At 71.2% G+C, this 230686-nt stretch carries 66 protein-coding genes, 10 pseudogenes and 1 CRISPR repeat array (1 of these 77 only partly in view); of the genes and pseudogenes, 24 read left to right on the top strand and 52 right to left on the bottom strand.

Going from position 1 to position 230686, the window contains the following annotated elements:
- The 6 genes and pseudogenes from C1701_RS25465 to C1701_RS27895 form a co-directional block, all read right to left on the bottom strand.
- Positions 1 to 2045, bottom strand: the beginning of a protein-coding gene (locus C1701_RS25465) for a non-ribosomal peptide synthetase (protein WP_103056778.1). Its footprint begins 19912 nt before the window's first position; the window shows 2045 of its 21957 coding nt (coding positions 1-2045); the start codon lies at positions 2043 to 2045; its stop codon lies off the left edge, out of view.
- A gap of 173 nt (positions 2046 to 2218) precedes the next feature.
- On the bottom strand, positions 2219 to 8011 hold the full coding sequence (locus tag C1701_RS25470; protein ID WP_103056779.1) for a non-ribosomal peptide synthetase: 5793 nt from the start codon (positions 8009 to 8011) through the stop codon (positions 2219 to 2221).
- Between the two features lie 92 nt (positions 8012 to 8103).
- Positions 8104 to 26499: pseudogene (locus C1701_RS25475) on the bottom strand (non-ribosomal peptide synthase/polyketide synthase); the annotation flags it as partial.
- A 180-nt stretch (positions 26500 to 26679) separates the two neighbouring features.
- Positions 26680 to 50235 carry a non-ribosomal peptide synthase/polyketide synthase gene (locus C1701_RS25480; RefSeq protein ID WP_337661960.1) on the bottom strand — a complete coding sequence of 7852 codons (23556 nt, stop codon included), beginning with the start codon at positions 50233 to 50235 and terminating at the stop codon, positions 26680 to 26682.
- Between the two features lie 150 nt (positions 50236 to 50385).
- Positions 50386 to 70974 carry a non-ribosomal peptide synthetase gene (locus tag C1701_RS25485; protein WP_103056782.1) on the bottom strand — a complete coding sequence of 6863 codons (20589 nt, stop codon included), beginning with the start codon at positions 70972 to 70974 and terminating at the stop codon, positions 50386 to 50388.
- Between the two features lie 94 nt (positions 70975 to 71068).
- Positions 71069 to 71296 carry a phosphopantetheine-binding protein gene (locus tag C1701_RS27895; protein WP_337661961.1) on the bottom strand — a complete coding sequence of 76 codons (228 nt, stop codon included), beginning with the start codon at positions 71294 to 71296 and terminating at the stop codon, positions 71069 to 71071.
- A gap of 27 nt (positions 71297 to 71323) precedes the next feature.
- On the opposite strand from C1701_RS27895, the gene C1701_RS27900 reads away from it, so the two are divergent.
- The 5 genes and pseudogenes from C1701_RS27900 (at position 71324) to C1701_RS25505 (ending at position 74943) form a co-directional block, all read left to right on the top strand.
- Entirely contained in the window at positions 71324 to 71515 is a 192-nt protein-coding gene (locus C1701_RS27900) for a hypothetical protein (protein WP_016701420.1), read from the top strand.
- Positions 71516 to 71517: 2 nt separating this feature from the next.
- The gene (locus C1701_RS27905) at positions 71518 to 72750 is read left to right on the top strand and encodes a hypothetical protein (protein WP_337661962.1); all 1233 of its coding nucleotides are present in this window, start codon (positions 71518 to 71520) and stop codon (positions 72748 to 72750) included.
- Between the two features lie 169 nt (positions 72751 to 72919).
- Positions 72920 to 73324, top strand: a pseudogene (prcB, locus tag C1701_RS27910) (proteasome subunit beta); the annotation flags it as partial.
- A gap of 42 nt (positions 73325 to 73366) precedes the next feature.
- Entirely contained in the window at positions 73367 to 74482 is a 1116-nt protein-coding gene (locus C1701_RS25500) for an enolase C-terminal domain-like protein (protein ID WP_337662315.1), read from the top strand.
- A 137-nt stretch (positions 74483 to 74619) separates the two neighbouring features.
- Positions 74620 to 74943, top strand: coding sequence for a hypothetical protein (locus C1701_RS25505; protein WP_103056784.1), 324 nt, complete (start codon positions 74620 to 74622; stop codon positions 74941 to 74943).
- Between the two features lie 179 nt (positions 74944 to 75122).
- Here the strand turns inward: C1701_RS25505 and C1701_RS25510 are convergent, their stop codons facing one another.
- Both C1701_RS25510 and C1701_RS25515 read right to left on the bottom strand, forming a co-directional pair.
- Positions 75123 to 76265 carry a restriction endonuclease subunit S gene (locus C1701_RS25510; RefSeq protein ID WP_337661963.1) on the bottom strand — a complete coding sequence of 381 codons (1143 nt, stop codon included), beginning with the start codon at positions 76263 to 76265 and terminating at the stop codon, positions 75123 to 75125.
- Between the two features lie 227 nt (positions 76266 to 76492).
- Entirely contained in the window at positions 76493 to 76714 is a 222-nt protein-coding gene (locus C1701_RS25515; RefSeq protein ID WP_337661964.1) for a hypothetical protein, read from the bottom strand.
- Positions 76715 to 76809: 95 nt separating this feature from the next.
- Here C1701_RS25515 and C1701_RS27915 point away from each other — a divergent pair, with 95 nt between their 5' ends.
- Together C1701_RS27915 and C1701_RS25520 are read left to right on the top strand one after the other, a co-directional pair.
- Positions 76810 to 77046, top strand: a complete 237-nt coding sequence (locus C1701_RS27915; RefSeq protein ID WP_337661965.1) for a hypothetical protein — start codon at positions 76810 to 76812, stop codon at positions 77044 to 77046.
- 421 nt (positions 77047 to 77467) lie between these two features.
- Positions 77468 to 77665, top strand: a complete 198-nt coding sequence (locus C1701_RS25520; protein WP_103056786.1) for a DUF397 domain-containing protein — start codon at positions 77468 to 77470, stop codon at positions 77663 to 77665.
- Between the two features lie 154 nt (positions 77666 to 77819).
- On the opposite strand, the pseudogene C1701_RS25525 reads toward C1701_RS25520, so the two are convergent.
- From C1701_RS25525 to C1701_RS25535, 3 genes and pseudogenes are all read right to left on the bottom strand, one after another.
- Positions 77820 to 78083: pseudogene (locus C1701_RS25525) on the bottom strand (citrate/2-methylcitrate synthase); the annotation flags it as partial.
- Between the two features lie 10 nt (positions 78084 to 78093).
- Entirely contained in the window at positions 78094 to 78417 is a 324-nt protein-coding gene (locus tag C1701_RS27920; RefSeq protein WP_337661966.1) for a hypothetical protein, read from the bottom strand.
- Between the two features lie 865 nt (positions 78418 to 79282).
- Positions 79283 to 80269: a LysR family transcriptional regulator gene (locus C1701_RS25535; RefSeq protein ID WP_103056787.1), complete on the bottom strand. Its 987-nt coding sequence runs from the start codon at positions 80267 to 80269 to the stop codon at positions 79283 to 79285.
- 83 nt (positions 80270 to 80352) lie between these two features.
- Between C1701_RS25535 and C1701_RS25540 the strand changes: the two genes are divergently transcribed.
- The 4 genes from C1701_RS25540 to C1701_RS25560 all read left to right on the top strand — a co-directional run bounded on the left by C1701_RS25540 (position 80353) and on the right by C1701_RS25560 (position 88063).
- Positions 80353 to 81081, top strand: a complete 729-nt coding sequence (locus tag C1701_RS25540) for an SDR family oxidoreductase (RefSeq protein ID WP_026418033.1) — start codon at positions 80353 to 80355, stop codon at positions 81079 to 81081.
- 991 nt (positions 81082 to 82072) lie between these two features.
- Entirely contained in the window at positions 82073 to 83314 is a 1242-nt protein-coding gene (locus C1701_RS25550; RefSeq protein WP_103056788.1) for a cytochrome P450 family protein, read from the top strand.
- A 37-nt stretch (positions 83315 to 83351) separates the two neighbouring features.
- Positions 83352 to 84605 carry an activator-dependent family glycosyltransferase gene (locus C1701_RS25555; RefSeq protein ID WP_103056789.1) on the top strand — a complete coding sequence of 418 codons (1254 nt, stop codon included), beginning with the start codon at positions 83352 to 83354 and terminating at the stop codon, positions 84603 to 84605.
- A gap of 749 nt (positions 84606 to 85354) precedes the next feature.
- Positions 85355 to 88063 (top strand): LuxR C-terminal-related transcriptional regulator, encoded by a 2709-nt coding sequence (locus C1701_RS25560; RefSeq protein WP_337661967.1) that lies wholly within the window; start codon positions 85355 to 85357, stop codon positions 88061 to 88063.
- A 666-nt stretch (positions 88064 to 88729) separates the two neighbouring features.
- Here the strand turns inward: C1701_RS25560 and C1701_RS25565 are convergent.
- Positions 88730 to 89497 (bottom strand): thioesterase II family protein, encoded by a 768-nt coding sequence (locus tag C1701_RS25565; protein WP_103056791.1) that lies wholly within the window; start codon positions 89495 to 89497, stop codon positions 88730 to 88732.
- 538 nt (positions 89498 to 90035) lie between these two features.
- Here C1701_RS25565 and C1701_RS27925 point away from each other — a divergent pair.
- The gene (locus tag C1701_RS27925) at positions 90036 to 90200 is read left to right on the top strand and encodes a hypothetical protein (protein ID WP_337661968.1); all 165 of its coding nucleotides are present in this window, start codon (positions 90036 to 90038) and stop codon (positions 90198 to 90200) included.
- Between the two features lie 907 nt (positions 90201 to 91107).
- On the opposite strand, the gene C1701_RS25570 is transcribed toward C1701_RS27925, so the two are convergent.
- The 7 genes and pseudogenes from C1701_RS25570 to C1701_RS25595 form a co-directional block, all read right to left on the bottom strand.
- On the bottom strand, positions 91108 to 91701 hold the full coding sequence (locus C1701_RS25570) for a DUF3558 domain-containing protein (protein ID WP_103056792.1): 594 nt from the start codon (positions 91699 to 91701) through the stop codon (positions 91108 to 91110).
- Positions 91698 to 91820, bottom strand: a complete 123-nt coding sequence (locus C1701_RS27930) for a hypothetical protein (RefSeq protein WP_337661969.1) — start codon at positions 91818 to 91820, stop codon at positions 91698 to 91700. Before C1701_RS27930 ends, C1701_RS25570 begins: the two co-directional genes overlap by 4 nt.
- 255 nt (positions 91821 to 92075) lie before the next feature.
- Positions 92076 to 92528: a DUF3558 domain-containing protein gene (locus C1701_RS25575; protein WP_103056793.1), complete on the bottom strand. Its 453-nt coding sequence runs from the start codon at positions 92526 to 92528 to the stop codon at positions 92076 to 92078.
- Between the two features lie 10 nt (positions 92529 to 92538).
- Positions 92539 to 93237: a CRISPR direct-repeat array (repeat unit 28 nt; unit sequence GTCGTCCCCGCGCACGCGGGGCTGTTCC).
- 113 nt (positions 93238 to 93350) lie between these two features.
- Positions 93351 to 94154: pseudogene (locus tag C1701_RS25580) on the bottom strand (aminoglycoside phosphotransferase family protein); the annotation flags it as partial.
- Complete coding sequence (locus C1701_RS27935) at positions 94136 to 94261, bottom strand: hypothetical protein (protein WP_337661971.1); 126 nt, start codon at positions 94259 to 94261, stop codon at positions 94136 to 94138. The gene C1701_RS27935 and the pseudogene C1701_RS25580, both read right to left, overlap by 19 nt.
- 1297 nt (positions 94262 to 95558) lie before the next feature.
- Positions 95559 to 97079, bottom strand: a complete 1521-nt coding sequence (locus C1701_RS25590; RefSeq protein WP_337661972.1) for a recombinase family protein — start codon at positions 97077 to 97079, stop codon at positions 95559 to 95561.
- Positions 97080 to 97777: 698 nt separating this feature from the next.
- Complete coding sequence (locus C1701_RS25595; protein WP_337662316.1) at positions 97778 to 98509, bottom strand: tetratricopeptide repeat protein; 732 nt, start codon at positions 98507 to 98509, stop codon at positions 97778 to 97780.
- Between the two features lie 122 nt (positions 98510 to 98631).
- Here C1701_RS25595 and C1701_RS25600 point away from each other — a divergent pair.
- Positions 98632 to 99796: pseudogene (locus C1701_RS25600) on the top strand (IS3 family transposase).
- A 401-nt stretch (positions 99797 to 100197) separates the two neighbouring features.
- On the opposite strand, the pseudogene C1701_RS25605 reads toward C1701_RS25600, so the two are convergent.
- The 9 genes and pseudogenes from C1701_RS25605 to C1701_RS25640 form a co-directional block, all read right to left on the bottom strand.
- Positions 100198 to 100668 (bottom strand): annotated as a pseudogene (locus C1701_RS25605) (IS701 family transposase); the annotation flags it as partial.
- A 514-nt stretch (positions 100669 to 101182) separates the two neighbouring features.
- Entirely contained in the window at positions 101183 to 101773 is a 591-nt protein-coding gene (locus C1701_RS25610; protein ID WP_103056796.1) for a DinB family protein, read from the bottom strand.
- Between the two features lie 233 nt (positions 101774 to 102006).
- Positions 102007 to 102135 (bottom strand): hypothetical protein, encoded by a 129-nt coding sequence (locus C1701_RS27940; protein WP_337661973.1) that lies wholly within the window; start codon positions 102133 to 102135, stop codon positions 102007 to 102009.
- Positions 102132 to 102317, bottom strand: a complete 186-nt coding sequence (locus C1701_RS25615) for a hypothetical protein (RefSeq protein WP_103056797.1) — start codon at positions 102315 to 102317, stop codon at positions 102132 to 102134. The genes C1701_RS27940 and C1701_RS25615 overlap by 4 nt, the downstream gene beginning before the upstream one ends.
- 449 nt (positions 102318 to 102766) lie before the next feature.
- On the bottom strand, positions 102767 to 107311 hold the full coding sequence (locus tag C1701_RS25620) for a non-ribosomal peptide synthetase (protein ID WP_103056798.1): 4545 nt from the start codon (positions 107309 to 107311) through the stop codon (positions 102767 to 102769).
- Positions 107312 to 107349: 38 nt separating this feature from the next.
- Positions 107350 to 108639: an MFS transporter gene (locus C1701_RS25625; protein WP_337661974.1), complete on the bottom strand. Its 1290-nt coding sequence runs from the start codon at positions 108637 to 108639 to the stop codon at positions 107350 to 107352.
- Between the two features lie 142 nt (positions 108640 to 108781).
- Positions 108782 to 109570 (bottom strand): FkbM family methyltransferase, encoded by a 789-nt coding sequence (locus C1701_RS25630; protein WP_103056800.1) that lies wholly within the window; start codon positions 109568 to 109570, stop codon positions 108782 to 108784.
- Entirely contained in the window at positions 109567 to 110511 is a 945-nt protein-coding gene (locus C1701_RS25635; protein ID WP_337661975.1) for a condensation domain-containing protein, read from the bottom strand. Before C1701_RS25635 ends, C1701_RS25630 begins: the two co-directional genes overlap by 4 nt.
- A gap of 631 nt (positions 110512 to 111142) precedes the next feature.
- Positions 111143 to 112276: a serine/threonine-protein kinase gene (locus C1701_RS25640; protein ID WP_026417967.1), complete on the bottom strand. Its 1134-nt coding sequence runs from the start codon at positions 112274 to 112276 to the stop codon at positions 111143 to 111145.
- A 458-nt stretch (positions 112277 to 112734) separates the two neighbouring features.
- Here C1701_RS25640 and C1701_RS25645 point away from each other — a divergent pair, with 458 nt between their 5' ends.
- From C1701_RS25645 to C1701_RS25655, 3 genes are all read left to right on the top strand, one after another.
- Entirely contained in the window at positions 112735 to 114066 is a 1332-nt protein-coding gene (locus tag C1701_RS25645; protein ID WP_337661976.1) for a hypothetical protein, read from the top strand.
- 140 nt (positions 114067 to 114206) lie between these two features.
- Positions 114207 to 115625: a transcriptional regulator gene (locus tag C1701_RS25650; RefSeq protein WP_103056803.1), complete on the top strand. Its 1419-nt coding sequence runs from the start codon at positions 114207 to 114209 to the stop codon at positions 115623 to 115625.
- Complete coding sequence (locus C1701_RS25655; RefSeq protein WP_169744186.1) at positions 115607 to 115972, top strand: signal peptidase I; 366 nt, start codon at positions 115607 to 115609, stop codon at positions 115970 to 115972. The genes C1701_RS25650 and C1701_RS25655 overlap by 19 nt, the downstream gene beginning before the upstream one ends.
- A 7-nt stretch (positions 115973 to 115979) precedes the next feature.
- On the opposite strand, the gene C1701_RS25660 is transcribed toward C1701_RS25655, so the two are convergent.
- Together C1701_RS25660 and C1701_RS25665 are read right to left on the bottom strand one after the other, a co-directional pair.
- Complete coding sequence (locus C1701_RS25660; RefSeq protein ID WP_103056804.1) at positions 115980 to 117626, bottom strand: helix-turn-helix transcriptional regulator; 1647 nt, start codon at positions 117624 to 117626, stop codon at positions 115980 to 115982.
- A 274-nt stretch (positions 117627 to 117900) separates the two neighbouring features.
- Positions 117901 to 118245, bottom strand: a complete 345-nt coding sequence (locus tag C1701_RS25665; protein ID WP_030106819.1) for a hypothetical protein — start codon at positions 118243 to 118245, stop codon at positions 117901 to 117903.
- Between the two features lie 17 nt (positions 118246 to 118262).
- Between C1701_RS25665 and C1701_RS27945 the strand changes: the two genes are divergently transcribed.
- Positions 118263 to 119789, top strand: coding sequence for a phosphotransferase (locus C1701_RS27945; protein ID WP_337661977.1), 1527 nt, complete (start codon positions 118263 to 118265; stop codon positions 119787 to 119789).
- Positions 119790 to 120161: 372 nt separating this feature from the next.
- Here the strand turns inward: C1701_RS27945 and C1701_RS25680 are convergent, their stop codons facing one another.
- From C1701_RS25680 to C1701_RS25695, 4 genes and pseudogenes are all read right to left on the bottom strand, one after another.
- On the bottom strand, positions 120162 to 120596 hold the full coding sequence (locus C1701_RS25680) for a beta family protein (RefSeq protein WP_103056805.1): 435 nt from the start codon (positions 120594 to 120596) through the stop codon (positions 120162 to 120164).
- A 61-nt stretch (positions 120597 to 120657) separates the two neighbouring features.
- Positions 120658 to 120954: pseudogene (locus C1701_RS25685) on the bottom strand (acyl carrier protein); the annotation flags it as partial.
- Between the two features lie 342 nt (positions 120955 to 121296).
- Positions 121297 to 122133, bottom strand: coding sequence for an ABC transporter permease (locus tag C1701_RS25690; RefSeq protein WP_081715295.1), 837 nt, complete (start codon positions 122131 to 122133; stop codon positions 121297 to 121299).
- A complete protein-coding gene (locus C1701_RS25695) occupies positions 122130 to 123167 on the bottom strand; it encodes an ABC transporter ATP-binding protein (protein ID WP_030106893.1) in 1038 nt (345 codons plus the stop codon). The genes C1701_RS25690 and C1701_RS25695 overlap by 4 nt, the downstream gene beginning before the upstream one ends.
- Positions 123168 to 123341: 174 nt before the next feature.
- Here C1701_RS25695 and C1701_RS25700 point away from each other — a divergent pair, with 174 nt between their 5' ends.
- The 4 genes from C1701_RS25700 to C1701_RS25715 are packed head-to-tail and all read left to right on the top strand — an operon-like array spanning position 123342 to position 126691.
- A complete protein-coding gene (locus C1701_RS25700) occupies positions 123342 to 124211 on the top strand; it encodes a 3-hydroxyacyl-CoA dehydrogenase family protein (RefSeq protein ID WP_103056806.1) in 870 nt (289 codons plus the stop codon).
- A complete protein-coding gene (locus C1701_RS25705) occupies positions 124208 to 124492 on the top strand; it encodes an acyl carrier protein (RefSeq protein ID WP_026417937.1) in 285 nt (94 codons plus the stop codon). Before C1701_RS25700 ends, C1701_RS25705 begins: the two co-directional genes overlap by 4 nt.
- Entirely contained in the window at positions 124485 to 125588 is a 1104-nt protein-coding gene (locus tag C1701_RS25710; RefSeq protein ID WP_026417936.1) for an acyl-CoA dehydrogenase family protein, read from the top strand. The genes C1701_RS25705 and C1701_RS25710 overlap by 8 nt, the downstream gene beginning before the upstream one ends.
- 29 nt (positions 125589 to 125617) lie before the next feature.
- Complete coding sequence (locus C1701_RS25715; protein ID WP_030106896.1) at positions 125618 to 126691, top strand: HAD-IIIC family phosphatase; 1074 nt, start codon at positions 125618 to 125620, stop codon at positions 126689 to 126691.
- On the opposite strand, the gene C1701_RS25720 is transcribed toward C1701_RS25715, so the two are convergent.
- Complete coding sequence (locus C1701_RS25720; protein WP_026417934.1) at positions 126678 to 127361, bottom strand: O-methyltransferase; 684 nt, start codon at positions 127359 to 127361, stop codon at positions 126678 to 126680. The two genes, C1701_RS25715 and C1701_RS25720, sit on opposite strands and share 14 nt — an antisense overlap.
- A gap of 199 nt (positions 127362 to 127560) precedes the next feature.
- Here C1701_RS25720 and C1701_RS25725 point away from each other — a divergent pair, with 199 nt between their 5' ends.
- Positions 127561 to 128571, top strand: coding sequence for a TauD/TfdA family dioxygenase (locus C1701_RS25725; RefSeq protein WP_211256659.1), 1011 nt, complete (start codon positions 127561 to 127563; stop codon positions 128569 to 128571).
- A gap of 30 nt (positions 128572 to 128601) precedes the next feature.
- Positions 128602 to 131595, top strand: a complete 2994-nt coding sequence (locus C1701_RS25730; RefSeq protein WP_103056807.1) for a non-ribosomal peptide synthetase — start codon at positions 128602 to 128604, stop codon at positions 131593 to 131595.
- A 417-nt stretch (positions 131596 to 132012) separates the two neighbouring features.
- Here C1701_RS25730 and C1701_RS25735 read toward each other — a convergent pair whose 3' ends face one another.
- Together C1701_RS25735 and C1701_RS25740 are read right to left on the bottom strand one after the other, a co-directional pair.
- Positions 132013 to 133977 carry a hypothetical protein gene (locus tag C1701_RS25735; protein ID WP_103056808.1) on the bottom strand — a complete coding sequence of 655 codons (1965 nt, stop codon included), beginning with the start codon at positions 133975 to 133977 and terminating at the stop codon, positions 132013 to 132015.
- A complete protein-coding gene (locus tag C1701_RS25740) occupies positions 133962 to 134741 on the bottom strand; it encodes an ABC transporter ATP-binding protein (RefSeq protein WP_035291605.1) in 780 nt (259 codons plus the stop codon). Before C1701_RS25740 ends, C1701_RS25735 begins: the two co-directional genes overlap by 16 nt.
- Positions 134742 to 135107: 366 nt before the next feature.
- Here C1701_RS25740 and C1701_RS25745 point away from each other — a divergent pair, with 366 nt between their 5' ends.
- Entirely contained in the window at positions 135108 to 135566 is a 459-nt protein-coding gene (locus C1701_RS25745) for an enediyne antibiotic chromoprotein (RefSeq protein ID WP_035275784.1), read from the top strand.
- Positions 135567 to 135649: 83 nt separating this feature from the next.
- Here the strand turns inward: C1701_RS25745 and C1701_RS25750 are convergent.
- From C1701_RS25750 to C1701_RS25830, 15 genes and pseudogenes are all read right to left on the bottom strand, one after another.
- Positions 135650 to 141043: pseudogene (locus C1701_RS25750) on the bottom strand (type I polyketide synthase); the annotation flags it as partial.
- Between the two features lie 32 nt (positions 141044 to 141075).
- Positions 141076 to 150429: a type I polyketide synthase gene (locus C1701_RS25755; protein WP_443098134.1), complete on the bottom strand. Its 9354-nt coding sequence runs from the start codon at positions 150427 to 150429 to the stop codon at positions 141076 to 141078.
- 43 nt (positions 150430 to 150472) lie between these two features.
- Positions 150473 to 155374, bottom strand: a complete 4902-nt coding sequence (locus tag C1701_RS25760) for a type I polyketide synthase (protein WP_103057186.1) — start codon at positions 155372 to 155374, stop codon at positions 150473 to 150475.
- A gap of 35 nt (positions 155375 to 155409) precedes the next feature.
- Positions 155410 to 166188, bottom strand: coding sequence for a type I polyketide synthase (locus C1701_RS25765; RefSeq protein WP_103056810.1), 10779 nt, complete (start codon positions 166186 to 166188; stop codon positions 155410 to 155412).
- Between the two features lie 2 nt (positions 166189 to 166190).
- Positions 166191 to 186794, bottom strand: a complete 20604-nt coding sequence (locus C1701_RS25770; protein WP_103056811.1) for a type I polyketide synthase — start codon at positions 186792 to 186794, stop codon at positions 166191 to 166193.
- A 27-nt stretch (positions 186795 to 186821) separates the two neighbouring features.
- Entirely contained in the window at positions 186822 to 202694 is a 15873-nt protein-coding gene (locus C1701_RS25775; protein ID WP_443098168.1) for a type I polyketide synthase, read from the bottom strand.
- A pseudogene (locus tag C1701_RS28250) lies at positions 202668 to 203615 on the bottom strand (acyltransferase domain-containing protein); the annotation flags it as partial. The gene C1701_RS25775 and the pseudogene C1701_RS28250, both read right to left, overlap by 27 nt.
- A gap of 258 nt (positions 203616 to 203873) precedes the next feature.
- Positions 203874 to 207548 (bottom strand): SDR family NAD(P)-dependent oxidoreductase, encoded by a 3675-nt coding sequence (locus C1701_RS25780; protein ID WP_337661979.1) that lies wholly within the window; start codon positions 207546 to 207548, stop codon positions 203874 to 203876.
- Positions 207484 to 209379 carry a polyketide synthase dehydratase domain-containing protein gene (locus C1701_RS25785; RefSeq protein WP_337661980.1) on the bottom strand — a complete coding sequence of 632 codons (1896 nt, stop codon included), beginning with the start codon at positions 209377 to 209379 and terminating at the stop codon, positions 207484 to 207486. Before C1701_RS25785 ends, C1701_RS25780 begins: the two co-directional genes overlap by 65 nt.
- A gap of 1 nt (position 209380) precedes the next feature.
- The gene (locus C1701_RS27950; RefSeq protein WP_443098169.1) at positions 209381 to 215308 is read right to left on the bottom strand and encodes a type I polyketide synthase; all 5928 of its coding nucleotides are present in this window, start codon (positions 215306 to 215308) and stop codon (positions 209381 to 209383) included.
- Positions 215309 to 215730: 422 nt separating this feature from the next.
- A complete protein-coding gene (locus C1701_RS28255; protein ID WP_443098170.1) occupies positions 215731 to 217629 on the bottom strand; it encodes a beta-ketoacyl reductase in 1899 nt (632 codons plus the stop codon).
- 15 nt (positions 217630 to 217644) lie between these two features.
- Positions 217645 to 220541: pseudogene (locus tag C1701_RS28260) on the bottom strand (type I polyketide synthase); the annotation flags it as partial.
- Between the two features lie 39 nt (positions 220542 to 220580).
- A complete protein-coding gene (locus C1701_RS25815; RefSeq protein ID WP_103056814.1) occupies positions 220581 to 220970 on the bottom strand; it encodes a hypothetical protein in 390 nt (129 codons plus the stop codon).
- Positions 220934 to 226495, bottom strand: coding sequence for a type I polyketide synthase (locus tag C1701_RS25820; RefSeq protein ID WP_103056815.1), 5562 nt, complete (start codon positions 226493 to 226495; stop codon positions 220934 to 220936). The genes C1701_RS25815 and C1701_RS25820 overlap by 37 nt, the downstream gene beginning before the upstream one ends.
- A gap of 941 nt (positions 226496 to 227436) precedes the next feature.
- Positions 227437 to 230385, bottom strand: a complete 2949-nt coding sequence (locus C1701_RS25830; RefSeq protein WP_103056816.1) for a helix-turn-helix transcriptional regulator — start codon at positions 230383 to 230385, stop codon at positions 227437 to 227439.
- Between the last annotated feature and the right edge of the window lie 301 nt (positions 230386 to 230686).

Here is a 230686-nt window from a genome sequence, read left to right on the forward strand (position 1 = left end):
AACCAGGCCCACCGGGTCATCAACCCCCGGTGGGTACCGATCACGCCCTTGGGACGGCCGGTGGACCCGGACGTGTAGATCACGTAGGCAGCCCGGTCGGGTGTCACCGGAGCCGTGACCTCGACCAGCGACCGGACCGCCTGGCCCGGCTCCACGACCTCCCCAGCACGGCCCTGATCCACGGTCCACACCGCGGCCCCGGCCGGGACCAGGTGCTCATGCTCGGTATCGGTGACCACCAGCACGGCCCTGCTGTCGGTGACCATGAACCCGACCCGCTCGACCGGGTACGCCGGATCCACCGGCACGCACACCCCACCCGCGGCCGGTACCGCCACCAACGCCGCCACCAGGTCCAGGGTGCGGGGCAGCATCACCACCACCCGGGACTCGGCAGTCACCCCCCGGGCCCGCAACCCCGCCACCAGGCCCGCCACCCGCACCGCCAACGCGGCGTAGGAGACATCCACCCCGCCGGCGGTGACCGCCAACGCGTCCGGGGTGCGCTCGGCCTGCCGGGCGAACCCCGCCCCGATCGAGGCCTCGGGCACCGTGACCGGGTCGGTCCGGTTGAACCCGACCAGCACCCGTTCCCGTTCGGCCCCGACCACCAGGTCCAGCTCGCCAAGACGACGGTCAGGAGTGGTCACGACCTGCCGGGCCAGCACGATCCAGTGCTCGACCATCCGCTGGATGGTCTCGGGGTCGAACAGGTCGGTGTTGAACTCCACCGCGCCGGAGAGGCCGCCTTCCGTCTCCGCGAACTCGAAGGTGAGTTCCATCGGCGAGACGTCCCGAGGGAGGTCCCGTTCCCGGAACTCCACGCCGCCGGAGCTGACCAGGGCGTCCCGCTGGTTCGCGTTCTGCAGGACGAGCATGGCCTGTACGAGGGGAGTGCGGCTCTGGTCCCGGTCGGGTGCGAGTTCCTCGACCAGGCGCTCGAAAGGAACACGGCGGTGGTCGAATGCGTCGAGAACGGTTTTCCGGACCTCGTCCAGGAATTGCGTGAAGGACCGGGTGTCCCTGATTCGCGACCGCAGGACGAGCGTGTTGACGAAAAACCCGACGAGTTCGGTGACGTCCTTGTCACGACCCGAGTCGACGGTCCCGAGAGCGACGTCGTTCTGGCCCGCGTACCTCGCGAGGAGAAGCTGGGTCACTGCGGTGAGGGTCATGAAGAGGTTCGCGCCAACCGGCTCACCGACCCGGGCGAGTTCCGCCGTGAGCTCGGGCGGGACTTCGAACACGTGGGCGGAGCCATTGGTGGTCCGGTCGGCGGGACGCGGCCGGTCCGTGGGCAGTTCGAGCGGGACGCAGCCGTCCAACTGCCCTCGCCAGTAGTCGAGGTGCTTCTGGATGGCCGGTGACGTCAACTGCTGGCGTTGCCAGGCGGCGTAGTCGGCGTACTGCACCGGCAACTCCGGCAGCTCCACCTCCTCACCCCGCACCGCCGCCCCGTAGCACGCCCCCAACTCCCGCACCAACACCCCACTGGACCACCCGTCGGTCACGATGTGGTGCATCACCACCGCCACCACATGCGACTCCGGCGACTCCCGCACCACCACCACCCGCACCAACGGCCCCTGCCGCAGATCGAAGGGCCGCCGCATCTCCGCCCGCAACACCCGGTCCACCGCCGGGTCCACGTCCTCAGCCCGGTCGCTGAGGTCCACCACCGCCACCGGAACCTCCACCGGCGGCCCCACCCGCTGCACACCCTCACCCTCGACGGTGTCGAACGTGGTCCGCAGCACCTCGTGCCGGGCCACCACCGCCGTCACCGCCACCCGCAACGCCGCCAGGTCCAACACACCACGGACCCGCAACGCCAACCCGGAGTTGTACTCCACCCCACCAGGCGAGTACTGGTCGAGGAACCACAACCGCTGCTGCGCGAAGGACAACGGCAACCGGCCGTCCCTGGGCACCCGGGGAACCCGGTTGCGGGAGGCACCCCGCCCGGCCAACCGGCCGCGCAGTCGTTCCCGGACGTGCTCCGGCAGGGAACGAATGCGGTCCTCGCGTGACGACGGCGTGTCCATGCGGTCCCCCCAGTAATCACAGCCTGCTACCGCGGGGCGCGTATGTTTCCGCGCCCCGCGGTTGTCCTGGCAACTGCCGATTCGAGCCTACGCACAGCCAAACATTGGTTCGACTACGGCGAAGCCGTGTTCGACGTGGGCCAAAACAGACCTGAGGGGCTGGGTCGCCGCTTCTATTCCGGGGGATTCACCAGCTCCACCAGGGTCGTCAGCTCACCGACCAGCCGCGCGGCGAGTCGCTGGATGGTGTCGTGGTCATGCACCCCCGACGAGTACCACCAGGTCACCGTCAACCGCCCGTCCTGCACCGCCCCCACCACATCCACCAGATGCGACCGCTCCTCCCCCGGATGATGATCCTGCCCCCGCACCGGCACCACACCCGAGAACACCCCCACACCCGACCCACCAGACCCAGCACCAGTTCCACCCACCTCGAACTGCCCCAGGTAGTTGAAACTCAACACCGGATCCGGACCCGACCCCAAAACCGCCCCCACCGACCCCGACCCCGACAGGTACCGCAACGCCCCGTACCCCACACCCCGATCCGGCACCGCCCGCAACCCCCGCCGCACCGACCGGATCACCGCCGGCCAACCAGCACCCACCGGCACCTCCAGAGCCACCGGGAAGATCGAGGTGAACCACCCCACCGTCCGCGAGAGGTCCACCCCCTCGAACAACTCCTCCCGACCATGCCCCTCCAGGTTGACCACCACCCGATCCCGACCGGTCCACTCCGACAGCACCAGCCCCAACCCGGCCAACAACACGTCGTTGATCTGACTGCGGAACCGCCCCGGCACCGCCGTGAGCAACGCCGCGGTCCGCTCGGCGTCCAAGGACACCGTCACACTGGCCTGCGAAGCCACGGTGTTCACCCCACCCGGGTGATCCACCGGGATCTCCAGGTCTCCCGGCTCGGAGAGCACCGACCGCCAGTGCTCCACCTGGTCGTCGAAACCCCCGGCGCGGGTGTGCTCGGCCAGTCTCCCCGCCCACACCGCGACCGAGGTGGTCTTCGTGCCCAACTCCACGGATCGCCCCGCGCTGGCCTGCTGGCAGGCCGTGCCCAGGTCGGAGAGCAGGATCCGCCAGGACACCCCGTCGATCACCGCGTGGTGGGCCACGATCCCGACCTCGACCACCACCCCGTCACGGACACCGGCCAGGACACGCAGCAACGGGCCCTCCCGCAGGTCCAGGCCGGACTGGGCCCGGGTCAGGGCCTCCTCCCACACCGCCCGCGCCTGCTCACCACCACCGGAGCCGCCGGTCTCGGTCAGCTCCACCCGACCGAGCACCAGGTCCGGATCCAGATCCGGGAGCAGCCGTGGGCGCCACCCGGTGTCAGCCCGGTCGAACACCATCCGCAGCGCGTCGTGCTGGACCAGCAGACCCGCCACCGCCGCACGCAGCACCGGCATCCCGACCGGTGCGGACAACTCCAGGGTCATCGACATCGTGAAGTGCTGCGGGGCCACCGGGTGGGTGGCGAAGAACCACTCCAACACCGGGGTGGTCCCCACCGGACCCGACACCACACCCTGCTCGGCCGAGATCTCGATCCTGGCGGCGCGAGCCTCCTGCAGGGAAAGCGCCACCCCGGCGACGGTCTGCCGCAGGAAGAGATCCCGGGAGGAGATGTCGAGGCCTGCCCGGCGTGCGTGCGAGACGACCTGGATGCTGAGGATCGAGTCCCCGCCCAGCTCGAAGAAGTTGTCCTCGATCCCGACCCGCTCCACACCGAGCACCTCGGTCCAGATGAGGCACAGGGTCCGCTCGATCTCGCTCCGAGGTTCGACGTGCGCGCCGGACGCGGTCGCGTCCGGCGCCGGCAGCGCGCGCCTCTCCAGCTTCCCGTTGGCGTTCAACGGGAGCTCGTCGAGCACCACGAACGCCGAGGGCACCATGTACTCGGGCAGCGCGCCGCGCACTCGATCCCTGAGCAGCTCGGGGTTCGGCACGTCCCCCTCGCCGGGAACGATGTAGGCGACGAGCCGAGGGGTGTCCGGGTGGTCCCGTCGCAGGATGACGGCGGCCCGGGACACCGACGGCTGGGCGGTGAGGACGGCCTCGATCTCGCCGGGTTCGATGCGGAAGCCCCGCAGCTTCACCTGGTCGTCCACCCGGCCGACGAACTCCAGCACTCCGTCCGGGAGCCAGCGCACGACGTCCCCGGTGCGGTAGACACGTCCGCCGTCCTCCCCGTGGGGGTCGGCGACGAACCTCGCCGCGGTCAGTCCGGCGCGGCCCGCGTACCCGCGTGCCAGCCGCTCCCCGCCCAGGTAGAGCTCTCCGGGCACACCGGCGGGGACTGGTCGGAGCCAGCGGTCCAACACCTGCGCGCTGATGCCCGAGATGGGACGTCCCACCGGCACGCTGGCGCCCGTCGGCCGGGTGTCGCCGTCGGAGTACCACGCCAAGGCGTACACCGTGGCCTCGGTGGGACCGTAGATGTTGGCGACGACAGCGTCGGGCAGGACCTGCCCGAGACGGTCCAGCAGGGAGACGGGAAGTGCCTCGCCCGCCAGGACCACCTGGTCAGCACCGAGGTTCTCGCCGGCTGCCTCGACCACACCGGCCATCGCCGAGGGGACCCCGCTGAGCAGGCTTCCCGACCAAGGCCGCTCGGTCACGGCCACCAGGTCCCGGACGATGTCCACCCGGCCGCCAACGACTAGCGGCGCGAAGATCTCGAAGACCGAGACGTCGAAGTTCGCCGAGGTCGACCCGAGGACGGTGCCCAGGCCGTCGGTGCCGAAGGTCGTCGCGGCCCAGTCCACGAGGCCGGCCATCGCGGCCCGGTCCACGACCACGCCCTTGGGGAGACCGGTGGACCCGGAGGTGTAGATGACGTAGGCGGCACTGCCGTCCGGCACGTCGGCTACGACCGACCCGGTCCTGGCCGCCAGTGCCACCGAGGTCCTCGCGTCGTCCAGCACCACGACATCGGTGGCCGGGGGAATCCGGCCGGCGACCGCGTTCTCGGTGATCACCATCCTGGTTCCGCTGTCGGCGACGACGTAGGTGATCCGGTCGGTGGGATAGGCCGGGTCGAGCGGCACGTACGCACCCCCGGCTCGGAGGACGGCGAGCAACGCGACGACCAGGTCGACCGAGCGGGTCAGGCAGACTCCGACCCTCGTCTCGGAGGACACCCCTCGGTCTCGAAGGTCGGCCGCGAGCTGCTCCACCCGAACGGTCAACTCCGCGTAGGAGAGGCTTCGCTCCGAGTCGGTGACAGCGACCGAGTCGGGCGTACGCAGGGCCTGCGCGAAGATCCGGTCGATCAAGGATGGGGAGGTCCCGTACCGCCCGGACACCGTGGGCGAACCGTCCCGGCCCCACTCGGCCAGCAGTCTGTCCCGCTCGGGTGCGTCGAGGGTGTCGATCTCGTGCAGCGGGCGGTCCGGTGCGGCCAGGGACCTGGTGGCCAGCGCCAGCCAATGGCCGGTGAGCCTGGTGATGGTGCCCGCGTCGAAGAGGTCGCTGTTGTACTCGACAGCGGCGGTCAGGGTGCCGTCGGCGGCTTCCTGGAACTCCAGGGTCAGGTCGAACTGGGCGGCCTCCCGAGGAACCGGGACGCTCTCGACCCGCAGCCCAGGCAGTTCCACATCGGCGGGAGGGATGTTCTGCAGGATGACCACCACCTGCACCAGTGGCGTCCGACTGGTGTCGCGTTCCGGCGCCAACTCGTCGATGAGCCGGCTGAAGGGAACGCTCTGGTGGGCGAACGCCCCCAGCACCGTCTCCCGCACGTCCCCGAGCAGCTGGGTGAGGGTGCGGGTCTCCCGCACCGCGGTGCGCAGCGGGAGGGTGTTGACGAAGAACCCGACCACTCCCTCCAGTTCGGAGCGTTCCCGGCCTGAGGTGACGGTACCGACGGTCACGTCCTCCTGCCCGCTGTACCTGGCGAGCAGCAGTTGGGTGACCGTGGTGAGCGCCATGAAGAGGCTCGCGCCCTGGCGGTGGGCCGCGGCTCGGAGCTCGGCGACCAGTGCGGCGGGCACCGTGAAGCGATGGAGGGCACCGGACGTCGTCCGGACGGCTGGCCGAGGTCGGTCGCTGGGCAGGGTGAGGGGCTGGGCATCGGCGAGGACGTTCCGCCAGTAGGCCAGTTGTTCGTCCGTGCCCGCCGCGTCGCCCTCCCGTTGCCAGACAGCGTAGTCCGCGTACTGCGCGGGCAGTTCCGGCAGGGACGCCGGGACTGCCCGGACCTCGGCCGAGTACAGCTCGTTCAGTTCACGGGTGATGACGCCCATCGACCAGCCGTCGGTGACGATGTGGTGCATCGCCAGGACGAGCACGTGTTCCTCGTCCGACTCGCGTACCAGGCACACCCGCAGCAGCGGGCCAGTGCGCAGGTCGAAGGGCCGGTGTGCCTCGGCCCGCAGCAGCTCGTCCAAGGACCGAACGGGGGGTCCGGCGAGGTCCACCACCGGCAGCGGCACCTCGAACGGATCCCGCACGACCTGCACCCCCGCGCCGTCGACTGAGTCGAAGGTGGTGCGCAACGACTCGTGGCGGGCCACCAACGCCGTGAGCGCGGAGCGCAGAGCGTCCACGTCCAGAACGCCGGTGAGGCGGAGCGCGCCGGTCACGTTGTACTCCACGCTTCCCGGCATGAAGTCATCCAGGAACCAGAGCCGCTGCTGCGCGAAGGACAGTGGTAGCGGTTCGTCCCGGTTGGCGGGGCGGATGTCCGCGCCGACCTTGGCTCCGGTCGCACCATCCGCGACCAGGGCCGCCAGCTCGGCGACCGTCGGGTGGTCGAACAGGGCGCGGGGGGAGAGTTCGGCGTCGAGTTCGGAGCGCACCCGCGAGACGACCTTCAAGCTGAGGATGGAGTCGCCGCCGAGTTCGAAGAAGTCGTCCTCCACACCGACCCGTTCCACGCCGAGCACGTCCTGCCACACGGAGCACAGCCGCTGTTCGGTCTCAGTGCGCGGTGGTACGTGCTGGGACAGCGCATCCACCTCCGGAGCCGGCAGGGCACGCTGGTTCAGTTTGCCGTTGACGGTGAGGGGGAGCTGGTCGAGCACCACGAACGCCGCCGGCACCATGTGCTCCGGCAGCACCTCCCGCGCGGTCTCCCGCACCGACCCCACCAACTGCCCCGGGTTCCACCACCGCACCGCCCGACCACCAGGCCCCACCCCAGGATCAGCACCACCAGCAGTGGCGGGTTCGACGGGCGTGGCGGGTTCGGTGGACCACCCCGGCCGAGTCGCGTACACCATGTACAAGCCCGTGTCGGCCACATCCGGCGCGTGGTCCACCACCACGGTGAACCCCACCGACTCCAACAGACCCCGCACCCCCGCCAACCGGCCCTGCGCGTCATGCACCTCCGCGACCACCTGACCGATCCGCGGCCAGTGCTCGTCCCGAACCCCCCGCAACACGTCCAACTCGCTCTTCTCCACATCCACCTTGACCAGGTCCACCCGCGCCAACCCCCGCGCGTCGATCACCTCCGAGATCGTGGTCAACTCCGCCCGCACCCGCTGGCTGGCCAACCGGTGGGACAACAGCTGCCCCAGACCCTGGTCACCGCCGACCTCCTCGTGCTCGTTGCGCACGAACTGTTCCAGCACCTGCCGTTCCTCGTCCTGGTCGGCGAACCGACCGGACATGATCGACATCTCCGGGTAGTAGGTGAACTCCGCCACCCCCGGTTCCGAAGCCACCCCGCATTCCGAGAGCACCGTGTCCGCCCCGTGCAGGGCGGTGTTGAGCCGGTACAACCGGGCCAGCTCCGGGATCGGTTCGAAGGCGTACACGCGGGCGTCGGGCACCTGGTGGGTGACGAACAGGGAGAACAACCCGACATGTCCGCCCACGTCGATGACCACCGCCCCCGGGTCGAGGTGGATCCCGCCGCGGACGTACTCGGTGTTGGCGAAGATCTCCTGGTAGAGGAAGGCGATGTTGGAGCGGTTGCGGCCCAGGACCAGCATGCCGTTGGGCAGTTCGGGAGTTCGGCTCCGGTGGCGGCCAGTTCCCCGGTGGCGGCCAGTCGGGTGTAGCGGGCGACGGGGGCGGCGGTGGTGGTGTCGGGGGTGAGGTAGGCGACCAGGCGTTTGTCGCCGGGGGTGTCCTCCCGGACCACCACCACCGCCTGCGCCACTCCCGGGTGCTCTCCCAACCGGGCGGCGACCTCCCCCGGCTCGATCCGGAACCCCCGCACCTTCACCTGCTCATCCGCCCGACCCACGTACGACAGGCGCCCCTGACCATCCACCCGGGCCAAGTCCCCAGTCCGGTACATCCGCCGGCCATCCCCAGCGAACGGATCGGCCACGAACCGCGACGCCGTCAACCCCGCACGACCCGCATACCCCTGCGCCACGCCCGCACCCGCCACGTACATCTCCCCCACCACCCCCGGAGGAACCGGGCGCAACCCACCGGCACGGTCCAGCACGTACACCCGCCACCCCGGTACCGCGTGCCCGATCACCCCAGCCGACCCCTCGACCAGATCGACCTCCGCACCGTTCTCCCCCTTCCCGGTCGGGTTGAGGGGGTGCGCGGTGACATGCACCGTGGTCTCGGTGATCCCGTACATGTTCACCAACACCGGTGTGTCCGGGTGCCGGGCCAACCACGGCCGCACCCGGGACACCTCCAACGCCTCCCCACCAAAGACCACCCACCGCAGGCACAACTCCCGCCCCAACCCGGGGTTCTCCGCCTCGGCCCGCACGAACTGCTCGAACGCCGAGGGTGTCTGGTTGAGCACCGTCACCCGCTGGGCCACCACCAGCTCCAGGAACTCCCCCGGACTGCGGGACACCTCCCAGGGCACCACCACCAACCGGCCCCCGAACGCCAACGCGCCCCACATCTCCCACACCGAGAAGTCGAAGGCCACCGAGTGGAACAACGTCCACACGTCCCCGGCGTCGAAGCCGTACCGGTCCTGGGTCCCGGTCAGCAGTGACACCACGCCGCGGTGCGGTACCGCCACGCCCTTCGGCCGTCCGGTCGACCCGGACGTGTAGATCACGTAGGCCACCGCCTCGGCGGGCACCACCACCTCCGGTCGCCCGGGTTCGTACCCCGAGAAGTCCGTGCGGTCCAGTTCCACCACCGGCACCCCGGACACCGCCCCCGGGAGAGCACCAGCGGTCTCCGAGACGGTCACCACCGTGGAGGCCCCGCTGTCGGTCAGGGTGTAGGCGATCCGCTCCGCCGGGTAGTTCGGGTCCACCGGCACGTACGCCGCCCCGGCCGCGAGCACACCCAGCACCCCTACCACCAGGTCGGTGGTGCGGGGCAGCAGCAACGCCACCCGCGCTCCCGGGGTCACGCCCCTGGCCCGCAGGTGCGCCGCCAGGCGGTAGGCCCGCCCGGCCAGTTCCCCGTAGGTCACCGTCGTGTCCTGGAAGGACACCGCCACCGCCTCGGGACGCTCCCGGACCTGACGATCGAACAACTCCACCAACGACACCGGCTCCACACCCTCGACGAGCGCCGAGGGGCTGGCCCACGCCGACACCAGCTCGGCACGCTCGGCCGCGTCGAGCAGGTCGAGGTCACCGACTCGCCGGTCGGGTTCCTCAGTGAACGAGGTGATCAGTCGTCCCAGCTGGGCGGCCAGCCGTTCCACGGTCGAACGCTCGAAGAGCACCGGGTCGAAGGCGACCGCGAGCCCCAGCTGGTCCTGGGTGACGGCCGAGATCACCGTCACCGGGTAGTTGGTGGCCTCGACCGCGTTCATGTCCTGGATGTCCAGGGCGTGCCGGGCGGCCGTCTCCTCGTCGATCGGGTAGTTCTCGAACACGATGAGGCTCTCGAAGAGCGGCTGGCCGCCCGGAACGTCGGTCTGGATGGCGTTGAGCGCGACGTAGTCGTACTGCCGCGCTTCAGCCTGACCGGCCTGGAGCTTGCGCAGCCACTCCACCACGGTCGTGGCCCGCTCGACGACAACCCGGACGGGCAGGGTGTTGATGAACAGGCCGAGGATCTCGTCCGAGCCAGGCAGGTCCGTGGGACGCCCCGAGACGGTGGCGCCGAAAACCACGTCACGGGAACCGCCGTACTGGGAGAGCAGCAGCGCCCACGCCCCCTGCACGATGGCGTTGACCGTGATCCGCTGTGCCCTCGCGAAGCCGGCGACCCGCCCGGACACCTCGGCGGACAGCGGAACGAAGACACGCTCGGTGCAGTGCGCCTGGTGGGCCGTGTCGGGTTGGCGGTCGTAGGGCAGTGGTACCGGCTGGTCGAAGCCAGCCAGGGTGTTCCGCCAGTAGTCGAGCGCGACCCGCTGGTCACGGGAGGTCAGCCAGCGCAGGTAGTCGCGGTACGGACGGCGGACGGTGGCTGGCGGGCCTCCGTCGGAGGAGGTCCTGCGGGCGTACTCCCCGAAGACGTCGGCGAGCACCTGGTAGGTGCTCCACCCGTCGAGCAGCACGTGGTGGAAGGTCCACAGCACACGAACGGTGGTTGGTGACAGGGTCGCCACGAACAGCCGCATCAGCGGGGCTGAGGCCAGGTCGATGCCCTTCTCCTGGTCCTCGGCCATGACCCTGGCCAACTCGGTTTCCCTGTCCTCAGGGGAGAGCTCGGTCCAGTCAGCCCTCGTGACCGGGATCTCCGCCTTCCGGTGGACCGCCTGCAACGGTTCCGGCACGCCCTGCCAGACGGCGGAGACCCGCAGCGCGTCGGAGGTGTCGACGACCTGCTGCCAGGCCGCGACCAGCTCCTCCGGTGAGGTGATGCCCGCGAGTTCGACGGTCACCTGTTCGAGGTAGGCGGCGCCGGTGGGGTCGGCGAGCGCGTGGAAGAGCATGCCCGCCTGCAACGGGGTCAACGGGTAGACGTCCTCAACGTCCCGGCCGTCACCCACCACCGCGTCCACCGCCTCCTGGTCCAGCCGAACCAGAGGGAAGTCCGAGGGCGAGGCCCCGCCCGATCCGGGCCGGGCGCAGTGCTCGACGAACTCGGCGATCCGGCCCAGGTGGTCCTCGGCCAGCCGCCGAACGGTTTCCTCACGATGGCGGTCGGTCGAGTAGAACCAGCTGAAGGTCAGCCGGCCGTCCTCGATCGCACCGACCACGTCCAGCAGGTGCGGGCGCTGCTCATCGGGGTGGTGGTCCTGGCCCGGCACCGACATCCCGGCCCGGTAGAACCCGTCCTCGCCGGCGGCCTTCGTGTTGTCCAGCGTGAACTGGCCGTGGTAGTTGAAGCTGACCGCCGGGGCCGGCTGCCCCACCAACTCCGGGACCGCACCCAGGTACCGCAACGCCCCGTACCCCACACCCCGGTCGGGAACAGCACGCAACTGCTCCTTCACCGACTTCACCACCACCGACCAGTCCACCCCACCAGCCGGCTCACCCGGCACCGACAACGCCACCGGGTACACCGAGGTGAACCACCCCACCGTCCGGGACAGGTCCACCCCCTCGAACAACTCCTCCCGGCCATGACCCTCCATGGCCACCGCCACCCGGTCCCGACCGGTCCACTCCCGCAACGTCAACGCCAACGCCGCCAACAACACGTCATTGGCCTGCGTCCGGTACACCGCCGGAACCCGCTGCACCAACGCCCGGGTCCGCTCGACGTCCAGCGACACCGACACCGACCCCATCGACCCGACCGTGTTCCGGCCCCCGGTGCCATCCACCGGCACCTCGACGCTGACATCCGGGCCCACCGCGTCGGCCCAGTACCCGACCTGCTCGGAGAAACCACCCGCCCGCACGTGCTCCCGGAGCCGGGAGGCCCACTGCCGGACCGAGGTCGTCTTCGCTCCGAGGTCGATCTCCGCCCCGGCGGCGGCCTGGGCGTATCCCGCGGCGAGGTCGCTGAGCAGGATCCGCCAGGACACGCCGTCGACTACCGCGTGGTGGGCGGTCATGACGACCCGGAGCCGGGTGTCCTTCGGGGCGACGAGCACCCTGATCAGTGGTCCGCGTGCCAGGTCCACCGAGGACTGGGCTTCACGAACGCACCGTTCCCACTTCGCCTCCGGATCCTGGCCGTCGAACAGGTCGATGACGGTCAGCACCTCCGCCTCCCCGAGCGCGGGTTCGATGCGCACGGTCCGTCGGGTGTCGTCGACGTCGATCACGGTGCGCAGGGCGTCGTGGTGGGCGACGAGCGCCTCGACGGTGGCGCGGAGCGCGGCGAGGTCGGTGTCGGGGGCAAGGGTGAAGCCCATCGACATCATGAAGTGGTGCGGCGCCACCGGATGGGTGTCGAAGAACCACTCCAGCACCGGGGTGGTCTCCACCGGCCCGCTCACGGGGGCCTGGCGAACACTCGGTCGTGGCCCGGTGGTGCCTGTCTCCCCGAGGACGAGGGTCTCGGGGAGGTCAGCGGCGAGGGCTTCGATGGTCTGTTTGACGAACACGTCCCGTGAGGACAGCTCCAACCCCGCACGACGAGCCCGCGACACCACCTGGATGCTCAGGATCGAGTCACCACCCAACTCGAAGAAGTTGTCGGTCACCCCCACCCGCTCCACACCCAACAACTCCGACCAAATACGGCACAACACCCGCTCGACCTCGGTCCGAGCCGGCACGTACCGCTCCCCGCCCTCCGCCTCCGGGCTGGGCAGCCTGTCGACGTCCAACTTCCCGTTGACCGTCACCGGCAGCTCCGCCAACACCACGAACACCGCCGGCACCATGTACTCCGGCAGCATCCGCCGCGTCCGTTCCCGCACCACCTCCACATCCAGCCCCGCCTGCCCGGTCAGGTACGCCACCAACCGGCGCACCCCCGGGGTGTCCTCCCGCACGACCACCGCCGACTCCGCCACCCCCGGCGAGGACGCCACCACGGACTCGATCTCACCCAGCTCGATGCGGAACCCCCGCAACTTGACCTGGTCATCCGCCCGCCCCGCGAACTCCAACACCCCCGACCGGCTCCACCGACCCCGATCCCCGGTCCGGTACATCCGCCCCCCACCACCGGTGAAGGGATCCGCCACGAACCGCGACGCGCTCAACCCCGCCCGACCCGCATACCCCCGGGCCACCCCAGCACCCGCCAGGTACACATCCCCCACCACCCCCGGCGGCACCGGACGCAACCACCGGTCCAGCACGAACACCCGGGTCCCCGCGATCGGACGACCCACCCGCACCGGCACCCCCGGCTCCAACACCTCCCACGTCGACCACACCGTGGCCTCGGTGGCCCCGTACAGGTTGACCATCCGCCGGCCCGGCGCCCACCGACGCACCAACTCCGCCCCGCACGCCTCCCCACCGGTGGCCAGGGTCACCAACTCCGGCAACGCCGTGGTCGGCACACTGGCCAACGCCGTAGGCGGGACCAACGCGTGGGTGATCCGGCCCTGGGACAGGAACCGGCCCAACTCCTCCCCCGCCAGCGGACCCGGCGCGGCGGGCACGACCAGCCTGGCCCCGCAGGCGAAGGGCATCAGCAGTTCCATCACCGCCGCGTCGAAACTCGGCGAGGCCACCTGCGAGACCCGCGAGTCCGGGCGCAGCCCGAACAGGCGGACCTGCTCGAGGGCCAGAGTGGCGATCCCGGTATGCGGGACGACCACGCCCTTGGGACGACCGGTCGACCCCGACGTGAAGATCACATACGCCGCCGCGTCACCGGGAACGGCTACCCGCACCGGGGAGTCATCGGTGGCCTCCAGCTCAGCCAGTGTGGCCGCCTGGTCGAGCACCGCGACGGGTACGTCGAGATCCAGGTCCTCGGGCTGCCAGCCGGTGGCGGTGAGGACGTGGGTGATCCCGGCGTCGGAGAGCATGAACCCGATCCGCTCGGCCGGGTACCACGGGTCCAAGGGCACCATCACCCCACCAGCCCGCATCACCGCGAGCATGCTCACGACCATCTCCACCGACCGGGGCAGCAACAACCCGACCCGGGTCTCCAGGCCCACACCCCGACCCCGCAGGAACCGGGCCAACCGGTTGACCCGGGAGTCCAACTCGGCGTAGGTCAGCGTGGTCGTCCCGGATTCCACCGCGACCGCCCCGGGACGGGCCTGCGCCTGCCGGGACACCAGCTCGGCGAAGGGCACCGGGTCCACCGCCGCACCCCGGTCGTTCCACTCCACGGTGATCCGGTCGTGGTCGGTACCAGGAAGCAGGGGGACCGTGGCCAGGGCACGGGTGGGGTCAGTGACCACCCGTTCGGCGAGGGCGATCCAGTCCGCGGCCATCCGGTCGATGGTGGTCGGGTCGAACAGGTCGGTGGCGTACTGCACCGACAGCGCCAACCCCTGCCCCGTCTCCTGGAACTCCCACGTCAGATCGAACTGCGCCGTGGACATTGGAACCGCGCACCCCGACACCACCACACCGGGCAACTCCACCGCCGCCACCGGAACGTTCTGCAGCACCACCATCGCCTGCACCAACGGCGTCCGCGAGGTGTCCCGCTCCGGAGCCAGCTCCTCGACCAACCGTGAGAACGGCACCTCCTGGTGCGCGAACGCACCCAGCACCGACTCCCGCACTCCCGACAACACCCCGGCGAACCCCACGCCCTCATCCACCCGCGACCGCACCACCACGGTGTTCACGAAGAACCCCACCAGGTCCTCCACCTCGGCCCGGTCCCGGCCCGACACCGCTGTTCCCACCGCCACATCACCCTGCCCGGTGTACCGGGACAACAACACCTGGGTCACCGCCGTGACCGTCATGAACAGGCTGGCCCCGCCAGCCCGGCCCACCGACCGCAGTCCCTCGGTCAGCCCGCTGGGGATGGTCACCGTGGTCACCGCGCCGGCGGCCGAACGCACTGCCGGTCGGGGTCGATCGGTGGGCAGCTCCAGCACCGGAAGTCCTGCCAACCGTTCCCGCCAGTAGTCCAGTTGGGACTCGATCACGGTGTTCTGGTGTTCCCGCTGCCACACCGCGTAGTCCGGGTACTGCAGGGTCATCTCGGGCAGAGCCACCGGTCGGTTCTCGACCAGGGCGGCGTAGGCGGTGTTCAGCTCGCGGGTGATCACGCCCATGGACCAGCCGTCGGTGACGATGTGGTGCATCGCCAACACCAGGACGTGGCTGTCGGGGGTCTCCCGGACGAGCAGGACCCGCACCAACGGTCCCGTCCGCAGATCGAACGGGGTCCGGGTCTCGGCGAGCAGCAGCCGGTCCCGCTCCTGGTCACGCTCCTCCTCCGTGGCCGACGTGAGGTCAACGAACCGGACTGGCAGCTCCATCTCGGAATGGACGACCTGCACGCCCTGCCCGTCGACGGTGTCGAAGGTGGTCCGCAACGATTCGTGCCGGTCCGCGAGGACCGACAGGGCTTCCCGCAGGGCTTCCCGGTTCAGGTTCCCGGTGAGCCTCAGCCCCAGCAGGGAGATGTACTCGTTGGTTCCCCTGGCGAAGTCGTCCAGGAACCACAGACGTTCCTGCGCGAAGGACAGCGGGATCCGAGCCGGCCTCGACGGGGCTGGGACCAATGCGGCGACCGCCGTCTCACCGGAGGCGGAGGGATCGGTCCCGCCCACGGCGGTAGCGAGTTCGGCGACCGTCGGGTGGTCGAACAGCGCGCGCGGAGACAACGCCACCCCGAACTCCGCCCGCAACCGCGAGGTCACCCGCAGGCTCAGGATCGAGTCACCACCCAACTCGAAGAAGTCGTCGGTCACCCCGACGCGCTCCACACCCAGCACCTCGGACCACACCGCGCAGACCCGCCGCTCAGTGTCAGTGCCAGGTGCCACGAACTCCGCGTCGGATCCCAGTTCCGGTGCGGGCAGCGCCCGCCGGTCCACCTTGCCGTTCGAGGTCAGCGGGAACGCGTCGAGCACGACGAAGGCGGCGGGAACCATGTACGCGGGCAGCTCGGCCGAGACGTGAGCGCGCAGTTCCGCCGGAGCCGGCCGCTCCTCGGCCGCTCCCACGACGTACGCGACGAGGCGACGGAGGCCGGGCCCGTCGGACCGGAGCACCACCGTGGCCTGCCCCACGGAGGCGTGCCGCAGGAGCGCGGCCTCGATCTCACCGGGTTCGATGCGGAACCCCCGCAGCTTCACCTGGTCATCGACCCGGCCCACGAACTCCAGCGCACCGCCGGCCCGCCACCGCACCACATCCCCCGTCCGGTACAACCGGGAACCGGACGGCCCGAACGGGTCAGCGACGAACCGTTCCGCCGTCAGACCAGGACGACCGAGGTAGCCCCGAGCCACCCCGGCACCCGCCACGTACAACTCACCCGAGACACCCACCGGCACCGGGCGCAACCGCCCGTCCAACACGAACACCCGGGCATTGGCCACCGGCGCCCCGATCGGCGGCACCTCCTCCGCCCCTGCCGACAACGGAGCGCTCATCGTCGCCGCCACCGTCGTCTCACTCGGCCCATAACCGTTCAGGAAACGCCGGCCCGGCGCCCACCTGCGCACGAGATCGGCGGGGAGTGCCTCGCCTCCCGTGACGATGGACCGCAGGTCGGACAGCCCTTCCGGGGAGATGGTCCCCAGCGGCGCCACCGGGAACATGGCGTGGGTGACACGCTGTTCCGCGAGCAGCGCGGCCAGCTCGGTTCCGACCGGTCGTCCCGCACCGTGAAGCAGCAGGGTCGCTCCGGCCGCGAGGGTCATGAGGACCTCGACGATCGCGACATCGAAGCTGGGCGAGACGTACTGGAAGACCCGGGCGGCGGGGTCGAGGTCCATGGCCTCGACGTGGCTCACGGCCAGGCTGGTCAGTCCGGCGTGGGGAACGACGACGCCCTTCGGACGTCCGGTGGAGCCCGAGGTGTAGATCACATAGGCCGCCCGGCCCGGGGAGATCGACTCCGGCCACGGCAACCCCACCCGGTGCTCGAGGTCCATCCGCACCTCGGGGTCGTCCACGACCAACACCGGCACCCCGGCCGGCACCCGGTCGGCCAGGGCCAACGTGGTCACCACCACCGCAGCCCCGCTGTCCCGGACCACGTACTCGATCCGCTCCGCCGGGTAGTCCGCGTCCACCGGCAGGTACACCCCACCCGCGACCCAGGTCGCCAGCATCGCCACCACACCGTCGGCCGAACGAGGCAACAGCACCGCCACCGCCGACTCCGCACCGACTCCCGAGTCCGCGAACCAGGCAGCCCAACGGCCCACTCTTTCCGCCAGTTCCTGGTAGTGAACACGGGCAACGCCGTCCTCGATCGCGACGGCGTCTCCACCCCCGTCCCGAGCCCGGGTACGGGCACGCTGCGCGATCAGGTCCAGCACGGACACGTCGAGCAGGTCAGGACGCTGGGTGGCGTTGCGCTCGACCAGCAGGTCGCGACGTTCCGCCTCCGCCAGCGCCGTCACCCCGGACACCGGACCCTCCGGTGCCCCAACAAGCCCGCCCAACAGCAACTCGAAACGCTCCGCGAGGACGGCCACCGTCTCCCTGTCGAACAACGCCGGGTCATAAGCCAACACGAACCCGGTCCGCTCCCCGGTGTAAGCCACCAGCGTCAACGGGTAGTTCGTCGTCTCCACCGCCGCGACATCCGACACCACCAACCCGTGCCGCGCCGCCGACTCCTCATCCACCGGGTAGTTCTCGAAAATGATCAGACTGTCGAACAGCGACACCCCCGCCGGCACCTCGGTGGGGATCTCGGTCAACGCCACGTGGTCGTGCGCCCGCGCCTCGGCCTGCCCGGCCTGCACCGACCGCACCCACGACCCCACCGACCGGTCCTCGTCCACGCGGATGCGCACCGGCAGCGTGTTGATGAACAACCCGAGGATGTCCTCCGCCCCGGGCAGGTCCGCCGGCCGACCCGACACCGTCGCCCCGAACACGACCTCCGAGGTGCCCGCGTGCCGGGACAGCAGCAGGGCCCACGCGGCCTGCACCACCGCGTTCACCGTGACCCGCTGCTCCCGCACGAACCCGGCCACCGCCGTGCTGAGCTCGGCGGGCAGTTCGACATCCCACCGGGCACTGGACTGCGAGCGGTGCGCCCGCTCGGGGGCCCGGTCGTAGGGCAGGGGGGTGGGCTCGTCGAACCCGGACAACGTCCGACGCCAGAACTCGAGGCTTTCGGAGATGTTCCGCTTCCTGAGCCACGCCAGGTAGTCCCGGTACGGCAACCTCGATGCCGGTGGTGCCACTCGGTCGGGCTCGCACAGGGCGGCGTATTCGGTGAAGACGTCGTCGAGGAAGCGGAACGTGCTCCAGCCGTCGAGGAGCAGGTGGTGGAAAGTCCACACCACCCGCACCCGACCCGCACCCTCCCGAGCCAGGAACAACCGCATCAACGGAGCAACCCCCACATCCAGGCCCCGCTCCCGGTCCACCACCAGGAACTCCGCCAACACCTCCGCCCGCCGCTCCTCAGCCAACCCCGACCAATCCACCACCGTCACCGGCACCCGCACCACCCGATGCACCACCTGCACCGGCTCAGCCACCCCCTCCCACACCACCGACACCCGCAACGCATCCGACCCCGCCACCACCCGCTGCCATGCCCGACCCAACACCTCCGGATCAGCCACCCCCTCCACCACACAACTGAACTGCTCCACATACGCCCCCGACCCCGGATCCGCCACCGCGTGGAACACCATCCCCGCCTGCAACGGCGTCAACGGATACACATCCGCCACCCCACCACCACGCCCAACACCCGCGACCACCTCAGAGGTCTCCACGGTATCGAGCAGGTGATCCACCCCCGCCTGGTCCAACGCCACCAACGGGAAGTCCGACGGACTGGCACCCCCCACCCCCGGCCGCCGGCAGTGCCCCACGAACTCCCGCAACCCCTCCACCACCGCCCGGGCCAACCCCACCACCGTGGCCCGCTCGAACACCCCCGTGGAATACCACCAACTGAACCGCAACCGGCCCTGCACCACCCCACCCACCACATCCAGCAGATACGCCCGTTCCTCACCCGGGGCGTGCTCCCGACCCCCCACCTCCACCGGAACCCCGAACAAGGAACCACCGTCCTGATCGGTATCGAGGTGGAACACCCCGTGGTAGTTCACGCTCACCCCCGGCACCGGCTGCCCCACCAGCTCCGCCGCCCCACCGGTGTACCGCAACGCCTGATAACCCACGCCCCGGTCCGGGACCGCCCGCAACGCCTCCTTCACACCCAACACCGTGGCTGCCCAGCCCTGCCCGGTCTCCTGGAGCACCACCGGGTAGACCGAGGTGAACCAGCCCACCGTCCGGGACAGGTCCACCCCCTCGAACAACTCCTCCCGACCATGCCCCTCCAGGGCCACCGCTACCCGGTCCCGACCCGCCCACCGGGTCAGTACCCGACCCACCACGGCCAGCAGCACGTCGTTGACCTGGGTCCGGTACACCGCGGGGACCTCCGAGAGCACCGCCCGGGTGGTCTCGGTGTCCAGTTCCACCTCGACCCGGTCCTGGTGTTCCACGGTGTTGGGACCCCCGGGGTGGTCCACCGGGATCTCCACCACACCCGGGTCCGACAGCAGGGTGGTCCAGTAGTCGAGTTGGTCGGTGAACCCCCCGGACCGAGTGTGTTCGGCCAGCCGGGCCGTCCACTGGCCCATCGAGGAGGTCCGTTCCCCCAGGTCCACCGGGTTCCCGGTGCGGGCCTGGTGGTAGGCGGTGTCGAGGTCGGAGAGCAGGACCCGCCAGGACACCCCGTCCACCACCGCGTGATGCGCTACCAGCGCTACCCGCCAGCCCCGCGGGGTCCGGGCCAGTACGACCCGCAGCAGTGGGCCGGTGGCCAGGTCCATTCCCGACTGGGCGGTGGTCACCGTGTCCTGCCATGCCTGTTCGGGATCGGTCACCCCGACGGTGTTCACGACCTCGAGGACGGAGGCGGCCTCGAGGTCGGGGAGGATCCGCGGGGCCCAGGCCCCCTGGGGGTCCCGGTCGATCACCAGGCGCAGCGCGTCGTGCTGGGTCAACACCGCGGTCACCGCTGTCTGGAACGCGGCCAGGTCCAGGCTCTCGGGCAGGTCGAACGCGGTCGACATCGCGAAGTGGTGCGGGGCCACCGGGTGGGTTTGCAGGAACCAGGACAGCACCGGGGTTGGTTCCACCGGGCCCGACACCGGACCCCGCGGCACCGGTGTGGTGTCCTCCTCGGGTGCCAGGTCCAGGCCGGCCGCGAGGTCGGTGATGGTCTGGCGTTGGAACATGTCCCGGGTGGAGAGGGTGGACAGGCCGGCGCGACGGGCCCTGGAGACGACCTGGATGCTCAGGATCGAGTCGCCACCCAGCTCGAAGAAGTTGTCGGTCACCCCGACCCGGTCCAACCGCAGTACCTCAGCCCACACCTCGCACAGCACCTGCTCCACCTCGGTGCGGGGTGCCACGTAGCCCTGGGAGGGCTGGAACTCCGGGGCTGGTAACGCCGCCCGGTCGACCTTCCCGTTACCCGTCAGGGGCAAGGCCTCGAGCACCACCACCGCCGCCGGCACCAGGTACTCCGGCAGGAACCGGCGCAGAGCGTCCCGCAACACCTCCGGAGCGGGCACGGCCCCGTCCTCCGGCACCACGTAACCCACCAGGCGCCGCGCTCCCGGGGTGTCCTCCCGGACCACCACCACCGCCCGCGCCACACCCCGCTGCCCCACCAACGCGGCCTCGACCTCACCCGGCTCGATGCGGAACCCCCGCACCTTCACCTGATCATCCACCCGCCCCACGAACTCGAGGACCCCGTCCGGCAACCACCGCACCCGATCCCCCGTCCGGTACACCCGACCACCAGCGGCATCGAAGGGATCAGCCACGAACCGCGACGCCGTCAACCCCGGACGATCCACATACCCATGCCCCAGACCCGCACCCGAGGTGTAGAGCTCCCCCGGCACCCCCACCGGCACCGGACGCAACCACCGGTCCAACACCACCACCCCGGACCCCGCCACCGGCGACCCGATCGGCACCGAACCCCGCCCCCGCACAACGGAGGCACCCACCACCTGAACAGTGGTGAACACCGTGTTCTCCGTGGGCCCGTACCCGTTGACCAACCGCACCCCCGGTACCGCCTCCACCACCCGCCGGCAGTGCGACGGAGACAGCACGTCACCCCCGGCCAACAGGTACCGCACCCCCGACAACACCGCCACATCAGTGTCGACGACCTCGTGGAACAACCCCGCCGTCAACCACAACCCCGTCACCGCGTACTCACCCAGGAACTCACCCAGTTCGGGTACCGACAACACCCCGGGCCGGGGCACCGCCACCGCCGCCCCGTTGAGCAACGCTCCCCAGATCTCCAAAGTGGCCGCGTCGAAGGACAACGACGCCAGTTGGGCGACAACATCCCCCGGCCCCACCGGCAGGTGATCCGGCTCCCACGCCACCCGCACCACAGCCCGGTGCGGTACCACCACTCCCTTCGGAGTACCGGTGGAGCCGGACGTGTAGATCACATACGCCGGCATGTCACCCGAGACCACTCCCGGTGGCACGGTGGTCTCCCGCTCGAGGGCGGCCACGGTCGCCGGGTCGTCCACCACCACCGTCGCCAGGCCCGCCGGGACCCGGTCGGCCAACTCGGCGGTGGTCACCACCACCCCGGCCCCACTGTCGGTGAGCAGGAACTCCACCCGCGCCGCCGGGTACCCCGGATCCACCGGAACGTAGGCACCACCCGCCCGGAGCACGGCCAACAGCACGCACACCGCATCCGGACCCCGCTCCAACAACACCCCCACCCGGGAACCGGCCACCACACCCCGCGACACCAGGTATCCGGCCAACCGGGCCGACCGGGCATCGACCTCCCGGTAGGACCACGACACCCCTTCCCCCACCACCGCCGCCGCGTCCGGGCACTCGACCACCCGCGCGGCGAACACCCCGGTGACCGTCTGCACCGGCAGCACCCGGTCGGGGGTGTTCCACTCCGCCACCAGATCCCGCTCAGCGGGGTCGGTCACCGCCACCTCGACCAACCGGCGCTCCGGCTCCGCGGTCACCGCCTCCGCCAACCCGATCAGACCTCGGATCCAGCGATCAACGGTGCCGGCGTCGAAGAGGTCGATGCTGTACTCGACCACGCCCGCCAGCCCGGACGCGGTCTCCTGGAACTGCAGGGTCAGATCGAACTGCGCTACCTCACGGGGGAGGTCGCACTCGGTCACCTCGAGCCCCGGAAGCTCGGGCAGTTCACTCGGGGCGTTCTGCAACACGACGAGCGCTTGGACCAGCGGTGTCCGGCTGGTATCCCGTTCGGGAACGAGCTCCTCGATCAACCGGCTGAAGGGAACGTCCTGGTTCGCGAACGCGCTCAGCACGGTCTCGCGGACGTCGGAGAGCAACTGGGAGAAGGTTGACCGCTCGTCGACCCTGGTCCGGAGAACCAGCGTGTTCACGAAGAAGCCCACCAGGTCCTCCACCTCGGGACGTTCACGTCCCGAGGTGACCGTCCCGACCGCCACGTCCGTCTGGCCGCTGGTCCTGGCTAGCATCAGCTGTGTGAGGGCGGTCAGGGTCATGAACAGACTCCCACCCCGAGTCCTTCCGAGGTCGGCGAGTCGCATGGCCAGGTCGGAGTGGATCTCGAAGGTGCGGACCGCGCCACGGGAGGTCCGGACCGCAGGGCGCGGACGATCGGTGGGCAGCTCGAGCGGCACGACATCGGTCAGTTGGTCCCGCCAGTAGGCGAGCTGCTCGTCCAGGCTGTCGCCTTCCAGTTGAGCACGCTGCCACACCGCGTAGTCGGCGTACTGCACCGGCGGCGCCGGCAGCGGTGCGGACAGCCCTCGCGCGGCCGCCGCGTACAGGGAACCGAGCTCCCTGGTGATCACACCCATCGACCAGCCATCGGTAACGATGTGGTGCATCGGAAGCACCAGCACGTGGGTGTTCGGCCGCTCCCTGATCAGGACGAGTCGGAGCAGTGGTCCCTCCCCGAGATCGAAGGGCGTGGCGATCTCGGACGCGAGGATCTTGTCCAGTTCGGCACTCCGGCTGCTCTCGTCCAGCTCGGACAGGTCGTGGGTGGTGAAGGGAACGGCCACAGCACCGCGGATGACCTGGACTCCCTGGTCGTCGAGGGTGCCGAAAGTGGTGCGAAGAGCCTCGTGCCGCTCGACGAGACCGTCGACGGCGGTGCGAAGCGCCGTGACGTCGAGTTCACCGGTGAGCCGGAACGCGAGCCCCGAGTTGTACTCCGCACTCGCGGGGGCGAACTCGTTCAGGAACCACAGTCGCTCCTGCGCGAAGGACAGCGGAAGGGGACGGCTCCGGTCGGCAGGCGTGATCGGCGCGGCCTGGGTCTGGCCGAAGTCGTCCTGACCACGGACCTGGGCAGCAAGACCAGCGACAGTCGGGTGATCGAAGAGGGCACGTGCCGAAATGTTCGTGCCCAGTGCGTCCCTGGCCCGGCTGACAGCCTTCAGGCTGAGAATGGAGTCGCCACCGAGGGCGAAGAAGTCGGCATCGATGCCCACCGGGTCCACACCAAGAACCTCGGACCACACCTCGCACAGCACCTTCTCGGTGTCCGTGCGGGGTGCCAGGTAGCCCTGGGAGGGCTGGAACTCCGGGGCTGGTAACGCCGCCCGGTCGACCTTGCCGTTACCCGTCAGGGGCAAGGCCTCGAGCACCACCACCGCCGCCGGCACCAGGTACTCCGGCAGGAACCGGCGCAGAGCGTCCCGCAACACCTCCGGAGCGGGCACGGCCCCGTCCTCCGGCACCACGTAACCCACCAGGCGCCGCGCCCCCGGGGTGTCCTCCCGGACCACCACCACCGCCCGCGCCACACCCGGCTGCCCCACCAACGCGGCCTCGACCTCACCCGGCTCGATGCGGAACCCCCGCACCTTCACCTGATCGTCGGACCGCCCCACGAACTCGAGGACCCCGTCCGGCAACCACCGCACCCGATCCCCCGTCCGGTACACCCGACCACCAGCGGCATCGAAGGGATCAGCCACGAACCGCGACGCCGTCAACCCCGGACGATCCACATACCCATGCCCCAGACCCGCACCCGAGGTGTAGAGCTCCCCCGGCACCCCCACCGGCACCGGACGCAACCACCGGTCCAACACCACCACCCCGGACCCCGCCACCGGCGACCCGATCGGCACCGAACCCCGCCCCTGCACAACGGAGGCACCCACCACCTGAACAGTGGTGAACACCGTGTTCTCCGTGGGCCCGTACCCGTTGACCAACCGCACCCCCGGTACCGCCTCCACCACCCGCCGGCAGTGCGACGGAGACAGCACGTCACCCCCGGCCAGCAGGTACCGCACCCCCGACAACACCGCCACGTCAGTGTCGACGACCTCGTGGAACAACCCCGCCGTCAACCACAACCCCGTCACCGCGTACTCACCCAGGAACTCACCCAGTTCGGGTACCGACAACACCCCGGGCCGGGGCACCGCCACCGCCGCCCCGTTGAGCAACGCTCCCCAGATCTCCAAAGTGGCCGCGTCGAAGGACAACGACGCCAGTTGGGCGACAACATCCCCCGGCCCCACCGGCAGGTGATCCGGCTCCCACGCCACCCGCACCACAGCCCGGTGCGGTACCACCACTCCCTTCGGAGTACCGGTGGAGCCGGACGTGTAGATCACATACGCCGGCATGTCACCCGAGACCACTCCCGGTGGCACGGTGGTCTCCCGCTCGAGGGCGGCCACGGTCGCCGGGTCGTCCACCACCACCGTCGCCAGGCCCGCCGGGACCCGGTCGGCCAACTCGGCGGTGGTCACCACCACCCCGGCCCCACTGTCGGTGAGCAGGAACTCCACCCGCGCCGCCGGGTACCCCGGATCCACCGGAACGTAGGCACCACCCGCCCGGAGCACGGCCAACAGCACGCACACCGCATCCGGACCCCGCTCCAACAACACCCCCACCCGGGAACCGGCCACCACACCCCGCGACACCAGGTATCCGGCCAACCGGGCCGACCGGGCATCGATCTCCCGGTAGGACCACGACACCCCTTCCCCCACCACCGCCGCCGCGTCCGGGCACTCGACCACCCGCGCGGCGAACACCCCGGTGACCGTCTGCACCGGCAGCACCCGGTCGGGGGTGTTCCATTCCGCCACCAGATCCCGCTCAGCGGGGTCGGTCACCGCCACCTCGACCAACCGGCGCTCCGGCTCCGCGGTCACCGCCTCGGCCAGCCGCACCCAGTCCCGGGCCCACCGCTCCACCGTGCCGGCATCGAACAGGTCGGTGTTGTACTCGACCCCGAAGGTGAGCTCGTCCCCGTTCTCCCGGAACTCCACGGTGAGGTCGAACGAGGAGGCCTCCCTGGGCAGCACGACCTCGGAGACGTCCAGTCCCCCGAAGGAAGGCCGCGCGTCCGGCGTGTTCTGGAGGACGAGCATCGCCTGGACCAACGGCATCCGGTTCGAGTCGCGGTCAGGGGCGATGGCGTCGACCAGCCGGTCGAAGGGGAGCTGCCGGTGGTCGAAAGCGTCCACCACCGTCCCCCTCACCTGGGAGAGGAATTCGGAGAATGACCGTTCCTCATCGACATGGCTTCGCAGAACGAGAGTGTTGACGAAGAAACCGAGCATTTCCTCGAGCTCGGAGCTTTCACGACCGGATGCGACGGTTCCGAGCGCGACGTCCTGGCTCCCGGAGAGACGGGCGAACAGAAGTTTCGTGACGGCGGCGAGCACTACGAACAGACTGGCGTTCTGTTCACGCGCCGATTTCCGCAGTGCGGGCAGGAGCGCTGCCGGGAGTTCGACCGAGAAGTTCGCACCGGCGGTCGTGCGGGTCGTCGAGCGCGGCCTGTCGGAGGGGAGTTCGAGCGGTGCGACGTCCGCCAGCTGCCGTCGCCAGAAGGACAGCTCGTCCGTCCACCGGGAATCCGCGAACTGCTGGCGTTGCCAGGCGGCGTAGTCGGCGTACTGCACCGGCAACTCCGGCAGCTCCACCTCCTCACCCCGCACCGCCGCCCCGTAGCACGCCCCCAACTCCCGCACCAACACCCCACTGGACCACCCGTCGGTCACGATGTGGTGCATCACCACCGCCACCACATGCGACTCCGGCGACTCCCGCACCACCACCACCCGCACCAACGGCCCCTGCCGCAGATCGAAGGGCCGCCGCATCTCCGCCCGCAACACCCGGTCCACCGCCGGGTCCACGTCCTCAGCCCGGTCGCTGAGGTCCACCACCGCCACCGGAACCTCCACCGGCGGCCCCACCCGCTGCACACCCTCACCCTCGACGGTGTCGAACGTGGTCCGCAGCACCTCGTGCCGGGCCACCACCGCCGTCACCGCCACCCGCAACGCCGCCAGGTCCAACGCACCACGGACCCGCAACGCCAACCCGGAGTTGTACTCCACCCCACCAGGCGAGTACTGGTCGAGGAACCACAACCGCTGCTGCGCGAAGGACAACGGCAACCGGCCGTCCCTGGGCACCCGGGGAATCCGGTTGCGGGAGGCACCCCGCCCGGCCAACCGGCCGCGCAGTCGTTCCCGGACGTGCTCCGGCAGGGAACGAATGCGGTCCTCGCGTGACGACGGCGTGTCCATGCGGTCCCCCCAGTAATCACAGCCTGCTACCGCGGGGCGCGTGTGTTTCCGCGCCCCGCGGTTGTCCTGGCAACTGCCGATTCGAGCCTACGCACAGCCAAACACTCTTCAGTTGTCCACGAAGCGGGCTTCAGTCAGAGCTAAAGGCACTTCGTGCGGCGCATATCGGGTGGTGTGGCGCTATTGGGAAAGCACCATTCCCACGAGGCTTCGCAACTCGGCCTCGTAGCGGTCGGCGAGTCGCTGGATGGTGTCGTGGTCATGCACCCCCGACGAGTACCACCAGGTCACCGTCAACCGCCCGTCCTGCACCGCCCCCACCACATCCACCAGATGCGACCGCTCCTCCCCCGGATGATGATCCTGCCCCCGCACCGGCACCACACCCGAGAACACCCCCACACCCGACCCACCAGACCCAGCACCAGTTCCACCCACCTCGAACTGCCCCAGGTAGTTGAAACTCAACACCGGATCCGGACCCGACCCCAAAACCGCCCCCACCGACCCCGACCCCGACAGGTACCGCAACGCCCCGTACCCCACACCCCGATCCGGCACCGCCCGCAACCCCCGCCGCACCGACCGGATCACCGCCGGCCAACCAGCACCCACCGGCACCTCCAGAGCCACCGGGAAGATCGAGGTGAACCACCCCACCGTCCGCGAGAGGTCCACCCCCTCGAACAACTCCTCCCGACCATGCCCCTCCAGGTTGACCACCACCCGATCCCGACCGGTCCACTCCGACAGCACCAGCCCCAACCCGGCCAACAACACGTCGTTGATCTGACTGCGGAACCGCCCCGGCACCGCCGTGAGCAACGCCGCGGTCCGCTCGGCGTCCAAGGACACCGTCACACTGGCCTGCGAAGCCACGGTGTTCACCCCACCCGGGTGATCCACCGGGATCTCCAGGTCTCCCGGCTCGGAGAGCACCGACCGCCAGTGCTCCACCTGGTCGTCGAAACCCCCGGCGCGGGTGTGCTCGGCCAGTCTCCCCGCCCACACCGCGACCGAGGTGGTCTTCGTGCCCAACTCCACGGATCGCCCCGCGCTGGCCTGCTGGCAGGCCGTGCCCAGGTCGGAGAGCAGGATCCGCCAGGACACCCCGTCGATCACCGCGTGGTGGGCCACGATCCCGACCTCGACCACCACCCCGTCACGGACACCGGCCAGGACACGCAGCAACGGGCCCTCCCGCAGGTCCAGGCCGGACTGGGCCCGGGTCAGGGCCTCCTCCCACACCGCCCGCGCCTGCTCACCACCACCGGAGCCGCCGGTCTCGGTCAGCTCCACCCGACCGAGCACCAGGTCCGGATCCAGATCCGGGAGCAGCCGTGGGCGCCACCCGGTGTCAGCCCGGTCGAACACCATCCGCAGCGCGTCGTGCTGGACCAGCAGACCCGCCACCGCCGCACGCAGCACCGGTATCCCGACCGGTGCGGACAACTCCAGGGTCATCGACATCGTGAAGTGCTGCGGGGCCACCGGGTGGGTGGCGAAGAACCACTCCAACACCGGGGTGGTCCCCACCGGACCCGACACCACACCCTGCTCGAGCTCCCCGACACCCGGTCCTGCGGGGTCGGCGAGCGCTGCGGCGAGCGCACGAACCGTCTGACGTTGGAAGATGTCCCTGGTGGACAGGGTGTATCCCGCGCGGCGGGCGCGGGAGACGACCTGGATGCTGAGGATCGAGTCCCCGCCCAGCTCGAAGAAGTTGTCGGTGGCCCCGACCTCCTCGCGGTGCAGGACCTCCGCCCATATCGCGCACAGCGCCCGCTCGGTCTCGTCGGCCGGTGCGACGTGTTCGCCGGAAGTCAGGTCCGCGCCGGGTGCGGGCAGGGCGGCTCGGTCCACCTTGCCGTTGGCGGTCAACGGCAGTGCGTCGAGCACGACGACCGCCGACGGGACCGCGTACTCGGGAAGTGTCGAACGCAGGGCCTCCCGCATTTCTGGCCCGGAAAGGGCGTGGCCGGCGCCCGGCACGGCATATGCGACCAGTCGACGTGCCCCCGGCTGGTCCTCCCGAACCACGACGACCGCGCCCGCGACGCCCGGCAGGACCGCGAGCGCCGCCTCGACCTCGCCGGGTTCGATACGGAAACCCCGCAGTTTCACCTGGTCATCGGACCTGCCCACGAAGTCCAGGTTCCCGTCTGGCCTGCGGCGCACCAGGTCACCCGTCCGGTAGACCCGTTCGCCCCGGGTGCCGAACGGATCCGCCGTGAAACGGGACGCCGTCAGAGCCCGTCTCCCCGTGTAGCCCCTGGCGACGCCGGAACCTCCGAGGTACAGCTCGCCGACCACGCCGATCGGCACCGGTCGCAGGGACGTGTCCAGGACCAGTGCCCGGGTGTCGTCCATGGCGGCACCGAGGGGCACCCGTCCCTCGGAGACCTCCTCGCCGGGCTCTCCGCACACAGCGAACGTGGTGGTCTCCGTCGGGCCGTACACGTGGACGAACCGGGTGCCCGGGCATGCCGATCCCGCACGCGACCAGACCGAGGGGGAGGCCGCCTCACCCCCGGTCCACACCTGGTCCAACCCCGACCAGGCGGTCGGGTCCTCCTCGGTGATGAGCCCGAACAGCGCGGTCGTGACGAAGGCCGCCGACAGCCGGTGCTCACGGCACAGCCTCGTGAGCACGAAGGCGTCCAGGTCTCCCGGTGGTGCCACGACCACGGTGCCACCGCCCAGCAGCGGTACCCAGATCTCGTAGACGGCAGCGTCGAAGGCGTGCGGGGAGTGGAGGAGCACCCGACGGTGAGCCGGGTCCAGCCACCGCCGGTCCTCGGTGAACGCCAGCACGTCGTCGTGTGTGACGACCACGCCCTTCGGGGTTCCCGTGGACCCCGAGGTGTACATCACGTAGGCGGCGGCCGCCGCTGGCACGGGGACCGGAGAGAAGCCGGTGACGTCGCCGGACCCGGGCTGACCGGGATCGAGGGTGGTCACCTCGTCCGGGACCCGCTGCCGGTGTCCGGGTTCCGCCACCGCGACCGCGACCCCGAGGTCCTCGCAGATCCAGCGCACCCGCTCGGCTGGACTTCCCGGGTGCACGGGCACGAAGGCCGCTCCGACCTTGAGCACCGCCAGCCAGACCGCGACGACGGCCGGCCCCCGGTCGAGGGCCACCAGCACCGGGGTCTCCACGCCGACGCCGGCGCGGGCCAGATCAGTCGCGAGGCTGTCGGACCACGCGTCGAGCGCCGCATAGCTCAGTTCGAGCCGTTCGGCGCCGGGGACGGCCACCGCCGTGGCGCCCGGACTGGTGGCCACCCTCTCGGCGAAGGCGTCCACGAGCGACCGACCCGGCCGCGCTCGATGACTGGCCTCCGCGGGGAGGAGAAGCGTCCGCTCGGCGTCGTCGAGCAGGGCGGCCCCGCGTAGCGGCTGGTCGGGGAAGGAGGTGAGCTGGCTCGCCAGCCGCACCCAGTGGGCGGCGAGACGTTCCACGGTGGCCGCGTCGAAGAGGTCCGTGTTGTACTCGACGGCCGCGAGCAGCCCTTCGCCTGGGCCGTTCTCGTGGAACTCCAGGGTGAGGTCGAACTGGGCGGTGCCCCGTGGAACCGGGACGCTCTCCACTCGCAGTCCGGGAAGGCGCAGGTCGGCGTCTGGTGCGTTCTGCAGGATGACCATCGCCTGGACGAGGGGGGTGCGGGCAGGGTCCCGCTCGGGTACGAGTTCGTCGACGAGTCGGCTGAAGGGCACCTCCTGGTGGGCGAACGCCCCCAGCACCGTCTCCCGCACCTCGGCCAGGAACTCGACGAACGACCGCCGCTCATCGATCCGCGACCGCAGCACCAGGGTGTTGACGAAGAACCCCACCAGGTCCTCCACCTCGGCCCGGTCCCGACCCGAGGTCACCGTCCCCACCGCCACGTCATCCTGACCGGCGTACCGCCCGAACAACACCTGCGACACCGCCGTCAACGCCATGAACAGGCTCGCACCTCGGCCACGTGCGCAACCGCGGAGGCCGTCGGCGACTGCTGCTGGCACGGTGAAGGAGTGGCTGGCGCCGCTGGTGGTCCGCACTCCAGGTCGAGGGCGGTCGGTGGGCAGCTCGAGGGGCACAGCGCCGGCCAGCGCGTTCCGCCAGTAGGCGAGATGCCGGTCGAGAGCACCGTCGGCGAGGTCCTTCCGCTGCCACTCCGCGTAGTCGGCGTACTGGACGGGCAGGGGCCGCAGGCGGGGCTCGCGCTGCTCGACGATCGCGCTGTAGACCTCGTGGAGCTCCCGTGTCAGCACGCCCATCGACCAGCCGTCGGTCACGATGTGGTGCATGGCGAGCAGCAGGACGTGGCTGTCCGTTCCTTCCCGCACCAGCAGGACCCGGAGGAGTGGACCGGTGCGGAGGTCGAAGGGAGTGCTGATCTCGTCGTGCAGCACCTCGGCCAGCCGCTCGGCACGGTCCGGTTCCGCCCTGTCGCTGAGGTCCGTCACCCTGATCGCGACCTCGCCGGCCGGGTGGACGACCTGCACGCCCTGACCGTCCAGCTCGTCGAAGGTGGTCCGGAGCGATTCGTGGCGGGTGACCAGTGCGGTCACGGCGTCCCGCAGGGCGACCAGGTCGAGGGGGCCGACCAGGCGGAGTGCTCCACCCACGGTGTACTCGGTGCCTGTCCCCTCCGTGAACTCGTCGAGGAACCAGAGTCGCTGCTGGGCGAAGGACATCGGCACCGGGCCGGCGTGCCGGTCCCCGCTCGCGGTGACCGGGCTGGTGTTCCCCTTCGAGATGTCGCGTTCGATCACCTCCGCGAGTCCGCGCACGGTGGGCCGGTCGAACAACACCCGAGGTGACAGGTCCGCGTGGAGGAGCGACCTGATCCGGGAGACCACCCGCAGGCTGCGGATGGAATCCCCGCCCAGTTCGAAGAAGTCGTCGGTCACGCCGACCTGCTCGGCGTCGAGCACCTCCGACCAGATGTCGCAGAGCAGTCGCTCCTCCACCGTCTCGGGGGCGGCGGAGGCGGACTCGCCGCCGTGTTCCGGGGCGGGCAGCGCCGCGCGGTCGAGCTTGCCGTTCCCGGTCAGCGGGAAGGCGTCCAGGACGACGACGTTCGACGGCACCATGTGCTCGGGAAGAGCCGCGCGGAGATGTTTCCGCAACTCGGCAGGCACCAGGGACCCACCAGCGGCAGCGACCACATAGGCCACCAGGCGTTTGTCGCCGGGGGTGTCCTCCCGGACGACCACCACCGCCTGCGCCACTCCCGGGTGCTCTCCCAACCGGGCGGCGATCTCCCCCGGCTCGATCCGGAACCCCCGCACCTTCACCTGCTCATCCGCCCGACCCACGTACGACAGGCGCCCCTGACCATCCACCCGGGCCAAGTCCCCAGTCCGGTACATCCGCCGGCCATCCCCAGCGAACGGATCGGCCACGAACCGCGACGCCGTCAACCCCGCACGACCCGCATACCCCTGCGCCACGCCCGCACCCGCCACGTACATCTCCCCCACCACCCCCGGAGGAACCGGACGCAACCCACCGGCACGGTCCAGCACGTACACCCGCCACCCCGGTACCGCGTGCCCGATCACCCCAGCCGACCCCTCGACCAGATCGACCTCCGCACCGTTCTCCCCCTTCCCGGTCGGGTTGAGGGGGTGCGCGGTGACATGCACCGTGGTCTCGGTGATCCCGTACATGTTCACCAACACCGGTGTGTCCGGGTGCCGGGCCAACCACGGCCGCACCCGGGACACCTCCAACGCCTCCCCACCAAAGACCACCCACCGCAGGCACAACTCCCGCCCCAACCCGGGGTTCTCCGCCTCGGCCCGCACGAACTGCTCGAACGCCGAGGGTGTCTGGTTGAGCACCGTCACCCGCTGGGCCACCACCAGCTCCAGGAACTCCCCCGGACTGCGGGACACCTCCCAGGGCACCACCACCAACCGGCCCCCGAACGCCAACGCGCCCCACATCTCCCACACCGAGAAGTCGAAGGCCACCGAGTGGAACAACGTCCACACGTCCCCGGCGTCGAAGCCGTACCGGTCCTGGGTCCCGGTCAGCAGTGACACCACGCCGCGGTGCGGTACCGCCACGCCCTTCGGCCGTCCGGTCGACCCGGACGTGTAGATCACGTAGGCCACCGCCTCGGCGGGCACCACCACCTCCGGTCGCCCGGGTTCGTACCCCGAGAAGTCCGTGCGGTCCAGTTCCACCACCGGCACCCCGGACACCGCCCCCGGGAGAGCACCAGCGGTCTCCGAGACGGTCACCACCGTGGAGGCCCCGCTGTCGGTCAGGGTGTAGGCGATCCGCTCCGCCGGGTAGTTCGGGTCCACCGGCACGTACGCCGCCCCGGCCGCGAGCACACCCAGCACCCCTACCACCAGGTCGGTGGTGCGGGGCAGCAGCAACGCCACCCGCGCTCCCGGGGTCACGCCCCTGGCCCGCAGGTGCGCCGCCAGGCGGTAGGCCCGCCCGGCCAGTTCCCCGTAGGTCACCGTCGTGTCCTGGAAGGACACCGCCACCGCCTCGGGACGCTCCCGGACCTGACGATCGAACAACTCCACCAACGACACCGGCTCCACACCCTCGACGAGCGACGAGGGGCTGGCCCACGCCGACACCAGCTCGGCACGCTCGGCGCTGTCCGTGAGGGGAACGTTGCCCAGCAGTTCGTCGGGATTCCGGACGAGCCCGCGGATCAGCCCGCCGAGCTGCTCCGCCAAGCGTCGTGCTGTGGCTGGCCGGAACAGCGCCGGGTCGTAGGCGAGGTCCAGCGCGAGGGTCTCCTCGGTCGCGGCGGCGACTACTGTCAGCGGGTAGTTGGTCGCTTCGATCGCCGCCACGTCCCGGATCGCCAGACCGTGTCGGACGGCGGTGCCACCGTCCACCGGGTAGTTCTCGAACACGACGAGGCTCTCGAAGAGCGCGCTACCAGCTGGGGTGTCGGTCTCGATGTCGTTCAACGCCACGTAGTCGTACTGCCGAGCCTCAGCCTGTCGGGACTGGAGGTCCCGCAGCCACTCGCTCACCGGGCGGCTCGGATCGACCGTGATCCGGACCGGCAGGGTGTTGATGAAGAGACCGAGGATCTCGTCCGCCCGCGGCAGGTCCGCCGGACGTCCGGACACCGTGGCCCCGAAGACCACATCCCTGGTTCCGGCGTGCAGCGACAGCAGCCAGGCCCAGGCCGCCTGGACCAGTGCGTTCACCGTGATGCGGTGGGAGCGTGCGAAACCGGTCGCCTCGGCGGCCACTCCGGGGTCCAGGGGGACCCGGACCCTGTCGGTGGAGTGCCCTCGGTGCGCCTGGGAGGGAGCACTGTCCCACGGGAGGGCGACTGGTTCCTCGAAGCCGGCTAGGTCACGCCGCCAGAAGTCCAGTCCGGCCGGGCGGTCCCTCGCGGCCAGCCAGCGCACGTAGTCCCGGTAGGGGCGCCGAGGGCGCGAGATGCCTCGCCGCGTGACCTGGTCCCTGGCAGGGTCCTCGGATTCCCTTCCGGTACTGGAGTCGCGCGCGGTCCGCTCAGGGCTGGGCGGCACGCCGGGGGCGGCGGGCCGCCGCTCGTCGAGTTCCGCGTACTCGGCGAAGACGTCCGCGAAGAACAGCTGGGTGCTCCAGCCGTCGAGGAGGGCGTGGTGGAAGGTCCACACAAGACGGACGCTGGTGGTGTCGGTCCTGGCCAGGAAGAGCCGCATCAACGGGGCGACGCGTACGTCGAGGCCCCGGGTTCGGTCGGTCGCGAGGACTTCCCCCAAGCGCTCGGCCTGCTCCTGCGCGGACAGGCTGGACCAGTCGGCGTGCGTGACGGGAACCCTGGCGGCACGCCGGACGACCTGCACCGGTTCCGGGACACCGCGCCACTCCAGCGCGACCCGCATGGCGTCCGACCGGTCCACGACCCGCTGCCAGGCCTGGGCGAGGAGTTCCGGATCGGTGACGTTGTCGACCGTTGCCGTCATCTGCTCGAGGTAGGCGGCGCCGGTGGGGTCGGCGAGCGCGTGGAAGAGCATGCCCGCCTGCAACGGGGTCAACGGGTAGACGTCCTCAACGTCCCGGCCGTCACCCACCACCGCGTCCACCGCCTCCTGGTCCAGCCGAACCAGTGGGAAGTCCGAGGGCGAGGCCCCGCCCGATCCGGGCCGGGCGCAGTGCTCGACGAACTCGGCGATCCGGCCCAGGTGGTCCTCGGCCAGCCGCCGAACGGTCTCCTCACGATGGCGGTCGGTCGAGTAGAACCAGCTGAAGGTCAGCCGGCCCTCGCGAACCATGCCGACCACGTCCAGCAGGTGCTGGCGCTGCTCGTCGGGGTGGTGGTCCTGGCCGGGAACCCCGGTCTCGGCGCGCAGCGGTCCGCTGCCGGTGGACTCGGTGTTCGCGCTGACACCGGTGTCGAACTGGCCGTGGTAGTTGAAGCTGACCGCCGGGGCCGGCTGCCCCACCAACTCCGGGACCGCACCCAGGTACCGCAACGCCCCGTACCCCACACCCCGGTCGGGAACAGCACGCAACTGCTCCTTCACCGACTTCACCACCACCGACCAGTCCACCCCACCAGCCGGCTCACCCGGCACCGACAACGCCACCGGGTACACCGAGGTGAACCACCCCACCGTCCGGGACAGGTCCACCCCCTCGAACAACTCCTCCCGGCCATGACCCTCCATGGCCACCGCCACCCGGTCCCGACCGGTCCACTCCCGCAACGTCAACGCCAACGCCGCCAACAACACGTCGTTGGCCTGCGTCCGGTACACCGCCGGAACCCGCTGCACCAACGCCCGGGTCCGCTCGACGTCCAGCGACACCGACACCGACCCCATCGACCCGACCGTGTTCCGGCCCCCGGTGCCATCCACCGGCACCTCGACGCTGACATCCGGGCCCACCGCGTCGGCCCAGTACCCGACCTGCTCGGAGAAACCACCCGCCCGCACGTGCTCCCGGAGCCGGGAGGCCCACTGCCGGACCGAGGTCGTCTTCGCTCCGAGGTCGATCTCCGCCCCGGCGGCGGCCTGGGCGTATCCCGCGGCGAGGTCGCTGAGCAGGATCCGCCAGGACACGCCGTCGACTACCGCGTGGTGGGCGACGAGCACCAGTCGCGGTTCGCCGGTCGTCCGGCCGACGAGGACGCGCAGGAGCGGGCCCCGGCTCAGGTCCATGCCGGACTGGACGCCGGCGACCTCGCGTTCCCAGTGCGCGTCGGCGTCCCCGGCCTGGAGGTTGGTCACCGTGAGGACGGTGTCGATGTCGAGCTCCGCGAGCAGTCGGGGCCGCCAGCCGCCGTCGACGGTCCGGTCGAACACGGTGCGCAGGGCGTCGTGGTGGGCGACGAGCGCCTCGACGGTGGCGCGGAGCGCGGCGAGGTCGGTGTCGGGGGCAAGGGTGAAGCCCATCGACATCATGAAGTGGTGCGGCGCCACCGGATGGGTGTCCAGGAACCACTCCAGCACCGGGGTGGTCTCCACCGGCCCGCTCACGGGGGCCTGGCGAACACTCGGTCGTGGCCCGGTGGTGCCTGTCTCCCCGAGGACGAGGGTCTCGGCGAGGTCCGCGGCGAGGGCTTCGACGGTCTGTTTGACGAACACGTCCCGCGAGGACAGCTCCAACCCCGCACGACGAGCCCGCGACACCACCTGGATGCTCAGGATCGAGTCACCACCCAACTCGAAGAAGTTGTCGGTCACCCCCACCCGCTCCACACCCAACAACTCCGACCAAATACGGCACAACACCCGCTCGACCTCGGTCCGAGCCGGCACGTACCGCTCCCCGCCCTCCGCCTCCGGGCTGGGCAGCCTGTCGACGTCCAACTTCCCGTTGACCGTCACCGGCAGCTCCGCCAACACCACGAACACCGCCGGCACCATGTACTCCGGCAGCATCCGCCGCGTCCGTTCCCGCACCACCTCCACATCCAGCCCCGCCTGCCCGGTCAGGTACGCCACCAACCGGCGCACCCCCGGGGTGTCCTCCCGCACGACCACCGCCGACTCCGCCACCCCCGGCGAGGACGCCACCACGGACTCGATCTCACCCAGCTCGATGCGGAACCCCCGCAACTTGACCTGGTCATCCGCCCGCCCCGCGAACTCCAACACCCCCGACCGGCTCCACCGACCCCGATCCCCGGTCCGGTACATCCGCCCCCCACCACCGGTGAAGGGATCCGCCACGAACCGCGACGCGCTCAACCCCGCCCGACCCGCATACCCCCGGGCCACCCCAGCACCCGCCAGGTACACATCCCCCACCACCCCCGGCGGCACCGGACGCAACCACCGGTCCAGCACGAACACCCGGGTCCCCGCGATCGGACGACCCACCCGCACCGGCACCCCCGGCTCCAACACCTCCCACGTCGACCACACCGTGGCCTCGGTGGCCCCGTACAGGTTGACCATCCGCCGGCCCGGCGCCCACCGACGCACCAACTCCGCCCCGCACGCCTCCCCACCGGTGGCCAGGGTCACCAACTCCGGCAACGCCGTGGTCGGCACACTGGCCAACGCCGTAGGCGGGACCAACGCGTGGGTGATCCGGCCCTGGGACAGGAACCGGCCCAACTCCTCCCCCGCCAGCGGACCCGGCGCGGCGGGCACGACCAGCCTGGCCCCGCAGGCGAAGGGCATCAGCAGTTCCATCACCGCCGCGTCGAAACTCGGCGAGGCCACCTGCGAGACCCGCGAGTCCGGGCGCAGCCCGAACAGGCGGACCTGCTCGAGGGCCAGAGTGGCGATCCCGGTATGCGGGACGACCACGCCCTTGGGACGACCGGTCGACCCCGACGTGAAGATCACATACGCCGCCGCGTCACCGGGAACGGCTACCCGCACCGGGGAGTCATCGGTGGCCTCCAGCTCAGCCAGTGTGGCCGCCTGGTCGAGCACCGCGACGGGTACGTCGAGATCCAGGTCCTCGGGCTGCCAGCCGGTGGCGGTGAGGACGTGGGTGATCCCGGCGTCGGAGAGCATGAACCCGATCCGCTCGGCCGGGTACCACGGGTCCAAGGGCACCATCACCCCACCAGCCCGCATCACCGCGAGCATGCTCACGACCATCTCCACCGACCGGGGCAGCAACAACCCGACCCGGGTCTCCAGGCCCACACCCCGACCCCGCAGGAACCGGGCCAACCGGTTGACCCGGGAGTCCAACTCGGCGTAGGTCAGCGTGGTCGTCCCGGATTCCACCGCGACCGCCCCGGGACGGGCCTGCGCCTGCCGGGACACCAGCTCGGCGAAGGGCACCGGGTCCACCGCCGCACCCCGGTCGTTCCACTCCACGGTGATCCGGTCGTGGTCGGTACCAGGAAGCAGGGGGACCGTGGCCAGGGCACGGGTGGGGTCAGTGACCACCCGTTCGGCGAGGGCGATCCAGTCCGCGGCCATCCGGTCGATGGTGGTCGGGTCGAACAGGTCGGTGGCGTACTGCACCGACAGCGCCAACCCCTGCCCCGTCTCCTGGAACTCCCACGTCAGATCGAACTGCGCCGTGGACATTGGAACCGCGCACCCCGACACCACCACACCGGGCAACTCCACCGCCGCCACCGGAACGTTCTGCAGCACCACCATCGCCTGCACCAACGGCGTCCGCGAGGTGTCCCGCTCCGGAGCCAGCTCCTCGACCAACCGTGAGAACGGCACCTCCTGGTGCGCGAACGCACCCAGCACCGACTCCCGCACTCCCGACAACACCCCGGCGAACCCCACGCCCTCATCCACCCGCGACCGCACCACCACGGTGTTCACGAAGAACCCCACCAGGTCCTCCACCTCGGCCCGGTCCCGGCCCGACACCGCTGTTCCCACCGCCACATCACCCTGCCCGGTGTACCGGGACAACAACACCTGGGTCACCGCCGTGACCGTCATGAACAGGCTGGCCCCGCCAGCCCGGCCCACCGACCGCAGTCCCTCGGTCAGCCCGCTGGGGATGGTCACCGTGGTCACCGCGCCGGCGGCCGAACGCACTGCCGGTCGGGGTCGATCGGTGGGCAGCTCCAGCACCGGAAGTCCTGCCAACCGTTCCCGCCAGTAGTCCAGTTGGGACTCGATCACGGTGTTCTGGTGTTCCCGCTGCCACACCGCGTAGTCCGGGTACTGCAGGGTCATCTCGGGCAGAGCCACCGGTCGGTTCTCGACCAGGGCGGCGTAGGCGGTGTTCAGCTCGCGGGTGATCACGCCCATGGACCAGCCGTCGGTGACGATGTGGTGCATCGCCAACACCAGGACGTGGCTGTCGGGGGCCTCCCGCACGAGCAGGACCCGCACCAACGGTCCCGTCCGCAGATCGAACGGGATCGCCGCCTCCGCCCGGAGGATCTCGTCGAGCTCGTCGTCGGACGCGTTGGTCGTGGCCGGTCCCGCGGTCGCCGTGACCCCGGTCCGGGTGTTCGCCCCCCGACGGACACCAGCGCCCTCGGATCCCCGTACGGCCTCGTCCGCCAGCTCGTCACGGACCAGGTCCACGAATCGGATGCGCACGTCCGACTCGGCACGGACGATCTGCACACCCCTGCCGTCGACGGTGTCGAAGGTGGTCCGCAGCGATTCGTGACGGTCGACGAGGGTCGACACCGCCCGCTGCAACGCATCGTGGTCCACTGCCCCTGTCAGTCGCAGAGCGTTGACGATGGCGTGTGACGGACCGCCCTGCCCGTAGTCGTCCAGGAACCACAGGCGTTCCTGCGCGTAGGACAGCGGAAGCCGGTCTCCTCCGGCTTCGCGGTCGACAGCTCTGATGGGAACCTGCTCGTCAGCGAAGCCGCCACCCAGGGCCGTGGCGAGTTCGGCGACCGTGCGGTGGTCGAACAGCGCGCGCGGAGACAACGCCACCCCGAACTCCGCCCGCAACCGCGAGGTCACCCGCAGGCTCAGGATCGAGTCACCACCCAACTCGAAGAAGTCGTCGGTCACCCCGACGCGCTCCACACCCAGCACCTCGGACCACACCGCGCAGACCCGCCGCTCGGTGTCAGTGCCAGGTGCCACGAACTCCGCGTCGGATCCCGGTTCCGGTGCGGGCAGCGCCCGCCGGTCCACCTTGCCGTTCGAGGTCAGCGGGAACGCGTCGAGCGCGACGAAGGCGGCGGGAACCATGTGCGCGGGAAGCGCGTCGTTCAGCCGGTCTCGCAGTTCGTCCAGATCGATCCGGTCGTCCCCGCTGGGCACCACGTATCCGACGAGTCGCCGGACGTGCGGGCTGTCCTCCCGAAGGATGACGGCGGCGTCGGCCACGGCGTGGTGCCGTGTCATGGCCCGCTCGATCTCACCGGGTTCGATGCGGAACCCCCGCAGCTTCACCTGGTCATCGACCCGGCCCACGAACTCCAGCGCACCGCCGGCCCGCCACCGCACCACATCCCCCGTCCGGTACAACCGGGAACCGGACGGCCCGAACGGGTCAGCGACGAACCGTTCCGCCGTCAGACCAGGACGACCGAGGTAGCCCCGAGCCACCCCGGCACCCGCCACGTACAACTCACCCGAGACACCCACCGGCACCGGGCGCAACCGCCCGTCCAACACGAACACCCGGGCATTGGCCACCGGCGCCCCGATCGGCGGCACCTCCTCCGCCCCTGCCGACAACGGAGCGCTCATCGTCGCCGCCACCGTCGTCTCACTCGGCCCATAACCGTTCAGGAAACGCCGGCCGCGCGCCCAGCGGGCGGCGGTGTCCGCGCCCAGGGCCTCTCCGCCGGAGACGACGGTCCTGAGCGTTTCCACCTCGGTGTCAGGAGCGGCGGCCAGCAGGACGGCGGGCAGCATCGCGTGGGAGATCCGCTCGGCGCGCAGCATCTCCACCAGTTCGGTGCCGTCGGACCGCGCGGCGGTCGGTAGTACCACGGTGGCTCCGGCCGCCAGGGACATCAGCACGTCGGCGACGGCGACGTCGAAGCTGGGCGACACGAACTGGAGGAGACGGCTCCCGGTTCCCAGGCACATGGTCTCCAGGTGGTGGACGGCCAGGCTCGCGAGTCCGGCGTGGGGAACGACGACGCCCTTCGGACGTCCGGTGGAGCCCGAGGTGTAGATCACGTAGGCCGCCCGGCCCGGGGAGATCGACTCCGGCCACGGCAACCCCGCCCGGTGCTCGAGGTCCATCCGCACCTCGGGGTCGTCCACGACCAACACCGGCACCCCGGCCGGCACCCGGTCGGCCAGGGCCAACGTGGTCACCACCACCGCAGCCCCGCTGTCCCGGACCACGTACTCGATCCGCTCCGCCGGGTAGTCCGCGTCCACCGGCAGGTACACCCCACCCGCGACCCAGGTCGCCAGCATCGCCACCACACCGTCGGCCGAACGAGGCAACAACACCGCCACCGCCGACTCCACACCGACTCCCGAGTCCGCGAACCAGGCAGCCCAACGGCCCACTCTTTCCGCCAGTTCCTGGTAGTGAACACGGGCAACGCCGTCCTCGATCGCGACGGCGTCTCCACCCCCGTCCCGAGCCCGGGTACGGGCACGCTGCGCGATCAGGTCCAGCACGGACACGTCGAGCAGGTCAGGACGCTGGGTGGCGTTGCGCTCGACCAGCAGGTCGCGACGTTCCGCCTCCGCCAGCGCCGTCACCCCGGACACCGGACCCTCCGGTGCCCCAACAAGCCCGCCCAACAGCAACTCGAAACGCTCCGCGAGGACGGCCACCGTCTCCCTGTCGAACAACGCCGGGTCATAAGCCAACACGAACCCGGTCCGCTCCCCGGTGTAAGCCACCAGCGTCAACGGGTAGTTCGTCGTCTCCACCGCCGCGACATCCGACACCACCAACCCGTGCCGCGCCGCCGACTCCTCATCCACCGGGTAGTTCTCGAAAATGATCAGACTGTCGAACAGCGACACCCCCGCCGGCACCTCGGTGGGGATCTCGGTCAACGCCACGTGGTCGTGCGCCCGCGCCTCGGCCTGCCCGGCCTGCACCGACCGCACCCACGACCCCACCGACCGGTCCTCGTCCACGCGGATGCGCACCGGCAGCGTGTTGATGAACAACCCGAGGATGTCCTCCGCCCCGGGCAGGTCCGCCGGCCGACCCGACACCGTCGCCCCGAACACGACCTCCGAGGTGCCCGCGTGCCGGGACAGCAGCAGGGCCCACGCGGCCTGCACCACCGCGTTCACCGTGACCCGCTGCTCCCGCACGAACCCGGCCACCGCCGTGCTGAGCTCGGCGGGCAGTTCGACATCCCACCGGGCACTGGACTGCGAGCGGTGCGCCCGCTCGGGGGCCCGGTCGTAGGGCAGGGGGGTGGGCTCGTCGAACCCGGACAACGTCCGACGCCAGAACTCGAGGCTTTCGGAGATGTTCCGCTTCCTGAGCCACGCCAGGTAGTCCCGGTACGGCAACCTCGATGCCGGTGGTGCCACTCGGTCGGGCTCGCACAGGGCGGCGTATTCGGTGAAGACGTCGTCGAGGAAGCGGAACGTGCTCCAGCCGTCGAGGAGCAGGTGGTGGAAAGTCCACACCACCCGCACCCGACCCGCACCCTCCCGAGCCAGGAACAACCGCATCAACGGAGCAACCCCCACATCCAGGCCCCGCTCCCGGTCCACCACCAGGAACTCCGCCAACACCTCCGCCCGCCGCTCCTCAGCCAACCCCGACCAATCCACCACCGTCACCGGCACCCGCACCACCCGATGCACCACCTGCACCGGCTCAGCCACCCCCTCCCACACCACCGACACCCGCAACGCATCCGACCCCGCCACCACCCGCTGCCATGCCCGACCCAACACCTCCGGATCAGCCACCCCCTCCACCACACAACTGAACTGCTCCACATACGCCCCCGACCCCGGATCCGCCACCGCGTGGAACACCATCCCCGCCTGCAACGGCGTCAACGGATACACATCCGCCACCCCACCACCACGCCCAACACCCGCGACCACCTCAGAGGTCTCCACGGTATCGAGCAGGTGATCCACCCCCGCCTGGTCCAACGCCACCAACGGGAAGTCCGACGGACTGGCACCCCCCACCCCCGGCCGCCGGCAGTGCCCCACGAACTCCCGCAACCCCTCCACCACCGCCCGGGCCAACCCCACCACCGTGGCCCGCTCGAACACCCCCGTGGAATACCACCAACTGAACCGCAACCGGCCCTGCACCACCCCACCCACCACATCCAGCAGATACGCCCGTTCCTCACCCGGGGCGTGCTCCCGACCCCCCACCTCCACCGGAACCCCGAACAAGGAACCACCGTCCTGATCGGTATCGAGGTGGAACACCCCGTGGTAGTTCACGCTCACCCCCGGCACCGGCTGCCCCACCAGCTCCGCCGCCCCACCGGTGTACCGCAACGCCTGATAACCCACGCCCCGGTCCGGGACCGCCCGCAACGCCTCCTTCACACCCAACACCGTGGCTGCCCAGCCCTGCCCGGTCTCCTGGAGCACCACCGGGTAGACCGAGGTGAACCAGCCCACCGTCCGGGACAGGTCCACCCCCTCGAACAACTCCTCCCGACCATGCCCCTCCAGGGCCACCGCTACCCGGTCCCGACCCGCCCACCGGGTCAGTACCCGACCCACCACGGCCAGCAGCACGTCGTTGACCTGGGTCCGGTACACCGCGGGGACCTCCGAGAGCACCGCCCGGGTGGTCTCGGTGTCCAGTTCCACCTCGACCCGGTCCTGGTGTTCCACGGTGTTGGGACCCCCGGGGTGGTCCACCGGGATCTCCACCACACCCGGGTCCGACAGCAGGGTGGTCCAGTAGTCGAGTTGGTCGGTGAACCCCCCGGACCGAGTGTGTTCGGCCAGCCGGGCCGTCCACTGGCCCATCGAGGAGGTCCGTTCCCCCAGGTCCACCGGGTTCCCGGTGCGGGCCTGGTGGTAGGCGGTGTCGAGGTCGGAGAGCAGGACCCGCAAGGACACCCCGTCCACCACCGCGTGATGCGCTACCAGCGCTACCCGCCAGCCCCGCGGGGTCCGGGCCAGTACGACCCGCAGCAGTGGGCCGGTGGCCAGGTCCATTCCCGACTGGGCGGTGGTCACCGTGTCCTGCCATGCCTGTTCGGGATCGGTCACCCCGACGGTGTTCACGACCTCGAGGACGGAGGCGGCCTCGAGGTCGGGGAGGATCCGCGGGGCCCAGGCCCCCTGGGGGTCCCGGTCGATCACCAGGCGCAGCGCGTCGTGCTGGGTCAACACCGCGGTCACCGCTGTCTGGAACGCGGCCAGGTCCAGGCTCTCGGGCAGGTCGAACGCGGTCGACATCGCGAAGTGGTGCGGGGCCACCGGGTGGGTTTGCAGGAACCAGGACAGCACCGGGGTTGGTTCCACCGGGCCCGACACCGGACCCCGCGGCACGGGAGTGCCGACCCCAGCAGTCGGCGTGCGGCTCATCCCCGCCGCCAACGCGCCAACTGTCTGGCGGAGGAAGATGTCACGGGACGACAGCACCAGACCCGCCCGACGGGCTTGGGCCACGACCTGGATGCTCAGGATCGAGTCGCCACCGAGGTCGAAGAAGTTGTCGGTGACGCCGACGCGGTCCACCTTCAGCACCTCTGCCCAGACGGCGCACAACGTCCGCTCGGTCTCGTCCCGCGGAGCGGCGTAGGCCGTCACGGCATCGAACTCGGGGCGGGGAAGCGCCTGGCGGTCCAGCTTGCCGTGCACGGTCAACGGCAGCTCGTCCAGAACGACGAACGCGGCGGGAACCATGAAGTCCGGTAGGACGGCGCGGGTGTGGTCCCGCAGGACGTCACTGCCCGGAACGGTACCGTCGGCGGGCGGCGTGAGGTACGCGGCGAGGCGGGCCGCCCCCGGGTCGTCGGTTCGGAGGACTACGACGGCATCGCCGACCAGAGGGTGTCGTCGCAGCACGTTCTCGATCTCACCGAGCTCGATGCGGAAGCCCCGCAGCTTCACCTGGTCATCCGAGCGTCCGCTGAACCGCAGTTGTCCGGTGGGCAGCCAGCGGACCACGTCGCCGGTCCGGTAGAGCCGGCTCCCGTCCTGGGCATAGGGGTTGGCGACGAACCGTTCTCCGGTCAGTCCGGGGCGGTTGAGGTATCCGCGTGCCAGGCTGAGGCCGCTGACGTAGAGATCGCCGTCGACGCCCGGCGGTACCGGACGCAACCGCTCGTCCAGGACGAACACCCGGGTGCCCGGGATCGGGGTACCGATCGGAGGTGTACCCGTGGTCGCCGCGAGCGGCCGACTCGTCGAGGTGACGACGGTCGTCTCCGTCGGACCGTAGGCGTTGATCATGGTTCGTCCCGGCGACCAGCGCCGGACGAGGTCCGGGCCGCACGCCTCGCCGCCGGTCAGCAGGGTGCGCAGCCTGGGGAGTTCGACCGGCGGCAGGCTGGCGAGCGCCGAAGGCGACACCAGCGCGTGGGTGATCTGGTTCTCCGCGAGGACTGCGGCGAGCTCCTCACCGGCCAGCGGCCCAGCGGCTGCCGGTACCACGAGGGTGCCACCGCTGGCGAACGCCATCAGCAGCTCCATCACGGCGGCGTCGAAGCTGGGCGAGGCGAGTTGCAGAACCCTGCTGGCGGGGTCGAGCCCGAACCGGCGCGGTTGTTCCCCGGCGAGGGCGGCGACTCCCGCATGGGAGACGAGGACCCCCTTCGGCCAGCCCGTGGACCCCGAGGTGTAGATCACGTAGGCGCCGCTTCCGGGCAGGACCCTGGTGTGCGGCGGGTGTTCTCCGGGATGCGTGTCCAGCTCAGCGGCGGTCTCCGCCGTGTCGAGCTCGACGACGAGGGGGCCCGTCGGTGCGGGAGTCCCGGCGGTCACATCGGTGCGGGTGAGCAGCAGCGCGCTCCCGCTGTCCCGCACCATGTACTCGATGCGGTCCGAGGGGTGGCTGGGGTCGATGGGCAGGTAGACCGCTCCGGCCTTGAGCACGGCCAACGTGGCGACCACCTGGTCGACCGAACGTGGCAGCAGCAGGGCAACCCGGGTCTCCGGACCGGCCCCGAGGCGGGCCACCAGGTGGGCCAGCCGGTTGGCCCTGACGTCGAGTTCCCGGTAGCTCAGGGCGGTCGGACCGCACACCAGCGCGGTGGCGTCCGGGCGCGTGGCCGCCACTCGTTCGACGATCTCGGCGTAGGGCACCCAGGGGACGTCGGTGTCCGTGGCGTTCCAACCGGTGGTGAGCCGGGCCCGTTCCTCGGCGGACAGCAGGTCCACCTCGCTCAACGGCAGGCTCGGGTAGTCGGCGACGGCGGTGAGCAGGCGCACCAGCCGATCGGCGAGGGAACGTGCCGTCGACTCGTCGAACAGGTCGGCGGCGTACGCCACCACTCCCCGGACGCCGTCTCCGGCCGAGTCCGGGGACCGCCGATCGGCGAGCACGATCTCCAGGTCCACCTTGGAGCCGGTGGACTCGACGGACTCCGGCTGGCATTCGACACCAGGAAGGGACCAGCTCCGGGTCGCGTCCTCGGTGACGCTGACCATCACCTGGAACAGCGGATGCCTGCCGAGCGACCGGGCCGGGCTGATGGCCTCGACGAGTTCCTCGAACGGAACATCCTGGTGGGCGAACGCCCTCAGGTCCGCCGTCCGCACTCGGTCCAACAGTTCCCGGAAGGTCGGGTCACCAGCGGTGTCGGTTCGCAGCACGAGGGTGTTGACGAAGAAGCCGACGAGGTCGTTCAGCTTGTCGTCGGACCGGCCGGCGACCGGGGCACCGAGCGGGATGTCGGTGCCCGCTCCCATCCTGGTGAGCAGCGCCGCGACAGCTGCCTGCAGCACCATGAAGACGCTGGCGGAGCTGTCGCGCGCCAGGCGGGTCACGCTCTCGTGCAGTGCTGCCGGGAGAACGAACTCGACGGACCCGCCCTGGTGGGAGGACTCCCTCGGACGGGGCCGGTCGGCGGGGAGGGCCAGCGTGTCCGGCGCGCCGGCGAGAGTGTCCCGCCACCAGGCGATGCCGTCGGCGAGCCTGCTGCCGGTCTCCTCGGACTGGCCGAGCACGCGACGCTGCCACAGGGTGTAGTCCGCGTACTGGACCGGGAGTGGCTCCCACCGTGGTTCGAGACCCGCCGCGCGCGCGGCGTAGGCGGTGGCCAGGTCTCGGGTGAACGGGGAGAGGGACCAGGCGTCGGCGGCGATGTGGTGCAGGACCAGGAGCAGCACATTCGTCCGCGCGTTCACGGCGAACAACCGGGCCCGGAGCGGGACCTCACGGGCGAGGTCGAAGCCCTCGATCGCGGCGGCCGCCAGCGATTTGGCGAGCGTCCTCTCCTCGACCACGGTCGTCGGCAGCTCGACGTGGAGATCCTCGACGGGCACCACCCGCTGAACGGGTCGCCCGTCGGGGGCGGGGAACACGGTGCGAAGCGCCTCGTGCCGGACGAGGACGTCACGGAGCGCGGCGAGCAGGGCATCGACGTCGAGCGGTCCGGTGAGGCGCAACGCGAGGGGGACGTTGTAGGAGCCGGCGGTGTCCCCGACCTGGTCGACGAACCACAACCTGCGCTGGGCGAAGGACAGCGGGATCTCGGCCGGGCGCTCCGTCGGGGTGAGCGCGGACGCCGCTCGGTCGGCTCCCTCCACCCAGGACGCCAGTCCTCTCGGGGTCGGGGACTCGAAAAGCGCTCGGAGGGGGATCTCGACGTCCAGCACGGCGCGAACACGGCTGACGACGCGGATCGCGGCGAGCGAGTGCCCGCCGAGGTCGAAGAAGCTGTCAGTCGCACCGACCCGCTCGACGCCGAGGACGTCCGCCCAGACCGAGCAGAGCGTTCTCTCCAGGTCGGTCCGGGGTTCGACGTGCTCGCCCTCCCTGGTCGTGCCTGGTTCGGGTAAAGCGGCCCGGTCGACCTTGCCGTTACCCGTCAGGGGCAAGGCCTCGAGCACCACCACCGCCGCCGGCACCAGGTACTCCGGCAACCGAGACCGCAACTCCTCCCGCACCTGCCCACCATCAACCACATGCCCCTCGGCCGGCACCACGTAACCCACCAGACGCCGCGCTCCCGGGGTGTCCTCCCGGACCACCACCACCGCCCGCGCCACACCCGGCTGCCCCACCAACGCGGCCTCGACCTCACCCGGCTCGATGCGGAACCCCCGCACCTTCACCTGATCGTCGGACCGCCCCACGAACTCGAGGACCCCGTCCGGCAACCACCGCACCCGATCCCCCGTCCGGTACACCCGACCACCAGCGGCATCGAAGGGATCAGCCACGAACCGCGACGCCGTCAACCCCGGACGATCCACATACCCATGCCCCAGACCCGCACCCGAGGTGTAGAGCTCCCCCGGCACCCCCACCGGCACCGGACGCAACCACCGGTCCAACACCACCACCCCGGACCCCGCCACCGGCGACCCGATCGGCACCGAACCCCGCCCCCGCACAACGGAGGCACCCACCACCTGAACAGTGGTGAACACCGTGTTCTCCGTGGGCCCGTACCCGTTGACCAACCGCACCCCCGGTACCGCCTCCACCACCCGCCGGCAGTGCGACGGAGACAGCACGTCACCCCCGGCCAACAGGTACCGCACCCCCGACAACACCGCCACATCAGTGTCGACGACCTCGTGGAACAACCCCGCCGTCAACCACAACCCCGTCACCGCGTACTCACCCAGGAACTCACCCAGTTCGGGTACCGACAACACCCCGGGCCGGGGCACCGCCACCGCCGCCCCGTTGAGCAACGCTCCCCAGATCTCCAAAGTGGCCGCGTCGAAGGACAACGACGCCAGTTGGGCGACAACATCCCCCGGCCCCACCGGCAGGTGATCCGGCTCCCACGCCACCCGCACCACAGCCCGGTGCGGTACCACCACTCCCTTCGGAGTACCGGTGGAGCCGGACGTGTAGATCACATACGCCGGCATGTCACCCGAGACCACTCCCGGTGGCACGGTGGTCTCCCGCTCGAGGGCGGCCACGGTCGCCGGGTCGTCCACCACCACCGTCGCCAGGCCCGCCGGGACCCGGTCGGCCAACTCGGCGGTGGTCACCACCACCCCGGCCCCACTGTCGGTGAGCAGGAACTCCACCCGCGCCGCCGGGTACCCCGGATCCACCGGAACGTAGGCACCACCCGCCCGGAGCACGGCCAACAGCACGCACACCGCATCCGGACCCCGCTCCAACAACACCCCCACCCGGGAACCGGCCACCACACCCCGCGACACCAGGTATCCGGCCAACCGGGCCGACCGGGCATCGACCTCCCGGTAGGACCACGACACCCCTTCCCCCACCACCGCCGCCGCGTCCGGGCACTCGACCACCCGCGCGGCGAACACCCCGGTGACCGTCTGCACCGGCAGCACCCGGTCGGGGGTGTTCCACTCCGCCACCAGATCCCGCTCAGCGGGGTCGGTCACCGCCACCTCGACCAACCGGCGCTCCGGCTCCGCGGTCACCGCCTCGGCCAGCCGCACCCAGTCCCGGGCCCACCGCTCCACCGTGCCGGCATCGAACAGATCGGTGGCGTACTCGAGTGCGACGACCAGCCCCTCGGCGTCCTCGCGCAGTTCGAGAGTGAGGTCGAACCGCGCGCTCTCGGTGGGCAGCGGAAAGTCCTCGATCCTCAGCCCCGCCGGCCCGCTGTGCTCGCTCGGAGTGTTCTGCAGCACCAGCAGCGCTCGTACCAGGGAGTTCCCGCCCCGATCGCGGTTCGGCGCGAGTGCCTCCACCACCCGGTCGAAGGGGACCTCCCGGTGCCCGAAGGCGTCCAGCACCGTGGCCTTGACCGAGTCGAGCAGGTCAGCGAACGCTCTGGACTCGGACACTCGGGTGCGCAGGACGAGGGTGTTCACGAAGAAGCCGACGAGTCGTTCGAGCTCCGGGTGGTCCCGCCCCGAGGTGACGGTTCCCAGCGCGATGTCGTCCTGTCCGCTGCGCCTGGACAGCCACAGCTGGGTGAGGGCCGTCAGCGTCATGAAGAGGGTGACCCCGCGCTGCTCGCTGAGTTCCCGAAGGCCGGTGCTGGTGCTGTTCGGGAGCCGGAACTCGTGCACGGCACCGGCGGAGGTGGAGGTGGTGGGGCGAGGTCGGTCGGTGGGCAGTTCCACAGGGGCGAGATCGGCGAGCTGCCGTCGCCAGTAGTCGAGCTGCCGCCTGAGGTCGGGGCTGTCCTGTTGGTCGCGTTGCCACACCGCGTAGTCGGCGTACTGGACGGGGAGGTCCGGCAACCTCGCGTTCGTGCCTTCCAGCGCGGCCGTGTACAGGGCTGGGAGCTCCCGCGTGATCACCCCGGCGGACCAGCCGTCGGTGATGATGTGGTGCATGGACAGCACCAGCAGGTGCTCCTCGGGGGCGAGCCGCACGAGCAGCGCCCGCACCGGAGGTCGGGACCTCAGGTCGAAGCCGGTGTTGAGCTCCGCACGGACGACAGCGGGTAGTGCGTCCCCTGACGGCTCGACGCCCCGATCGGAATGTCCGTCCACCACGCGGAGTGGGAGGTCCGGCTCCGGCAGGACGTGCTGGGTCGCGCGTCCGTCGGTGTCGGCGAAGACCGTGCGCAACGACTCGTGCCGGGCGGCGAGTTCCCGCAGGGCGGTTCGCAGCGCCTCGACGTCGAGGACACCGAGGAGCCGGAGCCCGAGCGACGAGTTGTGGCCGGGATCGCCGGGCGACAACTCGTCGAGGAACCACAGGCGCTGCTGGCTGGGGGCAAGGGGGAGCACGCCGTCCCGGGAGGCCCGCCCGATGGTGCCTTGGCTGGTCTGCCCGCTGAGCCTCCTGCGCAGGGCCTCCCGCAGGTGCGCCGGCAGCGCCCGGGCCCGATTCTCTCGCGACGACGGCGTTTCCATCTGCTTCTCCTCACCCTGGCCGCTCAGCGACGCCAGGTCGACCACGCGCGGAGACGCGGGCGGGCCGGGACACCGGTCCGCCGGCGTGGCACCGGCACCTCATCCGCCCGGCCGGTCCGTTTGCCGGCCGGGCCTCCCCTCACTCGGAGATCACGACCCGCTCTTTCCTCGGGTCGCGCTCGCGACCAGAACCCGCAGGCCTTCCACGCAGTCCTCGGCGAGCCGTCGCACGGTGGCCTCGTCGTGCACTGCCGCCGAGTAGTGCCAGTCGAAGGTCAACTGGCCGTTCCGCATGAACGCGATGACGTCCAGCAGGTGGCTGCGACGTTCGTCCGGTGCATGGTCTTGGCCGGTCCACCACCGCTGTGCCCGGTAGAGGGTCGCTTCGGCGTCGGAGGCGTCCGACCCGGCCTGACCGAGGTAGTTGAAACTCACCAGGGGCTCGGGGGCCGCCGCGAGCGCGTTACGGGTCGAGTCGGCCGCGGCGAGGTACCGCAGCGGTCCGTAGCCAACTCCGCGCCGAGGGACGGCCCGCAGCTGTTTCCTGGCGGCGCGCAGCGTGGTGGCCCAGTCGCCGTCCGCCGGGAGCCGCAGCGCCACCGGGTACATCGAGGTGAACCAGCCGACTGTCCTGGTGACGTCGACGTCGTCGAAGAGTTCCTCGCGGCCGTGCCCTTCCAGGCTGATCGCGACCCGGTCCCGCCCTGCCCAACGGCACAGGACGGCGGAGAGTCCGGTGAGGAGGACGTCGCCGACCTGGGTTCGGAACGCACCAGGCACGCGGTGGACCAACGCGCGGGTGTCGTCCTCCCCGAGTGAGGCCGACAGCGTGGCGCGGTCGGCGACGGTGTTCCCACCCGTCGGCCTGTCGAGGGGCAGCTCGACCTCCACGTCCTCGACGAGCGAGTTCCAGTAGTCGAGTTCGTCGTCGAAACCGCCGCCCTCGACGTGGTCGACCATGCGGCGGGCCCAGACCGGGAAGGGGCTGGTCTTGACGCCCAGGTCCACGGCCTGGCGGTTCCTCGCCTGGTCGTAGGCGGTGGCCAGGTCGGCCAGCAGGATGCGCCACGACACGCCGTCGACGACGAGGTGGTGGGCGGTCAGCAACAGCCGCGGGTCGCCGTCATCGGTGTGGGCGAGGACGGCTCGCAGCAGTGGACCTCCTCGAAGGTCCAGCCCGGACTGGGCGCGAGTGACAACCTCTGCCCAGGCCGTCTCGACGTCGGAGGTCCCTCGCAGGTCGTGGTGGCTGAACACGGCGTCCAGCTGGGTCCGGTCGGTGACCGTTCCCCTCCACTGGCCGTCGCCGTCGGGTTCGAAGACCATGCGGAGGGCGTCGTGCTGGGTCAACAGGCCGGCCACGGCCGCGCGCAGCGCCGGGACGTCCACGTCGGGGACGACGTCGAAGGACACCGACATGGTGAAGTGGTGCGGGGCGACGGGATGGGTGTCGAAGAACCAGCGCTGGATGGCGGTGGTGGCGACCGCACCGGTCACGACGCCCTGGTCCGCGTCGAGCGTCGAGGCCGAGCCGGACCCGGCCAGCCCCTCCGCCAGCGCGGCGACGGTCGGATGCAGGAAGAGGTCGCGGGAGGTGAACGCCAGTCCCTCCCGGCGTGCCCGTGACACCAGCTGAATGCTCAGGATCGAATCCCCACCCAGGTCGAAGAAGTTGTCGGCCACCCCTACCCGGTCCACACCCAACACGTCGGCCCAGACCGCGCACAACGACTTTTGGATATCGTTGGCAGGCGGTACGTACGTCGAACGACGGTCCTGGTCAGGGAGCGGCAACGCCTCGCGGTCCAGCTTCGCGTTCACCGTCAGCGGCAGGGCGTCGAGCACCACGAACGCCGCCGGAACCATGTGCGCCGGGAGCGTCGTCCTGGCCCGTTCCCGCACGGCGTCGACCTCGACCTCCGCCTTCGGCTCCGGGACGAGGTAGGCGACGAGCCGCCGGGAACCGGGCTGGTCCTCACGCGCGATGACGGCGGCCTGGGCGACGGCCGGGTCCTGGGCGAGCACGTTCTCGATTTCGCCCGGTTCGATGCGGACACCGCGGATCTTGATCTGGTTGTCGACCCGGCCGAGGAAGTCGAGTTGGCCGTCCGGCAGCCAGCGCACCAGGTCACCGGTCCGGTACATCCGCCCGCCCCCGGCGTCGAAGGGGTTGGCGACGAACCGTTCGGCGGTCAGCCCGGGGCGGTGCGCGTAGCCCCTGGCCAGTCCGGCCCCGGCGACGTAGAGCTCACCGGGGACGCCGACGGCGACCGGACGGAGCCGATCGTCGAGCACGTGGACGCGCGTGTTGGCGATCGGCCCCCCGATCGGTGGTACTCCGTTGAGATCGGACGCGACCGGGCCGCTCATGGTGGCGCAGACGGTGGTCTCGGTCGGGCCGTAGCCGTTGAGCAGCAGACGTCCCGGTGCCCACCTGCGGACCACCTCCGGCGGTGGCGTGTCCCCGCCCGCCACGACGCCGCGTAGTTCGGGCAGGTCGACGTCGGTCACCGTTCCCATCACGACGGGCGGCAACATGGCGTGGGTGACCCGCAGGTCACGCAGCAGTTGGAGGAACTCGGCGCCGACCAGGTGTCCCGGCGGTGGGAGTACGGTCGTTCCCCCGCTGACGAGCGCCATGGTGATGTCGGCGACGGAGACGTCGAAGCTCGGGGAGACGAACTGGAGGACACGGCTGGTGGGCCCCAGGCCGAGGGCCTCCACGTGCGCCGTCGCCATGCCGAGGATCCCGCGGTGGGGGACCACGACGCCCTTCGGGCGGCCGGTGGACCCCGACGTGTAGACGACGTAGGCGGCGGTGTCGGGGTGGGTGGCCGGCCGGGTGGGGGCGGAGTCGGGTCGCGTTGCGATGACCTCAGCCGTCCCGGGGTCGTCCACGGCGAGGATCGTCACGTGTCCGGGCAGGCCGACGGCCAGGGGACGTTCGGTAACCGCGACCTCGACTCCGCTGTCGTCGATCATGAAGGCGGTGCGTTCGACCGGGTACTCGGGGTCGACTGGCACGTAGACCCCGCCGGCCTTCAGCACCGCGAGCAGCGCGACCACCAGGTTCGTCGATCGGGTGACCTTGACGGCGACCGGCGATTCGTGGCCGACGCCGAGGTCGACCAGGTGGTGGGCGAGCCGGTTCGCCGCGACGTCCAGTTCCCGGTAGGTGAGGGTGGACCCTCCGGCGTCGACGGCGACGGCGTCAGGGGTGGCGGCGACCTGGCGTTCCACCGCCTCCACGACGGTGGGCCCCAGCAGGTCGGGCCGGTCGGTGTGGTTCCAGTCCACCACCGTCCGACGGTGCTCCCCCGCCGTCAACAGGGGTACCTCGGTCAGGCGACGATCGGGGCCGGAGCTGACCCGGTCCGCCAACGCCAGCCAGTGGGAGACCAACCGGTCGATGGTCCCCGCGTCGAACAGGTCACTGTTGTACTCGACACCCGCGGAAAGAGCCCCGTCCTGCTCGGCGAAGCTGAGTGTCAGTTCGAACTGGGCGGCCTCCCGGCCGACCGGGACTCCCTCCACCCGGATACCGGGCAGGTCGAAGGTCTCGTCCGGGGTGTTCTGCAGCACCACCATCGCCTGCACCAGCGGTGTCCGGCTGGTGTCCCGTTCGGGCGCCAACTCGTCGATCAGCTGGCTGAAGGGGACGTCCTGGTGCGCGAAGGCGTCCAGCACCGTCTCCCGCACCCCCGCCAACAGTTCGGCGAAGGACGCGGTCTCGTCGATCCTGGTGCGCAGTACGACCGTGTTGACGAAGAACCCGACCAGGTCGGCGAGTTCGGCACGTTCCCGGCCCGACACCGCCGTTCCCACGGCGATGTCGGACTGGCCGCTGTACCGGGCCAGCAACAACTGGGTGATGGCGGTCAGCGTCATGAACAGGCTCGCGTCCGCCTCGGATCCGACGGCCCGAAGGCGGTCGAGGAGTTCGGCTGGCACGGTGAACGCCCGCACACCTCCCGAGGAGGTCCGCACGGCCGGCCGGGGCCGGTCGGTGGGCAGTTCGAGGGGTTCCACTCCCGCCAGCTGGCGACGCCAGTAGTCGATCCGCGCCTCGGTCCCCGGCCGCTCCGCGTGGCTCCGTTGCCAGACGGCGAAATCGGCGTACTGGATCGGGAGCGGTCGCAGCGCCGGCCGGGTGCCCTCGACGGCGGCCCGGTACAGCTCCGTGAGGTCCCTGGTGATCACGCCCAGGGACCAACCGTCGGTGACGATGTGGTGCATCGCCAACACCAGGACGTGGCTGTCACTGGCCTCCCTGACGAGCAGGACCCGCAGCAGGGGCCCGGTGCCCAGTGAGAACGGAGTCGTCGACTCGACACCCAGCAGCCCGTCCAGCTCCGCGGACCGCCGGGCGGCGTCCACCGACGACAGGTCGACCACGCGGATCGGCAGGTCGGCCGGCGGGTGGACTCGTTGCACACCGTGCCCGTCCGCCGAGTCGAAGGTGGTGCGCAGCGACTCGTGCCGGGTCACCAGTCCGGTGAGCGCGCCGCGCAACGCGTCGACGTCGAGTCGCCCCACGAGCCGCAGCCCACCGACCACGTTGTGCTCGGTGCCGCCGGGGGCGAAGTCGTCGAGGAACCAGAGCCGCTGTTGCGCGTAGGAAAGGGGAAGGGGTGCGTCGGCGTCGCGCTCCGCCGGTGTGATCGGCGGCGGGAGCGCGGCGCGGCCCGGGATCGTCTCGTCGGGGGCGTCGACGGGGCGGTCGACGTGCTCGGCCAGTTCCGCCACCGTCGGGTGGTCGAACAGCACCCTCGGGGACAGTTCGGCACCGAGGTCGGACCGCAGTCGCCACAGGACGCGCAGGCTGCTGATGGAGTCGCCGCCGAGGTCGAAGAAGTTGTCGTGGATCCCGACCTGGTCCACCCCCAACAGCTCTCCCCAACACTCGCACAGGGTTCTCTCCACGGCCGTCGACGGCGCCACGTACTCCACGCCCGACACCGCCTCCGGCGCCGGCAACGCGGCCCGGTCCAACTTCCCGTTGGCGTTCAACGGCAGCTCCGGCAGCACCACCACCGCCGACGGCACCATGTACTCGGGCACCCGTGACCGCACCCACCCCCGCAGCCACTCCCCGTCCACGGTCTGCCCCGCCGTCGGCACCACGTACGCCACCAACCGCTCGCCCACGCCCTCGGACCGCAGCACCACCGCAGCCCGAGCCACCACCCCCGTCTCGGTGAGCACCGACTCGACCTCACCCGGCTCGATCCGGAAACCCCGCACCTTCACCTGGTCATCAGCCCGCCCCACGAACTCCACCAACCCACCAGGCAGCCACCGCACCACGTCCCCGGTCCGGTACATCCGCCCGCCCGTGGTCGCGAACGGGTCGGCGACGAACCGCTGCCCGGTCAGCCCCGGCCGGCCCGCGTACCCTCGAGCCACCCGGGTGCCGCCCAGGTACAACTCCCCCGCCACCCCGACCGGAACCGGGCGCAGCCAGCGGTCCAGCACCCGCGCCCGGATGCCGGGCAGTGGCCGACCGATCGGCACCGACCCCGACACCGTCCCCCACCCGGGGCCCCGGTCGGTGCCGTCGAACCAGCCCAGGGCGTACACGGTGGCCTCGGTCGGCCCGTAGATGTTGGCGATCCCCGCTGACGGCCACACTCGACGCACCCGTTCCAGCAGGGAAACCGGCAGGGCCTCACCGGCGAAGACCACTCGTTCAGGGGCCAGCTCGGTGACGGCGCCGCTGTCCAGCAATCCGGCCACCGCCGAGGGCACCCCGGAGAGCAACGAGGCCGAACCCGACTGGCCGGCCACCGCCAGCACGTCTGGGACCAGCTCGATGACACCGCCCACGCACAGGGCTGGCCACAGCTCGAACACCGACACGTCGAAGTTGACCGAGGTCGATCCGATCACCCTGTGCAGGCCGTCGTGGCCGTAGTGGTCGATGGCCCAGGACACCAGCTCCGACATCGACGCGCGGTCGATCACGACGCCCTTGGGGCGTCCGGTGGATCCGGAGGTGTAGATCAGGTAGGCCGCCGCCCGGCTCGGCACCGGCCAGGGACCCGTCTCCCGGACCTGGTCCAGGACGTGGCCGAACTCAGCTCCGTCGAGGGTGACGGTGTCGATGCCGGCCGGGTTGGTGTCGGCGAGTTCGGTGGTGCTCAGCACGAGTTCCAGGTCGCTGTCGGTGGTTATGAAGCTGACCCGTTCGGCCGGGTAAGCCGGGTCCAGCGGAACGTAGGCGGCTCCGGCGCGCAGTACCGCCAGCAGAGCGACCAGCAGATCCGTGGTGCGGGGCAGCCGGATCCCGACCCGGGACTCCACGCCGACGCCCTGGGACCGGAGCCAGCCGGCCAGTCGCGCGGAGCGGTCGGTGAGTTCCTGGTAGGTCAGGGTGTTCCGGCCGTCGGTGACGGCGACCGCGTCCGGAGTCCGCCGGGCCTGCTCGTCCACCCAGGACACCAGATCGGCTGAGGAATTCGGCATTCCTGGTTGCCCCAGGCGACCGATCTCGCGGCGTCGGCCAGCGGGCACGGAAGCGGGTTCACTCCAGGAGCGCAGGACCAGGTCGTGGTCGTCCTCGGTCAGGTGGGGGATGTCGCGGAGGGGGCGGTCAGCGGCCCCGACCACCCGCTCGGCCAACTCCCCCCACCACCGCCCGAACCGCTCCACCGTGCCCGCATCGAACAACGCCGTCCCGTACTCCACCGTCCCCACCAGACCACCACCCGCCTCCACCGAACGCTCCCGGAAATGCACCGCCAGATCGAACTGCGCCGCCTGCCGGGGCACCACCCGATCCGACACCACCACCCCCGGCACCCCCGCATCCCACTCCCCCACCGCGTTCTGCAACACCACCACCACCTGCACCACCGGCGTCCGCGAGGCATCCCGCACCGGAGCCACCGCCTCGATCACCCGATCGAACGGCACCCAGTCCCACGCGAACGCCTCCACCACCCCATCCCGCACCCCCGCCAGGAACTCCACGAACGATTCCCGCTCATCCACCCGCGACCGCAACGCCACGGTGTTCACGAAGAACCCGACCAGATCCGCCACCTCGGCCCGGTCCCGACCCGAGGTCACCGTGCCCACCACCACATCGTCCTGCCCCGACCACCGGGACAACACCACCTGCGTCACCGCCGTCAACACCATGAACACCGTCGCCGAACACTCCCGGCCCACCGCCCGCAACCCCGCCACCACCGGCTCGGGCACCACGAACTCGGTCACCGCCCCAGCGGTGTCCCGCACCGGCGGCCGGGGACGGTCGGTGGGCAACTCCACCGGCGCCACCCCCGCCAACCGCTCCCGCCAGTAGTCCACCCCGGCCTCCACCCGAACCGGGCTCAACCACTCCCGCTGCCACAACACCCAGTCCGGGTACTGCACCGGCAACACCGGCAACACCGGCTCCTCACCAGCGAGCAGGGCCGTGTAGGCGGTCAGGACCTCCCGGACCAGCACCCCCATCGACCAGGCATCCCCGATGATGTGGTGCATCGAGACCATCAACACGTGCTCGTCGGGACCGGTATGGACCAACAGGACCCGCCACAACGGCCCGGTGGTCAACTCCCACGGGGCGCTGGTCTCGGCCCGCAGCACCTGGTCGACCTCCCCACCGGTGGCGGTGACCTCCCGCACGCCCACCGGCAGGTGGGGGTGGATCCGGGTCTGCCCGGCGCCGTCGCCGGGTTCGAGGGTGCCCCGCAGCACCTCATGCCGCTGGCTGACCACACCGAACGCGGCACGCAGGACGCTGGTGTCGAGGGGGCCTCGCAGGTGCAGACCGGTGGCCAGGACGTACTCGACGCTGTCGGGGGTGAACCCGGCCACGAACCACAGGCGCTGCTGGGCCGGGGACAAGGGCACCACCGCCTCGGAGTCGGCACGGGGCAGCAGTGGGGGTTGGGCTACCTCCCCGAGACCGGCCACGACCTCGGCCAACCCGGCCACGGTGGGGTGCTCGAACACCGCCCGCACCGGCAACTCCACCGACAACACCGACCGCACCCGACTGGTCAGACGGGTCGCCAACAACGAATGCCCACCCAGGGCGAAGAAGTCTTGCCCCCGTCCCACCTCCAGCACGCCGAGCACCTCGGTGAAGACCTCGGCCAGGGCCCGTTCCACAGCACCGCGAGGAGGTTCGCCCTCCCCTTCCCCGGTGAACTCCGGTGCCGGTAACGCCCGCCGGTCCACCTTGCCGTTCCCGGTCACCGGCAACGACTCCACCACCACCACAACCGAGGGCACCATGTACTCCGGCAACACCCGCCCCACCGACGCACGCACCCCCACCACGTCCACCTCCGCCCCACCAGCGGGCACCACATAAGCCACCAACCGGTCCACACCACCCCCGTCAGCCCGCACCACCACCACCGCCGAGGCCACCCCCGCGACCCCGGCCAGCACCGCCTCGATCTCCGCCGGCTCGATCCGATGCCCCCGCACCTTCACCTGGTCATCAGCCCGGCCCACGAACTCCAACACACCCGACCGGGACCACCGCACCACGTCCCCGGTCCGGTACACCCGCCCACCCACCAGCGAGAACGGATCGGCCACGAACCGGGACGCGGTCAACCCCGCACGCCCCGCATATCCCCGAGCCACCCCGGCACCAGCGATGTAGAGCTCCCCGGGCACCCCCGGCGGTACCGGGCGCAACCCGGCGTCCAGGACATACACCCGGGTGCCGCCCACCGGTGTGCCGATCACCACCGGCCCGGCACCGTCCACCACCGCGGTGGTGGACCACACCGTGGTCTCGGTCGGCCCGTACAGGTTGAGCACCCCAGCCGGGCCGGCGACCCCGGTCATCGTGGCCGCCACCTCGACGGGCAGGGCCTCGCCCCCCACGAGCATCCGCACCCCGGACAGGGCGGTACCGGTCTCGGCCAGCACCGACCGCCACCAGGTCGGGGTGGCCTGCAGCAGGGTGATCCCGTGGTCGGTGACCAGGCGGGTGACCGCGGCGGGGTCGGTGACCTCCTCCCGGGTGGCCAGGACCACCCGGGCGCCGTGCAGCAGGGGGAGGAACAGTTCCAGGCCGGCGATGTCGAAGGAGATCGTGGTCACCGCCAACCACCGGTCGGACGGGGTGATCCCGACCCGGGTGGTCATGGTGGTCAGGAAGGTGACCAGGTTGCCGTGGGAGACGACCACGCCTTTGGGGCGGCCGGTGGACCCGGAGGTGTAGAGCACGTACAACGCCTGCTCGGGGCAGGTGAACACCACCAGGGCCGGGTCGCAGCGTTCGATGACCTCCTGGATCGCCGGGTCGTCCACGCACACCGCGGGAACCGAATCGGGAACGTGGCGTGCCAGGCCCTGCTCGGTGATGGTCAGGGCAGCTCCGCTGTCGGTCAGCACGTAGGCGATGCGCTCGGTCGGGTGTTCGGGGTCGACCGGGACGTACACGCCACCGGCACGCGCCACCGCTATCAACGCCACCACCAGCTCCACCGACCGGGACAGGCAGATCCCGACCCGGGACTCCACACCCACACCCCGTGCCGCCAGGTACCCGGCCAACCGCGCTGACCGTTCCTCCAGCTCCGCGTAGGTCACCGCGCCCTCGGTGTCGACCACCGCCACCGCTTCCGGTGTCCGTGCCGCCTGCGCGGAGACCAACCCGGCCACCGACACCGGGGGCACCGCCAGCTCGGTGTCGTTCCACCCCCGCACCACCAACTCCCGCTCCGAGGAGTCAAGGATGTCGAGCGCGCGCAACGGCTGCCGTGGATCCCGCCGCACCGCGTCGACCAGGACCGCGAAGTGACGGGTGAACCGCTCGATGGTCTCCGGATCGAACAGGTCGGTGCTGTACTCGATCTCGCCCGACAGCGTCCCGTCGTGCTGCTCCTGGAACAGCAGGGTCAGGTCGAACTGAGCGCTCTCGTGCGGCAGCTCCACCTCCTCGACGCGAAGACCCTGGAGCTCGAGTGCGCCGCGAGGAGCGTTCTGCAAGGTCACCATGGCCTGCACCAGCGGGGTGCGGCTGGTGTCCCGCGCCGGGGCCAGCTCGTCGATCAACCGGCTGAACGGAACGTCCTGGTGCTCGAAGCCGTCGAGCACCGTCTCCCGCACCTGCCGGAGGTGGTCGGCGAAGGGCTTCGCAGGCTCCACCGTCGAGCGCAGGACCAGGGTGTTGACGAAGAACCCGACCAGCTTCTCCACCTCGGCGGCCCGGTCCCGTCCGGACACCGTCGTGCCCACCGCGAGGTCGTGCTGACCGCTGTACCGGGACAGCAGCAGCTGGACGAACGCGGTGAGCGTCATGAAGAGGCTGGCGTCGTGCTCGCGTCCGAACGTCCGCAGCCAGGTGGTCACCTCACGCGGAACCACGAACCGCCGCCGCGCACCGGCCGACGTCCGAACGGCCGGTCGAGGCCGATCGGTGGGCAACTCGAGCGGAGGAAGGCCAGCCAGCCTGTCGCGCCAGTAATCGATCTGGGACGCCAACGCGGTCCCGGCGAGCCGTTCCCGCTGCCAGACCGCGAAGTCGACGTACTGGATGACGGGGTCGGCGAGTTCCGGCGCGACGCCGCGCACCGCCGCGCCGTACAGCTCGGTGAGTTCGTCGGCGATCAGACCCATGGACCAGCCGTCGGTGACGATGTGGTGCATCGACAGCACCAGCACGTGGGAGTTGTCGTCCTCGCGGATCAGCAACACCCGTAGCAGCGGGCCGGTGCGCATGTCGAAGGGAGTGGACCTCTCGACATGCAGCAGCCGGCGCAGTTCCGCGTGGGCGTCCTGCGCGGCACCGTCCGCCCCCCTCGACGGCCGGCCGCCCCCGGCGGCGGGGCGGAGATCGACCTGCCGAACCACCACGTTGGCTGGTGGGTGCACGACCTGCACCGCCTCGCCGTCGTGCGTGTCGAAGGTCGTCCGGAGGGATTCGTGCCTCGCCACCAGCGCCGTCAGGGCCGTTGCGAGCGCGGCACGCTCCAGGTTCCCGGTGAGCCGCAGTCCGACCGACAGGTTGTACTCGACGCCCTGCGGGTCGAACTCGTGCAGGAACCACAACCGCTGCTGGGCGAAGGAGAGCGGCTGCGGCACGTCACGACGCACCGGTACCGGGCCGGAGAGCGTGGTGCCGGGCTCGTTCCGCCGGTCGCCGATCTCCACGGCGAGGGCGGCGACCGTCGGTCGGTCGAACAGCGTCCGCGCGGTGAGATCAACACCGAACGCGGCCCTGGCGCGGGAGGTGACCTTGAGGCTCAGGATGGAGTCGCCGCCGAGGGTGAAGAAGTCGTCGTGGACCCCGACCCGGTCCAGTCCCAGCACCTCCTGCCACACCTGGCACAACCGGGCCTCGACCACCGACCGGGGACCCACATACCCCACCCCCGACTCCCACACCGGTTCGGGCAACCCCGCCCGATCCACCTTCCCCGACGCCGTCACCGGCCACACCGGCACCACCATCACCACCGAAGGCACCATGTACTCCGGTACCCGACCCCCGACGAACTCCCGCACCCCGGCACCGGTGACCGCACCGGTCACATACCCCACGATCCGATCCGTCCCCGTGGTATCGGTGTGCACCACCACCACCGCCTGCTCCACCCCGGGGCAGGACCGCAACACCGCCTCGATCTCCCCCAACTCGATCCGGAAACCCCGCAGCACCACCTGCGCGTCCGACCGCCCCAGGTGCTCCACCCGCCCCCACCGGTCCCACCGGGCCACGTCCCCGGTCCGGTACAACCGGTCCCCTGCCCGGGAGAACGGATCGGCCACGAACCGGTGCGCGGTCACCCCCGGCCGGTCGATATAGCCCCGGGCCAGACCAGCACCGGCCACGTACACCTCACCAGGGACCCCCACCGGCACCGGACGCAGACCGGCATCGAGGATGTGGACCCGGGTCCCGCTGATCGGGGTACCCACCAGCACCGGAAGCCCGGTGACCTCCTGGGCCAGGCTGTCCGCGGCCACCTCGGACGCCCCGTAGAGGTTGAGCAACCGGGCACCGGGCAGCAGGGCAGCGAAACGAGTGGCCACGGTAGCGGGCAGGGGTTCCCCGCTGGAGACCCAACAGGACACCGACGCGACGGCTTCCGGGTCAGCGGCGATGACGTCCAGCACCACCGCGAGCAGGCTGGGCACCATCGTGACCCGTTCCACCCGGTGGGCCCGGACCAACCCGACCAACCCGACCGGGTCCTTCATCTCGGTCTCATCGGCCAGCACGACCTGACCACCCTCGAGCAGGGTGCCCAGGATCTCGGTGGCCGAGTCCAGGAATGACACCGATCCCCGCGCGAGCACGGGCACACCCCGCTGCTCGGGGTAGGCCTGTGTGAACCAGGCCCACCGGGTCATCAACCCCCGGTGGGTACCGATCACGCCCTTGGGACGGCCGGTGGACCCGGACGTGTAGATCACGTAGGCAGCCCGGTCGGGTGTCACCGGAGCCGTGACCTCGACCAGCGACCGGACCGCCTGGCCCGGCTCCACGACCTCCCCAGCACGGCCCTGATCCACGGTCCACACCGCGGCCCCGGCCGGGACCAGGTGCTCATGCTCGGTATCGGTGACCACCAGCACGGCCCTGCTGTCGGTGACCATGAACCCGACCCGCTCGACCGGGTACGCCGGATCCACCGGCACGCACACCCCACCCGCGGCCGGTACCGCCACCAACGCCGCCACCAGGTCCAGGGTGCGGGGCAGCATCACCACCACCCGGGACTCGGCAGTCACCCCCCGGGCCCGCAACCCCGCCACCAGGCCCGCCACCCGCACCGCCAACGCGGCGTAGGAGACATCCACCCCGCCGGCGGTGACCGCCAACGCGTCCGGGGTGCGCTCGGCCTGCCGGGCGAACCCCGCCCCGATCGAGGCCTCGGGCACCGTGACCGGGTCGGTCCGGTTGAACCCGACCAGCACCCGTTCCCGTTCGGCCCCGACCACCAGGTCCAGCTCGCCAAGACGACGGTCAGGAGTGGTCACGACCTGCCGGGCCAGCACGATCCAGTGCTCGACCATCCGCTGGATGGTCTCGGGGTCGAACAGGTCGGTGTTGAACTCCACCGCACCAGCCAGCACACCACCGGCCTGCTCCTGGAACTGGAGCATCAGGTCGTACTGCGCCGCCTTCCTCGGGAGGTCGAAGGTCTCGACGTGGAGCCGGGGGAAGTCGAACCGCCCGGTGGGAGCGTTCTGCAGCACCACCATGGCCTGGGCCAGCGGCATGCGGCTCTGGTCCCGCTCCGGCGCGACCGCGTCGACGATGCGTTCGAACGGCACGTCCTCGTGCGCGAAGGCCTCCAGCACCGTCTCCCGCACTTCGGCGAGGAAACCGGTGAAGGTCTTGTGGTCCGCGACGTCCGACCGGAGGACCAGCGTGTTGACGAAGAGGCCGACGAGGTCGTCCACCTCGGGTTCCCGACCCGAGGTGGCGGTACCGACCGCGACGTCGCGCTGGCCGCTGTACCGCGCGAACAACAACTGCGTGACGGCGGTCAGGGTCATGAACAGGCTGGTCGACCGGTCCTGCCCCAGTGCCCGCAGTTCATCGACCACGTCCACCGGGACCTCGAAGAGGTGCACCGCGCCAGTCGTGGTGCGGACCACCGGTCGAGGGCGGTCGGTGGGGAGTTCCAGTGGAGCCACGCCGCTGAGACGGTCACGCCAGTAGTCCAGGTGCCGCCCCGCGCTCTCGCCGGACAACCGCTCCCGCTGCCACACCGCGTAGTCCGCGTACTGCACCGGCAGTTCGGGGAGCGGGACCGGGGTTCCCCGGGTCGCGGCTGAGTACAGTTCGCTCAGTTCCCGGGTGATCACTCCCATCGACCAGCCGTCGGTGACGATGTGGTGCATCGACAGCACCAGGACGTGCCGGTCCACCGCCTGGCGGACCAGCAGGACACGCACCAGCGGCCCGGTGCGGAGATCGAAGGGCCTGGTCAGCTCCTCCCGCAGGAGGTCGTCGATCCCCCCGTCCGCAGCACCGCCGTCGACTACCCGCACGGGCACGGGCAGGTCGTCGTGCACGTGCTGCACGGCGCTGCCGTCCACTTCGGTGAAGGTCGTGCGAAGCGTCTCGTGCCTGGCCACCAGTCCCGCCAACGCCTCCCGCAACGCAGGCTGGTCGAGGTCGCCGTGCAGCCGTAGACCCGCGGCGAGGGTGTACTCGGCACCCTCCGGCATGACCTCGGACATGAACCACAGCCGCTGCTGGGCGTAGGAAAGCGGAAGCGGCCCGCCGTCCCGCGGCACCGGCGTGATCGGGGTGCGGTCCGCCAGGGGATGACTGGCCCGGTCGAGGGCGGCGATCAGGCCAGCCACGGTGGGGTGGTCGAACAGGTGGCGGGGTGCCAGTTCCTGCCCCAACGTCGACCGCAGCCGCCAGGTAGCCCGAAGGCTCAGGATCGAGTTGCCGCCCAGGTCGAAGAAGTTGTCGTGGACTCCGACCTGGTCCACACCCAACAACTCCGCCCACACCTCGCACAGGGCCTTCTCGGCCTCCGTCGTCGGCGCCACGTACCCCGCCCCCGACACCACATCCGGCACCGGCAACGCCGCCCGGTCCAACTTGCCGCTGGTGTTCAACGGCAGCTCCGACAACACCACCACTGCCTGCGGCACCATGTACTCCGGTACCCGCGAGCGCACGCGTTCGCGCAGCACCGCCACGTCCACCCGCGCACCGGCGACCGGCACCACGTAGGCCACCAACCGGGCGCCCACCCCCTCGGAACGCACCGCCACCACCGCCCGAGCCACCACATCCGACTCGGCCAACACCGACTCGACCTCACCTGGTTCGATCCGGTAACCCCGCAATTTCACCTGGTCGTCGGCTCGGCCCACGAACTCGAGCATCCCGCCCGGCAACCACCGCACCACGTCCCCGGTCCGGTACACGCGCCCGCCGGTGCCGGAGAACGGGTCGGCCACGAAGCGCTGCCCGGTCAACCCCGGCCGGCCCGCGTAACCCCGAGCGACCCGCGGCCCCCCGAGGTACAACTCGCCGGCCACCCCCGGTGGGACCGGCCGCAGCCACCGGTCCAGGACCCGCACGTCGATGCCGGACAGTGGCCGGCCGATGGGCGCCGACCCGGACACCGTGACCGGGACAGGGCCGTTGTCGACCCCGTCGAACCAGCCGACCGCGTACACGGTGGCCTCGGTGGGCCCGTAGATGTTGGCGATCTCGGCCTCGGGCCACACCTCCCGCACCCGTTCCACCACCGACAACGGCAGAGCCTCACCGGCCAGGACCACGCGGGCGGGCCGCAGGGCGGCGGCCTCGGATTCGAGTAGGCCCGCCACCGCCGAGGGCACGCCGGACAGCAGACCTCCCGGACAGGGCCGGTCCGCCACCGCGAGCACGTCGGCCACCAGGTCGATGGCACCGCCCACGCACAGGGGTGGGAACAGTTCGAACAGCGACACGTCGAAGTTGACCGAGGTCGAGCCCCACACGTGGGACAGACCGCCCGAACCGAACCGGTCGACGGCCCAGGACACCAGTCCCGACATCGCGGCCCGGTCGACCACCACGCCCTTCGGCCGGCCGGTGGATCCGGAGGTGTAGATGACATAAGCCGCCGCCGACGCCGGGGCCGGCCACGGACCGTGGTCACTGACCTGGTGCAGTTCGTGGTCGAACTCGGCGCTGTCCACGGCCACCGCCTCGACGCCGCCCGGGCTGGTCCCCGCCAGGGCGGTGGTGGTCAACACGAGCTCGAGCGAGCTGTCGGCCGCCATGAACGCGATCCGCTCGGCCGGGTAGGCGGGGTCCAGCGGCACGTAGGCCGCCGCCGACCGCAACACACCCAGCAGGGCCACCAGCAGGTCGGTGGTGCGGGGCAGCCGGATCCCGACCCGGGATTCCACACCGATCCCCCGGGACCGCAACCACCCGGCCAGCCGGCAGGACGCCTCGCTCAGTTGCCGGTAGGTGAGGGTCCCACGGCCGTCGGTGACCGCGACCGCGTCCGGGGTCCGCCGGGACTGCTGCTCCACCCATGACACCAGATCGGTTCCGGTGAGTCGCGGTTCGATGTCCGGGGAGGAGGTCGGGGCCGTGCCCCATTCCCCGAGCAGCCTCTGCTGCTCGGCGGGGGTCAGGTGGCTCAGCTCGGACAACGGACCGTGGGGGTTGGCGGTCACCGCCTCGGCCAGCCGGATCCAGTGACGTCCGAGGCGGTCGACGGTCTCCGCGTCGAAGAGGTCGGTGCTGTACTCGATCGCGACCAGCATCCCGCCCGCCCCGTCCCTCACGTGCAGGGTGAGGTCGAACTGGGCGGCTTCCCTGGGGAGGTCGAACTCGGTGACCTCCAGCCCGGGGAGTTGGGGAGGACTCACCCAGTCGCTCTGGAGGATGAGCATGACCTGCACCAGCGGGGTGCGGCTGGTGTCGCGCGCGGGGGACAGTTCTTCGATCAGGCGGCTGAACGGGACGTCCTGGTGCGCGAACGCGTCCAGGGTGGTCTGGCGCACCTGCGAGAGCAGCGTGGAGAAGGAGGCGGTCTCGTCGACGCTGGTGCGGAGGACGAGGGTGTTCACGAAGAACCCGACCAGGTCCTCCACCTGCGCGCTCTGCTCCCGCCCCGACACCGCCGTGCCCAGCACGACATCGTCCTGACCGCTGTACCGGGACAACAACAGCTGCGTCACCGCCGTCAACGCCATGAACAGCGTGGAGTTCGTCTCCCGACCGGTGTCACGCAGCCGAGCGGCCAGGCCAGCGGGAACGGTGAAGGTGCGGGTCGCGCCGGCTCCCGTTCGGACGGGGGGTCGTGGGTGGTCGGTGGGCAACTCCAACACCGGAACACCAGCCAACCGCTCCCGCCAGTACCCCACCTGCCCCGCCAACACCTCACCCGAGAACAACTCCCGCTGCCACACCGCGAAATCCGCATACCCCACCGGCAACTCCGACCACGACCCCGCGCCACCCGCGACCGCCGCCGCGTACCCCTCCCCGAACTCCCGCACCACCACACCCATCGACCACCCATCCGTCACCAGGTGGTGCATCACCCACACCAGCACATGCGACTCCGGTGACTCCCGCACCACCACCACCCGCACCACCGGACCCGACCGCAGATCGAACGGTTGCCCCACCACATCCGCGACCACCCGATCCCGCTCCGCCCCCGGATCCACCGCACCCGAGACATCCACCCACCCCACCACGACCGGCGCCTCCTCCACCGGCACCACCCGCTGCACTCCCTGCCCGTCCACGGTGTCGAACACCGACCGCAACACCCCGTGCCGGGTCACCACCCCGGCCACCGCCGCCCGCACCGCCCCCAGATCCACCGGCCCGACCAACCGCAACCCGAACCCGGTGTGGTACTCCACCCCGGTCGGGTCGAACTCGTGCAGGAACCACAACCGCTGCTGGGCCGAGGACAACGGCACCCACTGCCCCTCCCGCACCACGGGGGTGATCGGCGGGAGCCGCCGCTGCCGGGCCCGTACCACCCGCACGGCCAGACCAGCCACTGTCGGGGCGGTGAACACCTCCCGCACCGAGACCACCACGCCCAGCACCGCCCGGATCCGGGCGACCAGGCGGGTAGCGATCAGCGAGTGCCCACCCAGGGTGAAGAAGTCGTCGTGGACCCCGACCCGGTCCAGTCCCAGCACCTCCTGCCACACCTGGCACAACCGGGCCTCGACCACCGACCGGGGACCCACATACCCCACCCCCGACTCCCACACCGGTTCGGGCAACCCCGCCCGATCCACCTTCCCCGACGCCGTCACCGGCCACACCGGCACCACCATCACCACCGAAGGCACCATGTACTCCGGTACCCGACCCCCGACGAACTCCCGCACCCCGGCACCGGTGACCGCACCGGTCACATACCCCACGATCCGATCCGTCCCCGTGGTATCGGTGTGCACCACCACCACCGCCTGCTCCACCCCGGGGCAGGACCGCAACACCGCCTCGATCTCCCCCAACTCGATCCGGAAACCCCGCAGCACCACCTGCGCGTCCGACCGCCCCAGGTGCTCCACCCGCCCCCACCGGTCCCACCGGGCCACGTCCCCGGTCCGGTACAACCGGTCCCCTGCCCGGGAGAACGGATCGGCCACGAACCGGTGCGCGGTCACCCCCGGCCGGTCGATATAGCCCCGGGCCAGACCAGCACCGGCCACGTACACCTCACCAGGGACCCCCACCGGCACCGGACGCAGACCGGCATCGAGGATGTGGACCCGGGTCCCGCTGATCGGGGTACCCACCAGCACCGGAAGCCCGGTGACCTCCTGGGCCAGGCTGTCCGCGGCCACCTCGGACGCCCCGTAGAGGTTGAGCAACCGGGCACCGGGCAGCAGGGCAGCGAAACGAGTGGCCACGGTAGCGGGCAGGGGTTCCCCGCTGGAGACCCAACAGGACACCGACGCGACGGCTTCCGGGTCAGCGGCGATGACGTCCAGCACCACCGCGAGCAGGCTGGGCACCATCGTGACCCGTTCCACCCGGTGGGCCCGGACCAACCCGACCAACCCGACCGGGTCCTTCATCTCGGTCTCATCGGCCAGCACGACCTGACCACCCTCGAGCAGGGTGCCCAGGATCTCGGTGGCCGAGTCCAGGAATGACACCGATCCCCGCGCGAGCACGGGCACACCCCGCTGCTCGGGGTAGGCCTGTGTGAACCAGGCCCACCGGGTCATCAACCCCCGGTGGGTACCGATCACGCCCTTGGGACGGCCGGTGGACCCGGACGTGTAGATCACGTAGGCAGCCCGGTCGGGTGTCACCGGAGCCGTGACCTCGACCAGCGACCGGACCGCCTGGCCCGGCTCCACGACCTCCCCAGCACGGCCCTGATCCACGGTCCACACCGCGGCCCCGGCCGGGACCAGGTGCTCATGCTCGGTATCGGTGACCACCAGCACGGCCCTGCTGTCGGTGACCATGAACCCGACCCGCTCGACCGGGTACGCCGGATCCACCGGCACGCACACCCCACCCGCGGCCGGTACCGCCACCAACGCCGCCACCAGGTCCAGGGTGCGGGGCAGCATCACCACCACCCGGGACTCGGCAGTCACCCCCCGGGCCCGCAACCCCGCCACCAGGCCCGCCACCCGCACCGCCAACGCGGCGTAGGAGACATCCACCCCGCCGGCGGTGACCGCCAACGCGTCCGGGGTGCGCTCGGCCTGCCGGGCGAACCCCGCCCCGATCGAGGCCTCGGGCACCGTGACCGGGTCGGTCCGGTTGAACCCGACCAGCACCCGTTCCCGTTCGGCCCCGACCACCAGGTCCAGCTCGCCAAGACGACGGTCAGGAGTGGTCACGACCTGCCGGGCCAGCACGATCCAGTGCTCGACCATCCGCTGGATGGTCTCGGGGTCGAACAGGTCGGTGTTGAACTCCACCGCACCAGCCAGCACACCACCGGCCTGCTCCTGGAACTGGAGGGTCAACTCGAAAGCGGACACGTCCCTGGGTACGGGCACCTCCTCGAAACGTACACCGCCCGAGGTCCCGTCAAAGGGAGGAGCCGCGTTCTGCAGCACCACCATCGCCTGCACCAAGGGGGTACGACTCTGGTCCCGCTCCGGTGCGAGCTCCTCCACCAGCCTCGCGAACGGAACCTCCTGATTCGCGAAGGCTCGGAGTACGTCCTCCCTGACCTCGTCCAGGAACTCCGCGAAGGAACGGTCGTCGTTGAGCCGAGACCGCAGGACGACCGTGTTGACGAAGAACCCGACCAGTCCCTCGAGCTCTGCCCGTTCCCGACCGGACGTCGCCGTGCCCAGGGCGATGTCCCTCTGCCCGCTGTACCGGGCGAACAGCAACTTGGTGATCGCCGTCAACGTCATGAACAGGCTCGTTCCCCGCGCACGACCGAGGGAACCGAGCGCGGCGGCGAGGTCGGCCGGGACCGAGAAGGAGTGCAGTGCTCCGGCCGAGCCGCGGATCGAGGGACGTGGGCGATCGGTGGGAAGCTCCAGCGGAGTGACATCCGCGAGGTGCCGGCGCCAGTAGTCGAGTTGACTCTCGAGTGCCTGCCCGGACAGTTGCTCCCGCTGCCACACCGCGTAGTCCGCGTACTGGACGGGAAGTTCGGGCAGATCCGCCCGTGGCCCACCCGTCGCCTCCTCGTAGAAGGCCGCCAGTTCCCTCGTCAGGATCTCCGTGGAGGCACCGTCGGTGACGATGTGGTGCATCGCCACCAGCAGGACGTGGTCCTCCGGCGCCTCGCGCACGAGCGTTGCTCTGAGGAGTGGCCCGTTGCCGAGGTCGAACGGACGGGCGAGCTCCCCACGCAGCAGCCGGTCCAGTTCGGGCGCGGTACCTCCCTGCCCCTCGTGATGGGTTCCCCGGCTGGCCCCATCACCGTGGTCGAGCCCGGCGAGCAGCTCGTGGACGACCAACGGGACATCGGCCGCCGGCTGGATGCGCTGGACACCCTCGCCGTCGAGGGTGTCGAAGGTGGTCCGCAGAGCCTCGTGCCGGGCCACGACACGGGTGAGGGCGACGCGGAGGGAATCGACGTCCAGGGAACCGCGCAGTCGCAGGACCAGTCCCGAGTTGTACTCGGGACTCCCCCGTTCCAACTCGTTCAGGAACCACAGCCGCTGTTGCGCCGAGGACAGGGGAAGGTCCCGGTCACGTGGCGCCGGAACGATCTGGTTCCGCGGACGCGCACGCCCAGCCAGTCGGCTGCGAAGCCGTTCCCGCACGTGCTCCGGCAGGGAGCGGATGCGGTCCTCGCGTGACGACGGCGTGTTCATGGAATCCCCTCAGAGATCAACTTTGGCAGGCACGGCGGGACGCGGACGGGCCGGCGCGCCGCTCGGACACCATCCGGTCGGTACGGGGTGGCGGTCAGTCGCGCGGCATGTCCCCGCCGTCGAACTCCAGCGAGTTCTCGATCTCGGCGATGACCAGTTCCTCGACGGTGTCGGCGAGACCCGCGACGGTTGGGTGGTCGAAGAGTGCTCGTGCGGTCGGATCCACGTCGAAGGCCTCCCGGATGCGCGCGACGACACGGAGGCTGAGAACGGAGTTCCCTCCGAGGTGGAAGAAGTCGTCGGTGACCCCGACCTTGTCCACGCCGAGGACCTCGGCCCAGATCTCGGCATGCGTTCGGAGGTCAGCACGGCCGGCCGCCTGTACTACCTGCTGCCCCGTGACCCCAGTCCTGGTCCCACCGGTGTTCCCGAGCTGGCACGGGGGCCGCTGCGGTGTCGGCACACCGCCGAGGCCCAGGCCGGTGAGGGGTTCCTCCTCGCGTCCCAGTTGTTGCCCGACCCCGTGCTGAGCGGGACGTGACCATGGTGAACGACACGTCTGATCCCGGCCGTCTGTTGGCTTCGTCGGGGGCCAGGCCCACCAGCACGGTTCACGCCCACCCAACCGCAGCGGACAAGGACGCGGCCGCCCGTGATGGGATCACCGGGGCGTGGATCACCCGGTGCGCGGTGCGGTCCCCGATCGTGGGCCGCCTCTACGGTCACGTCGACCTCGACACCGGCCACGGTCCCCTCGTCGCCCCCGGCCTGCGCTACCTGGTGGGTACCTTCGACCACCGGCGGACCGTGCTCTGCGGCGCCGTGGTGCGGCACTACGCCGAGTTCGACGACCTCACCACTCACACGATCGCCGAGATGCGGGACCTGGCCCGGCGGTGGCGGGTGCGGGACTTCGTTCCCCCACCGACCACGCTGAAACGCCGCCGCCGACGCGTCCCGAGCTGGGCGCGGGTGCGGTTGTGGTCCTGGGAGCCCGAGGTCGAGACGGGCATCAACTACGCGGGTCGGGTCAGCTTCAAACATGGCGACTGGGCCCGCATCGGCCCGCCCCCGAGTGGTGCGTCGTCCGATGCGGGCTCCGCCTCGGCCACGACAAGCAGTGGGCGCGCGACGGTGGCGCGAGCCGCCCGGGGCCGGCGCTGGCCGAGCCCACCGCACCGGTGGGGGCGAGGCCGGGAGTTCGGCTCCGGAGCACCCGTCACCGGGGTGGTGGCAGCCCTCCAAGTCCCCCGTCGGCGGCCCGGCCCCGGCCGGGCCACCACGCGCCGGTGGGCCCGTGGAGGGCCGCCGGCATCCGAGCGCCGTCACTCTCCGTCAGAACCTGGAAGGTTCGCCGACCTCGCCGACCCAGCCGCCGGACGCCGGCCGGTGCCGGTTCTGGGACGACACGTGGTGGTCGGTGGAGCCCCGCCCGGCTCCGCTCCTGTGCGCCGCCGCCACGCCAGCGCCGGGGCACCGTGGCAGGGGACGGGCCGCGACCGGCACGTCGCGGCGGTCCGGCGTTCCGGCGCTGTCCACGGCAGACCGGCCGCCCTGCCCTCACCCGAACCGAGCGGGGCGGGCAGTGGCCTGGTGGCGCTGCGCCCGGTGGCCCACCACCTCGGCGACCTGGCGTGGACCCTGGGGCGTCCCGGCGCGGCGGTCGAGCACTACGACCGGGCGCGTGCCCTCGCCGAGGGGGTGGGCGCCCCGCACTGGGCGCGGGCCGCCGAGCAGGCGCGGGCGGCGGTCCGGAGCCGGTCGAGCCGTGGGTGAGACCAGCCCCCGGGGCTTGCGCGCGGACGTGGTCGCCGGCTCGGCTCCCCGGGCCGGAACCGAGGTCGGACCGCGCCGGGTCGAGCCCTGCCGGGTGTCGGCCGTGCCCGGCGGGGCGAGCCGGGTCGGGGGCGGATCATCCGTCTGGCGGAGATGCCGGGGCCGGGGGCTCCAGCACTACGAGAAGATCCACGGGGTGTCGCTCTCGTTGGAGGGCAAGGCCAACCAGCTGTCGAACATGATCCGGGGCAACCTCGAACTGGCGATGGCCGGCCTGGCCGTCGTACCGCTGTTCGTCGGGATCGACGTCGACTCGAACGGTACCGAGTGGCCCGGTCGGATCTTCAACTACGACGTGACCGGGGGCCGCTACGAGGAGCACGGCTCCTACCACGCCGTCGGTTCGGGTTCCCTGTTCGCCAAGTCCGCGCTGAAGAAGCGCCACGAGCGGGACGTCGACGAGGACACCGCGATCCGCAACGCCGTGGAGGCGCTCTACGACGCGGCGGACGACGACACGGCCACCGGCCACCCGGACCTCGCGAGGAAGATCTACCCGGTCATCGTCACCATACCGTTCGGCCCGAGACGGGGCACCGGGCGGACCACCACTGGTCTGACCAGCCGTCGCGCACCGTCCGGAGGTGGGGGCGCCGACAAACCCGGGCGCGCCCCGACCTCCCGGGGGCAGCCGGCGGTGGTGGCGGGACGATCAGCGCGCCGGCGGTCGCACCGGCACGGGTGGAGGGCGGCGGCCGAGCCCCCGGGAGGTCGGAACGGGAGAGGGCCACGAACCCCCGCCGGGGCGGCCCGGGACCGCGGGGGCGACCTGGCGCACCGCCGCCGAGGAGCGCGCGGGCGCGTCGCCGGTCAGTCGCCCGCCTCGGCGGGCGCGTCGCCGGGGGTGGTGGCGGTCGGTACGCCAGCACGAGCGCACCGACGGCCCGAGCGCGGTGGGGGTACGAACACACCCCGGCACCCGGCAGGGTGGGGCTCCCGACCAGTACCGCCCTCGCGGCGCCGGTGGGGTCGGTCAGTTGTCGAAGGGCAGCGGCTCGGCCCCTCGCTCCCGCAGCATGCCCACCATCTTCGCGCTCTCCGCGGTCTGGTGTTCCAACATGTTCTGGCGGCGGCGCTCGCCCCGAACGACCCGCTGTTCCTGGAGGAACCCCTGCGTCCGGAACACATCCCCGCGTGGGCCCGGTTGCGGTCGCGCATGTCGGTTCCGCTCGCGACCGGGGAGTCGCTGTACACCCCGCACGAATTCCTCGCCCTGTGCGCCGCGCAGGGGGTCGACATCGCCCAGCCGGACATCTGCGTCGTGGGCGGGTTGACCCAGATGCGCAAGATCGCGGCGATCACCGAGGCCCACTACGTGCCGCTGGCGCCGCACAACCCGATGGGCCCGTTGGCCACCGCCGCGAACGCGCACTTCGCGGCGGCGACGACGAACTTCTCCATCCTGGAGTACAAACCGGACGAGGTGCGGTGGTGCCCGGACCCGTACGTCCCGGTCGACGGGCACCTGGAGCTCCGCGAGGTCACCGGCAGCCATCCCGGCCCGGCCGTGCATGTCCTGGCCGAGGCCTCCCCCGCCCAGGACATGCGGTGGCAGCGGTTCCTGCCCGACCTCGTCGAGCACACCGTCCCCCACAGCACCCACCACTCGATCTGGACCGGTGACAGCCTTCTGGAGCTGAGCCGGCTGGTCCGCGAGCACCTCGGCCACTAGGAGACCACCGTGTCCGTCACCGACATCGATCCGGCCGAGGCGCCCAGGGCGAAGCCCCGAAGCCTCTGGCACAACCGGGACTTCCTGAAGTTCTGGGTGGGCGAGACCATCTCCCTGCTGCCGCGACGGCGGCGGCGGTGCGCGGACGCACGGGCGGCAACCCGTTCTTCGTCCGTGAACTGGCCCGCCTGCTCCTCGCGGAGGGGACGGAGGCGTTGGCCGAGGTCCCACCCGGGGTACGGGACGTGGTCCGCTACCGCATCACCCGGCTGCCGGCGTCGGCGGCGTCGGTGCTCTCGTGGGCCGCCGTCATCGGGACCGAGTTCGACGTGGCGGTCCTGGTGGCGGTGGTCGGGGCCGAACAACGGGTGTTGGACGCCCTCGACCTCGCGACGGGCGCCGGGTTCCTGGTCGAGGGCGGTGTCGGAAGGCTCAGCGTCCCGCGCCCCGCCCGCTGGTAGGGGCGCCAGCCGACCCCGGTGGCCCCGACACCGACGGTGGGTCGGGGCCGGTCCGGCCCTGGGACGACCTACCGGCGCCGTCCCCGGGACTCGCCCGTCCCGGGGACGAGCGGATTCCCGACTTCCGGCGCGGCGGCCGGGGATCCGCGAGGGGAGAGCAGGTGGTGGGTCGGACGGGCTCACTTGCGGGAAAACGGGTACGCCCGGATGGGGGACCGGGGTAGCGTGCGACCGGCCCACGGCCGGGGAACCTCCCGGGCGGAACCTCGGGAAGGACGACCTGATGCGCGAACTGACCTACATCGTCGCCAGCACCCTGGACGGCGTTCCTCGATTCCCCGCCCACTCGCGGCGGACACGTCGAACTGACCGGTAACAGCAGCAGTGATAAGAGCTTGACGACGCTCGGACAGCAGGTTAATTTGCTGCTTCATCGACGCAGTGAGCGCCGCCATCCACGAAAGATCTTTCTCAGCGTTCTTCGCACGATACCGCTGCTCCTCCATGCCAAGCAAGGGCACACGAAAACTCAAAATTTTTCCACTGCTCGTGGAGGCAAGGTTCGTTGTCTTCGAACCAGTCATCTCGAAGTAAGATCGAGCGAGCGACGTTCGCGTCAGCAGCGCGAGATATTTCCCCAACAGTTTCGAGCCTGGCCGAACCGCAAAAACGTGGTTTTGATGAAGACACCCACGAATCTCACCGGACCACACTGTTCCTCGACCAAGCTTGTCAAGATCACCACCTTCAGTCATTAGTACATCCCCCGGCCTCAACTCAAAACGTCGCACAGATGTCCGATCGATCATTATTTCTTTCACTTCAGACAATTCGAGACATCCCGCTTGAACATTGGCCACCCGGAGGTAGGGGCGAGTCACCGCATCTTTAGAAATCCGCCCACCGTCTACCGTCACCCCTGACTGCACGCGGCACAACCTCCCCAGGCGCACCATCGGATCGCCCTCTTGTACCAAGAAATGATCCATGGCTGCCTGTTTACGCTCCTCAAAAAGCTCAAGTTGACCTTGTCGCATACTGACAACCTGATCGATGCGGGCAGTCTCGGCGTCGAGGAAGTCGACGATGCGGCGCTGCTCCTCCAGCGATGGATATGCAACGCTCAGGTGCATAACATCTTCCGGCGAAACACGTTGATGGCTCCTCGTAACAGACTGCACTTGTGAATCAAGGGCCTGCCGCGTCGATTCAGCCTGCAAGAAATAGAACAAGAATCGCGACTCAAGAACTTCCACTGGCTCAATGCCGACAAATTCGGTCGACGACACGATCGGATCATTGGATTTTTGAACGATCAGCACTCTGCTCTTACGAGGATTGAGCTTGCTAATCAAAACCTCCCCACCCCGAAGTCGTAGCTTTGCAGACCTAATCGAATCAGGCCCTTCCTCTCGACCTGTTCCGTAAGCATCTACCGACGGGATGCTGTAGTGCACCACGCGACCACCAAGGTCACCAGGGTCAACAACGTGTCGTCGTTCGACTCCTAGAGACCAGAGCGGTGCCACGCTCCAAGTGACGTGGGCGCTCACTCCGTCACCTCTCCCAGCAGTGCCTGGATCTCGGCCTCAAGTGCCTTCAGTTCGGTGTCGATCTCCGCGAGGGGTCGCGGCGGCTCATACACGTAGAAGTGCCGGGTGACTGGGATCTCGTACCCGATCCTCGTCTTGGTGTGGTCGATCCAGGCGTCCGGGACATGCGGGAGGACCTCCCGCTTCAGGTACTCCTCGGTGTCCTCGTGGAGGGGCACGTTCTCGTAGTCACGAAGTTCGGGGTCGGGTTCGGGCTCGCTCTTGACGGTCTGGACCTCGCCTTCGGGGTCGCGAACGCCGATGGCGGCGCGCAGTGCCTTGGCGAACGGGGCACTGGGTTGACGCCGGTCCGGCCGGGGAGCCCCTCGCCGCGGTCCTGGAGCTGTCCTCGGAGTCCGGGGTGCCCGAGGTGGGGGCGGCTGGCGAGGGCGCGTTCGGCGAGTCGCTGGCGACGGTGAGCCTGGTCGGCGGGGTGACCCTCCTGGCGGTGCCAGTCGTGGCCTGCCTCCAGGTGCCCCGGTCCCTGGACCTGACGAGACAGCGGCACTGATTGGGCGGCTCGCCCGCCGCACCCACCAGCACCCCGACCGCGTTCGGCTCGCGTGTCGGGGCAGGGTGGTCGGTGCGGGCGGCCGGTCGGGACGCCCGGCGGAGGAGGTGGACGGTCGTGGGGCGGCACCAGCGTTCGACCGCAGGTGCGGGTCCTTCCTGGCCCCACCCGGCCAACCACCCACCGGGCCGGCGGGCACCCCGCCCAGCCGTCAACGCGAGCCATGCTCGCGACGGCTACGGACGAGCTTGGTCACCGTGCTAGGCCAAACAGGGGCGGCGGCATACCAAGTCGACCGATAGCCCACCCTCCGACGAACCGGCAAGCTGGGTAACTGGTCCCTACCTGCCGAACCGGGAACCCACGCGGGTCGCACCACACCTCCCGGCCGACGTGGTTCCCCTCTCCGAGGACGTGGCGCGTGAACGCTGACATGACCCTGACCAACTGGCGGAAGTCGAGTCGGAGCAGCAACGGTTCCGACAACTGTGTCGAGGTGGGTTCCACGTCGACCGTGGTGGCTGTGCGGGACACGAAGAACCGTGCAGGGGGAAAGCTCGTCGTTGACCACGAGGTGTTCGCCGCCTTCGTCGGCTCCCTGAAGCGGGACGGCGTCTGAGCTGGCTGCCCGCTCGGTCCGCCGCCCCGGTCCACGTTGTGCGCGTGGATCCGTTCGACGAGTTCCCTATACCCGGTACGGAACGCACGCCGTGGTCGAGGGCGTCCAGGGCGCGGTCCGGCGCGCCACCGTGCAACGGGCCGGAGAAGGCCCCGACGGCCGCGACCACGGCCGCCACCAGATCGGCGCCCGTGGAGGCCACCACCCTGCCGGTGAAGGTCGACGCGTTGAAACCGTGGTCGACCGTGGACACCAGGTAGCGGTTGATCGCCGCGACCTCGTGCTCCGCTGGCTCCTCCCCTGTCACCTGGTACAGCCAGTTGGCCGCGGCGGAGAGGCCCTGGCGCGGCTCCAGCGGTTCGAGCCCCACCCCGAGGCGGTACAGCGCGGCCAGGATGGTCGGCGTCACGGCAGCCACCCAGAGCGCGTCAGCCCGCCGCTGCTCCCCGCTGGACCACCTCCCGATGCCACCGGAACCGGGCGGCCACCGCGTCCCCGGCTGCCGCCCCGCCCCTGGTGGGCGCGGTGCCGCGACCCGACGCGACCAGGACGCCCAGGACCTGGTCCCACGCCCAGTCCTCCGCCGCGCCCGTCTCCTCCGGGTTCGTTCCCCGTGCCACCAGCCACCCCCGCCCCGTGACCCTGGCGGCCAGGGCCTCCGCGAGGGCGGTCTTGCCTCCGCCCGCTTCCCCGGTGACCAGCGCGAGGACCAGCCCGTCCCGTGCGACCGCGTCCGCCGCGGCGCCATCCACGGCCGCCAGTTCAGCATCATCGGCTCCAACCGGTACGCGCGCAGCGCCGGCAACGACGGCTCCGAGGTCCTGGTGTCCTCCGGCACCACGTACTTCCAGTACCTGTTGGGGCGCCCGGAGGTCGAGTTCGACTTCGGCGAGATGCGCCCCCTCGTCATCAACGGCTCCGGCGGGGTCATCTACGGCTCGGTCGAGGGTGGCGTGACGTCGGTGGACGACCTCTTCACCCCCTCGACGCCCCTCCAGTACGGCGGGATCAGCATCACCGGCCTCGACCTCAGCGCCGTCCTCGCCTTCGAGGTGTTGGGGCTCGACGTCACCTCCACCTTCGGCTTCGAGGGGCGGGGGCCGGCGCGGCTGGCGATCGAACGCGGCGAGCTCAACGTCGACTACCAGACGACGTCCGGCTTCCTCACCCAGGTGCAGCCGCTCATCGACGAGGGCCGCGCGGTCCCCCTGATGTCGCTGGGGCAGCTCGACGACGCCGGCGAGGTCGTGCGGGACCCGAACGTGCCGGACCTGCCAACCGTGCCCGAGGTGTACGAGGAGCACTACGGCGAGCCCCCCTCCGGTCCCGGCTGGGACGCCTACAAGACCTTCCTCGCGGCCGGCTTCTCGTACCAGAAGGGGCTGTGGGTCCGGGGAGACGGCCGCTCGGGCGACCCGAACAGCATCCGCTCCACCGACTCCCGGTGGTCTCCGGCGGGAATCGCGCCTGGGTGGTCCGCACCTGCTGCGACCGGAGCGGCGGGCCGGCTGCGTCCCGGTGGCTCGCGGTCGCTCTCCGCCCGGGGCGGGCGACGTCGGGAGCCCGTGCCGTGGACGGGAGGAGTCCTCCTCGACCAGCCACACGAGGCGCTGTCGGTCACCTCCCGTCCCGTTCGAGGGGTTTCGCCTCCCTCCCATCGGCGGGGGTTCGCTGCCCCCCAGCCTGGTGGGCCGTCGACACGATCATGCCGGGACACGCGGGCGCCGTCCGGCTGGGAGGCGGGGGTGGGGTGTCGCGGAGCCTGGCGGCCGTGGCGACGAGCGATGCGACGGCCGGACTGTACCCGCTGGGAGGCCAGGCGATCACCGTCGTTACCCGTGGCGCGTCGATGACGGGCACCGCGACGTGCGCGGGCCACTGCCAGGCACGGCTGGAGGCGGGGATGACCAGCAGCGTCCTGCCCAGCGCCACCAGCTGGGCGAGTTGCGACTGGCTGCGCACCTCCGGTCCGGGCCCGTCCGGGTAGGACCCGTCGATCCGGGGCCACCGCGCGATGGGCAGGTCCGGTACGTCCTGGACGTCGGCCAGCGTGAGCTGCTCGAGCGCCGCGAGCGGATGCCCCGCGGGGAGCAGCGCGACCTGACCTTCGACACAGAGGTCCTCGGTGTCGAACCCGGCGAGGTCGTCGAACGGTCGGTGCATGACCGCCACGTCGGCGCGCCCGTCGCGCAGCAGCCGTGCCTGCTCGCCGACCTCACACGGCAGGACCTCGATCGGTACCGCACCAGGTTCGTCGTCCAGCGTGTCGAGGAGCCGTCGCAGCAGTTCGTGGGATGCCCCGGCCTTGGTCGTGAGCACCAGCGGACGGGCCGGGTCCCCGGCTCGCCGCGTCCGCCGCGCGACGGCGGCGACCGCGTCGAGGGCCACCCTGGCCTCGCGGAGCATGACTTCGCCGGCTGCGGTGAGCGCCACGCCACGACGGTTGCGGTCCAGCAGGGAGACGCCGAGCCGTCGTTCGAGCTGGCTGATCGCGCGGGAGAGCGGTGGCTGCGCGATCCCGAGCCGGCGGGCGGCGCGTCCGAAGTGCAGTTCCTCGGCGGCGGCGACGAAGTACCTGAGCTGGCGAGTCTCGAGGTCATGCACGAACGAAGCCTACCGACTGATACCTGCCGGGTATCAGAGCCTACGGACTCGATCTTGGACACCGACCGGGCGACGCGGGAAGCATGGATCAGGTGAACGACACGAAGACCGCGCTGGTCACCGGCGCGAACAAGGGCATCGGCTTCGCCATCGCACAGGGCCTCGGGATGATCGGCTTCACCATCGCGGTGGGCGCGCGCGACGACACCCGACGCGAGGACGCCGTCGACCGCCTGGGTGCCACCGGTATCACGGCGTTCGGGGTCTCCCTCGACGTCACCAGTGACGAGAGCGCCGGCGCGGCGGCCGAGGCCGTCGAGCGGAGGGCGGGTCGGCTCGACGTGCTCGTCAACAACGCGGGCATCGCCGGTCGCGCCGACAATGGCAGGCAGGACCCGACGACGCTCGACCTCGACGTCCTCCGCACCGTCCTCGACACGAACGTCCTCGGAGTCGTTCGGGTGACCAACGCGATGCTCCCGCTGCTCAGCCGCGCCGACGCACCACGCATCGTCAACGTGTCGAGCACCATGGGATCGCTGGCACTGGGTGCCGGCGGACCACTCATGGCCGCGTACGCACCCTCGAAGTCCCTGCTCAACAGCATGACCGCGCAGTACGCCCGCCGGCTCGCCGACACCCCCGTCATCGTGAACGCGTGCTGTCCCGGCTTCGTGGCGACCGACTTCACCGGCTTCGACGCGCCCCGGACCCCCGAGCAGGGCGCCGCGATCGCCATCCGGCTCGCCACCCTCCCCGACGACGGGCCCCGAGGCGGTTTCTTCGACGACGGCGGCACCGTCCCCTGGTGATCCCGACATCGGGGCCGCGCTCCTGACCCGAGCCGGCGCCGGCGACACACCGAGCTGTCGATCGACTCCGGCGCGACCACACCCCGACCGAGGCCTGACCCGCCGACTGCCGGACACCGCCCCGCGTCCCGTCAGCCAACCCACCGCCCGCCGGCACACCCCGCAGTGGGGCATGGACGGGGAGCGGCCCGCCCGAACACCTCCCGGCGACGGTCCGGAACGGGCCATCCGACACCCCGCCCCGGACCGGCACACGCGGCCCCCGCGCCAGGCCTGACGGGCTGGGGAGCGTGGGCGGGCGTGCCCGCATCCGTCGTCGTGGCGCGCCTGGCCCCTCTCGCTACCCACCCGAACGACCAGCTCGAACGCGTCGCCCGATGTGTGCGCCAGCCGACCGACATGCTCGGGCGTGCCCTGCCCACCGGTGCTCGTCGTGGCCGTGGGCAGGAGGACGCGCGCCCGCCTGACCGTTTCAGGTGATTCCTCACCCCGGACGGGTGGCCGTGTGCGGAGCGCACCAGACCAGGCGGGCGCGGATGTGTGGGCCGAGGTGGAAGCCTCGAAGCGCGCTTTCCGGACAGGGAGGTGGTCTTGCCCGCTCCGTTGGGGCCGACCAGACCGAAGAAGGAGCCACTCGGCACCGTCAGGTCCACTTGGCTCACGGCGTCGACGTCACCGAACGTCTTTCGCAGGCCACGAACTTCCAGCGCGGGTAATTGCTCATCAACCACTGACGGTTGGATATTCTCGCTGAGCTGTTCAGTCATATATATGGCCACCAATGGGGTTGTGGCGGTCAATTGATGAAGATCCGATGCCAGACCGTGCTGGCACTTCATTGAAGTGCGGCCATCGTAGCCGATCGGGTTGTCGCTCCGTAGGCGGTCGAATACCCCTGCTCCCAGGGGAGAAGTAGGGGTTGAGCCGCCATGCTGGTGCGGCTTAGCGTCCCTCGCGGGTATGTGGGTCCGGCGGTAGGGAAAGGGGCCCGATGACGCGGCTGACGGACGAGGAACTCGGCCATGAGCTTCAGATGAGGCGTGGTGTCGTGTGGTTGACCGGCACCCTGGACGATCCCTACGCACTGCTGTTGAAGGGCAGGCACGAGGACCTCGCCGGCCTCCACGCCGAGGTCCGTCGGCGTGGCCCGCTCTACCGGAGTCCGCTTGGGGCGTGGGTGACCGCGAGCCACGAGGTCGGGGCCTCCGTGGTCGGGGACCGGCGGTTCGGCGTGCGCAAACCCGACGGCCAACGCATCATCCCCCGGCTGGTCGAGGTCGACGACTCCTTCGCCGGCCTGGACGGGGACCGGCACCGTCAGCTCCGAGCGTTGTCCACCCCCTTCCTCATGGCCGGGACGGAGGACGCCTACCGGGACGGGCTCGCGTCGGACTGCCGGGGCCTGCTCGACCGCATCGAGCGGCCGGGCGGGTTCGATCTCCTCGCCGACGTCGCGGGGCCGGTCGCGACCGCCGCCATGGCGCGACTCCTCGGGATTCCCACCTCCCACCGCACGAGCTTCGACGAGCACTGTGCCCGCATCGGGTTCTCCGTCGACGTCCCCTCGTTACGCGTGGCGCGGGAGCTCGGGACGGCGGCGACGGGACTGGAACGCCTCTTCCGTGACCTGGTCGACCGGCGTTCGGCTGATCCCGCCGACGACGTGGTGAGCGGGGTGATCGCCGCCGCCGAGGCAGTGGGCGTCGCGACCGAGGACGTGCTCGGCCTGCTCGTGATGCTCACCGCGATCGGTGTCGAGGCGACGCGCAACCTGATCGGCAACGCGGTGCTCGCCCTGCTGGAGGACCCGGCGCGGTGGGCGGCGTTCCGCGACGAGCAGGACCTGGTCTCGAAGGTGGTCGACGAGACGCTGCGCTACGCTCCACCGATCACGCTGCTCAACCGGATCGCGCACGTGGACGTCGAGGTCGCGGGCACGCGGCTGCGCGCGGGCAGTCGGGTGGTCGTCCTCGTCGGCGCCGCCAACCGTGACCCCGAGGTCTACCCGAGACCCGATGTCTTCGACCTGGACCGCCCGCCAGGCCCGACGCCGTTGTCCTTCGGAGGCGGCCCGCACCACTGCCTCGGCCGCCACTTCGCACGGACGGTCACCGAAGTGGCGTTGCGGGCGTTGGCGAGCGGCGCGCCGGCACTGCGCACCGAAGGGGAGGTCCTGCGAAGTCGGTGGATGCCGAGCACACACCGGATCCTGCGGTTCCCGGTGTCGGCCTAGCCACCGCCGGACCAGGACGAATCCGAGGAGCGCGCGAATGCGGGTCTTGTTCACCACCTACGCCGAGAAGATGCACCTGTACAACCTGGTCCCGATCGCCTGGGCGCTACGGACGGCCGGGCACGAGGTCCGGGTCGCCAGCCAGCCCGAGCTGACCGGTGCCATCACCGAGGCCGGACTCACGGCCGTGCCCGTCGGCACCGACAACAAGGTCCAGCAGTCGATCGGTCGCTGGGGCGAAGCGGCGATGTCGCACCCGGAGATCGACCTGGCCGAGAACCGGCCGGAGCGGCTCACCTGGGACTACGTCTCCGGCATCTACACGGTGACGGTCCCGTTCCTGTACTCGGTGGTGAACAACGACTCGATGGTGGACGACCTCGTCGCGTTCTCCCGCCAGTGGCGGCCGGACCTCGTCGTCTGGGACATGTTGTCCTACCCGGGCTCCGTGGCCGCGAGGGCGTGCGGCGCGGCGCACGCCAGGATGATCGCGGGACTCGACATCCTGGCACGGATGCGGTTCACCTTCCTCGACCGGATGCGCGAGCAGCCGCCCGAATGGCGCGACGACCCGCTGGCCGAGTGGCTGACCTGGACGTTGGCGCGCTTCGGATGCGACTTCGACGAGGAGGTCGTGAACGGCCAGTGGACGATCGACCCCACCCCGGATCGCATGCGGCTCCCGCTCGACCTGAACTACCTCCCGGTTCGCCACGTCGCCTACAACGGACCGTCCGTCGTCGCCGACTGGATCCGGGAGCCACCCCGGCGACCGAGGGTGTGCCTGACGCTCGGTGTCTCGGAGCAGTCCCGAACGGGTGGGCAGACCCGGTCGGTGACCGACCTGCTGGCCGCGGTCGCTGACCTGGACGTCGAGGTCGTCGCCACGCTCGACCCGGCCGACCACCCGGGCCGGGTGGGGGTGCCGGACAACGTGCGGCTGGCCGGTTACGTTCCGCTGCACGCGCTGTTGCCCAGCTGTTCGGCCATCGTCCACCACGGTGGCTCGGGCACGATGTCCACGGCACTCGGACTCGGGGTGCCGCAACTGGTCGTGCCGAAGTACTGGGAGTCGGTCGAGCGGGCGAGCCGGCTGGAGGAGCTGGGCCTCGCGATCTCGGTGCCGGCGGCGGAGCTGACGCCGCAGGCGTTGCGGGATGGGCTGAGCCGGTTGCTGACCGAGCCGGCGTTCCGGGAAGGGGCCGGGCGGATCAGTGACGAGATCGGTGCCATGCCGAGCCCGAACGAGATCGTGCCGGTTCTGGAGAAGCTCACCTCGGAACACCGATGACCTTCCCGTGAACCCGAGTGGGAGCGTTCCCGGTGAACTGACCGGGATGCACGACCGCTCTCGGAGGGATTTCCTGGTGGGTCGGTCTTCGGCTGGTCCTGACCACCGGTGAACCGTTCGGCCACCCGACTGGACCGAATCCTCGGTGCCCCCGGCGGTAGTGCCATCGTGGGGATCAGCGCGACAACCGGGCTCCGGCCGGGGACCCGTCCGACCAACGGGGTCGGTCGGTGTTCCGGGAACGGTGTGACCGGTCACCCGTGATCGGCGAGGCCTACGCGTCCGCCGTGGACGGAACCCCGCGGCGGGACGGCTGTCGCGATCGCGCATGGACCGGACTTCGTGTCAACCCCTGTCCGGCACCCCATAGGGGTTTGCGATGGCTTCGAGGGGCGGGACAGAATCGCCCCCGGCTTGCGAGGTTCCGTGGACCATCGGATTCGTGTACGGGCTGGGGGTGGACACCGGGTGGTCGGCTGGGGTGGTCGAAGTCGGAGCGATGTGGTAGATCGGCCGACTGACACGGTGGGACTCGCCGGCGGGTGGGTAACGCCCCTGACCTGATGTCGGTCCCGTCACGGCGGAACGCGTTCTCCAGAGCCCGGAATTCCGCTCACCACCGATCTCCACACGTGTTCGCTGGGCGAACACGAACAGTCGGAGCAGCGGGGTGTCCTCCTGTTTCCTCGCGCACCGACACCACGGGATTCGAAGCCAAGGTCGGTTGCTTCTGGATTGGGGGACGAACGGTGGAACTGCTTGAGAGGCACGCGGAATCAGCGGCACTGCGACGCGCCTACCACGACGGTGGGGGGGCCGTCGTCCTGGTCAGTTCCTGTGTTGGCGGCGGGAAGACCGGGCTCCTGCAGTCGTTCGGTGAGTACGTGGCCTCGGCGGGCGGTGTGGTGGTGAGCGTCGTCGGCTCCCGGGCCGAACGAACCTTCGGATTCGGTGTGCTGGAACAGGTGGTGGCCAGCCCGTCGCTGTCATCGCAGGTGAGATGCCGATTGCGTGACCTGCTCGACAGGGCGATCGGAGGCGGCGCGGCGCCCCAGGGCGGTGAGTCGGCTGCCGTCGAGGTGTTCGTGGACGCGTTGGGCGGCGCGCTGGCGGACCTGGCGTCGGAGCAGGGAATCACGCTGTGCGTCGACGACGTGCATTTCGTCGACGAGGTCTCGTTGCGTTGTCTGTTGTCGGTGCAGCGCCGCATGGTCGCCGCCGGTGGGGTGGTGGTCTTCGGTGAAACCCCCCAACTGGCCGTGACGCATTCCCAGGTGCACGCGGAGTTGATGGACCAGCCGAGGTACCAGTGGATTCGCCTGTCCCGCCTGTCACGACCGGGAGTCGCGGCGGCGGTGACACGGCGGCTCGGCGACACGCCGCCCCCCGTTGTCGAGGCGTGTTGTGAGGCGACCGGTGGAAATCCGCGCCTGGTACGCGCGGCACTGGACGATCACGCGGCGGCGGAGGAGCACTCCGAACTGGTGGTCGGCCTGACGTTCCGGCACGCGGTGCTGGCGTGCCTGTGCCGACTGGATTCGCGCGTGTTGGAGGTCGCCCGCGGCATCGCGGTGCTGGGCGAGCAGGCCACGCCGGACCGGTTGGTCAAACTGCTCGGGCTCAAGGCCGGGGTCGTGCGGCGCTCGGTGGAGCTGATCGCGGCGATCGGATTGGTGCGCACGGACCGGTTTCGCCACCCGGCGGTGCGGGAGGCCGTGCTCGGAACGCTCCCGCCGGAGGACCACACCCGGCTGGCCTCGCGGGCGGCCTGGGTGTTGCACCAGGACGGCGCCGACGCGACGAGCGTGGTGCGGCACCTGTTGGCGGCTGAGCAGGCCGAGCAGACGTGGATGATCGGTGTCCTGCAGGACAGCGCGCGGCAGGCACTGGCTGACGGCAACGCGGGCACCGCGGTCCGGTGCCTCGACCTCGCCTCGCGCGGCATCGTGGGGGACCGGGAACGAGCGGAGAACACCGCGAGACTCGCGGCCGCGGAGTGGCGGATGAACCCATCGGCGGCGGCGAGCCACCTCGGCACGCTGACACAGGCGATGCGGGACGGTCTGCTCGATCAACGCGAGATCGTCGCCTTGATCAAGTACCGGCTGTGGTTCGGCGAGGTGGATCAGGCCGCGGACGTCGTCGCCCGGCTGGTGGCTGGCGGCACGTTGCTTGACTGGCCGTTGGTGGCCGAGCTGCGAATCGCCCATCAGGTGTCGCACTTCGGGAAGTCCCCGATGTGGGACCTGTTGGACAAGGTCGGGCCGGGCCCGGTCGACAACGAGGTCGTCACCGGCAGCGCGCAGATGGCCGTGCGGCTCATGACGCTGCTGCTGACCAACGGCTCGCAGAAGCAGGTCGTGACGGCCGCGGAACAGATCCTGCTCAACAGCCAGGTGGACGAGTCGAGCTTCGAGTCCGTCGTCTGCGCCCTCCAGGCCCTGATCCAGGTCGACAGGCCCGGAAAGGCCCTGGACTGGTCGACCAGGTTGCTGGACCTGCCGATCATCCGCGGTGCGAGCACCTGGCGGGCGGTCCTGTCGGCGATCAGCACGCACGCGGCGGTCCGCTGCGGGAAACCGCCCCGGGCGACGGCGTTGGCCACGTCGATGTTCGCGACGCTGCCCGTCCACAGCTGGGGGTTGACCGTCGGACTGCCCCTGTCCGACCTGTTGCACGTGGCGACCGCGCAGGGCGCCACCGCCGAGGCCGAGCAGGTGCTGCGGCAGGTCGTTCCGGAGCGGATGCTCAGCACCTGGTCGGGACTGCGCTACCTCCGGGCCAGGGGCCACTACTACCTGGCCCACAACCGGGTGTACGCCGCGCTGGAGGACTTCAGGCGCTGCGGCGACATGATGACCGCCGAGGGAGTGGACATCCCGGCGGTCATCCCGTGGCGCGCCGACATCGCACAGGCGTACCTGCGGCTCGACCTGCGTGAGAAGGCCAAGAAGCTCGTCGAGCAGCAGTTGGCCCTGCCAGGTGCGTCCAGCGCGCGGGTGCGCGGCGCCTCGTTGCGCGTGCTGGCGTTGACCAGCGAGCCACCGCAACGGAGGAAGCTGCTGGAGAAGGCCGTGAACCTGCTCCGGGAGAGCGGCGACCAGGTGGAACTGTCGATGGCCCTGTCCGACCTGCACACCACCGGACACCGGCCGAACCAGCCCTCGGTGCCCGCGTTGCTCGGTCGCGGCACCAGCAAGGCCCCGGTCATCGATCTGCCCAGACACGATCGGGTGAGCACCCTGCCGCGGGGTGAACAACTGTTGAGCAGTGCGGAACGCCGGGTCGCCGACCTGGTCGCGCTCGGGGACCAGAACCGGAACATCAGCACGAAGCTGCACATCACCATCAGTACGGTCGAGCAGCACCTGACCAAGATCTACCGCAAACTCGGAGTGGCCAACCGGAACGAACTGCGCGCCAGGTTGGAGATCGGGAACGGGGTGAGGTCGGACTAGTCCGAGGACGTCGGGTCCCGCCACGTCCCCGGGACGGTGGGCGGTGGTCGTGGGTTCGGTGGTGTGGCCGAACGGGTGGAGGTGGCCGGCCCCACGGCGAGCGACGTCCGGCGGACCGCGCCGAGCACGGGCTCGGGAACGGTCTACCGCACGCGAGCGAGCTGGTGGTCGAGGACCGTTCCGCGATCGTTCGACGGGCCGAGCGCGACTCGCGCGCACCGTCGGAGACCTGGGGGTGGGGCTACCCCAGGCGCGCCAGGTCCTCGTCGACGGCTCCGGCGGTGTGCGCGGGGCCGTCCGGTGCCCCAGTGGGCGCCGCGGATGAGGAGTTCCACGATGTCCCGGGAGTACTTCGCCCGCGATCGGGCCCGCTGGTCGCCGCTCCGAACAGGTCGTGCCGGCCCGTCGGAGGCCGAGGGCACCCCCACGACCGGTGGACCGGAGAGGCCCGTCGGAACCCGGTAGCGGACCCGCCACGCCCCCGCTCGCCGGTGCCTCCGGCACACGGATGTCCCCGCCGGACCACCGGACGGGAGGCAAGGAGGTAACCGAGGTGTGAAGCCGTCACCCCACCCGGGCGGTCCGGGCCGGACTGGTCGTGATCTCGGGGCCAGGTCTGGGCGGGCCGACACCCGCCGGTCACCCTCCGGTGGCCGCGGTCGTTCGTCAGGTCCTCGCCCGGCCGAGGCGATCGGTGATCTTGCCCAGGATCGTCGGTGCGTGCTGGTCGAGGTAGAAGTGCCCACCGGGGAACACGTCCAGCACGAACTCGTCGTGGGTGTGGTCGGCCCAGGCTCGTACGTCCTCCACGGCGGCCTTCGGGTCCGAGTCGCCCACCATCGCGTGGATCGCGCAGTTCACCCGGGGACCCGGCTGGTAACGGTAGGTCTCGATCGCCGTGTAGTCGTTGCGGATCGCGGGCAGGGCCATGCTCCTGAGCTCGGCGTCCATGGCCCGCATGTTGGTGCCCCCGAGCGCCGCGACGTCCTCGAGCAGACCGGCGTCGTCGCGCAGGTGCACCCGCTCGTCGCGGTGGACGCTGGGCGCTCGCCGGCCGGAGACGAAGAGCCCGGCAGCCACGAGCCCGGCCCGCTCGAGTCGCACCGCCACCTCGAAACCGATGGCAGCCCCCATGCTGTGCCCGAACAGGGCGAGTGGGCGCTCGGGTTCGTCCCCCACGACCTTGATCAGCTCGGCGGTGACCGCGTCGGCGAGCTGCTCGATCGTGCGCAGGAACGGTTCCGCACGACGGTCCTGGCGGCCGGGGTACTGCACGGCCAGGACCTCGACGTCGGGCGCCAGCGCCTGCGACACGGGGAAGTAGTAGCTGGCCGACCCGCCCGCGTGCGGCAGGCAGACCAGCCGGGGAGGGCTGCCGGGCGCCGGGTGGTACCGGCGGATCCACAGGTCGGTCGTACTGTTGGTGTCGAGCATGTGCCCATCTTTCGCTTGTCGCGGTGACGTCCCAGGACCGTGCTCGTGGTGGGCCGTCCGCTCGTGCGGCGTGTCCTCGCGCCGTGCGCCGACGACGAGTTCACCTCAGCCCACCGACTCGACACCGTCGCGACGAGTGCTCTGGCGCCCATCACGGTGCCGGTGTCCGGGTGACACGACAACCCCTAACTTTCGAGGTGGGATACGAGATCCGGCACGGCCGTTCCGGGGTGGCGGGCGCAGTTGGGGCGGGTCGAGGGGTACCAGGCGGCTGACGGCGGCCGCACCGATCCGCGTCGTGCTCGTCGCGGGAGGGCGGCGGGAACCCGCCCGCCGAGCGGGTCGTGGCCGCTACTCCCGACCTCGACCCTCGTCCTCCCCAGAGGAGGACGAGGGTCGAGCCGGTTCAGTTGCCGACGCCGAGGCCGGACATCATCGGGGTCGGGTACCGGTCCCCTCGGGCGGCTCCCGGTGGCACGGCACCTACCAGGGGCGGCGAGGACACCCCGTCCTGATCGGGCGTGCCCACTGGGCGGGTGTGGCGCGGTCGGCCGCCGGCGACACCGGTGCCCGCCCCTACCTCGCCCGGCGGAAGGTCACGCTCGTGGAGTGCGGCGACGTCGGCGACCCGGTGGACGTCGACCTGCCCGAGGACCTGGAGCCGTGGCGGAACGCCGCTGGCGGAGCACCCGGCACACGGTGACCAGCCACGGCGGCCCCACGACCACACCCCGCTCCGGGTTCCGAGCGGCGAGGTGCCCGCCCGGCGAGCACGCTGTACCCACGAGGTGACGAACGGCCGGGAGGACGCTCGGTGTGGTGAACTGGCGCTTCGACCGGAGGCGGTCAACGCCGAGTTGGTCTCGTTCTTCGCCGAGCGCCGCGTGCGCTGACCGGATCCGGGGGCCGGGGCCGCCAGTCGGGGGACACCGCCGGGAGCGGGTTCCCGGCCCGCATCCGGCGTTCCACCGGGTGGCCGGCCGGACGTCCCGCGCGTGACCTCGAATGCCGACCGCGCCCCCGAATGGTCGATAATCCCTGGCTCTTCAGTGTCTAGTGAAATCAACCCCGTGTGTCCTCGCGCACCACGCCCCACCAGGGATCACGGAGAAGCGTCCACTGCCCGAACCCGGCCCTCGTCTCGCGGCGGAGGGTCGACCGCCAGCGCACCCGTTCCCCGGACCGGACCAGCCCGGGCGAGTGGGGATGCCTCCCCGGCTCGTGGGCCGGGTCGGCGAGCGGCCCAACGGGCACCCCGACGCGACCTCCCCGTTGTTGGTGTCCTGTTGTTGGGTGTTGCGGGCGGAGGTGCGGATGGCGGCGGCGAGGTCCTCCAGCGCCTGGATGTGGAGCACGAGGTTTCCTTGGCCGAGGTCGGCGTGCCGACCGCCGTCACCGGGTTGTGCCTGGGTGGTCGCTGTCGCCACTGTCAGTGGTCGGGAGGAGCGTTTCCCTCCTGGCTGGCGACCGCTGCCCAGCCTCGCGTGGTGGGGGTGGGGATGGCCGAGCAGCGTGGTGGGGCGGCATGAGGTGGTTCAGCGTCCGTGAGTTGGCTCGCCGTGTGCTCTGTGCTGGGCCGGCTTTGGGTCGCCCTTTCAGCGGAGGTGTGCTCAGCTCTGCTCTCGCGGGAGTTCGGGCTCCACGACGGCGGCCACCCGCTCGGCGGCCTCGCAGGCGGCCTCCTGCGATTCGGCCCAGCTGACCCTGACCGTGACGTGGGCTGTTTCTGCGAGCTCCATGGAGATCTGGCACATGCTCGGGTCGCGGTCGTCGGTGATGAGGAGTGCGCGAAGTGGTCCGACCTGGTGTTCCGTGGAGTTGAAGTTGGTGAGGTTGAGTTCGTCCAGCGCCCAATCCTTGTCAATGTTGATGGACAGGAGCGGGCTTTCCAACGGCGCGGGTCGGTAGAGGCACATGTACGCCACACCAACGTCATCGAATTCGGCGGTGGTGGGGTCGAATCCGAGGTCGGTGACCTGGTTGTCGTCGAGTACTTGGCAGGGGAGGACGTTGGCCAGTTCCTCGGTGAAGGTCGAGTTGCCCGGGGCGGTGGTTCCCTCCGCGGTGGTGGAATTGGTGGTGTTTGCGGTGGTGGGGGTGTGGGCTTGTCCGGTGGTTTCGGTGGTGCATCCCGTCAGGACGGTGAGCAGGGTGATTCCCGCGAGTGCCGGGGTGTGGCGGTGTGGGGGTGTCCGACGGGTCATGTGAGGTGGTCTCCGGTGTTGTTGAGCAGGGTGGCGTTGTCGGTGTCCTGTTGTTGGCTGTTGCGGGCGGAGGTGCGGATGGCGGCCGCGAGGTCCTCCAGCGCCTGGATGTGGAGCACGAGGTTTCCTTGGCCGAGGTCGGCGTGCCGACCGCCGTCACCGGGTTGTGCCTGGGTGGTCGCTGTCGCCACTGTCAGTGGTCGGGAGGAGCGTTTCCCTCCTGGCTGGCGACCGCTGCCCAGCCTCGCGTGGTGGGGGTGGGGATGGCCGAGCAGCGTGGTGGGGCGGCATGAGGTGGTTCAGCGTCCGTGAGTTGGCTCGCCGTGTGCTCTGTGCTGGGCCGGCTTTGGGTCGCCCTTTCAGCGGAGGTGTGCTCAGCTCTGCTCTCGCGGGAGTTCGGGCTCCACGACGGCGGCCACCCGCTCGGCGGCCTCGCAGGCGGCCTCCTGCGATTCGGCCCAGCTGACCCTGACCGTGACGTGGGCTGTTTCTGCGAGTTCCATGGAGATCTGGCACATGGTCGGGTCGCGGTCGTCGGTGATCAGGAGTGCGCGAAGTGGTCCGACCTGGTGTTCCGTGGAGTTGAAGTTGGTGAGGTTCAGCTCGTCCAATGCCCGATCAGCGTCGAGGCCGATGGACATCAGGGGGGTTTCCATGGGGGCCACCGTGTACTGGCACGTATAGAGAAGTCCGACATCAGTGAAGTCGGCTGTGGTGGGGTCGAATCCGAGGTCGGTGATCTGGTTGTCGTCGAGTACTTCGCAGGGCAGGACGTTGGCGATGTCCTCAGTGAATGAGAATCGGTCGTGTCGCTCGTAACGCCGCAGGTCAAGAAGTGTCGTCCCCGCGCACGCGGGGCTGTTCCCGCGTCGCCGAGACCCGCCGATCTGGCGATCTTGTCGTCCCCGCGCACGCGGGGCTGTTCCGGACTCCTCGTGTACCACGGCCCGCAGTACTGGGTCGTCCCCGCGCACGCGGGGCTGTTCCGCTGCGCCCGCGCCGCACGCCGGTCCGCCGGAGGTCGTCCCCGCGCACGCGGGGCTGTTCCCCGGACGAACGCCACGCTCCGGCACCTCGACCAGTCGTCCCCGCGCACGCGGGGCTGTTCCGCTGGCGCAGATGCTGGACGTGCCACCGCGCGCGTCGTCCCCGCGCACGCGGGGCTGTTCCGTACCGGGAAGGTCCTCGGCGGAAGCCGGGGCGGTCGTCCCCGCGCACGCGGGGCTGTTCCCCCTGGCCCCGGTCCGCCGCCGCCTGATCGCCCGTCGTCCCCGCGCACGCGGGGCTGTTCCCGCATCCAGCAGGCCCGTGACCTCACCCGACCCGTCGTCCCCGCGCACGCGGGGCTGTTCCCCGGTACGAGTCACGCTGCCAGGCGTGCGGGCAGTCGTCCCCGCGCACGCGGGGCTGTTCCCCCGTGGTGGGTACTCAGCGACATTGCGAAGATGTCGTCCCCGCGCACGAGGGGCTGTTCCCGCCCTCATCGTCGGAAAGCGGTACGAGAACCCGTCGTCCTCGCGCACGCGGGGCTGCTCCTCACGTGACGAGCGCGAGCGACCTCTTGGAGGTGGAGGAATTCTGCGTGCGGCGGGGCTGGGCGGGCTGAGGAAGCTGCCGGCGCAACTACTCGAATGCCGTTATGGTCGTGGTCAACGCCCCAATGCTCGCGACATCGTGATCGCGGAGGATGCGAGCCGGGTTTCCCCGTCGGCGATGTCCCACAGCGCGTTCTGCAACAGGCGGCCCAGCGTCCAGCCAGCAGCCCGGGCGCGGTCCAGGCGCAGTACCTCGGTGAGGAGGTCGAAACGTCGGCGCAGCACCCGTTGTGGGTCACCGCCCGCCACCACGTCGTCCCACCGGCTGTCCAGCGCGGGCCACAGGTCAAAACCGGGGTCGCCCGCGAGTGGCTCCGGATCGATCGCGAGCCACGGTTCCCGGTCGGCGGCGAGGACGTTGTCGTAGTGCAGATCCCAGTGCAGCAGGCGGTCACCGGGTTCGTCGATCAGCTCGGCCACGGCTGAGGCCCATCCGCGCAGGTGCTGTTGGTCGCTCGGGTCGGTCAGCGCGGTGATCGCGGACGGAACCCGCGCCAGCATGTCGGTCGCGATGTCCCGAAGCCCGCGCAGCTCGGGTGGTGCGGCGGACGACACCAACCTGGCCTGGATTTCGGCGAGGATGCTCATCGCGACGTCGTCGTCCTCGATCGAGGACAGCGTTCGTGCCCCGTCGAGCCGCTCCAGCAGCATCGCGCTGCTGTCGGCGTCGTGGTCGAGCAACCGCACGATTCCGCTGCCGTTCCACGTGCGCAACCCGACCAGGGCGGCGGTGGTCTCCTCCCTGGGCATCTGCAACCTGAGGGCGGCGGGGGTGCCGTTCGCCCGGAGCACGGGTAACACCAGGGAGGCGGCTCCCGAGGTCGCGTCGCCGTCCCGCCTCAGCTCCCAGCGGTCCAACTCAAGGTCGGGCTCTCGGCGGCGGCGGCGCCCGTCGTGAGGACCGTGCCGGCGACGGCGGCGGCGATACCGGTGGCGGCGGCCATCACGCGCGGGAATCGTCTCATCGTCATCATCTTCTCCTCGTGTTTCGACCAGGGATCTTGGGGCCGTTCCAGGCTAGGCAGGCCTGTTCCTCGGGAGGGCCAGCTGAATGGACGTTGTCGACGCGTCCGGCTGGCCCAGGCAGCTGAACGGAAGGTAGGACCCCGCCTCCTGATCGGGTCGAGCACCGGCCGGCGGGTGGCGGGCGGGTGGCGGCGTTCCGGCGTCCCGACCCGCACACCGCCACCGTGGCGGAACCGCGAGGTGGCCGCGTGGCAGGCCGGAACCGCCGGTTCGTCCACGAGCCAGTGGACCGTCTCCCGTGCCGCTGTCCCCCATCGAACCGCTCGCCCGCCCCCGCCGCGGTCCGGCCGCTCAAGGCCAGCGCGCCACCGTCGCTGTCAGCCCTGGTTGGAGGCGTGCCGCCGGGACGGGTACCTCGCGGGAGGTGCAGGGGCGGACCACCGGGGGCGCGGACCTCAGCTACGCCCGGTCCCGACCTGCCTCCACCGCGGGGTGCGGTCCGGTTCTCGCGACGGGGCCCGCCGCCTCCCCGCCTGCTCCGCGCTCGGGCCGTACCGGGAGCGTGTCCTGCCCCACGGGTGGGGCAGGGGCTCAGCCGGGGCCGGCGCTGGGGGTGGGGGACGGTGTGCGCCGCCGGTCCAGCGGGGTGACGGAGCGCCCCAACCGCTCCCCCACTCCCCGGCGGGTCGCAATGTGGCCGTCAGGTCGGGGTCCAGCCGCTCGCCGGCGACCAGGATGCCGCCGGACCACGGCGGCGGGGTGATGACCAGCGCGCTCCCGCCGGACCGGCACCTCGTCGATGGCGGGGCAGTGCCCGCCCGCGCTTCGTCCGGACAGCGCGAGGCGGACCAGGTGGCCCGGCACGCTCCGCGAGGTCCGGACCGGGGTGTCGACCAGCGGGGGCGGCGGGCGGGAGTGAGGAGGGGGCGTGCTCCTGGCGTGCTCCCCGCAGGCGCCTCTCCCCCGCCCGCCGCGCGTGTGCGGTGGTGTCAGGCGGGTCGGTATCGGAGGTAGACGACGCCGGAGCCGAAGACATGGGAGTCGGCGAGGTGGAGGGCGGTGCGGTGGTCGTGGGTGGGGAAGTACGGGGTGCCGCCGCCGAGGACGACGGGGGAATGGCAGACGCGCTAGCTTGAGGTGCTAGTCCTCGCAAGAGGGTGGGGGTTCAAGTCCCCCCTCGGACACGTACTATAACCCCAACTGTGCGGGTCGAGATTTGTCTCGACCCGCACAGTTCGTTTTCCCGGGTGGTACACGGCCTGGAGCCGCAGACGGCGGTACACCTCGGCCTTGTCGTCAGGTCCGCCGCACCCAACACGCTCCGCAGGTCTCCCATCTCCTCGAGAACCGCGTGAAGCTCCTCGCCGGTCCACACCCGCCGCGCTCCCGCCGTCGTGGAACGGCTGAGTGCCTCAGCGCGCCGCGCCTGGGTCTCCGCGATCCACTCGGCCACCAGGCGCGCGTCGGCACCAGCCTCCAACGCCGCCCTGTGACGACGCAACGCCCTGTCGCACTCCCAACCAGCCGGGCCGCTGCCGTCTCCACCGGGTCCTCCTCCTTCTCCCGCTGGGCAGCGCACAGCGCGTCCACGGTGTCGGAGATTCGATGCGGGGCGAAGGACCTGCTCAACCAGTCATCGAGCGGCCCCAGGAGGTCCCGCTCGGCAAGGTACACGTTCCTGGGATGTTCGACCTTGTTCGCCAGGCCGTACTCGTTGGGGAACCGGCACCGGTAGAAGAGCACGCCCCGGCTCTGTTGGCCCTGCATCCGCCGCCCGCACAGTCCGCACCGCAGCAGACCCCGCAGCACGTAGCGGTGGCGGGTGCGCCGCCGCTCCCGGGTGTCACGTCCCCGGCCCTGGGCGGCCGCGACCTGCTGGGCGCGCTCGAAGGTGTCGAGGTCGACCAGTGGGTCGTGCACGATCTCCCGGGAGAAGACCCAGGCGTCGCGGTCGTTCCAGCGCATCTTCGTCTCATGTCCGAGCGCGACGTCCTCGACGTCGAGGAGCACTTCCTCCTTGCGCTGCTTGTTCCAGACCTGCCGGCCGGTGTAGCGGGGGTTGGACAGGATGACCCGCACCGCCCCCTTGGACCACGCCACACCTGACCGGTGACGGTTCCGCGTCGGGTCGGCGGCCGAGGGTGAGGGGATCCCGTCTCGGGTCAGTCCCTCTGCGATCGCGAAGATTCCCCGACCGTTGAGGTATTCGTGGAAGATCCTCCGGACCGTGGGTGCGGTGTCCTGGTCCGGTTCCAGGCGGCGCAGCCGTCTCCCCTCAGCGGCCTTACCAGGGTGGGGGTGCGGGCCGGCGTCGGCCAACCGGTAGCCGTACGGCGGGCGTCCGCCCAGGAACCGTCCTTCGACACTCGCCTGCGCGGCCATGGCCGAGCGAACCCGGATCTTGATGCGGTTCCGCTCGCCTTTGCTCATGCCCCCGAAGACCGACATCACCAGGTCATGGGCTTCGGAGTCCGGGTCCACCGCACCTCCGACTTCGGGCACCCACAGTCCGACTCGGTAGTGGATGAAGACCGGGAAGGTCAGCCCGTACTGGTTGCCGTAGAACGCGCGCTGCGGCTCACCGATGACGACCGCGTCGAAGCTGCGGGCGGGCTCTCGGATTTCGCGGAGCAGGCGGGCGGCTTCGGGACGGCGTTTCCAGGGGATGGAGCGGGACTGCCCCACGTCGAAGAACTCCGTGGTGATGGGGCCGTGCCGCTCGATCAGCGCCTGTGCCCTCGCTCTCTGCCAGTTGCGGGAGGCTTCGGGATCCTGTTGGTCTTCAGTGGATACTCGGCCGTAGAAGGCGAATCGCATCGTTACCCTGCCCTTGTCGTATGGTGATTCTCGTTCCGCCTGATCCACGCACGTTCACAAACGTCACTCGAGGGATACATATTTGATGCTTTCTCGATAATCCTCAGCAGCGCCCGCGCCACTTCCGGGTCGATATTTGGACTCTCCTCCCCGAGATCCACCTTCACCACACACCCAGCAGGAGCAACAGGACCACGTTGACCAATTAGTTTACCCTGCGCGCCGACAGCCCGTTTGCACCGCATTCCACCCTCCTCGCGGAGACGTTGATCATTGTCATGCTCATTACACAATCTGCCGCGTCGCCGAATTCATTAGGAACTGAAAGGTCGCCCCTCGTCCCGTGCTGATGTGATCAAATCGGCGTCGCTCAACATCGAATCATATGCCCCTGGTCGACTCGACCACTGAGTTGAACCAACACGGGCTCGGTGGTCAGCGATATGCGGCAACAGAAGAAGTCCCACGCGAACGACAGGAAGGGTGATCGAAGGCCAAGCTTCTCCTTCATGGCGGGGACTGGATCAACTCGACACGCCTCAGGACGAAATTAACGAGGAAGCCAGCACCAAGGACACCCAGACTGAAAAATCAGTCTCGAATTTTGGCCACCGCTTCAAGTGACTACCGCTGCCCTCTATGACTCATTCACGTTGCCCGATTGCGGACACCGACCCACCCTCGCCGACATGGAGATATCACGCCTCCTCATTCTTCGAACGAAGAAGATCAAGGGCTCCATCAAGCAAATATTCTACCCCAATCAAACGGTAGGCCTGAAATAGACTCCGGACGGCAAGCTCAGTTCCTTTACCATGACCGTCATTAACCATCAGGAACAATGGCCCTGCCATTTTCTCCTTTATCGAGGAATCAACCGCGCGCCGAATCCAGACCTCAGCCTCACCAGCATGACCAGTCCGAGCATACATAATCACCAAATCGAACATCACACCGCTAGCCTCGGATTCAATGACACGTTGATACCAGATCTCAGCCTCACCAACACGACCAGCCTTGGCAGACAGAAGCCCCAGACCAAGTAAAGCTTCATTGATACCGGCATCAACGGCACGCCGAAACCAAGCCTCAGCCTCACCAACACGACCGGCACTAACCAACAGGAAACCTACATTTACAAATGCCTCGTCAACACCATCTTCAGCCGCGCGACGATACCAGACCTCAGCATCATAAAACCGACCAGAATTTACATAAAGGTCATCCAATAGGCGATTCGCCGCACTGTCACCGGCTTCAACCGCGCGACGATACCAGAACTCAGCATCATCGACACGACCAACCTCGGCGGACACGCACCCCAGTCCAAGCATGGCGTGGTCGACACCGGCATCAACCGCCCGCCGAAGCCACACTTCAGCCTCAGCAACACGACCAACCTCAGCCAACAGCATGCCGAGATTAACCATCACCCTGGTGTCACCCGCCTTGACTGCCTGAACCCAGGCACGTTCCGCTGCGTCGGGTCTGCTGCACGGGTTGGTGACATCTGAGTTGGCTAGCCGTGAGGCTGGCCTGGGAGGATGTCGCTGTGCCCAAGCCCTATCCCCAGGAGTTCCGCGACGATGTCGTGCGGGTCGCTCGGGACCGTGAGCCCGGTGTGACCGTCGAGCAGATCGCGAAGGATTTCGGGGTGCACCCGATGACGTTGTTCAAGTGGCTGCGCCAGGCCGAGGTCGACGAAGGCGCCAAGCCCGGTGTGAGCCGCGGCGACTCGGCCGAGCTGCGCGAGGCGCGTAAGCGGATCAAGCTGCTGGAGCAGGAGAACGAGGTCCTGCGCCGGGCGACCGCGTATCTGTCGCAGGCGAACCTGCCGGGAAAAGGCTCTACCCGCTCGTGAACGAGCTCGCCGCGGACGGTGTTCCGGTCGCGGTGACGTGCCGGGTACTCGGAATCGCTCGACAGCCGTACTACCGGTGGCGTGTCCAGCAGGTCACCGGGGCCGAACTCGAGCGGGCGCATCGGGCGAACGCGTTGTTCGACGCGCACCGCGACGATCCGGAGTTCGGCTACCGGTTCCTGGCCGACGAAGCCCGCGACGCCGGTGTGTCGATGGCGGATCGGACGGCATGGCGGATCTGCTCGTCGATGGGCTGGTGGAGCGCGTTCGGCAAGAAACGCGGCCGCAACGGCAAGAAGACCGGACCACCGGTCCACGACGACCTGGTCCGCCGCGACTTCACCGCCACCGCGCCGAACCGGCTGTGGCTGGCCGATATCACCGAACACCGCACCACAGAAGGAAAGCTGTATCTATGTGCGGTCAAGGACGTCTGCTCCAACCGGATCGTCGGCTACTCGATCGACTCCGGATGAAGTCTCGTCTCGCCGTCACCGCGCCCACCAACGCCCTCGCCCGCCGTGGTGAGGTCGCCGGCTGCGTGGTGCACACCGACCGTGGATCGCAATTTCGATCAAGGAAATTTGTCCGTGTCCTCGCGCGTCACGGCCTGACCGGGTCGATGGGCAGGGTGGGCGCGGCGGGTGACAACGCGGCTATGGAAAGCTTCTTCGCGTTGCTGCAGAACAATGTTCTCGACCGGCGCACCTGGACCACCCGTGACGAGCTGCGTATCGCGATCGTGACCTGGATCGAGCGCACCTACCACCGTCGCAGGCGCCAGGCAGCTCTCGGCAGGTTGACCCCCATCGAATACGAAGTAATCATGTCCACGCCAGCCAGTCAGGCTGCGTGACTACAACTGTCACCTACTCGTGCAGCAGACCCAAACTGGACGAGGCGCACGAGCTCAGGGGGCAGGCGAGCAGTTCTCCCGGCAGGGAACCACCGTGGATCTATTTCTATTCAGACTCATACCTGGAGATGCAACGCGGTCGAGCCTACCTGTACCTGGGCAGGTATCAGCAAGCGGCCGAAGCGTTGCGTCGCGGGATCGAAGCAACAACCGAGGCACTCCAGAACGATGAGTTCATCGAGCCCTACCGGGAGAACTTGAGACTAGCCAGACTAAGGGCTTGACCTGGTTTCCGGCAGTAGTTTGTCTACACGTCCACCCCTCAGCGACAGCACCAGGAGAATCGTGTCCATACTGGCCCTCCAACTCGAGATCAACGAGCTGTTGCACACCATTAAGCAGCGGTCGTCGGTCCAGGACTTAGGCAGGTAGAGCTCCCGGTCGATCAACGCCCGCCCGCGCGAGCCCGCGTAGGCCAGGAACACCCCCAGCTGACAGTTGTCGATCTTCCCGGTGGCGACGGTGTACTGGCGCTGCACCCCCGCCGAGCGGCGCCCCTTCTTGATGAACCCGATCTCGTCGATCACGAACACCCCGGCCGGGTCCCCGAGCGCGTCGAGCACGTAGCCGCGCAGGTCATCACGCACCCCGTCGACGTCCCACCCGGCGGTGCGCAACAGCCGCTGCATCCCGTCGGGCGACACCGCCCCGGCGTGCTCGGCCAACGTCCAGCCGTTCTTGCGCTCCAAACCCGCGAGCAGCCCACGCAGATACGCCCCGACCCGACGGCGCGGCTCAACCCGACCGAACCGGCCCGCGATCAGCTCCACCACCGCATCCAACGACGCGACCCACCCAGCAACATCCACCACGCGGTGATCATCACCGCCGGACAGACCTCAGCCTCTCACGACACGCCGAACTGCCGTTGCAGTACTAGCCCGCTGACCAACAGGTTTAGGTTCGTACACTGGCTTGTTGGGTGCACCCACATGATCAAGCGTTTCCTCAGGTCAGTCGTGTCGAACTGCCGTTGTCGTCGGTGTCCAGAAGACGTCGTAACGCACTCCTCGCGCTCACCGGTGAGCAGCACCATCCAATGGTCGCGTAAATGATTCCAAAGCGTTCGGGGCTTCTGGCTCATTGCACGCGGCGAATGCACCGTTCTGGCAGCCCACAGAATCTGTCCCTGCTGACGGGGCGGATGCTCGTATCGAGCATCCGCCCCGTCGGCCTTGAGGACCCGCGCAAGTGTCGCATGTACTGTCGTATTGCTAAAAGCGGACGACAAGATTCGTTCGTCTACTGGTGCGAGCCGCAGAAGATCGATCGCCACTCGCGCCATCGACGCACATGATCTTGGAGACGCCGCCGCGGCCCTACGCCTCAGGGGCTGGTGGCGCTGAACGGCTTGGCTGCCTCCTCGACCCTGGCGTAGTGGGCTTCCCAGTAGCCGGCTCCGCGGTCGAGGTACTTCGCAGTCGCCAGATCCGTCCCCACTGCGTTGTCCAGGGTCTCGCGCAGGATGTCCATGTGGCCGGCGTGGCGGGTGGTCTCGGTGAGGACGTGCACCAAGACGTTGAACAGTTTGACGTCAGGGCGGGGCCAGTGCGCGACGTGGCCGGGGGCATCGACGCGCAGTTCGTTGATCGTTTCGTCGGAGTGCGCGCTCACGCGCAGGTAACGGTCGATGATCTCGTCACGAGACTCGTCCGCAGTGACCCACTTGTCCGCGTCCAGCTCGGCGTCGTCACCGTGACCGGGTACCGGTTCCGGGAACGGGCGGCCGAACGCGTCGCCGAAGTATCGCGCCTCGGTCCTCGTCAGGTGTTTGACCAGCCCCAGCAGGTTCGTTCCGGTGGGCGTCAGCGGACGGCGAACATCGTACTCGCTAAGTCCGTCGAGTTTCCAAACGACCGTCTCCCTCGCCTCTCGGAGGTCACCGTGCAGGTATTCCTTTGCGAACTCATCGATCATGGCTCCTAGCATCCCACTGTGTCCTGTGTGCCTTCGGGCAGGGTAGTTCGATCAGCTGCCCACCAGACGCATCGGTGCGCTCGTGTAGCCGGAGACGGCGTTGGAATCGAGACGAGTAGGGGGTACGGGCACCTCGATCGTGGGTCACAACTCGCGCATCGCACTCAGCACTGCGCCGAGGTGCGCACGTCCCAGGAACGCGCCGAGGCACACGTGCGGACCAAACCCGAAGGTTATGTGCCGATTCGGTTCCTGCTGAGGTCGAACACCGCGGCGTTCGGGAACGCTTCCTCGTCCATGTTGGCCGCCGCGCTCCACAAGGTGATGATGTCGTCGACAGCAACGGGCTGGTCGCCGATCACGGCGTCGGCAACAACGTGGCGCCGAATTGCATCGACGGAGTCGTCCACCGCAGGATCTCGTCGGTCGCCGTGTCGATCCCCGCCACGCCCCCCTTCAACGCTCGCCACTGCGCCAGGTGCTGCGCCAGCGCGAGCGTGTTCCAGCTCGCCAGCTGTTCACGGTCGCGGTCCGGCACGTCCATCAGACCGCCGATGACATTGATCGAGATCTCTTAGGCGACGTCGGTTACGAAATCGACGTCGCCCGACCACTCGGTGTGCTCGGCGTTCAACCTTGTCGAGCACCGGCGCGAGTGCCTTGGGAATGAACGACTTCATCATCAGTCTGCAGACGGCCCGATGGCGCTCGCCGTCCACTACGGCCAGCATCTTTCCCCTGGCCGAGTCATGGCCTCGCGCCAGAGTGGACAGCACCTTCCCCTTGGTGGAAGTGAACCGAAGACGATTCTGGTAGACCGCGTTCACATCGGCGTACCTCGCCACGACCCAGACCTCGGCCCGTGAGCCTGTCGGCGGCTGCCAGACGACGCGAAGTCCACCGTGCAAGCACCGGCAGATCTCCCGCAGGTCGTGATCGTGGATTCGAAATTCCCCAAACGAACGTTGCGGGCTCGGAACATGGAGGAAGTCTCTATCTGTAGGCTGTAAGGTGAGCGGCGCCGAGGGAGAGGTCCGGCCGCGAGACAACCCGCTGCAAGAGCGCCACCAAGCCGTCCGTGAGCTCGTCGATCACCGACCTGTCGAACAGGTCCGTCGCGTACTGGATCTTCCCTTGCAGGGATCCGCTCGCCGACTCCATGAACCCGATGCTCAGGTCGAACTTCGACGTCGATGTCGTGCTGATCGCGAGGTCGTCGACGTGGAGGCCGGGCAACCCGGCCCCCTGCCCACCGGTCTGCATGCTGATCATGATTTGGAACAGCGGGTGGTGCGAGCGGGAGCGGGCGGGCTTGAGCATGCGCACGACGTGCTCAAACGGCAGGTCCTGGTTCTGGAACGCCATGAGGTCTGCTTCTTGGGTCCGCGCTAGGAGTTCTTGGAAAGTGGGGTCGCCCGACGTGTCGATGCGCAGCACGACCGTGTTGACGAAGCAGCCGATCAGGTCGTCAAGCTGAGCATCGGACCGGCCGGCGACCGCCGCGCCCATGACGATGTCCGATCCGGCTCCCAGCTGGGTCAGCAGTGCCGCCAGAGCCGCATGCAGCACCATGAACGGTGTTGCATGCGCGGTCCTGGCGAGCGACCGGACCCGGTCGTATAAAGCAGGCTCGACGAGGAAGTCCGCCGACGCGCCACGTGCGCTGACCGTCTCCGGGCGGGAGCGGCCGTTCGGCAGGCTGACCACGTCGGGGACGTCGGCGAGCGTGCGCCTCCAGACGCCGGCCTGCTCGGCGAGGACGCTGGTGGGATCGTTCTCTTGCCCGAGCGCCTCGTGCTGCCACAAGGTGAACTCGGCGTACTGCACGGGCAGCGGCGAGAACTCCGGTGCCCGGCCCCTCGTTCGAGCGGCGTAGGCGGTGGCCAGGTCCCGACGCAGGGGGGCGACTGACCAGCCGTCGGCAACGATGTGGTGTGCCACCACCACGAACGCGTGGTCGTCCGGAGCCAGCGACAGCACGTCCGCACGCACGAGCAATTCGTTCGCCAGATCGAACTCGTGGCGGCACACACTGGCCGTCCACTCCGCCAGATCACCAGGTTCGCCCTGCTGCCGTTCCAGGCGCACGGTCACTTCCCCGGCGGGGAGTATCCGCTGGAATGGCCGGCCGTTGATGTCGGGGAACACCGTGCGCAGGCTCTCGTGCCGCACGACCACGTCGGTGAGTGCCGCTGCCAGCGCGTCCAGGTCCAGGTCGCCGGTGATCCGCCACTTGATCGGGGCGAGGTTGTACTGCGAGCTCGGTCCCTCGAGTTGGTCGACGAACCACAGTCGCCGCTGTGCGAACGAGAGTGGCACGTGCTCCGGCCGCGGTGTCGGCGCCAATGTGACCTGTGCCGGTCCGTCCATCGTCTCGGCCGCCGCGGCCAGCGCCGCGACCGTCGGATGCTCGAAAACCGTCCGGACGTTCAATTCGACACCCAGCTCCGCCTGCACGCGCTTCAGCAACCGGATGACGAGCATGGAGTGCCCGCCCAGGTCGAAGAAGTTGTCGTCGGCGCCGACCGACGGCGTTTTGAGCACCCCGCCGAAGATCTGGCACAACGCCTTCTCCATCGGCGAGCGCGGTGGACGGCCGCTGGCGCGGGACAGCGCGGAGAAGTCGGGAGCGGGCAGCGCCTGCCGGTCCAGTTTGCCGTTCGAGTTCAGCGGTAGGGCTTCAAGCACGACGAACGCGGACGGGACGACCGCCGCTGGCAGGAGTTTCGCCGCGTGCCGGCGCAGGTCGGCCGGTTCGAGCTCGACGGACGTGGCAGGAACGACATAAGAGACGAGCTGTTTGTCGCCCGAGCTGTGCTGGCGCAGGAGCGTGGCCGCCTGAGCGACCAGCGGATGTCCGCGGAGCACGGAGTTGATCTCGCTCAGCTCGACCCGGATGCCGTGGATCTTGACCTGGTCGTCGGTGCGGCCGACGATCAGGAGTTCACCCTGGCGGTTCCACCGGACGACGTCGCCGGTGCGGTACATCCGCTCGCCGGGGGCTCCGAACGGGTTGGCCACGAACCGTTCCGCGGTCAGACCGGGACGGCGGAGGTACCCGCGAGCCAGGCCGGCGCCTGCCAGGTAGAGCTCTCCGGCGACGCCGACCGGGAGCGGCCGCAGCTTCGCGTCGAGGACGTAGGTCTGGCAGTTCCAGATCGGTTTCCCGATGGGCGCGACGGTCGGCCACACATCGGGGTCGCCAGGCAGGGTCACACCAGTGATCACATGGGTTTCGGACGGCCCGTAATGGTTGAACACGGTGATCGCTGGCCGCTGCCGGTGGAACTCGCGCAGGTGGCCGGTCAGCTGGAACGGCTCACCGCCCTGGATCACGGTGCGCAGCCGGTCCAGCCGGAGGTTCTGCTCGGTCGCTGCTTCGAGCGTGGCTCGCACCACGATGTCAGGAGCGAGGAACTCGTTGATGTCCCGTTGTTCCAGCCACCTGGCCAACGCGTTCGGGTCACGCCTGGTGTCCTCCGACGGCACGACCACGGTCTGCCCGGTGAACAGCGCAGCGAGGATCTCCTGTTCGAACGCGTCGAAACTGATGGCGCTGAACTGCGACACCCTGGTTCCAGGCTCAGCGCCCATCGTCCCCAGCTGCCACCTCAGGAGGTTGATCAGCACCCTGGCCGTGACGACGACGCCCTTGGGACGCCCGGTCGATCCCGACGTGTACACGACGTAGGCAGGAGAGTCCGGCTCGAGCGGAGCAGGCCGGTCGCTGGCGCCGGGGTCTGTTTCCGGACAGTCCGCGAGTGCCGCAGTGACCTCTGGCCCGTCCAGGACCAGCACCCGGCGGTCCCCCAGGCCGAGGTCCAGCGTCGCGGTCGTCAGGACGAGGGCGGGCTCGGCATCGTCCAGGATGTAGGCGATCCGGTCCGCAGGGTAGTCGGGGTCGATGGGCAGGAAGGTCGCGCCCGCCTTCAGCACCGCCAGCATCGCGAGCAACGCAGTCGTCCGGGGAACCACGACCGCCACGCACGTCTCGGGTCCCGCGCCGTGCCGGAGCAACAGGTGCGCGAGCCGGTTCGCCCTGGCGTTCAGCTCCGCGTAGGTGATCACCTCGTCCGGGGACTCAACCGCGACCGCGTCCGGGCTCCGCCGAACCTGGTCGGTGAACATGCCGGGCAGGTGCTGCGTGGCGGGTCCGGCCGCGGTGTCGTTCCACGTGCGGAGCACGAGCTCGCGCTCGGCCGGCCCGACGAACTCGATCTCCGACAGCCGCCGGCCCGGATCGGTGGAGATCTCGTCGAGAACGGTGGCGAGCCAGCCCACCATCGACTGGGCGGTCTCCTGGTCGAACAGACCCACGTCGTAGCCGAGGACGATGTCGATGCCCGCGGGAACGTCGCCGTTCTTCCGCTCGGCGAAGTAGACGGAGAGGTCGAACTTCGCCTTGCTGTTCCTGGTCTGCAACGCCTCCACCCGAGTGCCGTCGAGGCGAAGACCGCCGTCGTCCCCCATGTCCTCCTGCCAGTTGGTCATGACCTGGAACAGCGGGTTGCGGTTGGAGGAACGGGTCGGGTTGACCGCTTCCACCACCTGGTCGAACGGGACGGTGCTGTGGTCGAGCGCGTCCAGGACCGTGCCCCTGGTCCGCCGCACCAGCTCGGCGAACGTCGGGTCGCCCGCCAGGTCGAGCCGCAGCACCAGCGTGTTGATGAACATCCCGACCACTTCCTCGAGGGATGCGTCGTCTCGGCTGGCGTACGCCATGCCCACCGGGATGTCGATACCGGCGCCGGCACAGGACAACCACGCCCCCAGGGCGGCCTGACACACCACGAACGTCGTGGAGTTCGTCGCCGCAGCCAACGCGGCCAGCCGGCCGTGCGTCGCCGAATCGATGCTGACCTCGACGATGCCTCCGACGTGGGCGGAGACGTCCGGACGAGGCCGGTCGTACGGCAGTTCCAGCTCCTCCGGCAGGCCGGCCAGGTGCCGGCGCCAGAACTCCAGCGGCGTCGCAGGGACCTCGTCGTCACCGCCCCCGGCGTCGAGGAACTCCTGCTGCCACAGGACGTAGTCGGTGTAGCGCATCTCCAGGGGATCGAACGGCGGGCGCTTCCCCGCCAGCCTCGACGTGTAGGCGGTGGTTAGGTCACACAGCAACAGCCGGTACGACCAGTCGTCGATCGCGATGTGGTGGAACACCAGCAGCAACCTGTGCTCGCCGTTCTCGAGCTCGAACAACGTGGCCCGGATCGGGATGTCGTTGGTCAGGTCGAACGGACGGCTCGCCTCGACGTTCATCGCTTCGGCGAGTTCCGGTTCGGCGATACTCCTGCGGTGCAGGAGGTTCTCGGGGGCAGCCGGGTCGACGACCAGCTGCGTGACGTCGTCGCCAATCGGCGGGTAGATCGTGCGCAGCACGTCGTGCCGCTCGACCACGTCGGCCAGCCCCGCGGCCAACGCGTCGCGGTCCAGCGGCCCCGAGATGTGGAAGACGCGCGCGACGTTGTAGGTCGACGATGGCCCGTTCGTCTGGTCGAAGAACCACATCCGGCGTTGGGCGTAGGACAGGTGTGCCATGCGAGATCTCCCAGAATCGCGGAACTGTCTGTTCGCGGCTATGCGCTCTGCTCGGCGTCGTCGCGGTTGTCGTCGAAGTCGCGCATCTTCCGCAGCGGCGAGAAGAAGACCCACAGTCCCGCCAGCCACGCCCCGGCGAAGGCGATCCAGAGCGTCGGCCGGACACCGATCGCCGTGCCGAGGACGCCGCCGAGCGCCGCGCCGAGCGGCGAGGTGCCCACGACGATGAACCGGACGCTGGCGTTCATCCGGCCGAGCAGTGCCGGCGGCGTGATGACCTGGCGGTAGGTGACCTGTGCGACGTTGTACATGACGGCCATGGTCATGAAGAAGAACAGGCCCACCGCGTACAAGAGCACGCCGAAGCCCGGCTGTGCCAACGGCATCAGGAGCGAGGGAAAGCCCAGGACGAGGATCGAAAACCAGATGATCCTGGCGTTGCCGACGCGCTTAGACAGGCGGCCGGCCAAAATGCCGCCCACCACGCCCCCGACCGCGGACACCGAGAAGATCAGGCCCACCAGTGCGGGCGCGACGTTCAGGATGCGGAGCAGGAACACCATCTCCACGGCGAAGCCCATCGCAGAGAAGAAGTTCGACGTGCCGGTGCAGGCGACGACCTTGCGCAGCACCGGGTGTTTCACCACGAAGCGAAGACCTTCAAAGATGTCGTGCCGCATCTTGTGCCCGGCTGGCCGGGGCTCGATCGGCGGCTCCTCCTTGCGGATCAGGAACAACGAGACAGCCGACACCCCGAACGAGGCCACGTTGATCGCGATCGCCCGGACCACACCGACCAGGCCGACCAGCGCACCCGCGATAGCGGGACCCGCTGAATAAGCGAACGACTGCGTGGCCCCCACTTTTCCGTTTCCGTCGAGCAGCTCGTCGCTACTGAGAAGAATTGGCAAGTAGCTCTGGTAGGCGATCATGAAGAACACCGTCAGAACACCGGTCAGCAATGCCACCACGAGCAGATGGGAATAGGTGAGGCGCAACCCCAGGCCCGGAATGGTGGTAATCGGTATCGAGGCGAGAAGCACGAACCGGCCGATGTGACAGAACAGCATCATCTTCCGCTTCGGCAGCCGGTCGACGAGCGACCCAGCGTGCAGCGACACCAGGAGATTCGGCAGCGTCGTCATGGCCGACAGCAGGCCGACCTCCAGAGTCGACGCATTCAGCACGAGCACCGCGACCATCGGCAGCGCTAGCTGGGTGACCGCCGACCCAATGTCGCCGATCGACTGTCCCACCCACAGCAGCATGAAATTCCGGTTGCGCCAAAGAGAATTGCTCGAGCGCTGTCCGGAATTGTCGCTGCGCAACTCGGACGCCTTTGGGTCTACATTAGTCACGCGAGACACCCTGCCGCAGTGTTGACTCCAAGTCCAGCCCCTCCTCAAAAACTCGACAGCCGATCGTTGCTCCACTCGGACGCTTTCTCCGCGCTTTTGGGTTCATCGTCCGTCACAACCCGGCCAGCCGGGCATACACCAGGTGTAGACCGGTACCCCAGTACGCGGCTTCCTGGTGTTCTGCCGAGCTGAACCCGTTCTCACGGAGGAGCCGGCGAACTTCGGCGAGCTCACCGTCGCGGTCGAGCACCTCCACGGCCAGGAAACCGATCTTTCGCCAGGTGTCGCCGTCGATGCCTTGCAGCACTTCGACTTCCGCGCCTTCCACATCGACCTTAAGGAAGTCGATGCGCTCGACGGCGAAGTCCGCGACGAACTGGGTCAGGGTGGTGACCTCGCAGGCGACGTTTTGCCCCACCAGGCGGTCCGCCAGCACGGCGTCCACCGCGTCGAGCACCGCGGCGCGGCGCTCGGGGCCGGAGGTGTTCGTGATGTGTGCGCGCACCAGTTCCCGGTTGGCTTCGTCGTCCGCGTCGAAACCGGACATCATCGTGTAGCTGGGGTAGTAGGTCAGCTCGCGTCTGCCCGCCGAGCCGCCCAGCGCGACGTTGTGAGCGGTGGCACCGGGAAGAGCGCGGATATTGTCCCGCAGCACGTCGAACACGTCCGGCACCGGCTCGCACGCGTGCACGACCGCACCGGGCCACTGACTGGCCGCGAAGAGCGTGAACAGGCCGATGTTCGCGCCCACGTCCACCACCACGGGGCGATCGGGCAAGGTGATCCCACCAGGAGGCAGGTACACCGCGTCCGTGAAGATCTCGCGGTAGAGGTAGTCCGTCTCGGTCTGGTTGACCTGCACCACGTTGAGCCCGTTGGGCAACATGCGCAACGAGGTCACGACGCCACCTGCTCGGTCCGGGCCCCCAGCAACGCGTGCGGCGCCGCCACGAGGTCCGTCACCAGCGCGAGGTACCGTGACACGAGGTCTTCCGCGTCGGCCGCGGTGAACAGCGGAGTGCTGTAGCGCCACAACATCCGGGTGCCGCCCGGCTCCGGCAGGACGATGATGTCCAGGTCGAACTTGGCCCCGCCGTTGCTCGGAAACGACACGTCCACCGTCATGCCCGGTCCGTAGTCCAACTGGGTGTCCGGCCAGTCGTTCATCGAGATGCAGGTCTGGAACACGGGGTTGCGGGACCGGTCACGTGACAGCGTCAGGTGCTGGGTGACCAGGGGGAAGGGGACCTCCTGGTGGTCCATTGCCGCAGCCAGCCGGGACGTGGTCGACTGCGCCAGCTCGGCAAAGGTGCGCGATCGCCAGTCCTCGTACGAAAAAGCGCACTGGTTGACGAACATCCCCACGGTGCGGTCGATTCCGGGCAACCTCCGGTTGCGGAGACCACCTCCGATCACCGGGGTGTCGGTCCGGCAGACCTCGCCGATCAACACGGCGTAGGCCGCCATCAGCACAGCGAAGGGTGTAGCCCGTGCGGTGTTCGCGAACTCGTGAACGAGAGCGTCCACGTCGGCTGGCAACCGGATCTCCCAGGTGTCGCCCTGATGCGGGAAGGCCGGAAGACGACGCTCCTCGAACGGCCAGTGAAGGGGCTCCACAGGTGGGCCGATCTCGCGCAGCCAATGATCGACAGCGAAGCTTGTTCTCGTCGGCCCGCAGCGCCTCGGCGCTGTCGTCGAGGATGGCGATGGCGCTCCAGCGTGTCTCGCCCTCGGAAGCCTCGTCGTGGGTGTCGAAGGCGAAGACGAGAGGCAACCCACTCTGGTCAGTGCCACGCATGACGTGCCACGGTCCCGCGTTCGCGGAGGCCACGTCGACCTCACGTCCGGCGAGCTCGGCCCGCAGCGCTACCTCCACGCCGGCCCGATCGACTCCTTGGTGGACCGGGGTGGGTGAGGTCGCCAGCAGTCCTGCCACCAAGGCTTTGGCGCGCCGTGCCCACAGCATCGGGTCGGGACGTCGTAGGTAGGCGAGCAGGGAGCTGATCGGGTTGACGAACACGGCGTCCGCCAGATGGGCGCGCTGTCCGCCCGAGACTTCGTAAAGTCCCTTGGCAGCGTCCTGAGCACGTCCCCGGTATGGAGGCCACACCGGCTTGGTCCGCGTGTTTCGTTGCTCGAACAGGTCGAGGTCATCCCACGTGATCTGGAAAACCACTCGTCCGTCGATGCGTAGCTGGTTGCGCTTGTCGCAGTCATCCGCCAACCGGTTGTGGCGCGGGGTCGCGTGGTAACGGTGGCCGTCCAGGTAGACAGTAACGCTGTGCCTCGGACCGTCGACCCGCTCGAACGTGAAGTCCGTGCGGGTGCGGTCCAGGTCCTCGCGGTGGCCTGAGGGACCTCCCGCACCGCTTCGATCTCATCAGCGACGAGGTCCCGGCTATCTTCCCACCCGGCGATCCCGGTCAATCGAACTCCATTCATCAACTCGCCCGTCCCGCCCGCGCGGAAATGGCTACAAGCCGGGTTGTGTCTTGTATTGATTCCGCAGCTCCTCGGCCACCCGCTGTGAAGCGGGCACCCGGCCCCCACGCACACGTGCTGGAGGGGCTACGGCGGCCTGTTCGACCACGCTGGACACCTCATTTTCCCAGGCGGCGTCGGATGCCTCGTGGGGAGCGTCGAGGGGGCTGTCCAATCCCTCGCCGATGAGGGGCCCCGCCGTTGCTTCGATCTGATCGAGAATCACCGAGGGTGGGGGCGGTGCCGCCGTCGCCGACAGGTTGGGAGCCGTGCGGTCGATCAAGGCCTGACGGGCGCGCACGGGTGACAGGCCGTCGTCGTGCATCAGCTTCGCGCACGTAGCGGTTACCGCCTTGAGAGAAGGACGATCGGTCGGCTCGTGCGCGAGCATTGACGACACCAATGGATCCAGAACGGCCGGGAGGCCAGCGAGGTCCGGACAGTCGAGAGGGTTGGCAACCCGTCCGACGATGGCTTCCCATCGTCCGCCCTCATAGGGGAAATGCCCTGTCGCCGCGTACAGCAAAATTGTTCCCAATCCGTACACGTCTGCCGCCGGAGTGACCTGCGGACGCCCCATGGCCTGTTCAGGCGGCATACAACGCACAGTGCCGATGATCATTCCGCTGTGTGACAGGGTGTCTTTGGCGGCGTCCAGGAAGGCACCGAGACCGAAATCAATCAGCAGCGGGCCATAGTCGCCCATAATCACGTTCTGTGGTTTGAGGTCCCGGTGCAGCAACCCAGTGGCATGTACGGCCTCCAAGCCTTCGGCGAGGAGCGCCCCGAGGCTGGCGACGAGCGGCGCGGGCAGCGGGCCATGAGCTTCGACATGAACGAACAAGGTGTCGCCGGGCGCGTACTCCATTGCCAGCCAGGGTCGATCGGCGTACGGATCCGCATCGAGAAACCTCGCGACCCTGTTGGTTCCGACAACGGTCCGCGCGATCAACGCTTCCTTCTCGAAACGGGCGCGGGTGACCGGATCAAGCCGGTCGCCGCGGATGAGCTTCACCGCGACGGGATCACCAGCAGGCGAGTAAGCGAGATACACCTCTCCCATGCCACCGGAGCCAAGCTCGCGCTCCACGACGTAGCGGCCGATCCGCGCAGGCGTAGCATTCATAGCCTACCTGTCGCCCCCTCGTGTCCCCGTGTTACCGCCGGCGGTCTCAGCCCGAGGGACATACCTTACTCGGCGATTCGGCTGATCCATGTCTCAACCTGGGAACTTCGCCGATTCTCATGGAGCGGTCAGCACTGCGGCAAGGGCGCCGGACGCGCGGCCGGTGACGGTCATGGGCAGCGGATGCCCCGGCGACGACGTCCGTGGTTCCGGGCAGCCGCTGGCCAATAGCCCGCCGGGACGACCTGGACCGCCTCTCCAACGGGATCGAGATCAGCTGGGCGGCGGTTCCTCGGCGTGGAACCGCCGCCCAGCGTCGTTGTCCCTGGTGACCCGGCGCTCAGGCGGCCGAAGGCGTCTCGGTCACCGCCTCCGGCATCTTCCGCAGGCGGCTGACCGGCGAGAGGACGAGCCCGACGACGACCGCGGCGGACCCGACCGCGGCCACGACCAGGGCGTTGCGGGCGATGCTGCTGCACCACGACGACGACGAACGCGCCCGTTACCGGGAGCTCCCGGCGAGCTCCTCCGAGTCGGAAGGGGACGTGCTCGACGAGAAGGCGATCCAGCCGGGAGAACGGTTGCTGTGGGACCTCGCGAGCCGCCCGCCGCAGGACCCGGCCGAGCTGCTGATCCACTTGGACTCGTTCCGCACCACGCTGCGGGAGCGGGGAGCCCGGCTGGTCGTGGTCCTCAACGAGGACCAGCTCTCCCAGGTGTCGGGTGAGTCGCGGCCGCTGTTGGTCACGCTGGGGCGCCCCGATGGTCGGGCCGTGCTCGCCAACCACCTGCGGGCCGACGAGATCCCGTTCTCCGAGGCGGAGCTCAACGATCCTCGACTGGACTCCCACTTCGAGTCCGACCCCATGCGCCAGCTGGCGAAGCTGGCCCAACTCGTCCGGGACGCCCAGCACCGAGCCTCGGCGGACCTGCCGTTAGGCAGGCTCCTCGGGCAGGCGTTGGAAGCCCTGGACGGGCACGGGGACGACGTCGCCCAGCAGGTACGGAGCAACCCCTCCGCCCACTTCCGGGCGCTCCTCCTCGCCGCCGCGCTGCTGGAGGGAGCCAGGTTGGAACCCGTGCAGCACGCGGCGACCGGCCTCCTCGCGAAACTCCACTACCCGCCGGAGGAAACGCACGTCCTCGAACGCCCCGACCTCGCCGAGCGGCTGGCGGCGGTGGGAGCGGTGACCAAGGACGGTCGGGTCACCGGATTCTCCACCCTCGCCTACGGATCCGCCGTCCTCACCCACTTCTGGCGGTACTTCCCGGAGCTGCGCCGCGAGTTCCGTGCCTGGGTCGACTCCACCATGCGGCTCCAGGGCCTCACCGGGCGGGACCGCGATCTCGTGGTCACCCGCTTCGCCGAGCAGTGCATCAGGACAGAGCAACAGGGAGATCTGTTCTCCCTCGTGCGGGACTGGTCCGATCGGGGCGAGTCGCGGAGCTCGCCTTTCCTGCTGCCGCAGGTGGGGCGAGCACTGGACCACGGGCTGGCCGACCAACGCGCCGGATGGCGTTTCCGCGAGCAGATCCTCCGCTGGTCCCAAAACAGGACGCTGCCGGTGGACCTCGCCCAGGTGCTGATCCGGCTGTGCGTCGAAGCCATCGTTCCCGACCACCCCGACCAGGCCCTGGTCCGCCTGCACCACCTCACCCGGCACCAGGAGGACAACGTCGTCGCCTCGGCCAGCGACGCGCTGGACGCGCGGAACCACTGCGGAAACACCGCACATGACCTGTTCCCGATGACTCCCGAGAACTCGGCGGAGAATTCATGCACCCGGTGACCGGTTGGACGGGGAGGACGGCCTGTGCGCTGCAATCAGCCCTGCGCCTGAGTCAGGAATCCTTCGCCGCACGGCTGGGAGTCGCACCCCGCACCGTCGCCGGATGGCACCAGAAACCGAACCTGCGGCCGAAATCGGAAATGCAACAACTGCTGGACACCGCACTGGAGCAGGCGACGCCAGCCGAGCGCGAACGTTTCCGAACCCTTACCGCGCCCGAGCCCGCTGCCCCGCCCGCGCGGCCGGTCAGCGCGCGGGCCGAACGGCGACTCGGCGATGACCCGCACATCGCGGCGGCCCTGGAGTGGATCGACCACCACGCGGCCTGGCCCGCCGGCACCGCCCGCCACGCCGTCACCGGAGCCCTCGCGGACCTGGACGCGCAGGAGTTGCGGGATCGCGGGAGCAGGCGCGGCCGGATCACCCAGGCGGACATGGCCGACGCGCTCGCCCGCTACTACGACCCGCGACCCGGCTACGGCCGCTACGCCGCGCGGGTGGGGGCGACCACCGCTCACACGAGCGTGCTCACCAGCGCCGACTGGCTCGACCTCGCCTGCCCCCTCACCGCCCGACGTGACCAGCTCCGCGCCACCGGGGGCAGACCCGACTCCACCCCCGTCCTCACCGAACAGACCATCGACCCCGCCGTGCGCAGGCTCGCCGAGGTCATCGCCATGGACACCCGCCTCACCAACAACCCGCTGTACCGCCTGCTCAGCATCGACGTGGAACCCGGCCGGATCGGCGGCGACGTGGGAATCACGCACTTCGTCGAGTACGCGCTCACGATGGACCTGCTGGAAGGCGAGCTGACCGACGCTCTCACCGCGGGCACCCCGATCCAGCCCGGTTCGCTTCCCCTGCGGGAGCACTACCTCCCCGATTCCGCCGCCGTCCTCGCCGTCGGCGACCGGCTGTGCGCGGGAGGCGCGCTCGCGCTGCTGGCCATCGCGAGACCAGCGGACATCCTCCGAGGCGAGGCCGACTACCTCCTCCTCGTTCAGGAACGGTCCGGCAACGTCCTCAACGCCGCGCGCCGTCTCGCGGTCATCCCCAAGGGCTTCCACGAACCGTTGACCGACGTGCGCTCGGACGCCCGGGTCGGTGCCACCCTCCTCCGTGAGTTGGAGGAGGAGCTGTTCGGCCGCGAGGACATCGACAACACCATCACCGAGGTCCGCAGCGCCGATCCGATGCACCCGAGTCGGTTGTCCGAGCCGATGCGGTGGCTGACCGAGCGGCCGGGGCGGTTGCGGGTGGAGTGCACCGGGTTCGGGTTGAACCTGGTGTCGGGAAACTACGAGTTCGCCAGCCTGATCGTGATCGAGGACGAGGAGTTCTGGCCCCGATTCGGAGGCCAGGTCGAAGCCAACTGGGAGTCCTCCAGCCTGCGCAGGTACTCCACTCTGGACGAGGACCTGGTGACCGAACTCGTCACCGACACGGCATGGAGCAACGAGGGGCTGTTCGCTATGCTCCAGGGCCTTCGCCGGCTCGCCGACCTGGACGGACAGCGCGTCACACTGCCAATCATCGGATGGGAGATCGCTCAGTGAACCGCACGTGGTCCACCGGGAACGCCGCCGAGGACGGTTCCGCCAACCGGGGGTGGCTGGTCGGGCACTTCATCGACCCCGCGCAGGGCGTCCGGCACGACGCCGACGTCGAGGTGAAGTGGGCCTCGCACCCTGCCGGTGACGCACGCCCGGAGTGGACCAAGGACGACGCCCGCACCACGCTGGTGATCCTCATCGAGGGGCGGTTCCGGGTGGACCTCACCGAGGGCAGCGCCGTCCTCGACCGGCAGGGCGACTACGTCATGTGGGGCGCCGGTGTCGACCACTCCTGGGAAGCGCTCGCCGACTCGGTGGTGATGACCGTGCGATGGCCCTCCGCCACCTGACACCTCGTCAGGACAGGGACCAGGCGAGCTCGGGAACGTCGACGCGGTCGCCGCCGATCTCGCCCAGGCGCCGCAGCCCCTGGGTGAAGGCGAACAGGCCCTCGTTGCTCCACGACTCGTCCTGGGCGAGTTCGGCCAGGATCTCCCGGTCGCGTGCGGAGTACTGGAGCAGCCCGGCTGCCTCCCAGTTGGCCCGCACATCCCCGCCGAAGCGGTGCCAGAACTCCTCGTCCTCGATCACGATCAGGCTGGCGAACTCGTAGTTTCCCGACACCAGGTTCAACCCGAACCCGGTGCACTCCACCCGCAACCGCCCCGGCCGCTCGGTCAGCCACCGCATCGGCTCGGACAACCGACTCGGGTGCATCGGATCGGCGGCGCGTTGCGGGTTGACAGTGACGTCCACGTCCGCCCGGCCGAACAGCTCCTCCTCCAACTCGCGGAGCAGGGTCGCGCCGATGCGGGCGTCCGCTCGGTAGTCGGTCAGCGGGGCGTGGAAGCCCTTGGGGATCACCGAGAGCCGGCCTGCCGCGTTGACGACCTGGGCCGATCGCCGTTGCACCAGGAGGACGTAGTCGCCGGTGTCCCGGTAGGCGTCGGCCGGCCGGGCGATGGCGCACAGCGCGAGCGGCCCACCCGCGCACAACCGTCCCGCCACGTCCAGCACGGAGGCCATGTCCGGCAGCAACGCGCTGCGCAGCGGGAGGTTCGTCGGGGCGAGGTCCGCGCCGCTGGCCAGGGCGCGGGTGAGCTCGCCTTCCAGCAGGTCCATGGTCAGCGCGTACTCGGTGAAGGGCAGCAGCTCCACCTGGCCCGCGAGACGGGACGTGCTGACGTCGGCGTCGGTGAGCCGGTAGATCGGCAGGTCCGTCATCCGAACCCCGGTCGCGGTGGCTTCGGCCAGCCGCCGGACGGCGGCGTGCTCGTCCAGCGGCCTCGCCCCGCCCCGGCGGGCGGTCGCCAGCCGCACCCGGTCGCGATCGGGTGAGAACGGACATGACAGGTCCAGCCACTCAGGACGGGACACCACGCTCGTCCCGAGCCTCGCCCCGTCCACGCGCACGCCGTACAGGCCAGCGGTGTCCTCGGCGGACGTCGGGTAGTACCGGGCCAGCGCCCCCGCGATCACCGACCGGTCGGGTGTGGGAACCGAACGAGCCGGGACAGCATGGGACCGATCCTGACCTGCACCGACCGCGGTGTCCCTACTCGTTCCGGGACACCACCCGGCACGCTCGTCCAGCCAGTCACACGCCGAGTCGAGGGACCCCGGTTCCTCCGTCGGGACGGACGGGTCGACCGTGGCCGTCGTGGCGGGCGGCCCAGCCGGTTCGGCCCGCCACCGCCCGGCCTGCCTCTGGAAACCCGCGCGCTCGGTCGCCCGCTGTTCGCTCGCGTGGCGCAGGGCGGCCGCTCGGAACTGGAGGAACGCCTCCAGGAGGAGGCCGTCAGCCCTCACCGCGCGGTCCGCCGCCCGCCACACCCGCTCGTCCGCCCCGACCCGGCCCTTCTCCAGGTGCGCGATCGTGGTGCGGTCGCAGAACACCTGCCGCGCGACCTCGGCCTGGGTCAGGCCTGCGAGCTTGCGGGCGGTCGACAGCTTCTCGCCGAGTTCTCGCCGCAGGGCCTGGATTTCTTCGGCTTCTCGCGCCATGACCTTCCGCCTCCTGGTGCAGAGCACGACACCGGGCACTCAGGGTAGCCGGGCGAACGCGCGGGGAAGACTGCCCGCCGCCTCGGTTCCCACAGGGCGTCCTGGTTGCTGGCGAGCGAACGGCCCCGGTGCGGTCGTTCGCACCGAGGCCGTCGCTGGCAGAGATACGCCCGAGACGATGCGTTCGTGAGGCGGAACGCGGACCAAACTCGTCTCAGGCGCCAAGACCTGCCATCGCATCACCCCGCTCTCGCACGCCAGTTGCTCGACCCGGTCAGCCCACCGGCATCCCGGGAGTCCACAGCGCCCCCGCCCGACGCGTTGCCAGCCTCGGCGCGTGCGGGCTGTCCGGCGCGGGCAGGGACAGCAATTCGGCCACGACGGCGAGAAAACCGCCCTCCACGCTCCACACCACGTCGGACGGCACCGGCTCCAGGGAGGCGCGCATGCGCGCGGCCAGGCAGTCGTCCGGGCCGCTGATGTGGAGGTAGTCGGTGTGCGTTCCGCGTCGCCGTTCCCCGAACAGGGTCCGGGGGACGTAGTGATCCCCCGGCGCCAACCGGAACGCGAATCCTTGTCGCATCAAGGTGTTCAGCGCGGCGTCAACCTGTGCTGTCATGCCCGTCCCCGATCCCCATGCCGGCGGCGACGAACCCGGAGTCGCCACCCTCGGTACCGAACCCCCACCACGTCCCGAACCCGCTGGTTCCGAGTGACGAGCCACCCCGCGATCAGCAGTTCGGCGAGAACCGCTCCACGAAGCACAGCCCACACGGCTTCGTAGCCCGACATCCGCCACACGAGCTGGTGCCTGGGCGGCCGATCAGCGAGTTCACCGCGGAGCAGGGCGCCGCCCTCGGTGGTTTCCTGGCCGCCCTCCACGTGGTGGACCCCGTCGAGGCGGTGGCGCACGGGCTGTTCACCCGCCGGGCCACCCGACAAGAGCGTTCCGGTTTGCTGCTCCGCCTCACCTCCGAGGTAGTGCCGCTGTTGCCGACGGTGCACCGCCCGCGCGCCGAGCGGTTGTTGTCGGTCGTGGCCTCGTTACCCGCGGACCACGTGGTGCACGGTGACCTCGGCCCGGAGCACGTCCTCACGACCAACGGCGTGATCACGGGTGTCATCGACTTCGGGGACGTGCACCTGGGAGACCCGGCGATCGATCTCGCCTGGGCGTACCTGGTACGGGCCCTCGCTGGTCGAGGCACCGGACGTCCTGCTCGACCAGCTCGCCGCCGCCGGCCGCTGAGGAGCCGGCGCTCCGCCGGGACGGGGTCCCCGTGGCCGGGACGACGGTTCGTGGGTGGTGGCCTCGGTGGCCCGCCCCGCGTCGCCGTGGCCGAGTCCCCTCGGCTCGCGCACCGAACGCGGCCTCGAGACCCGCGGCACCCGGCCCCGCGCTCCCTCCCGCAGCCGGGCCTCCTGGTCGCGGTCGCCCGCGAGGACGGCGTGCCTCGCCGCCGACCCCTGGCGTGGCGGGTCAGAGGAGGCCGCCAGGTCGCGACGCCGTTCTCGGGACGGCGACGGGCGTGCTGGGTGGCTCCGCCGGGGGCACGGCCGGGGTCCAGCCGCCGGACGACGCCCCGGGGTGCCAGCCGTCGCGGACGCCCCCGGGGTCCGACGGCCCCGGAGCTTGCGCATCCACTCCATGCAGGTGGTCAGCAACACCCGGAGCGCCTGCTGTTGGCGGGGCTCCCGGCTGAGCCCCTGGAAGAGGTCCTCCAAGCCGTCGACCACGAAGATGGCGCTACGCCTTCGGGCCAGCTCCACCAGGTAGTCCTCGGCGGTGTCGGGCTCCGCCGGGATGCCCACCGAGCGGGCGAGGACGGTGAGCCAGATCCGCCGCCAGTCGTCGTCGGTCCGGTCCTCCTGCAACTTCTCGTCGATGAACTCCTTGGGGTCGCGCGCGGGAACCTCGACCTCGGCCCCCTCCACGCCGGCCAGCCGGTTCGCCGCCGAGCGGCGGATCTCGTCGATGTCCTGCCCGATGCGATCGCTGAGGTTCTGGGAGGACAGGACCGGAACGATGTCCGCGTCCAGCTCGATGTCCCGGACACCCAGGTCTGCGCCGAAGGGTCGACGACCTCACCGTCCTGGCCGACTACGTGCGGACCCGGACCTCGCCGTCGAACACCCGGTGACCCGCCCAGCCCGGGGCGGTAACGACGCCGGCGCTGGCGCACCCGGGGCCGTCCGCGCCCGGTCGGCCTCCCGACCTGGGGGCGCCCACGTCAGCGGGGAGTTCGAGCACGGTGGGGATGCCGGTCAGGCGGGACACCCAGTGCCGCGGAGAACCCTCGATCCGCTCCTCCGTCAACGTCTGGCGTCGCCAGGCGGCGAAGTCCGCGAACCGCGTCGGCGCGGCGGCAGGTCCGGTGACAGTCCGGCCCGGTGGGCGGTGTGGGCCTCGGCCGACCGAGGCGGCGAGCCCGGTGCCCCAACCCTGCCGTCGCCCGAGGAGGTGGGCAGGACCGACCGGTGGCGCACCTGGCCACGGTGGGTCCTCGACGGCCTCCCCGCGCCGGGCGGCCGGCCTCACCGATCAGACCGGGAAACGGGGGGCGTGCCCGGTGGGTGGTGCGAGAGCCGGGCGAGGTGGTGGGAGGTCGCGTAGGCGATCCACCACTCCGCCGTACCCACCGAGATCGAAGGATCGGTCCGGCAGCGGTGGAGGCACCGGTCGCCCCAGGAGAAGCGCGGTCCCGCGAAGTCCTGGTCCTCGACCACCTCCTCGGCGACCTCGCGGAAGTACTGTTCCATCGCGCCGCTCGGGACCACGAGCCCTTTCCTGCCCGGTATGCGGCGGGCGACGGTCAGCCGGTGTCGGCGCAGGCTGTAGTGCAGGTAGGGGTTCGGTTGAGCCCGAGGGGACGGCCCGGAAGGGGGTAGCGGCGCGGGGTGGACGGCGCCGTAGTCGCCGTACCGCAACGGGAACCCGAGCTCGGGGTGGACCTGCTCCCACAGGTCCACCCGGCAACCGCAACCCCGTCACCGCGTTCAACCGGTTCCGCAGCTCCACCGCCGTCAACGAGTCGAAACCCAGATCGCTGAAGGCGTGGTGCGGTTGGACGGCCGCTCCCGATGCGTGACCGAGGACGCCAGCGACCTGGTCACGGACCAGGTCGAGCACAACGGCGACCTGATCGGGTGCGGTCAACCCTGCCAGCCGGGCGGCGAGCCCAGGTCCGGATTCGGCGACTGCTCTCCGAACAGATGTCCGCACCAGCCCCCGCAGCATCGGGGGCACGCCCCCGGCCCCGACCTGGACCCGCAACCGGGGCAGGTCCAACACCAGCCGGCCCCCGCTCCCCACCCGCCCGACACGCATGGCACGCCCCCGGTCGGTGACGACGATCCCCCTGGCTGACGCGGGGTCCCGAGCAGTTCCTCGCCGCTCTCGCGGAGGTGACCCGTGTCTCCTCCGTGGAGAGCGAACGTCCTCGGCACACCCCGCCCCGCATCCCCCAGGTGATCCGCCCGGACGACCACGGGCACGCCGTCCGCTGGCCCAGGACGGTGATCACGCCACCGGTGGGATCGGGCAGCCGCTCCGCCCGTCGAGGTGCCCCTCCGCCAGTAGTGGGCGGTGGTGCGGGCGGCCTGGATGCCGTCCCGGAGCGCGGGTGAGGGGTCGGTCATCCCCCTCGCCCACGTCGCACCGGCACGAGGGTCAGGACACCGCGCGGCGCTTGAAACCGATGGTGCCCAGGACCACGAAGACCGCGGTCATCCCGACCAGCGCCACCGAGCACAGCCAGTACGGGATCGTCTGCACCGAGTTGTCCAGCAGGACGTCCCGCATGCCCTCGCTCGCGTAGGTCAGGGGGTTGAGGGCGCACACGAACTGGAACCACGGCAGGTGCGCGAGCCCGTGCCACGGGAACTGCGTCGCGCCGGTGAACATCAGCGGGGTCAACGTCGCGGTGAACACGATGTCGATCTTGGCTGGGGGGACGAAGGTGCCCATCACCATGCCCACGCCCGCCGCCGCGAGGGAGCACATCACCAGCATCAGGAAGGCGGGGAGCAGGCCAGCGGGATCCCAGGACACGCCGTCCAGGATCAGGAACCCGATCGGGATCATCACGACACCGGACATCAGTCCGCGCAGCGCGCCGAAGACGACCTTCTCCAGCGCGACGACGCTCATCGACACCGGCGCGAGCAGTCGGTCCTCGATCTCCTTGGTGAACGAGAAGTCCATGACCATCGGCATGGCCGTCGCCTGGAGCGCGCCGAGGAACCCGTTCAGCGCGATGACACCGGGGAACAACAGCTGGGCGAAGCCCGGGGCGATGAAGCCGAGGTCAGCGAGGACCTTGCCGAAGATGAACAACATCAGGAACGGCTGGAGCAGGGTCTTGACCAGGAACCCCGAGAGGTCCTTGCCCGTGACGTAGAAGTCCCTGCTCAGCAGTGCGCCGAACACGCGCAGCGCCGTGCCCAGCTCGGCGCGGTCGCGCCGCGGTGACTGTGGTGCCTGCGGCGGCACGTCGATGGCGGTCATCGGAGCTCCCGTCCGGTGAGGTGGAGAAACACGTCCTCCAGGCTCGGCTTGCTCACGGAGAGATCCGTGATGTCGCAGCCGATCCCCGCGAGGACCTTGAGCATGATCGGCACGACCACCGAGGAGTCCACCGAGGTGTACAACCGGAACTGGGTTCCGTTGGCACCGCCGGCGGTGGGGGCGGGGACCGGGAGCCACGGCGGAAGCGGGATTCCCGGCGGCGGTGCCGGCATGCCGGCGCTGATCTTCTCCACCCGTTCGACGTTGTCCAGCTCGGACAGCGCCGTCACGACGGCGTCCGCCTGGCTCTCGTCCGCGTTGATCGTCACCGTCAGGGTCGCGCTTCCCGGCAACGCGCTCGTCATCGCCGCCGGAGGGTCGATCTTGAGCATCTTGCCGTGGTCGACGATGCCGACCCGGTCGCACAGCTTGGTGGCCTCCTCCATGTCGTGCGTGGTGATCACGACGGTCACGCCCTCCTCCCGGAACCTGACGATCTCGTCGTGCACGAAGACGCGGGCCTGGGGGTCGAGGCCACTGGTCGGCTCGTCGAGGAACAGCACCTCGGGTTCGTGCATCAGGGCCCGCGCGATCATCACCCGCTGGGCCTGGCCACCGGACAGCTCCTCTGCCTTCGCCGTGGCGCGGTCCCGGAGGCCGACGCGCTCCAGGATCTCCTCCGCTCGCTGTTTGCGGACCGCGCGGCTCACGCCGTGGTACGCCGCGTGGTAGAGCAGGTTCTGCCGCACGTCGAGGGAGCGGTCGAGGTTGTTGTGCTGCGGGACGACGGCAAGTGCCCTGCGGGCCTTCCTCGCGTCCGTCGTCACGTCCCTCCCCGCCACGATGGCTTGTCCGGACGTGGCCACGACCCGGGTGGTGAGCACACCGATCGTCGTGGTCTTCCCGGCGCCGTTGGGTCCGAGCAGCCCGAACACCTCACCCCGGCGAACCGAGAAACTCAGTCCGTCGACCGCGGCCGGCATGCTGGGCACATACCGCTTGACGAGTTCGCTGACCACCACGGCGTCGCTCATGCGGCACATCGTCGGGGGTGCGGTCAACGGGGCAACACCCCTACAGCCGTCGCGGTACCGCAGTCTTCGACCACTAGGGGGCGCGGGGAACGCCCAGGGGTTGCCGGTCGTGCGTGGACCGACCTAGCGTTCGAGCGTCGTTGTGGAGTCCGGGAACACCCCTGTGGAGGTTCGGTGACGACTGAAGGCTCACCGCATCGCCTCACTGTGCTCGGTGCGGGCGTGATGGGCACCGGTATCACCGCGATGGCGGTCGGTCACGGCGTGCCCGTCGTGCTGGTGGACGTGGATGCGGACGCCCTCGCTCGTGCGCGCGCGGAGGTGTTGGGCAAGGTGCGGCACGCCCGGCTGATGGGCACCCTCCCCGAGGACCGCGCCGAAGGGGAGCTGGTCACCACCTCGTCGGTGGGCGCCGAGTGCTCGGACGCGACGGCGGTGGTCGAGGCGACCACGGAGATCCCGGAGATGAAGGCGAAGGCACTCGGGGAGATCGCCGCCGCGGTCCCCGAGGGGACCCCGTTGATCTCCACGACGTCGGGAATCCCGATCGACGAGATGGCCGACTGGGTGCCTCGGCCGGCGGATCTGGTCGGTACCCACTTCATGAACCCGGCCTACCTGATCAACACCGTCGAGATGATCCGAGGGCCCCGGACCGCCGAGAGCACGATGGCGCGGGCCACCGCTCTGCTGGAGGCCATGGCTCGGCGGGTCATCGTGGTCCGGGACGCGCCCGGCTTCGTCACGAGCCGGTTGCTGCATCCCATGATCAACTCGGCGGCCCGCGTCGTCGGCGAGGGCACCGCGACCGTCGAGGACGTCGACGAGTTGATGCGGGGATGTCTCGGCCACCCGGTCGGACCGCTGCGGACCGCCGACCTGATCGGGATCGACAACCTGGTGGACTCCCTCGTGGTGCTGCACGAGCGCACGGGCGACGAGAGCGCCCGCCCGTGCGAGCTCCTGGTGGCGAAGGTACGTGAGGGGAACCTCGGCCGTAAGACGGGCCGTGGCTTCTACGACTACGGAAGGGCTCTGTCATGATGGCTGACCACGCGGAGGTGACCGAGCGGACCGTGGTGGCCGAGCTGCTCACGTTCCTCGAGGAGCGGACCAAGTCCGCGGTCACCGAGGACCAGGACCTCTTCGCGACCGGTGCCGTGTCCTCGATGTTCGCCATGCAGCTGGTGGTGCACCTCGAGGAGGCGTACGACGTCACGATCGTCGGCGGCGACCTCAAGCAGGTCAACTTCCGCACCGTGCGGGCGATGGCGGAACTCGTGCTCCGCCTGCGCGAGGCCCAGGGCGTGACGGGCGGTGCCTGACGCCCTGACGAGCGCGCGGGACCTGGTCGGCACGCTCGTGGCCGACCGCGCCGACGCGTGGGACGCCGCGGGGCGGTTGCCGGAGGACCTTCTCCGGGACCTCGGCGGACGGGGTCTGCTGTGCGCCGAGGTGCCCGGCTCCTACGGTGGGCTCGGTGCCGGCAGCAGGGACAGCGGCGAGTTCACCGCGTACGTCGGCAGCCTCTGCGGTTCGCTGCGCAGCATCATGACCTCGCAGGGGATGGCGGCGTGGACGGTGCGACGGCTGGGTGACCAGGACCAGCGGGCGGCGTACCTGCCACGGCTGACCTCGGGCGAACTGGCGGCGGTCGGCTTCAGCGAACCTGACGCGGGCAGCGATCTTTCCGCGATGACGACGAGCGTGCGCGTCGAGGACGACGTGGTCGTCCTCGACGGCGAGAAGATGTGGGTGACGGGTGCGTGCTACGCCGACCTGTTGGTCGTCTTCGCCAGGTCTGAGGACGACGTCGTCGTGGTCGTGGTGCCCACCGCGACGCCCGGTGTCACCGTCGAGCGGATCCCGGATCCCCTGGGTTGCCGGGCGGCCGGGCACGCGAACGTGCGGTTCTCCTCGGTCCGGTTGCCGGCGTCGGCCGTGCTCGGCGGAACGGGTCTGTCGCTGCTCGCCACGACGGCGCTGGCCTACGGCCGGATCTCGGTCGCGTGGGGTTGTGTCGGCATCCTCAGAGCCTGCCTGAACGCGGCGGTGACCCACGCCCGGACCCGGGAGCAGTTCGGCAAGCCACTCGCGCGACACCAGCTGGTGGCACGGCACCTCGCCGAGTTGCTGGTGTCGGAGCAGGTCGCCACGCGGGCGTGCGAGCACGCGAGCGACCTGTGGGACGCGCGGTCCCCTGATCTCGTCACCGCGGTCGTGCTGGCCAAGCACGTCGCGGCCGGGCACGCGGCACGGGGTGCCGCGACGGCGACGCAGGTGCTCGCCTCGGCTGGTGCGGCGCACGGGCACGTGGTGGCCAGGGCGTACCGGGACGCCAAGTTGATGGAGATCATCGAGGGCAGCACCGAGATCTGCCAGTTGATCCTGGCGGAGCACGCCGTCGCGACGGTGGCGTGAGCCCGCCGGGGAAGGGTGTGGGAGGACTCGTGTCGCAGGAGCGGACGCCCCTGGTCAAGTGCCTGGTCTGGGATCTGGACAACACGCTGTGGCAGGGGACCCTGCTGGAGGACGACGAGGTGCGGCTGGCCCAGGCGGTGCGGACGGTGATCAGCACCCTGGACGAACGTGGCATCCTCCAGTCCGTCGCGAGCAAGAACGACCACGACCACGCATGGCGGCGGCTGGAGGAACTCGGTGTCGCCGAGTACTTCGTGCACCCGATGATCGGGTGGTCGGCCAAGTCCGGTTCGATCCGCGCCATCGCCGACGCGTTGTCCTTCGCGCACGGCACCATCGCGTTCGTCGACGACCAGCCCACTGAACGGGCGGAAGTGTCGTACCACCTCCCCGAGGTGCGGTGCTACTCGGCCGACCAGGTGATGACGCTCCTCGAACTCCCCGAGTTCTCCCCGGAGGTGGTGACGGTCGACGCGCGACGCAGGCGGCAGATGTACCAGGCGGGGCTGCGGCGCGTGGCCGAGCGGGAGACGTTCGAGGGCCCGGACGAGGAGTTCCTGCGGTCGCTCGAACTGGAGATGCGCATCGGGCGGGCAACGGCGGCGGAGCTGACGCGGGTGGAGGAGCTGACGCTGCGCACCAGCCAGATGAACGCGACCGGGGTGCACTACTCGGACGCCACGCTGCGCGAGCTGCTCGACTCACCGGACCACGAGGTGCTCGTGACCACCATGAGCGACCGTTTCGGTCCGCACGGAGCGGTCGGCGTGCTGCTGCTGCGCACCGACGCGGGGGTGTGGCGGCTCAGGCTCCTCGCGACCTCGTGCCGGGTCGTGTCCTTCGGAGCCGGCACCGCCATCCTGAACTGGTTGTCCGACCAGGCCGCCAGGGCGGGCGTCCACCTGGTCGCCGACTTCCGCCGCACGAGTCGGAACCGCATGATGGAGATCGCCTACCGGTTCGCCGGCTTCGAGGAGGAAGACTGCGCCTGCCTCGCGGCGATCGCGCCGGAGGACGACATCACGACGCTGCACCTCCGCCCCGGACGCACCGACCCGCCGACGACGATGCGACTCACCGCGCCCGACCTCAGCGGGCGCTGACCCCGGTCGACTTCCTGCGCGCGAGGGTGATCCCGTCCGCCATCATCAGCATCGACAGTTCGACCCGGTCGTCGTCCCGCAGGAACGCGTTGAACTCGCGGATCGCTTGGACCTCGGGGGACGTGGCAGCGGCGTCGATGACCTGCCCGGACAGGAGGGTGTTGTCGACGACGATCAACCCGCCCGGCCTGACCAGGGGGAGCGTCCGCTCGTAGTAGGTCAGGTAGTTGGTCTTGTCCGCGTCGATGAAGGCGAGGTCGACGCTGTCCGGCCCCAGTTCGGCGAGCAGGGCGGTGAGGGTGTCCGCGGCGTCGCCCACCCGCGGGTCGATGCGGTCGAGCACCCCCGCGCGCCGCCAGAACTCCGCTCCGATGGCGGGCCACTTGTCGCTGATGTCGCAGGTGACGACCCGACCTCCGGCCGGTAGGGCCCGCGCCATGCACAGGGTGCTGTACCCGGTGAAGGTGCCGATCTCGAGCACGGTCCGCGCCTCGCACAGGCCGACCAGCATCGCGAGGAACTGGCCTTCCTCCGCGAGTACCTGCATGGCCCGCCCGGCCGGGTACTGCGCGGTCTCCTCCCGCAGTTCACGGAGGACCTGGTCCTCGCGCAACGACACGGTCCGCACGTAGTCGGACAGTTCCGCCGTGAATTCGAGCTGATTCGCCACCAGGCGATAATAGGGTAGCCACGCGTTATCGCACCCGATTCCGGGAATCCTCCGACTGGCGGCCCCGCGCGAGTCCACTGCCCCCACTCGGAACGCGACGGGACAGGGGTTCTCCGCCACCAACAGGGGTTGTGGCGGCCAGGGCTCGTGCGCAGACTCGGTCCGCATCATCAGTTCGCCCGGCAGGTGCCGCGCATGGATGGGGTCGTACATGAAGACCAACGTGACGGACGTCCTCGGCGGCGAGTCCGTGTTGACTCTGTCCGATGCGGAACGCGCGGACCTCACCGAACTGGCGTCGTCGCTCGCCGCCGACGGTTCCCGGGAGGTTGACGACCCGAACTGGCTCGCCACCGCGCGGGAGCTGTGCTGCCAGCTTCCACCACGGCTGGCGTCGTCGCTGCGCCGCTTCACGTGGGACTCGGGTCCGGAAGCCTTCCTGCTGCTGCGTGGCCTTCCGGTGGATGAGACCACGCTCCCGCCCACCCCGACGGTCGCCGGATCGGTGCAGCGCGAGGCCAGCGTGCCGGCTTCCGCGCTCGTCCTGGTGGCGATGGCCATGGGCGAGCTGGTCGCGTTCGACAAGGAGAAGGCTGGCGCGCTCGTGCAGGACGTCGTCCCGGTGCACGGCATGGAGGAGTTCCAGGGCAACGCGGGGTCGGTCGTGTTGTCGATGCACGTCGAGAACGCCTTCCACGAGCACCGTCCGGACTACGTGGGCCTGATGTGCCTGCGCAACGACCACGACCGGGTCGCCGGTCTGCGCCTGTCGTCCGTGCGCAACGCGCTTCCGCTGCTGTCCGACGAGGTGCGGTCGGTGCTGCACGAGCCGAGGTACGTGACCGCCGCCCCACCGTCGTTCGACCTGCCGCCCGGCGCGGACGAACCGCACGGGATCCTCACCGGTAGCCCCGAGGACCCGAGCATCAAGGTCGACTTCCACGCGACGGTTCCGGGTGACGAGGTGGCGGCCGCCGCGATGTCCTCGTTGCGGAAGGCACTGGACTCGGTGTGCCGCACGTTGACCCTGGAGCCGGGTGATCTCGCGTTCGCCGACAACCGCCTCGTCCTGCACGGGCGGACCGCGTTCGAGCCGCGCTACGACGGCGCGGACCGCTGGTTGCAGCGGGTGTTCGTCCACCTCGACTTCCGCCGTTCGCGCCCGCTGCGGCGGGGCGGTGGGCACGTCATCACCGGCACCGACCGCTGAGCTGATGCTCCGTCGAACGAAGGGTTGCCCATGACGGGCTGGGATGGCGACGTGTACACCAGGCCGGTCGCCCCGATGGATACCTGGTTCCTGTTGTACCCCGACGCGGTCGCCGGGATCATCCAGGTCTTCGTGGAGGGGACCGGGACGATCGACCCGGACCGGCTGGCCGAGGCTGTCGAGGCCGCGTCCGAGGCGTGTCCCGGTACACGCCTCGTCCGCGAGGGCCGGACCTGGGTGGACAGCGGCGTGGCTCCCCCGCTGCGGGTCGTTGACGGGAGCCGGCTCGACAGGACCGCCTTCACCGGGATGCCGGTGCTGCACGACCGGATGCCCGAGACGGGACCGCCGTGCGAGGTGCTGCTGCTCACCGGGTCACCGACCACGGTCGTGTTCCGCGCCGACCACGCCGCGCTCGACGGCAAGGGCGTGCTGGTGTGGGTGGAGGACGTCTTCCGTGTGCTGCGCGGTGAGCGGCCACGCGGTGCGAGTTCGGAACTGACCGAGGCCGACGTCATCGCCGGTGCCCCTCCACCGTCGGGTACGGCGCTCGTCTCCGACCTGGAATGGCCCTCGGCGTTGGGTGCCGCTCCCCCGCACCGCACCGGCCTGTTCTGGCGGCGCCGCACGGTGGACGGCGCGCACCCCGCCCTGGTGGCCAAGATCGCGTCCGCCCTCACCCGGTACGTGGGGCGTCCGGTCGGCCGGTTCATGGTGCCGGTGGACCTGCGCAGGCACGCCCCGGACATCCGGTCGACCGGGAACCTGATCACCAACCTGCTCTACGAGGCGTCGGCCGAGGACGACTGGCACACGGCGCACGAGCGGCTGCTCACCCTGCTCGCGGGGAACGTGGACCTCCTCTCTGGCGTTGACCCGTCCCTGAGCCGGGTGCCGCTGGAGACAGCGCGGCCGCGGATCGCGGCGTTGGACGGCTTCTCGGCCAGGAGCAACCGCTACCCGGCGCTGGCGATGCTCTCGCACCTGGGCAGGATCGACCTGGCCGAGCTGAGCACCGACACGTTCCACGCGACCACCCTGTACCCGTTGCCCAGCTCCGGCCCGATCGGTCCACCGGAACTGAACTTCGTCGAGTGCGGCGGGCGGACGGAGATCACGATCGGCTGGCACGACTCGCCCGGAACGGCGCGGCGGGCGGAGGAACTGCTCGACGTCCTCGCGGACGTGTTGTCGCCCGGGAGGAACCGGACGTGGGCGGGCAACGACACCGATCGACCGTTGGCCAGGGAGGGAACGGTCGTCGAGCAGTTCCGCGCCCAGGTGGCCCGCACGCCGGACTCGGTGGTCCTGACCGGCCCTGAGGGTGAGATCAGCTACGCGGAACTCGACCGTCGCTCGGACGCCGTCGCCGCCGAACTGGTGGACCGGGGCTTGGGCCCCGATGCCCTGGTGGGTCTGCTCGCCGGGCGCACCGTGGCCGCGATGGCCGGGATCTGGGGCATCCTCAAGGCGGGTGCGGCCTACCTGCCCCTGGACCCCGGCCAGCCGGACGCGCGGCTCGCCGACCTCGTCACCGACGCCGGCGTCACCACCTGCCTGGCTGAACGGGAACACGCCGGGCGCACGGCTATTCCGGGCGAGTGCGCGGCGGTGGTCCTCGAGGACGTCGTCGCCTCGGGTCGTCGGGTGCCGGCGGCGCCGGTCGCTCCGGACGACCTCGCCTACGTCATCTACACCTCCGGATCGACCGGGCGCCCCAAGGGCGTGGAGATCCAGCACCGAGCGCTGAGCACCTTCGTCAGCTGGGCAACCCGGATCTACGAGGTCGGTCCGGACACGCGGTTCCCCCTGTTCTCCTCCCTCGCCTTCGACCTCTCGAACACCGCGATCTTCCTCCCGGTGCTCGCCGGCGGCTCCGTCGCGTTGGTTCCTGACGAGCTGGACCACCTGGTGCTGCGCGACGTGCTGGAGAACCTCGGTGCGACGGCCCTCAAGCTGACCCCGACGCACCTGGACCTCATCGGCCGGCTCGGGCTGCGCCCGACCGGCTTCCGCACCGTCATCGCCGGTGGTGAGCTGCTCCGGGGGCCGGTGGCGCGCCGCGCGCAGGAGACGTTCGGGGAAGGGTGCCGGATCTTCAACGAGTACGGCCCGACCGAGACCACGGTCGGCTGCATGACGTGGACCTTCGACCCGGATCGGGACGGTGGGGCCGTCTCGGTCCCGATCGGGGTCCCCACGGACAACACCCGGATCCACCTGCTCGACGCCGACCGCCGGTTCGTCGAACCCGGTGAGGTCGGTGAGATGTACCTGTCCGGCGCCCAGCTCGCGCGCGGTTACCGGGGTCGGCCGGACCTCGACCGCGAGCGGTTCGTGACCCTGGCCGACGGCACCCGCGCGTACCGCAGCGGGGACCTGGCACGGATGTTGCCCTCCGGCGTCCTGGAGTCGGCGGGCCGCGACGACGAGCAGCTGAAGATCAATGGTTACCGCATCGAGCCGGCGGAGGTGGCCAGGGCGCTCGAGGAGCACCCGTCCGTGACGCGGGCGTTCGCGGTCGGCAGGGCGCGGGGCGAGGACAGGAGCCTGTGCGCCTACGTCGTGCCCGGAGGTGGCGGTGAGGTGGACGTCGACGCGCTCACCGAGCACGTGCGCGCCCTGCTGCCCAGGTACATGGTGCCCTCGGTGATCTCGGTGGTACGGGAGATCCCCCGCACCGGTAACGGGAAGGTGGACGTCTCCCGGCTGCCGGACCCGTTCACCGGGGCGGCCGGTGAGCCGTCCGATGGGGAACGCCGCGACGAGGTCGAGGAGGCCGTCGCCACCATCTGGAGCACGACCTTGGCCGTTCCGGCGGACCGCATCGCTGGCGACGCGGACTTCCACCGGCTCGGGGGCGACTCCGCGGCGCTGTTGGCGATGTTGGCGACCGTGTCCCGCGAGGTGGTCGGGAAGGACCAGGAGCAGGAGTTCATGTCGCACCTGCCCACCATCGTCCGCCGCCCGACCCTGTCGTGGGTGTCCGAACTGGTACGGCGGAGTCGCCACACCCCGGTCTGATCCGGATCCGCAACCCGGCCAGCCGCGCGACCGCCGGGCCCGGTGCGCGAGCGACCATGACTGGTGCCCGATCGTCTGCCGCGTTCGTCCCCGACCGCTCGGATTCCCGGACCGGTGCGCGTCCTGGTTGGTGCTCGACGAGGTTGGCCGCGGCGCGGCGTCTCCCGGGGCACGTCGCGGTGCGCGCCTGGATCAGGCCAACCAACTCGACCCGCCGGCTCACCTCGCTCGGCGCGGACCGGAACGAGCGGTGGCACCCTGCCCACCTGTGGGCAGGATCTCGTGGCTGGGCACGCGCGTGCCGGTTCGTCGGTTCGCCTCACCGGTCGGTGCGGGGTCAGCTGGTGCCACCGACCGCGACGGGCCGAGCGCCGAACGGCTCGACACCCGGCCCGGGGTCGCGGTGCGCCGGGTCCCTCAGACCCCGCTCCTCATGCGCCGTTGCTGTTCCTCCAGGTCGGAGCGGACCTGGGCCCCGAGCCCTGGCGTGCCGCCCCGCCGGCTCGGAGGACGGATGTCGTACTTGGCGGCGATGACGAATCCGGTGGCGAGGATGCCCAGGCCGAGCACCATCATGCCGATGATCACGGGCCACTGGAGGTGATCCGGCATCCATAGCGCGAGGAACCACGACCGCACGTCGGAACCCACGAGTTTGAGGATCATCGGCACCACGCCCTGCGGCAGCAGTGGAATCCAGCACAGCACGAAGCAGGCCACCAGCGCGACGGTCGGCCAGCCGGCGCCGCTGGCCTGGGGCCGACCGTCGGCAGGGGACTGACCACTGGCTGGGGCCGCGGGCCTGGCGGTCGCGATCCGATGTCCGGACCGCATCAGCTGGAGCAGGGCTGCCCCACCACCGGCGAGCCGCCGGTGCGCGAGGCCACCGAGACCCCAGGTGTACAGCGCGCCGGTGGCGACGCCGACGAGCACGGCCAGCCAACTGAGCGCCGACGAGTCGACGGCGGAGGCGATCCACAGCGTGCCGAAGGTCGGCAGGGTCGAGAGCGCCATCAACCCGAGCACCGCGAGGACCTGCACGAAGTCGATCCGGTTGTCCCAGGCGCCGCTCCCCCGCTGTCGGGGGTCGGTCATGGGTACCGGGAACAGCACCGCCACGAGCACGACGGCCCCCGCACCGGCACCCAACACGCTCGCGGTGAGGGCCAGCGCCCACGGCCAGGCCCACGACAACCCTGACACCGCCGTGAAGACGACGGTCAGCACCAGCGCGATCGGCGCGACGATGACGAGCCAGGCCAGTTGCCGGCCACGCACGTCGGCGCGCTCACCCCGGGGTGTCACCATCGTCAGCCACAACGCGGTGCCGTCCGACGCGTACATGTTGGCGCTCACCGCCGCGACCCAGACGGCCACGATCACCCCGGTCCACGGCAGCAGCACGTCAGCACCGATCACCAGTGGGGTCACCGTCTGGAGGAGGCCGTAGAAGAGCGCGAAGTACAGGAAGTTCGTCCTCGTGACGTCCCGGAACCAGGTGCGCAGTTCCTTCGCCGCCACACCCGGCACCCGCCCGGTCCACCGGTCGAGCGGCCCCGGCTTCGACGGGGTGACCCTGCGAGTCCGCCGGCCCTGGGCGCGGCCCGAGGTGAGTTGCCTGCCGAGCAACGAGGCCAGCGCGGCCACCAGCAGGAGATCCGCGACGAGGAGCCCACCGAGACCCGCCATGACGAGCGCCCAGTCCCCGCGCCCAGCCGCGTCCACCGCGGTCAGCGCCCATCCCGACGGCAGGGCGTGCACCGTGACGGAGAAGCCCGCGGGGAAGCCGCTGGTGAAGGCGTTGCCGAGCGCCGGCGCGATCGCCCAGACGGTACCGCCCGCCGCCATCAGCACACCGGTGAACAGTCCCGACAGCGCCGCCCCGAGCTGCGAACGCACCACCTGCCCGCGGCCGGTGACGATCACCTTCGACACCAGGACCACGAGCACGAGCGTGAGCAGGAGCCCCGGCACGGCGACCAGGGCGGGGACGACACCGCTTCCGGCGCCGTGGACCACGAGCGCGACCAACGCCACCAGCGTCACGATCGGGCCGACTCCGACCGCCCCGGCGCTGACCAGGCCCACGGTGAGCACGCGTGGCCGGATCGGGAACAACGAGAGTTGGTCCGGCCGGAGTTCCGTTCCGCCGCTGCCGAACAGGATCGGTCCGAAGGCCCACCCGAAGAACCAGACGGCGAGCGCCGCGCCGAGCAGGTCACCGGAAACCGATGCGACGGGAGCCGTGATCCCCGCGATCCAGATGGTGCCAACGGCGGCGAGGAGACCCACGAGCGCGCCGAGGACGAGCTGGGCGGCCCGTTGTCCGGACAGGGAGCGGCGCAGCAGGGTCAGTTTCAGCCGGATCAGGTCGCCAACCACCGCAACCCCTCCGCTCCCGTGTCCTCTCCGCCGACCAACTCCATGAACCGCTGCTCCAGGCCGCCCGCTCCCACTTCGGACATGGGACCCGCGGAGAGCACCCGCCCGGCCGAGAGCACGGCGACGTGGTCGCACAACTGCTCGACGACGGCCATGACATGGCTGGAGAACAACACGGACCCACCGGAGTCGACGAACCTGCGCAGGATGGCCTTGACCGTGGCCGCCGACACCGGGTCCACGGCCTCCAGGGGCTCGTCCAGCACGAGCAGGCGGGGTCGGTGCAGCAGCGCGACGGCGAGGCCGATCTTCTTGCGCATACCCGTGGAGTAGTCGATCACGAGCGTCCGCTCGTCCCGGTCGAGTTCCAACACCGACAGCAACTCCGCGGATCGCTCGGACACCACCTCCGGCGCCATCCCGCGGATGCTGCCCGCGAACGCCAGCAGCTCGCCGCCGGTCAGCCGTTCCGGGAGGGCGAGGCCGTCGGGGAGCACCCCGAGTACCTCCTTGGCCGCGACGGGATCCGCCCAGACATCCGAGCCGAAGAGCGTGACGCTGCCGGCGTCCGGGCGGAGCAGCCCGACGGCCATCGACAACAGCGTGGTCTTTCCGGCGCCGTTGGGGCCGACGAGGCCGAAGAAACTGCCCGCCGGCACGACGAGCGACACGCCGTCCACCGCCGCCTTCGCGCCGAAATCCTTGCGCAGCTCGTCGATCCTGAGCGCCGCCGTCGCGGAGTCCGCTACCGCGGGGACTTGCACGGATTCTGGATTCGGCACAACTGGCCCCCTTTCCGCGGCAGTCGCCGCGCGCACATCCTATCGAACCGTGATCGGACGACCGCGCGGGGGAGCAATCAGCACCACCACGCACCAAAAACCCCGCAAGAACTCGGCGAATACCCCTGCGCCACCCCCTACAACATTCCCGAAATCACTTCTGTTGACCGCGAACCGGTGCATTGCTAACGTGCCCAACCGGAACCCGGTGAAGAATAAACCGAACGCCAGGCACCCGAACCCGAACCGAGTTCCCCTGATTCCGCCGCCGTTTTCCTCCCGGCTGGCGGAAATCCGCGCACCCCGTGTTCGGAATATCTGGCGTCCACCCAGGAATGAGGTACCGACATGCGTTCCACGAGCAGGAGCGGGCGGGTCGTGGGCGTCGCGACGGCGGTCGCGGCGCTTGGCCTGCCCTTCGCCGGTACGGCCCTCGCGTCCGACGACGCGGTCGCGGCGGAGCCGGCCGTCACCGTCGCGCCGGCCACGGGTCTGCCGGCCAGTGGCGAGGTCGACGTCGAGGTGAGCGGTTTCACCCCTGGTGAGACCGTCAGCGTGACCCAGTGCGGTGGTGATGTCGAGACCGGGGACATCCTCTGCCGGGTGGACGACGCTCCGACGGTGTCCCTCGACGAGGACGGGGCGGCCAGCACGCCGCTGACCGTTACCTCCACTTTCGAGGGTCTCGACCTCGTGACCGGCGAAACGATGACGATCGACTGCGGGACCTTCGACGGCGGTTGCCACGTGGGTGTCGCCCAGACTGAGGGTCTGTTGTTCGCGAGCGCACCGATCTCCTTCGACTGATCCGCACCGCGAAGGACGCGGGTCGCGCCGCGACGGTGTTCCTCCCCGTACCGGGAAGTCATTCCGCACCACCGTTCACCCCCTCACCAGCCCCGCTCGGAAAGCCAGTGCCGAATTCCGGAGGCGACCTGGGGGGCATGCGTGCCGAGCATACTGAAATGGTCGCCAGGCACGTCGATCTCGGAGTGGGGAAACTCCCACGACGAACGCCACGAACCGTCGTCGGCCCACTCGCCGAGTGGTGTGTCCGCTCTGGCGAGCAGGGTCGGCACGGGAATGTCGGCCGCCTGCCAGTCGTCGAGCAGGGGGATGTAGCCGGCCCAGGCGGTGATGCGGTGGTCGTCCATCGGGGTGTAGGCACCGTCCGGCGCGGCCATGCCGCTGAACAGTTCCGGCAACCACTTGGCCAGTACCGGGCTACCGACCGGGTAGCTGTCGAGGAGCACGAGCGCCACCGGGGGCCGACCCCGCTCGGCCAGCGCCGCGGCCAGCGAGTTGGCCATCATCGCGCCGGCGGAGTGACCGGCGAGGACGAACGGTGCCGGCCCGAGGGTGTCGAGCACCGTCTCGACGTGCGTCCGGATCAGCACGTCGAACGTGTCGGGCATCAGCTGGCCCGGCGCGAACCCGGGATGTTGCAGGGCGTAGACGTCCCGGTCACCCCGGAAGCCGGCCGCGAGGCGGGCGTACTCGTGGAACCCCGATCCCATCGCCACCGTGCAGCAGCAGACGAGGCTCGGGCGGGTCCCCCCTTCCGCGAGGCGCATGATGCTCGGCGGACCGGCCAGTTCGGCCGGATCGCGGTAGGTCGGCCGATAGGTGGCGAGTTCCAGCAGCAGTTTCGAGTAGGTGTCCGGCCGGCCGCTGGTCATGCTGTGCTGGAACAGGGCGCCGAGGATGCCGTCCGAGACCGGCGCGGTGGCCTCGGCGACCGGCTCCGCGTCCCCGTCGGTGGTGACGAGGGTCGTGAGGTGCCGTGCGAGGGCGGTGGGGCTCGGGTGGTCGAACAGCAGCGTCGCGGACAGGGCGGTGCCGACGGCGGCGCGGAGACCGTCGCGCAGCTCGACCGCGGTCAACGAGTCGAAGCCCTGCTCCAGGAAAGCGCGCTCCGGGTCGACCGCGTCGGCTGAGGGGTGCCCGAGGACGGCCGCGACGTGCTCGCGGACCAGCTCGAGCAACACCCGGTGCCGTTCGGCGGGGGTGGCACCAGCGAGCCGCCCCGTGAGCTCCGCGTGTTCGGCCCCCGCGTCGCCACGAGCAGGTCGTTCCTCCCGGGCGTCGGCGGGGTCGACCAGGTCGAGGAGCAGCGGGCTCTGCCGCACGGAGGTGAAGGAGGCCGCGAACCGGTCCCAGTCCACGTCCGCCACCGCGACGCTCGTGTCGTCGTTGTCCAGGGCGTGACCCAGCGCGTCCAGCGCCGCGTCCGGTGCCGGCATCCGCAGCCCGCGCCGTTCCAGCTGGGTTCTCAGCGCGGTGGAGCGCTCGCCGCCGTCCTCCCACGGCAGTCCCGCGAGCGCCGTACCAGCCAGTCCCCTGGACCTGCGGCGTCGGATGAGGGCGTCGAGGCTGGCTCCGGCAGCGGCCTGCGCGGCGAAACCACCGCTCCCCCAGGTCGCCGCGGTCGAGGTGAGGACCACGAAGGTCGTCTCGGGTGCGTCGAGGACGACGTCGAGGGCCGTCGCCAGGTCCACCTCCTCACGCACGGCCGCGTCCACCACCTCGCCGCTGGTGTTCGCCAGGGGGCTGCCCGGGTCGGAAGTGGTGGTCAGGTGAACGGCCCCGGACACCGCGTGCCCCTGGTCGCGGAGCCGGGTGAGGAGCGCCCCGGGGTCGGCTGGGACGTCGAGCACGGTCACCGGGGCGCCCGTCGGAACGGGGCCGGCCCCGACGTCGACCGTCGCCGCCAGCTGCCCGGTCGTCGCCGTGGTCCGGCGCAGGAGGACGACGTGTTCGGCACCCCGCTCGGTGAGCCAGCGCGCGACCGACGGGCCACGCGTGGCGGTGTCACCGGTGACCAGGACCGTGCCGGTGGTCCGCCATGAGGTGCTGGCGCGACGGGCGCCGAGGGCCGCGGGCACCAGCCGTCGCGCGAACACCCCCTGGGCCCGGACCGCGAGCTGGTCCTCGCCGTTGGGCTCCGCCAGCACGCTGACGAGCCGAGCGTCGGATTCCGGGGTGGGGGCCACCGGGACGTCGACCAGCCCACCCCACCGGTCCGGGTGTTCCAGGGCCGCGACGATCCCGACCCCCCAGAGCGCGGCCTCGCCGCCGGGTGCCGGGTCGCCGGGCGCGGCCTCGACCGCACCGCGCGTGACACACCAGAGCGGCACCTCCGTGCCCGACTCGATCAGGGCCCGCAGCGTCTCGACCAGGTCCCGCACCGCGCCGCCCACGAGGACCACTCCCGTGAGGTGATCCGATGCTGCGAGTTCGTCGACGACCCGTTCCGGCTGGGTGGCCCGGACCGCCGCTCCGTGGGCGCGCAGCACCTCGCGGACCCGGTCGCCGGTGTCCGGCGACACCACCAGCCAGGTGCCGGTCACCTGGTCCGGGCGGACGTCGAGCGAGGGTGCCCAGTCGATCCGGTGCCGGTAGCGGTCGACGCGGGCGCGGCGGCGGTCGCGGTCGCGGTAGGCGGCGAGGTGGGGCAGGAGCCGCCGAACGGCATCGTCCTCCTCGGAGGGCACGTCGAGCTCCTCGGTCACTGCGGCCGGGTCGCCCGATTCGACGGCGGCCCAGAGCGCGGTACCGGCCGTGGCATCCTCCTCGGCCGCCGGGGGCGCTTCGAGTGCGACCTGTTCGGACCAGAACCGCTGGCGTCGGAAGGCGTACGTGGGCAGGTCGACGCGGCGGGCGCCGGCGAGGATCCCGCTCCAGTCCACGTCCGCGCCGTGCACGTGCGCGTGCGCGAGGGACTGGGTGAACCGACCGGTGTCGTCGTCCCCCCGGCGGAGGGTCGGGTGCGTGGTGGCGGTGCTCCCCACGTCCTCGATGATGTCCGCCAGGCTCATCGCGAGCACCGGGTGCGGACTGACCTCGACGAACCGGGGGTGCCTGTCGACGAGCGCCGCGCGCGCTCCCCCGTCGAAGTCGACGGTGGACCGCAGGCTCCGGTACCAGTAAGCCGCATCCAGTTCCACGGTGTCGATGCGGCCGCCGGTGACCGAGGAGTAGAAGGGGACGGCGGATGAGGTGGGCGTGATCCCGCTGAGGGAGTCCACGATCTCCGCGCGCAGGCCCTCGACGTGGTGCGAGTGGGAGGCGTAGTCGACCGGGATCCGCTTCGCGCGAACCCCCTCGGCCTCGCAGGCGGCGAGGAGCTCGTCCACCGCCCCGCTGTCCCCGGAGACGACGACGTGCCGGGGCCCGTTGACCGCCGCGATCCCGAGGCGATCGGACCAAGGGCTGATGCGCTCCCTGGCGCGGGGTTCCGCTTCGGGCAGCGACACCATCCCACCCTGCCCGGCCAGCGCCAGCAGCGCGCGGCTGCGCAGCGCCACCACCTGGGCGCCGTCGGACAGGGACAGCGCGCCCGCCACGCAGGCGGCGGCGATCTCGCCCTGCGAGTGCCCGAGCACGGCGGCGGGCTCGACCCCGCAGGCCCGCCACAGGCCGGAGAGCGACACCATCACCGCCCACAGGGCGGGCTGCACGACGTCGACCCGATCGAGCTCGGGGGCGCCGGGCACCTGCCCGATGACGTCGGTCACCGACCAGTCCACCCACGGGGCGAGCGCCCGGTCGCAGGCCCTCAGCTCGTCGGCGAAGGCGGGCGAGCGGGCCAGCAACCCGGCTGCCATGCCCGACCACTGCGCGCCCTGCCCGGGGAACACGAAGACTGGTCGTCCCCGTTCGCCGGCCGCGGCGGCGACGACGCCCGGTTCGGGCCGGCCCTCCGCGATCGCCGCCAACCCCGACAGCAGCGCCTCCCGGTCCTCGGCCACCACGGCGGCCCGGTGTTCCAGCGCGGCGCGGGTGTGGGCGAGCGACCACCCGACGTCCTCCACGGCCAGTTCGGGGCGGTCGCTGACCCAGGAACGCAGCCGGTTCGCCTGCGCCCGGAGGGCGGCCGGTGTCCGTCCGGAGAGCAGCCAGGGCACGGCGGGACCAGCGACGACGGGGTCGGTGTCCGGTTGGTGGGCCGGCTGAGCCGGCTCGGGTGCCTGCTCCAGCACCAGGTGCGCGTTGGTACCGCTCATGCCGAACGCGGAGACCGCGGCTCTCCTCGGCCGGCTCGTCGCCGGCCAGTCCCGTTGGGTGGTGAGCAGCCGGACGGCACCCGTGGACCAGTCGACGGTCGATGATGGGGAGTCGACGTGCAGGGTCCTCGGGAGCACGGCGTGCCGTAGCGCCTGGATCATCTTGATGACGCCCGCGACGCCCGCCGCGGCCTGGGTGTGGCCGATGTTCGATTTGATCGAGCCGAGCCACAGCGGTTCGGTGCGTTCGGCGCCGTAGGTGGCCAGCAGCGCCCGCGCCTCGATGGGGTCGCCGAGCGAGGTGCCGGTCCCATGGGCCTCGACGACGTCGACCTCGGCGGGGGCGAGTCCCGCGTCCGCGAGCGCCTGCCGGATGACGCGGCGTTGGGATGGACCGTTCGGTGCTGTCAGACCGTTGGAGGCGCCGTCGGAGTTCACCGAGGAGCCGCGGATCACGGCCAGGACCTGGTGGCCGTTGCGTCGCGCCTCGGACAGCCGCTCCAGCAGGACGAGGCCGACGCCCTCGCTCCACCCGGTGCCGTCGGCGGATTCGGCGAAGGACTTGCAGCGGCCGTCGGCCGCGAGCCCGCCCTGCCTGCCGAACTCGACGAACGCCGCCGGGTTGGCCATCACGGTGACGCCACCCGCGATGGCGAGGGAGCACTCGCCGCGACGCAGGCCCTGGGCGGCGACGTGCAGTGCCACCAGGGACGACGAGCACGCGGTGTCGATGGTCATCGCCGGGCCGACGAGGCCGAGGCAGTAGGAGATCCGCCCGGCGAGGACGCTGTTGGCGGTGCCGGTGACGACGAATCCGTCGCTGTCACCGGTGCCGACCGTGGCCGCGCTGTAGCCGGAGGGCGACGCGCCCACGTACACCCCGGTCCTGCTCTCCCGTTGGGAACGCGGGTCGATCCCGGCGCGTTCGAACACCTCCCAGGACGCCTCCAGCAACAGGCGCTGTTGGGGGTCCATCACCACCGCCTCGCGTGGCGAGATCCCGAAGACGGAAGGATCGAAGAGGTCGGCGTCGTGCAGGAAACCCCCGTGCGGGGTGACGTCCTGGCCGCCGAACCACGTCTCCCAGCCCCGGCCGGCCGGGTAGGGGGTGATCGCGTCGGTGCCGTCCAGGACCAGCCGCCACAGGTCCTCCGGGGACTGGGCTCCCCCGGGATACCGGCAACTCATCCCGACCACGGCGACGGGCTCGGTCCACGCAGACCGGAGCCGCTGGTTCTGCTTGCGCAGGCGGTCGTTCTCGATGAGCGATGATCGCAGTGCCTCGACCACCTGCTCGGTGCCGTCCGACATCAGTCGCTCCCCCCCGGCCGGTCGGCCTCCTCGGGCCGCATGGCCATCCGGACCAGGTCGGCCACGTCCATCGTCCTGATCGCGTCGGTCTGGTCGTCCCCGCCGGTCGGTTCCGGTGCGCGCTCGTCGCGCAGCCGCAGCAGCGCGTCCAACAGGCCCGCTTCTCGGATCCGCCGGACGGGCAGGGAGGTCAGGATGGCCCGTACCTCGTCGTCGTCCGGGGCCCCCGCCGGGTCGACCGGGTCGACCGGGTCGTCCGGTCCGCCGGTGTCGAACAGCTCGTCCAGCAGTCGGGCGGCGAGCTCCTCGGGCGATGGCTCGTCGAAGATGACGGTGGCCTCAAGCCTCAGACCGGTCGCCGCGGTGAGCCGGTCGCGGAACTCGACCGCCATGACCGAGTCGAAACCCAACTCGCGGAACGCCCGGTCCGCCCCGACGGCGGCGGCGTCCGGGTGGCCGAGCACCACCGCGGCCTCCGCACGGACCACGTCGAGCAGGATTCGGGTGCGCTCGGCCGTGCCCGCGGCGGTCAGCCGGTCCCGCAGTGCTGCTCCGCCGACGCTGGTCGTCTCGGGGTGCTGCTCGTCGCCGGTGGTGGTGGGCTCGACGATCTCGGCGAGCAGGGGGCGGGATCTGGCGATGGCGAACGCGGGGGCGAACCGGGACCAGTCGACGTCCACCACGGTCAGGGCCGTCTCGTTCCGCGCGACGGCCTGGGCGAGCGCCGCCACGGCGGGTGCGACGGGCATGGCGGGAAGGCCACGCCTGGCGAGGAGCTGCTCGGCGGCTCCCTCGGACATGCCCCCACCGGCCCAGCCGCCCCAGGCGACGGACGTGCCCGGCAGCCCGCGGGTCCGTCGGTCAACGGCGAGCGCGTCGAGGAAGGCGTTCCCCGCCGCGTAGGCGGCCTGCCCGGCGCCGCCCCACACCCCGGCGGCGGAGGAGAACAGCACGAAGGCGTCCGGTGGGGTGTCGGTGAACAGTTCGTCGAGGTGCCGCGCCCCCGCGACCTTCGCGGCGAGGATCCCGGCGATGTCGGAGACGTCGCAGGCCAGCAGGGGGCGCTGTCCGACCACCCCGGCGGCGTGTACCACGGTCGTGATCCGTTCCCCCCGCGCGCGGAGCCCGGTCACCAGGGCGGTGATCGACTCGCGGTCGGCGACGTCGCACGCGGCGACGGTGACCCGCGCGCCGAGGGCGGTCAGTTCCTCGGTCAGCTCCGGGGCGCCGGGGGTGTCCGTGCCCCGCCGGGACAGCAGCACGAGGTGTTCGACGCCTCCCTCGGCGAGCGTTCGGGCGACATGGGCGCCGAGCGCGCCAACGCCCCCGGTGATCAGCGCTGTTCCCCCGGGCCGCCACGTGTCCGGGCCCCCGGGTTCGGCCGGGGCGCGGACCAGGCGACGCACCCGCGTTCCGGCGGGGCGCACGGCCAGCTGGTCCTCGCCCTGCCCGACCAGGTTGGCCAGGCGCGTGGCGGCGCCCTCGTCGGGCGTGGCGGGGAGGTCGACGAGGCCACCCCACAGCTCGGGGTGTTCCAGGGCCAGCGACATCCCCAGGCCCCAGCTCAGTGCCTGTGTTGGTCGCACGGTGTCGCTCGGGTCGACCGCCGTCGCCCCGGTGGTCACCATCCACACCGGCGGGGTGTGGCCGCCAGCGGCGAGGGCGCGCACCAGCGCCACGGTCGCGGCCAGGCCGGCGGGGACGACGGGGTGGACGTCGTCCGGCTCCTCGTCGAGGGCGAGCAACGAGACGATCCCGGCGACCGGTGCGGTCAGGTGGCCGTCGAGGTCGCCGGCGGCGATGGTCACCGCGTCCGCGCCCCTGGCGGTCAGCGCCTCCTCGAGCGTGGCCAGCAGCCCCGTGTCCACTCCGGTGGGTGGGACGACGACCAGCCAGGTGCCGGTGAGAGCGGTGGTGTCCTCGGTGAACGGACGCCACGCCACTCGGTACCGCCAGTCGTCGGCCCTCAACAGGTCGCGTCGCCTGCGGCGCCAGGCGGAGAGCGACGGGAGCGCGGCCCTGAGTGGCTGGTCCTCGTCGAGCCCTGGGATGTCGGACAGGTCGGCCCGCTCGAGGGCGTCCCAGAACGCCGCGTCCTCCGCCGGCTCGGCCGCCTGCCGGTTGACGGGCGCACTGCTCGTCTCCGGCCAGTACAGCTCGGGTTCGAACGGGTAGGGCGGCAGTTCGACACGGGTCCCGCCCGCTCCGGCGTAGTACGCGGGCCAGTCGACGGTCGTGCCCCGCACCCACAGTTCCGCCAGGGCCGCCACGAGGGTTTCCGGTTCAGCTCGTTCCCTGCGCGACACCGGGACGAAGGTGGCCCCCTGGTTCGTGACGCAGTCGCTGGCGAGTGCGGTGAGCGCGCCGTCCGGGCCGAGTCCCAGGAACACCTCGGCGCCGCGGGAGTGCAGGGTGGTGACGGCGTCGGCGAACCGCACCGGCCGCCGGACCTGCCGCACCCAGTACTCGGGGTCGGCGAGTTCGTGCGCGTCGGCGAGCTCGCCGGTCACGGTGGAGACGATCGGGATGGTCGGTGGTAGGAACGACAGTCCCGCGATCGCGGCACGGAACTCGTCGAGCATCGGGTCCACGAGAGGCGAGTGGAACGCGCGGTCGACGGACAACCGCTTCGTCCGCAGTCCCTCGGCGGCGAATGCCTCCGCCAGGCGCAGGACCTCGGCTTCGTCACCGGAGATCACGACCGACCGTGGGCCGTTCACGGCGGCGAGCGTGACCCGCCCTCCCAACCTGGGCGTCACCTCCTCCTCGGGTGCCCGCACCGAGACCATCGCGCCCCCGGGGGGCAGGGCCGCCATCAGGATTCCCCGCGCGCCGACCAGCCGGGCCGCGTCCGGCAGCGTCAGCACACCGGCGACGTGCGCGGCTGCGAGTTCGCCGACGGAGTGACCGGCCAGGAAGTCCGGGGTGACCCCCCAGGACTCGAGGAGGCGGTAGAGCGCCACTTCCAGCGCGAACAGGCCCGCCTGGGTGTAGTCGGTGCGGTCGAGCAGGTCGCCCTCGCCGAGCACCACCTCCCGCAGGGGACCGGGCAGCCACTGGTCGACTTCGGCGCACACGAGGTCGAAGGCCTCGGCGAAGGCCGGGAAGGTGTCGTACAGGTCTCGACCCATGCCCGGGCGCTGCGATCCCTGGCCGGAGAACAGGAAGGCCGTCGCCCGGTCGCCGGTGACCCCCCTGATCGTTCCCGTCGAGTGGAGGTCGATGGGGCGGGTCGGGTCGAGGACGACGGCGCGGTGCTCGAACGCCGTGCGCCCGGCGAGCGTGTGCCCGACGTCGAGCGGGGTGGGCGTCTCAGCGTGGTGGTGCGCGCGCAGCCGCTCCACCTGCCGGTGGAGGGCGGCGTCACCGCGTGCCGAGAGCACCCACGGGGTGGGGCGTGGAGGGCCGGTGGGGTGGTCCCGGTCCTCGGTTGGCACCCCCTCGAGGATGAGGTGGGCGTTGGTGCCGCTGATCCCGAACGAGGACACCCCCGCCCGGCGGGGCTGGCCGGTCTCGGGCCAGGGTGTCGCCTCCGCCAGCAGCGCCACCGCGCCCGTCGTCCAGTCCACCTCGGAGGAGGGCACCTCGGCGTGCAGTGTCCGGGGCAGCGCACCGTGGCGCAGGGCGAGCACCATCTTCATCACCCCGGCGATCCCCGCCGCGGCCTGGGTGTGGCCGATGTTCGACTTCACCGATCCCAACCACAGCGGCCGGTCCCGGTCGCGCCCGTAGGTCGCCAGCAACGCCTGCGCCTCGATGGGGTCGCCCAACGCCGTTCCGGTGCCGTGCGCCTCCACGGCGTCGACCTCAGGGGCGGTCAGGCCGGCGTTGGCGAGTGCCTGCCGGATCACCCGCTGCTGCGACGGGCCGTTGGGGGCCGTGAGGCCGTTGGAGGCGCCGTCGGAGTTGACGGCGGAGCCCCGCACGACGGCGAGGACCTCGTGCCCGTTGCGCCGCGCGTCGGAGAGACGTTCGAGTACCAGCACGCCGATGCCCTCGGCCCAGCCGGTGCCGTCGGCGGAGTCGGAGAACGCCTTGCAGCGGCCGTCCGAGGCCTGCACCCCCTGCTGGCTGAACCCGACGAACACCCCTGGCGTGGACATGACGGTCACGCCGGCGGCGAGCGCCATCGCGCACTCGCCCTGGCGCAGGGCCTGGCCGGCGAGGTGCAGGGCTACCAGCGAGGAGGAGCAGGCGGTGTCGACGGTGACGGCCGGCCCCTCGAACCCGAAGGTGTAGGACAGCCGTCCGGAGAGCACGCTCGCACCGCTCCCGGTGGCCACGTAGCCCTGGAGGTGCGGCGCGGAGCCCATCATCAGGCCCAGGTAGTCCTGTCCGTTGGTGCCGACGAAGACGCCGGTGCTGCTCCCGCGCGTCGAAGCGGGGTCGATCCCGGCGTTCTCGAACGCCTCCCAGGATGTCTCCAGCAGCAGGCGCTGCTGCGGGTCCATCGCGAGGGCCTCGCGGGGGGAGATCCCGAAGAAGCCCGGGTCGAAGTTCCCCACGTCGTCGAGGAACCCGCCGGCGCTGACCCGCACCTCGGGGGGCACGTCGGCGAAGATCGCGTCGATGTCCCACCCCCGGTCGGTGGGCAGGCCGGTGATGGCGTCGGTACCGGCCATCAGCAGGTCCCAGAACTGCCGGGGTGATCGGACCCCACCCGGGAAGCGGCAGCTCATGCCGACGATGGCGAGGGGTTCGTCGGTGGCGGACGCGACGGGGGCCGCTTCGGGTGTGACGGCGCCGCCACCGAGCTCCCGCCCCAGGTGGCGGGCCAGTTCCTCGGGTGTCGGGTAGTCGAAGACCAGGGTGGCGGGCAGGCGCAGCCCGGTGCTCGCGCCGAGGAGGTTGCGCAGCTCCACCGCGGTGAGCGAGTCGAAGCCGAGGTCGCGGAAGGCGCGACCGGTGGGTACCCGCTCGGCCGACTGGTGCCCGAGCACGGCGGCCGCGGTCGTCCTGACGAGGTCCAGCAGGAGCTTCTCCCGCTCGGCCGGGGACGCGCCGGCCACGGTGTCGGCCGAAGTCGCGAGCGGCCCAGCTCCGGGTTCGTTCTCGGCGAGGGCCCGGACCTCCGGCAGGTCCGCGATGGCACCACCACGCCCGGAGAGCAGGAGGCCAGGGCCGAACCTTGACCAGTCGAGGTCGGCGAGGACGAGGTTCGCGCCGCTCTCCTCGACGGCCGCGTGCATCGCGGCGACGGCGAGGTCCGGGGGCATGGCGATCGTGCCGCCACGACGCATGCGGGCGGTGACCTCCGGGGTGCTGGCGAGTCCGGCGCCGTCCCACATGCCCCAGGCGATCGAGGTGGCGGGCAGGCCTTGGGCGTGTCGTCGGGTGGCGAGCGCGTCGAGCGCCGCGTTCGCGGCCGCGTAGTTGCCCTGGCCGGCGTTGCCCAGGGTGCCCGCGAGCGAGGAGAAGAGCACGAAGGCGGCCAGGTCGAGGTGCCGGGTCGCCTCGTGGAGCGCGACGGCCGCGTCGACCTTCGGTCGGAACACGTCCGCGAGCCTCGCTGGTTCCATCGCGTCGAGCACGCCGTCGGCGAGCACTCCGGCGGTGTGCACCACCGCGGTGAGCGGGTGGTCCCGGGGGATGTCGGCGAGTACCTCGTCCAGGGCGGCCCTGTCGGCCGCGTCGCAGGCGGCGAAGGTGACGGTGGTCCCCCGCTCGGCCAGTTCCTCGGCGAGGTCCTCGGCGCCGTCCGCGTTCGGGCCGCTGCGGCTGAGCAGGACCAGGTGGTCCGCCCCGCTCTCGGCGAGCCAGCGTGCTACGTGACCGCCGAGCGCTCCCGTGCCGCCCGTGACCAGCACGGTTCCGGTGGGCCTCCAGGTCCGGTGCCGGTTCCCGCCGGCACCGCGCACGAGACGGCGGGTGAGGGCACCGGCCGGGCGGACAGCGAACTCGTCGTCGGTTCCGCCGCCGGCGAGCAGCGACCGCAGCTGGGAGACCGCGCGGTCGTCGGGTGCGGTGGGCAGGTCGATGAGGCCACCCCATCGTTCGGGATGTTCGAGGCCCACCACCCGGCCCAACCCCCACACCGCCGCCTGCACCGGGCTGACCGCCGCCCCCTCGGAACCGCCCACGGCCACCGCGCCAGCCGTGACCACCCACAACGGCGCGACCACGCCCGCGTCCCCCAGGGCCTGCGCCAACGCCACGGTGCCGACCAACCCCACCGACACGCCGGATCCCGCCGAGGCCGGCGCCTCCTCCAAGGCCAACAGCGACACCACCCCGGCCACGTCGTCCGCCCCGACGCGCTCGGCGACCGCCGCCGCCAACGCGGCCCGGTCCGTGCCCTCCTCCTCGACCGCCAAGGTCACCGCGTCCGGCACCGCGGCCAGCGTCGCCACCACCACCGGGTCCCGTGTCCTACCGGCGGGCACGACGACCAGCAGCGGCCCGCCAACCCGACCTCCGCTCGTGGGCACCACCGGCTTCCACGTCACCCGGTACCGCCAGGAATCCACCACCGACCGCTGGCGGCGACCCCGTCGCCAGGCGGCCAAGGCGGGTAGTACCGCGTCCAGCGCCGCCTCGGTCCCGGCCTCGAGATCCAGGGCACCGACCAGGGCGGCGCTGTCGGCACGATCGACGGCCTCCCAGAACTCGGTGTCCTCCGGGGCGGTGGGCCCGGTCAATGCCGGGGTGTCGGGCCAGAAGCGTTGGGGTTGGAAGGCGTAGGTGGGCAGGTCGGTCCTGCCACCCCCGGAGAACACCGCCGACCAGTCCACCCGCACCCCGCACACATGCGCCCGAGCCACCGACCGGAGGAACCGGGACGCCTCCTCCTCCCCCCGCCGCACCGTCTCCACCACGACAACCCCGTCGTGCTCCTGCACACCCATCGCCAACACCGGATGCGGACTGACCTCCACGAACACCCCATGCCCATCCACCACCGACGCCCGCACCGCCGCCGAGAACTCCACCGTGGAACGCAGGTTCCGGAACCAGTACCGGCCATCCAACCCCACCGTGTCGAACACACCCCCCGTCACCGTCGAGTAGAACGGCACCCGCGAGGACTCCGGCCGCACCCCGGCCAACACCTCCACCAACTCCGACTCCAACTGGTCCACCTGCGCCGAATGCGAGGCGTAGTCCACCGCCACCCGACGCGCCCGCACCCCCTCACGCTCACGGCGGGCCAACCACTCCTCCACCGCCTCGGCCGCCCCCGAGACCACCACCGACTCCGGCCCGTTGACCGCCGCCACCGACAGTCCCGGCCCCAACCGGGAAGCGACCTCCTCCACCGGCAACGGCACCGAGACCATGCCCCCGGCACCGGCCAACGCCCGCAACGCCCTGCTGCGCAACGCCACCACCCGGGCCCCGTCCGACAGCGACAACGCCCCGGCCACGACCGCCGCGGCGATCTCACCCTGGGAGTGCCCGATCACCGCGACCGGGTGCACACCGACCGCCCGCCACACCTCGGCCAGCGACACCATCACCGCCCACAGCACCGGTTGCACGACCTCGACCCGGGCCAGGGCGTCCTCGTCGTCGAGGACCTCGAACAGGTCGAAGTCGGTGAAGGGCGCCAGTGCCTCGGCGCACCGGTTCATCGAGTCGGCGAACACCGGGGAGCTGGTGAGCAGTCCCCGGCCCATCCCGACCCACTGGGCGCCCTGCCCGGGGAACACGAACACCGGCCGGACCGGCGAACCCGCCACACCCGACACGAGGCTCGGTGCCACGCCGCCCTCGGAGAGCGCCGACAGGCCGGCCAGCAACTCGGCGCGGTCGGCGGCGACCACGGCGGCACGGTGTTCCAGCACGGCGCGGGTGGTGCTGAGGGAGCGTCCCACGTCGACCGGGTCGAGCGCGGGGTGCCGGTCCAGGAAGGACCGCAGTCGGCCGGCCTGGTGGCGCAGGGCCCGTTCGGACCTGGCCGACACCACCCACGCCACGGCGGTGCCCGACACGGCGGGTGTCCTCGTGCTGACGGGGGCGGGCCGGTCGGGAGCCTGTTCCAGCACCACGTGCGCGTTGGTGCCGCTGATGCCGAACGAGGACACCCCGGCCCGGCGCGGGTGGCCGCGCTCGGGCCAGTCGAGGCGTTCGGTCAGCAGTGACACCGCGCCGCTGTCCCACTCGACCTTCGCGGTGGGCTCCTCGACGTGGAGCGTTCGTGGCAGCACACCGTGCCGCAGGGCCATGACCATCTTGATCACACCGGCGATCCCGGACGCGGCCTGCGTGTGCCCGATGTTCGACTTGATCGAGCCGAGCAGCAGCGGCTGGTCGGGGTCCCGGTCCTGGCCGTACGTGGCGAGCAGTGCCTGCGCCTCGATCGGGTCCCCGAGCACGGTTCCGGTGCCGTGCGCCTCCACGGCGTCCACGTCGGACAGGGACAGGCCGGCATCCGCGAGTGCCTGCCAGATCACCCGCTGCTGGGCGGGCCCGTTCGGCGCGGTGAGCCCGTTGGAGGCGCCGTCGGAGTTGATGGCCGACCCTCGGACGAGGGCGAGCACCTGGTGGCCGTTGCGCAGGGCGTCCGAGAGCCGTTCGACCATCACCAGTCCGACGCCTTCGGAGAACCCGGTGCCGTCGGCGGAGGCGGCGAAGGACTTGCAGCGCCCGTCCGAGGCCAACAGCCCCTGCTGTTGGCTGAACCCGGCGAACATGCCCGGTGTCGCCATCACGGTCACCCCGCCGGCGAGTGCCAGCGCGCAGTCGCCGCGTCGGAGCGCCCGTGCCGCGAGGTGCAGTGCCACGAGCGACGACGAGCAGGCCGTGTCCACGGTCAACGTCGGGCCCTCGAGCCCGAAGGTGTAGGCGATGCGGCCGGACACGACCGCCGCGGCGCCACCGGTGCCGAAGTAGCCTTCGAGCCCGGCGTCGGAGCCCATCAACAACGCCGGGTAATCCTGTCCGTTGGTGCCGACGAACACACCGGTCCTGCTGCCGCGCAGGGAGTCGGGGTCGATGCCGGCGTGTTCGAACGTCTCCCAGGCTGTCTCCAGCAGCAACCTCTGCTGCGGGTCGGTGGCGAGGGCCTCGCGGGGGGAGATCCCGAAGAACTCGGCGTCGAAGTCGGCCGCGTCGTGCAGGAACCCCCCCTCGGCCCGGTAGCTTCCCTCGGCGAGCCCCGGCCCGAAGATCCGGTCGAGGTCCCACCCCCGGTCGGACGGGAACGCGGCGATCGCGTCGGTACCCGTGTCGACCAGCCCCCACAGCTCGTCGGCCGATCGCACGCCACCGGGGAACCGGCAGCCGACGCCGACCACGGCGATCGGCTCGTGGTCCCGTGCCTCCAGCTCTCGGACCCGCCCCTGCGCCGCGTCGAGCTCGGTACTGACCTTCTTGAGGAAGTACCGGAGCTTGTCCTCGTTCGACATGTTCAACGCCCTATCTCGTCACGGGTCTTGGTGTCACGTGGTCGGCTGGTCAGGAGATGCCGAACTTCCTGCCGAGGAGCTGGAACATCTCCTCGTCGGAGGCGGACTCGATCCGCTCGCTGACCTGGTCGGTCTCGTCGTGCTCTTCGGACAGCGCCGCGATCAGCGCCCGCATCCGGTGCACCACCCGGGCCCGGCCGGGTCCCTCGGGAGCCGCCGAGACCATCGCGGCCTCGATCCGGTCAAGGCCCTCCAGCGCGGCAGCGGTGGCGGCGTCGCCGTCGCGGGTGATCCGCTCGCGGAGGAACTCGGCGAGCCGTTCGGCGTGCGGGTAGTCGAAGGCCATGGTCACCGGCAGTTTCAGGCCGGTCCTGCCACCGAGGCGGTTGCGGAGTTCCACCGCGGTGACCGAGTCAAGCCCCATCTCCTGGAACGCCCGTTTCACCACGACCGCTTCCGGTCCGGTGAACCCGAGCACGGCGGCGACCTGTTCGCGCACCACCTCCAGCAGCAGCGAGTGTTGCTCGGTCTCGGACAACCCCGCGAGGGTCTGCGCGAGCTCGACGGGTTCCCGCCCGCCCGGACCGGCCGGTCCGACGCCGGCGAGGGCGATCCGCCGCACGTCCGGGAGGTCACCGAGCAACGGGCTGTTCCGCGTCGCGGTGAACGCGACGAAGAACCGCTCCCAGTCGATGTCGGCGACCAGCACGCAGGTTTCGTCGTGTTCGACGGCCTGGTGGAGGGCGGCGGTCGCCAGCTCCGGTTCCATCGCCCGGAGCCCATGCCGGTTGAGGGTCTCCCCGAACGGTCCGTCGGCGAGGCCTCCCCCGCCCCAGGCGCCCCAGGCGATGGCGGTGGCCGGGAGCCCGTGCGCGCGTCGGTGCAGCGCGAGCGCGTCGAGGTAGGCGTTGCCGGGGGCGTAGTTGCCCTGCCCCGGGGTACCGACGATGCCACCGAAGGACGAGAACAGCACGAACGCGTCGAGGTCGACGTCCCTGGTCAGCTCGTGCAGGTTCCAGGCGGCGGTGGCCTTGGCGTGGAGCGCTCGGCCGAGCTGGGCCGGGTCGAGGGAGTCGATCAGGCCGTCGTCGAGAGCGGCGGCCGTGTGCACGACGGCGGTCAGCGGCTGGTCCTCGGGGATCTCGGCGAGCAGCGCGGCGAGCGCGTCCCGGTCGCCGACGTCGCAGGCGGCGATGGTGGCCTCGGCACCGAGTTCATGGAGTTCGGCGCGGAGCCCGTCGGCCCCGGGAGCGTCGGGGCCCCGCCTGCTCGCCAGCAGGATGTGCGGTGCGCCGGCGCGGGCCAGCCAGCGCGCGACCTGCCCGCCCAGGGCTCCGGTGCCGCCGGTGACGAGCACGGTGCCGGCCGGGCGCCACTCGCGGCGCCCGGGGGCCGTTCCGAGCGGACGCCTGACGAGCCGGCGGACGAACACGCCGGACTGGCGGACGGCGAGCTGGTCCTCGTCACCAGCTCCGCTCAGCGCCACCGCGAGCAGGGTGGTCGTCCGGTCGTCGAGGGCCTGGGGGAGGTCGATGAGGCCGCCCCATCGGTCGGGGTGTTCCAGGGCAGCCACGCGGCCAAGGCCCCAGGTGGTGGCCTGGGCCGGGTTGGTGAGGAGTTCGGTGTCCCCGACCGCGACGGCCCCGCGCGTGACGCACCACAGTGGTGCGTCGACCCCGGCCGGCCCGAGCGCGCCCAGCAGTGCGACGGTGCCGGCGAAGCCCCGGGGGACCGCGGGGTGTTCCGGGTGTGGTGCGTCGTGGAGGGCGAGCAGTGACAGGACGCCGGCGAATTCCTCGGGAGCCGCGCCGTCGCCCGCGTTCCGCGCCGCGTCGATGCGGTCGGCCAGGCGTTCGCGTTCCAGGTCCCCGTCACCGACGACGAGCGGGACCACGCGGGCACCGGCGCCGGTGAGCGCGGCCGCGCAGCCGGTGACCACGGCGTGCTCCGACACCGTGTCGGGGATGACCAGCAGCCACGTGCCGCCCAGGGGCGCGGCGGCGGGTGCGGTGCTCGCCCGCCAGGTGACCTCGTAGCGGAGTTCGTCCACGGCGGACTGCTGGTGGGCACGGCCGCGCCAGGACGCGAGCAGGGGCAGCACCCTGGCGAGTGCCTCGGCGTTGTCCTCGTCGGCGCCCAGGACGCCGGCGAGCGCGCCGGGGTCTCCCTCGTCGACGGCCGCCCAGAAACGGGTGTCCGCCTCGGCCTGTTCGGTCGGGGCGACCGCCGGGACCACGGCCGGGGTCTCGTCGGTGATCCAGAACCTGCGCCGCTGGAAGGCGTAGGTGGGCAGGTCGGTCCTGCCACCCCCGGAGAACACCGCCGACCAGTCCACCCGCACCCCGCACACATGCGCCCGAGCCACCGACCGGAGGAACCGGGACGCCTCCTCCTCCCCCCGCCGCACCGTCTCCACCACGACAACCCCGTCGTGCTCCTGCACACCCATCGCCAACACCGGATGCGGACTGACCTCCACGAACACCCCATGCCCATCCACCACCGACGCCCGCACCGCCGCCGAGAACTCCACCGTGGAACGCAGGTTCCGGAACCAGTACCGGCCATCCAACCCCACCGTGTCGAACACACCCCCCGTCACCGTCGAGTAGAACGGCACCCGCGAGGACACCGGCCGCACCCCGGCCAACACCTCCACCAACTCCGACTCCAACTGGTCCACCTGCGCCGAATGCGAGGCGTAGTCCACCGCCACCCGACGCGCCCGCACCCCCTCACGCTCACGGCGGGCCAACCACTCCTCCACCGCCTCGGCCGCCCCCGAGACCACCACCGACTCCGGCCCGTTGACCGCCGCCACCGACAGTCCCGGCCCCAACCGGGAAGCGACCTCCTCCACCGGCAACGGCACCGAGACCATGCCCCCGGCACCGGCCAACGCCCGCAACGCCCTGCTGCGCAACGCCACCACCCGGGCCCCGTCCGACAACGACAACGCCCCGGCCACGACCGCCGCGGCGATCTCACCCTGGGAGTGCCCGATCACCGCGACCGGGTGCACACCGACCGCCCGCCACACCTCGGCCAGCGACACCATCACCGCCCACAGCACCGGTTGCACGACCTCGACCCGGGCCAGGGCGTCCTCGTCGTCGAGGACCTCGAACAGGTCGAAGTCGGTGAAGGGCGCCAGTGCCTCGGCGCACCGGTTCATCGAGTCGGCGAACACCGGGGAGCTGGTGAGCAGTCCCCGGCCCATCCCGACCCACTGGGCGCCCTGCCCGGGGAACACGAACACCGGCCGGACCGGCGAACCCGCCACACCCGACACGATGTCCGCGGAGTCCTGCCCGCTCGTGAGGGTGACGAGCAGTTCGTCCAGCCGGGGGACGCCGTCCGCGAGGAGCACGGCCCGGTCGCTGAAGGACGTCCGGTGGGCGAGGGAGTGCGCGAGGTCGACGAGCCTGACGTCAGGGTGTGCCGACACGTGCGCGCGCAGGCGTGCGCTCTGCGCTCGCAGTGCCTCGGCCGAGGCGCCCGACACCGGTACGGGCACCAGCGGGCAGGACAGGGCGACCGGCCGCGTCTCCGCCCCTTCGGCGTGGGGCTCGTCCTCCGGGGCCTGTTCGACCAGGACGTGCGCGTTGGTGCCGCTCACCCCGAACGAGGACACCCCGCCCCGGCGGGGACGACCGGTCTCCGGCCACGGTGCTGGTCGCGTGACCAGGGCCATCGCTCCCGAGTTCCAGTCCACGTACTCGGAGGGGTTCTCCACGTGCAGCGTCGGTGGGAGCGTGGCGTGCCGGATCGCCATCACGAGTTTGATCAGCCCGGCCATTCCCGCCGCGGACTGGGTGTGGCCGATGTTCGACTTCACCGAGCCCAGCCACAGCGGCCGCTCACGTCCCTGCCCGTAGGCGGCCATGAGCGCCTGGGCCTCGATCGGGTCGCCCAGGACGGTGCCCGTGCCGTGTGCCTCGACGAGGTCGACCTGGGTGGGGGACAGCCGGGCGTTGGCCAGGGCGTCCCGGATGACCTGCTGCTGCGCGGGCCCGTTGGGGGCGGTGAGCCCGTTGGACGCGCCGTCCTGGTTGATCGCCGAGCCCCGGATCACCGCCAGCACGGGGTGGCCGTTGCGCCGCGCGTCGGACAGCCGTTCGACGAGCAGGACACCAAGTCCCTCGCCCCAGCCGGTTCCGTCGGCGTCCGAGGAGAACGCCTTGCAGCGGCCGCTGCTGGACAGGCCGCCCTGCCTGCTGAACTCGGTGAACGCTCCGGGGCTCGACATCAGCGTCGCGGCGCCGACCAGTGCGAGTGAGCACTCGTCCCTGCGCAGCGACTGGCAGGCCAGGTGCAGCGCGACGAGCGACGAGGAGCACGCCGTGTCGATCGTGATCGCGGGCCCGTTCAGCCCGAAGGTGTAGGCGATGCGGCCCGAGGTGACGCTGGGGGTGGTGCCCGTGCCGATGTAGATCTCGGTCCCCTCCGGCGGGTACATGCTGGAGCCGTACCCCTCGGCGGAGGTTCCGACGAAGACACCCGTGCGTGATCCGCGCAGGGTGGTCATGTCGATCCCGGCCCGTTCGACAGCTTCCCAGGAGGCTTCCAGCAGCAGCCGCTGTTGCGGGTCCATCGCCAGTGCCTCACGCGGGGAGATCCCGAAGAACTCCGGGTCGAACAGCGGCATGTCGTGGACGAAACCCCCTTCCAACGCGTACCCCCGCGACGGTTCCTCCTCCCGGCGGACGAAGAGGCCGTCGAGGGTCCAGTTGCGGTCGGTGGGGAACGGGGACAGGGCGTCGACCCCGGCCACCACCAGCTCCCACAACTGCTCGGGGGTGCTGACCCCGCCGGGGAACCGGCAGCTCATCGCGGTGATCGCGATCGGCTCCCTCGCCCGTTCCTCGGCGGCGCGCTGCCGGTCCCGGGTCTCCTGGAGCTCCTCCGTCGCCCGCCTGAGGAAGTAGCGCAGCTTCTCGTCCTGAACCATGGCGTTCCCACTTCCGTTCGCTCGCATCCGCTGGTTCACGAGATGCCGAACTCCTTGCCGAGCAGTTCGAAGATCTCGTCGTCGGTGGCCTCGTCCAGGTCCGCCGCGGGGGCGGAGCCCTCGGCTGGCCCTCGGTCCTCCCCCCACCTGGCCAGCACGTCGTGCAACCGCAGGGTGATCCTCGTGCGCTCACCGTGGTCGGTGCCGATGTCGGCGAGCAGGGCCTCGAGCCGGTCGATCTCGGCGAACACCGGCGACACGGTGTCCGCCGCCTCCTCGGGCACGATCTCCGCGCGCAGGTAGGCGGCCAGCTGGGCCGGCGTCGGGTAGTCGAACACGGTGGTCGGCGGCAGCCTCAGGCCGGTGGCGGTGTTCAACCGGTTGCGCAGGTCCACCGCGATGAGCGAGTCGAACCCGAGCGTCTTGAACGACTCGTCCGGTCCGACCGCCTCGGCGGAGGAGTGCCCGAGGACCGACGCGGCGAGGGTGCGCACCATCTCCAGCACGACGCGGTCGCGTTCCTGCTCGGAGAGGCCGGCCAGCGTGTGCGCGAGTGCCCCGGAGGACGGGACGGCTCCCCCCTCGGCGGCCCGGGGCACCGGTACCCGCACGAGCCTGCGCATCAGCGGCGGCACCCCGCCCGCCGCAGCCTGCGAGCGGAGCGCGCCGAAGTCCAGCCGCATCGGCAGCAGCACGGGTTCGTCGAGCGCGGCGGCGAGGTCGAACAGCGCGATGCCCTGCTCGTGCGACAGGCCGATGACCCCGGTCCCACTCATGCGCCGGACGTCGGTGTCGCTGAGGTGCTCGGTCATGCCGCCGAGCTCCTCCCAGAAACCCCAGGCCAGCGAGGTCGCCGCGAGGTTGTTGGCGTCGCGGTGTTGGGCGAGCGCGTCGAGGAACGCGTTCGCGGCCGCGTAACCCGCCTGACCGGAACTGCCGAAGGTGGCCGCAGCGGAGGAGAACAGGACGAAGGCGGCCAACGGCAGGTTCTTGGTCAGCTCGTGCAGGTGCGCCGCGGCGTCGAGCTTCGGCCGCATCACCCGCTCCACCCGTTCGGGGGTCAGCGAGCTCAGCATGCCGTCGTCGAGCACGCCGGCGGCGTGCACCACCGCGGTCAGCGGGTGCTCGGCCGGGATCGCGGCGACCGCCGCCGCGAGGTCATCGTGGACCGAGGCGTCGCAGGCCACGATGGTGGTGGTGGCCCCCAGCCGCGCCAGTTCGGCGGCGAGGTCGTCCGTTCCGGGCGCGTCGGGGCCCTGCCTGCTGAGCAGCAGCAGGTGGCGCACACCGTGCCGCTCCGCGAGGTGCCGCGCGAACAGCCGACCCAGCATTCCCGTGCCCCCGGTGATCAGGACCGTGCCGTCCGGGTCGAGGCCACGATCGGACGGGGCCTCCGAGGGGGGTGGGGTGCCGGTGATCCGTGGTGCGAGCACGAGTCCTCCTCGGACCGCGAGCTGCGGTTCCACCGACTGGATCGCGGCCGGGACGACCGCCCAGGACGCCTCGGTGTCATCCACGTCGAGGAGGGTGAACCGGCCCGGTTCCTCGGACTGGGCGGCGCGGAGGAGCCCCCAGAGGGGGGCGGCGGCGAGGTCCTGGACGTCCTCCGCCCGCCGTGTCGCCAGGGCGCCGCTGGTCAGGACGACGAGCCGCGTAGTGGAGAACCGCTCGTCGGCGACCCATTCCCGCAGCAGGTCGAGTGCCTGGCCGACGAGCCGGTGCGCCGTCGTTGTCACGTCGACACCGGAACCGCCGAACGCGGCGATCACGACGTCGGGGGCGGGCGTGCCCCCGTCCAAGGCTGAGGCGAGGGTGGCCAGGTCCGGGTAGCCGTCCACTCGTACCCCGCCGACCCGCGTCCCCGTCGTGTCGAGCAGGTGCGGGTCCGCTCCGAGCACCGTCCACCGTTGGCCGGGCACGGCCTCGGCCGACACCGCGACCCCGGTCCACTCCAGTTGGAACAGTGACTCGCGTTGGCCGTTGCCCGCCGCCCTGAGCTGCTCCGGTTCCACTGGGCGCAGCACCAGGGAGTCGACGGTGGCCACCGGGGCACCGGTCGTGTCGGCGATGCGGAACGCGACGCCGTTCGGGCCGGAGGGGGTGAGGCGCACCCGCAGTTCGGTCGCGCCGAGCGCGTGCAACGTCACCCCCCGCCACGCGAAGGGCATGCGGGGTTTGCCGTCGTCGTCCCCGGTGGCCCGTCCGGCGCGGAACTCGTCCAGCCCGGTGGCCTGGAGCGCTGAGTCGAACAGGGCCGGGTGCAGGCCGAAGTCGGCGACGTCGGCCCGCCCGTCCTCGGGGAGGGCGACCTCCGCGAACACCTCGTCGCCGCGTACCCACGCGGCGCGCAGGCCCCGGAACAGCGGTCCGTAGTCGTAGCCGAGCTTCTCCGCGTTGTCGTAGGCGTCGTCGATCTCGATGCTCCGCGCTCCCGGCGGTGGCCAGGCGGTGAGCTCGCCGCCTCCGGCGGGCTCGGTCGACTGCTGGACGCGGAGCACGCCACTGGCGTGCCGCAGCCACGCCTGCTCGTACTCGGCGTCGGCCGAACGCGAGTGGACGGTGAAGGTGCGCCGCCCGGTCTCGTCCTGTGCGTCGACGGCGAGCTGGATCTGGGCGGCCCCACGTTCGGAGAGGGTCAGCGGCGCCTCGAGGGTCAACTCCTCCAGCACGTCGCAGCCGAGCTGGCGGCCCGCCCGCAACGCCATCTCCACGAAGCCCGTTCCGGGTACGAGGACGGTTCCGAGCACGCCGTGCTGGGCGAGCCAGGGATGGGTGCGTCGCGCGAGTCGGCCGGTGAACAGGAAACCGTCGCTGTCGGCGAGTGGGACGCCGGCGGCCAGCATCGGGTGTTCGGTGGCGCCGAGCCCGATACCGGCCATGTCGCCGGTGGAGGTGGTGGGGATCGGCAGCCAGTACCGCTGGTTCTGGAACGCGTAGGTGGGCAGGTCGACGGGTCGCGCGTCGTGCTCGGTGAACGTGGTGCCCCAGTCGACGGCCACTCCGTGGGCGTGGGCGGTCGCGAGGGACGTCAGGAACCGGCGGAGACCGCCGTCCCCCCGCCGCAGCGTGCCGGTCACCACCGCGTCGGCGCCGGCGTCGACGATGGTCTGCTCGGTGGGCATGGTCATCACCGGGTGGGGGCTGATCTCGACGAACACCCGGTGTCCCTGCTCCAGCAACGCCCGCGTGGCCTGCTCGTAGCGCACCGGCTCGCGGGTGTTGTCGAACCAGTAGTCCGTATCGAGTGCCTCGGTGCCGACGAACCGCCCGCTGGTGGTGGAGAAGAACGGGATGTCGCCGGCGGTGGGGCGCACCTGTCCCAGTTCGTCCAGCAGCTCCGCGCGCAGCTCGTCCACGAAGGCGCAGTGGGTGGGAGCGTCGGCGACGTGCCGTGCGCGGATGCCCCGCTCCTCGCAGTGGCGCACCAGCTCGTCCAGGGACTCACCGTCGCCGGCGATGGTGAGCAGGGCCGGCCCGTTGAAGCCCGCGATGGCCAGTCGGTCACCCCACTCGGCGAGCAATCCCTCCGCCTCCCCCACCGGCAGGGCGAGCGAGACCAGCCCGCCCCTGCCGACGAGGCGGTTGAGCAGTAGGCGGCTGCGCCGGGCGACCACGCGGGCCGCGTCGTCGAGGCTCAACCCGCCGGCGACGTAGGCAGCGGCGATCTCCCCCTGGCTCGTGCCGACGACGGCACCCGGCTCGACGCCGTGGGCACGCCACAGGGCCGCGAGCGACACCATGGTGGTGAACAGCGCGGGCTGGACCACATCGATGCGTTCCAGCGGCGGGGCGTCCGGCTCGGCCCGCAGCACGGCGAGCACGGACCAGTCCACGTACCGGGCCAGTGCCTCGGCGCAGGCCTCGGCCTGGGCGCGGAAGTGCGGGGACGCCTCCAGCAGGGCCGCGGCCATCTCCCTCCACTGCGAGCCCTGACCGGGGAAGACGAAGACCGGTTCGACCGTCGCCCTGGCGTGGCCGACGACCGTGTTCGTCCCCTGGCCGCCCTCCGCGAGGATGTCCAGGCCGCGCGCCAGGCTCTCCCAGTCCTCAGCGACGACGGCTCCCCGGTGCTCGAAGCGGGTCCGCCTCGTGGCGAGCGAGAACCCGAGGTCGGTGAGGGGGATGTCCCCCAGGGTCCGCAGGTGCTCGCGCAGCCGGTCGGCCTGGGCTCTCAACGCTTCGGCGGTGCGGGCGGACAGCACGAGGGGGACGGGCCCAGCGCCGTCGTGGCGCTGCCGCTCGGAGGTGTCCACCGGGGCCTGTTCGAGTACCACGTGGGCGTTGGTGCCGCTGATGCCGAAGGAGGACACGGCGGCCCGCCTCGGCTGTCCGGTCTCGGGCCACGGTGTCTGGCGGTCCAGCAGCGCGACGGCCCCGGCGGACCAGTCCACCTTGGTGGTGGGCGTCTCGGCGTGCAGGCTCCTCGGCAGCACCCCGTGCCGCAGGGCCAACACCATCTTGATCACACCGGCGACGCCGGCGGCGGCCTGGGCGTGGCCGATGTTCGATTTGATCGAACCGAGGTACACCGGCCGGTCGGCGGACCGGTCCTGCCCGTAGGTGGCGAGCACCGCCTGGGCCTCGATCGGGTCTCCCAGCACCGTCCCGGTCCCGTGCGCCTCCACCGCGTCCACCTGGGAGGGGTTGAGGCCGGCGTCGGCCAGTGCCTCCCGGATGACCCGCTGTTGGGACGGGCCGTTGGGCGCGGTCAGGCCGTTGGAGGCGCCGTCGGAGTTCACGGCGGTGCCTCGGACGACGGCGAGGATCGGGTGCCCGTTCCGCCGGGCGTCGGAGAGCCGCTCGACGAGCAGCATTCCGGCGCCCTCGCTCCACCCGGTGCCGTCCGCCGACTCGGAGAACGACTTGCAGCGGCCGTCGGCGGCGAAACCGCCCTGGCCGGAGAGGCCGGCGAAACCGGTGGGGGTGGCCATGACGAGCACCCCGCCGACCAGGGCGAGCGAGCACTCGCCCTCCCGCAGTGCCCGCGCCGCCAGGTGCAGTGCGACCAGCGACGAGGAGCAGGCGGTGTCGACGGTGAGCGTGGGCCCCTCAAGCCCGAACGTGTAGGCGATGCGTCCGGAGATCACACTCGCCGCGGTGCCGGTGAGGATGTAGCCCTCGTTGCCGTCGGCCGCCTGTTGCAGCAGCCCCGCGTAGTCCAGTCCGCTGGCACCGGCGAACACCCCGGTCCGGGAGCCGCGCAGGGTGGCGGGGTCGATGCCGGCCCGTTCGATCGCCTCCCAGCTCAGTTGGAGCAGGAGCCGCTGCTGCGGGTCCGTCGCGGTGGCCTCCCGAGGTGAGATGCCGAAGAACGCGGGGTCGAAGTCCCCGGGAGCGGCGAGGAAGCCGCCGTTGAGGCCCTCCACGCCCCAGCCGCGTTCGGCGGGTACCTCGTCGATCGCGTCGACCCCGTCGGACACCAGCCGCCACAGGTCCTCGGGGGACAGCACGCCGCCGGGCAGGTGGCAGCCCATGCCGATGATGGCGATCGGTTCGTCGTCCCGGGTCCTGGTCGCGACGGGCGCGGCGAGCACGGGCACGCCGGCCGCCTCGACGACGAGGAACTCCGCCAGCGCCGCCGGTGTCGGGTGGTCGAAGACGAGCGTCGCCGGCAGCCGGAGCCCCGTGGCGCCGTTGAGCCGGTTGCGCAACTCGATCGCGGTCAGGGAGTCGAACCCGAGGTCGGTGAAGGCCTGCTGGGGCTCGATCTCGGCCGGTGACTCGTGACCGAGGACGAACGCCGCCTGGCCTCGGACGAGCTCGAGGACGACGGCGGTGCGGTCCGATGGGTCAAGCCCGGCGAGGCGTTCGCCGAGCGAGGCGGTTCCCGCGACCGGGCGCGCCGGCGCCCGCACGAGTCCGCGCAGCAACGGGGTGACACCTCCGGTCGCCGCGGTCGCCCGCAGCGCCGCCAGGTCGAGCCGGGCGGGCACGACCAACGCCTCGTCCACCGCGTACGCGGCGTCGAACAGCTCGCTGCCCTCCTCGGCGGACATCGCGAGGAGGCCTCCACGGCCGATCCTGTCCACGTGGTGGTCGTGCAGCTGCCCCGCCATCCCGCTGCGTTCCGCCCACATCCCCCAGGCCAGCGAGGTGGCGGGCAGGCCCTGCTGCCTGCGGTGCTGGGCCAGGGAGTCGAGGAAGAAGTTGGCGGCGGCGTAGTTGCCCTGGCCCGGGCCGCCGAAGACGGCGGCCACCGAGGAGAAGAGCACGAAGGCGGACAGGTGGAGATCGCGGGTCAGGTCGTGCAGTGCCAGCGCGCCGTCGACTTTGGGGCGCAGCACCCATTCGACGCGATCAGCGTCCAGCGAGGCGATGACACCGTCGTCGGACACGCTGGCCGCGTGCACCACGGCGGTCAACGGGTGATCAGCGGGGATCCCCGCGAGTACGGAGGCCAGCCGGTCCCGGTCCGACACGTCGCAGGCGCCGAAGGTCACGGTCGCGCCGAGGGCGGACAGTTCCTCCCGCAGTTCCGCCATTCCCTCGGCCCGGGCGCCGCGCCTGCTGACCAGCAGCAGCCGGCGCACGCCGCGCTCCGCGACGAGGTGCCGGGCGAACACCTGGCCCAGGGCGCCGGTGGCACCGGTCATCAGCACCGTGCCGTCCCACCCGAGTTCGGGCAGGTCCTCCGCCGGTTCGTCGCGGACCCTGGCGAGGCGGGGCACCCTGGGGGCGCCGTCGCGGATGGCGAGCTGCGCCTCGCCGGACCCGAGGGCGGCGGGCAGGGCGGCCAGTGACGCGGCCGTGCCGTCGATGTCGACGAGGACCAGCCGTTCCGGGCTCTCCGACTGCGCCGAACGAACCAGGCCCCACACGGTCGACGGCGCGAGATCGGTGATCGGGTCGTCCTGCGCGGTGGCGAGCGCTCCCCTGGTGACGATCACCAGTCGGGACGCGTCGAAGCGCTCCTCGGCGAGGAACTCCTGGACCAGGGCCAGCGCGGCGGTGGCGGCACCGCGGGCCGAGTCGGCGGTGTCCGTCCCCGGTGGCGAGGTGAACACCGCCAGTACGGCGTCCGGGAGTCGCGCGCCGGAGTCGACGGCGGCGGCGAGCGCGGCGAGGTCGGCGTACCGTGCCGCGACGGGCAGGTCGAGGTCGGTGGACCCGATGAGGGCGCGGTGGTCCAGCGCCAGGGTGTCCCCGTCGGTGAGGGCCGGCCAGGTGACGCGGAACAGGGAATCGTGGTGCCGGCCTCGGCCGGCACCCACCGCGTCGGCGGAGACCGCGCGTCGCACGAGGGTCTCGACCGAGGCGACCGGGGCGCCGGTCTCATCGGCGAGCGCGACGGCGACTCCGTCGCCGCCCGCCGGTGACAACCGGACCCGCAGGGTCTGGGCTCCGCCGGCGTGCAGGGTGACACCGTTCCAGGAGAACGGCAGGGGCGAGCCGCCGATCTCGCCGGCGTCGTCGACGTCCTTCATCGCCATGGCGTGCATGGCGGCGTCGAACAGCGCGGGGTGCAGACCGAAGTCCGCGGCCCGCGCCGCGTGCTCCTCGGGCAGGGCGACCTCGGCGAACACGTCGTCGCCGCGCCGCCACACCGCGCGCAGCCCCTGGAACGGCCCGCCGTAGTCGTACCGGAACCGGGCCAGGTCCTCGTAGAAGCCGTCCAGTGGTAGGGCGACCGCGTCGCTGGGGGGCCAGGTCTCGAACACCGACCAGTCGGGGCGCGGCGGCGCGTCCGGGGTGAGCGCACCCGTGGCGTTGCGGGTCCAGGGGGCGTCGGTGGGGTCGTCGTCCTGCCGCGAGTACAGGTTCACCGGCCGGGCCCCGGTGTCGTCGGCCTGACCGACGGCGAGCTGGATCGAGACCCCGCCCCGTTCCGGGATGACCAGCGGCACCTGGAGGGTCAACTCCGCGACGTGCGGGCATCCCACCTGGTCGCCGGCGCGGACCGCCAGTTCGACGAACGCGGTTCCCGGCAGGAGCGCCGACCCGAGGATCCTGTGCTCGGTCAGCCACGGGTGCGTTCGGGCGGAGAGCCGACCGGTGAAGAGCACCCCGTCGCCCTCGGCGAGGCTGACCTCGGCGCCGAGCAGGGGGTGCTCAGCCGGTCCGAGACCGAAGGCGGTGACGTCCCCGGTCCACGCCCCGGTCAGCTCCGGCCAGTACCGCCGGCGTTGGAAGGGGTAGGTGGGCAGGTCCGCCCGTCGGGCGCCGGTGCCCTCGAAGAACCCTTCCCAGTCCACCGGGTGGCCGCTGACGTGCAGTTCGGCCAGCGCCGCGACGACGGCGGCCGGTTCCGGGCGGTCCTTCCGGAGGGTGGGCACGCAGCGGGTCACGTCCGGGGGCAGGCATTCGCGGGCGGCGGCGGTCAGGGTCCCCCCGGGGCCGACCTCGAGGAACGTCGTCGCTCCCTGGTCGTGGAGGGCACGGATCCCGTCGGCGAACCGCACCGGTTCCCGCACCTGCCGGACCCAGTGGTCGATGTCGCCGAACTCGTCGGAGACGACCTGACCGGTCACGGTGGACACGACGGTGGTGGTCGGTTCGGCGAAGGTGATGTCCCGCAGCAGGAGCCGGTACTCGTCGAGCATGGCGTCCATGTGGGCGGAGTGGAAGGCGTGGCTGACCCGCAGTCTCCGAGTCCGGGTCCCCCGGTCCTGGAAGTGCCGTTCGACGGCGGTGACGGCGTCCTCGTCACCGGAGATCACCACGGAGGCGGGTCCGTTGACGGCGGCGATGTCCACCTCCGCCGTGAGCAGCGGGCGGACCTCGGCCTCGGGTGCGCCGATCGACACCATCGCGCCGCCTGCCGGGAGGCGTCCCATCAACCGTCCGCGGGCGGCCACGAGGGCGCAGGCGTCGGGGAGCGACAGCACCCCGGCGACGTGGGCGGCGGTGATCTCGCCGACCGAGTGCCCGGCGAGGAGGTCCGGGGTCACCCCCCACGACTCCAGCAGCCGGTACAGGGCGACTTCCAGCGCGAACAGCCCCACCTGGGTGTGGGCGGTGTCGTCGAGCAGGTCCCCGTCGCCGAACACGATGTCGTCCAGCGGCCGGTCGAGGTGCTGGTCCAGCTCGCCGCGGACCGTGTCGAAGGCCGCGGCGAACGTCGGGTACGTGGCGTGCAGGGCGGCGCCCATGCCCGCCCACTGCGAGCCCTGGCCGGAGAACAGCACCGCGAGCCGGGTGCCCTCGAAGGTCGCGCCGCGTACCACCGCCGGTGCTTCGGCCCCCTGGGCCAGTGCGTGGAGCCCGTTTCGCAGCTCGGTTCCTCCGGTTCCGAGCACGACGGCGCGGTGTTCGAGCGCGGAGCGACCGGTGGCCAGCGAGTACGCGACGTCCAGCGGTCGGGTTCCGTCGGCGGTGGTGGCCAGCAGATCTCGGGCCCGGGCGACGAGTGCCTGTTCGGTCCTGGCCCCGAGCACCCAGGGCAGCACCGGGGTCGACGCGGTGGTCTCGGCGCCGGTCGCCGGTTCCTGGGCCGGGGCCTGCTCGATGATGGTGTGGGCGTTGGTGCCGCTGACCCCGAAGGAGGAGATCCCGGCGCGTCTCGGGGCGCCGGTGTCCGGCCAGGGCACCTGCTCGGTCAGCAGCTCCACCGCCCCGGCCGTCCAGTCCACGTGCGGGGTTGGTTCGTCGATGTGCAGGCTGCGGGGCACCGTGCCGTGGTGGATGGCCAGCACCATCTTCATCACGCCAGCGACGCCGGCCGCCGCCTGGGTGTGCCCGAGGTTGGACTTCACCGAACCCAGCAGCAGCGGCCGCTCCCGGTCCTGCCCGTAGGTGGCGAGCACCGCCTGCGCCTCGATCGGGTCACCGAGGACCGTGCCGGTCCCGTGCGCCTCGACCACGTCCACCTGCCTGGCCGAGAGCCCGGCGTTGGCCAGTGCCTGCCGGATGACCCGTTGCTGGGACGGCCCGTTGGGCGCGGTCAGCCCGTTGGACGCGCCGTCGGAGTTGACGGAGGAACCGCGCAGGACCGCGAGCACGGGGTGCCCGTGGCGCCGGGCGTCCGACAGCCGCTCCAGCAGCAGCAGACCGGCCCCCTCCGACCAGCCGGTTCCGTCGGCGCTGGCGGCGAACGCCTTGCAGCGGCCGTCGAAGGACAGGCCGCCCTGCCTGTCGAACTCGGAGAAGATCCCGGGGGTGGCCATCACGGTCACGCCGCCGGCCAGGGCGAGGGAGCACTCTCGCTGCCGCAGCGCGTGCGCGGCCAGGTGGATCGCGACCAGCGACGACGAGCAGGCCGTGTCGACGGTGACGGCGGGGCCCTCCAGGCCGAAGGTGTACGCGACGCGCCCGGAGATGACGCTGCTGGTGGTTCCGGTGAGCGTGTACCCCTCGACGTCCTCCTGGGCCTGTCGCAGGAGCATCGCGTACTCCTGGCTGCTGGCCCCGGCGAACACCCCGACGCGCTGGCCCCGCAGCGACGTGGGGTCGACACCGGCCCGTTCGAAGGCCTCCCAGGAGGTTTCCAGCAGCAGGCGCTGCTGCGGGTCCATCGCGAGCGCCTCGCGGGGACTCGTCCCGAAGAGGCCCGCGTCGAAGTCCGCCACCCCGTCGAGGAACCCGCCCTGGGCCGGCGGCGGGCCGGCGGCGGCGGTTTCGGCGGTGTTCCCGGTGGGCGGCGGCCCGACCTCCCAGCCTCGGTCGTCGGGGAAGGCCGAGATCGCGTCGGTCCCCCCGGAGACCAGGCGCCACAGGTCCTCCGGCGAGCGGACCCCGCCGGGGTAGCGGCAGCTCATCGACACGATGGCGATCGGCTCGTGCTCGCCGCTCTCGAACTCGCGCAATCGCTGCCGCGCCTGGTGGAGGTCGGCGGTGACGCGCTTGAGGTAGTCGAGGATTCTCTGGTCGTCGGCCATGATCAGGACGCTCCGAGTTCGTTGTCGATAAACGCCAGGACTTCGTCTGCCGTCGCAGAACCGAGCCGTCCCGCCACCGTCTGCTTCTCCTCGCCGTCCGCCTCGTCCCAGGCGGCCAGCAGCCCGCGCAGTCGCGCCGTCACCCGGCCACGGGCCGTCCGGTCGTCGGTGAACGCGGCGAGGCTGGCCTCCAACCGGTCCAACTCGTCGAAGACCGACGCCGGTGCCTCCTCCGCTCCGCCGACGAGCTGGGTGCGGAGGAAACCGGCGAGTGCCACTGGTGTCGGGTGGTCGAACACCAGCGTGGCGGGGAGCCGGACCCCGGTCCTCGCGGTCAGTTGGTCGCGCAGCTCCACCGCGGTGAGCGACTCGAACCCGACATCGCGGAAGGGCCGTTGGGGTTCGACCTCGTCCACACCGGTGTAACCCAGGACGCCGGCGGCCTCGGTGCGGACCACGTCGAGCAGGACCCGCTCGGCGTCGACGTCGGACAGCCCGGACAGCCTGCTGGTCAACGCCTCGGCCTGGTCCGGGTCGCCGCCGGTGTCGCCCCGGCCCGCGTCCACCGCGGCGACCTCGGGGAGCTCGGCGATCAGCTTGCTGGGCCGGGCGGCGGTGAACGCCGGGGCGAACAGCCGCCAGTCGACGTCGGCGACCAGCAGCGGCGGCTCGGCCTGGGCGACTGCCCTGGACAGGGCGGTGAGCGCTGTCGAGGCGGGCAGGCCGGGCAGGCCGCGCCGACGGAGCCACGCCACCTGCGGATCCTCCTCGGCACCGTCCTCGGCCCAGGTGCCCCAGGCGACCGACGTCGCGGGCAGACCAGCGGTCCGTCGTCGCTCGGCGAGCGCGTCGAGGTACGCGTTGGCCGCCGCGTAGGGCCCCTGGCCGGTTCCGCCCACGACACCGGCGAACGCCGAGAACAGCACGAAGGCGTCGAGGTCGAGTCCGTCGCACGCCTCGTGCAGGTTCCGGGCGCCCAGCAGTTTGGCGCGCAGGGCGGCCGAGAACCGTTCGGTGCCGAGCGTGTCGAGCAGCCCGTTGTCCAGGGTTCCGGCGGCGTGCACCACGGCCCGCACCGGTTCCCCGTCGTCCGCGCCGCGTACCGCCGCAGTCAGGGCGTCCAGGTCGCCGACGTCGGTGGCGAGGAAGGTGACCCGTGCCCCCGTGGCGACGAGGGCGTCGCGCAGTTCGGCTGCGCCCGGCGCGGATTCGCCCCGCCGGCTGAGCAGCACCAGGTGCGTGGCGCCGTGCTCGGCCAGCCACCGGGCCACCCGGCCCCCGATCGCGCCGGTGCCCCCGGTGACGAGGACCTTCCCGGTCGGTTCCCAGCCCGCCGCGCCGCCGCCCGGTGCCCGGCGCAACCTGCGCGCGAGCACACCGACCGGTCGGACGGCCAGCTGGTCCTCCCCGGCCGATTCGGCGAGCAGCGCCGCCAACCGGGTTCCCGCCCGCTCGTCCGGGGCCGGCGGGAGGTCCACGAGACCGCCCCAGCGGTCGGGGTTCTCCAGGGCGGCCACCCGGCCCAGACCCCACACGGCGGCCTGCGCCGGGCGGGGAGCGGGTTCCGAGGCGCCCGTCGACACGGCCCCCTGGGTGAGGGACCACGCGCGGGCGGTCAGCCCGGCCTCACCGAGCGCCTGGAGCAGTACCAGCGTGGCGGCCACTCCGAAGGGGGCCTCCGGGGCGTCCGGCAGCGGTTCCTCGTCGAGCGCGAGGAGCGACACGATCCCCTCGGGCGGTTCGTCGAGGGCGCGCAGCCGTCGCGCGAGGTGGGCCCGGTCGAGGTCGGTGGCACCGACGGACACCTCCTCCACCAGGGCACCGTGGTCGCGCAGTGCCCGGCCGGTGAGGTCGACGAGTTCGTCGTTCGCCCTGGCGCCGGGGACGACGAGGAGCCACGTCCCGGTCAACCGTCCGTCGGAGGCCGGCGAGATCGGCTGCCAGTCGGGCCGGTACCGCCAGGAGTCCAGGGTGGACCGCTCACCGCGCGCCCGGTGCCAGGCGGTCAGCGCGGGCAGCACCGCGCCGAGCGAGGCCTGGGCGGACTCGTCGGCGAGCTCGAGGGTGCTCGCGAGGCCGCTGAGGTCCGCGTTCTCGACGGCCGTCCAGAACGGCGAGTCGAGCGCGGCCTCCCCATCGGTCGGGGTGGCGGTGGGGGTGGGCCAGTACCGGGCGCGTTGGAACGCGTAGGTCGGCACGTCCAGTGCCCACGCGGCCCGGGCGTCCTGCCCACCGAACACCGACGACCAGTCGAGGTCGACACCGTGCGCGTACGCCTCGACGAGGGAGGTGAGGAACCGGTGTTGACCACCCTCACCCCGGCGCAGGGTGCCGACGGCGACCGCGTCGACCTCGGCGTCGGCGAACACCTCACCCAGGCCGACGGTCAACACCGGGTGCGGGCTGACCTCGACGAACACCCCGTGCCCGTCGTCGAGCGCTGACCGCACCGCGGCCTGGAACTCGACGGTGGACCGCAGGTTGCGGTACCAGTAGCCGGCGTCCATGCCGCTGGTGTCGAGCCGCTGGCCGGTGAGCGTGGAGTAGCAGGGCACTCGCCCCGGGCCGGGGCTGATCCCGGCCAGGGCGCTCACCAGTTCGCTCTCGATCTCGTCCACCTGCGGGGAGTGCGAGGCGTAGTCGACGGCGATGCGCCTGGTCCGGACGTCGTCGGCGGCGCACGCCTCGGCCAGCTCGTCCAGCGCGCCAGGTTCGCCAGTGACGACGACCAACCGGGGCCCGTTGACGGCGGCGACCGACAGCCGGTCCGCCCACGGCGCGATCCGGTCGCGGACGGCGTCGGCGGTCTCCCACACCGACATCATCCCGCCGCGTCCGGACAGGGCGACCAACGCGGCGCTGCGGAGCGCGACCACCTTCGCCGCGTCCGCCAGGGACAGGGCACCGCTCACGCAGGCGGCGGCGATCTCCCCCTGGGAATGGCCGATGACGGCGGCCGGTTCCACCCCGTGCGCGCGCCAGAGCCGAGCCAGGGCCACCATCACGGTGAACAGCACGGGTTGTGTCCGGTCCACCCGGTCGTCACCGGCCCCGTCCTCGTCGGTGCCGCCCGAGGAGAGCACGTCCAGCACCGACCAGCCGAGGTGTTCGGCCAACGCGTCCGAGCAGGCCTGGACCTCCGCGCGGAACACCGGGGACGAGGCCAGCAGATCGGCGGCCATGCCCATCCACTGCGATCCCTGGCCGGGGAAGACGAACACCGGCCTGGGCGCCGGAACGGTCCGGCCCCGGACGATGCCGGGTGCCTTCCCCCCGTCGATCACCCGGTCGAGCGCGGCGAGGGCCTCGGACCGGTTCGCGACCACCACGCCCGCCCGGTGGTCCAGCCTCGCCCGCCCCGCTGAGAGGGCGTGGCCGAGGGCGGCGAGGGGGATGTCCTCGTGATCGCGCAGGTAGGACCGGAGCCGCCTGGCCTGTGCGGTGACGGTGTCCCGGGTCCGGCCGGAGAACACGAGCGGCACGTGGGTGGCGGTGACGGCCGGGGTTCCCGCGACCGGCGCCTCCGGGAGGTCCGGGGCCTGTTCGAGGATGGCGTGCGCGTTGGTGCCGCTCAGCCCGAACGCGGAGACGGCGGCCCGGCGGGGCCGAGCGGTGTCCGGCCACGGGACCTGCTCGGTGAGCAGGTCGACGTCGCCGGCCGACCAGTCCACCCTCGAGGACCGCGGGTCGGCGTGCAGTGTCCTGGGCAGCGCTCCGTGCTGGAGGGCGAGCACCATCTTCATCACGCCGGCGACGCCCGCCGCGGCCTGGGTGTGCCCGATGTTGGACTTCACCGAACCCAGCAGCAGCGGCCGCTCCCGGTCCTGCCCGTAGGTGGCGAGCACCGCCTGCGCCTCGATCGGGTCACCGAGCGCGGTGCCGGTCCCGTGCGCCTCGACGACGTCGACGTCGCGCGTGGCCAGACCCGCGTTGGCGAGGGCGTGCCGGATCACCCGTTGTTGGGAGGGCCCGTTCGGGGCGGTGAGCCCGTTGGAGGCACCGTCCTGGTTCACGGCGGAACCCCGCAACACCGCCAACACCCGGCGGCCGTGGCGTCGGGCGTCGGAGAGGCGTTCCACGAGGAGCATCCCGACTCCCTCCGACCAGCCGGCGCCGTCGGCGCCCTCACCGAACGCCTTGCACCGGCCGTCGGCGGACAACGCGCCCTGCGCGCCGAGTTCGAGGAACGCGCCCGGCGTGGACATGACGGTGACGCCGCCGGCCAGGGCGAGGGTGCACTCCCCCGCCCGCAGGGCCTGCGCCGCCAGGTGCAGGGCCACCAGCGAGGACGAGCAGGCGGTGTCCACCGACACCGCCGGGCCCTCGAACCCGAAGGAGTAGGCGACTCTCCCCGAGATGATGCTGGCGTTGTTGCCGGTCGCGAGGTGGCCTTCGCCGCTGTCGGACGAGCCGAGCACCAGGCCGACGTAGTCCTGACCGTTGGTGCCGGCGAAGACACCGGTGCGGCTGCCCCGCAGGCCCGCCGGATCGATCCCGGCGTGTTCGAGGCTCTCCCAGGTGGCTTCCAGCAGCAACCGCTGCTGCGGGTCCATCGCCAGGGCCTCGCGCGGCGAGATGCCGAAGAACCCGGCGTCGAACTCCGGGGCGTCGTAGAGGAAGCCGCCTTCCCGGACCGGGCTGGTGCCGGGGCCGTCGTCCGCGTGGAGACGGCCGAGGTCCCATCCCCGGTCGCCGGGGAACGGTCCGATGGCGTCCGTCCCCTCGGTGAGCAACCGCCAGAACTCCTCCGGCGAGGAGACCCCTCCGGGGAACCGGCAGCTCATGCCGATGATGGCGATCGGTTCGTCGGGCCGGGCCGGCACCGGGGTGTCGTCGGCCGCCCGCGGCGTGGTGCCGAGCAGTTCCGCGAGCAGGAACTCGGCCAGGGCCACCGGGGTCGGGTAGTCGAACACCAGTGTCGCCGGCAGTCGCGCACCGGTCGCGGCGTCGAGGCGGTTGCGGAACTCGACGGCGGTGAGCGAGTCGAATCCCATCTCCGCGAACGCCCTGGTGACCTCGACCGCCTGCGCGGTTCCGTGGCCGAGGACGGCGGCGGCCTGGTCGCGCACCAGGTCCAGGACGACGGTGGCGCGTTCCTCCTGCGGCGTCGCCGCGAGACGGCGGGTCAGGGACGATCCGCTCGCCGTTCCGGCGCGTCTCCTGCCGGCGGCGACCGGGACCAGCTCACCGAACAGGGGCGGCAGGGGTTCGACGGCGGCCCGGGCCCGCAGGGCGGGCAGGTCCAACCTCGCCGGGACCAGCGCGGCCCGGTCCACCGTGGCCGCGGCGTCGAGCAGGGCCAGGCCCTGCTCCACGGACAGCGGGGGCAGGCCGGCCCTGGCCATCCGGGTGGCCTCGGCGTCGGCGAGCCGTCCCGCCATGCCCCCATCGGCCCAGGGCCCCCAGGCGAGGGACCGGGCGGGGAGCCCGCTGGCCCTGCGGTGCTGGGCGAGGCCGTCGAGGAACGCGTTCGCCGCGGCGTAGTTGGCCTGGCCCAGCGCGCCGAGAACCCCGGAGGCCGAGGAGAACACGGTGAACAGGGACAGGTCGAGGTCACGGGTCAGCTCGTGCAGGTTCCACGCGCCGTCGACCTTGGGGCGCAGCACGGCGCTCACCCGCTCGGCGTCCAACGAGGCCAGCATCCCGTCGGCCAGCACACCGGCGGTGTGGACGACCCCGGTGAGGGGCCGCTCGGCCGGTACCCGCTCGAGCGCGCCCGCGAGGGCGTCGCGGTCCGCGACGTCGCAGGCGACGACCTGTGCCGTGGTTCCCAGCTCCCGCAGGTCGGCGAGGAGTTCCACCGTTCCGGGCGCCGAGGTTCCCCGCCGGCTGACGAGCAGCAGGTTGGGCACCCCTGACATGGCCAGGTGCCGGGCGACGAGCGTGGCGAGAGCGCCGCCGGCGCCGGTGACGAGGACCGTGCCGTGCCGGGTCTCCGGTACCACCGACTCGGAGGTGGAGGTGACGAGCCTGGGTACGAGGAGCTGCCCGTCCCGGATCGCGACCTGCGGTTCGCCGGAGGCGAGCACGGCCGGTAGCCGTTCGGCGTCACCGTCGACACCCAGGTCGACCAGCACGAGGCGCCCGGGGTTCTCGGTCTGGGCCGACCGGACGAGGCCCCACGCCGCGGCGGCGGGCAGGTCGGTGATGTCGGCTTCCGGTGTCGTCGCGACCGCGCCCCGCGTCAGCACCACCAGCCGCGCGGCGCGGAGGCGGTCGTCGGCCAGCCACTCCCGCAGGGTGCCCAGCAGCGCGGAGACGGCGTCGTGGGTCGCTCCGACGACGGCTGCCCCTGGCGTGGTGACCGAGGTGACCACCACGTCGGGGATGGTCTCCCGCGCGGCGAGGTCGGCCAGGTCGGCGTGACGTCCGGCGGCCGACGTGGGCAGTGGCGTGCCATCGCCCAGGACCGCCCACACGAGGTCCTCGTCGCCGTCGGTCGCGGACCGCGGTGACCAGCCGACCTCGTGGAGCGCCGCGCCGGTGCCGTCGGCGGGGGAGGCCGCGAGCAGTTCCTCGGGGACGGGCGTGGCCGAGGTGACCTGGTCCACCGTGACCACGGGCAGACCGGTGTCGTCGGCCGCGAACAAGGAGAATCCCTGGTCCCGCCGGGAGATCCGGACCCGCAGCGCCCGGGCGCCCACGGCGTGGGCGCTGACCCCGGTCCAGTCGAGGGGAAGCGCGTCGAGGTCACCGCCGAGCAGGCGGCTGCCCTGCGCGGCGGCGTCGAGCAACGCGGGGTGCACGGTGAAGCCCTCGACCGGGGTGTCCTCGGGGAGGGTGACCTCGACGAGGACCGTCGTCTCGTCGCCGGCCGGGCGCCAAGCCGCGCGCAGTCCCCGGAACAGCGGACCGTGGGCCACGCCCACGTCGGCGAGACGTTCGTAGTGGTCGTCGAGGCTGACGGGGACCGCACCGGGCGGTGGCCAGTCGGCCAGGGCCACCTCGGGCGTGTCCGACTCGCCGGTGAGCGTCGCGGTGGCATGGCGCACCCACTCGTCGTTCCGGTACGAGTGCAGTTCGGCCCTTCGGTCCCCGTCCTCCCCGGTGGCGCCCACGGCGAGTTGGAACCGGACGGAGCCGGACTCCGGCACCACCAGGGGTCGCTCCACGGTCACGTCCGCCAGCCTCGGTGCGCCCACCTGGTGGCCGACGTGCAACAGGAGGTCCGCCAGCAGGGCCGTGGGCACCGCTGCCACCCCGTGGACGGAGTGGTCGGCCAGCCAGGGGTGCGCCGAGACCGCCAGCACCCCGGTGAACACCCGTTCGCCGGCGCCGGCGAGTTCGACGTCCGCGCCGAGGAGCGGGTGGTCGACGTCGCCCAGGCCGGCCGAGGTGACCGCGCCGGCCGGGTGCTCGGCCGCGCTCAGCCAGTAGCGTTCGTGTTGGAAGGCGTACGTGGGCAGGTCGGTGCGCCGGGCTCCGGAACCGGCGAAGTAGGCGGCCCAGTCCACGTCCCGGCCGTGCACGTGGGTCGTGGCGAGCCCGGTGACGAGGGTCTCCGGTTCGTCCCGGCCCCTGCGCAGGGCGGGCGCGAACACCGCGCCCGGCAGGGTGTCCGTCCCGAGGGCCGCGAGCCCCCCGTCGGGACCGAGTTCCAGGAACGTGGTCACCCCGAGGTCGTCGAGGCTTCGCAGGGCGTCGGAGAACCGGACGGTCTCCCGCACCTGGCGGACCCAGTACTCGGGGTCCCGGACCTCGGTGTCGGCGACGTGGCCCGTCACGGTCGACACCAGCGGCAGGCGGGGCTCCGCGAAGGCCAGTTCGGACACCACCGTCCGGAGTTCGGCCAGCACCGGGTCCATGCGCGGCGAGTGGAAGGCGTGGCTGACGCGGAGCCGGCGGTTCCGGCGGCCCTCGAAGCGCGTGAGCACCTCGTCCACGGCGTCCTCGTCACCGGAGAGCACCAGGGTCCCTGGTGCGTTGACCGCGGCGATGGCGACGCGGTCGTTCAGGGCGGGACGGACCTCGTCCTCGGTGGCCGCCAGGGATACCATCGCCCCACCTGGTGGCAACGCCGCCATCAGCCGCCCCCGGGTGACGACGAGGCGGCAGGCGTCGGCGAGGGAGAACACGCCTGCGACGTGGGCGGCGGCGATCTCACCGACCGAGTGGCCGAGCAGGAAGTCCGCCGTCACGCCCCACGACTCGACGAGCCGGTACAGCGCGACCTCCAGGGCGAACAGCCCTGCCTGGGTGTACTCGGTCTGGTCGAGCAGCGGTCCGCCGCCGAACACGAGCGGCGCGAGCGGGCGGTCGAGGTGCTTGTCCAGCTCCGCGCAGGTGGCGTCGAAGGCCTCGGCGAAGGTCGGGTACACCTCGTACAGGCCGCGCCCCATCCCGGAGCGCTGGGCGCCCTGCCCGGAGAACAGCAGGCCCAACCTGCCGGGCTCGGCCACTCCTCGGACCGCCCTCGGCGCGGTTGCCAGGTCCTCGAGGTCCGCCCTGTCGAGGACGACCGCGCGGTGCGGCAACGCGGACCTGGTCGCGGCGAGGGAGTACCCGACATCGACGAGGTCGGCTCCGCTGTCCTCCACGTGGGTGAGGAGACGAGCCGCCTGCGCGGTCAACGCCTCGGCCGAACGGGCGGAGAGCACCCACGGCACGACCGGGGCCGGCGCCACCGCCTCGCTCCGGTCGGGGTCCTCGGACCACGCCTCGAGGAGCACGTGGGCGTTGGTGCCGCTGATCCCGAACGACGAGACGGCGGCCCGGCGGGGCCGTCCGGTCTCGGGCCAGGTCCGCTGCTCGGTGAGCAGCGACACCGCACCGGCCTCCCAGTCGACCCGCGTCGACGGTTCGTCGACGTGCAGGGTCCTGGGCAGCACCCCGTGCCGGAGCGCCATGACCATCTTGACCAGCCCCGCGACACCCGCGGCGGCCTGGGTGTGGCCGATGTTCGACTTGATCGACCCCAGCCACAGCGGCCGGTCCGCCGGCCGGTCCTGCCCGTAGGTCGCCAGCAACGCCTGCGCCTCGATCGGGTCACCCAACGCGGTGCCCGTCCCGTGCGCCTCCACCACGTCCACCTCGGACGCCGACAACCGCGCGTTCGCCAACGCCTGCCGGATCACCCGCTGCTGGGACGGACCGTTCGGCGCCGTCAACCCGTTGGACGCACCATCGGAGTTCACGGCCGAACCGCGGACCACCGCCAGGACGCGGTGCCCGTTGCGCCGCGCGTCGGACAGCCTTTCCAGCACCAGCATCCCGGCGCCCTCGGCCCAGCCCGTGCCGTCCGCGGCCTCGGAGAACGCCTTGCACCGGCCGTCGAGGGCGAGTCCCTGTTGCGTTCCGAACTCGGCGTAGACACCGGCGTTGGTCATCACGGTGACGCCGCCGGCCAGGGCGAGGGTGCACTCCCCCGCCCGCAGGGCCTGCGCCGCCAGGTGCAGGGCCACCAGCGAGGACGAGCAGGCGGTGTCCACCGACACCGCCGGGCCCTCGAACCCGAAGGAGTAGGCGATCCTCCCCGAGATGACGCTGGTCGCGGTCCCGGTGAGCGCGTGGCCCCGCATCTGCTCGGTGCTCATCATCCCCGAGCCGTACGAGGAGTACGCGGTCCCGGCGAAGACGCCCGTGCGGCTTCCCCGCAGTCCGGACGGCCCGATGCCCGCGTGTTCCAGGCTTTCCCAGGTGGCTTCCAGCAGCAACCGCTGCTGGGGGTCCATCGCCAACGCCTCACGCGGCGAGATGCCGAAGAACCCGGCGTCGAAGTCCCCGGCTCCGGAGAGGAACCCTCCCTGGAGCGCGGGGATCTCGAGCCCGTCGGGGAGGTCCAACCGCCAGCCCCGATCGGTGGGGAGCGGGCCGACCGCGTCGCGACCGGCGAGCACGAGGCGCCACAGGTCGTCCGGGGACTCGACACCGCCGGGGAAGCGGCAGCTCATGCCGACGATCGCGATCGGCTCGTCGACGTGGACGGGCGCCGGGGTCTCCTCGTCGGTCACCGGAGCGGCGCCGAGCAGTTCCGCGAGGACGAACCCGGCCAGCACCGCCGGCGTCGGGTGGTCGAACACCAGCGTCGCCGGCAGTCGGGCACCGGTGGCGGCGCCGAGCCGGTTGCGCAGCTCGACGGCGGTGAGCGAGTCGAAACCCAGTTCCGAGAACGGCCGCGTGACGTCGATCGCCTCAGGGCTCGGGTGGCCGAGCACGGCGGCGACGTGCCCGCGCACCAGGTCGAGGACGGCGCGGTCCCGTTCGGCGGGTGGCAGTCCCGTGAGCCGGCGTGCCAGGGCCGAGTCGTCGCTGGTCTCGGCCCGCCGACGGCTGTCGACCCTGGCGAGTTCGTGCAGCACTGGTTGCAGGCCACCGGAGGAGGCGCGGCCGCGCAGCGCGGGCACGTCCAGTCCGACGGGGACGACCGCGGGGTGGGGGCCGAGGACGGCCGCGTCGAGGAGCGCGAGGCCGCGGTCCCGGGTCAGCGGCACGATTCCGGACCGGGCGACCCGACCGGAGTCGCCGTCGGCGAGCTCCCCCATCATGCCGCCGCCCGCGCTCCACGGGCCCCAGGCAGCGGAGGTCGCCACGAGACCCCGTGCTCCGCGCAGTTCGGCGAGGCCGTCGAGCACGGCGTTGGCCGCGGCGTAGTTGGCCTGGCCGGGCGCGCCGAACACTCCAGCCACGGAGGAGAACAGGACGAACAGGGACAGGTCGAGGTGTGCCGTGAGTTCGTGGAGGTGCCAGGCGGCGTCGACCTTGGGCCGCAGCACGGCGTCGAGGCGGTCCGGGGTGAGGGCGGTCACCACGCCGTCGTCGAGCAGGCCGGCGGCGTGGACGACACCGGTCAGGGGCTGCTCGGCCGGGATCCCGGCGAGCAGCTCCGCGAGCGCGTCCCGGTCGGCGACGTCGCAGGCCGCGAGGGTCACCTGGGCTCCGGTGGCGCGCAGTTCGTCCGCCAACTCGGCCATGCCGGGGGCGTCGGCGCCTCGACGGCCGGCCAGCAGGAGGCTGGGCACGTGGTGCTCGGTGACCAGGTGGCGGGCGACCAGCCCACCGAGCGCGCCGGTGGCGCCGGTGACGAGGACGGTTCCGTGGTGCGGCTCCGGCGCGGGCACGGTGAGGACGACCTTGCCGACGTGCCGTGCCTTGGCGAGGTACCGGAACGCCTCGGGTGCGCGCCGGACGTCCCAGGTCCTGACGGGCAGGGGCCGCAGCGCGCCGCGTTCGAACAGCGCCAGCACCTCCGCCAGCAGCTGGCCGATGCGTTCCGGCCCGGCCTCGACGAGGTCGAACGCGCGGTAGGAGACGCCGTCCGGGTCACGCGGGTCCGTCTTGCCCATCTCGACGAACCGGCCGCCGTCGGCGAGGAGCCGCAACGAGGCGTCGAGGAACTCGCCCGTCAGGGAGTTGAGGACCACGTCGACGCCGTCGCCGCCGCTGTTGTCGCGGAACTTCCGCTCGAACTCGACGGTGCGCGAGGAGGACAGGTGGTCGTCGTCCACCCCGAGTTCCCGCACGACGGGCCACTTCCCGGGGCTGGCGGTGGCGAACACCTCCGCCCCGAGGTGGTGGGCGAGTCGGACGGCGGCCATGCCGACGCCGCCGGCGGCGGCGTGCACGAGGACCCGCTCCCCGGCCCGCACCCCGGCGAGGTCGACGAGGGCGTAGTAGGCGGTCATGAAGGCGACCGGGGTGGCAGCCGCGTCGGTGAACGACCAGCCGTCGGGGATCCTGGCGAGCATGCGGTGGTCGGTGAGGGCCACCGGACCGAAACCTCCGGTCAGCAGGCCCATCACCCGGTCGCCGGGTGCCAGGCCGGTGACGTCGGGTCCCACGTCGAGGACCACGCCGGCGCCCTCGATGCCCATCGTGGCGTCGCCCGGGTACATGCCCAGCGCGATCAGCACGTCTCGGAAGTTCACACCGGCAGCGCGGACGCCGACGCGCACCATCCCCCCGGAGGGTGGCTCGGTGGCCTCCCGCACCGGCACCAACGCCAGGGCGTCGATGGTGCCGGCCCCAGTGGTGTCCAGGCGCCACGGCGTCGCGGCCGGAGCGCGGAGGGCCCCGGTCGTCGACGCCCGTCGCAGGCGGGGAACGAGGGCTTCGCCCTCCCGCACCGCGACCTGCGGCTCCCCGGTGGACAGCGCGGCGATCACCGAGGCGGGCGTGGCTGGGTGGGTGTCGACGTCGACGAGGACCAGCCGCCCCGGGTTCTCCGTCTGGGCTGAGCGGAGCAGCCCCCAGGCGGCGGCGCCGGCGAGGTCCGACGCGCCGTCGGGTCCGGCGCCGCCCCGGGTGACGACGGCGAGCCGCGCGGCGGCGAACCGGTCGTCGGTCAACCATTCCCGCACCAGTCGGAGCAGGGCACGGGAGCTGTCATGGACGGCGCTCACCTGGTCGGTGCCCGCCGCCTCGACCGTGACCACGACGACGTCGGGCACGGTCGTCAGCTCGGCGAGCCCGCCGTGCGCCGGCAGGCCGAGCGGGGCGAGCCAGGCGGGGTCCCCGAGCACGACGACACGCTGGTCGGCGGCCCCGTCCGGCAGGGGCAGCGGCGGCCAGGCCACCCGGAGCAACGCGTCGTCGGTCGGACCGGCGGGCTCCGGCTGCCCCTGCGGGGGCCGCAGCGCCAGGGAGTCGACCGTGGCCAACGGCTCACCCGCGACGTCGGCGACCGTCACCGAGACCCCGGAGCCGCCGGGGGTGATGCGGACCCGGGCAGCGGTGGCTCCAACGGCGGTCAGCCGCACACCCGACCACGCGAACGGGAGGCCCCACTGCCCGGAACCCGCGAGGGACAGCGGGTGGAGGGCGGCGTCCAGCAGCGCGGGGTGGATCCCGAAGCGCTCGACGCTGACGTCCTCGGGCAGGGCGACCTCGGCGAAGACCTGAGCGTCGACTCCGTCGCCGCGACGCCACGCCGCGCGCACCCCCCGGAAGGCCGGGCCGTACTCGAACCCGGCCGCGGCGAGCCCGGTGTAGAAGTCGTCCACGTCGACGGGTTCGGCACCGGCGGGTGGCCACTCCTGGAGTCCCTCGGCGACGTGGGCGGCGAGGGGTGCCAACACCCCGGTCGCGTGCTGCCGCCACTGGTCCTCGTCGTCGGTGGCGCTGGAGCTCACCCGGACCGGTCGGCGGCCGGCGCCGTCAGGGGCGCCGACGGTCACCTGGACCGCGGCGCCGCCGTGCTCGTCGAGGACAAGGGGGGCGTGCAGGGTCAGTTCCTCGAGGAGACCGCACCCCACCCGCTGTCCGGCGTGGAGGGCCAGCTCCACGAAGGCCGTCCCGGGGAGCAGGACGGATCCGAGTACGACGTGGTCGGCCAGCCACGGGTGGGAGCGTGTGGACAGCCGTCCCGTGAGGACGAGGCCGTCGGAGTCGGCCAGCGTCATGGCGGCGCCGAGCAGCGCGTGGTCGGCGGAGCGGAGTCCGAACGCGCTGGCGTCACCGGCCCAGATCGCGGTCCCGGCCGGCCAGAACCGTTCGTGTTGGAAGGCGTAGGTCGGCAGGTCCACCCGCCGGGCGTCGACGCCAGCGAAGAACGTGCCCCAGTCCACGGCGCCGCCGCGCACGTGCAGTTCGGCGAGTGCGGTGACGACCGCGCGGGGTTCCTCCCTCCCACGGCGCAGCAACGGGATCACGGGGGTGTCCACACCGGCCAGTGCCGCGAGGGCGCCGTCCGGCCCGAGCTCCAGGAAGGTCGTCACCGCCTGGTCACGCAGGGTCGCCATGCCCTCGGCGAACCGCACCGGTTCCCGGACCTGGCGCACCCAGTGCTCCGGGTCCCGCAGCTCGTCGGTGACGACGCCGCCGGTGAGGGTGGACACCACCGGGATCGTCGGCTCGGTGAGGGTGAGCCGAGCCGCCACGGCGCGGAAGTCGTCGAGCATGCCGTCCATGTGGGCCGAGTGGAACGCGTGGCTCACCCGCAGGCGGGTCGACTTCCGGTCGGGGAACCTCGACACCACGTCGGCGACGGCGTCGTCGTCGCCGGACAGCACCACGGTCCCGGGCCCGTTGACGGCCGCCAGGGAGACCCGATCGGACAGCAGCGGGGCCACTTCGGACTCGCTGGCGCGCAGCGACACCATCGCGCCACCACCGGGCAGGGCCTGCATGAGGGCCCCCCGGGCCGCGACCAGCTCGGCCGCGTCGGTGAGGGACATCGCCCCGGCCACGTGGGCGGCGGCGAGCTCACCGATCGAATGCCCGAGCACGAGGTCGGGTGTCACACCCCACGATTCGAGGAGCCTGAACAGGGCCACCTCGACGGCGAACAACCCGGCCTGGGCGTGGACCGTCTGGTCGATCAGGTCCCCGCCCTCGAACACCACGTCCCGGACGGGGCGGTCGAGGTGCCGGTCGAGTTCGGCGCACACCGCGTCGAAGGCGTCGGCGTACGTCGGGTAGGCCTCGAACAGGCCACGTCCCATCGTGGCGCGCTGGGCGCCCTGACCGGAGAAGAGGAACGCGACCCTGCCGTCGGAGGCGACGCCGCGGACCACGCCCGGCGAGGTGTCCAGGTCGGCGAGGGCAGCCTCGTCGAAGACGACCGCACGGTGCGGCAGGGCCGCCCGGCTGGTCGCCAGGGAGTAGGCCACGTCCACCCGATCCGGTTCCTGGTCCTGGACGTGGGCCAGCAGCCGACGTGCCTGGTCGGCGAGGGCAGCCGGGGACTTCGCCGACAGCAGCCAGGGCACGACGGGAGGCGCTGGCGCCTCCGCTCGGGGTTTCTCGGCTTCCCGGGGCGGCGACTCCACGATGACGTGCGCGTTGGTGCCACTGACGCCGAACGCGGACACGGCGGCCCGACGGGGCTCACCGGTCTCCGGCCACGGGACTTGCTCGGTCAACAGCGCGACGGCACCGGACGACCAGTCGACGTGCGAGGTGGGAGCGTCGATGTGGAGGCTCCTCGGCAGCATGCCGTGCCGCATGGCCATCACCATCTTGATGACGCCACCGACACCGGCCGCGGCCTGGGCGTGCCCGATGTTGGACTTCAGCGACCCCAGCCACAACGGACGGTCCTCGTCCCGGTCCTGACCGTAGCTGGCGAGCACGGCCTGCGCCTCGATGGGATCGCCGAGGACCGTGCCGGTGCCGTGCGCCTCCACCGCGTCGACCTGGGTGGGTGACAGACCCGCGTCGGCCAGTGCCTGGCGGATGACCCGCTGCTGGGAGGGCCCGTTCGGCGCGGTCAGCCCGTTGGACGCTCCGTCGGAGTTCACCGCCGAGCCGCGCAGCACGGCGAGGACCGGGTGGCCGAGGCGTCGCGCGTCGGAGAGCCGTTCGACGAGCAGGACGCCGACCCCCTCAGCCCAGCCGGTGCCGTCGGCGGCTTCCCCGAAGGACTTGCACCGGCCGTCGGGTGCCAGTCCTCGCTGCCGGCTGAAGTCGACGAAGGTGGACGGGGTGGCCATCACCGTCACACCACCGGCGAGCGCCATCGAACACTCCCCCGCCCGCAGGGCGCGCGCGGCGAGGTGGAGCGCGACCAGCGACGAGGAGCACGCGGTGTCGACGGTGACGGCGGGTCCCTGGAGACCGAAGGTGTAGGAGACGCGGCCGGAGACGACGCTCGCGGCGTTGCCCGTGCCGAGGTAGCCCTCGAGTGCGTCCGGGGACATCGCCAGGAGGGACGGGTAGTCCTGACCGTTGGTGCCCACGAACACACCGGTGGTGCTGCCGTCCGCCGTCACGGGGTCGATGCCGGCCCGTTCGAACACCTCCCAGGTGGCCTCCAGCAGGATCCGCTGCTGCGGGTCCATCGCCAGCGCCTCGCGGGGGGAGATCCCGAAGAAGTCGGGGTCGAACCGGGTGGCGCCGTCGAGGAAGCCGCCTTCCCGGCAGTACGTCGTGCCGGGCTGGTCCGGGTCCTCGTCGTACAGGCGCTCGACGTCCCAGCCCCGGTCGGTCGGGAACTCGCCGACGGCGTCCGTCCCGTCGGCCACCAGCCGCCACAGGTCCTCCGGCGAGGACACCCCGCCGGGGTAGCGACAGCTCATGGCGACGATCGCGATGGGCTCGTCATCCGCGCCACGCGGCGGGGCGACGGGGACGTCAACCGGGTCGGCGCCGAACACGATGTCGCGAAGACCCTGGGCAAGGACCTCCGGGGTGGGGTAGTCGAACACCAACGTCGCCGGCAGGGACAACCCCGTGACCGCCGTCAACCGACCCCGCAACTCCACCGCGGTCAACGAATCGAAACCCATCTCCCGGAACGCCTGCCCCGACTCCACCCCCTCCACCGAGGCATGACCCAACACCCCCGCCGCCTCCGACCGCACCAACTCCACCAACAACCGCCGCTGCTCCTCCACCCCCATCCCCACCAGACGAGCCCGCAACACCGACGACTGCTCCTCATCCGGCTCACCACCACCCACCCGCTCCAACGCCGCCACCGCCACCGGCAACTCCCCGATCAACGGCCACACCCGCGACGCCGCGTACGCCGGAGCGAACCGCTCCCACTCCACCTCCGCCACCGCCACCACCGCGTCACCCTCGACCACCGCCTGCCGCAACCCCACCACCGCCAACTCCGCCGGCATCGCCGGCAGACCATGCCGCAACAGGTGCTCCCCCGCAGCACCCTCAGCCATCCCACCCTCAGCCCAGGGACCCCACGCCACCGCCGTGGCCACCAACCCCCGCTGCCGACGCCGCACCGCCACCGCATCCAGATACGCGTTCGCCGCCGCGTAGGCACCCTGACCGCCACTACCCCAAATACTGGCGATCGAGGAGAACAACACGAACGCGTCCAACTCCCGACCAGCGAACACCGCGTCCAGGTTCGCCGCGCCCAGCACCTTGGCCCGCAGGACGTGAACGAACTCCTCCCCGGTGATCTCGGGCAACGGGGTCAACTGCCCGACCCCGGCGGTGTGGACCACCGCCCGCACCGGACTGCCCCCGCTGTCCACCTCCGAGACCAACTCGGCCAAGGCCTGCCGGTCGGTCACGTCGCACCGGAGGACCTCGACGTCCACACCGGTGGCGGCCAGTTCCTCCCGCAACTCCACCGCGCCGGGCGCGGAGGGGCCCCGACGGCTGGCCAGCACGACCCGGTCCACACCGGCGCTGGTGGCCCACCGGGCCACGTGCGTGGCCAACGCCCCGGTGCCCCCGGTGATCAGGATGGTGTCCCGCAGGGCCAGTGCCGCACCGGGCCGGGTGGCGGGTGCGTGGACCAGGCGGCGGGCCAGGACCCCGGTGGGACGCAGGGCGATCTGGTCCTCGGTGCCGGTCAGGACCGTGCTGATCCGGTCCAAGGCCCGGTCGTCGAGGGTGGGGGGCAGGTCGATCAGGCCGCCCCACCGGCCGGGTTGTTCCAGGCCGATGACCCGGCCCAGGCCCCAGATCTGGGCCTGGACGGGGCTGTGGAGGGGGTCGGACGGGCCGGTGGAGACCGCTCCGGTGGTCAGGCACCACACGGGGCTGGGCCAGTCGATGTCGTGCAGGGCCTGGGCCAGGGCCAGGGTGGTGATCAGTCCGGTGGGGATCTCGGGGAGTTCGGGCAGGCAGTCCTCGCTCATGCCGAGCAGGGACAGGATCCCGGCTGGTTCGGGGTGCTCGGCCAGGACAGCACCGAGTTCCCGGGTGAACCCGGCCCGGTCCAGCCCCGACTCCCCCACGAGCAGTGGCACGAAACGGGCTCCGCGCCGGGCCAACCCCGCCACGACCGGGTGATCCAGTTGATCCGACGAGCCGATGAGCAGCCAGGTGCCCGCCAGCTCGGATCGGGTGTTGACGCTCAACGGCCGCCAGTCCACGCCGTACCGCCACCCGTCGACGACGGACAGTTCGCGGTGTTCCCGCCGCCAGGACGACAGTTTCGGCAGCACCTCACGCAACGGCTGGTCGCCGTCGAGGTCCAGGCCGTCGGCCAAGCCGGACAGGTCGGAACGGTCGACGGCCTCCCAGAACCGCGCGTCCTCCTCGGTGAGCTGCCGGGCATCGGTCTCGCCGGACGGGGCGGTGACGACCGGCCAGTAGCGTTCGCGTTGGAACGGGTAGGTCGGCAGGTCCACCCGCCCCGCACCCGTCCCCACGAAACAGGCACCCCAGTCCACGGGCATGCCCGTCACCCACAACGACGCCAACGCCCCCACCACCGTCTCCGGTTCGGGGCGGTCCCGGCGCAACACCGGAACGAACACACCCTCGGGGGCGCAGTCCTGCCCCATCGCCGAGAGCACCCCGTCCGGACCCAACTCCAGGAACCGGGACACCCCCACCCCGCCCAGCGCGGCCATGCCCTCGGCGAACCGGACGGTCTCCCGGACCTGCCGTACCCAGTACTCCGGGTCACACCACCCAGTCCCGGCCAGTGCACCGGTCACCGTGGACACCACCGGCACCACCGGCTCCCGGAACACCACCGAGGAGAGCACCGCCCGGTACTCCGCCAGCATCGGGTCCATCAACCCGGAGTGGAAGGCGTGACTGACCCGCAACCACCGCACCCGACGGTCACCCAACCGGTCCACCACCCCGGCCACCGCCGAGCGCTCACCGGAGAGCACCACCGCCGTCGGGCCGTTCACCGCCGCCAGCGACACCCCCGCCCCCACCAACAGGGGAATGATCTCGTCCTCGGTGGCCTCCACCGCCACCATCGCCCCACCCTCGGGTAGGGCCTGCATCAACCGGCCCCGTGCCGCCACCACCCGAGCGGCATCGGGCAGGTCCCACACCCCGGCCACGTGCGCCGCGGCCAGCTCCCCGATGGAATGACCCAGCAGGGAGTCCGGGACCACCCCCCAGGACTCGATCAACCGGAACAGGGCCACCTGCAGGGCGAACAACCCCGCCTGGGCGTACACCGTCCGATCCAGAACCCCAGCATCACCGTCGTCGTGGAAGACGGTGTCGCGGATCGGGCGGTCGAGGTGCCGGTCGAGTTCGGCGCACACCGCGTCGAAGGCCTCGGCGAACACCGGGAACGCCTCGGCCAGTTCCCGGCCCATTCCGGGGCGTTGCGAGCCCTGACCGGTGAACAACACCGCGGACTTGCCCGGGGCGACCACCCCGCGCACCACCGACGGGCCGGACAGGTCGGACAGCGCCGACGGGTCGAGCACGACCGCCCGGTGGCTCAGCGCCGCCCGGGTCGTCGCGAGGGACGCCCCGATGTCGAGCCGCCCGGCATCCGAGCTCTCCCAGAGCTGGGCGAGTCGGGTGGTCTGCGCGGTCAGGGCCTCATCCGACTTCGCCGAGAGCACCCAGGGCACGACCGGCAGCGCCCTGGTCGCGGTCTCCACCTCGACCACCGCCGGCGGAGCCGACTCCAGGATCACGTGGGCGTTGGTGCCGCTGATCCCGAACGAGGACACCCCAGCACGCCTCGGCTCCCCCGTCTCCGGCCACGGGACCGGGTCGGTGAGCAGGGACACCGACCCCGCGGTCCAGTCCACCTCGGACGAGGGCGTCTCGGCGTGCAGGGTTCTCGGCAGGGTGCCGTGGCGCAACGCCAGCACCATCTTCATGACACCGGCGATGCCCGCCGCGGCCTGGGTGTGGCCGATGTTCGACTTCACCGAACCCAGCCACAGCGGGCGTTCCCGGTTCCTGCCGTAGGTGGCGAGCAGCGCCTGCGCCTCGATCGGGTCACCCAACGCGGTCCCGGTGCCGTGCCCCTCCACGGCGTCGACCTGGTCGACGCTCAGCCGGGCGTTGGCCAGGGCCTGGCGGATCACCCGCTGCTGTGAGGGACCGTTCGGCGCGGTCAGCCCGTTGGACGCACCGTCGGAGTTCACCGCGGAGCCGCGCAGGACGGCCAGGACGGGGTGGCCGTTGGCCACGGCGTCGGACAGCCGCTCGACGAGCACCACACCCGCGCCCTCACCCATGCCCATGCCGTCCGCACCGTCGGCGTAGGCCTTGCAGCGGCCGTCCGAGGCGAGACCGCGCTGACGCGCGAACTCGAGGATGCCGCCCGGGCCCGCCATGACGGTGACCCCGCCGGCGAGGGCCATCTCGCACTCGCCAGCCCGCAGGGCCTGCGCGGCGAGGTGCAGTGCCACCAGGGAGGACGAGCACGCCGTATCGATGGTGACAGCGGGGCCGTCCAGGTCGAAGGTGTAGGCGATCCGCCCAGAGAGGACGGAGGTCACGTTGCCGGTCAGGACGTGCCCCTCGGAGCCCGACGCCCCCTCCGGCATGCCGTACCCCTGGGTGGAGGCACCGACGAAGACCCCGGTCGTGCTACCACGCACCGCGTCCATCGGGATACCCGCGCGCTCGAAGGCCTCCCAGGATGTCTCCAACAGCAGCCGCTGCTGGGGATCCATCGCGACGGCCTCGCGGGGGGAGATCCCGAAGAAGCCGGGGTCGAAGTCCGTCGCGTCGTAGAGGAAACCGCCCTCCACCGCGTACGTCCTGCCCGGCTTGCCCGGCTCGGGGTCGTACAACGCCTCGAGGTCCCACCCCCGGTCGACGGGGAACCCGGAGACCGCGTCGGTGCCGTCGGAGAGCAGCCGCCACAGTTCCTCCGGGGTGGTGACGCCCCCCGGGTAGCGGCAGCTCATCGCGACGATCGCGATGGGCTCCGGCGCCTTCTCCGACGCGGCCCGCAGCCGTTGACGGGTCTGCTGGAGCTCGGCGACCACGCGCGTCAGGTAATCGCGAAGTTTCTGTTCATCCGCCATGGAAACGCCGCTCCAGTCCGAGGTGAGTCACGAGATCCCCAGGTCCTTGTCAATCAGGTCGAACAGTTCGGCGTTGGTCGCGGAACTGAGCTGTTCCGCGACCTCCGCACCGGCCGCCGGCCGCCCACGCGTCGCTCCGAGTCGGGACAGCAGCGACTCGAGCCGCATCACGATCCGGACGCGGTCGACGTCGTCGGGTGCGCGTTCGGTGAGCGCGGCCTCCAGCCGGTCGAACTCGCCGGTGTCGGGCAGGTCAGGTGCCGCCTGTTCCTGCAGGACCTCCGCCTTGAGGTACGCGGCGAGCGCCGTCGGTGTGGGGTGGTCGAACACGAGCGTGGCGGGGAGCTTCAACCCGGTCGCGCCGTTGAGCCGGTTGCGCAGCTCGACGGCCGTGACCGAGTCGAAGCCGACCTCGCGGAACGCGCGGCCGGACTCGATCTCCTCGGCCGAGGCGTGGTCGAGGACGGCGGCGGCGTGCGCCCGGACGAGGTTCAGCACGACCTGCTCGCGGTCGCCGTCGGGCAGCGCGGCCAGTTCCGCCCGCAACGCGCTGGGCGCCTCGGCCACGTCCACGCCCTCCGCTGCGTCGACCTCGGCGAGCTGGCGCACCTCCGGGATGTCGTCGATGAGCGGCCGCGACCGCGCCGAGGTGAAGATCGGGACGAAGCGCGGCCACTCGACGTCGGCGATCGCGACCAGCGCGTCGTCGTGGTCCAGGGCCAGGCCGAGGGCGAGGACGGCCTGTTCCGGTGCGAGCAGCGGGACGCCCTGGCGGCGGAGCCGCTGCTCGGTCTCCTCGTCACGAACCATGCCGCCGGCCGCCCACGGCCCCCAGGCCACCGACAGCACGGGCACGCCCTGCGACCGGCGCTGCCTGGCGAGTGCGTCCAGGTAGGCGTTGGCGGCCGCGTAGGCCCCGTGGTCGCCGACACCCCAGACGGCCGCGATCGAGGAGAAGTACACCACCGCGTCGAGCTGCTCCGGGTCGAGGAGTTCGTCGAGGTGCCGCGCGCCGGCGACCTTGGCGGTGGCGACGTAGCCGAACTCGGGCACCGTGGTGCTCGCGATGGGTGCGAGGGCACCGAGACCGGCGGTGTGCATGACGGCGCGGATCGGGTCACCCGCCCGGTCGAGCCGGGTGACGAGGTCGGCGACGCTGTCCCGGTCGACGACGTCACAGGCCTCGACGGTGACCCGGCTACCCAGTCCGGTGAGTTCGTCGACCAGGTCGCCGACCCCGGGGGCGTCCCCGCCGCTGCGGCTCACCAGCACGAGGTGCTCCGCGCCGTTGCGGGCCAGCCACCTGGCGACCTGACCTCCGAGCGCGCCCGTGCCCCCGGTGACGAGGACCGTCCCGGTCGGTTTCCACGCACGCGTTGGTTTGGACGCCCCGAGCGGGGCGGGGGTCAGGCGGCTCGCGAAGACGCCGCCCTTCCTGATCGCGACCTGGTCCTCGCCGCCGGTCTGCGCGACCACGGCGGCGAGTCGTGCCAGCGCCGCCGGGTCCACCGCCTCGGGGAGGTCCACGAGGCCACCCCACCGTTCGGGGAGTTCCAGTGCGGCCACCCGGGCCATTCCCCAGGTCTGGGCCTGTTGCGGGTTCGCGAGGAAGTCGGCGTCGTAGATCGATACGGCGGATCGGGTGGCGAACCAGAGGGGGGCGGCCAGGCCCGCCTCGACCGTGGCCTGCACGAGGTTCAGGCAGCCGAGCAGCCCGGCGGGCAGGTGGGTGTGCATCGAGTGCGGCTGCTCGTCGAGCGACAGCAGCGACAGGACGCCGGCCACCTCGGGGCCGTCGTCGAGCAGGGCTTCCAGGCGCTCGGCGATGGTCTGCGGATCCTCGCGGCTCGAGTCGATCGACAGCACCCGGGGGGTCGCGCCGTGGTCGGCCAGGGTGGTCGCGCAGGCGGCGAGGAGGTCCTGGTCCGCGAAGCCCGCGGGGACCGCGAGCACCCAGGCCCCGGTCAACGGGGCGGCGGTCGCGATCGTGACCGGCTTCCACTCGACGCGGTACCGCCAGGTGTCCATCCCGCTCCGCGTGTCACGGCGACGACGCCAGGTGGACAGCGCTGGGAGGACGGCCCCGAGCGCCTCCTCCGCGTCGTCGTCGAGGTCGAGGGCGCCGACGAGCGCGGCCGTGTCGGCGCGTTCCACCGCCTCCCAGAAGTCGGAGTCGGCGCCGGACACCTGGGCGTCCCGCCGCCCGTCGCCCTCCGGCCAGAAGCGTTGGTGTTGGAAGGCGTACGTGGGCAGGTCCACCACACGGGCACCGGAGAACACCGCCGACCAGTCCACCCCCACCCCGTGCACATGCGCCCGAGCCACCGACCGCAGGAACCGCACCGACTCCCGCTCACCCCGCCGCAACGTCTCCACCGCCACCACACCCTCGTGCTCCTGCACACCCACCACCAACACCGGATGCGGACTGACCTCCACGAACACCCCATGCCCGTCCGCCACCGCCGAGGACACCGCCCCCGCGAACTCCACCGTCGACCGCAGGTTCCGGAACCAGTACCCGGCGTCCAACGCCGAACCCTCCACCACACCCCCGGTCACCGTCGAGTACAACGGCACCTCGCACACCCCCGGCTCCACCGCCGCCAGCACCTCAGCCAGCTCGGCCTCCAACCGGTCCACTTGAGCCGAGTGTGAGGCGTAGTCCACCGCCACCCGCCGGGCCCGCACCCCCTCGGCCTCACACCGCGACACCAACGCCTCCAACGCCTCCGGAGTCCCCGACACCACCACCGAGTCCGGACCGTTGATCGCCGCCACCGACAGCTCCCGCCCCAACCAGGGCGTCACCCTCTCCGCCGAGCAGGCCACCGACAGCATCCCGCCGGCACCGGCCAACGCCCGCAACGCCCTGCTGCGCAGGGCCACCACCCGGGCGCCGTCCGACAACGACAGGGCCCCGGCGACCACGGCCGCGGCGATCTCACCCTGGGAATGGCCCACGACCGCGACCGGTTCCACCCCGACCGAGCGCCACAGCTGGGCCAGGGACACCATCACCGCCCACAGCACGGGTTGGACGATCTCGACCCGGTCCAGGGCGTCCTGGTCGTCGAGGACGTCGAACAGGTCGAAGTCGGTGAACGGGGCCAGGGCCTCGGCGCAGCGGGTCATGGACTCGGCGAAGGCCGGTGAGTCGGTGAGCAGGGATCTGCCCATCCCGACCCACTGGGCACCCTGCCCGGGGAACACGAACACCGGCCGCACGTCCCCGTTCTCGGCCAGCCCGGTCACGACCTGGGCGGAAGGGCTGCCCTCCGCGAGCGCCGACAGGGCGCCGCGGAACTCGTCCTGGTCCGAGGCCACGACCGCGGCCCGGTACTCCAGTGCCGCCCGGGTGGTGGCCAGCGAGTGGCCGATGTCGGCGGTGGACGCGTCGGGACGTTCGGCGAGGTAGGTGCGCAGCCGGGCCGCCTGCGCGCGCAGCGCTCGCTCGGTCCGCCCGGACAACACCCAGGCGACGGAGTCGGCGCGCACCGGAGGTTCGGCCCCCACCTCGGCGGGTGCCGTCCCGGTGGCGGGCGCCTCCTCCAGCACCACGTGCGCGTTGGTGCCGCTGACCCCGAAGGAGGAGACCGCGCCGCGCCTCGGCCTGCCGTCCACGGCCCAGTCCACCCGGTCGGTGAGCAGCGACACGGCTCCGGTGGACCAGTCGACCTGGGACGTGGGGCTGTCGACGTGCAGGGTCTTCGGCAGCACCCCGTGCCGCATGGCCTGGACGACCTTGATGATGCCCGCGACACCCGCGGCGGCCTGGGTGTGCCCGATGTTGGACTTGATGGACCCCAGCCACAGCGGCCGCTCCGGCGGACGTCCCCTGCCGTAGGTCTCCAGCAGGGCCTGGGCCTCGATGGGGTCACCGAGCCGCGTTCCGGTCCCGTGCGCCTCGACGACGTCGACGTCCGAGGTGGACAGGCCGGCGTTGGCCAGGGCCTGCCGGATCACCCTCCGCTGTGACGGCCCGTTCGGCGCCGTCAACCCGTTGGACGCCCCGTCCTGGTTGACCGCGGAACCCCGCACCAACGCCAGCACCTCGTGCCCGTGCCGGCGGGCGTCCGACAACCGCTCGACGAGCAGCATGCCGACGCCCTCACCCCACGCGGTGCCGTCCGCCGCGTCCGCGAAGGACTTGCAGCGCCCGTCGGCCGCGAGACCGCGTTGCCTGCTGAACTCGATGAACGCGGCCGGGGTCGCCATGACCGTCACACCGCCGGCCAGGGCCATCGTGCACTCACCCTGCCGCAGCGCCTGGATGGCGAGGTGCAGCGCGACGAGCGACGAGGAACAGCCGGTGTCCACGGTGACCGCCGGGCCCTCCAGGCCGAAGGTGTAGGAGATCCGCCCGGACACCACGCTCGCGGCGTTGCTGGTGACGCCGAAGCCAGCTCCGGAGTCCTGGGAGAGCATCAGCGCGGTCGCGTAGTCCTGCCCGTTGGTACCGGTGAAGACACCCGTGGGGGTCCCTCGCATGGTGGACGGATCGATACCGGCCCGCTCGAAGACCTCCCAGGTCGCCTCCAACAGGAGCCGTTGCTGCGGGTCCATGCCGAGCGCCTCGCGCGGGGAGATCCCGAACAGCGACGGGTCGAAGTCACCCGCGTCGTAGAGGAACGCGCCCTGGTTGGTGTAGCTGGTGCCCTGCCGTTCGCGGTCGGCGTGGTAGACCTCCGAGCCCCAGCCGCGTTCCGTCGGGAAGCCCCCAACCGCGTCCACCCCGTCGAACACCAGCGTCCACAGCTCCTCGGGCGAAGCCGCGCCACCGGGGAACCGACAGCTCATGCCCACGATCGCGATCGGGTCATCGTCGGTGGCGATGAGGGGTGGTGTCGGCACCGGGGCGTCCTGCTCGACCCCCATCAGGTCGCCGTGGAGCCGGGTGGCGAGCGCGGTGGCCGTCGGGTGGTCGAACGCGATCGTGGCCGGCAACCTCAGCCCGGTGGCGGCGCTGAGGCGGGTGCGCAGGTCGACCGCCGTGAGCGAGTCGAAGCCCAGTTCCCGCAACGCTCGGTTCGGGGGCACGGCGTCGCTCGTCGGGTGGCCCAGGACGGCCGCCGCTTCGGCGCGCACCAGCTCCACCAGCAGCCGCTCGCGCTCGGCCGCGGGCAGGTCGCGCAGTTTACGCCGGAGTTCCGAACCGCCCTCACCCGCTTCCGCCTCGGCCCGCTCCCCCTCGGCCAGGACACGACGCACCTCCGGGATGTCCTCGATCAGGGGGCGCGGCCGGGCAAGGGTGAACGCGGGGACGAACCGCTCCCAGTCGACGTCGGCGACGGCGAGGCAGGTCTCGTCGTGCTCGACCGCCTCGCGGAGCGCGATGAGGGCCAGGTCCGGGTCCATCGCGGGCAGACCGCGCCGTTCGAGCCGGGTGCCCACTTCACCGCCGGACATGCCGTCGCCGCGCCACCCGGCCCAGGCGACCGAGGTCGCGGGCCGGCCCGCCGCGCGGCGCCGCTCGGCGAGCGCGTCGAGGTGGGCGTTCGCCGCCGAATAGGCGGCCTGGCCGCCGCTGCCCCAGGTGGCGGCGTTCGAGGAGAACAGCACGAACGCGTCCAGCTCCGCGTCCCCGAAGACCCGGTCCAGGTTCGTCGCGCCGAGCACCTTGGCGCGCAGGACGTGGTCGAGTTCGGCGAGGGTGGTGTCGACGAGCGGTGTGTTCTGGTTGACGCCGGCGGCGTGCAGCACCGCGGTGATGGTTTCGCCGCTGTCGCGGAGCTCCCGCACCAGGGACTCCACCGAGGCGAGGTCGGTGACGTCGCAGGTGACGGGGGTGACGCGGGTGCCGTTCCCGGCGAGTTCCTCGCGGAGCTCGGTGACGCCGGGCGTGTCAGGTCCTCGCCGGCCGGCGAGGACCACGTGGTCGACGTCGTGCTCGGTGAGCCACCGGGTGAGGTGCGCGCCGATCGACCCGGTGCCGCCGGTGACGAGCACCGTGCCGCGGGGGTTCCACTTCCGCACCGGTTCCCGCTGGCCAACGGGGTGTCGAACGAGGCGGCGGACGAAGGTCCCCCGGTCGCGCACCGCGACCTGGTCCTCCGGGGAGGTGGCCCCGGTCAGGACACCCACCAGGCGCTCCAGGGCACGCTCACCGGGTTCCGCCGGCAGGTCCACCAGGCCACCCCACGACCTCGGGTGCTCCAAACCCACCACACGTCCCAGGCCCCACACCGCGGCCTGCGCCACACCCGGCAGGCCCTCCGACGTGTCCACCGCCACCGCACCCCGCGTCACGACCCACAACGGCGCCTCCACCGCGGCGTCCTCCAGGGCCTGCGCCACCACCATCGTCGCCGCCAACCCCACCGGCACGGACGACTCCGCCACCGGTTCGTCGTCCCAGGCCAGCAGGGACACCACCACGTCCACCTCGGCGTGGCCGGCGAACCGTTCCGCCAGATCCGCCCGGTCACCCGCGCCGTCGACGATCACCGTGTCGGCCGGTGGCAACCCCGCCACCACCGAGGACACCACCGGGTCCCCGGCCAGGGAGGCGGGCACCAGCACCAGCGCCCGGACCGGGGACGTCCCGCCGGCGGGCACCACCGGTTTCCACGTGACCCGGTAGCGCCAGGAGTCCACGACCGACCGGCGGCCCCGTTCCCGTCGCCAGTTCGCCAAGGCGGGGAGCACGGTCTCCCACGCGGCCGAGGCCTCTCCTCCCAGGTCGAGGGCGCCGACCAGCGCGGCCGTGTCGGCGCGTTCCACCGCCTCCCAGAAGTCGGAGTCCTCGGTGGGCGCCACCTCGGGCAGGGACATGGGCTCGGGCCAGAAGCGTTGGTGTTGGAAGGCGTACGTGGGCAGGTCCACCACACGGGCACCGGAGAACACCGCCGACCAGTCCACCCCCACCCCGTGCACATGCGCCCGAGCCACCGACCGCAGGAACCGCACCGACTCCCGCTCACCCCGCCGCAACGTCTCCACCGCCACCACACCCTCGTGCTCCTGCACACCCACCACCAACACCGGATGCGGACTGACCTCCACGAACACCCCATGCCCGTCCGCCACCGCCGAGGACACCGCCCCCGCGAACTCCACCGTCGACCGCAGGTTCCGGAACCAGTACCCGGCGTCCAACGCCGAACCCTCCACCACACCCCCGGTCACCGTCGAGTACAACGGCACCTCGCACACCCCCGGCTCCACCGCCGCCAGCACCTCAGCCAGCTCGGCCTCCAACCGGTCCACTTGAGCCGAGTGTGAGGCGTAGTCCACCGCCACCCGCCGGGCCCGCACCCCCTCGGCCTCACACCGCGACACCAACGCCTCCAACGCCTCCGGAGTCCCCGACACCACCACCGAGTCCGGACCGTTGATCGCCGCCACCGACAGCTCCCGCCCCAACCAGGGCGTCACCCTCTCCGCCGAGCAGGCCACCGACAGCATCCCGCCGGCACCGGCCAACGCCCGCAACGCCCTGCTGCGCAGGGCCACCACCCGGGCGCCGTCCGACAACGACAGGGCCCCGGCGACCACGGCCGCGGCGATCTCACCCTGGGAATGGCCCACGACCGCGACCGGTTCCACCCCGACCGAGCGCCACAGCTGGGCCAGGGACACCATCACCGCCCACAGCACGGGTTGGACGATCTCGACCCGGTCCAGGGCGTCCTGGTCGTCGAGGACGTCGAACAGGTCGAAGTCGGTGAACGGGGCCAGGGCCTCGGCGCAGCGGGTCATGGACTCGGCGAAGGCCGGTGAGTCGGTGAGCAGGGATCTGCCCATCCCGACCCACTGGGCACCCTGCCCGGGGAACACGAACACCGGCCGGACCTCGCCGCTCTCAGCGGTCGCCGAGACCACCTGCGCCGAGGCCCGTCCTTCCGCGAGGGCGGACAGTCCCGAGACCAGCTCGGCTTGGTCCTCCCCGACGATCGCCGCGCGGTGCCCGAGCGCGGCGCGCGCGCTCACGAGCGAGTAGCCCACGTCCACGGCGCGCTGTCCACCGACGGCGGGCAGCAGTTGACGGGCCTGGGCGCGCAGCGCCCGCTCCGAGGCGGCCGACAGGACCCACGCCACCGCGGTCCCGGCCGGCGCCTCGTCCCGCCCGTCCACCGGACCGAGATCCGGTTCCGGCTGTTCGAGGATCAGGTGCGCGTTCGTGCCGCTCATCCCGAAGGAGGACACACCGGCACGACGGGCCTGGCCGGTCTCCGGCCACGCCACGCTCTCGGTCAGCAGGGACACCGCACCGGCGGACCAGTCCACGTGGGACGTCGGGGTGTCGGCGTGCAGGGTCCTGGGCAGCACCCCGTGCCGCATGGCCAACACCATCTTGATCACACCGGCCACGCCCGCCGCGGACTGGGTGTGCCCGATGTTGGACTTGACCGACCCCAACCACAGGGGACGGTCCCGGTCCTGGCCGTAGGTCGCGAGCAGGGCCTGGGCCTCGATGGGGTCACCGAGCCGCGTTCCGGTCCCGTGCGCCTCGACGACGTCGACGTCCGAGGTGGACAGGCCGGCGTTGGCCAGGGCCTGCCGGATCACCCTCCGCTGCGACGGCCCGTTCGGCGCCGTCAACCCGTTGGACGCCCCGTCCTGGTTGACCGCGGAACCCCGCACCAACGCCAGCACCTCGTGCCCGTGCCGGCGGGCGTCCGACAACCGCTCGACCAGGACCAGACCGATCCCCTCGGACCAACCAGCGCCGTCCGCCTCGTCGGAGAACGACTTGCAGCGCCCGTCGGCGGCGAGCCCCCCCTGCCTGCCGAACTCGGTGAACGTGCCTGGGGTGGCCATCACTGTCACCCCCCCGGCCAGGGCCATCGAGCACTCGCCCGAGCGCACGGACCGGATCGCCCAGTGCAGTGCCACCAGCGAGGACGAGCACGCGGTGTCGACGGTGACGGCGGGCCCCTCCAGGCCGAACACGTAGGCCACCCGGCCCGACATGACGCTGCTCGCCGTACCGGTCAGCAGGTGTCCCTGCGCGTCGTCGGGCAGCTGGTGCGGCGCGGTGCCGTACCCGGACGGCGCGGCACCGACGAAGACACCGATGTCGGCCCCTCGGGTGCCCGCCGGGTTCATACCAGCCCGTTCGAACGTCTCCCAGGTGAGTTCGAGGAGGAGCCGTTGCTGCGGGTCCATGCCGAGCGCCTCGCGCGGGGAGATCCCGAACACCGACGGGTCGAAGTCGCCCGCATCGTACAGGAACCCCCCGTGCCCGGTGAGGGTTCCGTTCCCACCGAAGGCCGGCCCCTCCCAACCCCGGTCGGTCGGGAACGCGGAGATGCCGTCGACACCACCGACGACGAGGTCCCACAGTTCCTCGGGCGAGCGGACCCCTCCCGGGTACCGGCAGCTCATCGAGACGATGGCGATCGGGTCGTCCTGGTCGGCGGAGTCCCGCTGGGCGAGCGCCTGGCCCGTGTCCGCCGCCCCGAACAGTTCGGCGTGGAGCTGGGCGGCGAGATCGACCGGGTTGGGGTGGTCGAAGATCAGGGTCGCTGGCAACTGGAGACCCGTCGCACGGGTGAGCCTGGTCCGCAGTTCGACCGCCGTCAGCGAGTCGAACCCGAGTTCCCGGAAGGGCCGGTCCAGCGGCACAGACCGGGTGCCGCCATGCCCGAGCACGGCGGCGGCCTCCGTGCGAACCAGGGCCTGGAGTGACCGTTCCCGCTCCGCCACGGACAGCCCGGTCAGCCGGCCCCTCAGCTCGGCCCCGGCCTGGTCGGCCTCGGCGCCGGCCCGCTCCAGCGCCGCGAGGATCCGCCGCACGTCGGGCAAGTCAGCGATGAGCGGGCGAGGACGGGCGGATGTGAAGGCGGGAACGAACCGTTCCCAGTCCACATCGGTGACGGCGAGGGAGGTCTCGCCGTGGGAGACCGCCTCCCGCAGCGCGGCGATCGCGAGTTCCGGAGCCATCGCGGGCAGCCCGCGGCGCCGAAGCTGCTCGCCGGCGTCGCCGACGGACAACCCGCCGCCGTCCCACACCCCGTAGGCGACGGAGGTGGCGGGGAGACCGCGCTCCACACGCTCCTGGGCGAGGCCGTCGAGGTAGGCGTTGGCGGCGGAGTAGGCGGCCTGGCCGCCGCTGCCCCAGGTGGCCGCGTTCGAGGAGAACAGCACGAACGCGTCCAGCTCCGCATCCCCGAACAGCCGGTCCAGGTTCCGCGCCCCGAGCACCTTCGCGGCGAACACCTCGTCGACGGAGGCGACATCGAGGTTCCCGATCACCTCGGCCCGCTCGATGCCGGCGGTGTGGAACACGGCGGTGATCGTGTCCCCGGCGTCGCGTACCTCGCTGACCAGTGACGCCAGGGCCGCCGGGTCGGCCACGTCGCAGGCGGCGATGGTGACCCGGGTGCCGGTCGAGGTCAGCTCGTCGCGCAACGCGGCCGCGCCGGGCGCGTCGATGCCACGCCGGCTGGTCAGCACCACGTGCTCGACGTCGGTGGCCGCCAGCCAGCGGGCCAGGTGACCGCCGATCGCGCCGGTGCCGCCGGTGATGAGGGCGGTTCCCGTCGGTGTCCACTCCCGCTCGGGTGGGGTGTCCCCCAACGGGGCACGGGCCAGCCGGCGGGCGAACACGCCCCTCGACCGCACCGCGAGCTGGTCCTCGTCGCCGGCACCGTGTGACAGCACCGAGGTGAGCCGTGCCGCGACGCGGCTGGTGAGCTCCTCCGGCACGTCGACGAGCCCACCCCACCTGTCGGGGTGTTCGAGGCCGACGACACGGCCGAGCCCCCACAGGGCCTCCTGCCACGGGCTGCGCAGGGGGTCGGTGGATCCGATGCTCACCGCGCCGGTGGTCACGCACCACAGGGGTGCGGTGATGCCGGCGTCGCCGAGCGCCTGAACGAGCGTCACCGTCGCCGCGAGCCCGATCGGGACCGCGGGGGAACCGGGTACGGGGTCCTCGTCGAACGCGAGCAGCGACACGACCCGGGTGACGTCGGTGTGCCCGGCCAGGAGGGCGGAGACGCTCGCGCGGTCGAGCCCATCGCCGTTGAGGACGAGCCGGACCGTGTCGTCGTGTGCGCCGTTGATGGCGGTGACCAGTGGGTCGTCCACCCTGGTGGCGGGGATGACCACCAGCCATCGGCCGGCCTGGTGGGCGGGGATGATCTCAACGGGGCGCCAGACGACCCGGTATCGCCAGGAATCGAGGGTGGACCGCTCACGACGGCCACGCCGCCAGGCGCTCAGGGTGGGGAGAACCGTGTTCCAGGTGTCCTCGGCACCGCCGAGGGTGCCGGCGAGCGCGGAGACGTCCCCACGTTCGACGGCGTCCCAGAACTCCGCGTCGACCGGCGAGGAGTCACCGGACGCCAGTGCTCCCTCTGGCCAGTAGCGTTCGTGTTGGAAGGCGTAGGTGGGCAGCGGGACCCGGCGTGCCCCGCACCCCGCGTAATAGCCGGCCCAGTCCACCGACGTCCCGTGGACGAACACCCGCGCCAACGCCCCCACCACCGTGTCCGGCTCGGTGCGGTCCCGGCGCAACACCGGGACGAACACACCGTCCGGGACACACTCCTGCCCCATCGCCGAGAGCACCCCGTCCGGACCCAACTCCAGGAACCGGGACACCCCCACCCCGCCCAACGCGGCCATGCCCTCGGCGAACCGGACGGTCTCCCGGACCTGCCGCACCCAGTACTCCGGGTCACACCACCCAGTCCCGGCCAGTGCACCGGTCACCGTGGACACCACCGGCAGCACCGGCTCCCGGAACACCACCGAGGCGAGCACCGCCCGGAACTCCGCCAGCATCGGGTCCATCAACCCGGAATGGAAGGCGTGGCTGACCCGCAACCGCCGCACCCGGCGGCCCTCCCGCTCACACGCCTGGGCCACGGCGTCCACGGCGGTCTGGTCTCCGGAGAGCACCACCGCCGCCGGTCCGTTCACCGCCGCCAGGGACACCCCCTCCCCCAACAACGGGAGGATCTCGTCCTCGGTGGCCTCCACCGCCACCATCGCCCCACCCTCGGGCAGGGCCTGCATCAACCGGCCCCGCGCCGCCACCACCCGGGCGGCATCGGCCAGGTCCCACACCCCGGCGACATGCGCCGCGGCCAACTCGCCGATGGAATGACCCAGCAGGTAGTCCGGGACCACTCCCCAGGACTCCACCAACCGGAACTGGCCCACCTGCAGGGCGAACAACCCCGCCTGGGCGTACACGGTCTGGTCCAGGGCCTCCGCGTCACCGTCGAACACGATGTCGCGGAGTGGGCGGTCGAGGTGCCGGTCGAGTTCGGCGCACACCGCGTCGAAGGCCTCAGCGAACACCGGGAACGCCTCGTGCAACTCCCGGCCCATACCGGGGCGTTGCGAGCCCTGACCGGTGAACAACACCGCCAGCTGACCGGCAGCGGCGCTGCCCTGGACGACCTCATCGCCGATGACGACCGCACGGTGGTCGAACACCGACCTCCTGGTCAGGGAGTAGCCCACGTCCACCGGGTCCAGACCAGTGGTGTCCACGTGGGCACGGATCCTGTCGACCTGCGCGGTCAGGGCCTGCTCGGACTTGGCCGACACCACCCACGGCACCACCACCGGGGCGGACTTCGGCCGGTCCCCACCATTCGCGGAGTCCCGCACGGCACCGGTGTCCTCACCGGCACCGATGTCCACCGTGTCGGGGCTTTCGATGATCACATGGGCGTTGGTGCCACTGATCCCGAACGAGGACACCCCCGCCCGCCGGGCACGACCGGTCTCCGGCCAGGACACCGGCTCCCGCACCAGATCCACCGCACCCGATTCCCAATCCACCTCACGACTGGGCTCATCCACGTGCAACGTCGCCGGCACCACCCCATGCCGCATCGCCTGCACCATCTTGATCACACCCGCCACCCCCGCGGCGGCCTGCGTGTGACCCAGGTTCGACTTCACCGAACCCAACAACAACGCCCGATCCCGATCCCGCCCATACGTCGCCAACAACGCCTGCGCCTCGATCGGATCACCCAGCGTCGTCCCGGTACCGTGCGCCTCCACCACGTCAACGTGCTCCGGGGCCACCCGGGCGTTGGCCAGGGCCTGCCGGATCACCCGCTGCTGCGAGGGACCGTTCGGCGCGGTCAACCCGTTGGACGCCCCGTCCTGGTTGACCGCCGTGCCCCGCACCACCGCCAACACCGGATGCCCCAGCCTGCGGGCATCCGAGAGCTTCTCCACCAGCAGGACACCGACACCCTCGGACCACCCGGTCCCGTCCGCCGAGGCCGAGAACGACTTGCACCGGCCGTCACCCGCGAGACCGCCCTGACGCTCGAACTCCACGAACGTCCCCGGCGTCGCCATCACGGTCACACCCCCGGCCAGCGCCATCGAGCACTCGCCGGACCGCAACGCCTGGGCAGCCAGGTGCAGGGCCACCAACGACGAGGAACACGCCGTGTCCACCGTCATGGCCGGTCCTTCGAACCCGAACGTGTAAGCGACCCGACCGGACAACACGCTGCCCGTGTTCCCCAGTCCGAGGAACGCCTCGACGTCATCCGGTACGGCGCCGGCCCCGGTGGCGTAGTCGTGGTACATGACGCCGGCGAACACACCGGTCCTGCTGCCCCGCAGCGAACCCGGATCGACACCCGCGTTCTCGAATGCCTCCCACGAGGCCTCCAGCAGCAGCCGCTGCTGCGGGTCCATCGCCAAGGCCTCACGCGGCGAGATCCCGAAGAAGGCGGCATCGAAGTCCCCGGCGTCCGGGAGGAACCCGCCGAGACCGGTGATGTCCCATCCTCGGTCGCTCGGAAACCCCGTGACTCCGTCGCCCCCCTCGACCAGCAGGTTCCACAGCTCGTCCGGAGTGGACACCCCACCCGGGTAACGGCAGGACATCCCCACGATCGCGATCGGCTCGTCCACCGACGACACCGTCGGCGTGACCTCCACCCCCGCCGGCTTCGAATCCACCACTTGGGCGAGGAGGAACTCCGCCAGCACCGCCGGCGTCGGGTAGTCGAACACCAACGTCGCCGGCAACCGGAGACCAGTCGCCGCGTTCAACTGGTTCCGCAACTCGACCGCGGTCAACGAGTCGAAGCCCATCTCGTTGAACGCTTGGTCGACGCGCACGGCATCACCGGAGGTGTGCCCCAGGACCGCCGCGACTCGCGAGCGCACCAGCTCCAGCAGCCGCTCATGCTGCTCGTCCGGGGTGAGACCCGTCAGCTCGTCGAGGGGTGCCGACCCGACCGCTCGACGACGTTGGGACCGGACCAGGCCCCTCAGGAGCGGCGGAGGCCCGTCACGCAGGGCGCGAACGTCTAGGCGTGTCGGCACGACGAGGGGGCGGTCCGTCCTCCACGCGAGGTCAAGGAGCTCGACTCCGTGCTCGGGTGTGATGGGAGGGAACGCGGAGGCAGCGATGCGGCGGGTTCCCACGTGGGAGAGGGTGTCGGCCATGCCACCTTCGGCCCACGGCCCCCACGCCAACGACTGACCCGCCAAACCCAGGCCACGCCGGTACTGGGCCAGGCCATCCAGGAACGCGTTCGCCGCCGCGTAGTTGCCCTGCCCAGGAGAACCCAGCACCCCGGCCACCGACGAGAACACCACGAACATCGCCAGGTCCAGATCCCGGGTCACCTCATGCAGGTTCCACGCGCCCTCCACCTTCGGACGCAACACCGCATCGAACCGCTCCGGGGTCAACGACGAGAGCACCCCGTCATCGAGCACTCCCGCCGCGTGCACGACACCCACCAGGGGGTGCTCCGCCGTGTTGTCGGCGATCACCCGAGCGAGCGCCTCGCGGTCCGCCACGTCGCACGCGACCGCCCGCACGTCCACGTCGAACTCGGCCAGCCCGGCACCACCGGAGCCACCTCGGCTGAGCAACAGCAGATGGCGCACGCCGTACCGTTCCACCAGGTGCCTGGCCACGACCGTGCCCAGGGCACCACTGGCACCGGTGATCAGCACCGTGCCCCGTGGATCCACCACCGGTGGTTCGGCCCGTTCCGGAACCAGTCGAGCCAGCCTCGGTGCCACCAAGCGCCCGTCCCGCACGGCCAGTTGGGGTTCCCCGGCGACGAGTTCGGGCAGGTCCGTGCGGTCCTCGTCGAGGTCGACGAGGACGAACCGCCCGGGGTGTTCCGACTGGGCGGTCCGCAGCAGTCCCCACACCGCGGCCTGGGTCAGGTCCCGTCCCTCGGTGGCACCCCGGGTCACCACGATCCACGACCGCTCGTCCTCGGTGTCCTGCACCAGGGCGAGGACCTCGGCCAGGCGTTCCCGGACCTGGCCACCGGGCTCCAACCAGAGCACCTCGTGCGGCCCGGTCAGGGCAGCCCCCGAGACCGGAACCCAGTCCACGCCGAACAGCCCGTCCCGGTGGGCGGTGACGGGAGCGACCGGGCGCAGTGCCAACGAGCCCACCACGGCCACCGGCTGACCTGACCCGTCAGCGATCAGCAGCGAGAAACCGGTCCCCTCCCGGAGGATCCGGACCCGGGCGGCGGTGGCACCAACAGCGAACACCGACACGTCGGACCACGAGAACGGCAACGACGCCGTCTCGTCACCGAAGAGCGCGATCCCGTGCAGGGCCGCGTCCAGCAGCGCCGGGTGCACCCCGTACCCGTCGACGGGTACGCCGTCGGGCAGGGCGACCTCGACGAGGACCTCGTCCTCGCCACGGCGCCAGGCCGCCCGAAGGCCCCGGAACACCGGGCCGTAGGACAGACCAACCTCATCAAGGCGTTCGTAGAGGCCCGCGACATCGACGGCGACGCCGTCGGCGGGGGGCCAGTCCGTGAGGTCCTCCGAGGCGGGCTCCCCCGCCGAGAGCACGCCTGCCGCGTGCGGCACCCACTCGTCGGCCGTGGCCGAGTGGATGGTGAACGCCCGTCGGCCCTCGTCGTCCGGCGCCGCGACGGACACCTGCACCGCGGTACCGCCCCGCTCGGGTAGCACCAACGGCGTCTCCACCGTCAGCTCGTCGACGACGCCGCACCCCACCTGCTCGCCGGCCCGCACCGCCAGTTCCACGAACGCCGTCCCCGGCACCAGGACCGAACCCGACACCACGTGATCGCGCAACCACGGATGAGAACCCTCGGACAACCGCCCGGTGAAAAGGAACTCGTCGGTCCGGGCGACGCGCACGGCCGCACCGAGCAGGGGGTGCTCCGCCGGCCGGAGTCCCACGGCTGACACGTCACCCGACCAGGCGGCGGAGCCGTCAGGCCAGTAGCGCTGGCGTTGGAACGCGTACGTCGGCACCTCCGCCATCCGAGCCCCCGGGTACAGGGCGGCCCAGTTCACGTCCGTGCCCCGCACGAACACCCGCGCCAACGCCCCCACCACCGTGCCCGGTTCGGGGCGGTCCCGGCGCAACACCGGAACGAACACACCGTCGGGGGCACAGTCCTGCCCCATCGCCGAAAGCACCCCGTCCGGACCCAACTCCAGGAACCGGGACACCCCCAACTCCCGAGTCCGCTCCACGGCGGCACCGAACCGGACGGTCTCCCGGACCTGCCGCACCCAGTACTCCGGGTCACACCACCCAGTCCCGGCCAGTGCACCGGTCACCGTGGACACCACCGGCACCACCGGCTCCCGGAACACCACCGAGGAGAGCACCGCCCGGTACTCCGCCAGCATCGGGTCCATCAACCCGGAGTGGAAGGCGTGACTGACCCGCAACCACCGCACCCGACGGTCACCCAACCGGTCCACCACCCCGGCCACCGCCGAGCGCTCACCGGAGAGCACCACCGCCGCCGGGCCGTTCACCGCCGCCAGCGACACCCCCGCCCCCACCAACGGGATGACCTCGTCCTCGGTGGCCTCCACCGCCACCATCGCCCCACCCTCGGGTAGGGCCTGCATCAACCGGCCCCGTGCCGCCACCACCCGAGCGGCATCGGGCAGGTCCCACACCCCGGCACTGCGCGTCGCCCTGCACTGCACGGGCTGCGGAGATCTGCCCGCTTTCCGCGCGCTCAACCTCGCCCCGCCGGCCCAGTGACCCGTCCAGCTCGACAGCGATGCCTGTCCGCCTTCGAATGCTGAGGGCTGCCGGTTCGTCCTGAGGTGGGTTTTGACGGGTCTTGGCGGGTTTTTGCTTCGGTTTTTTGAGTACTGATTTTAGTTGAGACTGAAGCGATAGATATTTTTGAATTTGTTTGGGGTCGGACGTCCTCGGGGCCCACAGCCAGCTCCGCTCCGGTACATCTGGTCACACCCGTCCCCGCACAGCCGACGGAAGGTCTGGCCGTGCCACCTCCGAGGGCATCCGTGGCGATTCGGTCGAGGACCGTCCACCGCGTTCGTGATCGGTCGGAGGTGTCCCACCAACCGCCCGGCCTGGGCGGCCAAGGCCCGCTCGGACTTGGCCGACAGCACCCACGGCACCACCGACGGCACCGGAGAAACCACCCGAGGCTCAACGCTGCCCACCGGGGCAGGAGCCTGCTCCAGGATCGTGTGGGCGTTGGTGCCACTGATCCCGAACGAAGACACCGCCGCCCGACGTGGCCGATCCGCCTCGGGCCAGTCCCTGTGCTCGGTGGCCAGGGCGACGGCACCGGACTCCCAGTCCACCTGCGGGGTCGGTTCGTCCACGTGCAGGGTGCGCGGCACCACCCCGTGCCGCATGGCCATCACCATCTTGATGATGCCCGCGACACCCGCGGCGGCCTGGGTGTGACCGATGTTCGACTTCACCGACCCCAACAACAACGGCTGCTCAGCCCCACGCTCCTGCCCGTAGGTGGCCAACAACGCCTGCGCCTCGATCGGATCACCCAAGGTGGTGCCCGTTCCGTGCGCCTCCACCACATCCACCTCGGCAGGCGACAACCCGGCGTTGGCCAACGCCTGACGGATCACCCGCTGCTGCGACGGACCGTTCGGCGCCGACAACCCATTGGACGCACCGTCCTGGTTGATCGCGCTACCCCGCACCACCGCCAGGACCGGGTTCCCGTCCCGCTGGGCGTCCGACAGGCGCTGGACCACCAGCATCCCCACACCCTCGGACCAGTTCGTCCCGTCAGCGGCCGCCGCGAACGACTTGCACCGACCGTCGGAGGCCATCCCGCCTTGGCGGTCGAACTCCGCGAAGGCACCCGGGGTGGCCATCACGGTCACCCCACCGGCCAACGCCAGGTCGCACTCCCCGGACCGCAACGCCTGCGCCGCCCAGTGCAACGCCACCAACGACGACGAACACGCCGTGTCGATCGTGACCGCCGGGCCTTCCAGGCCCAACACGTAGGACACCCGACCCGAGATCACACTGGCCGCGTTGCCAGTGCTGATGTGGCCGCCGAGATTCTCCGGGAGGTCGTGGAGCAGCGACACGTAGTCCTGGCCCCCGGTGCCGGCGAACACGCCCGTCGAACTCCCCCGCAGCGATGTCGGATCGATACCGGCCCGTTCCAGGGCCTCCCAGGAGGTCTCCAGCAGCAACCGCTGCTGCGGGTCCATCGCCACCGCCTCACGCGGGGAGATCCCGAAGAACTCCGCGTCGAACTCCGATGCGTCGTAGAGGAAGCCCCCTTGGCCTGACCGTGACGACCATCCTCGGTCGGTCGGGAAGTTCGCGATGGCGTCACCGTCGGCGGACAGGAAAGTCCACAGCTCCTCGGGCGAGGACACCCCACCGGGGTAGCGGCAGGCCATTCCCACGATCACGATCGGCTCGTCCGAACCGGTCGTCATCGCGGACACCACCGGGGTGGGTGCGGCCGTCGCTCCCCCCAGCGCGACCAACAGGTGGTCGGCCAGGACCGACGACGTCGGGTAGTCGAAGACCAGCGTCGCGGGCAGGCGGAGTCCCGTCCGCGCATTCAGCCGGTTGCGCAGCTCGACACCGGTGAAGGAGTCGAAACCCAGGTCGCGGAACGGCCTGTCCTCCGCCACCGGGTCCACCGAGCCATGTCCCAGGACGGCGGCGGTCTCGGCGCGCACCAGTTCCAGGACCGCGCGTTCGCGGTCCTGGGTGCTGGAGTTCGCCAGAAGCCGCATCAGGGGCGAGTCCGCGACGTCGGGCTCCTGGTCGCTGGTGGTGACCTCCAGTGCGGTCAGCACCTCGGGCAGGTCGCCGATCAACGGGTTGGGGCGCGCCGAGGTGAAGGTCGGCGCGAAATTCCCCCAGTCGACGTCAGCGACGACGATGGCCGACTCGTCATGGTCCAGTGCCCGGTGCAGCGCCCTGATGGCCAGCTCGGGTGCCAGTGGTGCTAGCCCGCGTCGACGGAGGCGGGCCTCGATCTCCTGGTCTGACTCGAGCATGCCCGCACCCGCCCAGGGACCCCAGGCCACCGAGGTCGCGGGGAGACCGTCGGCTCGTCGCCGCTCGGCAAGGCTGTCCAGGAAGGCGTTCGCCGCCGCGTACGCGGCCTGGCGACCGCTGCCCCAGACGCCGGCGATCGAGGAGAACAGGACGAAGGCGTCCAACCGCCGGTCGCCGAGCAACTCGTCCAGGTGCACGGCTCCGGCGATCTTGGCGCGGACCACGTGCACGAACTCGTTCAGGGTCGTGTGCTCCAGGTCGTTGTCCTGGCCGATCCCCGCCGCATGCACCACCACGGTCAGTTCGCCGGGAACCGCGTCGAGCAGGTCCTCGACCTCGTGCCGCTCGGACACGTCGCACGCCACCAGCGTCACGGTGGCGCCCAGCTCGACCAGCTCGGCCTCCAGTTCGCCGGCGCCGGGCGAGGAGGGGCCACGACGGCTCGCCAGCACCAGGTGTTCCACACCCTCACTGGCCAACCAGCGCGCGACGTGGGCGCCGAGGCCTCCCGTGCCGCCCGTGATCAGCGCGGTGCCACGGGGACGCCAGCGGCGCTCGTCCCCTTCGAGCTTGGACGGCGCCCGGACCAGGCGCCTGGCGAACACACCGGTCGCTCGGACGACGAGTTGGTCCTCGTCGGCCAGGCTCGTCATCGCGGTCGTGAACCGGGTCGCCGCGCGGTCGTCCAACACATCGGGCAGGTCGATCAGGCCACCCCAGCGCTGCGGGTACTCCAGTGCGGCGACGCGTCCGAGCCCCCACACCTGCGCTCCGACGGGACTGACACCGGGATTCATGTGACCGATGGACATCGCTGCCCGGGTGACCAGCCACAGTGGCACTCGGGCGGCGAGCTCCTGCACCAGGGCGAACGTTCCGAGCACACCGCGCGGCAGCATCGCCCTACCCGGCTCAGCGGTCTCGTCCATCGCCAGGAGCGACACGGCGCCGGAGACCTCCTCGGCGAGGACGTCCCGCAGCTGCCGAGTGACCGTCGCCCGGTCGGGCTGTGTCAGCGCCACGGTCAGGACGTCGGCACCTCGCGCCGTCAGCGCCTTCGTCACCCAGGACACGACTTCGGCGTCCAGCTGGGCGTCGGGGACGACGACCAACCACCGTCCGGACATCGGCGCGGCTGGCGCCGCGCCCAGCGGCTTCCAGCCGATCCGGTATCGCCATGAGTCGAGCGCGGACAGGTCGCGGTGACGTCGACGCCACGTGGACAGAACGGGCAGCACCACGTCGAGGGCCGTCCGCGTGTCCCGCTCGGCGTCCAGCCCGAGTGTCGTGGCGAGTGAGTCCAGGTCCCCCCGTTCCACCGTGTCCCAGAACTCGGCACTAGCCGCATCCGTCTCGGTGGGCTTGACGTACGGGAGCAGCCAGTAGTTCTCATGCTGGAAGGGGTAGGTCGGGAGGTCGACCCGACGACCACCCCACCCGGCCAACATCCCCGCCCAGTCAACCGGGACACCCCGCACGAACACCCCAGCCAACGCCCGCCGCCACCGGCTGGCCGACACCATCGGCCAGCAGCAACGAGAACCCGGAACCAGCACGGGAGATCCGCACCCGGGCCGTGGTCGCACCGACGGCGAACACCGACACACCCGACCACGCGAACGGCAGCGACACCGTGTCCTGACCGAACAGGCCGATGCCGTGCAGGGCCGCGTCCAACAGGGCCGGGTGCACCCCGAACCCGTCGACCGCGACATCCACCGGTAGGGCGACCTCGGCGAACACCTCGTCCTCACCAAGACGCCAGGCCCGACGCAGCCCCTGGAACACCGGACCGTACTCGTACCCGCCACGGGCAAGGCTCTCGTACAAGTCCTCGACCTCGATCGGAGCCGCGCCTTCCGGTGGCCACACCGACAGTTCCTCGGTGACAGCACGGGCGGACAGCGCCAGCGAGCCGCTGGCATGCCGGGTCCACAGGTCCTCGTCGCCCTCAGCCGGAGCCGAGTACACCGCGACCGTGCGACGGCCGGACTCGTCCTCCCCCGACACCGCGACCTGCACGGTGACGGCGGTACCCGCCGGAAGGACCAATGGCGCCTCGATCGTCAGCTCGTCCAGAAGCGCGTATCCGACCCGTTCCGCGGCGGCCAGGGCCAGTTCGACGAACGCGGTCCCCGGCAGCAGGGCGGAACCGGAGATCGTGTGCTCGCCGATCCAGGGGTGCGTCTCACCCGACAGGAGACCGGTGAGCACCACACCGTCACCGCCAGCCAGACCGACCTCGGAGACGATCATCGGATGGTTGACAGCCCGCAGACCCGCGGCCGTCACGTCCTGGCCACGGCCATTGGTCGCCTTCAACCAGTAGCGCTGCCGTTGGAAGGCATAGGTCGGCAGGTCGACGACACGGGGTCCCTCACCCGTGAACACCGCGGTCCAGTCCACCGCGACGCCCCGGGTGTGCGCCTCGGCCAGGGCGAACCAGAACGACTCCGGCCGCTGGCCCGGATCGACCCGAACCGGCACGCCGTCAACGGCCTGGTCCAGGGAGTGGACTGGGATGTCCGACCCGGTGGTGCTGACCGCGTTCTCCCCGGCCACGACGAGCCGGGCGGCTTCCGCCAGATCGAGTCCGCCGGCGACGACCGCCGCGGCGACCGCGCCCACCCCATCGCCGGCGACCGAGACGGGTCGGACGCCACAGGCACGCCACACCTCGGCCAACGACACCATGGCCGCCCACTGGCCGGAACGGGCGACATCGGGGCGCGTGGGTTCGGGAGCGTCGGCACGGAAGCGCGACACGTCCTGGAGTGACCAGTCCGCGTGTTCCGCGAGCGCGGCGGCGCATTCCTCGAACCGTGTCGCGAAGACCGGCGAGGCCGCCAGGAGGTCCGACGTGGTGGCCAGCCACTCCTCCGGCCGGTCCCGGAAGACGAACACCGCGTTGGCCTCCGACACCATCGCGGCACCGGTGACGACGGCGTCGTGCGTCGCACCGGCCGAGAGCGCGGCGAGCGCGGCCCGGAACTCCGTGAGCTCGTTGGCGACGACGACCGCGCGGTGTTCGAACCGCGCCCGACCGAGGGCCAGCGAGTGCCCGACAGCACCAGGGTCGAAGTGCTCCTCCCCCTCGAGGTGGCCCAGCAGACGCGCCGCCTGCGCGGTGAGCGCGGCCGGGGACTTCCCGGAGAGGACCCAGGGAACCGTGGGAGTGGTGATCACGGGCTCGCCCTCGTTGGGGGGAGCATCACCGGAGAACTGCTCGATGATGACGTGGGCGTTGGTGCCGCTGATCCCGAACGAGGACACGGCGGCGCGTCGGGGCCTACCGGTCTCCGGCCAGGACACCGGCTCCCGCACCAGATCCACCGCACCCGATTCCCAATCCACCTCACGACTGGGCTGGCCAGTCCCTGTGCTCGGTGGCCAGGGCGACGGCACCGGACTCCCAGTCCACCTGCGGGGTCGGTTCGTCCACGTGCAGGGTGCGCGGCACCACCCCGTGCCGCATCGCCATCACCATCTTGATGACGCCCGCGACACCCGCGGCGGCCTGGGTGTGACCGATGTTCGACTTCACCGACCCGAGCAGCAGGGGCCGGTCCGACTCCCGTTCCTGCCCGTAGGTGGCCAACAACGCCTGCGCCTCGATCGGATCACCCAAGGTGGTGCCCGTTCCGTGCGCCTCGACCACATCCACCTCGGCAGGCGACAACCCGGCGTTGGCCAACGCCTGACGGATCACCCGCTGCTGGGAGGGACCGTTGGGGGCGGTCAGACCGTTCGACGCACCGTCCTGGTTGATCGCCGAACCCCGCACCACCGCCAGGACCGGGTTCCCGTCCCGCTGGGCGTCCGACAGGCGCTGGACCACCAGCATCCCCACACCCTCGGACCAGTTCGTCCCGTCGGCGGCCGCCGCGAACGACTTGCACCGACCGTCGGAGGCCATCCCGCCCTGGCGGCCGAACTCGGCGAACGTCCCAGGCGTGGGCATGATCGTGACGCCGCCGACCAGCGCCAGCGAGCTCTCGCCCGACCGCAGGGCCTGGACGGCCCAGTGCAGCGCCACCAGCGATGACGAGCAGCCGGTGTCCACCGAGATCGCGGGGCCCTCCAGACCAAACACGTACGACACCCGGCCCGAGGCGACGCTGGACGTGCTGCCCGTCGCCAGGTACCCGCCAACGCCTTCCGGCAGCGACGTCAGGCGGGACAGGTAGTCGTTGTGCATGACGCCGGTGAACACACCGGTCTCCGACCCGCGCAGCGAGGTCGGGTCGATCCCGGCACGCTCCAACGCCTCCCACGAGATCTCCAGCAACAACCGCTGCTGGGGGTCCATCGCCAACGCCTCGCGCGGCGAGATCCCGAAGAAGTCGGCGTCGAAGTCGGCCGCGTCGTAGAGGAACCCGCCCTCACGTCGGACGAAGCCGCCGTTCGCCGCGGTCTCCTGGATGGGCGGAAGCCGCCAGCCCCGGTCGGTCGGGAAACCCGCGATCCCGTCGGAGCCCGAGGAGACCAGTTCCCACAGCTCCTCCGGGGAGGACACGCCGCCGGGAAAACGACAGCTCATGCCGACGATCACGATCGGGTCGTCGGCCTGCGCCGTCACGGCGGTCGGTGAGACGAGGTCGGGGGCGCTACCGGCGAGTTCGGACCACAGGAACCGGGCCAGCTCGACCGGGTTGGGGTAGTCGAAGACCAGCGTCGCGGGCAGCCGCAGGCCGGTCACGGTGTTGAGCCTGTTGCGGACGTCGACGGCGGTCAGCGAGTCGAAGCCCATGTCCCGGAACGCGCGGTCCGCGACCAGGGCGTCGTGGGAGGCGTGCCCGAGCGAGAACGCCGCCTCGGTGAGGACCGTCCGCAACAGGGTGTGGTCGCGCTCGGCCTCGGTCAGCGACGACAGCCGTTCACGCAGCACGGACGTCACGTCAGCGGAGTCACCGGGCGTGTCCTCCGCCTCGAGGACCCGCTGGACCTCGGGCAGTTCGCTGAGCAGCGGGCTGGGCCTGCTCACCGTGAAGGAGGGGGCGAAGCGTTCCCACTCGACGTCCGCGACGGTCAGGCAGGTCTCGCGCTGGCCCAGGGCCTGTTCGAGCGCCTCGAGCGTCAGCTCGCGCGCCATGGCGGGCAGGCCGAGGCGCCGGAAGTGCTCCCGTGCCGCGCCGTCGGCCATCCCGCTGCCCGCCCAGGCTCCCCAGGACACCGACGTGGCCGCGAGCCCGCGATCGCGTCGCCGCTGGGCCAACGCGTCCAGGAAGGCGTTACCGGCGGCGTAGGCGCTCTGCCCGCCGCTGCCCCAGATCCCGGCGGCGGAGGAGAACAGCACGAAGGCGTCGAGCGGCACGTCGGCGAAGGCCTCGTCCAGTTGTGCGGCGCCCGCGACCTTGGCGCTGGTCACCTCGGCGAACTCATCCGAGGTGACCGTGGCCAGCGGCGAGTTCTGGCTGACGCCGGCGGCGTGCACGACGCCCCGTACCGGCCTGCCCTCGGCCTCCAGCCGCTGGACCAGTTCGGTGAGCGAGACCTTGTCGGCCAGATCACACGCGACGACGCTCGCGGTGGCGCCGTGCTCGGCCAGCTCCGCCACGAGTTCCACCGCGCCGGGCGCCGACGGGCCTCGCCTGTTGGTCAGCACCAGGTGGCGAACACCCCTGCTCGCCAGCCAGCGCGCCACCTCCGAGCCGAGGGAACCCGTACCGCCGGTGATCAGCACGGTCCCGTCGGGCACCTGGAATCCCGTGGCGGACGGGGTCCCGATCGGTGCCCGGACCAGGCGCCGGGCGAACATCCCGGTCGCGCGCACGGCGAGCTGGTCCTCCTCGCCGACGCCGCCGAGCGCCGTGGCGAGCCGGCCCGCCGCCCGGTCGTCGAGTTCCTCGGGCAGGTCGAGAAGACCACCCCACTGCCGGGGGCACTCCAGCGCCGCCACCCGGCCAAGCCCCCACACCTGCGCCTGCCGGGGGCTGGCCAACCGGTCGGTGCGACCAGTCGACACGGCCCCACGAGTGAGGCACCACAACGGCGCCTCGAGCTCCAGCGAGTTCATCGCCTGGGTCAGCGCGAGCGTCGACAGCGATCCTCGTGGTACCCAGTGGTGTCGTACGGTCGGCTCGTCCTCGAGCGCGAGCAGCGAGACCACTCCGCTGGGAGCGACGGCCCCGTCGGCGAGGACGTCGCCCAGCAACGCGGACAGTCGGTCGCGGTCGGCCTCGGTGTCCTCGTCGACCTCGACGGGGATGACGACGGCGCCCCGTGCTCCCAGCGCCGCGCCCACCCAGGTCGTCACCTCGTCGTCGAGTCGCCCCGACGGAACGGCGAGCAGCCAGGAACCCGCGAGCCGGCCCGGCGGAACCGCTGTCAGCCGGTTCCAGGCGATGTCGTAGCGCCACGAGTCGAGAACCGACTGGTCACGTCTGCGGCGGCGCCACGAGGACAGGGCGGGCAGGATCGCGGCGAGCGACGCCTGGTCCGCGGTGTCGCTCAACTTGAGGGTGGCGGCGAGCGATTCCAGGTTGTCTCGCTCCACCGCTTCCCAGAACGCGCCCTCGGCCGCGTCGGTGGTCGCACCCGGGTCGGCGACGGCCTCCGCGCGGCGCTCCGGCCAGTAGCGGTCGCGCTGGAAGGCGTAGGTGGGCAGGTCCACCATCGCGCCGCCCCACGGGGTGAACACGGTCTTCCAGTCGACGGGCACGCCGCGCACGTAGGCCTCGGCCAGGGAGACCAACCACCGCCTCGCCGCGTTCTCGTCGCGCCGCAACGATCCGAGGACCACCGTGCCGGGAGAGTCCTGGAGGACCTCCTGGACGCCCATGGTCAGCACCGGGTGGGGGCTGGTCTCGACGAACACGCCGTAGCCGTCGGCCGCCAGCGCCCTGACGGCCTCCTCGAACCGAACGACGTGGCGCAGGCTGCGGTACCAGTAGGTCGCGTCGAGTTCGGCGGTGTCGAGGATCCCACCGGTGAGCGTGGAGTACAGCGGCGTCTCGGAGGTGCGCGGGCTGATCCCGGCGAGCGCCTGGCCAAGCCGGCGCTGGATGCGCTCGACCTGCCGGGAGTGCGAGGCGTAGTCCACCGGGATGCGCCGGGCTCTGACGTCGTCGTCCTCACACCCGGTGAGGAACTCGTCGAGGGCGGCCGACTCGCCGGAGACGACGGTGGCCGACGGCCCGTTGACCGCCGCGACGCTGAGCGCCGCGCCCCACGGCGCGATCCGCTCCCTGACCTGCTCGGCGGGGAGCGCCACCGACACCATGCCGCCGTGGCCGGACAGTTCCGTCAACGCCTGGGAGCGCAGCGCCACGACCCTGGCGGCGTCCTCGAGGGACAGTGCGCCAGCCACGCACGCGGCGGCGATCTCGCCCTGGCTGTGACCCACGACCGCGTCGGGGACGACCCCGTGGGACCGCCACAGCGCGGCGAGCGACACCATCACCGCGAACAGCACCGGCTGGACCACGTCGACGCGGTCCATCGGGGGCGCGTCGGACGCGCCGCGCAGCACCGATGACACCGACCACCCGGTGTGGACCGCCAGCGCGGCGTCGCACTCGGTTAGCGTGTCCGCGAACGTTCCCGGCGTGTCCAGCAGCTCGAGTGCCATGCCGACCCACTGCGAACCCTGGCCGGGGAAGACGAACACCGTCTTGCCCAACGGACGCGCGACGCCCTGGAACACGTCTACGGCCGACTCGGTGTCCACGAGCGCCGACAGCCCTCGACGGAAGTCGTCCAGGCCCGCACCCAGCACGACCGCGCGGTGTTCCATCACCGACCGCGTGGTGACCAGGGACCAGCCCACGTCCACCGGGTCGAGAGCGCCGTCCGCGTCGAGTCGCTCCCGCAGCCTGCCCGCCTGGTCCCGCAGCGCCTGTTCGGACCTCCCCGCGAGAACCCACGGCACGGCCACGGGGGTGACGGCGGCGGGCGCGGCCTCGGCCACCACGGGCGGCGCCTGTTCGAGGATGGTGTGGGCGTTGGTCCCGCTGACCCCGAACGAGGACACGGCGGCCCGGCGCGGTTCGTCGCCGCCCGGCCACGGAGTCGGCTCGGTCAGCAGTGAGACCGCTCCGGCGGACCAGTCGACCTGTGGTGTCGGGGCGTCCACGTGCAGCGTGCTGGGCAGCACGCCGTGCCGCATCGCCATCACCATCTTGATCACGCCGGCGACGCCGGCGGCGTGCCCGGTGTGCCCGATGTTGGACTTCACCGAGCCCAGCTTCAGGGGTCGGTCGCTCGGGCGGTTCTGGCCGTAGGTGTCGATCAGTGCCTGGGCCTCGATCGGGTCGCCGAGCACGGTGCCGGTGCCGTGTGCCTCGACCACGTCGACCTGCCCCGGGGACAGCCCAGCGTTCGTCAGGGCCTGGATGATCACCCGCTGCTGTGAGGGACCGTGCGGGGCGGTGAGACCGTTGGAGGCACCGTCCTGGTTGATGGCGCTGCCCCGAACCACGGCGAGGACCTGGTGACCGTTGCGGCGGGCGTCCGAGAGCCGCTCGACCACCAGCATGCCGACACCCTCGGCCCAACCGGTGCCGTCCGCCGCGGCCGCGAAGGACTTGCACCTGCCGTCCTCCGCCAGGCCACGCTGCCTGCTGAACCCGACGAACGCCATCGGCGTCGCCATGACGGACACGCCACCCGCCAACGCCAGAGAACACTCGCCGGCCTGCAGCGCCTGACAGGCCAGGTGCAGCGCGACCAGCGAGGACGAGCACGCGGTGTCCACGGTGACGGCGGGCCCCTCCAGGCCCAGTGCGTAGGAGACCCGGCCGGAGACGATCGCGCTGAGGTTCCCGGTCATCAGGTAGCCCTCGGCACCGTCAGCGGCACCCGCCACCAGGGCCTCGTACCCCTGTCCGGTCGAGCCGGCGAAGACGCCGGTCTGGCTGCCGTGCAACGAGGCCGGGTCGATACCCGCTCGTTCCAGCCCTTCCCAGGCGACCTCGAGCAGCAGCCGCTGCTGCGGGTCCATCGCCAACGCCTCACGCGGCGAGATCCCGAAGAAGCCGGCGTCGAACTCCGGCGCGTCGTACAGGAAGCCACCCGCACGGGTATAGGAGGTGCCGGGACGATCCGGGTCCGAGTCGAACAGCCGATCGAGGTCCCATCCCCGGTCGGTCGGGAACTCCGCGATGCCCTCCCGGCCGGTGGCGACCAGGTCCCACAGCTGTTCCGGGGAGTTGACCCCACCCGGGTAGCGGCAACTCATCCCCACGATCGCGATGGGCTCCCGCTGACCGGCCTCGACCTCGCGCAACCGCTGACGAGTGCGTTGTAGGTCCGCCGTCGCCAGCTTGAGATAGCTGCGCAGCACCTCTTCATTTGCCATGCGATATACCTTCTCGGGGAGAACAGCGGAATTGCATCCGATGCCGAACCAAGCTGTGCAAGCGCTTCACCGGAAGGCACACGATGCCGAGCCACGACAAGGCTGTGTTGTTAGACCCTGAAGCCCATCACGATCAAAAAACCCGCCACCTACTTCGACTTTCCATCCAGAATTACAGGACAACCCGGGGACCTATTCCGAGACATTAGGAACCGGACGCCCGCCGGGCAACCCCTAAACCTGCCCCTGCCCTTGGCTGCCAGGCAGGCCGAGTGGGCCCGCGCCAGACGACCCCTGGATGGGCAGGGGTTCACTGGATGCTCGATCACGGTAGGGGTAGTCGACCCCGCCAGGTTGACGGGAGACCCGGTGTGTGCTCACGGCGGAGCACACACCGAGCCGTCCAACTACTCGCCGCTCCGAATCATGTCGAATATCTCCTCGTCGCTCGCCGAGTCGATCGAGTCGACGATGTCCCCGACGTTGTCCTCCTCGGCCGGTCCGGTCAGTCTCGAGAGAAACGCCTTGATCCGCATCGTCACCTTCGCCCGGGTCAGGTTGCTCCATTCGACGCTCGCCGACGAAGATTCCAACCTGTCGAGTTCGGCGAGCAGGTCCGCAGCGTCCGCGCCGTCGCCCGTGATCTGCTCGCGGAGGTACCGAGCCATGACGGTGGGCGTCGGGTAGTCGAACACCAGGCTCGCGGGCAGCTTGAGACGAGTCGCCTTGCTGAGCCGGGTGCGTAGCTCGACCGCGGTGAGCGAGTCGAAGCCAAGATCCCGGAACGCCCGGTCCTGCTCGAAGACGTCGCCGGGGAGGTGGCCGAGCACGGCCGCGGCCTGCGCCGACACCAACTCCACCAACAGCCGCGTCTGCTCGGCCTGCGACACGCCCGCCAGCCGGTTCCGCAGTTCCTGCGCGGGACCCGCGTCACCATCCGGCTCGTCGACGTCGCTCAGCGCACTCCGCACTGCCTCCAGGTCGCCCAGCAGAGGGCTGGGACGCGACGAGGTGAAGGCCGGGGCGAACCGTTTCCAGTCCACGTCGGCGACCACCACCCGCGGTTCTCCGTCCGCCACGGCCCGGCTCAGCGCGGCGACGGCCGACTCCGGGTCCAGCGCGATCAGTCCGAACCGGCGCAACTGGTCCTCCAGCTCCGACGTACCGGCCCACGGTCCCCACGCCACCGAGGTGGCCGCCAGCCCGCGCCGCCGGCGTCGCTCGGCCAACGAGTCCACGACCGCGTTGGCGGCCGCGTAGGCGGCCTGCTCAGCACCACCCCAGACGGCGGCGACCGAGGAGAACAGCACGAAGGCATCGAGCTGCCGATCGCCGAGCAGCTCGTCAAGGTTGACCGCGCCACCGACCTGGGAACTGATCAGCTCGTCGTAACGAATCGGGTCGAGCAGCGCCAGAGGAATCCGGGCGTTGTGATCGGCGGTGTGGACAACCGCCGTCAACGGGCGCTCGGGATCGGCCGTCGCCACCGCCAGCAGGTCGGCGACCGCCCTCCGGTCAGCCAGATCGCACGGGAGAACCGTCACCCGGCCGCCGTCCCGGGTCAGCTCGCGCTCCAGTTCGGCGCCGTCCGGCTCCGCGGGGTCGCGAGCCAGGAGCACGTGTTCGGCACCCCGCGCAACGGCCCACCGTGCCAGCTGGACCCCGAACCGGCTTGGACCGTCGGTGATCAGGACCGTGCCCCTCGGCGTCCACCCGGGTGCGTCCGTGCCGAGCGGCGCCGTGACGAGGCGGCATGCGAACACCCCACCGGATCGGATGGCGACCTGATCCTCCCGTCGCTCGGCCGCCAGCACGCCCGTGAGCCGGTTCGCGGCCCGCTCGTCGAGGCTACCGGGCAGGTCGACCAGACCACCCCACCGGCGCGGGTACTCCAGCGCGGCGACCCGGCCGATGCCCCAGACCTGCGCCTGGTCGGGACGGCTCACCGTGTCGGTCCGCTGGGCCGCGACGGCGTCCCGCGTGACACACCACAGTGGCGCGTCGACGGCGGCCAGGTCCAGCGCCCGGAGCAGGGTCACGGTGGACGCCGCGCCGTCCCAGGTGACCGACACGACCCCGGCGACCGCGCCGGCGACGGGGGCCAACCGGGCCGCGAGGGCCTCGGGATCGGTTCCGGCCAGCACCGGCACGACCTCGGCACCGTGCCGGGACAGTGCTCCCGTCACCCACGCCGTCACTTCGTCGTCGGAGTCGTCGGGAGCTGCCACGAGCCACGTGCCGACCAACGGCTCGGCCGGCGCTTCGACGACTGGTTGCCATTCCACCCGGTACCGCCACCCGTCCACCAGGGACTCGTCCCGCCTCCGTCGGCGCCACGAGGCCAGCGCGGGCAGCAGTTCGCCCAACGATTCGGGGCTACCGACGTCGAGCGTCGCCGCCAGCGACTCCGCGTCCTCCCGTTCAACCGCCGCCCAGAACGACGACTCCTCGCCGCTGACCACACCGTCGGTTTGGGCGGCAGGGGCCTCCAACCAGAAACGCCGCCGCTGGAAGGCATACGTCGGCAGATCAACCCGACGACCACCCCACCCGGCCAACATCCCCGCCCAGTCAACCGGGACACCCCGCACGAACACCCCAGCCAACGCCGCGAACAGGGTACGGATCTCGTCCCGGTCCCTCCGCAACACCGACACCGCCACCACCCCGGTGTCAGTGTCAGTGTCAGTGGTGGTGGTGTGGTCCTGGATCAGGCTCGACAACACCGGATCAGGACCCAACTCCAGAAACGCCGACACCCCCCGCCCCCGCAGATGATCCACACCATCGGCGAACCGCACCGCCTCCCGCACATGCCGCACCCAATGCTCCACGGTGAACTCCACCACCGGCAGCCCAGTCAGGTTCGACACCACCGGAACCCGCGCCGGACGATGCCGCACACCCGCGATCGCCCGGGCGAACTCCTCCAACATCGGGTCCATCCGCGCCGAATGGAACGCGTGACTGGTCCGCAACACCCGAGTGCGCGCACCCCGCCCCGTCCACACCTCCCGGACCGCGGTGACCGCGTCGGTGTCCCCGGAAACCACCACCGACTCCCGACCGTTGACCGCGGCGATCTCCACCCCGACCTCGGGCAGGGTCTGACGGACCGCTGACTCGGTGGCGGCCACCGCCACCATCGCCCCACCAGGGGGCAGGGCCCCCATCAACCGGCCCCGCGCCGCCACCAGGGCACAGGCGTCGGGCAGTGACAACACCCCGGCCACGTGCGCGGCGGTGATCTCCCCAATCGAGTGACCCAGCACGAACCCGGGACGCACTCCCCAGGAGGTGACCAACTCGAACAGGGCCACTCCCACAGCGAACAACCCGGCCTGGGCGAACACCGTCTCATCGACCCGGTCACCAGCGGCGGGGTCCAGGACCACGTCCCGCACCGAGTAACCGTCCACCCCGTCCTCGGGTGCTCCGTTCAACGCGGTGTCCAGGTGGGCGCACACCTCGTCGAAGGCCTCAGCGAACACCGGGAACGCGTCATAGAGTTCCCGGCCCATGCCCGGTCGTTGGGAACCCTGACCGGAGAACACCACGGCGAGCCCACCATACCGGCCACGCCCCGGATCACATCCGGGGTGGTCTCGCCAGCGGCGAGTCCCGTGACACCCGCGACCAGGTCACCCAGGACCACCGCCCGGTGCTCCCACACCGCCCGGGACCCCGCCAACGTGTAGCCCACATCGACCGGATCAGCCTCGGCACCCGACTGGAGGTGTCCCACCAACCGCGCGGCCTGGGCGACCAAGGCCCGCTCGGACTTGGCCGACAGCACCCACGGCACCACCGGCGGAGCTTCCTGGGGCCCGGCACTGCTGTCCACGAGCACCGGGGCAGGAGCCTGTTCGAGGATGGTGTGGGCGTTGGTGCCACTGATCCCGAACGAGGACACCGCCGCCCGACGTGGCCGATCTGCCTCGGGCCAGTCCCTGTGCTCGGTGGCCAGGGCGACGGCACCGGACTCCCAGTCCACCTGCGGGGTCGGTTCGTCCACGTGCAGGGTGCGCGGCACCATCCCGTGCCGCATGGCCATCACCATCTTGATGATGCCCGCGACACCCGCGGCGGCCTGGGTGTGACCGATGTTCGACTTCACCGACCCCAACAACAACGGCTGCTCAGCCCCACGCTCCTGCCCGTAGGTGGCCAACAACGCCTGCGCCTCGATCGGATCACCCAAGGTGGTGCCCGTTCCGTGCGCCTCGACCACATCCACCTCGGCAGGCGACAACCCGGCGTTGGCCAACGCCTGGCGGATCACCCGCTGCTGCGACGGACCGTTCGGCGCCGACAACCCATTGGACGCACCGTCCTGGTTGATCGCGCTACCCCGCACCACCGCCAGGACCGGGTTCCCGTCCCGCTGGGCGTCCGACAGGCGCTGGACCACCAGCATCCCCACACCCTCGGACCACGCGGTGCCATCCGCGCCCGCCGCGAACGACTTGCACCGACCGTCGGAGGCCATCCCGCCTTGGCGGTCGAACTCGGCGAACGCCGCCGGGGTGGCCATCACGGTCACCCCACCGGCCAACGCCAGGTCGCACTCCCCGGACCGCAACGCCTGCACCGCCCAGTGCAACGCCACCAACGACGACGAACACGCCGTGTCCACCGTCACCGCCGGACCCTCCAGGCCCAACACGTAGGACACCCGACCCGAGGCCACACTGCCGGAGTTCCCGGTGCCCAGATACCCGGCCACGTCCTCAGGAACCACCTGAACACGCGACGCGTAGTCGTGGTACATCACCCCGGCGAACACCCCGGTCTGACTCCCCCGCAGCGACGTCGGATCGACACCGGCCCGTTCCAGGGCCTCCCACGAGGTCTCCAGCAGCAACCGCTGCTGCGGGTCCATCGCCACCGCCTCACGGGGGGAGATCCCGAAGAACTCCGCGTCGAACTCCGATGCGTCGTAGAGGAACCCACCGACCGGGCCGGTCCCGTCCCCGCGGGAGTCCAACCTCCATCCCCGGTCAGTCGGGAACCCGGAGATCCCGTCACCACCACCGGCCAGGAACTCCCACAGCTCCTCCGGAGTGGACACCCCACCCGGGTAGCGACACGCCATCCCCACGATGGCGATCGGCTCGGGCTCCCTGTTCTCGGCCTCACGAAGACGCTCCGTCGTCTCGTGCAGCTCGATCGTCATCCGCTTGAGGTACTCGCGAAGCTTCTGTTCGTTGGACATCACAACATCACCTATCGGAGTAGCCGCGGACAAGCGTCAACATCAACCGTTACCGAATCTCTTGTCGATGAAATCGAAGATCTCGTCGTCGCTGGCTTCCGCTATCTCGTCAGCTACCGCAACGCTCTTGGCCATCCCCTGAGTCTCGTTCCACTGAGCCACCAGTGCCCGTAGGCGAACACCGACGTCAGTGCGCGAGGAGATCTCGGAGAGGTCTTCCGCCGCGATGGAGGAGAACATGCTCTCCAGCTTGTCCAACTCGGACAAGACCAGGTCCGCCACATTGGGATCCTCGCTGTCGGGACTTACCACTTCCAGCAAGTAGTCGGTCACGGAGTCCGCGTTGGGGTAGTCGAACACCAGGGTCGCCGGCAACCGCAACCCGGTCGCGGCGGTCAAGGTAGGTGCAGGGCCACCAACGACGAGGAACACGCCGTGTCCACCGTCATGGCCGGTCCTTCGAACCCGAACGTGTAAGCAACCCGACCAGACGCGACGCTGCCCGAGTTACCTGTTCCGCCATAGCCCTCGACCTCGGCCAGCCCGGCCAGGTGGGTGACGTAGTCGTGGTACATCAGCCCGGCGAACACCCCGGTGTCGCTCCCGCGCAGGGAGAGCGGGTCGACTCCGGCGTTCTCGATGGCTTCCCACGAGGCCTCCAGCAGCAGCCGCTGCTGCGGATCCATCGCCAGGGCCTCACGCGGCGAGATCCCGAAGAACGCCGGATCGAACTCGGCGGCCCCGGTCAGGAAACCCCCGAAACCCTCGACGTTCCAACCACGGTCGGCGGGGAACGGCCCCGTGCCGTCCCTCCCCGAGGCGACGAGGTCCCACAGCTCGTCCGGGGTGGACACACCCCCCGGGTACCGGCAACTCATGCCGACGATCGCGATGGGCTCGTCCACGTCCGACACGATCGGAGCGGACGCGACGACCACGGACTGCCGGCCGAGGACCTCCGCCAGTACGAACTCAGCCAGCTCGGCGGGGGTCGGGTAGTCGAACACGACGGTGGCCGACAGACGCAGCCCGGTCACCGAGTTGAGGCGGTTCCGAAGCTCCACCGCGGTCAGCGAATCGAACCCCGCATCCGAGAATGTCTGGTCGGGAGCCACGTCATCACCCGAGCCATGCCCGAGCACGACGGCGACCTGTGCCCGGACCAGCTCCAGGACGACCCGGGGCCGCTCCTCCTCGGGTAGTCCGACCAGGTCCGGTCCGGTGCCGGCCCGTCGCGGGCGGGAGGTACCGACCAGGTCCCGCAGAACCGGCGCGGTCTCGGACTGGGCGCGGACCGCTGGCAGGTCGAGATCCACTGGGAGGACCACCGCGCGGTCGGTTCCGAGTGCCGCGTCGAACAGACCGAGCGCGTCGGCCCGGGACAGCGCGCGCACCCCGTCACGTGCCATCCGCTGGCGGTCCGCGGGGGCGAGGGTGTCGGCCATGCCCTCGCCCGCCCACGGACCCCACGCGAGCGACTGGCCGACCAGCCCCAAGCTCCTCCGCTGGGCGGCGAGCCCGTCGAGGAACGCGTTGGCCGCCGCGTAGTTCGCCTGTCCGGCCGAGCCCAGGGTCCCCGCGGCCGACGAGAACACCACGAACAGTGCCAGGTCCAGGTCCCGGGTCAGTTCGTGGAGGTTCCACGCCCCGTCCACCTTGGGCCGCAGGACGTTGGTGACCTGGTCGGCGTCGAGCGACTCGACCAGGCCGTCGTCGAGGACACCGGCGGTGTGCACCACGCCGGTCAGCGGGTGTTCCTCTGGCACGGTGGCGAGGGCGGCGGCGAGGCTGTCGCGGTCGGCGACGTCGCAGGCGACGAAGCGGGCACGGCTCCGTGACTCGGCGAGTTCGGCGACGAGTTCCGCCGCTCCTGGTGTGTCCGGGCCACGGCGGCCGAGCAGCAGCAGGTTCCGCACACCCCGTTCGGCCAGGTGCCGCGCGAGCGTGGCACCCAGCGCCCCGCCCGCGCCGGTCACCACCACCGTGCCGTCCGTCGCCAGGTCGGGGCCGGTGGGGGCGGCTGGCACCCGCGCCAGGCGTGGTACCAGCAGTTCGTCGCCGCGCACGGCGATCTGTGGCTCGCCCACGGCCAGGACGGCGGGCACGTCGACGTCTCCGTCGGCGTCGACCAGCACGATCCGGCCCGGGTGTTCCGACTGCGCGGAACGCACCAGCCCCCACACTGCCGCGTGCGGGAGGTTCTCACCTGTCGCCGCGCCTCGGGTGACCAGGACGAGACGGGAGTCCTCGTCGACGAGGACCTTCCGCAGGACGGCGAGGACCTCGGAAACCGCACCGTGGGTGTCCTCGGCGACGGCGCCGCTGCCGGGGGCGACGGTGACCACGACTGCGTCGCGCGTCGTGTCGTCGCCGGATTCCGGCGCCGGCACCCAGGCCACTTCGTACAGGGAGTTCCGGCTCGGTTCCACGAACGGGCCGGTCGAGATCGGGCGCAGGGCCAGTGCGTCGACGGTGGCGACCGGTGCGCCCGTCGCGTCCGCGAGTCGAACCGAGACGCCGGTGCCCGTGTCGGTGGCGGAGACCCGGACCCGCAGCGCGCGCAGCTCGGCGCCGGCCCCGTCGAGGAACGCCAGTTCGGACCAGGAGAACGGCAGTGACAGCTCGGCCTCGCCGAGGAGTGGGACCGCGTGCAGGGCGGTGTCCAACAGCACGGGGTGCAGCCCGTAGCCGGTGACCGGCAGGTCCTCCCCGATCCGGACCTCGGCGAAGACCTCGTCCCCTCGGCGCCACGCGGCTCGCAACCCCCGGAAGGCCGGCCCGTAGTGCATCCCCGACTCGGCGAGTCGCGCGTAGTGGTCAGCGACCGGGATCTCCACCGATCCCGGGGGTGGCCAGACGACCGACCAGTCCGCCGTGGTCGGCCGCACCCGGTCCCGACCGAGGACTCCGGTCGCGTGGCGGACCCAGGTCTCGTCCTGCTCGCCCGGCGCGCGGACGAACACGCTGATCGCCCGGTTCCCGGCGTCGTCCTCCGCCGTCGCGGTGACCTGGAGGTGGAGGTCGCCGCGGTCCGGCACCACCACCGGCCGGACCAGCGTCAACTCCTCAGGTGTCCCGTGCCCCAACCGCTGCGCGACGTGCCGGGCGAGTTCCACCATCGCGGCTCCGGGCAGGACCGGCTGGTCCGCCACATGGTGGTCCGCCAGCCAGGGGTGTTCCGCCCTGGTCACGCGACCGGTGAACAGGGCTTCTCCGGTGTCGGCGTGGTGGACCACGGAGGCGAGCAACGGGTGTCCACCCGCCGCCAGGCCGAGCGACGAGGGGTCGCCCGGGGCGCCGTCGGCCGGCCGCAGCCAGTAGTGGCGGCGTTGGAACGCGTAGGTCGGCAGGTCGACCAGGCGGGCTTCGGACCCCGCGAAGAAGGCGGGCCAGTTCACTGGCACGCCACGCACATGCAGGGCCGCGACGGCGGCCACGACCGCACGCGGCTCCGGGGAGTTCCGGCGCAGCGTGTTCACGAACGCCAGGTCGTCGCCGGGTAGGCAGTCCTGGGCCAGCACGGTCAACACGGCGTCAGGGCCGAGTTCGACGAACGTGGACACGTTCCGCCTGGCGAGGCAGGCCATGCCGTCGGCGAACCGGACGGTCTCGCGCACGTGCCGCACCCAGTACTCGGGGTCGCGCAGCTCCTCCGACACCACTTCGCCGGTCAGGTTGGACACGACGGGTGTCCGGGGCTGGAGGAAGGTGAGGCTGGCCGCGACGGTCCGGAACTCGGCCAGCATGTCCGCCATCCGGGCCGAGTGGAAGGCGTGGCTGACGCGCAGGCGGCGTGCCGTGCGCCCGTCGAACCGCGCCACCACCCCGGCGACGGCGTCCTCGTCACCGGACAGCACCACCGAGGTGGGGCCGTTCACGGCGGCCAGCGACACCCGGTCGGTGAGCAGCGGCAGGACCTCGTCCTCGGTGGCTCGCAGAGCCACCATGGCGCCGCCCGCCGGCAGCGCGCCCATCAGCCTGCTCCTGGCCGCGACCAGGGCGCACGCGTCGGGCAGGGTCAACACCCCGGCGGTGTGGGCGGCCGCCAACTCGCCGATGGAGTGGCCGAGCAGGTAGTCGGGTGTGAGTCCCCAGGACTCCAGGAGCCGGAACAGCGCCACCTCGACGGCGAACAACCCGGCCTGGGCGTGCTCGGTGCGGTCGATCAGCTCCCCACCGCCGAACACGATGTCGCGGACCGAGTGGCCGGTGTGCCGTTCCAGTTCGGCGCACACCTCGTCGAAGGCGAGCGCGAAGGCCGGGTACTCGGCGTGCAGTTCCTGGCCCATGCCTGGTCGCTGGGAGCCCTGCCCGGAGAACAGGAACGCGGTCTTCCCCCGTGCCGCCGTTCCCCGCACGGCGGTCCCGAGATCGTCGAGGCCCGCGGCGTCGAACACGACGGCACGCTCGCGCAGCGCGGCGCGGCTGGTCGCCAGGGTCCAGGCGACGTCCACGTCCTCGACCGCCGCTCCCTCGAGGTGGGCTCTCAGCGTGGCGGCCTGGGCACGCAGCGCGGCGTCCGTCCTGGCCGAGAGGACCCACGGGATGACGGGTGGGGCGGCCCGCTCGACCACGGCCGTCTCGTCCGGGGAATGCTCGAGGATGACGTGGGCGTTCGTACCGCTGACCCCGAAGGAGGACACGCCGGCCCGTCGAACCCCCGTGCCGGGTGACCACGGCACGGGCTCGGTCAGGAGGCGCACGGCACCGCTCGTCCAGTCCACCTGACCGGTTGGGGCGTCGACGTGGAGGGTCTTCGGCAGGACACCATGCCGCATGGCCATCACCATCTTGATGACACCGGCGATGCCCGCGGCGGCCTGGGTGTGCCCGAGGTTCGACTTGACCGAGCCGAGCCACAGCGGGCGGTCGTCCGGCCGTTCCCTCCCGTAGGTGTCGAGCAGCGCCTGCGCCTCGATGGGATCACCGAGGGTCGTCCCGGTACCGTGCGCCTCGACGGCGTCCACATCGGCCGTGTCCAGGCCGGCCTGGGCCAGTGCCTGTCGGATGACCCGCTGCTGCGACGGCCCGTTCGGGGCGGTCAACCCGTTGGAGGCACCGTCCTGGTTGACGGCGGAACCCCGGATGACAGCGAGTACCTGGTGGCCGTTGCGCCGGGCGTCGGACAACCGCTCCAGCAGCAGGACCCCAACTCCCTCCGACCAACCGGTGCCGTCGGCGGCCGCCGCGAAGGACTTGCAACGGCCGTCCTTGGCGAGCCCCTGTTGCCGGATGAAGTCGGTGAACACGGTGGTGTTGGGCATGACGGTCACGCCGCTGGCGAGGGCGAGGGTGCACTCCCCCGCGCGCAGCGCGCGGGACGCCCAGTGCAGGGCGACGAGGGAGGACGAGCACGCGGTGTCGATGGTGACGGCCGGTCCCTCGAAGCCGAAGGTGTAGGCGACCCTGCCGGAGAGGACGCTGCCCGAGTTCCCGACGCCGACGAACGCCCGCACGTCGTCGGGTACGTCGCCGGCGCCGGTGCCGTAGTCGTGGTACATCAGGCCGGCGAAGACGCCGGTCCGGCTGCCCTTGAGGGTCAACGGGTCGATCCCGGCCCGTTCGAAGGTCTCCCACGAGGTTTCCAGCAGCAGCCGCTGCTGCGGGTCCACCGCCAGGGCCTCGCGCGGCGAGATACCGAAGAAGTCCGCGTCGAACTCGGCGGCGTCGTGGAGGAATCCCCCCTGGACGTCGAACACGTCCCGGGTGCCGCCGAACAGGCGCTCGAGGTCCCACCCCCGGTTCGTCGGGAAGGGACCGATTCCGTCGCCGCCGGCGGCCACGAGGCGCCACAGGTCCTCCGGGCTGGCCACGGCGCCTGGGTAGCGGCAGCTCATGCCGACGATCGCGATGGGTTCGCGCTCGCCGTCCTCGACGTCGCGGAGGCGCTGCCGTGTTCTGCGGAGGTCCGTCGTGACGCGTCTCAGGTAGTCGCGCAGCTTCTCTTCGTTGTCCATCAACCCAACCCCATCGCCGCGATCAACAGGAGAGGACCGACCACTCGCGACGGTCGGACCCGCCCCTCCCATTGGGCAACAACCTGCGGCCTCCGGAACAGTTGGGAAACACCGAGGCGACTACCGCGAACACGCGAATTCCCGCACATCGACCGGTGTCGCACACCGGGTTGTCCACTTACCGGGAAACCTACGGTGGGGACTGCCGACGAACAACCCCTAAGGGGACACCCCCCACCCCTGTCGTCCCACTACCCCGCGCACGGCTCCCGCTGCTCGCGCTGGCTCCGCGCCCGACGGCGCGTCCGAGGACGCCAGCACTCCGCGGGCAGCCCCACTACCAGCGACGACGTGATGACGATCAGGAGGATGCCGAGCTCGGGTACGAGGTCGACGGGCGGCGCGCGGACCACGACGGCACGGGCGGCGGCCACCGGGAAACGCCCGTCCCCACAGTGCGGGGACGGCGCCGCGCGAATTCGGAATGGGGCGCCGATTTTCCCGGTCCGCATTCCCGCGTGGCGTTTTCGATCGGGTGCGTCGGCGGGTGAGGATGAAAGGGAACCGATTCATCACGGTACCCGAGAACAATGACCCGTGAAACGACGCGTTAGCGATCCCCTCGGTGCGCCGGGTCCCCGGATCTGGACGTGCGCATCGCGACGGCGGCCACGCCGTCGCGATGCGCAGGAACGGGGACAGCGGTTGCCCGGCGGCGACGGCGGATCGACGGGCGGAGGGACCGCACGGCGGGCCCGCACCGCTGACCACGAGCGCGAGCCACTGGTCGATCCCGGCGAGCGGAGGCCGCGGTATGGCCCGGCCGGAGGTCCACGTCGAGCGCGACCGCCCAGACGAGCTCGGGACGTCGGCCCGGACCGGAGCCGACGTGCCCCCTGGTCGGTCACGACCGGGTCCGGGGAGTCCTCCGCTGGCCCACGTCAGGCGGAGCGGTCGTGCGTTCCCGTCCTCGGACCGCTCGCACCGACCGTCCCCCGGTCCCGGTAGGCCGAACGGGCCGCCTCGTGGCGCCCGGTGTCGCGGTCCCTGGGCAACAGCGACTCGTTCCCGGACTTCCCGACGGGGTTCACGTCGAGCCGCAGGTCGGCGGGTAGGTCCGTTCGTTTGGTGACCTTGAGCTTTCGGAAGATCTTCGTCAGGTGTTGCTCGACGGTGCTCACGGTGATGTGCAGCTTCCCGGAGATCTCACGGTTGGTGAAGCCGAGCGAGGCGAGCGCCGCGACACGGTGTTCGGAGGTGGTGAGAGCCCCGATCAGGACCTGCTCGGAGGAGCGGGGGGCCACTGGCCTGGACACCGTCGGCACGGACTGCGCGTGGCTGGTGGTCGTGGGTCTGTCACTCCGCTCGCTGGGGACCGGCGCCATCTCCAGTCGGCAGGCCTGCACGAGACGGCCCGCGCGGTGGGACACCATCCGAGCCTTGGCCGCCTGGCCGAGCGCCTGGTGGGCCTTGCTGAGATCGAGGAGCGTGTGGGCCAGTTCCAACCGGTCTCCGCTGGCCTGCAACAGCTCCACCGCGTCCTTGAGCAGGCGCAACCTGCTGCTGGCATCGGAGGTGGCGGCGACGATGCGGGTGGCCGACCCGTGCACCCTGGGATTGGCGGGGCCGCTGTGCCCGAGCTGTTCCTCGGCCAGCGCCCGGGCTTTGGCGACGTTGCCGAGTCGCAGGTGGGTCTCGGCGGCGTCGGTGCGCCACGGTGCCAGCCCGGGGGCCTCGAACCCCCAGTTCGCCATGAGCTCGCCGCAGCGTTGGAAGTCCTTGAGCGCCGCGGCGTACCACCCGTTCGCGAGGTAGTACCGCCCCCTGGCGCGGAGGTAGGTCACGCCGAACACCGTGCCGAACATCTCCTCGGGGACCGGTTGCCGGAGGTGGTGCTGCACGGCGTCGTGGTCACCCACGACGCTTCCCACGGACACCAGCACCCCGAGGGGCATGCCGATCCCGACTCCCCAGCCCTCGACCCCGACGGCCCAGATCGCCCGGTTCGCGTAGCTCGCGGCCCGGGGCAGTTCGCCGTAGCGCAGCGCGATCTCGGCACGGCATGCCGAGAACATCGCCTCCCACCAGGTCGCGCCCCGCACCTTCGACTCGGCGAGCAGCGTGTCGCACCACCGCAGTGCCGTGTCCAGTTGGTCGGAGTAGATCATCGCCTGGAGCGCGTACCAGGCCGCTTCCACGGTGCGGTCACCGAGCACGGTGGCTCGCAGCACCCGTTCCGCGTTGGCTACGGAGGTGCCCCCGCTGTCGCCGGAGAGGACCGTGTTCAGCACCACGGAGGCCATGGCGGGCCAGCTCGCCGGCGACGAGTCCAGGCAGGTCTCCCCACTCGCCTCCGCCCAGCGGGCGGCGGGTTCCGGGTGGGAGTGCGCGAGCCACAGCCCGAGGTGTTTCAGCGGGTCGGCGAGGTGGCCGGCACTGGCGCGGTACTCGTCACCGAGCCGGTTGAGCACGTCCGACGCATCCTGGCGTCGTCCGCTCCACAGCAGGTAGCGCAGCAGGCGCACCGTGTGGCTGACGTCCAGCTCTCCCGCGCGCTCGTGCTCCACCAGTCGGGGGAGGTGGCGGGCGGCGTTCGCGGGGTTGCCCCGCCACTCGGCGCCCAGCAGCGCGAAACGCAGCTCCGCGCTCGTGGTTCCCTCGCCGCAACCGAGGAGCGCGCGCTCGAGGAAACCGATCGCCGCGGCGGGTTGGTCCGAACGCAACGCGTCCTCGGCGGCCTGCCGCAACCGCCTCACCGCCCACCTGTCCGGTGCGCAGTCGGTGGCCAGCAGGTGCTGGGCGACGTTGGCGGTCCCGGCCTGGTCCTCGTGCAGGACGCGGGCGGCCGACCGGTGCAGTCCCGACAGCTCGGCTGGTGTCACGCAGTCGAGCACGGCCTGGCGGAACAACGGGTCCTTGAAGTCGTTGTCCTCCAAGCACCCGACGAGCCGCAGGGTCTGGAGGACGCGTTCGACGTCGACGCGCGGCTGGCGCAGTAGCGCGCACACCCGTCCCACGCTCGTGTCGGCGCCGAGGACGGCGACCGCTCGGGCGACGCCGAGCACGTCGGGCCCGCTGCGCCTGAGGCAGGTCAACACGGCCTGCCGGAAGGCATCGCCGATGACCGGACGGGTGTCCGGGGAGGTATGGACCGGCTGGGGCGCGTCCAGTTGGTCCTCGATCAGCGCGCGCACCAACAGCGGGTTCCCAGCGGTGATGGCGTGGCAGGCGGGGGCGAGCCGGTCGGCGATGTCGGGGGCGATGTGGCGCGCCAGGATCTCGGCCACACCGTCGGAGGACAACGGAGCGAGTCGCACGCGGCGGAAGTTCGCCTGGCGGATCAGCTCGATCCGGTAGGCGGGATGGGTCGAGCTGTCGTAGACCGCCTCGGCGACCAACAGCATGATGCGGGCCGAGCGGGTGTGGTTGGCGAGGTGGAGGACGCACTCCATCGACGGGGCGTCCACGTGCTGCGCATCGTCCACGGTGATGAGCACCGTGTCCTTCCGCGACAGTTCGAGGACGAGCTCGAGGAGGTCCTGCGCGATGTCGAAGGTGCTGACCTCAGGCGGTTCGTCACCGAGGACCGCCCGCTTCCCGGCTGTCAGGCGCAGCAACGAGGCCGTCCGGGCCGCGGGCACCCGCATGGTCCCGACGAGCGAGCGGATACCACCGAAGGGTCGATCGCCCTGACCGCGTGCCCCCGTCATGCTGAGGACCACCGCGCCGTGCGCGGCGCGTCGGTCGGCGAACGTCCGCAGCAGTTCCGTCTTGCCGCTTGCGACCACACCGTCGACCAGGGCTATCCGCCCCTGGCCCTCGGCCGTCTCCGCGAACAGCCCTTCTAGCAGCTCGAACTCGAACCGCCGTTCGACCAGCACAACAAGCACCTCGCCTGATCCGCCCCAGTGGGAAAGATGTTCGACAGGCAGCAGTTTCCGAACGTCCCCGCGCGATGCCCCATCGCGCGTGGGCCTGTCGCCACGTCAAACCCTCAGTCGCACATCCCTGCCGCACGCTGAGGAACACTTGTTCCTCCCCTGCGGCGAACCATATCGCCCTGCCCTCGCAGCCGCAATTATTTCCGCCAAACACCGGGCGACAAATGGCCACCAAATACTACCGAGCGTGATCCATTGATCACCAGTTGCTCGTCGAGTTCGTTCGGAAACCCGCCCGCCACCCAATCGT

Origin of the sequence: Actinoalloteichus sp. AHMU CJ021 (genome assembly GCF_002895405.1) — a bacterium.
Classification (GTDB): Bacteria; Actinomycetota; Actinomycetes; order Mycobacteriales; family Pseudonocardiaceae; genus Actinoalloteichus_B; species Actinoalloteichus_B caeruleus.

Coding starts and splice junctions, on each gene's coding strand:
- C1701_RS25470 (WP_103056779.1), bottom strand. CDS start 8,011: ATGCTGGTCCTGGGCCGCAACCGCTCCAACATCGCCTTCCTCTACCAG.
- C1701_RS25480 (WP_337661960.1), bottom strand. CDS start 50,235: ATGGAAACGCCGTCGTCGCGAGAGAATCGGGCCCGGGCGCTGCCGGCG.
- C1701_RS25485 (WP_103056782.1), bottom strand. CDS start 70,974: ATGAACACGCCGTCGTCACGCGAGGACCGCATCCGCTCCCTGCCGGAG.
- C1701_RS27900 (WP_016701420.1), top strand. CDS start 71,324: ATGCGTTCGGAGGTCAGCACGGCCGGCCGCCTGTACTACCTGCTGCCC.
- C1701_RS27905 (WP_337661962.1), top strand. CDS start 71,518: ATGGTGAACGACACGTCTGATCCCGGCCGTCTGTTGGCTTCGTCGGGG.
- C1701_RS25540 (WP_026418033.1), top strand. CDS start 80,353: ATGGATCAGGTGAACGACACGAAGACCGCGCTGGTCACCGGCGCGAAC.
- C1701_RS25550 (WP_103056788.1), top strand. CDS start 82,073: ATGACGCGGCTGACGGACGAGGAACTCGGCCATGAGCTTCAGATGAGG.
- C1701_RS25555 (WP_103056789.1), top strand. CDS start 83,352: ATGCGGGTCTTGTTCACCACCTACGCCGAGAAGATGCACCTGTACAAC.
- C1701_RS25565 (WP_103056791.1), bottom strand. CDS start 89,497: ATGCTCGACACCAACAGTACGACCGACCTGTGGATCCGCCGGTACCAC.
- C1701_RS25570 (WP_103056792.1), bottom strand. CDS start 91,701: ATGACCCGTCGGACACCCCCACACCGCCACACCCCGGCACTCGCGGGA.
- C1701_RS27935 (WP_337661971.1), bottom strand. CDS start 94,261: ATGAGACGATTCCCGCGCGTGATGGCCGCCGCCACCGGTATCGCCGCC.
- C1701_RS25590 (WP_337661972.1), bottom strand. CDS start 97,079: ATGCGATTCGCCTTCTACGGCCGAGTATCCACTGAAGACCAACAGGAT.
- C1701_RS25595 (WP_337662316.1), bottom strand. CDS start 98,509: ATGGTTAATCTCGGCATGCTGTTGGCTGAGGTTGGTCGTGTTGCTGAG.
- C1701_RS25610 (WP_103056796.1), bottom strand. CDS start 101,773: ATGATCGATGAGTTCGCAAAGGAATACCTGCACGGTGACCTCCGAGAG.
- C1701_RS25615 (WP_103056797.1), bottom strand. CDS start 102,317: ATGGACGTGCCGGACCGCGACCGTGAACAGCTGGCGAGCTGGAACACG.
- C1701_RS25620 (WP_103056798.1), bottom strand. CDS start 107,311: ATGGCACACCTGTCCTACGCCCAACGCCGGATGTGGTTCTTCGACCAG.
- C1701_RS25640 (WP_026417967.1), bottom strand. CDS start 112,276: ATGAATGCTACGCCTGCGCGGATCGGCCGCTACGTCGTGGAGCGCGAG.
- C1701_RS25650 (WP_103056803.1), top strand. CDS start 114,207: ATGCAACAACTGCTGGACACCGCACTGGAGCAGGCGACGCCAGCCGAG.
- C1701_RS25655 (WP_169744186.1), top strand. CDS start 115,607: ATGGGAGATCGCTCAGTGAACCGCACGTGGTCCACCGGGAACGCCGCC.
- C1701_RS25660 (WP_103056804.1), bottom strand. CDS start 117,626: ATGGCGCGAGAAGCCGAAGAAATCCAGGCCCTGCGGCGAGAACTCGGC.
- C1701_RS25665 (WP_030106819.1), bottom strand. CDS start 118,245: ATGACAGCACAGGTTGACGCCGCGCTGAACACCTTGATGCGACAAGGA.
- C1701_RS27945 (WP_337661977.1), top strand. CDS start 118,263: ATGCCGGCGGCGACGAACCCGGAGTCGCCACCCTCGGTACCGAACCCC.
- C1701_RS25690 (WP_081715295.1), bottom strand. CDS start 122,133: ATGACCGCCATCGACGTGCCGCCGCAGGCACCACAGTCACCGCGGCGC.
- C1701_RS25695 (WP_030106893.1), bottom strand. CDS start 123,167: ATGAGCGACGCCGTGGTGGTCAGCGAACTCGTCAAGCGGTATGTGCCC.
- C1701_RS25705 (WP_026417937.1), top strand. CDS start 124,208: ATGATGGCTGACCACGCGGAGGTGACCGAGCGGACCGTGGTGGCCGAG.
- C1701_RS25725 (WP_211256659.1), top strand. CDS start 127,561: ATGGGGTCGTACATGAAGACCAACGTGACGGACGTCCTCGGCGGCGAG.
- C1701_RS25730 (WP_103056807.1), top strand. CDS start 128,602: ATGACGGGCTGGGATGGCGACGTGTACACCAGGCCGGTCGCCCCGATG.
- C1701_RS25745 (WP_035275784.1), top strand. CDS start 135,108: ATGCGTTCCACGAGCAGGAGCGGGCGGGTCGTGGGCGTCGCGACGGCG.
- C1701_RS25760 (WP_103057186.1), bottom strand. CDS start 155,374: ATGGTTCAGGACGAGAAGCTGCGCTACTTCCTCAGGCGGGCGACGGAG.
- C1701_RS25765 (WP_103056810.1), bottom strand. CDS start 166,188: ATGGCCGACGACCAGAGAATCCTCGACTACCTCAAGCGCGTCACCGCC.
- C1701_RS25770 (WP_103056811.1), bottom strand. CDS start 186,794: ATGGCGGATGAACAGAAACTTCGCGATTACCTGACGCGCGTGGTCGCC.
- C1701_RS25780 (WP_337661979.1), bottom strand. CDS start 207,548: ATGGTGTCGGCCAGCCGGTGGCGGCGGGCGTTGGCTGGGGTGTTCGTG.
- C1701_RS25820 (WP_103056815.1), bottom strand. CDS start 226,495: ATGGACAACGAAGAGAAGCTGCGCGACTACCTGAGACGCGTCACGACG.